General features: G+C 47.9%; 150 protein-coding genes, 2 tRNA genes, 2 pseudogenes and 1 riboswitch (1 of these 155 only partly in view). Of the genes and pseudogenes, 91 read left to right on the top strand and 63 right to left on the bottom strand.

Annotation, left to right across the window (positions count from 1 at the left end; all coding sequences use genetic code 11):
• Window positions 1-120: 120 nt before the first annotated feature.
• From AC5RDV_RS03330 to AC5RDV_RS03315, 4 genes and pseudogenes are all read right to left on the bottom strand, one after another.
• A complete protein-coding gene (locus tag AC5RDV_RS03330; RefSeq protein WP_282748354.1) occupies window positions 121-2,250 on the bottom strand; it encodes a lipocalin-like domain-containing protein in 2,130 nt (709 codons plus the stop codon).
• Window positions 2,251-2,487: 237 nt separating this feature from the next.
• Window positions 2,488-3,006, bottom strand: coding sequence for a glycoside hydrolase family protein (locus tag AC5RDV_RS03325; RefSeq protein ID WP_282748350.1), 519 nt, complete (start codon window positions 3,004-3,006; stop codon window positions 2,488-2,490).
• 75 nt (window positions 3,007-3,081) lie between these two features.
• Window positions 3,082-3,154, bottom strand: a tRNA-Met gene (locus AC5RDV_RS03320).
• Window positions 3,155-3,308: 154 nt separating this feature from the next.
• Window positions 3,309-3,630: pseudogene (locus tag AC5RDV_RS03315) on the bottom strand (TIGR04076 family protein).
• Between the two features lie 132 nt (window positions 3,631-3,762).
• Here AC5RDV_RS03315 and AC5RDV_RS03310 point away from each other — a divergent pair.
• From AC5RDV_RS03310 to AC5RDV_RS03275, 8 genes are all read left to right on the top strand, one after another.
• The gene (locus tag AC5RDV_RS03310; RefSeq protein ID WP_130893711.1) at window positions 3,763-4,350 is read left to right on the top strand and encodes a TetR/AcrR family transcriptional regulator; all 588 of its coding nucleotides are present in this window, start codon (window positions 3,763-3,765) and stop codon (window positions 4,348-4,350) included.
• Window positions 4,351-4,387: 37 nt separating this feature from the next.
• The gene (gene fabG, locus AC5RDV_RS03305) at window positions 4,388-5,134 is read left to right on the top strand and encodes a 3-oxoacyl-[acyl-carrier-protein] reductase (protein ID WP_008621344.1); all 747 of its coding nucleotides are present in this window, start codon (window positions 4,388-4,390) and stop codon (window positions 5,132-5,134) included.
• 5 nt (window positions 5,135-5,139) lie between these two features.
• Window positions 5,140-5,814, top strand: coding sequence for an RluA family pseudouridine synthase (locus tag AC5RDV_RS03300; RefSeq protein WP_282748349.1), 675 nt, complete (start codon window positions 5,140-5,142; stop codon window positions 5,812-5,814).
• A 91-nt stretch (window positions 5,815-5,905) separates the two neighbouring features.
• Window positions 5,906-6,292, top strand: coding sequence for a hypothetical protein (locus tag AC5RDV_RS03295; RefSeq protein WP_282748348.1), 387 nt, complete (start codon window positions 5,906-5,908; stop codon window positions 6,290-6,292).
• Between the two features lie 242 nt (window positions 6,293-6,534).
• On the top strand, window positions 6,535-8,484 hold the full coding sequence (locus AC5RDV_RS03290; protein WP_282748347.1) for a glycoside hydrolase family 97 protein: 1,950 nt from the start codon (window positions 6,535-6,537) through the stop codon (window positions 8,482-8,484).
• A 4-nt stretch (window positions 8,485-8,488) separates the two neighbouring features.
• Window positions 8,489-9,628 carry an esterase gene (locus tag AC5RDV_RS03285; protein ID WP_021980202.1) on the top strand — a complete coding sequence of 380 codons (1,140 nt, stop codon included), beginning with the start codon at window positions 8,489-8,491 and terminating at the stop codon, window positions 9,626-9,628.
• Window positions 9,629-9,680: 52 nt separating this feature from the next.
• Complete coding sequence (locus tag AC5RDV_RS03280) at window positions 9,681-11,015, top strand: glycoside hydrolase family 43 protein (protein WP_418810367.1); 1,335 nt, start codon at window positions 9,681-9,683, stop codon at window positions 11,013-11,015.
• Between the two features lie 263 nt (window positions 11,016-11,278).
• Window positions 11,279-13,720, top strand: coding sequence for a glycoside hydrolase family 31 protein (locus tag AC5RDV_RS03275; RefSeq protein WP_282748346.1), 2,442 nt, complete (start codon window positions 11,279-11,281; stop codon window positions 13,718-13,720).
• A 79-nt stretch (window positions 13,721-13,799) separates the two neighbouring features.
• On the opposite strand, the gene AC5RDV_RS03270 is transcribed toward AC5RDV_RS03275, so the two are convergent.
• Genes AC5RDV_RS03270 through AC5RDV_RS03260 form a run of 3 tightly spaced genes read right to left on the bottom strand, consistent with a single transcriptional unit; the run spans window position 13,800 to window position 16,749 of the window.
• Complete coding sequence (locus tag AC5RDV_RS03270; protein WP_282748345.1) at window positions 13,800-14,783, bottom strand: phosphatase PAP2 family protein; 984 nt, start codon at window positions 14,781-14,783, stop codon at window positions 13,800-13,802.
• Window positions 14,774-15,811: an NAD-dependent epimerase/dehydratase family protein gene (locus tag AC5RDV_RS03265; RefSeq protein ID WP_282748344.1), complete on the bottom strand. Its 1,038-nt coding sequence runs from the start codon at window positions 15,809-15,811 to the stop codon at window positions 14,774-14,776. Before AC5RDV_RS03265 ends, AC5RDV_RS03270 begins: the two co-directional genes overlap by 10 nt.
• A 20-nt stretch (window positions 15,812-15,831) precedes the next feature.
• On the bottom strand, window positions 15,832-16,749 hold the full coding sequence (locus tag AC5RDV_RS03260; protein ID WP_282748343.1) for a cation diffusion facilitator family transporter: 918 nt from the start codon (window positions 16,747-16,749) through the stop codon (window positions 15,832-15,834).
• Between the two features lie 139 nt (window positions 16,750-16,888).
• Here AC5RDV_RS03260 and rnr point away from each other — a divergent pair, with 139 nt between their 5' ends.
• The 6 genes from rnr to cysS all read left to right on the top strand — a co-directional run bounded on the left by rnr (window position 16,889) and on the right by cysS (window position 25,277).
• On the top strand, window positions 16,889-19,114 hold the full coding sequence (gene rnr / locus AC5RDV_RS03255; RefSeq protein WP_008626690.1) for a ribonuclease R: 2,226 nt from the start codon (window positions 16,889-16,891) through the stop codon (window positions 19,112-19,114).
• A 91-nt stretch (window positions 19,115-19,205) separates the two neighbouring features.
• Window positions 19,206-20,735, top strand: coding sequence for an RNA polymerase factor sigma-54 (gene rpoN / locus AC5RDV_RS03250; protein ID WP_415957590.1), 1,530 nt, complete (start codon window positions 19,206-19,208; stop codon window positions 20,733-20,735).
• Window positions 20,732-21,349 carry a membrane protein gene (locus AC5RDV_RS03245; protein ID WP_008626686.1) on the top strand — a complete coding sequence of 206 codons (618 nt, stop codon included), beginning with the start codon at window positions 20,732-20,734 and terminating at the stop codon, window positions 21,347-21,349. The genes rpoN and AC5RDV_RS03245 overlap by 4 nt, the downstream gene beginning before the upstream one ends.
• Before the next feature lie 32 nt (window positions 21,350-21,381).
• On the top strand, window positions 21,382-21,888 hold the full coding sequence (purE, locus tag AC5RDV_RS03240; RefSeq protein WP_008618713.1) for a 5-(carboxyamino)imidazole ribonucleotide mutase: 507 nt from the start codon (window positions 21,382-21,384) through the stop codon (window positions 21,886-21,888).
• Between the two features lie 10 nt (window positions 21,889-21,898).
• A complete protein-coding gene (locus tag AC5RDV_RS03235; RefSeq protein WP_282748342.1) occupies window positions 21,899-23,773 on the top strand; it encodes a 4-hydroxy-3-methylbut-2-en-1-yl diphosphate synthase in 1,875 nt (624 codons plus the stop codon).
• A 19-nt stretch (window positions 23,774-23,792) separates the two neighbouring features.
• Window positions 23,793-25,277, top strand: a complete 1,485-nt coding sequence (gene cysS, locus AC5RDV_RS03230) for a cysteine--tRNA ligase (RefSeq protein ID WP_282748341.1) — start codon at window positions 23,793-23,795, stop codon at window positions 25,275-25,277.
• 230 nt (window positions 25,278-25,507) lie between these two features.
• On the opposite strand, the gene AC5RDV_RS03225 is transcribed toward cysS, so the two are convergent.
• From AC5RDV_RS03225 to AC5RDV_RS03210, 4 genes are all read right to left on the bottom strand, one after another.
• On the bottom strand, window positions 25,508-25,693 hold the full coding sequence (locus AC5RDV_RS03225) for a hypothetical protein (RefSeq protein WP_008626681.1): 186 nt from the start codon (window positions 25,691-25,693) through the stop codon (window positions 25,508-25,510).
• Between the two features lie 25 nt (window positions 25,694-25,718).
• Window positions 25,719-29,156, bottom strand: a complete 3,438-nt coding sequence (locus AC5RDV_RS03220; RefSeq protein ID WP_282748340.1) for a hypothetical protein — start codon at window positions 29,154-29,156, stop codon at window positions 25,719-25,721.
• Window positions 29,157-29,675: 519 nt separating this feature from the next.
• Window positions 29,676-30,098 carry a type II toxin-antitoxin system VapC family toxin gene (locus AC5RDV_RS03215; protein WP_008626677.1) on the bottom strand — a complete coding sequence of 141 codons (423 nt, stop codon included), beginning with the start codon at window positions 30,096-30,098 and terminating at the stop codon, window positions 29,676-29,678.
• Window positions 30,095-30,340, bottom strand: a complete 246-nt coding sequence (locus AC5RDV_RS03210; RefSeq protein WP_282748339.1) for a DUF6364 family protein — start codon at window positions 30,338-30,340, stop codon at window positions 30,095-30,097. Before AC5RDV_RS03210 ends, AC5RDV_RS03215 begins: the two co-directional genes overlap by 4 nt.
• Window positions 30,341-30,535: 195 nt before the next feature.
• Between AC5RDV_RS03210 and AC5RDV_RS03205 the strand changes: the two genes are divergently transcribed.
• Window positions 30,536-30,739, top strand: a complete 204-nt coding sequence (locus AC5RDV_RS03205) for a hypothetical protein (RefSeq protein ID WP_282748338.1) — start codon at window positions 30,536-30,538, stop codon at window positions 30,737-30,739.
• Window positions 30,740-31,077: 338 nt separating this feature from the next.
• Here AC5RDV_RS03205 and AC5RDV_RS03200 read toward each other — a convergent pair whose 3' ends face one another.
• The 5 genes from AC5RDV_RS03200 to AC5RDV_RS03180 form a co-directional block, all read right to left on the bottom strand.
• On the bottom strand, window positions 31,078-31,287 hold the full coding sequence (locus AC5RDV_RS03200; protein ID WP_195996805.1) for a DUF3791 domain-containing protein: 210 nt from the start codon (window positions 31,285-31,287) through the stop codon (window positions 31,078-31,080).
• A 7-nt stretch (window positions 31,288-31,294) separates the two neighbouring features.
• Window positions 31,295-31,780: a DUF3990 domain-containing protein gene (locus tag AC5RDV_RS03195; RefSeq protein ID WP_282748337.1), complete on the bottom strand. Its 486-nt coding sequence runs from the start codon at window positions 31,778-31,780 to the stop codon at window positions 31,295-31,297.
• A 2-nt stretch (window positions 31,781-31,782) separates the two neighbouring features.
• Complete coding sequence (locus AC5RDV_RS03190; RefSeq protein ID WP_282748336.1) at window positions 31,783-32,025, bottom strand: DUF3791 domain-containing protein; 243 nt, start codon at window positions 32,023-32,025, stop codon at window positions 31,783-31,785.
• A gap of 193 nt (window positions 32,026-32,218) precedes the next feature.
• Window positions 32,219-33,535 (bottom strand): xylose isomerase, encoded by a 1,317-nt coding sequence (xylA, locus tag AC5RDV_RS03185; protein WP_282748335.1) that lies wholly within the window; start codon window positions 33,533-33,535, stop codon window positions 32,219-32,221.
• A 56-nt stretch (window positions 33,536-33,591) separates the two neighbouring features.
• Window positions 33,592-35,130, bottom strand: a complete 1,539-nt coding sequence (locus AC5RDV_RS03180; protein WP_282748334.1) for a xylulokinase — start codon at window positions 35,128-35,130, stop codon at window positions 33,592-33,594.
• A 167-nt stretch (window positions 35,131-35,297) separates the two neighbouring features.
• On the opposite strand from AC5RDV_RS03180, the gene AC5RDV_RS03175 reads away from it, so the two are divergent.
• Complete coding sequence (locus AC5RDV_RS03175) at window positions 35,298-35,969, top strand: Crp/Fnr family transcriptional regulator (RefSeq protein WP_282748333.1); 672 nt, start codon at window positions 35,298-35,300, stop codon at window positions 35,967-35,969.
• Complete coding sequence (locus AC5RDV_RS03170) at window positions 35,966-36,568, top strand: nitroreductase family protein (protein ID WP_282748332.1); 603 nt, start codon at window positions 35,966-35,968, stop codon at window positions 36,566-36,568. Before AC5RDV_RS03175 ends, AC5RDV_RS03170 begins: the two co-directional genes overlap by 4 nt.
• A gap of 101 nt (window positions 36,569-36,669) precedes the next feature.
• Here the strand turns inward: AC5RDV_RS03170 and AC5RDV_RS03165 are convergent, their stop codons facing one another.
• The 7 genes from AC5RDV_RS03165 to AC5RDV_RS03135 all read right to left on the bottom strand — a co-directional run bounded on the left by AC5RDV_RS03165 (window position 36,670) and on the right by AC5RDV_RS03135 (window position 44,728).
• Window positions 36,670-37,488 (bottom strand): DUF3108 domain-containing protein, encoded by an 819-nt coding sequence (locus AC5RDV_RS03165; RefSeq protein WP_130893685.1) that lies wholly within the window; start codon window positions 37,486-37,488, stop codon window positions 36,670-36,672.
• Between the two features lie 12 nt (window positions 37,489-37,500).
• Window positions 37,501-39,429 (bottom strand): Ig-like domain-containing domain, encoded by a 1,929-nt coding sequence (locus AC5RDV_RS03160; RefSeq protein WP_282748331.1) that lies wholly within the window; start codon window positions 39,427-39,429, stop codon window positions 37,501-37,503.
• Between the two features lie 20 nt (window positions 39,430-39,449).
• Window positions 39,450-40,979: a GH3 auxin-responsive promoter family protein gene (locus AC5RDV_RS03155; RefSeq protein WP_282748330.1), complete on the bottom strand. Its 1,530-nt coding sequence runs from the start codon at window positions 40,977-40,979 to the stop codon at window positions 39,450-39,452.
• Between the two features lie 126 nt (window positions 40,980-41,105).
• Window positions 41,106-41,999, bottom strand: a complete 894-nt coding sequence (gene rnc, locus AC5RDV_RS03150) for a ribonuclease III (RefSeq protein WP_008626657.1) — start codon at window positions 41,997-41,999, stop codon at window positions 41,106-41,108.
• A 3-nt stretch (window positions 42,000-42,002) separates the two neighbouring features.
• Window positions 42,003-43,268, bottom strand: coding sequence for a beta-ketoacyl-ACP synthase II (gene fabF / locus AC5RDV_RS03145; protein WP_008626656.1), 1,266 nt, complete (start codon window positions 43,266-43,268; stop codon window positions 42,003-42,005).
• 21 nt (window positions 43,269-43,289) lie between these two features.
• Window positions 43,290-43,526, bottom strand: coding sequence for an acyl carrier protein (locus AC5RDV_RS03140; protein ID WP_021979430.1), 237 nt, complete (start codon window positions 43,524-43,526; stop codon window positions 43,290-43,292).
• A 155-nt stretch (window positions 43,527-43,681) separates the two neighbouring features.
• Complete coding sequence (locus tag AC5RDV_RS03135) at window positions 43,682-44,728, bottom strand: NAD(P)-dependent oxidoreductase (protein ID WP_282748328.1); 1,047 nt, start codon at window positions 44,726-44,728, stop codon at window positions 43,682-43,684.
• A gap of 125 nt (window positions 44,729-44,853) precedes the next feature.
• Here AC5RDV_RS03135 and AC5RDV_RS03130 point away from each other — a divergent pair, with 125 nt between their 5' ends.
• Genes AC5RDV_RS03130 through AC5RDV_RS03110 form a run of 5 tightly spaced genes read left to right on the top strand, consistent with a single transcriptional unit; the run spans window position 44,854 to window position 49,327 of the window.
• The gene (locus AC5RDV_RS03130; protein ID WP_008626651.1) at window positions 44,854-45,792 is read left to right on the top strand and encodes a lysophospholipid acyltransferase family protein; all 939 of its coding nucleotides are present in this window, start codon (window positions 44,854-44,856) and stop codon (window positions 45,790-45,792) included.
• A gap of 16 nt (window positions 45,793-45,808) precedes the next feature.
• Complete coding sequence (gene glf, locus AC5RDV_RS03125) at window positions 45,809-46,915, top strand: UDP-galactopyranose mutase (RefSeq protein WP_130893679.1); 1,107 nt, start codon at window positions 45,809-45,811, stop codon at window positions 46,913-46,915.
• 17 nt (window positions 46,916-46,932) lie between these two features.
• The gene (locus tag AC5RDV_RS03120) at window positions 46,933-47,649 is read left to right on the top strand and encodes a glycosyltransferase family 2 protein (protein WP_282748327.1); all 717 of its coding nucleotides are present in this window, start codon (window positions 46,933-46,935) and stop codon (window positions 47,647-47,649) included.
• 5 nt (window positions 47,650-47,654) lie between these two features.
• Window positions 47,655-48,419 carry a lipopolysaccharide kinase InaA family protein gene (locus AC5RDV_RS03115; protein WP_282748326.1) on the top strand — a complete coding sequence of 255 codons (765 nt, stop codon included), beginning with the start codon at window positions 47,655-47,657 and terminating at the stop codon, window positions 48,417-48,419.
• 8 nt (window positions 48,420-48,427) lie between these two features.
• Window positions 48,428-49,327 (top strand): glycosyltransferase family 2 protein, encoded by a 900-nt coding sequence (locus tag AC5RDV_RS03110; RefSeq protein ID WP_130893676.1) that lies wholly within the window; start codon window positions 48,428-48,430, stop codon window positions 49,325-49,327.
• Window positions 49,328-49,339: 12 nt separating this feature from the next.
• On the opposite strand, the gene AC5RDV_RS03105 is transcribed toward AC5RDV_RS03110, so the two are convergent.
• The 5 genes from AC5RDV_RS03105 to AC5RDV_RS03085 are packed head-to-tail and all read right to left on the bottom strand — an operon-like array spanning window position 49,340 to window position 54,184.
• Window positions 49,340-50,386, bottom strand: a complete 1,047-nt coding sequence (locus AC5RDV_RS03105) for a glycosyltransferase family 2 protein (protein ID WP_282748325.1) — start codon at window positions 50,384-50,386, stop codon at window positions 49,340-49,342.
• A 19-nt stretch (window positions 50,387-50,405) separates the two neighbouring features.
• On the bottom strand, window positions 50,406-51,302 hold the full coding sequence (locus AC5RDV_RS03100) for a glycosyltransferase family 2 protein (RefSeq protein WP_282748324.1): 897 nt from the start codon (window positions 51,300-51,302) through the stop codon (window positions 50,406-50,408).
• Window positions 51,303-51,313: 11 nt separating this feature from the next.
• Window positions 51,314-52,201 carry a capsular polysaccharide synthesis protein gene (locus AC5RDV_RS03095; protein WP_282748323.1) on the bottom strand — a complete coding sequence of 296 codons (888 nt, stop codon included), beginning with the start codon at window positions 52,199-52,201 and terminating at the stop codon, window positions 51,314-51,316.
• Between the two features lie 31 nt (window positions 52,202-52,232).
• The gene (locus tag AC5RDV_RS03090) at window positions 52,233-53,162 is read right to left on the bottom strand and encodes a glycosyltransferase family 8 protein (protein ID WP_008626633.1); all 930 of its coding nucleotides are present in this window, start codon (window positions 53,160-53,162) and stop codon (window positions 52,233-52,235) included.
• Between the two features lie 11 nt (window positions 53,163-53,173).
• Window positions 53,174-54,184, bottom strand: a complete 1,011-nt coding sequence (locus AC5RDV_RS03085; RefSeq protein ID WP_130893674.1) for a glycosyl transferase family 90 — start codon at window positions 54,182-54,184, stop codon at window positions 53,174-53,176.
• Between the two features lie 274 nt (window positions 54,185-54,458).
• On the opposite strand from AC5RDV_RS03085, the gene AC5RDV_RS03080 reads away from it, so the two are divergent.
• The 12 genes from AC5RDV_RS03080 (at window position 54,459) to AC5RDV_RS03025 (ending at window position 68,044) form a co-directional block, all read left to right on the top strand.
• Entirely contained in the window at window positions 54,459-55,301 is an 843-nt protein-coding gene (locus AC5RDV_RS03080) for an alpha-1,2-fucosyltransferase (protein WP_130893673.1), read from the top strand.
• A 75-nt stretch (window positions 55,302-55,376) separates the two neighbouring features.
• Window positions 55,377-56,225, top strand: a complete 849-nt coding sequence (locus AC5RDV_RS03075) for a glycosyltransferase family 2 protein (protein WP_338117938.1) — start codon at window positions 55,377-55,379, stop codon at window positions 56,223-56,225.
• Between the two features lie 8 nt (window positions 56,226-56,233).
• Window positions 56,234-58,147 (top strand): glycosyltransferase, encoded by a 1,914-nt coding sequence (locus AC5RDV_RS03070; RefSeq protein WP_282748322.1) that lies wholly within the window; start codon window positions 56,234-56,236, stop codon window positions 58,145-58,147.
• Between the two features lie 24 nt (window positions 58,148-58,171).
• A complete protein-coding gene (locus tag AC5RDV_RS03065; RefSeq protein ID WP_282748321.1) occupies window positions 58,172-59,248 on the top strand; it encodes a glycosyltransferase family 2 protein in 1,077 nt (358 codons plus the stop codon).
• A 31-nt stretch (window positions 59,249-59,279) separates the two neighbouring features.
• Window positions 59,280-60,248: a glycosyltransferase family 8 protein gene (locus AC5RDV_RS03060; protein ID WP_282748320.1), complete on the top strand. Its 969-nt coding sequence runs from the start codon at window positions 59,280-59,282 to the stop codon at window positions 60,246-60,248.
• 749 nt (window positions 60,249-60,997) lie between these two features.
• Complete coding sequence (locus tag AC5RDV_RS03055; protein ID WP_008626619.1) at window positions 60,998-62,833, top strand: ABC transporter ATP-binding protein; 1,836 nt, start codon at window positions 60,998-61,000, stop codon at window positions 62,831-62,833.
• A 76-nt stretch (window positions 62,834-62,909) separates the two neighbouring features.
• Window positions 62,910-63,953, top strand: coding sequence for a glycosyltransferase family 2 protein (locus AC5RDV_RS03050; RefSeq protein WP_130893671.1), 1,044 nt, complete (start codon window positions 62,910-62,912; stop codon window positions 63,951-63,953).
• Between the two features lie 12 nt (window positions 63,954-63,965).
• Window positions 63,966-65,069, top strand: coding sequence for a glycosyltransferase family 2 protein (locus AC5RDV_RS03045; protein WP_008626617.1), 1,104 nt, complete (start codon window positions 63,966-63,968; stop codon window positions 65,067-65,069).
• A gap of 136 nt (window positions 65,070-65,205) precedes the next feature.
• Window positions 65,206-65,610 carry a hypothetical protein gene (locus AC5RDV_RS03040; protein WP_282748319.1) on the top strand — a complete coding sequence of 135 codons (405 nt, stop codon included), beginning with the start codon at window positions 65,206-65,208 and terminating at the stop codon, window positions 65,608-65,610.
• Window positions 65,611-65,702: 92 nt separating this feature from the next.
• Window positions 65,703-66,344 (top strand): DedA family protein, encoded by a 642-nt coding sequence (locus AC5RDV_RS03035; protein WP_008626615.1) that lies wholly within the window; start codon window positions 65,703-65,705, stop codon window positions 66,342-66,344.
• 19 nt (window positions 66,345-66,363) lie between these two features.
• On the top strand, window positions 66,364-67,011 hold the full coding sequence (locus AC5RDV_RS03030) for a DUF47 domain-containing protein (RefSeq protein WP_282748318.1): 648 nt from the start codon (window positions 66,364-66,366) through the stop codon (window positions 67,009-67,011).
• Between the two features lie 16 nt (window positions 67,012-67,027).
• The gene (locus AC5RDV_RS03025; protein ID WP_130893668.1) at window positions 67,028-68,044 is read left to right on the top strand and encodes an inorganic phosphate transporter; all 1,017 of its coding nucleotides are present in this window, start codon (window positions 67,028-67,030) and stop codon (window positions 68,042-68,044) included.
• A 29-nt stretch (window positions 68,045-68,073) separates the two neighbouring features.
• On the opposite strand, the gene AC5RDV_RS03020 is transcribed toward AC5RDV_RS03025, so the two are convergent.
• The 4 genes from AC5RDV_RS03020 to AC5RDV_RS03005 form a co-directional block, all read right to left on the bottom strand.
• Window positions 68,074-69,891, bottom strand: coding sequence for an LTA synthase family protein (locus AC5RDV_RS03020; protein WP_282748352.1), 1,818 nt, complete (start codon window positions 69,889-69,891; stop codon window positions 68,074-68,076).
• Between the two features lie 35 nt (window positions 69,892-69,926).
• Window positions 69,927-70,595, bottom strand: coding sequence for a ribonuclease H1 domain-containing protein (locus AC5RDV_RS03015; RefSeq protein WP_282748317.1), 669 nt, complete (start codon window positions 70,593-70,595; stop codon window positions 69,927-69,929).
• 16 nt (window positions 70,596-70,611) lie between these two features.
• On the bottom strand, window positions 70,612-72,411 hold the full coding sequence (gene argS, locus AC5RDV_RS03010) for an arginine--tRNA ligase (protein WP_282748316.1): 1,800 nt from the start codon (window positions 72,409-72,411) through the stop codon (window positions 70,612-70,614).
• Window positions 72,412-72,514: 103 nt separating this feature from the next.
• Window positions 72,515-72,787, bottom strand: a complete 273-nt coding sequence (locus tag AC5RDV_RS03005; protein WP_040602739.1) for an HU family DNA-binding protein — start codon at window positions 72,785-72,787, stop codon at window positions 72,515-72,517.
• Between the two features lie 207 nt (window positions 72,788-72,994).
• On the opposite strand from AC5RDV_RS03005, the gene AC5RDV_RS03000 reads away from it, so the two are divergent.
• The 5 genes from AC5RDV_RS03000 (at window position 72,995) to AC5RDV_RS02980 (ending at window position 79,848) form a co-directional block, all read left to right on the top strand.
• Window positions 72,995-73,915 (top strand): rhomboid family intramembrane serine protease, encoded by a 921-nt coding sequence (locus AC5RDV_RS03000; protein ID WP_282748315.1) that lies wholly within the window; start codon window positions 72,995-72,997, stop codon window positions 73,913-73,915.
• A gap of 2 nt (window positions 73,916-73,917) precedes the next feature.
• Complete coding sequence (locus AC5RDV_RS02995; RefSeq protein WP_282748314.1) at window positions 73,918-75,006, top strand: endonuclease/exonuclease/phosphatase family protein; 1,089 nt, start codon at window positions 73,918-73,920, stop codon at window positions 75,004-75,006.
• 109 nt (window positions 75,007-75,115) lie between these two features.
• On the top strand, window positions 75,116-78,163 hold the full coding sequence (secDF, locus tag AC5RDV_RS02990; RefSeq protein ID WP_130893664.1) for a protein translocase subunit SecDF: 3,048 nt from the start codon (window positions 75,116-75,118) through the stop codon (window positions 78,161-78,163).
• A 177-nt stretch (window positions 78,164-78,340) separates the two neighbouring features.
• The gene (locus AC5RDV_RS02985) at window positions 78,341-79,096 is read left to right on the top strand and encodes a hypothetical protein (protein WP_282748313.1); all 756 of its coding nucleotides are present in this window, start codon (window positions 78,341-78,343) and stop codon (window positions 79,094-79,096) included.
• Entirely contained in the window at window positions 78,979-79,848 is an 870-nt protein-coding gene (locus AC5RDV_RS02980) for an MGH1-like glycoside hydrolase domain-containing protein (RefSeq protein WP_345894544.1), read from the top strand. Before AC5RDV_RS02985 ends, AC5RDV_RS02980 begins: the two co-directional genes overlap by 118 nt.
• 6 nt (window positions 79,849-79,854) lie before the next feature.
• Here the strand turns inward: AC5RDV_RS02980 and AC5RDV_RS02975 are convergent.
• Window positions 79,855-79,926, bottom strand: a tRNA-Arg gene (locus tag AC5RDV_RS02975).
• A 329-nt stretch (window positions 79,927-80,255) separates the two neighbouring features.
• Between AC5RDV_RS02975 and AC5RDV_RS02970 the strand changes: the two genes are divergently transcribed.
• Window positions 80,256-82,103, top strand: a complete 1,848-nt coding sequence (locus tag AC5RDV_RS02970; RefSeq protein ID WP_008626599.1) for a 2-oxoacid:acceptor oxidoreductase subunit alpha — start codon at window positions 80,256-80,258, stop codon at window positions 82,101-82,103.
• 24 nt (window positions 82,104-82,127) lie between these two features.
• Complete coding sequence (locus AC5RDV_RS02965) at window positions 82,128-83,135, top strand: 2-oxoacid:ferredoxin oxidoreductase subunit beta (RefSeq protein ID WP_282748312.1); 1,008 nt, start codon at window positions 82,128-82,130, stop codon at window positions 83,133-83,135.
• A gap of 262 nt (window positions 83,136-83,397) precedes the next feature.
• On the opposite strand, the gene upp is transcribed toward AC5RDV_RS02965, so the two are convergent.
• Complete coding sequence (gene upp, locus AC5RDV_RS02960; RefSeq protein ID WP_008626593.1) at window positions 83,398-84,057, bottom strand: uracil phosphoribosyltransferase; 660 nt, start codon at window positions 84,055-84,057, stop codon at window positions 83,398-83,400.
• A gap of 244 nt (window positions 84,058-84,301) precedes the next feature.
• Between upp and pckA the strand changes: the two genes are divergently transcribed.
• From pckA to nrdG, 7 genes are all read left to right on the top strand, one after another.
• Window positions 84,302-85,906 (top strand): phosphoenolpyruvate carboxykinase (ATP), encoded by a 1,605-nt coding sequence (gene pckA, locus AC5RDV_RS02955; protein ID WP_282748310.1) that lies wholly within the window; start codon window positions 84,302-84,304, stop codon window positions 85,904-85,906.
• Between the two features lie 179 nt (window positions 85,907-86,085).
• Complete coding sequence (locus AC5RDV_RS02950) at window positions 86,086-88,194, top strand: protein-disulfide reductase DsbD family protein (protein ID WP_428388827.1); 2,109 nt, start codon at window positions 86,086-86,088, stop codon at window positions 88,192-88,194.
• Window positions 88,195-88,353: 159 nt separating this feature from the next.
• The gene (locus AC5RDV_RS02945) at window positions 88,354-89,103 is read left to right on the top strand and encodes a NigD1/NigD2 family lipoprotein (protein WP_282748308.1); all 750 of its coding nucleotides are present in this window, start codon (window positions 88,354-88,356) and stop codon (window positions 89,101-89,103) included.
• A 30-nt stretch (window positions 89,104-89,133) separates the two neighbouring features.
• The gene (locus AC5RDV_RS02940) at window positions 89,134-89,700 is read left to right on the top strand and encodes an RNA polymerase sigma factor (protein WP_008626584.1); all 567 of its coding nucleotides are present in this window, start codon (window positions 89,134-89,136) and stop codon (window positions 89,698-89,700) included.
• Entirely contained in the window at window positions 89,690-90,931 is a 1,242-nt protein-coding gene (locus tag AC5RDV_RS02935) for a putative outer membrane beta-barrel protein (RefSeq protein WP_282748307.1), read from the top strand. Before AC5RDV_RS02940 ends, AC5RDV_RS02935 begins: the two co-directional genes overlap by 11 nt.
• Before the next feature lie 204 nt (window positions 90,932-91,135).
• Window positions 91,136-91,338, top strand: a riboswitch (cobalamin riboswitch).
• Between the two features lie 129 nt (window positions 91,339-91,467).
• A complete protein-coding gene (locus AC5RDV_RS02930) occupies window positions 91,468-93,681 on the top strand; it encodes an anaerobic ribonucleoside triphosphate reductase (RefSeq protein WP_282748306.1) in 2,214 nt (737 codons plus the stop codon).
• 6 nt (window positions 93,682-93,687) lie between these two features.
• Entirely contained in the window at window positions 93,688-94,176 is a 489-nt protein-coding gene (gene nrdG / locus AC5RDV_RS02925; protein ID WP_008626577.1) for an anaerobic ribonucleoside-triphosphate reductase activating protein, read from the top strand.
• A 98-nt stretch (window positions 94,177-94,274) separates the two neighbouring features.
• Here the strand turns inward: nrdG and AC5RDV_RS02920 are convergent, their stop codons facing one another.
• Together AC5RDV_RS02920 and typA are read right to left on the bottom strand one after the other, a co-directional pair.
• Complete coding sequence (locus tag AC5RDV_RS02920; protein WP_282748305.1) at window positions 94,275-95,999, bottom strand: endonuclease; 1,725 nt, start codon at window positions 95,997-95,999, stop codon at window positions 94,275-94,277.
• A gap of 214 nt (window positions 96,000-96,213) precedes the next feature.
• Window positions 96,214-98,016, bottom strand: a complete 1,803-nt coding sequence (typA, locus tag AC5RDV_RS02915) for a translational GTPase TypA (protein ID WP_282748304.1) — start codon at window positions 98,014-98,016, stop codon at window positions 96,214-96,216.
• Between the two features lie 153 nt (window positions 98,017-98,169).
• On the opposite strand from typA, the gene rpsO reads away from it, so the two are divergent.
• The 4 genes from rpsO (at window position 98,170) to AC5RDV_RS02895 (ending at window position 105,532) form a co-directional block, all read left to right on the top strand.
• Window positions 98,170-98,439 carry a 30S ribosomal protein S15 gene (gene rpsO / locus AC5RDV_RS02910; RefSeq protein ID WP_008626566.1) on the top strand — a complete coding sequence of 90 codons (270 nt, stop codon included), beginning with the start codon at window positions 98,170-98,172 and terminating at the stop codon, window positions 98,437-98,439.
• A gap of 108 nt (window positions 98,440-98,547) precedes the next feature.
• Complete coding sequence (locus AC5RDV_RS02905; protein WP_282748303.1) at window positions 98,548-101,085, top strand: YfhO family protein; 2,538 nt, start codon at window positions 98,548-98,550, stop codon at window positions 101,083-101,085.
• Between the two features lie 419 nt (window positions 101,086-101,504).
• Complete coding sequence (locus AC5RDV_RS02900; RefSeq protein ID WP_282748302.1) at window positions 101,505-103,868, top strand: hypothetical protein; 2,364 nt, start codon at window positions 101,505-101,507, stop codon at window positions 103,866-103,868.
• Window positions 103,869-104,023: 155 nt separating this feature from the next.
• Window positions 104,024-105,532, top strand: coding sequence for a M6 family metalloprotease domain-containing protein (locus AC5RDV_RS02895; RefSeq protein ID WP_282748301.1), 1,509 nt, complete (start codon window positions 104,024-104,026; stop codon window positions 105,530-105,532).
• A 72-nt stretch (window positions 105,533-105,604) separates the two neighbouring features.
• Here the strand turns inward: AC5RDV_RS02895 and AC5RDV_RS02890 are convergent, their stop codons facing one another.
• The 6 genes from AC5RDV_RS02890 to AC5RDV_RS02865 all read right to left on the bottom strand — a co-directional run bounded on the left by AC5RDV_RS02890 (window position 105,605) and on the right by AC5RDV_RS02865 (window position 117,558).
• Entirely contained in the window at window positions 105,605-106,627 is a 1,023-nt protein-coding gene (locus tag AC5RDV_RS02890) for a BACON domain-containing protein (protein WP_282748300.1), read from the bottom strand.
• 13 nt (window positions 106,628-106,640) lie between these two features.
• A complete protein-coding gene (locus AC5RDV_RS02885) occupies window positions 106,641-108,002 on the bottom strand; it encodes a DUF4302 domain-containing protein (RefSeq protein ID WP_008626551.1) in 1,362 nt (453 codons plus the stop codon).
• A 12-nt stretch (window positions 108,003-108,014) separates the two neighbouring features.
• Window positions 108,015-108,893, bottom strand: coding sequence for a zinc-binding metallopeptidase (locus tag AC5RDV_RS02880; protein WP_282748299.1), 879 nt, complete (start codon window positions 108,891-108,893; stop codon window positions 108,015-108,017).
• 24 nt (window positions 108,894-108,917) lie between these two features.
• The gene (locus AC5RDV_RS02875) at window positions 108,918-110,489 is read right to left on the bottom strand and encodes a RagB/SusD family nutrient uptake outer membrane protein (protein WP_040602733.1); all 1,572 of its coding nucleotides are present in this window, start codon (window positions 110,487-110,489) and stop codon (window positions 108,918-108,920) included.
• A 27-nt stretch (window positions 110,490-110,516) separates the two neighbouring features.
• The gene (locus AC5RDV_RS02870) at window positions 110,517-113,855 is read right to left on the bottom strand and encodes a SusC/RagA family TonB-linked outer membrane protein (protein ID WP_130894359.1); all 3,339 of its coding nucleotides are present in this window, start codon (window positions 113,853-113,855) and stop codon (window positions 110,517-110,519) included.
• A gap of 106 nt (window positions 113,856-113,961) precedes the next feature.
• Window positions 113,962-117,558: a choice-of-anchor J domain-containing protein gene (locus AC5RDV_RS02865; RefSeq protein WP_282748298.1), complete on the bottom strand. Its 3,597-nt coding sequence runs from the start codon at window positions 117,556-117,558 to the stop codon at window positions 113,962-113,964.
• Window positions 117,559-117,915: 357 nt separating this feature from the next.
• Between AC5RDV_RS02865 and AC5RDV_RS02860 the strand changes: the two genes are divergently transcribed.
• Genes AC5RDV_RS02860 through AC5RDV_RS02840 form a run of 5 tightly spaced genes read left to right on the top strand, consistent with a single transcriptional unit; the run spans window position 117,916 to window position 123,561 of the window.
• On the top strand, window positions 117,916-118,413 hold the full coding sequence (locus tag AC5RDV_RS02860; RefSeq protein ID WP_008626546.1) for a TlpA family protein disulfide reductase: 498 nt from the start codon (window positions 117,916-117,918) through the stop codon (window positions 118,411-118,413).
• A 26-nt stretch (window positions 118,414-118,439) separates the two neighbouring features.
• On the top strand, window positions 118,440-120,107 hold the full coding sequence (locus AC5RDV_RS02855) for a DUF6029 family protein (protein WP_282748297.1): 1,668 nt from the start codon (window positions 118,440-118,442) through the stop codon (window positions 120,105-120,107).
• 3 nt (window positions 120,108-120,110) lie between these two features.
• Window positions 120,111-120,905 carry an Omp28 family outer membrane lipoprotein gene (locus AC5RDV_RS02850; RefSeq protein ID WP_008626543.1) on the top strand — a complete coding sequence of 265 codons (795 nt, stop codon included), beginning with the start codon at window positions 120,111-120,113 and terminating at the stop codon, window positions 120,903-120,905.
• Window positions 120,906-120,935: 30 nt separating this feature from the next.
• The gene (locus AC5RDV_RS02845; RefSeq protein WP_282748296.1) at window positions 120,936-121,679 is read left to right on the top strand and encodes a T9SS type A sorting domain-containing protein; all 744 of its coding nucleotides are present in this window, start codon (window positions 120,936-120,938) and stop codon (window positions 121,677-121,679) included.
• 13 nt (window positions 121,680-121,692) lie between these two features.
• The gene (locus AC5RDV_RS02840; RefSeq protein WP_282748295.1) at window positions 121,693-123,561 is read left to right on the top strand and encodes a T9SS type A sorting domain-containing protein; all 1,869 of its coding nucleotides are present in this window, start codon (window positions 121,693-121,695) and stop codon (window positions 123,559-123,561) included.
• Between the two features lie 78 nt (window positions 123,562-123,639).
• On the opposite strand, the gene AC5RDV_RS02835 is transcribed toward AC5RDV_RS02840, so the two are convergent.
• Window positions 123,640-124,587, bottom strand: coding sequence for a LysO family transporter (locus AC5RDV_RS02835; protein ID WP_008626540.1), 948 nt, complete (start codon window positions 124,585-124,587; stop codon window positions 123,640-123,642).
• Window positions 124,588-124,746: 159 nt separating this feature from the next.
• Between AC5RDV_RS02835 and AC5RDV_RS02830 the strand changes: the two genes are divergently transcribed.
• Complete coding sequence (locus AC5RDV_RS02830) at window positions 124,747-126,276, top strand: carbon-nitrogen hydrolase family protein (RefSeq protein ID WP_008626538.1); 1,530 nt, start codon at window positions 124,747-124,749, stop codon at window positions 126,274-126,276.
• 126 nt (window positions 126,277-126,402) lie between these two features.
• On the opposite strand, the gene AC5RDV_RS02825 is transcribed toward AC5RDV_RS02830, so the two are convergent.
• The 6 genes from AC5RDV_RS02825 to AC5RDV_RS02800 all read right to left on the bottom strand — a co-directional run bounded on the left by AC5RDV_RS02825 (window position 126,403) and on the right by AC5RDV_RS02800 (window position 141,294).
• Window positions 126,403-127,425, bottom strand: coding sequence for a porin (locus AC5RDV_RS02825; protein WP_282748294.1), 1,023 nt, complete (start codon window positions 127,423-127,425; stop codon window positions 126,403-126,405).
• A gap of 195 nt (window positions 127,426-127,620) precedes the next feature.
• A complete protein-coding gene (locus AC5RDV_RS02820; RefSeq protein ID WP_282748293.1) occupies window positions 127,621-129,825 on the bottom strand; it encodes an alpha-galactosidase in 2,205 nt (734 codons plus the stop codon).
• Window positions 129,826-129,843: 18 nt separating this feature from the next.
• The gene (locus AC5RDV_RS02815; RefSeq protein ID WP_282748292.1) at window positions 129,844-132,000 is read right to left on the bottom strand and encodes an alpha-galactosidase; all 2,157 of its coding nucleotides are present in this window, start codon (window positions 131,998-132,000) and stop codon (window positions 129,844-129,846) included.
• Window positions 132,001-132,038: 38 nt separating this feature from the next.
• The gene (locus AC5RDV_RS02810) at window positions 132,039-134,030 is read right to left on the bottom strand and encodes a sialate O-acetylesterase (RefSeq protein WP_282748291.1); all 1,992 of its coding nucleotides are present in this window, start codon (window positions 134,028-134,030) and stop codon (window positions 132,039-132,041) included.
• 69 nt (window positions 134,031-134,099) lie between these two features.
• Window positions 134,100-137,051, bottom strand: a complete 2,952-nt coding sequence (locus AC5RDV_RS02805) for a discoidin domain-containing protein (protein ID WP_282748290.1) — start codon at window positions 137,049-137,051, stop codon at window positions 134,100-134,102.
• 169 nt (window positions 137,052-137,220) lie between these two features.
• On the bottom strand, window positions 137,221-141,294 hold the full coding sequence (locus AC5RDV_RS02800) for a hybrid sensor histidine kinase/response regulator (protein ID WP_494222138.1): 4,074 nt from the start codon (window positions 141,292-141,294) through the stop codon (window positions 137,221-137,223).
• A 311-nt stretch (window positions 141,295-141,605) separates the two neighbouring features.
• Here AC5RDV_RS02800 and AC5RDV_RS02795 point away from each other — a divergent pair, with 311 nt between their 5' ends.
• From AC5RDV_RS02795 to AC5RDV_RS02665, 27 genes are all read left to right on the top strand, one after another.
• Window positions 141,606-144,002, top strand: a complete 2,397-nt coding sequence (locus AC5RDV_RS02795; protein WP_282748216.1) for a glycoside hydrolase family 95 protein — start codon at window positions 141,606-141,608, stop codon at window positions 144,000-144,002.
• Entirely contained in the window at window positions 144,002-146,227 is a 2,226-nt protein-coding gene (locus AC5RDV_RS02790) for a GH92 family glycosyl hydrolase (RefSeq protein WP_130893637.1), read from the top strand. The genes AC5RDV_RS02795 and AC5RDV_RS02790 overlap by 1 nt, the downstream gene beginning before the upstream one ends.
• Before the next feature lie 522 nt (window positions 146,228-146,749).
• Entirely contained in the window at window positions 146,750-146,887 is a 138-nt protein-coding gene (locus AC5RDV_RS02785) for a hypothetical protein (protein WP_157183528.1), read from the top strand.
• Between the two features lie 293 nt (window positions 146,888-147,180).
• A complete protein-coding gene (locus AC5RDV_RS02780) occupies window positions 147,181-147,726 on the top strand; it encodes a hypothetical protein (protein WP_276785998.1) in 546 nt (181 codons plus the stop codon).
• 24 nt (window positions 147,727-147,750) lie between these two features.
• Complete coding sequence (locus tag AC5RDV_RS02775) at window positions 147,751-150,372, top strand: fasciclin domain-containing protein (protein ID WP_282748215.1); 2,622 nt, start codon at window positions 147,751-147,753, stop codon at window positions 150,370-150,372.
• 22 nt (window positions 150,373-150,394) lie between these two features.
• A complete protein-coding gene (locus AC5RDV_RS02770; protein ID WP_008626512.1) occupies window positions 150,395-153,712 on the top strand; it encodes a SusC/RagA family TonB-linked outer membrane protein in 3,318 nt (1,105 codons plus the stop codon).
• Window positions 153,713-153,732: 20 nt separating this feature from the next.
• Entirely contained in the window at window positions 153,733-155,295 is a 1,563-nt protein-coding gene (locus tag AC5RDV_RS02765) for a RagB/SusD family nutrient uptake outer membrane protein (protein WP_008626511.1), read from the top strand.
• A 5-nt stretch (window positions 155,296-155,300) separates the two neighbouring features.
• Complete coding sequence (locus tag AC5RDV_RS02760; protein WP_282748214.1) at window positions 155,301-157,172, top strand: fasciclin domain-containing protein; 1,872 nt, start codon at window positions 155,301-155,303, stop codon at window positions 157,170-157,172.
• Window positions 157,173-157,196: 24 nt separating this feature from the next.
• Entirely contained in the window at window positions 157,197-158,768 is a 1,572-nt protein-coding gene (locus AC5RDV_RS02755) for a fasciclin domain-containing protein (protein WP_282748213.1), read from the top strand.
• A gap of 28 nt (window positions 158,769-158,796) precedes the next feature.
• On the top strand, window positions 158,797-161,985 hold the full coding sequence (locus AC5RDV_RS02750) for a SusC/RagA family TonB-linked outer membrane protein (protein ID WP_040602717.1): 3,189 nt from the start codon (window positions 158,797-158,799) through the stop codon (window positions 161,983-161,985).
• A gap of 20 nt (window positions 161,986-162,005) precedes the next feature.
• On the top strand, window positions 162,006-163,793 hold the full coding sequence (locus tag AC5RDV_RS02745) for a RagB/SusD family nutrient uptake outer membrane protein (RefSeq protein WP_282748212.1): 1,788 nt from the start codon (window positions 162,006-162,008) through the stop codon (window positions 163,791-163,793).
• Between the two features lie 18 nt (window positions 163,794-163,811).
• Entirely contained in the window at window positions 163,812-166,127 is a 2,316-nt protein-coding gene (locus AC5RDV_RS02740) for an FG-GAP repeat domain-containing protein (RefSeq protein ID WP_282748210.1), read from the top strand.
• 104 nt (window positions 166,128-166,231) lie between these two features.
• Window positions 166,232-168,550, top strand: coding sequence for an FG-GAP-like repeat-containing protein (locus AC5RDV_RS02735; RefSeq protein WP_282748209.1), 2,319 nt, complete (start codon window positions 166,232-166,234; stop codon window positions 168,548-168,550).
• A gap of 244 nt (window positions 168,551-168,794) precedes the next feature.
• Window positions 168,795-171,068, top strand: a complete 2,274-nt coding sequence (locus AC5RDV_RS02730; protein ID WP_282748208.1) for a glycoside hydrolase family 3 N-terminal domain-containing protein — start codon at window positions 168,795-168,797, stop codon at window positions 171,066-171,068.
• Between the two features lie 156 nt (window positions 171,069-171,224).
• Window positions 171,225-173,630: an alpha-galactosidase gene (locus tag AC5RDV_RS02725; RefSeq protein ID WP_282748207.1), complete on the top strand. Its 2,406-nt coding sequence runs from the start codon at window positions 171,225-171,227 to the stop codon at window positions 173,628-173,630.
• 25 nt (window positions 173,631-173,655) lie between these two features.
• Complete coding sequence (locus AC5RDV_RS02720) at window positions 173,656-175,770, top strand: alpha-galactosidase (RefSeq protein ID WP_282748206.1); 2,115 nt, start codon at window positions 173,656-173,658, stop codon at window positions 175,768-175,770.
• A 12-nt stretch (window positions 175,771-175,782) separates the two neighbouring features.
• The gene (locus tag AC5RDV_RS02715) at window positions 175,783-176,466 is read left to right on the top strand and encodes an SGNH/GDSL hydrolase family protein (RefSeq protein WP_008626488.1); all 684 of its coding nucleotides are present in this window, start codon (window positions 175,783-175,785) and stop codon (window positions 176,464-176,466) included.
• Between the two features lie 1,009 nt (window positions 176,467-177,475).
• Window positions 177,476-180,103, top strand: coding sequence for a hypothetical protein (locus AC5RDV_RS02710; protein ID WP_282748205.1), 2,628 nt, complete (start codon window positions 177,476-177,478; stop codon window positions 180,101-180,103).
• 17 nt (window positions 180,104-180,120) lie between these two features.
• A complete protein-coding gene (locus AC5RDV_RS02705; RefSeq protein WP_282748204.1) occupies window positions 180,121-183,420 on the top strand; it encodes a SusC/RagA family TonB-linked outer membrane protein in 3,300 nt (1,099 codons plus the stop codon).
• 8 nt (window positions 183,421-183,428) lie between these two features.
• On the top strand, window positions 183,429-184,973 hold the full coding sequence (locus AC5RDV_RS02700; RefSeq protein ID WP_415957526.1) for a RagB/SusD family nutrient uptake outer membrane protein: 1,545 nt from the start codon (window positions 183,429-183,431) through the stop codon (window positions 184,971-184,973).
• Window positions 184,974-184,984: 11 nt separating this feature from the next.
• The gene (locus tag AC5RDV_RS02695; protein ID WP_276785969.1) at window positions 184,985-186,847 is read left to right on the top strand and encodes a fasciclin domain-containing protein; all 1,863 of its coding nucleotides are present in this window, start codon (window positions 184,985-184,987) and stop codon (window positions 186,845-186,847) included.
• A gap of 16 nt (window positions 186,848-186,863) precedes the next feature.
• Window positions 186,864-188,444, top strand: coding sequence for a fasciclin domain-containing protein (locus AC5RDV_RS02690; RefSeq protein WP_282748202.1), 1,581 nt, complete (start codon window positions 186,864-186,866; stop codon window positions 188,442-188,444).
• A gap of 20 nt (window positions 188,445-188,464) precedes the next feature.
• Window positions 188,465-191,647 carry a SusC/RagA family TonB-linked outer membrane protein gene (locus AC5RDV_RS02685; protein ID WP_008626480.1) on the top strand — a complete coding sequence of 1,061 codons (3,183 nt, stop codon included), beginning with the start codon at window positions 188,465-188,467 and terminating at the stop codon, window positions 191,645-191,647.
• 7 nt (window positions 191,648-191,654) lie between these two features.
• Window positions 191,655-193,388 (top strand): RagB/SusD family nutrient uptake outer membrane protein, encoded by a 1,734-nt coding sequence (locus tag AC5RDV_RS02680; RefSeq protein ID WP_415957530.1) that lies wholly within the window; start codon window positions 191,655-191,657, stop codon window positions 193,386-193,388.
• Window positions 193,389-193,429: 41 nt separating this feature from the next.
• The gene (locus AC5RDV_RS02675) at window positions 193,430-195,787 is read left to right on the top strand and encodes an FG-GAP repeat domain-containing protein (protein WP_282748201.1); all 2,358 of its coding nucleotides are present in this window, start codon (window positions 193,430-193,432) and stop codon (window positions 195,785-195,787) included.
• 30 nt (window positions 195,788-195,817) lie between these two features.
• Window positions 195,818-198,175, top strand: coding sequence for an FG-GAP repeat domain-containing protein (locus tag AC5RDV_RS02670; RefSeq protein ID WP_282748200.1), 2,358 nt, complete (start codon window positions 195,818-195,820; stop codon window positions 198,173-198,175).
• Window positions 198,176-198,318: 143 nt separating this feature from the next.
• On the top strand, window positions 198,319-200,736 hold the full coding sequence (locus tag AC5RDV_RS02665; protein WP_282748199.1) for an alpha-galactosidase: 2,418 nt from the start codon (window positions 198,319-198,321) through the stop codon (window positions 200,734-200,736).
• A 331-nt stretch (window positions 200,737-201,067) separates the two neighbouring features.
• Here the strand turns inward: AC5RDV_RS02665 and AC5RDV_RS02660 are convergent, their stop codons facing one another.
• The 10 genes from AC5RDV_RS02660 to AC5RDV_RS02615 form a co-directional block, all read right to left on the bottom strand.
• Window positions 201,068-202,162 carry an acyltransferase gene (locus tag AC5RDV_RS02660; protein WP_282748198.1) on the bottom strand — a complete coding sequence of 365 codons (1,095 nt, stop codon included), beginning with the start codon at window positions 202,160-202,162 and terminating at the stop codon, window positions 201,068-201,070.
• Window positions 202,163-202,174: 12 nt separating this feature from the next.
• Window positions 202,175-203,887 carry an FG-GAP repeat domain-containing protein gene (locus tag AC5RDV_RS02655; RefSeq protein WP_494222137.1) on the bottom strand — a complete coding sequence of 571 codons (1,713 nt, stop codon included), beginning with the start codon at window positions 203,885-203,887 and terminating at the stop codon, window positions 202,175-202,177.
• A gap of 6 nt (window positions 203,888-203,893) precedes the next feature.
• Window positions 203,894-205,657, bottom strand: coding sequence for a glycoside hydrolase family 43 protein (locus tag AC5RDV_RS02650; protein WP_428388665.1), 1,764 nt, complete (start codon window positions 205,655-205,657; stop codon window positions 203,894-203,896).
• Between the two features lie 99 nt (window positions 205,658-205,756).
• On the bottom strand, window positions 205,757-206,548 hold the full coding sequence (locus tag AC5RDV_RS02645; protein WP_282748196.1) for a glycosyltransferase family 2 protein: 792 nt from the start codon (window positions 206,546-206,548) through the stop codon (window positions 205,757-205,759).
• A 22-nt stretch (window positions 206,549-206,570) separates the two neighbouring features.
• The gene (locus tag AC5RDV_RS02640) at window positions 206,571-207,833 is read right to left on the bottom strand and encodes a glycosyltransferase family 4 protein (RefSeq protein WP_282748195.1); all 1,263 of its coding nucleotides are present in this window, start codon (window positions 207,831-207,833) and stop codon (window positions 206,571-206,573) included.
• 34 nt (window positions 207,834-207,867) lie between these two features.
• Window positions 207,868-208,779: a glycosyltransferase gene (locus AC5RDV_RS02635; protein WP_282748194.1), complete on the bottom strand. Its 912-nt coding sequence runs from the start codon at window positions 208,777-208,779 to the stop codon at window positions 207,868-207,870.
• 3 nt (window positions 208,780-208,782) lie between these two features.
• A complete protein-coding gene (locus tag AC5RDV_RS02630) occupies window positions 208,783-210,357 on the bottom strand; it encodes an ATP-binding protein (protein WP_282748193.1) in 1,575 nt (524 codons plus the stop codon).
• 78 nt (window positions 210,358-210,435) lie between these two features.
• Entirely contained in the window at window positions 210,436-211,512 is a 1,077-nt protein-coding gene (locus AC5RDV_RS02625) for a glycosyltransferase family 4 protein (protein ID WP_282748192.1), read from the bottom strand.
• 231 nt (window positions 211,513-211,743) lie between these two features.
• On the bottom strand, window positions 211,744-211,977 hold the full coding sequence (locus AC5RDV_RS02620) for a DUF2442 domain-containing protein (protein WP_008626457.1): 234 nt from the start codon (window positions 211,975-211,977) through the stop codon (window positions 211,744-211,746).
• Between the two features lie 9 nt (window positions 211,978-211,986).
• Window positions 211,987-212,178, bottom strand: a complete 192-nt coding sequence (locus AC5RDV_RS02615) for a DUF4160 domain-containing protein (RefSeq protein WP_345894539.1) — start codon at window positions 212,176-212,178, stop codon at window positions 211,987-211,989.
• 226 nt (window positions 212,179-212,404) lie between these two features.
• On the opposite strand from AC5RDV_RS02615, the pseudogene AC5RDV_RS02610 reads away from it, so the two are divergent.
• Window positions 212,405-212,668 (top strand): annotated as a pseudogene (locus AC5RDV_RS02610) (Rpn family recombination-promoting nuclease/putative transposase); the annotation flags it as partial.
• Window positions 212,669-213,143: 475 nt separating this feature from the next.
• On the opposite strand, the gene AC5RDV_RS02605 reads toward AC5RDV_RS02610, so the two are convergent.
• The 4 genes from AC5RDV_RS02605 to AC5RDV_RS02590 form a co-directional block, all read right to left on the bottom strand.
• Window positions 213,144-214,247 (bottom strand): glycosyltransferase WbsX family protein, encoded by a 1,104-nt coding sequence (locus AC5RDV_RS02605; protein WP_130893609.1) that lies wholly within the window; start codon window positions 214,245-214,247, stop codon window positions 213,144-213,146.
• Window positions 214,231-214,899: a CatB-related O-acetyltransferase gene (locus tag AC5RDV_RS02600; RefSeq protein ID WP_008626447.1), complete on the bottom strand. Its 669-nt coding sequence runs from the start codon at window positions 214,897-214,899 to the stop codon at window positions 214,231-214,233. The genes AC5RDV_RS02605 and AC5RDV_RS02600 overlap by 17 nt, the downstream gene beginning before the upstream one ends.
• Window positions 214,896-215,885 (bottom strand): glycosyltransferase family 8 protein, encoded by a 990-nt coding sequence (locus AC5RDV_RS02595; RefSeq protein ID WP_130893608.1) that lies wholly within the window; start codon window positions 215,883-215,885, stop codon window positions 214,896-214,898. Before AC5RDV_RS02595 ends, AC5RDV_RS02600 begins: the two co-directional genes overlap by 4 nt.
• 188 nt (window positions 215,886-216,073) lie before the next feature.
• Complete coding sequence (locus tag AC5RDV_RS02590) at window positions 216,074-217,075, bottom strand: glycosyltransferase (protein ID WP_232038404.1); 1,002 nt, start codon at window positions 217,073-217,075, stop codon at window positions 216,074-216,076.
• A gap of 577 nt (window positions 217,076-217,652) precedes the next feature.
• Here AC5RDV_RS02590 and AC5RDV_RS02585 point away from each other — a divergent pair.
• From AC5RDV_RS02585 to AC5RDV_RS02565, 5 genes are all read left to right on the top strand, one after another.
• Window positions 217,653-218,495 carry a T9SS type A sorting domain-containing protein gene (locus AC5RDV_RS02585; RefSeq protein WP_494222136.1) on the top strand — a complete coding sequence of 281 codons (843 nt, stop codon included), beginning with the start codon at window positions 217,653-217,655 and terminating at the stop codon, window positions 218,493-218,495.
• Between the two features lie 14 nt (window positions 218,496-218,509).
• The gene (locus AC5RDV_RS02580; protein ID WP_282747081.1) at window positions 218,510-218,920 is read left to right on the top strand and encodes a hypothetical protein; all 411 of its coding nucleotides are present in this window, start codon (window positions 218,510-218,512) and stop codon (window positions 218,918-218,920) included.
• A 148-nt stretch (window positions 218,921-219,068) separates the two neighbouring features.
• Window positions 219,069-219,683 (top strand): RNA polymerase sigma-70 factor, encoded by a 615-nt coding sequence (locus tag AC5RDV_RS02575; RefSeq protein WP_282747083.1) that lies wholly within the window; start codon window positions 219,069-219,071, stop codon window positions 219,681-219,683.
• 173 nt (window positions 219,684-219,856) lie between these two features.
• A complete protein-coding gene (locus AC5RDV_RS02570) occupies window positions 219,857-220,954 on the top strand; it encodes a FecR family protein (RefSeq protein ID WP_282747084.1) in 1,098 nt (365 codons plus the stop codon).
• Between the two features lie 28 nt (window positions 220,955-220,982).
• On the top strand, window positions 220,983-223,109 hold the 5' portion of the coding sequence (locus tag AC5RDV_RS02565) for a SusC/RagA family TonB-linked outer membrane protein (protein ID WP_282747085.1). The gene runs 1,434 nt beyond the window's last position; the window shows 2,127 of its 3,561 coding nt (coding positions 1-2,127); the start codon lies at window positions 220,983-220,985; its stop codon lies beyond the right edge, outside the window.

Raw genomic sequence — 223,109 nt, 5'->3', positions numbered from 1 at the left:
TTTTCCATTCCGTTCCCCCGCGCACGGCCCATGCCGGGCGGGGGAACGGGTTTTTTATTCCCCGGGGCTTCTGAATTGTTACATTGGTATATGAAATAAGTTGTATGTTATTCTTGGCTTCTATGGGTATATGACTTTCTGGCCTTCAATAATGTAGATACCTTTTTTTACCTCTTTTACAGGGCATCCGGATAAATCGTATATAGATTTCATGGTTCTGTTCCCGTGAAGATGGACAGGTTTGACAGACAAGCCGCCTTCTCCGATAGAGAAATCTGTTACTCTGTTGCTCATCGTGTTCAAGGCTCTGACATCCGTTGCTTCCAAAGCCCGATTGTATAGGATAAGGTCATCCATCCTTACGTCTACGGAACCCCAAAAAGAGCCGTAGCCTAAATAGAAATTAGGGCATGATTGAATAAAGTCTATGACCCGATTATAATCAAAGTCTTTTGTGTCTGTAATATTGATGCCATTACAGTTTCCGATGTATTCAACGTCACGTATCTTACTTCCGTTGACGTATATGGTACACCCTTGGCTACGTGAAATGGTTATCGTGACGAGACACCATTTACCGACAGGAATACGTTCGGAGATAATACTACCAGGATGGTTGATGTCGAACCAGTCTTTGCCATTGTTAAAGCCTACGTAGGAATTACCTGTAAGATATAGCCTGGTGTTAACCGCAGGATTGTAGAAAGACCATATTGCGTCCCATGGAATGTCGTCAGTACGTTTCACCCATAAAGATACGGTCATACCTTCCAAACGCTCATTCCTTAGCGGATTGGGCATTTGTGTGTAGCTGCAATAGCCGCTTGCGCCGAAATATTGGTGCAGGATGCTGCCGTTGCGCAGACTGTCCTTTTCCAACGACGGTTTGTTGTTGCCGCCTTGCGACAAGCGCTTGGCTGTTTGTACGTGGTCGTATGCATTGACGAAAGGCTCTTGGTCGAAATCATAATATGCTTTTATGCCACCAAGCCAATTACCGTCGGGCAGAGATTCCTTGCGGGCTTTCACGTGGAACGTGTCAGTCCAAAAGTAGTCACCGCAGGACAGTTCGCAGGATAATTGCACGGGGATGTCTTCCGTCAGGTCGGCCGGGTTGTATCGTCCGGTATGGGAAACCACGTCCGGAGTGTCGGACTCCCATTTGGCGTTGACATTGATTTCCTTCTCCAGTCCATACAAGTCCATGTTGCGCGAGATGTATTGGTTGTCCTTGACCGGAATGGTGGTTGTATTGAGTGTATAAGCCAAGGCGTATGCATCTCCCATCCGGTATCCCCATAGATTTGTGCCATTGTCGCCACATGCAGTGAAACAGACGGCTTTGATAGTGGTCGGTTCCATTTGTTGCTCCGTTACGACTCCTTCGTAAACCGTACCGTTCAGGTTCAAGGTGATATATGAATTGCCGTCATATATCTTCCAAGTTCCGCTGTATGCCCCTTCTACCTTCCCGTCTTCACGGAGCAAGATTTCTGCGGGGGTGGCCTCTTCGTAGGCGGCATGGTTTTGCCCGTAGGGATGGGTGAGGATATGATAACGGCCTGCTACCTCTTTAGAATCGAACCGTTGGGAAGAGGCTATCTGACGGTCGCCTGTCGTTTCTCCGTGGAACTCGAACGGAGCGGCTACGGGCCAACCGGAACGGTTCAGGAACAGTTGGTGCACACGAACCTGATGTCCCGCCGTCCCGTCATTGAATTTGGTATGGTAAACCAAGTAAGTGCGTCCGTCCTCTGCGGCAAATACGGAATTATGTCCTTGTGCACGTTCGCCGACATTCATAAATCCCCAATGGTTGTAGGCTCCCAATAGCTTTTCACCGCGATTGTCTGCATTGGGACCGTAATTAAGTTTCCAACTTGTGAAGATGGCATCAGTCCCGTTCATGTCCTTGTACGGGCCGTCCGGACGAGACGAACGGAATACGCGCATCTCGTATCCGCCGTTGGGTTCAAGCCCGCCATAGCTCATGAACAAGTAATAGTGGTTGCCGATATGTTCGATATAGGAACCTTCGCCCGATACATAACAACCGCCTGCGATTTTCTTTCCGAAGTACGGGTCGGATGTCACGTTAGCCCCTTTCGTATCGAAGTCCCCCGTATAAGTGACGTTGTAGTCCCGCAGACCGGTATTCGGATCTAATTGCAGGATATAGATGCCACCCGACCAAGAGCCGTACGACATCCATAACGTCCCGTCTTCATCGTAGAACACGCAAGGGTCTATGGCGTGCGGCCAATAATCTCCCCATTTTTCCTGTTTATACCGTGCAGGGAGGCTCGATTGCTTTCCGATGACTAATTCCAGATCGGTCTTGTGGAAGGAGATGCGTTCGTCCGTGTCGCTGCGGAATCCGCTGAATACAACAGGACCTTGGTAGACGTAAGGCCCTTCTATGCGGTCGGCCGTGAGCAGGATGATACAAGAATTCCATTGCGGACCGTTCAGGCTGAGGTATTGGCATCATTTCCCCAACACGGGATTGTAAATAATGTCCGGAGCCCACATGTTGCCGTCTACGGTCCATGGCGTTTCTTCTCCATTGGTACCGGTACCGGGAAGGGCGCAGTTCCAGGCTGCGGCATCGAAATTACCGAAATCCACCGTTTCGCCGTGGATGGTGATTTTCCGCGTTTGGTGGGTGTGGAAAGCGTCTGCCGGAGCTACGTCGGACGTGATTGTCCCGTCTGTATTCACCATGCCCCAAGGAAAGGACACCCCGGTCCAGTTCTGCAAATCCCGGGTTTTGGCAGTGGCCATGTGTGAACCGAAGACGTAATACAGCCTGCTCCCCTCATCATAAGCGATGGAAGGGTCGTGCACACTGGTGCGTTGCATGCTTATTGTGGAATATTTGTTTTTCGCATCCTCCGTAGTCATGGGAATCCGGAGAGTTTCCTCTTGTCCGTGCGAAGGCAAGGAATGGGATAGCGTAACTGTGAGCACCAGGCTTTTCAATAGGGAACAGAATACTTTTTTCATGACTTTCATCAGGTTAATGGTTTTAAAGCACAAAACGCAACTAACTTTCCTGAAGTTAATTGCGTTTGTATTGAGTTGCGGAGGCTCGACTCGAACGAACGACCTCCAGGTTATGAGCCTGGCGAGCTACCAACTGCTCCACTCCGCGATGTGTTTCTTGTTTCTGTGTGCAAAGGTAATGCTTTTCCACAGAATGGCCAAATAAATTGCGGATTATTTTCGTGAAATTGCGAATGTGACCGTTTCGTTGCCGGTGGTGGAGCGTTCCGTGTTCCTTGTCTTGCAGCGGTGGTAGGCCACCATTAGTCTTGTACAAGGATATAGTTTATTTGGCTTTCTTCGTTGGTGGCTTCCTGTTTGAAGATGACCGGTCGGAGACCGTCGTTGCAACTACACAGATGGCAATGCCTGCTTTGCTTATCCAATCGCCGTAGTAGAACGGCTCTTTCGTTGCGCCGTGGGCCAACGCAAATACATATTGGTAAATCGCTTTCCAAGCCTCGTCGCAAAATCCGTCGGGTTTGGCATAGTCGGCATAAAATACCTGTCCTTCGCGGAGCATCGGGCATGGGGCAGTCCTGCTGCGCCGTATGCAAAATTACGGAAAAGCCGGTATGGCGGCAATAAAGTCTGTGTTAATTAGAGCCGGGCTTACCCGTTTCGGATAACAATGGCAGGCTTTTTTGCCGGACAGAAACGAAAATTAAGGGGGAAATATTGCCTGCTTGCCGGATTTCGCTTACATTTGTAACAGTTATGGCTGTTTCGAAGACAAGGACACGATTGGTGGATGTGGCGCGAGGGCTGTTTGCCAAGCAAGGGCTGGAGAATACGACGATGAACGATATTGCCGTAGCCTCGGGCAAAGGACGCCGTACGCTTTACACCTATTTCAAGAATAAGGAAGACATTTATTTTGCCGTGATAGAAACGGAGTTGGAGCATCTTTCGGCCCAGTTGTCGGAAGTGGCCAATAAAAGGATGGATTTGGAGGAAAAACTGGTGGAAATCATTTATGTCCATTTGCATTCCATTAAAGAGGTCGTGTTGCGCAACGGTAATTTGCGTGCCGAATTCTTCCGTAATATCTGGATGGTGGAGAAGGTGAGGAAACATTTCGACCAAAAAGAAACGGAGTTTTTCATCGGGGTGTTGAAAGAAGGGGTCGCCTCGGGTGAGTTTTCCATAGAGAATGTGGCATTGGTGGCCGATGTGATGCACTATTGCGTGAAAGGGTTGGAGGTGCCTTACATCTACGGCCGCTTGGGAGAGGGATTGAACAAGGCGGAAACGCGCCGCATGGTGAAGACATTGATACACCGCGCATTGCGGGGAGAACGTTGACAGATAATATATTTAACCATTAAATAATAAATTGATTATGGGATTATTGACAGGAAAGACGGCTTTGGTGACGGGTGCCGCCCGCGGTATCGGTAAAGCCATAGCCCTGAAGTTTGCCGCCGAAGGCGCGAACGTGGCTTTTACGGATTTGGTAATTGATGAAAACGGCCAGGCTACCGAGGCGGAAATCGCCGCTTTCGGCGTGAAGGCCAAAGGCTACGCTTCCAATGCGGCTGATTTTGCACAGACGGAAGAAGTGGTGAAGCAGGTGAAAGAGGATTTCGGTTCGATAGATATTTTGGTAAACAATGCCGGTATCACCAAAGACGGCTTGATGTTGCGCATGACGGAGGCACAGTGGGACGCAGTGATTGCCGTCAACCTGAAGTCGGCTTTCAACTTCATCCACGCTTGTACGCCTATTATGATGCGCCAAAAGGGCGGTTCCATCATCAACATGGCTTCCGTGGTGGGTGTACATGGCAATGCCGGACAGTGTAACTATTCGGCTTCCAAGGCCGGTATGATAGCTTTGGCCAAGTCCATAGCCCAGGAGATGGGAGCCAAGGGCATCCGTGCCAATGCCATAGCACCAGGCTTTATCGAAACGGCCATGACGGCGGCATTGTCGGACGACGTGCGTGCGGAATGGTGCAAGAAGATACCTTTGCGTCGTGGCGGCACGCCGGAAGACGTGGCCAACGTGGCACTTTTCTTGGCTTCCGACCTGTCTTCTTACGTGTCGGGACAGGTTATCCAGATTGACGGTGGCATGAACATGTAATCCGTATGGACGTAGTCTACGAAGACAACCACCTCATCATCGTCGACAAAAGCAGTTCGGAGATTGTACAGGGCGACAAGACCGGCGACAAGCCTTTGGCGGAGATGGTGAAGGAATACATCAAACAGAAGTACCACAAGCCGGGGAACGTGTTCCTCGGCGTGGTGCATCGTTTGGACCGTCCCGTGAGCGGACTGGTGGTCTTTGCCCGTACCGGCAAGGCTTTGGCCCGGCTCAACGAAATGTTCCGTACGAAAGAAGTGCACAAGACGTATTGGGCCATTACGGGGAATTGCCCGCCTGCGGAAGAAGGGGAACTGGTGCATTGGCTGGTGCGCAACGAGAAGCAGAACAAGTCGTATGCTTACGGCAAGGAAAAGCCCGGGGCGAAGAAAGCCATCCTCGACTATAAGCTTATCGGACGTTCGGAACGTTATTTCCTTTTGGAAATAGACCTCAAAACCGGCCGCCACCATCAAATCCGCTGCCAGTTGGCCAAGATGGGTTGCCCGATCAAGGGAGACCTGAAGTACGGTGCGCCGCGCAGCAACCCCGACGGGAGCATTTGCCTGCATGCCCGCCGTGTGCGTTTCGTCCACCCCGTATCCAAGCAAGAGATAGACGTGGAGGCACCCGTGCCCGAGGGCAATTTGTGGCATAGCTTCCAAAATGACAAATAGTCATTTTCTGGCTGACGAGAATGGCGTATTTGCAAGCCGGGACGGGAGCTGTCGCGAATAATGGATTCTCGCGTGTCGGGAATCTGACAGAATGCTGCCTTTTGTTTTTGGAGCTTTCTTTTCGATAGAGGATATGCCATGTTTTCCGCATGGCTTTTTTTATATGTCTTTCCGTCGGGCGTTTCCGCTGTCGTTTTGTTTTTCCTTTTTGAGGCTCTCGGGCTTCCATGTAGGTGGGAAAACAGGGCTTTCAGCATCTCTTCTCCACGGTAAGAAGTTGTTTTTCCGTCTTTTGGTACAGGTCGCTCGCAAGTTCTGCGGACATTGGAAAATCGCTTTCAGCCGAATGAATTTTTATTCGGCTGAAAGCGATTCCGGGAAATGCCGCATAGGAGCAAAAGATGCCCTTGCTGCATGGCTTTTTGTTAACGTTTGGCTTCCCATGGCAGGAATTTCCGTTTTTGGGGTTATGGTGTAAAAGAGGCAGTTGCTGTCTTTTTGTCGGCATTTTCATTTCTTTTCCTGACATCCTGTCCGCACGTAAGTGTTGGCTTGTGCGGCTGTCCGTAATGCCGGATTTTTCGTTTTTTTGGCCGGATTCAGGCTGTATGCCTTGAAAATGATACAAAAAACAAAATAAATGTAACATAGGCGAAAGAGAAATCTTGTTTTTATTCGTAATTTTGCGGCAGGAACAATCAAATAATTAATCAATAATCCATGAAGAAATACTTCTTGCTCGCATGTGCGTTTTGTGCGTTTGGGGTGGCAGATGCGGCCACCATACAGTTTTCAAGTCCTGATAAAAAGTTGCAGGTGACGGTGGCCGATGACGGTGGCCGCCCTACTTACCGTGTCGTTTGCGGTGAGACCGTGTTCTTGGAACAATCTCCTTTGGGATTGCTGACGAATATCGGTGATTTCTCACAAGGGATGACCTTGCAGGAATCTTCTTTTTCTTCCTCGCCGGTGTCCGGCCACTATAAATTGCCTACTATAAAACGCAGCAAGGTGGACGTGCGGGCCACGAAAGCGGTTTGCCCTTTTTATAAGGACGGCAAGCACATTTTCGATGTCGTGTTCCATGTGTCCGACCATGATGTGGCCTTTAAATATAAGATGTATCCACAGGGGAATACCTTGTGCTGTGTGGTCAAGGAGGAGACGACGGGCTTCGTGCTTCCTCAGGGTACCACGACATTCCTCTGTCCGCAGGCCGGGCCGATGGGAGGATTTGCGCGAACCAGCCCGAGTTATGAGACATCGTACACCGCAGACGGTGAGATGGGAAAGAACGGTTGGGGTAACGGTTACACGTTTCCCTGCCTGTTCCGTACGGGGAATAAGGGCTGGGTGCTGATTTCCGAGACAGGAGTGGACAGCCGTTATTGCGCAAGCCGCTTGATGGGAAAGGACGGCGGCCTTTACACCATCGGTTTTCCTCAGGAGGGGGAATATAACGGTAACGGGACGGCCTGCCCCGGTATCGCCTTGCCGGGCGAAACGCCTTGGCGCACGGTTACCGTGGGGCAGACGTTGGCACCGATTGTGGAGACCACCATACCATACGACGTGGTAGAGCCTCTCTATGAGCCTTCGCGCCGGTATGTCTACGGTCGTGGCACGTGGAGTTGGATTATCGCAGGCGACAACAGCATGAACTATGACGAACAGAAGCGTTATGTGGATTTTGCGGCGGACATGGGTTACGAGAGCGTGCTCGTGGATGCCTGGTGGGATTCGCGCGTGGGATACGAACGGACGGCAGAACTGGCCCGTTACGCCGCAGGCAAGGGGGTCGGCCTGTATTTGTGGTACAATTCCAACGGTTATTGGAACGATGCGCCCCAAGGGCCGCGTGGCCGCATGGACAACATGATAGTCCGCCGCCGGGAGATGAAATGGATGAAGGAAACCGGCATCCGGGGTATCAAGGTAGACTTCATCGGGAGCGACAAGCAACAGACCATGCAGCTTTACGAAGACATCTTGGCTGATGCCAACGATTACGGTTTGATGGTGATTTACCACGGTTGCACCCTTCCGCGTGGTTGGGAGCGGATGTATCCCAATTTCGTGGCCAGCGAGGCGGTATTGGCCAGTGAGAACCTGAACTTCTCGCAGAAAAGTTGCGATGCCGAGGCTTTCAATGCCTGCTTGCATCCTTTCATCCGGAACACGGTGGGCAGTATGGATTTCGGTGGCAGTGCGCTGAACAAGTATTACAATGCGAAGAATGAACCGCGCGGCAGCCGCCGGGTGACGTCCGATGTCTATGCGTTGGCTACGGCCGTATTGTTCCAGTCGCCCGTGCAACATTTTGCCCTCGCCCCCAACAATCTGACGGACGCTCCGGCTTGGGCGATAGATTTCATGAAGCAAGTGCCTACGACGTGGGATGATGTCCGTTTCATCGATGGTTACCCCGGGAAATACGTCATTCTGGCGCGTCGTCACGGCGATAAATGGTATGTGGCGGGAGTGAACGCGCAGCAGGAAACGCTGAAGACGGAAATCAGCCTGCCGATGTGGGCTTCCGGTACGGAATTGCAGGTATATGCCGATGACAATAAGTTGCAGGGCGAAGTGAAGTCGGTGAAGTTAGGGAAGAAACAGACCGTGAAAGTAACGATTCCGTGCAACGGAGGTCTGATGATGGTAAATCGGTAGAAGAATGATGACGTTCTTGAGCATGATGGTTTTATGCTTCGCCTTAGGTTGGCCGGCCTTGGCGAGGGCACAAGGGAATCCGTGGAACAACCCGGTCGTGTCGCCCCGTGTGGGTACCGGAGGGGAAGTGACTTTTTCGGTCAGTGCCCCTTCTGCTTCACGGGTGGAGCTTTCGGGGCAGTTTATGGACGGTACATGCCCGATGCGGAAAGGAACTGACGGGGTGTGGAGCGTGACGGTAAAGATAGGCCGCCCCGACATTTATCCTTACTCATTCCGCATCGACGGGGTGGAGGTTTCCGACCCGAGCAACCCCCTGGCCTTTCCCAACGAACGTTTCAAGGCTAGCTTGTTGGAGATGCCGGATACGGCAGCCCTCTATGCACGCCATAAAGATGTTCCGAGGGGACAGGTACGCTATTGCAGTTATTATTCCGAGGTCTTGCAGACCGACCGTACGATGTTGGTGTATACCCCTCCGGGCTATGACCGGGAGGCCGGTCGGCGTTATCCCGTGCTTTATCTCGTGAGCGGCACGACCGATACGGAGGAAACCTGGTACAAGGTGGGGCGCGTGGATGCCATTTTGGACAATCTCATCGCCAGGGGAGAGGCCGAGCCGATGCTCGTGGTCATGCCGTACGGTTATATGCCGTCCCACGGTACGCCTATGCCCTCATCGCCTGAGGCTGCCGAAATGTATGCCACCTTTGCCCGCGAACTGACGGAAGCCGTGATACCCTATGTGGAGTCGGAGTTCCGTACGGAACTTTCGCGTGAGTCCCGTGCGGTCGGCGGGTTCTCGCGTGGCGGCGGGCAGGCTCTGTTTGCAGCCTTTTCCCATCCTGAATTGTTCGCCCATGTGGCTTCTTATAGTGCCTATCTTACTCCGCAGGTGATGGACCGTCATTTCGGGCGGCTTATGGAGGATCCCGCACGTATGGATTCCCTCTACCGGGTGAAATGGTTCGGTGTCGGGCGCGGGGATTTCCTCTATGCCGATGTGATGAGGCACCTTGATTATTTTCGGGAGAAAGGTATTTCCTGCCGGACGTGTATCACGGACGGGGGCCATACATGGATGAACGCCCGTGCCTACTTGGCTGAAACGTTGAGGCTTTTCTTCCGGTCGTCCGAATCCTGAGGATGGTTTTTGGGGCTATAAAATAATAACCTTTAAATAATAGATTGGTAAAATGAAACATTCACTTATGACCTCTGCCCTCGCCGCATTGTTGGCATGTGCAGGGCAAACCGTGCTTTACGCACAAGATCCCATTATCCAGACCAAGTACACGGCCGACCCCGCGCCCATGTTACATAACGACACCGTGTTCCTTTATACGGGGCATGACGAAGACGACGCGCAGGGTTACGGTTTCAAGATGCTTGACTGGCAGCTTTATACGTCTACCGACATGGTGAACTGGACCGACCATGGCCCGGTGGCTTCCACGAAGGATTTTGCATGGCGCAAGCGTGACAACGGAGCCTGGGCTGCACAAGTGGTAGAGCGGAACGGCAAGTTCTACATGTACTGTCCGCTTCACGGCAATGGTATCGGCGTGTTGGTATCCGACTCGCCTTACGGGCCTTTTAAAGACCCTATCGGCAAGCCGTTGGTATGGCAAAAGGAGCATTGGGACGACATCGACCCCACGGTATATATCGACGATGACGGTCAGGCTTACATGTATTGGGGTAACCCCAATCTTTATTACGTGAAGCTCAACGAAGATATGATTTCTACCTCGGGCGATATCGTGAAAATCGGCAAATTGAAGACTTATCAGGAAGGGCCATGGTTTTACAAGCGCGACGGCCATTATTACTTGGCCTTTGCTTCCACCTGCTGTCCCGAAGGTATCGGTTATGCCATGAGTGATTCGCCCACCGGTCCGTGGGACGTGAAAGGATACATCATGCGTCCTACCGAACGCACGCGCGGTAACCATCCGGGCATTGTGGACTACAAGGGGAAGACTTATGTGTTCGGACAGAATTACGACCTCTTGCGCCTGGAAATGGAGGAACATCACGAACGCCGTTCCGTATCTGTGGCTGAAATGCATTATAATGCAGACGGCACGATTCAGGAAGTGCCTTATTTCAAGGATGTGAAAGTGGAACAGGTTGAACTTTTCAACCCATACCGCCGTGTGGAAGCCGAGACGATGGCTTGGGGCTACGGCCTGAAGACGGAGAAGATGCCGGGCGGCGGCATTTATGTGACGGCGGTGGACGATGGCGACTCGTTGATTGTACGTGGGGTGGACTTCGGGAAGCGTGGTGCCAAACGTTTCCGTGCTTGCATCGCTTCGGAACAAGGTTGTACCGTCGAAATACATTTGGACAGTGTCGACGGGCCGTTGGTGGGAACGTTGGAGGTGAAAGCCACCGGAGGCATGCAGGCGTATAAAGAAATGGAATGCCGCGTGAAGGGAGCTAAAGGCGTACATGACTTGGTATTCCTCTTTAAGGGCGGTGCCGGCAAGAACCTTATGAATTGGGATTTTTGGCGTTTCAGCTGAAGTCGTAAACGATAAAAAAGAAAGTAAATGCGCACGGGAGGCCGGGTAGGTGAACTTTTTCAAAGTCGGTTTCCCGTGTGCTTTTTTTGTAAAAGACTATTTTTCCCCGTTGTTCGTTTGTTGCCATGTAACATAGGTTTTTCCTGATGTAGCATGTCGGTGAAGGATTCAACATGGTTATCATAAATTTCAACGGGAGGATGGCTTGGGAACATGGGTCGGAATATAATTTTGCATCGTGAAACTATAAAACAATAGACAAGATGAAAAGGACAGTTTTGCTTTTTTGCGGGCTATCTTGTGCGGCCTTCGTGACTGCGCAGGATTACCAACGTACTGATTACGGCATTAAAGCCACAGTGGATGCCGTGGATGTGGAGGTACAGTTTTTTACGCCCTCTATGGTGAGAGTGGTCAAGTCGCCCCATGGCGAGAGTTTCAGGAAAGAAAGCCTGTCGGTGGTGGCTTTGCCCGAAAAGGTGGGTTTCAAAGTCGGCACCAAGGACGGTGCCATCGTGATGGGTACCAAGGAACTCCAAGTGAGCTTGGACACGTCCACCGGTGCGCTTTCCTATGAGACAGCCGATGGCAGGCACTTGCTTGCCGAGAAGCCGGCGGAGAAACCCTTCACTCCTTTTGACGATGCCGGTGATGCGACTTATAATGTATACCAGGCTTTCAAATTGGAGACTGACGAGGCCATTTACGGCTTAGGACAGTTGCAGAACGGGAAGATGTCGCAAAGAGGGCAAGTGAAGAATCTTGTGCAGGGCAACGTGGAGGATGTCAGCCCTTTCATCCAGTCTACCAAAGGATACGGGCTTTTCTGGGACAATTATTCACCTACGCTCTTTACCGACAATGCCTCGGAAACATCTTTCCGTTCGGAGGTGGGTGATTGCATGGACTATTATTTCATGTACGGCGGGGATGCCGACGGCGTAGTGGCGCAGGTTCGGCATCTTACAGGTGAAGTGCCGATGTTCCCACTTTGGACTTATGGTTACTGGCAGAGCAAGGAGCGTTATAAGAGCCAAGGGGAAACCGTGGGAGTCGTGCGCAAATACCGTGAATTAGGCGTGCCTCTCGATGGCATCATACAAGACTGGCAATATTGGGGACACAACTATTTGTGGAATGCCATGGACTTTCAGAACCCTCAATTCAATAATCCCCGGAAAATGATAGATGACGTGCATGCGATGAACGCGCACATGGCGATTTCCATCTGGTCATCGTTCGGTCCGGCTACAAAGCCTTACCGGGAGTTGGCTGATAAAGGATTGCTGTACGATTTCCGGACATGGCCTGCATCAGGGACGGAAAGTTGGCCGCCTAATATGGAATATCCTTCCGGTGTGCGGGTGTATGACGCTTATTCTCCCGAAGCCCGTGACATCTATTGGAAATACCTGAACGAGGGAATCTTCAAGCTTGGCATGGATGCATGGTGGATGGATTCTACCGAACCGGATCATCTGGATTTCAAGCCCGAAGATATGGACACGAAGACCTATATGGGGTCTTTCCGGAAAGTACGTAATGCCTATCCGCTCATGTCCGTTGGTGGAGTGTACGACCATCAGCGTGCCGTGTCGTCGGACAAACGCGTGTTCATCCTGACCCGTTCGGGCTTTTTGGGGCAGCAGCGTTACGGGGCTAATGTGTGGAGCGGCGACGTGGGCTCATCATGGGAGACCTTGCGTAAACAGGTGCCGGCCGGCTTGAATTTCTCGCTTTGCGGCATGCCCCATTGGAACAACGACATCGGTGGCTTCTTTGCCGGGCAATATAATAAGAGTTGGAACGACGGGACGGCTCCTAAGAATCCTCTTTATCAGGAGTTGTACGTGCGTTGGCTGCAATTTGGTGCCTTTACTCCGATGATGCGTTCCCACGGAGCGGATACACCCCGTGAAATATACCAGTTTGGAAAGAAGGGCGAACCCGTGTACGATGCCATTGAGAAGATGATTCGTTTGCGTTACTCGTTGTTGCCTTACATTTATTCTACGTCTTGGGAGGTCACGCACCGGCAATCTACGTTCATGCGCGCTTTGGTCATGGACTTCCCGAGAGACAAAAAGGTGTGGAATATGAATGATGAGTATATGTTCGGCAAGGCTTTCCTCGTGGCACCCGTACTTGAGGCTCAGTACACTCCCGAAAAAGTGGTGAAAGTGGACGAGGAAAGCGGTTGGAACCGCGACAATGCGGGGAAGGCTGATGAAAGGGTACACGTGGATTTCATGCAACAGAAGTCCGCAGAGGTCTATCTTCCGGCAGGGACTGCATGGTATGACTTTTGGACAAATGAGAAAATGGAGGGAGGGCGCACCGTGACACGTGCCACGACGCTCGACATCATACCTTTATATATTAAAGCAGGTAGTATCGTGCCTCTCGGGCCCGACGTGCAATATGCCACGGAGAAGCCGTGGGATAACCTGACTCTCCGTGTTTACCCGGGTGCTGACGGCAGTTTTGTGCTTTACGAGGACGAGTTCGACAATTACAATTACGAGAAAGGAGCTTATACAGAGATTCCCATGGCCTGGGATGATTCCTCGCGTCGTCTGACTCTGGGAGCACGCAAAGGCGAATACAAAGGCATGTTGCAATCCCGTAAGTTTACGGTGTTGCTTCCCGACGGGCGGCAAAAGGCCGTGTCTTATAATGGAAAGAAAGTTTCGGTGAAATTTTGATAAGGTGTCCTTTGTCGTGTGGCAAAGGTGGAGTCCCCGCAAGAGGCTACGTTTGCAAGCCTTTTGCGGGGTCTTTTGTTCAGGTTTCATGCCTAAGGATAAGGCTTGTCTTTTGGTATGCCCATTTGCTTAGGCAGAAAACCGGATAGGAGGCTAATATTCCGGCAATGGCATCCACTAAGTAATGTGCCTGGATATAGACTGTGGCCAGTGTCAAAAGGAGGGCGAAAGGTGATAATATGAAGAGGAAACGTTTGCTTTGCGGACGGACCAGATAGAGCAGGATAAAAGTAATGCCGATATGTGAGGAAGGAAAAGCGGCTGTCGGGCGTTCGCCGGAATCCTGCGCCCATTCGACTAAATGACAGAAAAAACCGTCGGCATAGCCCGGTGATGGGAGCATGTCGGTACGATGGCTGAAGTAGGTACCTAAAGACGGGAATATCCCGCTTTCGGCACATTCCGGGGTTATGGCCTGAAAATAGAACTGGGGTCCGGCAACGGGGAGGAATATATAGATGAGGTAAAAGATGAAAAAGGAGCACATGACAGTGAATGAGGCTTTCTCGTAATGGTTATTGCGACAGAGAAAGAAGAAAACCATGACGGCCACAATCATGGGATAATAAGAGAAATAACCCATATTTACGGCTTCGGAAAACCAAGGCCATGGGCAAAGGCGGCTGAACTCCAATGAGGGTTGGCAACTGAAAAGCACTGCATCCCATCGGGCGAATATGTGGTCCAAATTGGGAAACGTCCGGTTGAACTCGTAAGTGTCCGGATACCAGTAGCTGAGCAAAGCCATCTGTGCTGTGATGCGGATGAAAGTCATAAGTCTGCGCGGCCAAAAGAGATGGATTCTCCACAATAAGATTGTACCGAGAAAGATGTACAGACGGTCGGCCAACATGTCCCGAGGGTGGTCCATGTCCGGCCAAAGCACGAACATGGCCAAGGTCGTGAGGATGCTGTAAGTTATGGCCAACCATTCAATCGGCCATAAGCCTTTGGGCTTATTGTCGTTTCCGGTAAGCCATTGGACGGAAATTCTCATAGCCATCCCTCCTTTTTATACCAGTCCATCGTTTCTTTGACTCCTCGTGCCAAAGGGTATTCAGGACGGAAATCCAACTCTTCCACGGCCGGTTGGATGTCGCATTGCCAGTTGCGTTGGCACAGAATGTGGAATTTGTCGCGGTTAAGGGTGGTGGTGCGGCCCCGCCATGTGCTGAAGCTGCCATTTATGGCACATACGAAACGAAGGAACCATACCGGAGCCTTGATGCGGAGCATGAACGGATGTCCAAGCTCCGTGCGTATCAAGTCGCTGAATTCAGTACTGTGGTATACGTTTCCGTCGCTGATGAAAAATTCGCGCCCGATGACATCTTTTACCATGGCAGAGAAAACGGCTTGTACAAGGTCTTTCACGTAAACGAATGTGATTTCCTGCGGACGGTATCCTACGCTGAAGTCTACGTGCTGTTTGATACTTTGCGCCATGACGAAGTAGTCTTTTTCACGTGGCCCGTACACACCGGTGGGACGGAGAATGACGTAGGGAAAATCTTTCAAAGACTTGAGATAACGTTCGGCTTCCAGCTTGCTTTCCCCGTATGCCGTGTTGGGGCGTGGCGTATCATTTTCCCGTATCGGGGCATATATCCAGGGATTGTCCGAAGTGGCGTGACGTACTGCCTGTTCGCGTATGGCACCGAACACGCTGAGGGAACTGATGAAAATAAAACGCCCGGGCGCCATGTCCAGTTCGCGGAGCGCATCGACAAAATGACGTGTTCCCTCCGTATTGGTGCGGAAAAAGTCTTCACGTCGGATACATTTGGTGGCTCCGGCTGCATGTACGATGACATCCCAACCTCCGAATTCGGCTTTGCATGCCGCCAGTTGGGGGCGTAGGATTTCAGGATGTTCCATGTCTAATTCGACGAAACGGATTCGGGGGTCCTGAAGATAGTTCCGGCTACTGGTGGCGCGCATGCCTGCCCATATCACGTGTCCTTCCGTCAGTCCCTTTTCAACGATAAAACTACCGATGAAGCCGCTTGCTCCTGTTACTAATATTTTCATACGCGTTTGTTCTATTTGTTTTATTTCCTGTAAGTTCCGTCGGCATCCTTCACAGGCTCCACATGGATGCCCACATGGGTTTCATTTCCGTATTTCTCTTTCAATTTGTTTTCTATGACCGATGCCTTGGCGTGTGCTTCATACAAAGTCAAATGCCCGTCCATCCGGACGTGCATCTCTATGGCATAGTGGTTGCCGATGCGGCGTGTGCGCAAATTGTGTATGGCCGATACTCCCGGTGTGTTCTCCGCAATGAGGCAGATTTCCTTTTCTATTTCGTCCGGCAATGATTTTTCAGTCAGCTCGTCCACGCACGGTTTCAAGAGTTGGACGGACACCTTCATGATGAAGAAACTCACGATTACAGCAGCCATGGGGTCGAGCACGCTCCATGATTCGCCCAGGGCTATGGCCCCTCCGATGCCCATGGCTGTTCCAATGGAAGAGAAAGCATCGCTACGGTGATGCCAGGCGTTGGCTATGACTGCGTTGGAATTGATTTTGCGTCCCACGTGAATGGTGTAACGGTATATCAGTTCTTTGGAGACGATGGAGATGATGGCTCCTGCGAAAGCAAGCATGCCCGGGACAGGAAGACGGCCTCCTTGCCATACGGTTTGGATGGCTCGCAGTCCGTTCCAACAAATGCCTGCGCCTACGGCAAAAAGTACAATACCGATTATTGCCGTGGCTAACGTCTCATATTTGCCATGGCCGTAATCGTGATTTTTATCTTGCGGTTTATTGGAAATACGTGTGAAGATGAGCACGACGATGTCGGTTGCAAAATCAGATAAAGAATGTACGGCATCGGCTATCATGGCCGCGCTGTGCCCCAGAATTCCGGCTATGAACTTGAATACGACTAACAGAAAGTTGACAAAACTTCCTGCCCATGTAACTTGATAGATGGCTTTTTCCCGTTCGGTTAGTTTCATTGGTCTGTTGGCTTATGAAAAAGAAAGAACAAAGATAAGCATTTTCAGAAAAAATAAGAGATAAAAGAGGAGCGGAATGAATAAATATGCTTAACTTGCAGAAAGATTACAGATAACAAACCTCTAAAATATCAAATTTATGGGAAAAACAGGAAAGAAGGGCGGCAAGCGCCTGAAGAAAAAAGAACTGGCGAAAATGTTAATGGAACTTTTTCAAAATAATCCCGCCGAGGTTTACGACATTAAACGTATATTCAGAGACTTGAAACTGGACACGCATCCTGCCAAGTTGCTTTGTATGGACTTGTTGGAAGATTTGGCGATGGATGATTATATAAAAGAAACAGAGAAGCTGCATTTTCGCTTGAATACCACGGGGCAAGTGTTTGAAGCCATATTCAATCGCAAAGCGAACGGTAAAAACACCGTGACCCCGTTGGATGGAGGAGAGCCTGTCCTTGTGGCCGAACGGAACTCTTTGCACGCCATGGGAGGAGACAAGGTGAAAGTGACTTTGTTAGCCCGCAGGAAGCATCATGTACGCGAGGCACAAGTGGTCGAGATTCTCGAAAGGAACGACAAGTCGTTTGTCGGAAAGTTGGAAGTGCGTAAGGATTTTGCTTTCCTGCTCACCGAAGACCGTACGTTGGCCAACGACATATTTATTCCTAAAAAAGCGTTGAAAGGTGGTAAAAGCGGAGATAAGGCTGTGGTGAAGATTACCGAATGGCCCGAACATGCCAAGAATCCGATAGGTAAGGTCGTGGATATATTGGGGCAGAGTGGAGACAATACCACGGAAATGCACTCCATTTTGGCCGAATACGGCTTACCTTATGCTTATCCCAAGTCTGTGGAAGATGAGGCTGAGAAGATTGACCCGGGCATCACTGCCGAAGAAATCGGGCTGCGTGAGGACCTGCGTGAGGTGACGACTTTTACCATCGACCCGAGGGATGCTAAGGATTTCGACGATGCGATTTCCATTCGTAAAACGGACGACGGATTGTGGGAGGTAGGAGTACATATCGCAGATGTCTCGCATTATGTAAAAGAGGGGAGCGTTATAGACAAAGAAGCTGTGAAGCGTGCCACCAGCGTGTATTTGGTAGACCGGACGATTCCGATGCTGCCTGAACGTTTGTGCAATTTCATCTGTTCTTTACGTCCGAATGAAGAGAAGTTGACTTATAGCGTCGTGTTTAAATTGGACGACAAGGCTGTAGTCAAAGACTGGCATCTGGCTCATACTGTCATTAAGAGTGACCGCCGTTTTACGTATGAAGAAGTACAGAAGGTGTTGGAAGACCATAAAGAAGCTTCGCCTGAAGACTATAAGATGCCGGGCGACCATGAGGCAGATCCGAACTTTAACGGGCCGGATGTGTTGCCGGCCGAACATTTTGCCACGGAATTGATTACATTGAACCGCTTGGCCAAACAACTTCGTGCCCGGCGCTTTGAGCATGGCTCCATCAATTTCGACCGTAGTGAGGTACGTTTTGACATAGACGATAAGGGCAAGCCGATAGGAGTGTATTTCAAGGTGGCGAAAGATGCGAATAAATTGGTGGAAGAGTTTATGTTGTTGGCCAATCGTACAGTAGCCGAGAGCGTGGGGAAGCAGCCTAAAAATAAAAAGCCCAAGACGCTGCCCTACCGTGTACATGATTTGCCGGATCAGGACAAACTGATTAATCTGAGTGAGTTTATTGTGAAATTCGGCTATAAACTGAAACCGACAGGGTCTAAGGAAGAGGTGGCCAAAGGATTGAACAAGCTATTGACCGACATTCAGGGGAAGAAAGAGCAAAATCTGATAGAAACCGTTTCGTTGCGGGCCATGATGAAGGCACGTTATAGTACGCATAATATCGGGCATTACGGGTTGGCTTTTGATTACTATACGCATTTTACTTCCCCTATCCGCCGTTATCCTGACGTGATGGTGCATCGGTTGCTGACGCGGTATGCTGACGGAGGGCGCAGTGCCAGCCAGGACAAGTATGAAGAGTTGTGTGAACATTGCAGCGCGATGGAGCAGTTGGCAGCCAGTGCCGAGCGTGCCAGTATCAAGTATAAGCAGGTGGAATTCATGAGCGACAAGTTGGGGCAAGTGTTTGAAGGAACTGTCAGCGGTGTGACGGAGTTCGGCCTGTATGTGGAAATCAATGAGAATAAATGTGAAGGTATGGTACCCTTGCGTGATTTGGATGACGATTATTATGAATTCGACGAGCGTAACTACTGCTTGTGGGGACGCAAGCACCATCATCGTTATTCTCTGGGGGATACGGTACAAGTAAAAGTTGTGAAAGCCAATTTGGAAAAGAAGCAATTGGATTATGCTTTGGTCAGGGAATGAGAGGGCGGAATCCAATCATTTGTCTGAATATATTTGGCATTTTTCGGGTCATACGCTAACTTTGCAACGGAAAACGTCTCATTAAACGTGTATATATATGTCACAGAAATTAGTTCAGTCTCAATCTATGCAGCAGGTCCAGACGCTGTCCCCGCAGCAGGTGCTGCAGGTGCGGTTGTTGGAAATGCCCGTTTCAGAACTGGAACAACGTGTGAAAAACGAATTGATAGATAACGGAGCGTTGGAAGAGAGTCTGGGGAGTTCCGAGGATGCCGATACTTCTTCGGAAGATGTCTATGACGGTACAGATGATACAGAGTCGGCCGGGGGCGAAGCTTCTGGGTTGGACGGTGGTTTGCCTTCCGATGAATATCGTCCGGCTGAGGTACGGCAGGCGATGGACGATTATCGCACACCGGACGATGTGCCGGACTATCTGTTGCAGGAACGAGGAGGGAAAGACCGTCCGGAAACGATGGATTATGGCGATACGACATCTTTTTACGAACAGATGACGGAGCAGATGAACGAATGTGACCTGACACCGCGTGAACGGGAATTGATGGCTTATCTTATCGGTTCGTTGGAAAATGACGGCCTGTTGAAAAAGAAACTTTCCACGTTGGCGGACGAGTTGGAGATTTATGCAGGAATACAGACTACGGAGTCGGAACTGGAAGCAGTGTTGGCTCGGTTGCAGACTTTCGACCCTCCCGGAATCGGGGCACGCGATTTGAGAGAATGCCTTTTGTTGCAACTCCGTCGGGATGAACATCGCGGAAGCCGGCAAAAGCAGTTGGAATATGAAATTATCGACAAGCTGTTTGATGAATTTACCCATAAACGTTGGGACAGGATTGCCGCTCGCTTGCATTTGACAGAAGCAGAGTGCGAGCGTTTGCAGAGAGATTTAAAGAAACTCAATCCGCGTCCGGGGAGTGCCATGGGCGAGGTGGTAGGACATAATTACCAACAAATCGTGCCGGACTTTGCCGTAGAGACCGATGATGACGGGGGAATTACCCTTTCTTTCAATAAAGGCGATGTGCCGGAGTTACGTATCAGTCCTTCGTTCATGGAAATCCTTCATCAGGTAGACACCGGACGCGCAAAGTTAAGTCGGCCGGAACGGGAAGCTTTGCAATATACTCGTCAGAAGATAGAAAAAGCACAGGGATTCATCGAGGCTGTGAAACAGCGTCGGCGTACGCTGACCGCTGTCATGCAGGCTATTATTGATTTGCAGCGTCCTTTCTTTCTGGAAGGAGATGAGACTTTGTTGCGCCCGATGATATTGAAGGATGTGGCCGAGCGTACGGGATTGGATATCTCTACCGTATCCCGTGCTGCCAACAGTAAATATGTGGAGACCCATTACGGGACTTATCCGCTCAAATGGTTCTTTAGCGACGGTTATGTGACAGGTGACGGGCAGGAGATTGCCACCCGTAAGATTCAGGCCGCTTTGAAGGATTTGGTAGAGGCGGAAGACAAGAAGAAGCCGCTGAGCGATGAGGCGTTGACGGCGATGTTGAATGAAAAAGGCTTTCCCATTGCGCGGCGCACGGTGGCCAAATACCGGGAACAACTGGGGATACCTGTAGCACGGTTAAGGCGATGAGATATAGGAATCTTATTCTATCGGCTCGTTTATTGTCGGTCGTTTTTAGGCCGTATCATGCGCCTATTGTGGGATTTGTGTCTTTGTTCACGTTTACTTACTTGAGCCTGTTGCCGTTGTTTTATAAGCTGACCATTTTGTGTATGGTTTATGTTTTCACCATATTGTTGCCTCGCTTGTGTATTTACGTATATCGTAAACTGAACGGATGGGCACCGGTGCAACTGCGTTTGCGTGAGAACCGCGCCATACCTTATATATTGTTCATCCTGTCTTACGTGGCCTGTCTCCATTTGATGTTCCGTATGCACATGCCGCGTTATATGTGCGGTATTTTAGTGTCGGCTTTGCTGATACAGATGGTATGCGTCATAGTGAATGTGTGGTGGAAAATCAGTATGCATTCGGCCGGGGCAGGCGGCGTGATAGGCGCGTTGGTGGCTTATTCGGTACTGTTCATGTTCAATCCTGTTTGGTGGCTGTGTGTTACGGTACTGATTTCTGGAGCTGTGGGGACAGCACGCATGTTGCTCCGTCAGCATAGTCTGGCGCAAGTGGTGGCCGGCACTCTCGTGGGAGTGGTTTGCGGTTTTGCCGGTATAATTTTATTATAGGAAATGAGTTCAATTAAAAATTCAGATAAGTCATGAAACCAGTTGTAAGTATTATCATGGGCAGTACGTCCGACCTTCCGGTGATGGAAAAGGCTGCCAAGTTCTTCGACGAGATGGAAATCCCTTTTGAGATGAACGCTTTGTCGGCTCATCGGACACCGGTCGAGGTGGAAGCATTTGCCAAAGAGGCTGCCGGACGCGGCCTGAAAGTAATTATTGCGGGAGCGGGGATGGCGGCTGCTTTGCCTGGTGTGATAGCGGCCAACACGACGTTGCCCGTCATCGGGGTTCCTATCAAGGGGATGTTGGACGGCTTGGATGCCATGCTTTCCATTATCCAGATGCCTCCCGGCATACCGGTGGCTACGGTGGGTGTAAACGGAGCGCAGAATGCTGCCATTCTGGCCGCACAGATGCTGTCGTTGGCTGATGAAGGATTGGCTTTGCGTTTGGCGGGTTATAAAGAAAACCTGAAGCAGAAGATTGTAAAGGCCAATACGGAATTGGCCGATGTGAAGTATAAGTTTAAGTGCAATTAAAGACAGACGGATGAACTTGTTCGATTACCGACGCAGGGAGACCGGTGAAGTGCAGATTGGCGGTACGCCGTTGGGCGGGAACCATCCGATTCGGGTGCAGAGCATGACGAACACTTCAACGATGGATACCGAGGCCTGTGTGGCTCAGACGTTACGCATTGCCGAAGCTGGAGGAGATTATGTACGTCTGACGGCCCAAGGGGTGCGTGAGGCCGAGAACTTGCGGAACATCAACGCCGGTGTACGTGCGGCAGGCTGTGCGGTACCTTTGGTGGCCGACGTGCATTTCAATCCGAAAGTGGCCGACGTGGCAGCTTTGTATGCTGAGAAGGTACGTATTAATCCCGGAAACTATGTGGACGCAGCCCGTACGTTCAAGCATCTTGAATATACGGACGAAGAATATGCGCAGGAGTTGAAAAAGATTGAGGAACGTTTCGTGCCTTTCCTACGCATTTGCCGTGAGAACCATACGGCTATCCGTATCGGGGTGAACCACGGTTCGCTGAGCGACCGCATCATGAGCCGCTATGGGGATACGCCGGAAGGTATTGTGGAGAGTTGCATGGAGTTCCTGCGCATTTGTGTGAAGGAAGGTTTCAAGGACGTGGTGGTGTCCATCAAAGCCAGCAACACGGTGGTGATGGTACGTAGTGTGCGTTTGTTGGTCGATGCCATGGAGCGTGAAGGAATGTGTTTTCCTTTGCATTTGGGTGTGACCGAAGCCGGTGACGGTGAGGACGGACGTATCAAGAGCGCCGTGGGCATCGGGGCTTTGTTGGCGGACGGTATCGGTGACACAGTCCGTGTGTCATTGAGCGAAGCTCCGGAGGCTGAAATTCCGGTGGCACGTAAGTTGGTGGATTATGTGCTCCGTCGGGACGGAGCCATGATGATACCGGCTGCCGAAGCGGAGGAATTTGATTACTTAAATCCCGTACGGCGGAAAACGCGGCCCGTGCGTAATATCGGAGGAGACCATGTGCCGGTTGTCGTGGCCGACCGTATGGATTTGGCTGCTTCCGGCAGGTTGAAGGGCTTCAAAGCCCATCCCGATTTCCGTCCCGACTACATTTATTGTGGCCGTAACCTGCCTCCCGTGGAAGAGCGTGAGGGGGATTATATCGTGGATGCGGATGTCTGGACCGGTGAATCCGGTACGTATCCGGCTTTTCCTTATAACATGCTGCCTTTCATGAGCCAGTGTACAGCCGATTTGAAGTTTCTTTTCCTTTCATACGGGGCTTTGAATGAAGAGGTGCGTGCCTGCCTGAAATATCATCCGGAGGTGGTGGTGATTTCCCAAAGCAACCATCAGAACCGTTTGGGCGAGCATCGTGCCTTGGTGCACGAACTGACGCGCGAAGGTTTGCAGAACCCCGTGGTCATTTTCCAGCAGTACGCCCACGGGCAGGAGGAAAAGGAGGATTTCCAGATAGAGAGTGCAGCCGACATGGGTGCCTTGCTCTTCGACGGGCTTTGCGACGGCCTGTACCTATATAATAATGGTACGTTGGATCATCGCGATATAGACGCCACCGCATTCGGCATCCTTCAGGCTGCCCGTTTGCGGACGACCAAGACGGAATATATCTCTTGTCCCGGTTGTGGGCGTACGCTCTACGACCTGCAAGACACGATAGCGCGCATCAAGGCGGCCACCGGGCATCTGAAAGGCTTGAAGATTGGCATCATGGGCTGCATCGTGAACGGTCCCGGTGAGATGGCCGATGCTGATTACGGTTATGTAGGGGCTGCGCGCGGCAAGGTCAGCTTGTATAAGAAAAAAGAATGTGTGGAGCGGAACATTCCGGCGGAAGAAGCCGTGGAGAAGCTGCTCCGTCTAATCCGGGAAAACGGAGACGACCCGGAATATGCATCATAGACCATCAAATACATTGATTATGGAACAAAAATTGTTTATCTATAATACGCTTTCCCGTAAAAAGGAAGAGTTCAAACCCATCACGCCGGGGCGTGTCGGGATGTATGTCTGCGGACCGACGGTGTATGGGGATGCCCATCTGGGACATGCCCGTCCGGCCATTACGTTTGACCTGCTGTTCCGTTACTTGCAGCATATCGGCTATAAAGTACGTTATGTGCGTAATATTACGGATGTGGGGCATTTGGAGCACGATGCCGACGAAGGAGAAGACAAGATTGCCAAGAAGGCCCGTTTGGAGGAATTGGAGCCGATGGAGGTGGCACAATACTACACGAACCGTTTCCATGCGGCCATGGAGGCTCTGAATGTGTTGCCGCCTAGCATCGAACCGCATGCCACCGGGCATATTATCGAGCAGATTGAACTGGTGAAGGAAATCTTGGATAACGGTTATGCCTACGTCAGTGAAGGGAGCGTGTATTTCGATGTGGAGAAATACAACAAGGCGCACCATTACGGCAAGCTTTCCGGACGCAACTTAGAGGATGTCATCAACAACTCCCGGGCTTTGGACGGCGTGGGAGAGAAGCATAACCAAGTGGATTTCGCTTTATGGAAGTGCGCCCAACCGCAGCATATCATGCGTTGGCCCAGTCCGTGGAGCAACGGTTTCCCCGGTTGGCATTGCGAGTGTACGGCCATGGGCCGCAAGTACTTGGGCGACCATTTCGACATTCACGGTGGAGGAATGGACCTGATTTTCCCCCATCATGAGTGTGAAATCGCACAAGCTGTGGCTAGTCAGGGTAGCGACATGGTGAACTATTGGATGCACAACAACATGATTACCATCAATGGGCAGAAGATGGGCAAGAGCTTGGGTAACTTCATTACGTTGGCACAGTTCTTCAGCGGTGAGCACGAGAGCCTGACGCAGGCTTACAGCCCGATGACCATCCGCTTCTTCATCCTTCAGGCTCATTATCGCAGTACGGTGGATTTCAGCAATGAAGCCTTGCAGGCCAGTGAGAAAGGATTGTCCCGCCTGATGGAGGGCGTGGCCAATCTGAAGCGGATTACCCCGACAGCCGGTGGCAGCGTAGGGATGGCGTATGTGGACGAACTTCGCCGGAAGTGCTACGAGGCGATGGACGACGACCTGAATTCACCCATCGTCATCAGCCACTTGTTCGATGCCTGCCGTGTCATCAACACGGTGGTAGACCGGAAAGCCACGATGTCCGCTGACGTATTGGCCGCCTTGGCCGAAGTGTTCCATACCTTTGCATTCGACATTCTTGGCCTGAAAGAAGAGACGGGGGGCGGAAGCGGACGCGAGGAAGCTTTCGGCAAAGTGGTGGATATGCTTTTGGAACAGCGTATGATAGCCAAAGCCAATAAGGATTGGGCTACCAGTGATAAAATCCGCGACAATCTGGCCGCTTTGGGCTTTGAGGTGAAAGATACGAAAGACGGTTTTACTTGGAAGCTGAATAAGTAGGGGGCCGGGTCTTCTTTTCCGGTCATGCCGGATGGATAGGAATTGCGCACGTAAGGGGGATGCCTTTACGTGCGCAGTTTGTTTTGCAGGTTGGCAGTTTAGGGATTGTTTCGTTGTCGGGGCATTCCATCTTGCCGGAACGGCTTGGACATAGAAAGGGGCAGCCCTTCCTTGGACTGCCCCAAAACCAGGAACTCCTTGTAGTACCGTTCCTCTTCGGTCGGGAAACCTTAAAACTCGTTACCCCAGATGTCTGTGAACTTCTCCATGTTGGTCAACACCTCAATGTTCCCGTCAGCAGGGTCATCGAAACGGGAAGGGTTGCCGGTGCTGGTTGCCATCATCCGGTCAGTTTCCACATGGCATATTGAAATCTCCGGTTGGATATATTTGCTCTTTTCCATAATCTTTTTCATTGTTTTTGGTTTTTAAATCTTTGGTTTATTTTACGGCTTTCTTTGTGCCGTTCACGATGTAGATGCCTTTGGAGAGGCCTTCGAGGGCCTGGCCTAACTTCACGTTCTCGCGTACGAGTATGCCGTTGAGGTCGTACACGTTCACCAAGGCATCTTCTGCCACGATGCCATCGATGCCCGTTCCGATGCCCGGGAGGAGCAAGGCCACGATGTTGGCTTCGGCCACGTCTGCGTTGATGTAGGCACGGTAAGGCTTAATGGTCGGTTCGCTGCCTGCCATCACCTTGTAGAACCCTACTTTGCCCTCTTGGTTTTGGAGTACGTAAGTGTTGGCAACGGCTTTTTGCTGTGTGAACGTACCCGTCATCAGTCCGGTTGCATATTGGTCTTTCAGGGCCGTACCGTATTCGGAGAAGTCGTAGGTGTCTCCCTCCTTGCCTTTTACGATGTACGGTGTGTGGGCTTCGATACTTTCAGCTTTTTCCAATACCAATGCCGTGGATGTTCCTACCGGAACTTCTGTGCCTGTGCAACTGTACACTTCAAAACCTTGCGGGATTTCTGCGTCGAACGGCAGGATGAGCGTACACCAACCTGCGGCCGTGATGGACAAGGTCACGTTGGCTTTTTCCGCTTTTACGAGAGACAGGTCGGAGAGGTTGCTTGAGGTGAAGAATCCATCATCACCTGTGCTTCCGATAGGGCTGCCATGGAGGGTGTTCTTCAGTTTGTACACGCCTTCTCCGGCCAAGCTGATTTCAAACGGCAATGCCTTTTCGGCTTCTTTTGTCGCACGGATGCGGTCATGCCGTGTGCTCACTTCGTTTTTGTCTGTATCTATATACCCGGCCAAAGCCTGCGTACTGAAATAACGGGTATTACCCTCCTCGTCGGTGAAACTGATGGTGTATTGGTTCTGTTGTCCTTCCACCGGAGTGAACTTAAGAGCCTGTGCGTAGTTGGCATCCACGATGTGGAACCACTTCAGGTCATATTCCCCGTCGTTGGCTTTGGCTTCGTTATAAATCGGAGATACGGCATTGTTCTTATACGCGAAACCCTCCGAGATGTTGGCGATGCAGAAGAGTTCTCCTTCCTTCGGGGCGTTGAGTACCGGGTTTTGGAATGCTTTGATGGCTTCGTCCAAAGCTTTTGTGGCAGCTTCTATTTCGTCCACTTTCTGTGAGTTCGTATAGATGTCGTTAGCCTTGTCGAATGCTGCGTCGAAAGCCTCTACAGCCGTTTCCGGAATCTGGAAAGCTTCCGTGCCCACGTTGGTTTCGGTATCCATGTTGCCTGCTTCCTCTAATTTGGCATAGAGGGCTTCTTTGGCTTTGGCAGAGGCTTCAGCGTCTGTCAGTTGGGAGAGGTATTGCAACTGGATGTTGGTGATTCCAATCCAGTTAGCCCCACCGATATTCAAGCCGAAAGTCAGTTTGTGCTCATCTACTATCACGTCGTCGATGACCGGTTGGGTATAGAGGTTTGTGGTGTTATCCAACGCCACTTCCTTGTCGTTGGCCGTGAACGAAGTCTTGCCATTTTCAGACGTGAAAGTGTATGCCGAAATCTTGTAATGGCCGTTGGGAAGTTCGTTCAACGTGTAAGTCAGCGTACCCGTGAAGTCCACACCGTCATTCCATGCTTCGATGAACCCCGTCTTGTAAAGTCCTAAATCAGCATTGTTTTTGGAAGCGTCGTCTTTCTTGTATTGGTAGTTGTCGAGATGTGTGTATTCGGCAGAGAAGTTGTTGGTCCATCCGTTCTTGGAGTTGCCTACTTCGGCCACGAGGAATGCGTAGTCAAAAGGATAACCCGTTTCTGGTTCTGCATTCAGTAAATAGGTCTGACATGCAGCCTGCAAGGTTTGGGTGGCTTCTTGGATGGCTTCAACCATGGTGGCTGCGTCCAAGGCAGCTTGGGCATCGGTCATGGCCTTTTGGAATGCCTGTTTTACGCTTTCTTCCGCACTTGAGTGGTTGGCATAGCCTTGACACGTTGCCATGAGGGCTTTGAAAGCCTCGGTGGCCGGAACTGCTTGCTCTGCCAGGGCAATGGCTTGCGTCAATGCCGTAATGGCTGCGTTCAGGCTTTCTTCCGTGTCTTGGGCATTATTGCCTTGGGTGATGGCTGCATTTACGATGGCTGCAATGCCTTTGGGGCAGTTTGCCACACAGGCTTGGGCTGCCGTGAGTTTTTCCTGCAGCAAGGCTTTCAGCACATCCGTTCCGACGGAAGTGGAGACGTACAGCAACTTGAAGTCAGATATGCTGCACCACTCATGTAGTGCTGTGGAAGAAGATTTCGCGGTGATATTGAGCTTGCCGTCGATTATGGAAAGGGTTACTTTGCCGTAGGTCCATCCGCGTCCCTTGTCGTCGTTGGCAAAGGACTTCCCGGCCTCGATGCCGGCAGCCACGTTTTCCCATTCCGTGCCGTCGGTGGCTATCGTGCCCCCTGTGTCTCCATTCGATGGGAATGTGACAGATTGGCCGTTAGCTGTGAGGGTCATCGTGGCGTTAACGGATGAGCGTCCCGTAGCCGTAAGGATGTACTGGCCCTTGGGCACGATGATGGTTTGTGAGATGCTGCTTTCCCAACCGGTTGCTCCCCAATTGCAAGGTTCGATGTATTTTGTGCCAGAATTGCCGTCCCAATGCTGGCCGCTATTGGTGCCTACCGTGCCGGATGTCGTCCATCCGGGGACGCAGGAACCGTTTGCCGAGGCGATGTATCCGGTCAGGTCCAATGGGTTGCTTTCGCTCACGTTCTCTACTTTATAGAGGCGAAGGTTGTCCCAGGCGATGTCCGAACGTCCGCTGTTTTTCATGTTCTGTACGAGGGAGATGGTTACGGTGGTGGGTTCCGTCACGGTAAACATCGTGCCTAATTCATTCCATCCGGCGTTGACCATGTAAGTGTCGTTCCCAGGGTTGGAACCATTGTTTGCTATGGAATAAGCCCGTCTTACGGCAGGATTTTCTCCCAAAAGGTTTGAGGCTGCATCGTTCACTTTGATGCCGATGGTCGTACCGTTATTGTCCGCATTGTTGTGGTTGGAATAGTCTGCCGCCTTATAGTCGATGACGGCATAATAAGTTCCGGTAGGCAGTTCTTTCGAAGTGGTGGTCTTCAGCTCGGAGTCCTTGTTGCCCCATCCTTGCCGATTGAAGTAATAATAGGTGCCCTCTGTCGGTTTGATTTTGCCTGAACCGTCGGCAGGGAAACCCGTGGCCGAGCCGCTTGCCTCGCTCTCCACCTGGTAATTGCTCATCGAGGCGACTTCCCATCCGTACAGGCCATTTTCAAGCGTGGTCTTTACCGCCACGTCGGTTGAACCATCCGCAGTTTTTAAAGTCTCAAAAGATGGATTGACGAGATACTCCTTAGTGACATCAGTCTGGGCTTGTGCGATGCCCAATGCTGAGCAGAAAACCCATACACTTAGTACTTGTTTTTTCATTTGGTTTAAGAAATTAGTTAATGTTTTATATGAAACTCACTGGTGTTCGTTAATAGGTTGATGAGGCTGTTTTTCCGGCGTGTTTTTCAGTCGCTCTCTTAGGGAGAGATAAACCGATACTGGCAAGAATTTAAGTGTCACCGCTGCAAATGTATGGATTTACAACGACATAAACAATAAATCGGGACATTTTTTTCGTGTTTCTCCTCATAATTTTGTTTTCGTTTACGTACACAGTATTTTGTAATACAATACTGCTTTGCTTATAAGCTACTGTCTGTGAATTTATTGTACGCGACAATCTATCTCTCCCTAAGAGATAAACCGTTTTCATCTCCGCTTGAAAATATTTAGCCATGCGGGGGCGTATCCATAAAATGCAATGTCTTCTTTCGGGCATTGAAGGTAATTTTCTTGTCTTAGAGCGGTTGCATATAAACGAATCGTTCCCCTCGTTGTACCAAATAGGAGATATAACGAGGGAAACATAAGATGTCTTTATAAAAAAGAGAATTGAAATTATACTTCTTTGGCCAGAAACTCGTCAGGCGTATATACAGGAATATCCGCTTGCGTGAAATCTTTTACGTTGCGGGTAACAATCGCATCACAGCCGGTTTGCAAAGCAGCATAATGCTGCATGGCATCTTCTATATCCCGAAAACCAGATGTGGCAGATAGGCTTTTTCTCACTGTGCGTTCGTCTACGGAAGCAATCTCTACTATGGAAGCAAACTGCCGTAAAACAAGTGATAAGTCTTCATAGTTCAGTTTTCTTTCAAGAAGATAAGCTGTAGTTGAGAAGGAGAGGGCTGACACTACAATTGTACACTCTCCTCTATCAGCAAGAGAAAACAAGCGCATGGCGGCTTCGTAAAATGGAACACGATGGGCTAAAAGGTCTACCATCACATTGGTGTCGGCAAATACTTTCTGTTTCATCCGTATTTCTCCTCCAAATATTTACGATAAGCTTCCCGTTCATCAAAATCGGTAGGTAAATCCAAGTCAATCCCCAAACGACTGACGTATGGGGTTATTTTCGATTTGCCTTGCGGCTTAGCGGACCTTTCCACGAAATTCCTTATGAAGGATTCTACCATTTGGGTTAAATCTATATTCTTTTGTTTTGCCATTTTTAAGGCTTCATCCAACAAAACACTATCTATTTGCAATGTATTCATAATTATAGCCTTTTACATTATTGGCAAAGATAGCATTAATTTCTGAAAACACAGGGGGGATGTAATTTTTATATATCTTCTTAAAGATACTTTTTCGTTATTGTTCCAAGACACCAAAGAGCAATGTCTTCTTTCGGCTATTGAAGACCGTTATTAGAGAGCAGGCGATAAGTCCGGGATTTACAAATTGACAGAATGTTAAAGAGGCAGGTGCGAGATTCGCGTATTTGTGGACAAGGTGGAGGGGAGCGCGGAAAACACGAGTATTTCGGGGGCGGGGTATTGACATTCGGAACAGTTTCGGTCATAATGGCTTACAAGGCACGGGGCGGCATGCGGCACTTGGTTTACAAAACGGACTCTCAAGTTAGCGGAGTGGGGGAAACGCTTACTTTTTGATTTCGGTTTTAACGTTCCGGGGACGGGGCAACGGGAAGGAAAAAGCCGGTCACGGCAGGCCGGACAGACACTTTCAGGGCGTTTTCAGGGCAAAAAACAGGGACTGAAAAATCGTTCGCCGCAGATTGAAATTTCTCTTTCAGCCGAACGGAAAATCATTCGGCTGAGAAAAATCGGGAAAATGGGGTAGAAATGATTCCATATGGCAGTTCCGTCAATTTCTTTTTAAGGAATACCGTTCTAAATAGTCCATTCCATCTGTCTTTGCCGTAAGGATAAAACATCTGAAAACTATCATTTTGCACGGTGTTACGGGAATGTATAATCAAAATGAATGCTTAGGTTTGTTTTTCACGTAGCTCGGTTATTAAGTCGTTGACAATGTAAGTGTCGCTCATCAGATGCAAACCGTAATGCTCATCGTGCAACATACGACATACGTCAGATTCGTAAAACAATTCTAAAGCACGGTCATAATCTACGTCCAATGTTTCAGCAAGTTGGTCGATGACCCTTGCTATTTTGTTCCAAAGTAAGAAGTCCAGCATGTCCGGTTCAAATTAGTTTCTCGTTAGTGATGTACTGCAAGTTGGCATTTAAAATGTCTTGTGAAAGAATACAAATCTGGTCGTTTGGTTCCTTGTATGCCAACCTGGATAGTGTGTGTGGCAGGTCATCATAACCGTTGACGTACATTTCGATGGCATTGATAACGCGGTCGTCGACTATGCCTCCTTCTATGATGTCGAATCCTTTCCATGGCATTTCTCCTTTCCGGCTTGCTACAATGAAATCCAACCATTCATGGTCATAAGCGGTAAAGATCTTCTTTTTGCATTCTGGCGGTTCATGGAAAACATATTGGTTGACTATGGCGTGGGAACCGTTCTTGATGGCTTGAATGCATCGTGCATACCGTTGGGCATGGAAGCGTAAAGGGGTCAGGTAAAATCCCGGACCAAAATCCAAATCCCGACGGCCTATGCTTGCCAAAGGTTGTTCTACGATAACGGAAGAACCGTGATAAAGTGTCCTATCCATAATTATTCCCTCCGGTCCTTTTCACGATTTAACAATGCCTCTACGACATCTTTGGCCACGGCCTTCCGGCTTTCGGTATGCAAAGTGTCGTAGCAATCCCGGATGAGGTCCTTCATCAATCCGGTGCGCTCCAATCTCCGCCGCATTTCCGTAGCGGTGATACCTAATTTTTCTGCGGAGACTTCGATGGCCAATACTGTGAAAGCCAGCTTGTCGAATTCCGGAGTGCGTGGTTTCATCTCCATAGCTTTCTTGTTTGAATATGGTTAGTATCGTGACAAAGATAGGTGTTTTTTGTGTTTTCTACGTGATTGGGTTGGAAAAAATAACGAAAGATAATAATAAGGTGGAATGGCAAAAAAGCGCGGATGACTGCCCTATGGTGCAGGGCAACCATCCGCGTGGAACGTCCGTTTGCGGGAAAATCCCGGACGGGGGTTAGCAATACATATTCACGATGGCCTCGTAGAGTTCCTGCTTGCCGCTAGTCTGGGCCGGTTCGCCTTGGGTCTTGGCGTAAGCCACTACGTCTTCGAGCGAAAGTTTGCCTTCTTCGAACTCCTTGCCCTTGCCGGCATCGAAGCTGGCATAACGGTCGGCCACCATCTTCTTGATAGGTGATTTCTCCAACAGTTCGGCGGCGTTCTCCAAGGCACGTGCCATGGCATCCATACCGGCGATGTGGGCGATGAAGATGTCTTCCAAGTCGGTAGAGTTACGACGAGTCTTGGCGTCGAAGTTCGTACCGCCGTTACCAAAGCCGCCGTTGCGGATGATTTGCATCATGGCTTGGATGAGTTCGTAGTTGTCGATGGGGAACTGGTCGGTATCCCATCCGTTCTGGTAGTCGCCACGGTTGGCGTCAATGGAGCCCAACATGCCTGCGTCTACGGCACAAGCCAGTTCGTGTTCGAACGTGTGCCCGGCCAATGTGGCATGGTTCACCTCGATGTTCACCTTGAAGTCCTTCTCCAAGCCGTGTGCACGGAGGAAGCCGATGACGGTTTCCGTGTCCACGTCGTACTGGTGCTTGGTCGGTTCCATCGGTTTCGGCTCGATGAGGAACGTGCCTTTGAAGCCTTTGGCGCGGGCATAGTCGCGGGCTGCCTTCAGCATCTGTGCCAGATGTTCCTTTTCACGCTTCATGTCGGTGTTCAGCAGGCTCATGTAGCCTTCGCGCCCGCCCCAAAACACGTAGTTCGTGCCGCCCAGTTCGATGGTGGCATCGATGGCGTTCTTGATTTGCACGGCTGCGCGTGCCACCACGTTGAAATCCGGGTTGGTGGCCGCACCGTTCATATAGCGTTCGTGTCCGAATACGTTGGCCGTGCCCCAAAGGTTCTTGATACCCGTAGCCTGCATTTTTTCCTTGATATAAGCCACGATGGCCTTCATGTTGGCTTCATATTCCTCGATGGAATTGCCTTCGGAGATGAGGTCCACGTCGTGGAAGCAGAAATATTCGATACCCAGTTTCTCCATGATTTCAAAACCGGCATCGGCCTTTTGCTTGGCGATGGCCAAGGCATCCGTGCCCTCGTTCCAGGGGAACGTCTTCGTGCCGCCGCCGAACTGGTCGCCGCCTTCTGCGCAAAGGGTGTGCCACCAAGCCATGGCAAACTTCAACCAGTCTTTCATCTTCTTGCCCATGATGACCTTTTCGGCATCATAGTAGCGGTAAGCCAATGGGTTCTTGCTCTCTTTTCCTTCGAACTTAATTTTTCCGATGCCCGGAAAATACTCTTTCTGTGCCATAATTTTTTGGTTTTAAAAAAAGGTTTATGAAATTAATTTTGAGTTTGATGTATTTGTTACATGCTGCGTAGCACGCCTAACCAACGTTGGTAAGCTTCTTCGTAAACCGGCGTGAGGGCGGTGTCCGGCTCGATGACTTTCAGCCGCTCGAGCGAGGCGAACGCTTCGCGGTTGTCTTTGTAGATGCCGGCTCCGATGCCCGCTCCCTTGGCCGCGCCTACGGAACCGTCGGTCTCATACAGCTCGATGACGGCACCCGTTACTCCGGCCAACGTGTCGCGGAAGAGGGGACTGAGGAACATGTTGGCTTGTCCGGCGTGTATCTTGTCCACCTCCATGCCCATGCCTTTCATCACGTCGATGCCGTAGCGGAAAGAGAAGACAATGCCTTCCTGTGCGGCGCGCACGATGTGGTTGCGGTTATGGATGTTGAAATTGATGCCATGTATGGCGCAGCCTGTTTCCTTGTTTTGCATGACACGCTCGGCTCCGTTGCCGAAAGGAATGATGCTGAGTCCTTCGCTGCCCACGGGCACGCTCTCGGCCATGCGGTTCATCTCCTCGTAGCTGCATCCTTCGGGCACGATGTTGCGGCGCACCCATGAATTCAGGATGCCGGTGCCGTTGATGCAGAGCAATACGCCGAGGCGCGTCTGTTCCGTGGCGGGGAATGCCGTGCGGTTGTAAGTCCCTGCGGCGTGGTTGACGTGGGCGAAAGTGTTGACACGCGAGAGCGGGTCGTAATTCACCGTCCCGTTCACACCGTATACCACGCCCGAGGTGCCTGCCGTAGAGGCAATTTCACCGGGATTGAACACGTTGAGCGAAAGGGCGTTGTTCGGTTGGTCGCCCGCACGGTAGGTCACGGGTATGCCGGCCTTGATGCCTAATTCTCCGGCCACGGCCTCCGTCACCCGTCCCTGCTCGCTGAAGGTGGGGCGTATTTCGGGAATCAGGTCCATGCCGAAGCCGTAGTATTCCATCAGCTCCTTGCAGACGCAGTTGTTCTTGAAGTCCCAGAACATGCCTTCCGAGAGTCCGGATACCGTGGTGCAGGCCGTACCCGTCAGCCGCATGGCGATGTAGTCGCCGGGCAGCATGATTTTGTCTATCTTCTCATATATTTCCGGTTCGTGTTCCTTCACCCATGCCAGTTTGCTGGCCGTGAAGTTGCCCGGCGAGTTCAGCAGGTGCCCGAGGCAGAAGTCCGTGCCTAACGTTTCCATGGCTTTTTGCCCGTAGGGGACAGCCCGGGAGTCGCACCAGATGATGGCCGGGCGCAGGGCTTTCTGTCCACGGTCCACGCATACCAGGCCGTGCATCTGGTAACTGATGCCGATGGCGGCCAGTCCTTCTTTCAGGAGAGCGACCGGTTGGCCGGCCTTTCCGGCGGCAGCGGCCATGGCTTCGGCCGTGGCGCTTTTCAGGTAGTTCCACCACGATTCGGGTTCTTGTTCCGCCCATCCGGCCTTCAGGCTCAGGATGGGAGCTTCCTGCTTGGGGTAAAAGGCTGTGCCCAACGTCTTTCCGGTTTGTGCGTCCACCACACAAGCCTTGACCGAAGAACTGCCTATGTCATATCCTATCAAATACATAACAATAGATGTGTTTTTTGTTTTACGGTATTGTTGATAGGTGCAAATATAAGTGAGTTTTCCCGTCGGCGGTTCGTGCGGAGGTTAAAAAAATCTTGTGCCGTGGCGGGAAAAGCGGTTTTTCTGATTTATATCAGATTTATAGGCTTCGGGCGTTTTGTACTTGGATGAAAAAAACGTATCTTCGTCAGACGGATTATAAAGATGCAGAGTTGGATATGGAAAAGGGTTTGACCGCAGACAAGATACCGTCTTTTGCCACATTGTCCGACGGGGAACGCCGGGCGTTGTCGGATATTCTGGTCGAACGGAAGGTCCGGAAGAAGCAGATGGTGGTGGAAGACGGGCAGGTATGCCATTATATGGTGTATGTGTGCAAGGGATTGTTGCGCCAGTTCTATTTCAAGAACGGGCGTGAAATCACGGAGCATTTTACGTGCGAGGGCAACATCGCTTATTGCATCGAAAGCATTTTCAAGAACAAGCCGTCGCACCTGATGATGGAAGCATTGGAGAACAGCGAATTGTGCCTCATACCTTATACAGGACTGGTGGAGCTTTCCTTGTCATATAAAGGCATTGCCGAATGGTTGCGCCATTTCTTGGAAAACAATCTGATCCTGCACCAGGTGAAAGCCGATTCATGGCGTTTCGAGTCGGCCCGCGAACGCTACGAACGCTTTTTGCGGGAATTCCCCACGGTGGCAGGCAGGGCCTCGGTCAACGACATGGCGTCTTACCTGCTGATGACCCCCGAGTCGTTGAGCCGGGTACGTTCGGCGGTGTCGAATGTGGCAGGGAAGAAATCGGGTTATATTCAAAAAATAGAAGAAGAATGAAAAGAACATTTGAAGAGGCGTTGGAGCATCGCCGTAGTTATTACTCCATAGGAAGCAGTTCGCCCGTGTCGGACGAAGAGCTCATACGTGTGGTCCGTCAGGCAGTGAAACACGTTCCGTCGGCATTCAACTCACAATCGACGAGAATCGTGTTGTTGTTGGGCGACGAGCACCAAAAACTTTGGGAAATCGTGAAAGATACCTTGAAAGCGCGTATTCCGGCCGAGGCTTTTGCCAAGACGGAGGCTAAGATTGACGGTTGTTTTGCCAGTGGCCATGGTACGGTGTTATATTTTGAAGACATGTCTGTGGTAAGAGGGTTGCAGGATGCTTTTCCTTCTTACAAGGATAATTTTCCGACGTGGGCCCAGCATACTTCTGCAATGCACCAGTTTGCCATTTGGGCGATGTTGGAAGAGCGGGGATTGGGAGCTTCCCTTCAGCATTATAATCCTTTGATAGATGAGGACGTCCGTCGTACATGGGAGTTGCCTGAAGATTGGATGCTGATAGCTGAAATGCCTTTCGGGGTTCCGACCGGCGAACCTGGAGATAAGGATTTTGGGGACGTGGACAAGCGCATGAAGGTTTTCCGCTGAGGATATATGAATTAAAAAAACCGATAAAATTCTATAGAATCTTATCGGCTTTTCTAATTTCCCTTTAAAGAGCCAACAAGGCAAAACGTTTTTTGGGTTGTTTACTTGATGATGGACGTTTGCGGGTTGCGTACCCCTTTGGCTTCCGTCAGGAAAGCTTTGGCACTTCCGAAACGCAGGTACATGTCCAGACGGACAGGCAAGTGGTTCTTGTCGTCGGTGATGTAGAATGTGACGACCTCCTCTTCTTTTCCGTCCTCGTATTCCACGAATGAGAATACGAGGCAGCGGTATTTGGTCTTGCTTTCTTCCATCTTGAATGTTTTCTTGCCCCGGTAAATCAACGTTTGTCCTTCTATCTTTCCATTGTCCACCATCGGGAATTTGATTTTCTGGCCTACTTTGTAGTCGGAAGCATCGAAAGAGCGGGCATAGAGCATCATGCTCAGCATGTCATGCACGCATTCCTTATATTCCTCTTCTTTCCGTGTGATTTCATCCTTGTGGCTTTTGAAGCGGAGTTTCACGTGGCTTTGCCCGTTGGGGTAGCTGTACCAGGCTTCGTCCACCGTGTAGCGGTCGCCTTCCAAGGCTCCTTTACGGTAATAATAAGGTACGAGTTGGTCGTCGACAATGCTGACGAGCGTGTCGCGGAGCACGAAAAGCCGGTCTGCCATTTTGTTCCCGCGTGTGATGAGATGGCAGCGGTGCATGTCTTGTCCTTGGTGGGTCGTGTGTTTGATGTTCATGTTGGCACTGCCCACCGTCACCCAAATGAATTTCCAATTAAAGTAGAGCTTATAGGACAGGTCTTCTCCGTCTGTAAAGGCCACGTTTTCTCCCGGGCATTGGGCCTGGGAGGGGGTGAAAGATGCCGCCCATACATGGAGCAGGCATATCAGCATTATTATTTTCTTCATGGTTCCTTGTTTTTATCTGTTTCGTTCTCTTTCCGCATTGCGTTGTTTGATTTTCTTTTCCGCATCCGGCTTTTGTTTGGTGATGGCATCCGGCTTTTGTTTGTTCAACGGAATGCCTCTCACGTCCCAGTCTTGTTCCACCTCCCAACGTGCCCTGAGGGTCAAAGACTTAGGGAAGTAGAAGACTTCCTCCGGTTGGCGGTTGGCGGCATAGTCGCCGGTGGTCCATTTTCCGTCGTTGTTCCGGTCTATGAAAAGGCGCAGGTAGTATTCGCCCGGTTTCAGATAGAAGAAGTCTGCACGGTTGTTTACGGCTTTGGCGCTCCGTACCACCTTGTCGCTGTTGTCCATGAGTTGTACGTAGGCAGCCGTGTCCGGCAGGATGAGGCGGATGAACAGTGAACTGAAATCCTCTTCCGGAGTTACGGGGATTTCTTTTTTTATGGCCGTGCTCACTTTACCCAAGATGCTTTTTACGGCATTGCTGTCCGCTTCGAACTTGTATTTGTCTCCGGGATGCCATTCCGCGTACAGCATGTAGCTGCGCATGTCTCCCTCCACCGGAAGGAATAGGTAAGGCTCTTCAAGCCATAAGCTGTCTTTTTGTTTGTAGAAACGCAGTGCGGTGGTGTCTATCCCGGCAACAGGTTCGGCAAATGTGAACTTGATGTTTTGGGTAGGAGCGATACCGCCGCTCGGCTGCATTTTATAAGTGAGGTCTTCGCGTAGGAAAGGGTTGGGCTTGGCGACATACTTTTCCTTTTGTCGGCGTTTGGCCTTTTTTTGTTGGTCTTCCCACTCTTCGATTTTCTTTTGCCGTTCTTTTGCTTGGCGTGCATGGGTAATCTTGGGAATCAGGTCGAGCGTATCCGTACGGTAGGCCAACTGTCCCAATGTGTCGGTATCTAAGTAAGTCAGGCTGAAAGTGAGCGTGTCTTTATAGGCCACCGTGGTATCGGTAATCCAATAAGTCAGCGTGTCATTGTGCAGGGAACGTTCCAATACCATATTTCCCACTCCCTCGAAATTCAGTCCTTTCAAAGTCGGAATGGTATCTGACGGGCCTGTGAAATAGAGGGTGAACATTTCCGGGATAGGACGTTCGGTCTTTAGAAGATGCAAATCCTGATAGTCTTCCGTGAATCCCCGGAGAATGACATTGTCCGGATAGAAGTGGGTGTAAGGTATGGTCTTGACGGTGTCGATGTGCGTGCTGTCTATCCAAACCGTGTCCTGACGCGTATCGGGAGCACATGTAGGTTCGATGATGACGGAGTCGAAAGCAATCTTTTCGGCTTTTTGGCTGAAACGGAAATCTCCGTCCATATCCTGCAGGCCGTAGATACGATATTTTCCCGGTGCGACGCCTTTGATGGTGAATTGCCCGCGGCTGTTGGTGCGGGACACGCGAGTGAAGGATTGTGTCGTAAAGGCACTATCGGCTAAATCGGCATACAGTCCCACTAACATGCCTTTGATAGGTTCGAGGTTCTCGGCTTCCAACAATGTACCGGAGACTTCCATCGTATCAATTTCTGAGCCGGTGGAGAAAGCGTATGTAAAGTTACCCATGGGGTTCCCCTCATTGTTGTCCACGATGGCATCGGAGAAGTCTACCGTATAGGTCGTGTTCTTTTTCAGGCTGTCGTTCAGGGTGATGTGTATCTTCTTCCCCGAAGTCCTGATTTCCGGCATTTCCTTCTGCGGTGGGGATACCACGACCTTTTCCGAAGCATTCTCAAGCACGATAAACTCGTCGAACGTGAGTGTCAGTTTCTTTTCCCGGTTGTTTACCGACATGTTGGCCGGTTGGCATTTGACCACTTTGGGAGGGGTTTCATCATAGGCACCTCCGTCCGGGCTTCCGATGCTGGCGCAAGCAGCTAAGACGAGAATGCAGAGGAGGGCGATGAGGGGGTATGGTGTGAGTCTTTTTTGCATATTATGCTTCTTTTTGGTTTTTAAAGATTTTCCGGTTTTGCGGGGGCATTCATGGATAACATTTCGTCGATGTATGTGCGCGTGTTGCTCAGGCGCGGAATCTTATGCTGCCCTCCCAACTTGCCTTTGGATTTCAGCCAGTCGTCGAAGAGGTTCTTACGCGCCGGGATAATTTCCAGATGCTGCAGGGTGATGTCCTTGTAACGTTTGGCCTCATAGTCGGAGTTGATTTCTTGCAGTTTCAAATCCAGGATGTGTGCGAAATCTATGAGCGATTCCGGTTCTTTCGCAAATTCTATCAGCCACTGGTGGCGGCATTTGCCGTGGGCATCCATGTAGACGGGGGCTGCCGTATATTCCCGTATTTGCGCACCGGTGGCTTCACATGCCGCTTTCAATCCATTTTCGGCATTGTCTACGATTAACTCTTCCCCGAAAGCGTTGATAAAGAATTTCGTACGTCCGGTAATAATGAACTTATAAGGGTTCTTTTGCGTGAATTTTACGGTATCGCCAATCATGTACCTCCACAAACCGGCCGAGGTGCTGATGACCATGGCGTAGTTCTTGCCGGTTTCCACTCCCCAAAGTGGCACGATTTGGGGATTTTCTTTATCTATTTCGTCCATCGGGATGAATTCATAGAACACTCCGTAGTCTATCATCAGGAGCATGGACCGGTCTTGCAAATCGTTTTGTAGCCCGAAGAACCCTTCGCTGGCATTGTACGTTTCCATGTAATGCATGTCGGATGCAGTGACGAGTTGCCGGTATTGTTCGCGGTAGGGGGTAAAGGCTACGCCTCCGTGGAAGAAGACCTCGATGCCCGGCCATACGTCTTCCAGGTGGGTTTTGCCGGAAATGTCCATGACACGAGTCAATACGGACAACATCCACGACGGAACTCCGCTCAGGTTCGTCACGTTTTCTCTGATGGCAGCTTGGGCTATCCTTTCGCGTTTCTCTTCAAAATCGCCCAATAATGCGACTTTTTTGGAGGGAATGCGGAAATAGTTGACGAACGGACTGGCGTTTTCGATTAATATGGCACTCAAATCTCCTACCAGGCTATGGGGGAGGTTGTAATTGGGCGAATGGCTTCCTCCGAGTATCAATGCTTTGCCGTCGAACATCCTGCTCCGGGGATTCTGCCCCAGATATAAGGCTACGGCATCCGTCCCGCCACGGTAATGCGTGTCTTGCAGGCATTCTTTGCTGACGGGAATGAATTTGCTTTTGTCATTGGTTGTGCCGGATGATTTGGCATACCACCGGACCTGTCCGCTCCATAATACGTCTTTTTCCCCGTGCCGCATACGGTCGATGTAACTTTTGAGTTCCTCGTAAGTGTTTACCGGAGAGGTTTTCGTAAAGGAATCATAGTCTTTGACTTGTGCAAATCCATGTGTTTGTCCCCATTCCGTATGAATAGCTTGACAGATGAGTTTATGAAGAACGTTTAATTGCAGTTCTTCCGTTTGGTTTTCATATTTGGATATGCTTTTTCGTCTGCCTGAAAGAAAGCAGCTGACTAACTTCGTCTTATTCATGTCGTATTTCCGCAGGAATCATTTTATTCTCTTGCAAAAATAACTTAAAGTTATCAGAATAACGAACTTTATACAGATTTTAATGGACTATGTGTCGCTATCTATGTACTTATAGTTCGGCTTGCATTATCTTCGGCTAACCATTCTGAAATCGGGGGATTCTGTGACAGAGACTTGAAGCTTCGGTGGAGCAATTACCGTTATGGTTTGCTGTTCGTTGTCTTGTATGGTCATTTCAGACAAAGCCTCTTTTTGTTTTTTGTTGGAAAGGATTTTGTCAACCAGTTTGGGGGATTTCCTCAATAGTGCCAGAGTGTCTTTTGCAGCCAGTTGTTGGCTCTCTTTTTTAGAATAGCCTCTTCCTTTGCAACATGTCACTCCTTCGATTGTGATTTGGGTGGTAAAAACGGGCGTACTGTTTCCCTCCTGTGCCTGATCTATCAGGTCGAAGGTAATTTCAACTCGCCTCTTTTGTCCCCATTCAATTAATTTGCTTTTGAAATTGACTTCTTTATAGGCCAGTTTGTCGATATTGATTAACTGGGTCATGATGCGTTTGCCGATAAAACGCATGCAATAGGAATAGCCCCGGTCCAGATAAATCGCACCGACCATGGCTTCAAAAGCATTGCCACACATATAGCTGTTGTGGGTGGAGGAATGTGTGGATGAAATGATAAGTTTATCCAAACCGATTTCTACGGCCAATTTGTTCAATGTTTCACGTTGTACGATTTTGCTGCGGGTGTTGGTGAGGAAACCTTCATGTTTGCCTTTGAAGTGGCGGAAGACAATATCTCCTACGACGGCATCCAAAATGGCGTCGCCCAAAAATTCCAACCGTTCGTTATTAATCCAACTTCCTTGCTTTTTTATAGATGAGGACTTATGATGCAATGCCTGTTCGTAATATTGGATATGGTGCGGATAGAATCCTAATATCTTATAAAAAGAAGAATAAAGCTCCTTGTCTTTTCTGAAAGGGAGCCTTATTCTTTCTATGATATCTTTGGGATACACGACTTATTCAGCGTATTTCTTAAAGATTACACATGCATTGTGCCCACCAAAACCGAAAGTGTTGCTTAGAGCGGCACGCACGGTACGCTTCTGAGCAATATTAAAGGTGAAGTTCAGATCATAGTCGATTTCTTCATCTTTGTCATCTTCCTCATGGTTGATAGTGGGGGGTATGATATCTTCTTTTACTGCCATCACACTGGCCATTGCTTCCACAGCACCGGCGGCACCGAGCAGATGTCCTGTCATAGACTTAGTAGAACTAATATTCAATTCGTAAGCGTGTGGACCGAAAACATCTTTGATGGCTTTGGCTTCCGAAATGTCTCCGACATGAGTTGAAGTACCGTGTACATTGATATAATCAATATCTTCCGGTTTCATTTCAGCGTCTTCGAGAGCTCTTTCCATAACCAGTTTGGCACCTAACCCTTCCGGGTGGGAGGCCGTGATGTGGTGGGCATCAGCTGACATGCCTGCACCGGCCATTTCAGCGTAAATTTTAGCTCCACGTGCTTTGGCATGTTCCAATTCTTCCAAAATCAGACATCCGGCACCTTCACCCATAACGAAACCGTCGCGACTTGCGCTGAATGGGCGGGATGCGTGTTGTGGGTCATCATTCCGGGTAGAAAGAGCTTTCATGGCATTAAAACCACCTACGCCGGCTGGCCATATAGCCGCTTCCGCACCACCGCTGAGAATCATATCTGCCTTCCCCAAACGGATAAGGTTGAATGCGTCAGCCAAAGCGTTGGTAGAAGATGCGCATGCCGAAGTGGTCGTGTAGTTCGGGCCATGGAAACCATACATAATAGAAATATGACCGCTTGCAATGTCTGCAATCATTTTCGGGATGAAGAATGGGTTGTATTTGGGACCCAATTCTTTTCCTGTAAGTGCATACGCTCCGGCTTCTTCTTCAAAAGTGTGGATTCCACCGATTCCCACCCCGAAGACAACACCTATACGGTCTTTGTTCACAGCTTCCAAATCCATGCCAGAATCGTCTACGGCCATTTTGGCTGCAGCCAAGGCATATTGGGTGTACAAGTCCATTCTGCGTGCTTCTTTGCGGTCAATGTAGTCGCCTACATTGAAATCTTTTACTTCGCAAGCAAATTGAGTCTTGAACAAGGAAGCATCGAAATGTGTAATAGGTCCGGCACCACTTACTCCCTCAATCAAATTCTTCCAAGTTTCCTCGGTCGTATTTCCCAATGGAGTAACGGCACCCATACCTGTTACCACAACTCTTTTTAATTCCATTATCTTCGTTTAGAGAAAATATTATTTTGCGTTAGCTTCGATATAGCTAATAGCGTCACCTACAGTCGTGATCTTCTCAGCTTGATCATCGGGAATATTGATACCGAATTCCTTTTCAAATTCCATGATCAATTCTACTGTATCCAATGAATCAGCACCTAAATCGTTTGTGAAACTTGCTGTGGCTACTACTTCTGCTTCGTCAACACCCAACTTATCAACGATGATAGCTTTTACTTTTGATTCAATTTCAGACATAATTGTAATTTTTTGATTATTATTAATGTAATTCTGTAAATCCAAGTGCAAAGGAACTTTTTTTTTCCCACTTATGCAAGCAATTAAGTAAATAAATTGCTCTTTTTTGCACAAAAGTATATGTAGTGTGCAGTATTTGCTCCCTTTTACGAGACTTATTCTATGAATTCTCTTCTTAACGGGTAATTACCTCTCAATTCTTCGAACATGGTGGGATGGGACTTGAGTTTCAAACTATCCGTGTGTGGATTATATAAAGCCAATGCCCGTTCTTTTTCTGTGAGATTGGGACTCGGTAGCTCTTCCTCAGGAAGTTGAGGAACACGGATTTGGAAAGTGGCCTGAAGGTGGAAATGGTTGCACAATGCTGTGAGTGCCATACGGGTGGCATTGGCTTTTCCGTCGGCGGAGTAACCTGCGATATGCGGGGTTCCTATATATATAAGGTTGAGAAGTTCTTGATTGATATTCGGTTCATTCTCCCAAGTATCGATAATAGCATCTCGGATAATACCATCTTTTAAGGCTTGAAGTACGTCCGTATTATCCACGACAGCCCCTCGGCTTGTATTGATAATGATGGGTCGTTTTTTTAGTGCGTTGAAGAATGTTTTGTTCGCTAAATGGAAAGTCGGATAAGAACCTTTTGTGATTAATGGAGTATGAAACGAGATGATGTCGCACTTCTCTTGCAGCTCTTCCATGTTCAAAAAAAACTCATGAGGCTTTCCGGCTTTACACAAGGCTTCTTTTTGTGGTGGGTCATTGAGAAGGATTTGTACTCCCAAAGGGCGTATAGCTTCGATAACGGCATGGCCCACATGTCCTACTCCGACTAATCCGACCGTAGTCTTCGATAGGTCGTATCCTTTTTCTTTTTCCAAAAGCAAAAGGCATGAATGGATGTATTGTCCTACGGAATTGGCATTGCAACCGGGACAGTTGGCCCATGTGATATGGGCGCGTTTCAGATATTCAATGTCAAGGTGGTCATATCCGATAGTGGCGGTAGCGATAAAAGAAACTTTACTCCCTTTCAGAAGGGTTTCGTCGCAACGAGTGCGGGTTCTGATAATCAGGGCATCGGCATCATGTATATCGTCGGGGCTGATGGCTATCCCGGGTTTGTAAATCACATCGGTGGAAATCTGGGCGATAGCCTCTCGGATAAATGGGATTTTGTCGTCAACAACTATTTTCATGATGCAAAGTTAATGAGTTTTTATTATAGAATTATTGCCGATTCAAAAAAGTTTGTTTAGCTTTGCAATATTCTTTAAATAGAGGCACTTTTTTATTGTGTCATTAAAGTCGATACGGAATTTGTATGGAGAAACAAGACAAATGGACCAACTTGATGTATTACGTAGTGTTTGGCTTGAGCCATTTGCTATCCTTGCTTCCTTTTTGCGTTTTATATTTTCTGTCAGATGTCCTGTATTTGATAGTGTATCATTGCATCAAATATCGGCGTGATGTAGTAAGGGATAACCTATTGAAGTCTTTTCCCGAAAAGTCATCGGATGAGATTGTCCGGATAGAAAAGAAATTTTATCACTTTTTTTGCGATTATTTTGTAGAAACTTTGAAGCTGACTTCCATTTCGAAAAAGGAAATGAAGAAGCGGATGGTATTTCGTGGAGTGGAGCAGGTGGAACAGGCTGTGCGCGAAGAGGGGCATAATTTCATATTCCTTTATCTTGGGCATTATTGTAATTGGGAGTGGGTGGCATCATTACCCTATACCATATCTCCTTCTATCCATTGTGCACAAATTTACCATCCTTTGTATAATAAAGCCGTGGATAGGTTCTTTTTGAAATTGAGAAACCAGTTCGGTGGGGAATGTATTCCGATGAAAAATACATTGAGGCGTGTGATTGAACTGAAACGGGAAAAGCGCCCTGCGATGATTGGCTTTATATCCGACCAACTACCCAAGTGGAACAGCATGCATTTTTTTGTTCCCTTCCTGCACCGTGAAACCGCTGTTTTTACCGGAGCGGAGCAGATAGGGCGGCAGGTAAAAGCGGTTTATTTTTTTGCGGATATCATTCGTCCCCGTAGGGGTTATTATGAGTGTACGTTCAGACGGATGGAGATACCGGAGGTAAATCGTACGGAATATGATATGACAGCTATGTTCATGGAACAATTGGAGCAAATGATCAGGAAAGCTCCGCAATATTGGCTGTGGACGCATAAGAGATGGAAGCGTACCAAGGAAGAATGGCTGAGACGCCAACAAGATTCGACAATAAAATGATTAAATGTGACCATACATGGAAAGATATGATTATTTGATAGTAGGCGCGGGATTATTCGGTGCTGTATTTGCCCATGAAGCCAGATTGGCAGGGAAACGTTGTTTGGTGATAGACAAGCGTGCCCATCGTGGCGGGAATATATATTGTGAGGATGTAGAAGGTATTCGTGTACATAAGTATGGGGCCCATATCTTTCATACGGACAATAAAGATGTTTGGGATTATGTGAACCGTTTGGTGGAATTTAATCGTTATACCAATTCTCCATTGGCATATTATGAAGGTAAATTGTATAACCTGCCTTTCAATATGAATACCTTTTATCAGTTGTGGGGAGTGAAAACACCGGCTGAAGCCAAGGCTAAGGTAGCTGAACAGCGTAAGGCGTATGAATTTATCTCTGAACCGGCGAACCTGGAAGAGCAAGCTCTGAAATTGTGTGGAAAGGATATATATACCCGTCTAATCAAAGGGTATACTGAGAAGCAGTGGGGACGTCCGGCTACAGAACTTCCGTCCTTTATCATCAAGCGTGTACCTTTTCGTTTTATTTTCGACAACAACTATTTTAACGATGCTTATCAGGGAATACCGAAAGGTGGATATAACGTATTGATAGATGCTTTGTTGGAAGGTATAGAAGTCCGGTTGGACACGAACTATTTTGAAAACCGTGAGGCTTGGGATGCTATGGCCGATAAAATTCTTTTCACCGGTTGCATTGATGAATATTTCAATTATCAATGCGGACGTTTGGAATACCGTAGCCTGCGTTTTGACCATCGTCATTTGGAGGTAGAGGACTATCAAGGTAATGCTGTGGTGAATTATACGGCTGGGGATGTACCTTACACGCGTGTGATTGAACATAAACATTTTGAATACGGAACTCAGCCTACTACGGTGATTACATACGAATATCCTGATGCTTTTGCCCCGGGTAAAGAGCCTTATTATCCGGTGAATGATGCCCGTAACTCTGAAATATTCAAATCCTATCGTGAACTGGCGGTATCGCGTGGGAATGTTTTATTTGGCGGACGTTTGGCTCAGTACACTTATGCGGATATGGATGATACGGTAGCTGCGGCTTTGGCATTAGCCAAGCAGCAGTTTTGTTAATTACGGGAGACAATGATATGAAAAGTTTGCAGGTCATTACGCCGGTAAAGGATTCCATCGATTTCACGCTTGAGACGATAAGAGCCGTATTGTCTTCGGAGACCAGTGTTCCTTTTACATATACCGTTTATAATGATTTCAGCACAGCTGAGAATACGATACGTTTGGAACAAGCATCCAAGGAACTTGGTTTTAAGTTGGTTAATTTGTGTGATTTGACAAATCATCCGTCTCCTAATTATTTATTGGTGTTGCAGACAGCCCGACGCGAAGCTTTAGCTGCGGATGCCGGTCTGTTGATTGTAGAGTCGGATGTCGTTGTGAAGAGGAATACTTTGCAGGACTTGTTCGACGGAGCTGTGCAACGTCCGGATTGTGCCATTGCCGCAGCGGTGACTACGGATGAGGACGGTTTGGTCAATTATCCCTATCTTTATGCACGGGGATGGGAAAACCAGGTTTATCCGGAGAAGAAACATTGTAGTTTTTGTTGCTCTTTGCTGACACCGAAGTTTTTGGGGCAATTTGATTTTGGGCAGCTTGACCCGACAAAGAATTGGTATGACGTGACCATTTCGCATGAGGCATTGAAAGCTGGTTTTCGCAATTACCTTTTTACGACCCTTCCGGTGTGGCATCGTCCTCACGGCAGTCGTCCATGGAAACAGTTAAAGTATAAGAATCCGTTGAAATATTATTGGTTGAAATTTACTAAAGGACTGGATAAAATTTGAATAGGATGAAATGGATTAAGCCAAGTCTTTGTCATTTATTGGCTCATCGGACGTTGGAACTCCGGCCGGATTATCAGGATTTGAAGGATTTTATGTATTCCATTCCCGAACGTTTTGCGACCGGTGAAGGTTCGGTGGTTTATAAGGGACGCAATGAATTGAGGAAAATGACATATAGAGGGCTTGACTTGGTGGTGAAGTCCTTTCACCGTCCCAATTGGGTCAATCGTTTCGTCTATGGCATTTTCCGTCCTTCAAAGGCTAAACGTTCTTACGATCATGCGAGGATGTATCAAGAAATAGGGGTAGGGACTCCCGCTCCGGTCGGTTATCTTAATGTACGCAAAGGACTGCTTTTCGACCGTAGTTATTATGTGACGTTGGCGTCGGCTTGCCCATACGTCTATAATGATTTGTTCTATCAGCATTTTGATTATGCAGACGAGGTTGTTCGTACGGTAGGGAGAGTGACGGCCGTTTTGCATGAACATGGGTATGCGCATAAGGATTACGGGCGTGGGAACATTCTGTTCCAAAAGACAGACAAAGGGGTTCGGATTGAGATAGTGGACTTGAATCGGATGTATATCGGTCCGATTGATATGAGAAAAGGATGCAAGAATTTCGAGCGCCTTCCGGCTACGCCGCACATGCATCGTTTGTTGGCTGAAGAATATGCTGCCGTACGCGGATTCGATGCGGAGGAATGCTTTAAGTTGATGCAAGCTTTCCGGAGTACCCAGCCTGGAAAAATAAACGACTTATATTAGTATGTATCATGAATGTGATTGCTGTTGTCGTAACTTATAATCGTCTGGAGCTTCTCAAACGGAATCTCTCTTGTTTGCGTCGGCAAACCGTACCGCTTACAACCCTTGTAGTGGTGGACAACGGTAGTACGGACGGGACGGGAGTGTGGTTGGACGAGCAGGAGGATGTGAAAACGATTCATCAGACCAATGTCGGGGGAGCCGGAGGTTTTTATACCGGAATGGAGTATGCTCGCCTTGCCGATGCCGATTGGATCTGGTGCATGGATGACGATGTTTTTCCGCGTCCGGATTGTCTGGAGCGGCTATTGGCGTACGCCGGATATGAAGGTGTAGGGATTTTGGCGCCGCGCCGCCTGTTGGAGGGCCGGATTTATACGAATGATTTTCTATCTTTCAACTTGACTCATCCGTTTTCATCCATGTATTCAGGACGATTGTCCAAGATGGAAGTGAATGCTCCTGTCGAGATTTGCGGAACGGCTTTCGAAGGTTTGTTCGTTCGCAGTGAGGTTGTGAAGTTGGTAGGGCTTCCCAATAAAGATTTGTTTATTTTTTGTGATGATACGGATTATTGCTTGCGCACGGTGATGGCCGGTTATAAGATTTTGTATGTTCCTACGGCCCTGATGGATAAAGAAAAGTTTTTCTCGGACGATTCGTGGGGGGAACGTAATAAGAAGAAAAAATGGAAACGCTTTTACCAGATACGTAATTCTTCTTATTTGAATCACCATTATGGGAAGAACTGGGCCGTGAAATATCTTCGCGGCTTTAACGGGGCCATCGGTTATATTTTAATAGCCTTTTTCTCGGCACCTTTCTCGGATGCTTATCGGTGGACTGATATTCCGATGTTTTGGAAAGCGTATACTGACGGCATAAGGGAAAGGTTGGGACGTTTGTAGGGATGTTTGTTTTTACATTCCCATCTTTCTGAATTTCCTGATATGCGCCCAACGGTACAAGGTAAGGGTTAGGTTGAGTACCTTACGGGTTTTCAGCTTCCGCCAAAGGCGGAAATACGGTTTGTTCAAGATTCGGTTTTGGATATGGTATCGGTCTACGGCATCGATAACGTTAAAAATTTCGGGGTAATCCTGCTCTGTGATTTTTCTTTGCCATCTGAGACTGATTACATAGATATTCAGAGCCTTGTCGATAAAGTGTATTTGGTTGGCCTGTATGGTTGGGTTTTGATGAAATTGCCTGTCCAAGTGATGAATCATGAAATTGATTACTTTGCAAATGTGCGATAAGTTCCCCTTTATAGACTGCACACTGGTAGATTGTTCTTCTCTTCCTATGAAATAATAATAGAGGTATAAATCGAATATAATGAAGCTCTTGATGCGGTCTATCGGCAGAAAACAGTATTGGAAGTCGGTATAACATATACCTTCTATATGGCGCAGGTTTACCTGTCTTAGGATTTCTGTTTTGTAGGTCATGCTATGCATGTTGAATTCATCGCCATAGGTATGTTCGCTTATGTTGAAAGACGAAATATCATAAATCTTATTGTATTCTACATTGCGGAAAGGGAAGTGTGTCACGATATGACGATTATTTTTATCGATCTTATATTCCGTACGGAGTGTAATAAACAAGTCCGTATCGCAATTCTTTAATACATTTAAAAGTTTGGATAAAACCTCCGTATCCATCCAGTCGTCTGCGTCCAAGGGCCTGAAATATTTCCCTTTTGCCATTTGTAACCCTGCATTGATGCACGAACCGTAGTGGCCGTTTTCTTTGTCGATGATGCGGATTATATCCGGTCTTTTTTGCTGAAAGGCTTTCATAATTTCCAGGGAACGGTCTTTGCTACCGTCATTTACAACAATGACCTCCAATGTCGGAGGTATACAAGGGGCGGTTACGGATTCTAAACATTTGGTGAGATACTTTTCCATGTTGTAGGTCGGGATCACCAATGTGAGGAGTTTATATGGCTCTTGTGACATTCTGTTGTATTTTGTATGCTTATAGAGGTAAATATTCTATTTCCGGGTAGAAAGTCAGTCCGTCATGGCATCCTTTCTTTACTGCAGCTAAGAACTCTTGTTTGTGTCCGTCTTTACGGCGGTTGATTCTTCGTTTCAGGATACGAAGCTTATTCCATATCGACAGCCTGAACAAAAGTTTGTTCGGTTGTTCGCGGTGCTTAAAGTAGCAGGTGTTGCGGGTTTGATAGTAAAAACGTTTGGCCATATTGACCGGTGCCTGTTCGATATTCGGGTCGTACACGTCCGAGGTCTTGTGTACGACAATGCTTTGTTCTGTATAGTAATTTTTGAATCCGGCTCTTGTGATTCTGAGGGTGTATTCGATATCGTCGAACCAGATAAAGAACTCTTTGATGGGCAAGCCAACTTTGTAGACCGCACGGCTGCTGACCAAGACAGAGACGAAAGTGCAGACTTCGCAGCGGCAGGCCGTGATACCGTTGTTTTCGATGGTGTCCTTTTTTAGTCCTCCGGGCATATTGCGGGGATGAATGGTATTGTCGGTCCAAAGTACTTTGCTGCAAACGAATCCGATGTCATTGGACTGTGAGGCTGTTTGCATGAGGGCTTCCAAAGCTTCTGGAGAGGGGATGGTGTCATCATCCATCATCCATGTGTAATCTCCGCCGCCTAATGCGGATGTTTTTACGCCTAAAGAGAAACCGCCGGCTCCTCCGATATTCTGTTCCGTGCGGATGACTTGGAATTGAGGGCGTACAGCGTATGCTTTCAGGAAATCCTCCGTACCGTCTGTAGAACAATTGTCTATCACGATTACCTTGTGTATCGGATAGGTTTGCTTCTCTATGGCAGCCAGGCATTCTCTAAGTAAGGCCAGGCGGTTATATGTGACTACTACGCAGTTGACTTTCATGTTTCTTGTTTTTAAGGTTGTGTAAGATAAGTTTCAAGAATATGTCCGTAATATGTTTTCTTGCCCTCGACTGTGGTTTTGCAGAGAGGTATCTTGTAAGTTACCTTGTGGAAATCATACCGGGTACAGAATTCGTTCCATTTTTCTTCCGAGAACTCTTCATTCAGGCACTTGCCCAACGGTCCCATTTCTGTGATGGGTACTTTTTCGATCATATCGTGTACGGCCGGAATGTATTTACGAGCCATGGCAAATGTATAATCTAAAAGTAGATAATCAATTAGCTTTTTATGTTTCTTCCAATAACAGAGATGCATGTCAGCGATAAATGAGGGTAAAATATTACCTTTCCCGCAGGCCAAGAAGAAGCTGACCCATCCGCCTTGCGAGATGTTGTAGTAACGGGTATGGTGGTGGCAGCTCCAGAATTTATCTTCTGGATGGATAAATGTGCCGAGGTGTTTGGACGGTATCAATAGCGTACTGTCCATCCAGATTCCTCCGTGTCGAGCCAACAGCATCATACGCAGGATATCCGAGAAGTGGGTAAGGTCGATTTCGCCCGATTGTTGTTTTCGGATAATATAGTCGGGCATGTTCACGTAATCCTTGTAATTCTTTTCCGTAATGAGAATGACCGGGTGTCCGTCGGAAAACCGGTGCATGGCGTTGTAGCAGGCTTTTACGATGTCTGGCATTGCGTCCTCGCCCTGCCACCAACATGTCCATATCGGTGAACTCCCTGTAATGGGTTCGTATGCGGGCAGGTAATCCATTGTGTATCGGGCAATTAACTCCTTTCCTCCTGCGCGGTATAGCAGATGGTGCATGATGAGTTGCTGTTTACGCCTGACGAAGAACTTTTCGATATGTTTGAAAAATCTTTTTATTTTACCCATGATAATGGCCTTTTGGACGATGGTTTCTGTTTTACAGGGATTCTAACCGGATATACTTGGCTTTTCTCATTCCTATATAAAAAGGTAACAAGCGGAAAAAGCGTTTGAACCTGTTCTTCACGCTATGCCATGGGCGTTCTCCTTTCCACGGGGTCAGATCCAGATATTGGAAATAAACATCCCGTAAGGGGTGTTGGCTGTCGTAGTTCCACGGCTTCCGGTTGGTGTAATGCAGGACGACCGGATGCCTTAATGTTTCGGCATGGGCTTTGCGCCATTCCGGGCTTATGGCCGGATGGTTGCGGTAAAATCCGTCTTGCACGTTCCATTGCAGACCCACTAACGTTTTATGCCGGTGCAACACACAGTTCAACAGGTCTTGGTCATTGAATATGATACGTTCCGGATATGCACGGTAATAATCGACGCAAGCTTGGGCGATATGGTGTTCTCGCCAATATGCGAGGTTGATAAGGAGGACACCGGAATTAAAGTACGAGTCCTCGGCCGGATATTGCAGGATTTCGTAACGCTGCAGTTCCTTGCACCCGGTGTCTTCCACTACGGCTACTCCCGTATGAGCGTCTAAAGGCGTACGCCATAGCGGAGTGATGTCTCCTAGTATTACAATATCACAGTCCAAGTACAGTACGCGGTCTATGCTTTCAGGCAATAGGGCAGACAGGAAGCACCTGTAATAGGCGGCCAACGACAGGCGGTTGTGGGTAGCCCGGATGGTGAATCCTTCCAACATTTGTGCGTCTGGTATATAATAACAGGCTTTATTTTTATATTTTTCGGCTAAAGCTGTTAAAATGTTCCGGTCTGTTTCCGATAATTCCCGTGCAATAATATGTACGGTGAAGGTCTCTTTCGGGTTGTTTTCAAATAAAGAGACCAAGGTAACGGCACAATGTCGCACATAATTGTGGTCTATATTGCAAGCTATGTGAATCATCATATCCTCATTTTTTATTGTTGTCCCGAAAGCCGGAAGTATTTGTCCAATACCATCAGCGAAATCAGGTTTTCCCGTTCCTTGTCTTGGAACTGCCTGATGTATTCATGGGCGTGGCGGATAATGTCTTCCGCTTGCTCCGGATGTTCGATATAATATTGCAGCTTCTCCGGTAAGTCCGAGAAATCCTCCTTCACTTCTACATAATGGTATCCGGCAACGAGCGTTCCTTCCATGAACCAAGTCTCGCAAGTCGGACGTGTCATGACGGCCAGTGAGTTGGACGACATGACCCATTTCAGGTTGGAAGCTACGTCGTTTCCTTCCAGGGCCATAATGAATTTATAATCCAAATGTTCGCGGATGGTTTTCTTTTCCCTCATCCATTCGTCCGGACAGCCTTCATTCCGCCCTACTACGCCGCAGTCGAACATCGGATGGTGGAAGAACATTTCCAAGAATTTTGTACGTACCCGGCTTTGGCGGATTTTTCCCCGGAAGATTGCCATGTCTTTCTTCTGCCGGAAAGGTATGGTGTCATGCACGAACATGAAATGGCGTAGTTTGTCCAACTTTAGTATCACGGAGTTACTATTGTCGCCGGTCAACAACCGACTTTTGACGATTGTGGGTGTGTCCGGAGTGAAATATACATCTCCTGGGCAGAAATTCCAACGGAAATGTTTGGGAAACCAACGGGTCACGTCGTGTTGGTCGAAAAAGTAAGCTGTATGGAACATTTTGCGGGTATAATCCCCTATTCGTCCAGTATAATAAATCCAACTACGTTCACGAGTGAGCCTGTTTGTGTCTGAGACGTGGAATGGTTGGTCCGTTTTGATGTAATAGTCCACGCGTTTGCGAATATAGTCGTAATCGGGATGTTTGGGCACTTGGGCGAGAAGTCCGCGCAACCGCTGCCGGAAAAAGGCATCCGGAATGGCTAATCCGGCAAAACCGGAAAGGAAATTAAGGAATTTGTTGGGCTTCCCGCTTTTTAGTTTATAAATGATGCTGTCTCCCATACATTAAGTAGGCATTTGCTTGAATATGGTATAATTACGGTTTTATCTCTTTTGAAGAGATAAACCGAATATCGGCAAAATTACATAATTAATTGATAATTACAAAGAAGTAAATGGATAAAAAGTATGCGAGAGTGTCTTTTTTTGCCTTTTGTTGAGGATAAACATATTACTAAATGACACCAATCTTTTGATTAACAATGGATAACGATATTCGGTTTATCTCTTCAAAAGAGAGCGATTATTAGTATATGAAGTTTTAATAAAGGTGGTTATGAGGTTGATAAAAATGACAGGTGGTTTGGGTAACCAAATGTTCATTTATGCCATGTACTTGAAGATGAGGGCTGTATTTCCAGATACAAAGATAGACCTTTCGGATATGGTCCATTATCGGGTACATTATGGGTATGAGATGAACAAGGTGTTTAATCTTCCCCGTACGGAGTTCCGTATCAACCGGAGTTTAAAGAAAATCATAGAGTTTTTGTTGTTTAAGACCATATTGGAACGGAAGCAAGGTGGTTCGCTTGTGCCTTACATCCGGAAGTATCATTGGCCATGGATTTATTTTAAAGGCTTTTATCAGTCTGAGGAATATTTTGCCGGTGTGGAAAAGGAGGTGCGCGAGGCGTTTGTTTTCGATGTTCGCCGGGTAAACAGAAAGAGCCTTTGTGCGATGCAGGAGATTATGGCCGACCCGGATGCCGTGTCCATACATGTCAGGAGAGGGGATTATCTTCAGGGGAAGCATTGGAAGTCGTTGGGGTGCATTTGTCAACGTTCTTATTACCTCAATGCCCTGTCCGAGTTGGAGAAAAGAATAGTCCATCCCCATTATTATGTATTTTCGGAGGATTTGGATTGGGTACGCCAGTACCTGCCATTGGAAAATGCCGTATTCATTGATTGGAACAAAGGGGAGGACAGTTGGCAGGACATGATGTTGATGAGCCATTGCCGCCATCATATTATATGCAATAGTACTTTCAGTTGGTGGGGAGCGTGGTTAAATCCGTCGCCGGACAAAATAGTGATTGCCCCGGAACGTTGGACGCAGACGACAAATAGTGCGGACGTGGTGCCGGAAAGTTGGTTGAAAGTCTCGATCGGTTAAGTGAATTAAATGAAGCGTAAAGTGAACCGATATATTATTCATAAAATAATCCGTGCCGTCCGGGATTTGCCGAGAATGTTCCTGAAACTTCCTGATCCCCGGTTGATAATGACGCTTCTGGTGAAAAATGAAGAGGAGTTATTGGAACGGAACCTGTTGTTCCATAAAGCTATGGGAGTGGATGCTTTTATTGTAACGGATAACAATTCGACAGACGGGACCTGCGGGATTATCGAAAAGTATCGTCGGAAAGGATGGGTGGTAGACGTGATAAGGGAAGCAGCTACGGGCTATGAACAAAAAGAGTGGGTAGACCGGATGATATGGAAGGCCAAGACGTCTTTCGGGGCGGATTGGGTGATTAATGCAGACGCAGATGAATTCTGGTATGCTCCCTCCGGGTCGTTGAAAAAAGAGTTAAGCGAATCTCGTGCCAATGTGCAGACTTGCGAGGTGAGAAGCATGTATCCCGAAGAAGACAAACCTTTTTGGCAATGGTCTAAGGCCGTACGGCCTGTAACCGACATAGAGGCGTATGATTTGTCGTTATACTCCTTGTTCGAACGCCAGAACCGTAAGGTAATTCACCGGACCGACGGTTACTTGCAAATCTCCATGGGAAACCATAAGGTGAGGATGTTGCCTCAATATGCAAAGTCCTCGGCGATTCGTGTTTATCATTATAATGTGCGCGGCCGTCGTCAGTTTATGGATAAAATGGTGAATGGCGGTGTACAATTGGAAGAACATAAGGGCAGGCATGGCGGTCGTCATTGGAGGTATTTTTACCGACTTTATAAGGAAGGTTTGCTAGAAGAAGAGTACGACCGGGTGATAGGGAAGCTGCATTTTGAGGAATTGTGCAAATGTGGATATATTTATGCGGACGAGACGATTCGTGATGTTTTCAATTCGATAAACTGATTTTTAATATGATGCATATAGCATTTGCCATAGACAGCCGGTTCGTTCGTCCTTGTGCGGTAACGATGGTGTCGGTTTTGCGGAACAATGTCCCGTATGAAATAGTATTTCATATCGTAGGATTGAATCTACATCAAGAGGATGTGGCCTTTCTGTCTGCGTTGTGCGACTCTTATGGTGCGAAAGTGTTCTTTTATGAAGTGGCGGAAGAAAAGATGAAGGGCTATGAAGTGACATGGGAGAAGCAGCGCTTGTCGAAAGTCGTGTTTTTCCGTTGTCTGCTATCTTCCATATTGCCGTTGTCCGTGTCCAAGGTCTTGTATTTGGATTGTGATGTATTGGTTTTGTCTTCATTGTATGGTTTATGGGAGACAGACCTTACGGGAGTTGCTTTGGCCGGAGTGCCGGATAGCTTTACCGTCAATCCGGTGCATTGTCGTCGTTTGCATTATGCATCGTCTTATAACTATTTCAACGGAGGGGTCTTGTTGCTGAACCTGGAGTATTGGAGAGCACATGGGGTGGAACGTCTGTGTGCGGAACATTATCGTATGTATCCGGACAGGATTGTCTATAATGATCAGGACTTGCTGAACAGTCTGCTTCACGAACGTAAAAGGCTTTTGGATATGAAATGGAACGTCCAAGAGGGCGCCTACCGCAGGCCAAAGGGTAAGTCGGCCGGTTGGGTCCCTCCCCATATCGAAACGATTACCCGTCCGGCCATTTTGCATTATTCCGGGCGCAAGCCTTGGCAATACCACTGCATGCATCCTTTGCGACGGTTATATTTCGAATACGAGAGCCTGCTTCCCGGTGTGGAGAAGAAAAATGACGGGTGGGCGGTGCGTTTGCATCGTTTCGTCCACTTCTTGCCTTATGCCTTAGGAATAAAAAGCGAGAAATATATAGATATACGTTACTATGGTTCGAGCAAAAAAACACTTGAGGGGCAGTCTGTTCCGTTAATCAGCATTGTCGTACCGGTTTACAATGTGGAACGATATGTGGAGAAATGTATCCGTTCTTTGCGAGGACAGACGTACGGCCACATAGAAGTTATCCTGGTGGACGATGCTTCTACGGACGGTTCTTATGACGTGTGTAAGGCTGCAATAGAAGGAGACCCGCGTTTCAAGCTGATTCGTCATCCGGTCAATCAGGGTGTTGCCGGGGCGCGTAATCTGGGATTGTCTGTGGCAACGGGAGAACTCTTGGGTTTTGTGGATCCGGACGATTGGATAGAGCAGGATATGTATGCGCTTTTGTACGATGCCTATGTTGTCTCTGGTGCGGATATTGTGCAGTGCGGCTATTATTTGCATTTACAGAATGGAAATATTCAGAAGTGTGCTGTGGGAAAGAATGAACGTTGGGGTACACGGGAAGCTTTGGAACTTTTATTCCAAGACCGGCTCATCAAGAATTATTTATGGAACAAACTTTATAAGAGGAAGCTTTTCGACGGAGTTTCGTTTCCTGTGGGTAGGACGTTTGAGGATATTTTGACGTTGCCAGAAGTGTTCGGACGTGCGAAGACGGTTTATGTGGCCGGAGATATAACCTATCATTATGTAGAGCGCCAAAAAAGTATTGTCACCAAAGCTTTCCGACAAAACCAATGGGATGATTATTTATATGCGTTGGATGTCAAACACAGCCGTGCCAAGGCTTTAGGGCTTTGGGAGGATTCCGACCGGTTTCTGGCTAACATGTATCTACGTATTCTTGACCGTTCTTTAAGCGAAGACGGGAGCGACAAGAAACGAAAGGTTTTGATGGAGTATTTGAGAAAGAATGTAAGTGGCGTTCCGTTGTTGACGAAGTCTCCTTATTTGGCTTTTCGCCGCTTCCTTTGCTTGCATCTCTTTGATTTATACAAGGGTGCCACCTTGTTTTTCGCGAAGTTTAAAAAGAAATAATCATTTATTGTTATTGGAATCAGGATGGAAAATACACCTTCGTTTGCGGTCACGGAAGGGCCGTTGGTGACATTGGTTGTACCCATGTACAACGTAGCCCCTTATTTGGAGCGTTGTTTGCGTTCATTGGAAAAGCAGACTTACCGGAACATAGAGGTCATAATTATGGACGACTGTTCCACAGACGGGAGTTTGGATATAGCCGGTGAGATGGCAGCGTCAGACATGCGTTTTAAGGTTTTCAGCATGCCCCGGAACTCTGGAGCCGGCGATGCGCGGCAGGCGGCCATAGAAAAGTCCTCCGGTGAATTCATCGGTTTTGTAGATGCGGATGATTATGTGGATATGGATTTTGTAGCGGTGCTTTATGGCCTGATAACAAAGACGGGGGCGGATGTGGCATGTTGCCAACATTATTTTTATGATGAGGAGCATCAGCGTTTGACTGCGCCATGGGCTTATGACGATAAAGTTGTGTGCCTTTCCCCTGATGAAGCCATGCGTAAGATGAAAGGTTATGACCAAATGGATGAAGGGTTGTGGAACAAGTTATGCCGGCGTGAGATTGTTGTAAGGCATAGGATGGAGACTTTTCCTTTCGAGGATGCTTTTGTATTATACAAATACGTTCCGGAGGCGGCGAGCGTGGTTTTGTGTTGTGTCCCGCTGTATTATTACTACCAACGAGACGGGTCGCTCATGCACACTGGTTATACGCCTTATAAGGCTTTTGCACGATATAAGTTGGAAATATTGAAAGACAAGGCTATCAGGGGAACGGACAGGTTGGAAACCGGAGTTGCCCTCTATTATATCCGGAAAGGCCTGAAGCTTTTGCGGGAGTTTGGGCTGTTGGAGCGATCAGCCGACGTTTCGGAAGCTTGTCGGGGAGTGTTGGAGTGTTTGCATGGGTTCGACTATGTCTCGGACACGGAGTTGGGTGTTAAGGGTTTGATTGCACGGCATTTTGTTTATAAACGTTTGTGGAAGTACTTGGAATTGAACAGGAAGTTTGTAGCGACGTTTCGGAAACGTAAGATGGAGAAAGTGTGCCACAAGTATTCATTGCAGACGATGGAGGTATTTCAGAAAGGACTGTAAAGGATTTGATTAAAGCAAAAAAGATAGTGGAATGATAAAGATAGCTTTGTGTACGGATACTTATTATATGATGGCTTGCGGTCCTTGTGTGGTTTCGATTTTTGAACACCACCGGAAGGTTCCTTGCCACATTTATGTGATAACGAAGGCTTTGCCACAAGTAGATGTGGAAGGGTTGGAAGAGATTGCTACCAGATATGGTGGGCTGCTGACGGTCAAGGTCATTGAGCCGGGGATTGTGCAAGGTTTGAAAGTCAGCGACAGGTTCAGGGAATCCATTTATTACCGTTTTCTTTTGCCGGATTTGTTTCCGGACGAGGAGAAGATGCTTTATATGGATTGCGATATTCTGGTAAACGATTCGTTGCAGGAACTTTGGAAGACGGACATAGAAGGTTATGCGTGCGCGGTGGTGGAGGATCAGGAGGCTGATGACATAACCTTGCAAAACAGGATTGGGGTGTATGGCGCGCCTTATTTTAACTCGGGGGTGCTGTTGGTCAATATGGGCTATTGGCGGAAGCATAATGTGGCATGCCGGTTGGTGGAGTTCATCCGGGAACATCCTGAGAAGTGCCTTTTCCCGGACCAGGATGCTTTGAACGTGGTGCTGCACGGTGCAGTGAAATACCTCCCATACGGATATAATTTTCAGGATTTATGGTATACGCGGGATTATCAATGGGTCAGGTTGCATGCCTCTAAATTCAAGGAAGTGGAACGATGGAAGGAGCATCCGGTCGTGGTGCATTTTGCAGGTGGAGGCAAGCCGTGGAAAAAGGATTGCAACCATCCTTTCACGCCGTATTATTTGGAATGTCTGGCCAAGACGAAGTGGACTGTGGCACGTTATAAGAAAGTAAGGGAGGAAACTACTCCTTTGTATGGAGGAAGTTCCAAAACCTCTCATAAATATATCAGGAGATTCAACCGCCTTTTGGCCGTTTTTGTCATTGAAACAATAGCTTTTGTCGTGTATTGGTTTTGTTCGGCGAGGTGATGGTATTTATTGCGCGAAATGTAAGTCCTAAAGCTCCGGATAATATTTATGGGATTCCGAAATGTAGCAAAATGACAAAGAAAAGTAGCGAGGCCGGTATGAAAAGATGTGTTCTGTATGTTTCTGAGCCCCTTAAAATGACATATTTTAATCTTTGTTTATGCTTTTTCACGCAAGAATGGGCATAACAGCGGATTAATCTCATGAAAGAAAAAAATCACTTGGCGCAGAAAACACTTTTTTTCTCCTCATATCGGGGCGAAGATGTCTGCCGGTGGTGGAATATTCGGGCGTAAAACGGGAGTTCATGTACAGTCTGGAGCTGATTTTTATGCTAGTTGACAGGCGGTAGTGCTCCAAAAACGGGAAGCACGATGTAATCTTGTGCTGCATATTTCCTGACACGTAGTCGGGAGGCGTGCGGGCAAATGGTTGGAGGCGATGTCGCAAAGCGGTGTTTTCCTTCCGGAAGGCATCAAAAAGTCAAAAGCCGGACGCGTGAGACTGCGTTATTTGCCGTCAGGGCGGCCGGCGGGCGGAAATGAGCGATTCTCATGATAGCGGGATTGTCATTTTGACATTTTGCAAACTCGATGCACGGATTAGGTTGTCCGGCTGTGGGGCGGTGGTGGCGCATGGGCCATGCAGACCGGATGAATGTGAGTAAAATATGATAAAAAACAACGTCGTGGTTGGTCACTTGGAGAGAAATGCCTACCTTTGCACCAATCCATTCATTTGAAATATATATGATTAAAGAATTTTTCTCCTTGCTCAAGCGGTATATGAAACCTTATCGTAAATATCTGACTTGGGCTGTCATATTGAATTTTTTATCGCAATGGCTTAACGTGTTTTCGTTTGCAGCCTTGGTGCCGATTCTGAATATCTTGTTCAAGATTGATACGACAAAGTATGAATACATGCCGATGGATATCCATCATTTGGATAAGGATGTCTTGGTCAATAACGGATATTATTTCATCAATTATATTATTGAACAGAATGGGGCTTTTGTCACTTTGATATTCATGGGGCTTATCCTGATTGTGATGACTTTGTTGAAGACTACGGGATATTTCGCGTCAGCAGCGGTGATGGTGCCTCTTCGTACGGGGATTGTCCGTGATATACGTATTGAAGTATATAATAAAGTGCTGAAATTGCCATTGAGTTTTTTTTCGGAGGAGCGCAAAGGGGATATTATTGCAAGGATGAGTGCGGACGTGTCGGTAGTCGAGAATTCACTGACCAGTTCACTGGATATGTTGATTCGTAATCCGATAGCTCTGGTGGTTTGCTTTATTACTTTATTTACCGTTAGTTGGCAACTGACGTTGTTCGTGCTAGTCATTCTGCCTTTGGCCGGATGGGTCATGGGGTCGGTAAGCCGTAAATTGAAAAGTCAGTCGGTGGTGGCTCAGGGGCAATGGGGAGACATCATGTCTCAGTTGGATGAGACCTTAGGAGGCCTTCGGATTATCAAGGCCTTCATTGCAGAGCGCAAGATGTCTGAACGCTTTGCCAAAATCAATAACGGTTTCCGGGATGCCATGAATGCGATGGTTATCCGTCAGAGTTCCGCGCATCCTATGAGTGAGTTCTTGGGTACTTGCGTGATAGTGATCGTATTATGGTTTGGCGGCGCATTGATTTTGAATCAGTATTCCCCGATAGATGCCGCTATGTTTATTTTCTATCTGGTGATTCTTTACAGTATCATCAATCCTTTGAAAGAGTTCTCCAAGGCTTTCTATAATATTCCTTTGGGTTTGGCCAGCATGGAGCGTATTGATATGATCTTGAAGGCTGAGAACCATATCAAGGAGCCGGAAAAACCCTTGCCTTTGACTGCTTTTGAGCATGAGTTGGAATTCCGTGACGTTTCCTTTAGTTATATTGAGGGGCGGCAGGTCTTGAAGCATGTAAACTTGAAGGTGCAGAAAGGGAAGACGGTGGCTTTGGTAGGGCAGTCCGGGTCTGGTAAATCCACGATGGTCGATTTGGTGCCCCGTTATCATGATGTGGGTGAAGGAGCCTTGCTTATAGACGGGAAGAACGTGAAGGACGTATCTATTCCGGCCTTGCGTTCTCTGATCGGTAATGTGAACCAAGAGGCCATCCTGTTCAATGATACCTTCTATAATAATATTACGTTCGGCGTGGAGAACGCGACGATGGAGCAGGTTGTCGAAGCTGCCAAAATAGCCAACGCGCACGATTTCATCATGGAATCCGAGAAAGGTTATGATACGATGATTGGCGACCGTGGAGGCCGTTTGTCGGGCGGGCAGCGGCAGCGTGTCAGCATAGCCCGTGCCATCCTGAAGAATCCGCCGATATTGATACTGGATGAGGCGACTTCCGCATTGGATACGGAGTCAGAGCGTTTGGTGCAGGAGGCGTTGGAACGCTTGATGAAATCGCGTACGACCATTGCGATTGCGCACCGGCTCAGTACAATCAAGAATGCAGATGAAATATGTGTGCTTTACGAAGGAGAGATTGTAGAGCGTGGGACGCATGAAGAGCTTATTGCCCTCAACGGGTATTACAAGAAACTAAACGATATGCAAAGCCTCTGACGCATCCGGCCCAACTCGTGAGAGCGGTGGCTTGTCGGGATAAAAAGAGGTTGTATTTTAATTTATTGTGAAAAATATGGTGAATGATAAGGTGGTTCAAAAGGCTGGGAGCGGGAAAATACTTTCCATAGTAATACCAACCTATAATATGGAAAAATATCTGCCTGCCTGTCTGGATTCTGTGACCGATGAGCTTGTCAGCGATAGGCTTGAAGTCATAGTGGTGAATGACGGCAGTACGGACGGGTCTTTGGACATTATTCGTCGATATGAACAGAAAAGGCCCGATTTGATTAAAGTCATAGACAAGGCCAACGGACATTATGGTTCTTGTGTGAATGCCGGATTAGGAATTGCAACCGGAAAGTATTTCAAGATATTGGATGCAGACGATTGGTTCGATACTTCGGCGTTAGTGGAGTTTTTGCAGAAGTTGGAGACTTGTGATACCGATTTGGTGATAACGTTAAGGGTGGATGAGATTTTTGACAAAGACAAGAAGGTGGATGAAATCAAGCATTCTTTCTGTTCCGTGTTTAAGGACCATGTCTATCGGACGGATGAATTTTATATCCGTACGCATTCCTATGAAGCTGAATTTGGCATGAATGGCATGGCTTATAAAACTTCCCTTCTTAAAGAAATGAATTTCCGTTTGTTGGAAGGGATAAATTATACGGATACGTTGTATTGCTTTCTGCCCTATTCACGTGTGAAAGACTTTATTGTGTATGACTTGTATCTTTACCATTACCGTATGGGAAGGGAAGGGCAGTCGGTGGATACGGAGAGCCAGAAAAAGAATCTGATGCAGATTGTCCACATGGTGGAGGCTATGTTTGAAAAGATGGACAAGGAAAACGTGGGCAAGCATGTAAGGAAGAACCAGGCTTATTTTGTTGATGGAGCCGTAAATTTCTGCCTCCTCAGTCTGAAGATGCAGTCGAGGATACGGCCTTCGGATTATTCTGAATTCGAAAGCCTGATAAAACATATAAAAAACTATCGTGTACGCCATAAATTATTTAAAAAATGGTATTTAAAGTTATGGTGGGTTACGGAAAAGGCTGTAGTGTTGGATTATGCACTTAGATTTCATTCTTTTGTAAGTGTAAAATAACTATTAGTATCAATGGCGCCATTAATATCTGTAATTGTTCCTGTATATAAGGCCGAGGATACTTTGAGAAACTGTGTGGATAGTATCTTGAAGCAGACGAACCGTGATTTTGAGCTGTTGCTCATAGATGACGGCAGCCCGGATAGTTGCAGGGATATTTGTGACACTTATGCCGCAAAGGATGCCCGTGTCCGGGTATGGCATAAAGAAAATGGTGGAGTGAGTACGGCACGTAATTTGGGGCTTGAAGTGGCGTGCGGAGAGTGGATTGCTTTTGTCGACGCGGATGACTCCGTGGACGAGGGCTTTTTCGACGTCTTGAAAGAGGGGCTCGGTTACGATTTGGTGATAGGAGGGTACAAGACTCTTCCGAAGGGGGAGATATATTATAATTTCGAGGGGGCTTTTAAGGGCGATACGATGGGTGACTTCGTCGCCCGGCATTTATGGAATGGTTATGTTTGGGGAAAATTCTATAAAACCTCGATTCTAAGGGAGCACCGCATTGTGTTCCGTACCGATTTGGTCGTGTATGAGGACTTATTGTTCAATTTGGATTATATTCTACAGTGCAACAGCATCAAGTTGGTGCCTTTGTGCTTGTATCTTTATATGGATCCTCCCGGAAAAATGATTCAGGAGAAATATGCGCTTTTGCCGGACGAGATTAGGAAGATTTATGCACTTGTCGATGACAGGTTGGAGCGGTTGGCTCATAAGTTCCATTGTTGGCGTCCTGCATTTATCTTTGACTTTATTGAGCATTATCCGTTGGAGCGTCTTTTAAGGCAGGGGAGTGACGACGAACTGTACCAGTTGTATGTAGAGGTGAAAGGAAATGTGGATCGTTCGGTCTTTTACAACGATCGTATTGCGAGTCCTATTTTGCGTTGTATTTCCTGTATTAAGAAAGAATATATTGTCAGAAGGCATAGGGTGAGGGGGCGATTGTTGGCTAAAGCCTTGTCTTCTTTGTATGGAAGGGAACTGCTTCGGGTCAAGTACTCTTCATTCAGTAAGAAATTTCAGGCCATATTGATTACCTATCGTTTGTTTGGTCTGTTGGATGTTTATTTTGCAATCCGTTCTTTGGTGAACCGGTTTCGGAAGGTTTGATTTGAAAGTTCTTGGCATGAAGAAGGAGGTATCGTCAAGGGGACCGAAGAATGAATTTTCAGTCTGCGGATTTTGAGAGTCCCTTTTCTTCATATCGTTTGCCGGATAAAAAATAATCTCTAAATTTGCAGCGGTTATGGCAAAATGTTTATCCTATTTGGTGTTTGCTCTGTGCCTTTTTCTGTGGGACTCTTCTTTTTCCACTGCGGAGGGAGATATGGCTTGCATGCCTTATGCTACCATAATGGGGGCGGGAGACGGTGTAGGGGCAGATACGAAATGCTGCGGAGAGGATAAGGAGATACGTGCAGGGTTTGGATGGGGTGATATTGGCTATGTACTTCTTTCGTGTCCAACTGGACACTCGATTCAGGCTACGCGTTCTTTCAAAGGACATACAGTTTTTGCCGGATGGAAGAATGGTGTGTGGCAGGTTGCAGCCTTGTGGCTGCCGGAGAGAGGAGAGAAGCTCCCGGATACATCGTTTTCCGGCAATGCCAAATTATATTTTGTATATACGTTAAGGCGTATCCTTATTTAAGACTTTCCTGTAAGAGATTGCAGAGAAAGTCTTTTTTATGGCAGCTTTTCGGCTGTTGGTTTTCATTTTATTATAAATAAGGATATAAAGTAATGGATTTTATAATGGATTTTATCCTGCACATCGACCATTATATGGTGGAGATGGTGCAGCAGTATCATACGTGGACTTATGCCATATTGTTTGCTGTTATTTTTTGTGAGACGGGGTTAGTGGTCACGCCCTTTTTGCCGGGCGATTCCCTGCTTTTTGTGGGAGGGGCCATTGCCGCTGTTCCCTCTGTTCCGCTCGATGTCAATTTATTGTTCATGATATTGTTTGCGGCTGCAGTCTTAGGAGATTCCTGCAATTATATGATAGGGCGTTTTTTGGGAAAGCGACTGTTTCATAATCCGGATTCCAGAATATTCAAGCAGAGTTATTTGGACAAGACTCATGAATTTTATAAAAAATACGGTGGGAAAACAATCATCATAGCCCGTTTCGTTCCCATTGTCCGTACGTTTGCTCCTTTTGTGGCCGGAATGGGGCGTATGCATTATTATTATTTCATGATATATAATGTCGTCGGAGGAGGGCTTTGGGTGGCATCGTTTTGCTATGCGGGTTATTTTTTCGGAGACTTGCCTTTCGTACAAGGCAATCTGAAAATTCTCATTGTGGCCATTATTGTGATTTCGATTTTGCCGGCCGTAGTGGAGGTGTTGCGAGAGAAACTGAAAAAGACGAAATAGAATTTAAACACTTGATTTTATGAAAAATTCCTTTTTTAACAGCTTCGTACCGAAGCAACCTAATTTTTTCTGTTTGCTGAAACAGCTTGCGGATATCTTGTCTGAGGCAGCCGATGTGCTGTCGGAGAGTGTGGAACAGGGTAAACCGGAAGAACGGGAGACATATTACAGACGGGTGAAAGATGTCGAACGTAAGGGGGACATGGTGACCCATCAGGTGCATGACGAACTGGAAACGACATTTATTACTCCTCTTGACCGCGAGGACATCAATGCCCTGGCCTCTGGCATAGACGATGTGATAGACTGCGTGAACAGTTGTGCCAAGCGTATCAACATTTATAATCCCCGTGCTTTGGGCGATAGTGCAATAGAGTTGTGTCATTTCATACAGCAAGAGGCTGCCTGTATTTGCAAGGCGGTGGAAGAACTGGATGTGTTCCGGAAGAATCCGGCTCGTTTGCGGGGGCTTTGTGTCGAACTTCATGATTTGGAGAATCAGGCAGACGATGTCTATGAGTTTTTTATCCGAAGGCTTTTTGAAGAAGAGAAGGACAGTATAGAGTTAATAAAGATAAAAGAAATCATGCAGGAACTGGAGCGGACAACCGATGCGGCCGAGCATGTGGGAAAGATTCTGAAGAATCTGATTGTGAAGTATGTATAAATGAAAGGCGAGAACCATGGAGTTATTATTGATTATCATTGTACTGTCTCTCTTGTTCGACTATATCAATGGGTTTCATGATGCAGCCAATTCGATTGCTACCATTGTGTCTACTAAGGTGTTGACTCCTTTCCAGGCTGTGTTGTGGGCTGCCGCTTTCAATTTTGTGGCTTTCTTCATTGCCAAATATGTTATCGGTGGCTTCGGGATAGCCAATACCGTATCGAAGACGGTCATGGAGGAATATATCACTTTGCCGATCATCCTGTCTGGTGTGATTGCCGCTATTATATGGAATTTGTTTACGTGGTGGAAAGGTATTCCTTCTTCCTCTTCCCATACGTTGATTGGTGGTTTTGCCGGTGCAGCTATCATGGCCAGCGGCTTCGGCTCTATCCAGTTGGATATCATATTGAAGATTGCGGCTTTTATTTTTCTGGCTCCTTTGATTGGCATGATAGTGGCGTTGGGATTCACGATTCTCGTATTGCACGCATGCCGGAAAGCGCATCCGCATACGGCCGAGGTGTGGTTTAAGAAGTTGCAACTCGTATCTTCGGCCTTGTTCAGCATCGGACATGGGTTGAACGATTCCCAAAAGGTGATGGGTATTATTGCAGCCGCCATGATTGCCGGTCATTCCGAAGGTGTAGGAATGGGAATACGCAGCATAGAAGATTTGCCCGACTGGGTCGCCTTTTCTTGTTTCACGGCCATCTCGTTGGGCACTATGTCCGGGGGATGGAAAATCGTGCGGACTATGGGGACGCGTATCACCAAGGTGACACCTTTTGAAGGGGTTATTGCGGAAACAGCCGGTGCTTTTACGCTTTATCTGACTGAATATCTGAAAATTCCGGTAAGTACGACTCATACGATAACGGGAGCCATCATCGGTGTTGGAGCCACTAAGAGGCTTTCGGCTGTGCGATGGGGCGTGACAAGGAGTTTGATGACGGCTTGGGTGTTGACGATTCCCGTGAGCGCTTTGTTGGCTGCTGCTGTCTATTGGGGCGTGACTTTATGGTTATAAATGCGGGATTGCTAATTGGGGAAAACATGTCAGTTTTCCCCTAATTGGTCGTATGAGGTTTGCAGGATAGCCATACCTTTTTCTTCACGTGCGCCATCGGGAGCAGGTTCGTTGTAGACCGTTTTTCGGGCCGCATTGTCGAAAATGGTCACACCGGTACTGTCCTTGAACATGAATCCGTCGCTGAACGTGGAGTAAGCGAAGGGATAGGTGTAGGAGTTCGAAAAGATATTGCGGCTGTATTTGAAATCTTGATGTGGCAAACCAAGTTGTCCGAGCAATGTGGCGGGCATGTCGCTTTGGTTCATTAAAGTGTGGATGACGGCCGGTGCTTTTATGGCTCCGCCTAACCATAGCATGGGGATATGGTAGAAGGTGGGCGACGTGACATTGAAAGTGGGTGAGCTGCCGTGGTCGGGCAGGCAGATGACCAACAGGTTGTTCCATACCGGGAGTTGTTTCAGACGGTCGATGAATTCACCCAAGCAATGATCGGTATAGGCAAAAGAGTTTTGCCGTTTGTCTTTTAACCGGTCGTAGGGGACTTCGAACGGTTCGTGGCTGCTGAGAGTCAAGAATCCGGTATGCCACAGTCGGTCGGCCGGTCGGGATTCGAGCATTTCATACAGCCGGTCGAATGTGTATTCGTCATGCGCGCCCCAGGAACTTGAAGTGCGTTCCTGTAGGCTGAAGTCCGTGTCACAGGTCAGGTGTTGGTAGCCCGTAGTCGTGAAATAACTTCTCATGTTGGTAAAGTTGATGTCGCCGCCGTAGAGGAAATCCGTTTGGTATCCTGCCTGTTGCAACGTACGGGCTATACCGGGTAAAAGGCGTGACTTGGCCGGGAGTTTCATGATGGAGGTGGTGGGGTAGCTGATATGTCCGCTTAACGTGCTGACCAGTCCGCGGTCGGTGCGGAAACTGTTGGCATATACGTTGTCGAAGAAGATGCCCTCACGAATGAGCCGGCTCATATTCGGTGACACGTTTTTAGCTCCACCCAGTTCTTCTATATATTCTCCTCCGAATCCTTCAAGGATGATGATGAGTATGTTGGGGCGTGTGGCGCGTAGCAGTTGCCGGGTGCAGTCCTCTGTCGAGGCCGGATAAAGCGGTGCATAGCAGGCGGCCCGTTTATGTTCGTCTAAATAATTGTATTTCCCGGCGAAGTTTTCGGATTTGTTCCAAGAGTACATCAGGCTGAAAGCCGGGTTTACGGCGGCATGGTTCATGTAGGTGTTTTCACTGAAATAAGCGTTGCCGATGTTCATGGTAGATCGTCCTACCCCTCCCCGTATGGCCAAAAAGATAAGGCCGCCTAATAGTACGTATGTGAAATTGTGAAGCGGCATTTTCAGGTTAATGGGCAAAACAGGAAATGTTTTGGGCGTAAGACGGATGCAAGTCCATGACAAGAGAACGGAGAAGACCGTGATCCAAAACAGGCGCATGACGACATAGCCGGTGGAGACACTGGCCATAGCCTGTTTGGGAGCGTCCATGTAATTGAAGATCGTGGCGTCGAGCTTGAATTTCCAGAATGTGTAGAGTGATGTGTCTGCCACGCAAATCAGCGAGAGCAGAATGGCGATAAGGATGAAATAAGGGCGTAATACGACTTTGGCCTTCATGCGACGCATCCAAATGCTGAGCCATACGACGAGGAATGGGAAGATGAGCAAGTATCCCGTTGTAGAAGCGTCCAGGCCCAACCCGTGGACGATGATTTGGAACAGGTCGCCAACCGGCAAGGGGGCGTTCAAATAGACGAACACGATTTTCTGCAACACAAAGAACAGCAGGAAGGCTAAAAACAATTTAATAAGGTAAGAAATACGTTGTTTCATCATTTTTCTTTTTTAGGAGACATAGGTGGAGATGATTATTTTCTGCCGAAATCGGCCGGGACTTCACCCCATCGTTCCGTTTCCCATTTCAGGATGGGAATGTCTGTTTTGTGGGTTCTGAGCCAGATCTCAGCCCGTTCTATCATCTGATAGAGTGCTTCTGTACGGGGGGTGCGTTCCAATTTGGTCTTGCAACGCTTTTGCTTGACCCAACCGATGGCGTTCCGGCTGTCTGAGAAAACCGGCATCCGGATACTTTTCTGTTCCATCAGAGCCAAGGCATGTACAATGGCCAGAAATTCACCGATATTGTTGGTGCCGTACACCGGTCCGAAATGGAAGACGGTTTCGCCTGTACGGAGATAAACGCCTCGGTATTCCATTGGGCCAGGATTACCACTGCATGCTGCATCGACAGCCAAGGCTTCTGCCGGGACTTCGGGTGGAAGGGGTAATACGGTGTCGTGCCGATAAGACGGCACGTCTGTTGGTTTGTTTCCGGAAACTGCCGGAGCGGTAGTCTTTTTTTTCTGGATATAAAGATAAGGAGAGGTGTTATAAGCTCTTTCGGCTTCCTCTTGGGTGTCGAAAGATTTATAAATGGCTCCTTCGAAGCCATTGATTTGCAGTTTGCAGTCAGTCCAGGACGTGTAAATGCCCGGACTGACTCCATGCCAAACTACATAGAATTTCTTTTTCCCCATCGCAAGAGGAGTTTTTTTACATGCGTTCAGGCACTTCTATGCCCAACAAGCCCATGCCCGTACGTATGATTCTGCTGATTTCGGCAGACAGTACCAGACGGAACGTTTTCTTGTTTTCGTCCTCTTCATGCAAGATGCTGAAATCGTGATAGAATTGGTTGTATTCTTTCACCAAGTCGTAGCAATAGTTGGCAATGCAGCTTGGATTATAGTCGGAACCTGCTTGTTTTACTACGTTCGGGAAGTCGGCCAACATTTGAATCAAGCTGATTTCTTTTTCGCTCAAGTCCGTTTGGGCTGACAACGTTTCAGGGATGGAGATGCCTGATTCGGAAGCTTTGCGCAGGATGGAACGGATACGTGCGTACGTATATTGGATGAATGGTCCGGTATTTCCGTTGAAATCGATGCTTTCAGCCGGATTGAACAACATGTTCTTTCGTGCGTCTACCTTTAATATAAAGTATTTCAAGGCTCCCAAACCGACAATCCGTGCTATCTCATTGGCTTCGTCCTCACTTAGGTCCGTAAGCTTGTTGATTTTGTCTTCCGACATCTTGCGTGCGCTGCCTATCATCTCTGCTACCAAATCGTCGGCATCCACGACCGTGCCTTCGCGGCTTTTCATCTTACCGTTTGGCAGTTCCACCATGCCGTATGAGAAATGTACAAGGTCTTTGCCCCACTCGAAACCGAGTTTGTCCAACAGGATGGAAAGCACTTGGAAGTGGTAGTTTTGTTCGTTACCTACCACGTAAATCATTTTGTCTATGGGGTAATCGCGGAACCGCAGTTTGGCCGTACCGATATCTTGTGTCATGTAGACGGAAGTCCCGTCGGAACGGAGCAGAAGTTTCTCGTCCAATCCTTCCGGAGTCAGGTCGGCCCATACGGAACCGTCGTCTTTGCGGAAAAACAGTCCTTTGTCAAGCCCTTCCAAAACTTTCTCTTTGCCTTCGAGATAAGTCTCCGATTCATAATATATCTTGTCGAAACTTACGCCAAGGGCTTTATAGGTGACATCGAAACCGGCATAGACCCATTCGTTCATTTTACGCCAAAGGGCACGGACTTCCGGATCATTGTTTTCCCATTTTACTAACATTTCGCGGGCTTCCTTGATGAGCGGGGCTTCATTTTTGGCTTCTTCCTCGCTCATGCCCCTTTCCATAAGTTCCTTGATTTGTTCTTTATAGTGTTTGTCAAAAGCCACATAGTAGTCTCCGATGAGGTGGTCGCCTTTGATGCCGGTACTTTCCGGAGTGGCACCGTTTCCGTATTTCAGCCAGGCCAACATGCTTTTACAGATATGTATGCCGCGGTCGTTTACGATATTGGTCTTCACCACGCGGTTACCATTGGCTGCCATGATGTTGGCCAAAGCGCATCCTAACAGGTTATTGCGGACGTGTCCCAAATGCAAAGGCTTGTTGGTGTTGGGTGAAGAGTATTCTATCATGACCAACGGTGAATGGTCGGTCGCTTCGGTCAGGCCGAACTGTGCATCTTGATGGATATCGGTGAGCAGACCAATCCAACTGGCCGGAGCAATTACAAGGTTCAGAAAGCCTTTGACGGCATTGAAATCGGCTACGACGGAAGGGATTTCCGTTTTCAAGAAATGGCCAAGCTCCTGGGCTGTGTCTTCCGGTTTTTTACGAGATATTTTCAAAAAGGGGAAAACGACTAATGTCAGGTGCCCTGCAAATTCTTTTTTTGTCTTTTGGAGTTGCACTGTTTCGGGAGCTATGTCCTGTCCGTATAAAGTCTTGATGCCGAGAACTACGGCTGATACGATTTTATTTTCTATCTCCATAACCTTGTTTTTACCTTATTATTCAGGCTGCAAAGATACATAATAAAAAGGGAGAAGCAAACGTTTGCTTCTCCCTTTTTTCCGCAGAATAGATTTATTCTGGTTACTGGAGTGCGTCAGCTAATTCCGCACCAGCTTTGAATTTAGCTATTTTCTTGGCTGCAATGGTGATTTGCTCTTTCGTTCTGGGGTTAATACCCGTGCGGGCCGGTCTTTCACTTACGGAGAATGTTCCGAAACCTACAAGTGCAATTTTGTCACCCTTCTTTAATGCTTCAGAGATAGCACTGATTGTTGCGTCTAAAGCTTTCTTGGCATCTGTCTTGTTCAAGCCTGCGTTCTCTGCAATGGCGTTGATAAGTTCTGTTTTGTTCATTTGATGAAATAATTTAGTAGATAATAATTCGCTTATTTTGTATCCTATCATGCAAATGTATGTAAATTAGCCGTTAAAACAAACTTTTTCATTGAAAAAATATTTCTTTTTATGAAAAAGCACAAGCTTGAAGGGATTATTTTAAATGAAATGGAATAAAATTAGTATTTTTGCGGTCTCAATGAATAATGAAAATAGAGTGTGAATATGATGAATATGCCTCCCGTAACGAAGAATCTGATTATAATCAATCTTTTGTTCTTTTTGGCTAAATTGGTAGCAGTGCGCTATGGTGTGGATTTGGATAATTTGCTAGGACTACACTTCTTTTTAGCTCCTGATTTCAGCTTCTACCAGTTCTTTACGTATATGTTCATGCACGGTGGTGTCACGCATATCCTTTTTAATATGTTCGCCGTGTGGATGTTCGGTCGGGTGATGGAGTCTTATTGGGGCAGTCGCCGCTTCCTGCTTTATTATGTCGTGTGCGGCTTGGGTGCCGGTTTGGTTCAGGAAGGAGTGCAATATGTACAATATCTGTGGCAAGGCTTGGGAGCGTACGATACGGTTAATATCGGTTATACCGTGATTTCCATGGGCGACTATTTGAATCGTTGGACTACTATCGGAGCCTCTGGTGCAGTCTACGGAATTTTGTTGGCGTTCGGCATGTCGTTTCCTAATGAACGCCTGTTTATTTTTCCGCTTCCCGTGCCTGTCAAGGCCAAGTTTTTTGTGATAGGTTATGCCGTCATAGAGTTGCTTTCCGCTTTGGGGAACTCCGGTGACGGAGTCGCTCATTTCGCACATCTCGGAGGAATGATATTCGGGTTGCTGCTCATCTTGTATTGGCGTAGAAACAGCGGTGGAGGATACTATGGCAATCGCTCGTCTGCTGCAGAACGGTTGAAAAAATGGTTTGCCGGAGGACGAGACCGGTTTTCTTCTTATCGGAAGCCTAAAATGAATGTCTCTATGGGGGCGCGGAAGGATGATTATGAATATAACGCCCGTAAAAAGGAAGAGGCAGAAGAGATAGACCATATTTTAGAAAAAGTACGTAAATCCGGATATACAAGTTTAACAGAGGAGGAAAAACGTAAGTTGTTTGATGCCAGTCAGCGTTGAAGATGAATACATTGAAACGTATATTGATACAGCTGTCAATCGGTGCAAACATAATGGCGGCTTTCATGTTGTGGGCCTGCGGGCTAAGTTCCGGATTGAATCCGGCGGTTCATTCTCATGTGGCTCTATTCGGGTTGGGATTTCCCCTGCTATTATTACTTAATATAGCTTTTGTCTTTTTTTGGTTGGTTTTTTCCATTCGTTACGTTTGGTTGCCTTTTGCCGGAATGTTGCTGTCTATTTCCTATATATATGACTATTGTCCGGTGAACTGGCCTGAGAAGCGTCCGGAAGACGCGCTTAAATTGCTTACTTATAATACAGAGTTCCTTGCCCGGGGAGAGAAGAATGCGGAAGGACGGTACCCGATTTTGGATTATCTTGTGGCTTCTGAGGCCGACATTATCTGTCTTCAGGAAGGAGTGGCGCCTAAGAATCTTAAATCTGAGTATGTGGATAGCATCATGGCAAAGGCTGGTTATCATATTCGTCGTCTGCATGATGGAAAGGCTGAGCCTCAATTCGTCTATAGTCGTTTGCCTGTATTGTCCGTACATCGGATAGCCTATGAAAGTACGACCAATGGCAGTCTTGCCGTAGAATTATTATACGGTCAGGATACTGTATTGTTGGTGAATAACCATTTGGAGTCTTATAAGCTGACACCAGAGGATAAGATGAAATATAAGGAAATCATTAAAGAACCGGAGAGTGGGCATGCGGAAAGTAACTCCAGAGAACTGGTTCGGAAGATGGCCGGGGCGAGTCGTTTGCGCGGACCGCAGGTCGATTCGGTTTTGAACTATGTCGAAAAATCAGGGAGGAAGGCTGTGATTGTCTGCGGTGATTTGAATGACTCTCCCATATCTTATTCTTGCCATCGCCTGTCTTCCCGGCTGAAAAGTGCATTCCGTCAATCGGGTAACGGGCTAGGCTTGTCTTATAATCAGAAAGGGTTCTATTTTCGTATCGATCATATCTTCGTTTCCGACTATTGGCAGACATACGAGACGCATGTGGACAAGACGGCTCCGTGGTCCGACCATTATCCGATGATTACTTACTTGAAAAAACACAAAAAAGAGAATTAGGGCATAAATAAATCTGTTAACTTGCGGCGTTAATGTGAAAAAAACGTTATATTTGCGCCTTTGTAGTCTGATTAGCTATTAAATAATAACATCATAATAATAAATTAAAATGCAAAACAAAGGATTTGTTAAAGTTTTCGCTTTACTGTTGACCCTTGTGTGCGTGTTCTATTTATCTTTTTCATTTGTAACTACTTACCAAATGAATAAGGTGGATGAGATTACGAAAACGCAAGGAGAGGAAGCCGGCGCACATTATCTGGATTCCGTGATGAACAATCCGGTGTGGTTGGGCGCTTATTCGCTGAAAGACTGTCGCGAAATGGAGATTAGTCTGGGCTTGGACCTGAAAGGTGGTATGAATGTCATTCTGGAGGTGTCCGTTCCCGAAGTGGTAAAGGCTTTGGCCGACCATAAGGAAGATCCGGCATTCAACAAGGCGGTAGCGAAGGCTGCGGAAGGGGCTAAGAATAGCCAGAGTGATTTTATTACCTTATTTGTGAAAGAGTACAAAACATTGGCGCCGGATGGAAATTTGGCGGAATTGTTTGCTACACAGCAGTTGAAAGGTAAAGTAACGACCAAGAGTTCCGACTCTGAAGTAGAGAAAGTGCTACGTGCCGAAGTGCAGTCTGCCATTGACAATTCTTATAATGTGCTCCGTACGCGTATCGACCGTTTCGGTGTGGTACAGCCCAATATCCAGACGTTGGAAGGACAGATGGGGCGCATTATGGTGGAGATGCCGGGTGTGAAAGAACCGGAACGTGTGCGTAAATTGTTGCAAGGTAGTGCAAATCTGGAGTTTTGGGAAACCTATAATACGGAAGAGATTATCCCATTCCTGGCTACATTGGATACACGTTTGGCTGCAGAGCATGCTGCAACTGCAGAAACCGATACGGTTAAGGCTGACACTACAGCAATGGCTGAATTGACACCGGCTGAAAAAGTGGACGCTACGGACTCTACAAAGAAAGCTCCTGTGAAGGATTTGGCTGCGGCTCTGAAGGGAAATAGCGGAACTCCGGCTGAGAAGGTCGGGGCGGCTGTGGACGAACAGGCGATGAAGAACCATCCTTTGGCTTCTGTGTTGCAATTAGCCCAAGGTCCTATGGGATGTGTGGTGGGTTATGCCAGTTGGCGTGATACGGCTACCGTCAATCGCTATATCACTTCTGCCGTGGCAAAAGAAGTGCTGCCCAGTGACCTGAAACTTTATTGGGGAGTGAAGCCTGTAGGTAGCGGTAATATGGGAGACATTTTCGAATTATATGCGATTAAAATTACGGAACGCAATGGTCGTGCACCTTTGGAAGGCGATGTCGTGACAGAAGCCAAGGATGATTACGAACAGAACGGCCGTCCGTGCGTAAGCATGACGATGAATTCCGATGGTGCCCGTCGTTGGGCTGCGTTGACCAAGAAAAATGTGAAGCGCGCTATCGCCATTGTGCTTGACGGGTATGTATATAGTGCTCCCACGGTGCAGAATGAGATCACCGGTGGTGTTTCCTCTATTACGGGACATTTCACGCTCGAAGATACGCGTGACCTTGCCAACGTGCTGAACACGGGTAAGATGCCGGCTCCTGCACATATCGTTTCAGAACAATTCGTAGGTCCTACGTTGGGACAAGAGTCCATCAATCAAGGTATCACTTCATTTGTGATAGCCTTTATCCTGTTGATGATTTACATGTGCGGCATGTATGGCCTTGTCCCGGGCATGGTGGCCAATGGGGCTTTGATTCTGAATTTCTTCTTTACGTTAGGCGTTTTGACTTCATTCCAGGCAGCCTTGACCATGTCCGGTATTGCCGGTATGGTGCTCTCTTTGGGTATGGCTGTGGATGCTAACGTCTTGATATATGAGCGTACTAAGGAAGAATTGCGTGCGGGAAAAGCTGTGAAACAAGCATTGTCGGATGGTTATTCCAATGCTTTCTCGGCCATTTTCGACTCCAATTTGACTTCTATCATTACGGGTATCATCTTGTATAATTTCGGAACAGGTCCTATCCGTGGATTTGCCACGACATTGATTATCGGTATCTTGGTGTCTTTCTTTACGGCTGTTTTCTTGACTCGTATTGTATACGAGCACTTCCTGAACAAAGACAAATGGATGAACTTGACGTTTACAACGACTCTTTCCCGTAAGTTCCTTCGTGACACCCATTACAAGTTCATGAGTGCTTACAAGAAATCTTTCTCTGTATTTGGTGTCTTATTGCTCATAGGTATCGCGTCACTGTTTGTCCGCGGTTTGAGTAAAGGCATTGATTTTACGGGTGGACGTAACTTTGTTGTCGTGTTCGAGAAGCAAGTGGAGCCGGAAACCGTACGTACGTTGTTGCAAAACAAGTTCGGGGATGCCAATATCCAGGTCATTGCCTTGGGTACTGACCATCAGACAGTACGTATATCTACGAACTACCGGATTGATGAGGAAGGCACGGACGTGGATTCTGAGATAGAGTCGACTTTGTTCGAAACGCTCAAAGGCGGTGGTTTGTTGTCTTCGGATTTGGATTTGCAGACTTTCATCAATCGTGACGAGCGTGCCGGAGGTTCCATTATCAGTTCGGAGAAGGTCGGTCCTTCCGTGGCTGAGGATATTACTTATGGTGCCATTGTCTCTGTGGTATTGGCATTGATTGCCATCTTCCTTTACATTTTGTTGCGTTTCCGCAATGTGGCTTTCTCGGTTGGGGCAGTTGTGGCCTTGACGGTAGATACCTTGTTGATTATCGGAGCGTATTCGATTTGTTGGGGATGGATGCCGTTCTCTTTGGAAATCGACCAGACTTTCATTGGTGCGGTCCTGACGGCTATCGGTTATTCTATTAATGACAAAGTGGTGGTATTCGACCGTATCCGCGAGTTCCTCCATCTGTATCCGAACCGTGACCGTCAGCGTTTGTTCAATGATTCTTTGAATACGACATTGACGCGTACCATCAATACTTCGTTGACCACGTTAGTCGTATTGTTGTGTATCTTCTTCTTGGGAGGGGATAGTATCCGCAGTTTTGCTTTTGCCATGATTCTCGGAGTGGTAATCGGAACCTGTTCTTCCATTTTCATGGCGGCTCCGGTAGCTTTCCTGACTATGGGGCAGCGCATCAAGGAGAACGATTCGGAAATGAAATAAAGAATTCGTTTATAAGTTGTTTGGATGCAGGGCAGGCTTAGGCTTGCCCTGTATTGTTTTGCACCCGGGCTGTCTTCAGTATATGATACTGGAGCATATCCGTCTGTTTTTGGTGCAAAGCTTTTTGGTAATGTTCCAGAAGAGCGGTTTCTTTGTCTTCAAAATAAAAGATGTGATATGATGGGATTAAAGAGTGTTTTGTTTTCCGGTATCCTTTTGTCCGCTATGGCGGTTGGTGTGCAGGCCAAGCCTGAAACCGGAAGCGGGTTGGACAAGTCTTTGTTGCCCCAACCGGTTTATTCCCCCGAACCGGGTTTTGTGGATTTGTATTGGGCCGCTTGGGACTTGGCCTGGGGACGTGTGAAGCATCAGGACGGGATTCCCCAGTCACCCTATATGGATGAGAACCTGTGGGATGACACGATTTGGATTTGGGATACCGAGTTCATGGTGCTTTTCTGCCGCTATGCGCCTTCGCTTTTTCCTGGCATACAGAGCTTGGATAACTTCTATAAGACGATATTGGACGGGGATTCGGTCTCTTTGAAGATTTGGCATCCGGACAACCCTCCCTTTTTCGCGTGGGTGGAATATGAATACTATAAGATGACAGGCGACAAAAGGCGTTTGGAATATGTGTTGGAAGACAACCGGTACTTGCAACGGCATTACCGTTGGTTTGAGGAACTGAAGAGGGGGGCAGCCGTTTTTCCAAGATGCCGGTCATGTTGGAATGGAGGGAGAAAGGTTATTTGTGGGGCGACGTGCAGAGCGGTATGGACAATACTCCGCGTGGCCGGGGATGCGATGGGGAAATGCTGTGGATGGATGCCTTGGCCCAACAGGCCTTGGCGGCACTTTATATCGAAAGGATTGCCGAGGTCTTGGACGACCCATCTACGGCCAAGGAGTTTGCCGGGGAGTATGCCGTGAAGAAGGACTTGCTCAATAAGTATTATTGGGATGCGGAGGATGGTTTTTATTATGACATAGAAGAGGCCACGGGCGACTTTGTGAAAGTGCGGACACCGGCTGTGTATTGGGCTATGTTGGCAGAAGTCCCGGGACGGAAACAAGCGGCGCGCTTGGTGGAATATGCGCAGGACGAGAATGAGTTCGGCGGCCAATACCCTTGGCCATCCGTGTCGCGGAGTGATAAGGATTACAATGGGAAGGTTGGAGATTATTGGAGAGGTGGAGTGTGGTTGCCCTTGGCCTACATGTCAACCAAGGCACTTGAGACTTACGGTTATCATGATGTGGCACATGAGAATGCGTGCCGTTTGTTGGCGCAGATGTCTGAAACCTATAAGGCTTTTGCGCCCCACTCCATTTGGGAATGTTATTCTCCGTCGGCAGCCCGTCCCGGACAGCGGGTGGACGGTGAGAACTTGACGTTGGTGGCGCAAGATTTTTGCGGATGGTCTGCCTTGGGGCCTATTTCTTTGTTTATTGAGAACGTGTTGGGATTTTATAATATAGATGCCACGGCTCGGCTCGTGGAATGGCATAAGACAGGTTGGGGCGAGCAAGGTATCCGGAATCTGAGGTTCGGCGATGTGCAGACTGACATCGTGGCAGACGGGGATACCGTACGCGTGGTGTCTGATAAGGAATATGTATTGAAAGTGAATGGGAAGAAGTACAGAGTGAAAGCCGGAACACAAACTTTTACCTTGAAATAGACCGTGTACCCCCGCCGGGAATCGAACCCGGATTGGCGGTTTAGGAAACCGTAGTTCTATCCATTGAACTACAGGGGCTCTTTCTACATTGCAAAGTTAACAGTTTCTGCTTAAAAAGTCGAATACTTGGGACAAAACTTTCATAAGGTAGAGGGAAAGGTTTGACCTTTCTCTCTTTGCATATTTATGCATTTTCCTATGCTTTTGCGAACTTTATGCTTTTGAAAAGTGAGGGAAGAACGATGAAATGCTATATAAATAAGCTTTTAGATTACGATTTTATAGTATAATCTGTATTCCGGAATGCTTTTAACAGCAAAATATTTTGTTTTTAAACATATCTTTGCGATATTTGCATTCCTAAGGTAGAAAGAATATACAGTAATCATATAAATGCTACAAAAAGTATGGCTGATAGATTAGAAGTAAAAGAGCTGGACCAGGTAGTGGTTCGTTTCTCTGGTGATTCCGGCGACGGTATGCAGTTGGCCGGGAATATTTTCTCTACGGTCTCGGCGACGGTAGGAAATGACATTTGTACGTTTCCCGATTATCCGGCTGATATCCGGGCTCCGCAGGGGTCGTTGACAGGAGTTTCCGGTTTTCAGGTACACATCGGTGCGGGGCGTGTGTACACGCCGGGCGACAAGTGTGATGTGTTGGTGGCGATGAATGCGGCAGCATTGAAGACCCAGTACAGATATGCCAAATCTACAGCATGTATTATTATCGACACCGATTGTTTTCAGGCCAAAGATTTGCAGAAGGCCGCTTTCACGACGGATAACCCGATAGAAGAGTTGGGCATCAAAAACGATGTGATTGCTGCCCCTATCACCCAGATGGTCAAAGCCTGTCTGGCAGACTCTGGCATGGACAACAAGGGCATATTGAAATGCCGTAACATGTTTGCGCTCGGACTGGTGTGTTGGTTGTTCAACCGCGACCTGGAGATTGCGTTCAACATGTTGCGTGAGAAATTTGCCAAAAAGCCTGCCGTGGCAGAAGCCAATATAAAGGTTATCCAAGCCGGATATGATTACGGGGCCAATACGCATGCCTCCGTGGCCCATACCTATAAGGTGGAATCCAAGACGAAAAAGCCCGGCAAGTATATGGACATCATGGGCAACAAGGCTACTGCATACGGGTTTATCGCTGCGGCAGAGAAGGCTGGCAAGCGGCTTTTCTTGGGTTCATATCCCATTACGCCGGCTACGGACGTGCTGCATGAATTGTCCAAACATAAAAGTCTGGGCGTGACCACGGTGCAGTGCGAGGATGAGATTGCCGGTTGTGCCTCTTCCATTGGCGCTTCCTTTGCCGGTGCATTGGCAGTGACTTCTACTTCGGGGCCTGGTGTATGTTTGAAATCGGAAGCCATGAACTTGGCCGTGATTACGGAATTGCCTTTGGTGGTACTGAATGTGCAGCGCGGAGGGCCGTCCACGGGTTTGCCCACGAAGAGCGAACAGACGGATTTGTTGCAAGCCCTTTTCGGACGTAACGGTGAATCGCCGATGCCGGTAATAGCCGCCACTTCGCCTACGAATTGTTTCGATGCGGCCTATTATGCCTCGAAGATGGCTTTGGAGCACATGACACCTGTGGTGTTGCTCACCGATGCCTTTGTGGCCAACGGTTCTGGTGCTTTCAAGTTGCCCGATTTGAACGATTATCCCGATATTTGCCCCCCTTACGTCACTCCGGAAATGGCTGGGAGCTACACGCCGTACATGCGTAATCCCGACACGCAAGTGCGTTACTGGGCCATACCCGGACAAGAGGGGTATATGCATATTCTTGGCGGGTTGGAGAAGGATGGCCGGACAGGAGCCATCAGCACTGATCCCGAGAACCACGACAAGATGTGCCGTTTGCGTGCAGAGAAAGTGGCCAAAATCCCGGTGCCCGATGTGGAGGTGCAGGGATGCGTGGACGATGCCGAACTGCTGATAGTGGGCTTTGGCGGTACTTACGGCCATTTGCATTCGGCCATGGATGAAATGGCGGCTGCAGGCAAGAAAGTGGCTTTGGCTCATTTCTCTTACCTGAACCCGTTGCCTGCCAATACGGCGGAAGTGCTGAAGCGGTATAAGAAAGTCGTGGTAGCCGAGCAGAACTTAGGGCAATTTGCCGCATATCTGCGTATGAAAGTAGACGGCTTCGTGCCTTATCAGTTCAATCAGGTGAAAGGCCAGCCTTTTGTCGTGAGCGAGTTGGTGGCAGCCTTTACCGAGATTTACAACAAATAGTCAAACTTAGAAGAATAAAAGAAAATGAGCGAATATACAGCAAAAGATTATAAGAAGGGGCAGCCGCGTTGGTGTCCCGGGTGTGGAGACCATTTCTTTTTGGCTTCTTTGCACAAGGCCATGGCCGAGATTGGAGTGCCGCCTTATGAAACAGCCGTGATTTCAGGTATCGGTTGCTCCAGCCGTTTGCCATATTATATGAATACGTATGCCATGCAGACGATTCACGGGCGTGCCGCAGCCATTGCTACCGGTTTCAAGGTGGCCAATCCGGATATCACCGTGTGGCAGATTTCCGGTGACGGTGACGGGTTGGCCATTGGCGGCAACCACTTCATCCATGCCATCCGTCGCAATGTGGACATCAATATGATTCTGCTGAACAATCGGATATACGGCCTTACGAAAGGGCAGTATTCTCCGACGTCTCCGAGAGGCTTCGTCAGCAAATCCTCTCCTTACGGGACGGTGGAAGACCCGTTCAATCCGGCTGAGTTGTGTTTCGGGGCGCGCGGTCACTTCTTTGCCCGTGCCGTGGCTACGGATGCCGCCGGGACAGTGGAAATCCTGAAGGCGGCACACGCCCATAAGGGAGCCGCCGTGTGCGAGATATTGCAAAATTGCGTGATATTCAACGACGGGACGCATGATGCCGTTTCGACCAAGGAAGGGCGTGCCAAGCATGCCATTTATCTGGAACACGGCCGGCCGATGTTGTTCGGTGAAAATAAGGAATTCGGCTTGATGCAGGAAGGTTTCGGGTTGAAGGTCGTGAAGATAGGAGAGAACGGCGTGACGGAAAAAGACATCCTCGTGCATGATGCGCATTGCCAGGACAACACCTTGCACTTGAAGTTGGCTCTGATGGAAGGGCCTGATTTCCCGGTGGCATTGGGCGTGATTCGTGATGTGGAAGCTCCGACATACGACGAGGCGGTCAACCGGCAGATAGAAGAAGTGAAAGGAAAGAAACCCTACCACAATTTCACGGAGCTGCTCTATACGAATGATATTTGGGAGGTGAAGGGGTAAGTTCCTGCCTGCCTCGCAATATAGACGATAGCGGCTGTCCCGGACACGAGGCTGCCGCTTTTTTGTGAAGATTTCTGCTGAAGACCTTTTAAAAAAGGAAAGACTTGAAAACCAATATTCTAAAGGTCTGAAATTAATCTGCGCCAGACGAAAAATCAATCTCAGGAGAACGAAAAATCATTCGCCTGAGATTGATTTTTCATTCTCCTGAGATTGGAAAAACAAGCTTTGCAATCTGTGTAACGTTGTGTTTTTTGTGCGTTTAAAGTTTTCCGCCGTAGGCCAAATCGCCGGCATCGCCCAATCCCGGGACGATGTACATGTGGTCGTTCAGTTCCGGGTCGATGGCCCCGCACCATAAGGTGTAGTCCGTGTCTTTGAATGTTTCCGTCAGGTAGTCCACACCCTTCCGGCTGGCTATCGCGCTGCATAAGTGCACTTTTCCCGGTATGCCTTTGGTCTCGAATGCCTTCAGCCCCAGTTCCATGCTGCCGCCGGTAGCCAGCATGGGGTCGGCAATGATAAGTGTTTTGCCGTTCAGGTCCGGTGTGGCCAGATATTCGATATGTATGCCCACTTCATGGCATTCTTTGTCTTTGTAGAAACGGTAGGCCGACACGAATGCGTTGTCGGCCTCCTCGAACACATTCAGGAAGCCTTGATGGAAAGGAAGGCCGGCCCGGAAGATGGTGCCCAGTACGATCGGGTCGTTGTACAATTGCGTAGATGCCGTGCCCAATGGGGTTTGTATGTCTTTGGTGGAATAATCCAACGTCTTGCTGATTTCATACGCCATGACTTCCCCGATTCTTTCCAAGTTGCGGCGGAACCGTGCCCTGTCTTTCTGTATGCACACGTCCCGGAGTTCCGACATGTATCTGTTGACAACCGTTTGGTGTTCTGCAAAGTTAATCACTTTCATATTTGGATGGATTTAAATATACTTGAGAGCAAAAGTAACAAAAACTTCTTGAAAATGTAAACTCCGTGTAGCAAATATAGCTGTGCTTCTTAGGTTTTGGGAAATTTAACGGAAGAATGTTTTTGAATTAAGAAAAATAATAAGCCGAAAGTTTCAGATGCACGCATTTCTTTGTAATTTTGTCAGCGCAAAAAGGAAGCTTTTTTATAGTGAATTGATTTCTAACCAAATATTATTTTAGAAAATGGCAAATTTAGATTTGAGTAAGTACGGTATTACCGGTACTGTAGAGGTTCTCCACAATCCGTCATACGACGTGTTGTTCCAGGAAGAAACCAAAGCTGGTTTGGAAGGTTTTGAGAAAGGTCAGGTAACGGAATTGGGTGCTGTGAATGTGATGACGGGTATTTATACCGGTCGTTCTCCCAAGGACAAGTTTATCGTAAAAGATGCTACTTCTGAGAACACCGTATGGTGGACTTCTGAAGAATATAAGAATGACAACAAGCCTGTAACGACAGAGGCTTGGAATGTGTTGAAGGATTTGGCTGTGAAGGAGCTTTCAAATAAGAAATTGTTCGTTGTCGACGGCTTCTGCGGCGCTAACAAGGCTACTTGCCTGAAGGTGCGTTTCATCATGGAAGTGGCATGGCAGGCTCATTTCGTAACGAACATGTTCATCCGCGCCACGGAAGAAGATTTGAAGGATTTCGAACCTGACTTCGTGGTTTACAATGCTTCTAAGGCTAAGGTTGAAAACTACAAGGAACTGGGCTTGAACTCAGAAACAGCCGTGGTCTTCAACTTGACTTCAAAAGAGCAAGTCATCATCAACACTTGGTACGGTGGTGAAATGAAGAAGGGTATGTTCTCCATGATGAACTACTTCAATCCTTTGCGCGGTATCGCTTCTATGCACTGCTCTGCCAACACTAGCATGGACGGTACGAGCTCTGCTATCTTCTTCGGTTTGTCCGGTACCGGTAAGACGACTTTGTCTACCGACCCGAAACGTAAGCTGATTGGTGACGACGAGCACGGATGGGATGACGAGGGCGTATTCAACTACGAAGGCGGTTGCTATGCCAAAGTCATCAATTTGGACAAAGAATCCGAACCCGATATCTACAAGGCTATCAAACGTGACGCTTTGTTGGAGAATGTAACGGTAGATGCTAACGGCAAGATTGATTTTGCAGATAAGAGCGTAACGGAAAATACACGTGTATCTTATCCTATTTACCACATCGAAAATATCGTGAAGCCTATTTCCAAGGGTCCTCACGCAAAGCAGGTAATCTTCCTGTCGGCTGATGCCTTCGGTGTATTGCCTCCCGTTTCTATCTTGAACGACCAACAGGCTCAATACTACTTCTTGTCTGGTTTTACTGCCAAGTTGGCCGGTACGGAACGTGGTATCACTGAACCGACTCCGACGTTCTCTGCTTGTTTCGGAGCTGCTTTCTTGAGCTTGCATCCTACGAAATATGCTGAAGAGCTCGTGAAGAAGATGAACAAGGTGGGTGCTAAGGCATACCTGGTGAACACGGGTTGGAACGGTACGGGCAAGCGCATTTCCATCCGCGATACCCGTGGTATCATCGATGCCATCTTGGACGGTTCTATCGACAAGGCTCCCACGAAGACTATTCCTTACTTCGATTTCGTTGTTCCTACGGAGTTGCCGGGTGTTGATTCGAAGATCCTCGATCCTCGCGACACTTACACTGACGCTGCAGAGTGGACGAAGAAGGCTGAGGATTTGGCAGCCCGCTTCATCAAGAACTTTGCGAAGTTCACGGGTAACGAAGCCGGCAAGGCTTTGGTTGCAGCAGGTCCGAAGTTGTAATTTTACAGTAAAACATAACATCAAGGTCTGTCCGAGTATTTGGGCAGACCTTTTTTAGTTCGGCTTTTTAAGGATACTATTCTAAAAAAAACTGTAAAAACATATAGGTTTTTCTGACTTTGCTTTTATCCCCCTTGCAGTTTTACTATCTTTGCACCTTAAAATGTTTATTCTTGATGATGAAGAAAATAACCTCATTACTGTTGTTATGGGTCATGACCTTGCCGCTGTGGGCACAGTTTCACGACCCGGTGAGTTTTTCTGTTTCCCAAAAGAAACTGTCTGAATCTGAATTCGAGATTGTTTTTACTGGAAAGGCGGAAGCGGGTTGGCATGTTTATTCTACGGACATTCCGGATGGCGGCCCGACTCCGGCCACTATTAATTTCGATGAACAGAAAGGTGTGGAGCCGGTAGGTAAGCTGACGGCACGTGGAAAGGTGCATAAGGCATACGACAATCTTTTCGGGATGGAAGTCAGCTATATGGAGAATACGGCTGTTTTCGTGCAGAAAATACGTATTACGGACGCTACTTATTCCGTGAAAGGGTATCTGAACTATGGGGCTTGTAACGATGAGAATTGCATGCCTCCGACTAATGTGGAGTTTGCTTTCTCCGGAAGCGGAAAGCCTGCGGCCGGAAATGCTGTGGCAGAGCCTCAGAAACAGAAAGAGAAAGTTGCGGATGCATCGGTGGTGGAGAAGGAGGAAAAAACAGATGCGCCTGTCATCGGTGGGATTGATACGGTTGCCACGGGCTTGTCCGTGGCGGACTCCGTGCCTTCTGCAGTGGCCGGTGGTAATGCCGTTGTGGCGGCAAGCGATTATTGGACACCTGTCATTGATGAGTTGGCTGCTTTCGGTGAAGACGCCTCCAATGCAGCCGACCAGGCTTGGTGGAAGATATTCCTGTTGGGATTCCTTGGTGGCTTGGTCGCTTTGCTTACCCCTTGTGTATGGCCGATTATCCCGATGACCGTGAGTTTCTTCCTGAAACGTTCGGGAGACAAACGCAAAGGTATCCGCGATGCGGCGACGTATGGCGTGAGCATAGTGGTCATTTATGTGCTTTTGGGCTTAGTGATTACCGGTATTTTCGGTGCCAGTGCCTTGAATGCCCTGTCCACGAATGCGGTATTCAACATCTTCTTCTGCCTGATGTTGTTGGTGTTTGCCTCCAGTTTCTTCGGTGCTTTTGAAATTACGTTGCCTTCTTCATGGAGTAATGCGGTAGACAGTAAGGCCGAATCTACAACAGGCTTGTTGAGCATTTTCCTGATGGCTTTTACCCTTGCTTTGGTTTCTTTTTCCTGTACGGGGCCGATTATCGGTTTCCTGTTGGTAGAAGTGTCCACGTCGGGCAGTATTCTTGCCCCGACCGTCGGCATGTTGGGTTTTGCCATTGCCTTGGCTTTGCCTTTCACCTTGTTTGCCATGTTCCCGGCCTGGCTGAAGACGATGCCGAAATCCGGTAATTGGATGAATTGTGTGAAGGTGACGCTCGGTTTCTTGGAATTGGCTTTTGCCTTGAAGTTCCTGTCGGTGGCCGATTTGGCCTACGGATGGCATATCCTCGACCGCGAGGCTTTCCTGAGTCTGTGGATAGTGATTTTTGCTTTGTTGGGTGCTTATCTTATAGGTTGGTTGCGTTTCCCGCATGATGAAGACGAATATGACGAGTCCGGTAATGTAGTGGTCAATCACCGTACTTCGGTCACCCGTTTCTTCATGGCTTTGCTTTCCTTCGCTTTTGCCATCTACATGGTGCCCGGTTTGTGGGGAGCACCGCTGAAGGCTATCAGTGCCTTTTCGCCTCCGATGAACACGCAAGACTTCAACCTTTATGAGAACGAGGTGAAAGCCCAGTTCATGGATTATGATGCCGGGATGGAATATGCGCGCCAGCAAGGTAAGCCCGTGATGATAGACTTTACCGGATATGGTTGCGTGAATTGCCGCAAGATGGAGTTGGCTGTGTGGGCCGACCAGAAGGTGGCGGATATCATGCAGAATGATTACGTGCTGATCACGCTGTATGTGGATGAAAAGACTAAGTTGCCGGAACCTATCAAGGTGACTGAGAACGGGCAGGAACGTACTTTGCGTACGGTAGGTGACAAATGGAGCTACCTGCAGCGCAGTAAGTTCGGGGCCAATGCCCAACCGTTCTATGTGTTGCTCGACAATGAAGGCAAACCGTTGAACAAGTCATATTCGTACGACGAGGATGTCAACAAATATATAGATTTCTTGCAGACTGGTTTGAGGAATTATAAGAACAAGTAATTCTTGTATTGGGAATATCAGGGGATGTATCAGATGAAAATGGTACATCCCTATTTTTTTATGGTTGGTTTTTAACGTTATTTTTCATCGGAATGAGCAAGGATTTGGTCGGTTCGCAGTTTGATAAATAGAATGTCGGATTTTTAAATTGGATGAAAAATGAAGAAAGTACATGTCTTATGGTTGTTGGCCTTCCTGTTATTGGCTCCGGTTTTGTTTCAGTCTTGTTCGGATGACGATGGTGAGGTTTATGTATGGTATCCTTATTTCAGTCCGAATGCTTTGGTGACGGTCAAGGGCGGTACGGATTCCTGTTTCTTGCAGTTGGATGATGAGACAACGCTTTGGCCGGTCAACCTGTCTTCTTCCCCTTTCGGAGAAAAGGAGGTGCGGGCTTTGGTGCATTTTACGGACGTAGACGAAGACAGGCATTCCCGTGCGCGTGCAGTCTATGTAAACTGGATGGACAGCATCCTGACGAAAAAAACGGTTCCGGATTCTGCTTTGGTGAACGATTCGCTATACGGGAATGACCCTGTGGAGATAGTAGACGATTGGGTGACTGTGGCGGAAGACGGTTATCTGACTCTGCGTTTCTCTACTTTGTGGGGCAGCAGGGGGATTCCCCATAAGGTGAATTTATTGACCGGGGGCAATCCGGAGAATCCCTATGAGGTGGAGTTTCGTCACGATGCTTGCGGGGATGCGGGGAGTTGGCGGAGCGATGCGCTTGTGGCCTTTGATTTAGGGAAGCTTCCCGATACGGGAGGGCGCACGGTCAAGCTGACGTTGGTTTGGCGGTCGTTCCGGGGAAGGAGGACGGCAGAGTTTGATTATTGTACCCGTAAAAAGACAGGAAACGTGGCAAAACAAATAGAACAAATGCAAAGAGGAGGTGCGTTACGATAGTATTAGGGGACAGATAACCGTTCGTTCAGCATGACGCGTATCGGAGACGAAGGCGAACAGGATTTGGTTCGAGGTATACAGCGGGGCGACCGTGTAGCGATGAAATTATTATATTGTCGCTATGCAGGTTGCCTCACAGCCGTGTGTTCCCGTTATGTGGCTTGTATGGACGATGTGAGAGATGTCCTTCAGGATTGTTTCGTGAAGATATTCACTTCCATTCACGGTTTCGAGTGGAGGGGTGAAGGTTCTCTCCGGGGATGGATGGTACGTATTGTGGTGAACGAGTCATTGAAATTCTTGAAGCGCGACCGGCAGTTGGAATCCCTTGGCGACGGATGGGACGTACCGGACACGGTCGAGGATGAGCCGGATGCGGGGGACATTCCGTCTGAAGTTCTTCAGGAAATGATTTGCCGTTTACCGGCAGGGTATAGGGCTGTTTTCAATTTGTATGTGTTCGAAAGGAAGAGCCATAAGGAGATTGCCGCGATGCTGAATATAAAAGAGAGTACATCGGCTTCGCAACTGCATCGGGCAAAGGCGGTGTTGGCAAAGGAAGTTCAAAGATATAAAGCTCAGGTCAATGGAAGATAAATGGTTGAATGAATGGCAAAAGAAACTGGACGGTTACGAGGTCATCCCTCCCGACGGGCTGTGGGACGGGATAAACAAGGCTTTGGAAGAGCAACGCCTGTCCGTCTCCTCTTCTCGTGGGAGGAGTACCGTATGGCTGCGCTTGGCCGGGATTGCGGCAGCGTTGGCGATAGTTGTGCCTTTGGGAAGGAATGTGTGTCAGCCGGTTTTTATGTCTTTTGCAGACAATCGCATTCCGACCGAAGGCGTTCTTCTTGGGCCGACGGATGCCTTTTGGGCAAAAGTGCAGCGCGTGGAAAAGGAGCCATGCCGTCGTAAACCGTCCGGGAAAGATATAGTGGCTTGCGACCGGCCTGCCGTATCGGAAGAAGGTGGGAAGGCTTTAGCTGAAGAGAGAAAAGAACTTTTGGCTGAAAGAGAAAAAACGATTCCTGAAGATAGCCATGGAAATTCGGGAAAGCCTTATCCTGATGGAATAGGCCGTTATCCTGAGTTGGTTCCAAACGTCGGAAAGGTCAAGAAAGAAAGGTCGCATTGGTTGGCTGTGAGTCTTTTTGCATCCAATACTCCAGGAAAATCGGTAATGAATTATGGGAACGGAGGAGTTGTCCTGATGGGAACTATCCCCTCTTGGGGACACCCCGAGGCGATGGAATGTGGAAAATTTCCGGTGACGGCCATAAGGTCTGCCCATCGGTATGTGGATGGCGTTGTCCCGATGAAACACAAGCAGCCCGTCAGGTTCGGCGTGTCTGCCTGTTATGCCGTAAACGAAAGGTTCGGTATAGAAAGCGGCCTTTCTTATACTTATCTTTCGTCAAGTCTTTCTTCTTCTGGAGAAGATTATAGTTATGAGGTCCGGCAATCCCTGCAATACGTAGGGATTCCCTTGAACTTTAAGGCCAGTTTGTGGAAGAAACGGTGGATGGATTTGTATCTGTCGGCCGGAGGAATGGCCGAGAAGTGCGTGGATGGAGATACGGAAACGGATTATACGTGGAAAGGTCGGATAAAGTCATCTACACATAAGGATGTACGGGAAAAACCTTGGCAATATTCTGTAAATGCAGCCGCCGGGATGCAGCTTAACTTGTCGTCAGTGGTAGGTTTGTATGTGGAGCCGGGAGTGAGCTACTATTTTGATAATGGAAGTTCTGTTTCCAATATCTATAAGGAGAAACCATTGAATTTTAATTTGGAATTCGGGCTTAGGTTTTCTTTCGGTTTGTGACATAAGTCTTGTCCTTTCCGAAGGCCTGATTTGATCCTGTTGCATACATGTTTTTTATTTTGGGAAACTTTTGGCCTTTTCGTTTTGGTAAATTGTATTTATAATCTAATGATTATAAGTATTTTAATTGTTTTGTGGGTTGTAAAATCTGGAAACTTTAAAATAAAAACAGCGAGAACACTTGCACGAAAAAAGGAAAAGGTGTACCTTTGCCGTTGTTCAGGTGCCCTGTTTGCCAGTCGGCCGACAGGGTGAAAAGGGAACGGGGTGAGAGTCCCCGACAGACCCGCTGCTGTGAACTCTTTTATACGTTTCATGACATGCTGCATCCACTGTTTCGTCGGGCGAAACGGGAAGGACATGAAACGCGAGTAAGTCAGAAGACCTGCCTGTGACATAGCCGTACGGACTCCGGGGACAAGGGGATGACGGTGGGAACGTAATAAGAAAGATACAAAATTTTAGATGCCGGAGAAACAGGGCTTCTTTTAGAAAAAGGAGGCCGGGACTTTTTCGGCCCGGAAAATAAATGCAATATGATACAGACAGTTGTTAAAAGGGACGGGCGCATCGTGGGTTTCAATGCTCGGAAAATCGGGGATGCCATACGCAAGGCCATGGTACACACCGAGGCCGGTGAGAATGAAGAGCTGATTCATTTGATATGCGAACACGTGACGAACCGTGGTAAGGCACAAATGACGGTGGAGGAGATTCAGGATGCCGTGGAAATGGAATTGATGAAAAGCCGCCGTAAGGATGTGGCGCAGAAATATATCGCTTACCGTAACCAACGCAGCATTGCCCGCAAGGCCAAGACACGTGACATATTTCTGGAAATCATCAATATCAAGTCTAACGACGTGACTCGCGAGAATGCCAACATGAATGCCGATACGCCGGCCGGCATGATGATGAAGTTTGCCAGCGAGACCACCAAGCCTTTCGTAGACGACTACCTACTGAGTGAAGAGGTGAAAGAGGCGGTCAAGCACAACTATCTGCATATCCATGACAAGGATTATTATCCCACCAAAAGCTTGACGTGCGTGCAGCATCCGCTCGACTACATCTTGAAGCATGGTTTCTCTGCCGGACACGGGGAGTCCCGTCCGGCCAAACGTATCGAGACGGCCAGTATTTTGGCCTGTATTTCCATGGAAACGGCACAGAATGAGATGCACGGCGGCCAGGCTATTCCTGCGCTTGATTTTTATCTGGCTCCTTTCGTGCGTGCCAGTTTCATCGAAGAAGTGAAGGTCTTGGAGGAGTTGAACGCCGAGGACTACTCCCGTTTATACCATAAGGAAGTGGACGACTTTGTCACTCGTCCTCTGGATGGCCTGACCGGTGACGCACGTATCCTCCAGCATGCGATGAACAAGACTGTGGCCCGGGTGCATCAGGCTATGGAAGCCTTTATCCACAATATGAATACCATCCATTCCCGTGGGGGGAATCAGGTGGTGTTCAGTTCCGTGAACTACGGTACGGATACCTCGGCCGAGGGGCGTTGCATCATCCGCGAAATCCTGCGTAGTACTTACGAAGGGGTGGGCAACGGCGAAACTGCCATCTTTCCGATTCAAATCTGGAAAAAGAAGCGGGGCGTGAGTTATTTGCCTACCGACCGCAATTACGACCTTTACCAATATGCCTGCAAGGTGACAGCCCGTCGTTTTTTCCCGAACTTTATTAATTTGGATGCCACGTTCAACCGGCATGAACTGTGGCGTGCCGACGACCCGAAACGTTACCTGTATGAAACGGCTACGATGGGTTGCCGTACCCGCGTCTTTGAAAACCGTTTCGGGCCGAAGACTTCTATCGGACGGGGAAATATTTCTTTTTCAACCATCAACATCGTGCGTCTGGCCATCGAGTGCATGGAGATTGTAGATGAAGAAGAACGTATCGCTCGTTTCTTTGCCAAGCTCGACCACATGTTGGAAATCACGGCCCGTCAGTTGCATGAGCGTATGGAGTTCCAGAAGACAGCCTTTGCCAAGCAATTCCCGTTGGTGATGAGTGCGCTTTGGTTGGGATGCGAGAAGCTGAAGCCCAACGATACGATAGCTCCGGTGATTAACCAGGGGACGTTAGGCATCGGTTTCATCGGTTTGGCCGAATGCTTGGTCGCTTTGACCGGCAAGCATCATGGAGAGTCGGAAGAAGCACAGCAGCTCGGCCTGAAGATCGTGACCTATATGCGCGACCGTGCTAACGAGTTCTCGGAACTCTACCAACATAATTACAGCGTGTTGGCCACTCCGGCTGAAGGATTGGCCGGAAGGTTCACCCGGGGCGACCGCAAGCAGTTCGGCGTTTTACCGGGTATTACCGACCGTGAGTATTATACCAATTCCAACCATGTGCCGGTGTATTACAAGTGCAGTGCCCGTCATAAGGCCGAAGTTGAGGCACCGTATCACGACCTGACGCGGGGCGGTCATATTTTCTACGTGGAAATCGACGGGGATGCCACCCATAATCCGGAAGCCATCATGCGCGTGGTGGACATGATGGACAAGTATAATATCGGCTACGGGTCGGTAAACCACAATCGTAACCGTTGCATGACTTGCGGGTACGAGAATGCCGAACCGGAGATGAAAGTGTGTCCCAAATGCGGCAGTGGGCATATAGACCGCCTGCAACGCATTACCGGTTACTTGGTCGGGACGACAGACCGTTGGAACAAGGCCAAGTTGGCCGAACTGAATGACCGTGTGGTGCATGAAAACCGATAAACGACGATGATTTCAGTCATAAAGATTGTTGAGGACACAACGGTGGACGGACCGGGATTCCGTACGACGGTGTATGCCGCCGGGTGTCCCAATGCCTGTCCCGGCTGCCATAATCCACAGTCGTGGGACATCGGGGCCGGAATCCTGATGACGACGGAGGAAATCATGCAGGTCATCCGGGCCGATGAGTTTGCGGACGTGACGTTCAGCGGTGGCGACCCGATGTTCCAACCGGAAGGATTTGCCGAACTGGCAGAAGCCGTGAAACGGGAGACCGGAAAAAACATCTGGTGTTATACCGGTTATAAGTTCGAACGGTTGCTGCACGACCGGCGGCAGGCTGAATTGCTGCAATACATTGATGTGTTGGTGGACGGGCCATACGTGGAATCCTTACGCGACCGTGACGCGTTGTTTCGCGGTAGCCGCAACCAACGGCTGATTGACGTGCAAGCTTCTTTGCGCGAGGGCGAAGTCGTTTTGTACGCGCAATGAGATAATAGGGCTGCATTCTAATACGCATCCCGCCACGTTCTTATCGGGGGCGTGGCGGGATGTGGTCGTTTATAGATGGGTATGGGAACAGAGTTGTTTTACTTTACCAATACTTTGTTTCCTTTGATGACGTACATGCCTTTTTTCAACCCGTTCAGGGCTTGTGATGCTTGTACGTTTTGTCGCACGAGCTGCCCGTTGATGGTGTACACGTCCACAAGGGAATCTTCCGTTGCTACTACTTCCTTGATGCCGCTGCCCGAGGTCGTGTTCACGTAGAGTGCTACGGGCTGTTGCCCGTTGGTGTAGCAGGCGAAACGGGGCGATGAAGCGTTGTATTGGATGGTGCGGCTCTTGTAGGCGTTGTTCTGTATGAAAGCCTGTTCGCCGCTTACGGTGATGGTCCACTGTGCGTTTTTGCTGCCGGCCTCGCCTGAGTTGTGCAGCTTGTTTTTGTCTGAAGTCAGCGACAGGTAAGCTTTTGCGGTGGCATCATACAGGGTGTAGGCACCTTCCTGGCCGCCGAGGATGACTTGGAACGGCTGTCCGTTGCCGTTTACTTCCGTGCGGATTTGGCCTGTTTCGATGGTAACGTCCTCGCAACTCCTGAAATCATTTTGAATGGCTCCCATGGCCTTGTTCTTGTCTTCGCACACTATCAGGTAACGTTTGCCTATTTCAAGTGCGTCTGTCGAATTTACTTTTTTGAACGTCTGTACGCCTTCGTCCGGAAGGGTGCTGACAATCGTGTAGGTCGCGCTTACCGTTTCGCTAATCTTGTCCTCTTTCATGGCATAAGCCTCGATGGTGGTCGGTTCCGTGATTTCCACATAGACGGGCGATTCTTCCGTGCGCAGGCTTCCGCCATTGAGGGAATAGACTATGTAAGCAGCCGGGGTGGTGGTGCTTATCGTGACCGTAGTGCCTTTGTCCACGCTGCCTGCAGACGGCGTGAAGGTGGGATTGGCCACGTCATCGGGGTTCGGAGGGGTCACTTCACCTCCACCGTCGTAATTGTCGGGGTCGAAAGGGATGCCGGTTTTGCTGCCCCATACATATTGTTCCAGTCCGGGGAAGTCGATATAGGGGTTGCGGTTCTTCTGTATTTTATACACCGCATTGTTGCGGGCAATCTCTTTAGGGCTTACGGGGTCTTCGGCTGCCCAACGCAGCAGCATGTCGAGTGCCCATTTGGCATAGGCCGGATAGCTGTTGTGAGCCAACATGTCGCTGTTCCATGTGGCGATGCGGTCTTCATAACAGGTGGCCATATAGAAGTAGGAACGTGCGAAGTCGCCCTTATATTCATCGTCGGGTTCAAACACGGTGCCGCTGTAACCCGGAGACGTGCATTTGCCAAGCTTGCTGTATCCGCCATTGGATTTATATTGTTCTCCATTGGTCTCGCCGAAAGGGTAGTTGCCACGTCGGTTGTTCACATAGCCGTCTGTAGGATACAGATGGAACAAGTCGGTGTACATCGGACTGGCGTCGTTAAACCAACTTTTGGGGAATGAGTGTTCTCTGTTGTAACAATCTCCTTCATTCTTGTAAGTGCCGCATTGGTCACTGGTAAAAGTGAAATCTGTGGTAGAAGAGTACATGTCCCATACTTTTCCGTCTTCTCGCCGGTCGGTACTTTGCATGTCGGTCCACAGTTGCTTGTAGCTTCGCGCCGTATGGTCGGTGATAATCCGGTACAATGCCGTTTTCAAGGATTGGCCCTTGTAGCCTGTGGCATCCGTGTAATAGCCGGACGGGGCTTGTGCCCATAATTGGATGAGGACGCATAGGAGCGTCCAGGAAGTAAATAGTCTTTTCATGACTTATGGTTTTTATGATTTAAATGTAAAAGTATGGAATAAAGTCATAGAAGAGTACGGCGTACAGCGTAATTTATGTTAAACTGCGTGCGGAAAGTTCCGAAATAACCTTTAGCTCGGACATTTTGTAAACCAATCGTATTTTCTGCAAGATGGAATAAGAAAGGCCGCCTTTTCGGGGCGGCCTTGGGTATGCGGATATTGCCGGATGATGTCAGTCGCGGTTGGCGCGTTTGCGTTCCGTGTGGTCAAGGATAATCTTGCGCATGCGCATGCTCTTGGGCGTTACTTCCACGTATTCGTCTTCACGGATATATTCCAAGGCTTCTTCCAAAGAGAGGATGGTGGCCGGCACGATGCGGGCCTTTTCGTCGGAACCCGAAGCGCGCATGTTGGTCAGCTGCTTGCTTTTGGTCACATTCACCACCAAGTCTTTCTCGTGGATGTGTTCTCCTACGATTTGTCCTGCATAGACTGCGTCCTGCGGTTCGATGAAGAACTTGCCTCGGTCTTGCAGGTTGTTGATGGCGTAGGCGAAAGCCGTTCCGCTTTCGAGGGCAATCATAACCCCGTTGCTGCGACGGCTGATGTCGCCTTTATATGGTTGGTATTCTTTAAAACGGTGGGCCATAATAGCTTCGCCCTGACTGGCCGTGAGCACGTTGGTACGCAGCCCGATGATGCCGCGCGAGGGAATATCGAATTCGATGTCCACGCGGTCGCCCCGTGTTTCCATTGAGGTCATTTCACCTTTGCGGCGGGTCACCATGTCAATCATCTTGCTGGAGAACTCTTCGGGCACGTTGATGGTCAGTTCCTCGATAGGTTCGCAACGCTGTCCGTCGATTTCCTTGTAGATGACTTGGGGTTGCCCTACTTGCAATTCGTATCCTTCGCGTCGCATCGTTTCGATGAGCACAGAGAGATGGAGCACGCCGCGTCCGGCTACAATCCAACGGTCGGTGTACCCGTCCGGCATGGAAACGCGCAGGGCGAGGTTCTTCTCCAGTTCTTTTTCCAACCGTTCGTTGATGTGGCGGCTGGTGCAGAACTTGCCTTCTTTGCCGAAGAACGGCGAGTCGTTGATGGTGAAGAGCATGCTCATCGTCGGTTCGTCGATGGTGATGGTGGGTAGCGGTTCCGGGTTTTCGTAGTCACAGATGGTGTCACCGATTTCAAAATTCTCCAAACCTACGATGGCACAGATGTCGCCCGATGACACTTCGGTGGCTTTTTGCCGTCCCATGCCGGTAAACGTATGCAGTTCTTTGATTTTGGTCTTTTCACGGCTTCCGTCACGGTGGCAGATGGTGATGTTCATGCCCTCTTTCAGGGTGCCCCGGTGTACGCGTCCCACAGCGATACGCCCGGTATAGTTGGAATAGTCCAATGAAGTGATGAGCATCTGGGGCGTGCCTTCTAACTGTACGGGTGCCGGAATGTGTTCTACGATTTGGTCGAGCAGGTAGAAGATGTTGCCTGTCGGGGTTTTCCAGTCCTCGCCCATCCAGTTGTTTTTGGCAGAGCCGTAGATGACGGGGAAGTCAAGTTGGTCTTCCGTGGCGTTCAGGTCGCACATGAGGTCGAATACCATTTCGTATACTTCTTCGGGACGGCAGTTCGGCTTGTCTACTTTGTTGATGACCACGATGGGCTTCAGTCCGATTTCGAGTGCCTTTTGCAACACGAAACGTGTCTGGGGCATCGGGCCTTCAAAAGCGTCCACCAAGAGGATGCAGCCGTCGGCCATGTTTAACACGCGCTCTACCTCTCCGCCGAAATCGGAGTGTCCCGGAGTGTCGATTATATTGATTTTCGTACCTTTATAATTAATGGAAACATTCTTGGATAGAATGGTGATACCGCGTTCACGTTCCAGTTCGTTGTTATCCAACATCAATTCGCCTGTCTGTTGATTTTCGCGGAACAGGTTGCCCGCCAACAGCATCTTGTCCACCAACGTAGTCTTTCCGTGGTCTACGTGGGCAATAATAGCAATGTTTCTAATGTTCTGCATACTTTTTACCTAAAATAATGTGGCAAAGTTACTACAAATAATTGGAAAAGTGCGGAATAGGGACAAAAAAATGAAAGAAACTTTTGGCGTAAAGGGAAAATGTAGTACCTTTGCAACCGCTAAGAGTATTAATGGTTTTAAAAACTTAATTTTATGTATTTAGACTCAGCTAAGAAGCAAGAAATCTTTGGACAGTACGGGAAGTCTAACACTGATACTGGTTCGGCAGAGAGCCAGATTGCATTGTTTTCATACCGTATTTCCCACTTGACGGAGCACATGAAGCAGAACCGTAAAGATTATAGTACTGAAAGAGCTTTGACTATCATGGTAGGTAAGCGTCGCGCTTTGTTGAACTACCTGAAGGCTCGTGATATCGAAAGATACCGCGCCATCGTCAAGGCTTTGGGCTTGCGTAAGTAATTCGCATGCCGCACTGAAGATTTTAACCGCTTTCCCTTGTGGAAGGCGGTTTTTTTTATTACTTTCGCACGCGAACCAGAAATTTAATTTTATATTATAATATAGGAAATGAATAAAATAAAGAATTATTTGCCGGATGCGTTGGCTGTGGTGTTGTTCATCGCGATAGGCTTTTTGTATTTTTTCCAACCCGTGACAGAGGGGTTGGTTCTTACAGGGCACGACCATAGTGGAGGTGTCGGTGCGGGAGTGGAAATGCAAGAGTATTATCAACGTACCGGGGAGCGGACACGTTGGACGAATGCCTTGTTTTCCGGAATGCCAACTTATCAAATGGCACCGAGTTATGATTCTACCGACACTTTGGTCAGTTTGCAGAAAGTCTACCAGTTAGGACTGACCGGTGTGGCCATGTATGTTTTCGTCATGTTGTTGGGCTTCTATATCCTGCTGCGTGCGTTTGACTTCAAGGTATGGATGGCTGCGTTGGGTGCCATACTGTGGGCCTTTTCTTCTTATTTCTTTATTATAATAGGTGCCGGACACATTTGGAAAGTAATGGCTTTGGCTTATATTCCGCCCACGATAGCTGGTTTGGTGTTATGTTACCGTGGTAAATATTTGTGGGGTGGGGTGGTAACGGCTTTCTTTTTGGCTTTGCAAATCATGTCCAACCATGTGCAGATGAGTTACTACTTTTTGCCGGTAATGGGATTGATGGCTTTGGCCTATCTGGTTCAGGCTGTGAAAGAAAAGAAAATGGCCGGTTGGTGCAAGGCTACCGGAATGTTGATTGTGGCCGGGCTCCTTGGGGTGGCTATCAATTCATCCAACTTGTACCATACCTACCAATATAGTAAGGAAAGCATGCGAGGAAAGAGTGAATTGGCATATAAAAACAAGCAGGACCCCGGCAACCAGACAAAAGACGGGTTGGAGCGTGATTATATTACGCAATGGAGTTATGGCATCGGGGAGACATGGTCGTTGCTTGTCCCTAACGTAAAAGGAGGTGCTTCTCTACCATTGACTGCCAGTGAGAAAGCCATGGAGAAAGCCAATCCGCAATATACACCTGTTTATCAAGCCCTGACACAATATTGGGGGGAACAGCCAGGTACGAGCGGGCCGGTGTATGTGGGTGCTTTCGTGATGATGCTGTTCGTCTTGTCCCTTTTCGTACTGAAAGGCCCCATGAAATGGTGCCTGTTGGCTTTGACGGTGCTTTCCGTGATGCTTTCATGGGGGCGTAATTTCATGGGGCTTACGAATCTCTTCCTTGATTATGTCCCGTTGTATGACAAGTTCCGTGCTGTGGCTTCCATTCTGGTTGTGGCTGAGTTCACCATCCCGTTGTTGGCTATGTTGGGGCTGAAGGCCTTGTTGGAACAGCCGGAATTGCTGAAGGCGAAACTTAAATATGTATATGCCAGTTTTGCCTTGACGGGAGGCTTTGCGCTCTTGTTCGCTTTGATGCCTGATGTATTTTTCGGCAATTATATTTCTACGGCAGAAATGTCCATGTTGCAGGATGCTACGGCCAAAGGGTATATTCCCGGCGACATGTTAGGCGGCATATTGGGTAATTTGCATGAGATGCGTAAGGCCGTAGTGGTAGCCGATGCCTGGCGTAGCTTCATTATCATAGCGATAGGTTTATTATTGCTTTTGGCTTATAATGCCAAAAAAGTCAGTGGCGGCGTGTTGGTCAGTGCCGTGTTCGTGTTGTGTTTGTTTGATTTGTGGCAGGTAGACAAGCGTTATTTGAATGACGGGATGTTCAGCGAGCCGGTGTCGGCTGCCACGAATGTGGTGCCTAAGACACCGGCGGATGAGTTTATCCTGCGCGATAAGGACAAGGATTACCGTGTGATGAACCTGGCCGGAAGTCCTTTCAATGAAAACAAGACTTCTTATTATCATAAAAGTATCGGTGGTTACCATGCGGCAAAACTTCGTCGTTATCAAGAAATGATAGAGGAGCATATCGCACCAGAGATGGGAAAATTCGCTCGTGCCGTGGCTGCTGTTCGTGGCGATTTGTCAAAAGTGGACGGGGATACGATATTCCCGGTGTTGAATATGCTTAACGTGAAGTATGCCATTATAGGGCAAGAAGGCGGGCAGACTTTCCCTGTGCCCAATCCTCATGCAAACGGCAACGGGTGGTTTGTGAAGGAGGTTCGTTACGTGGCCAGTGCCGATGATGAAATTTTAGGTTTACATCAAGTAAATCCGAAAGGGATAGCGTTGGTTGCCGGTAAATATAAGGGTATATTGGGTGTGGCAGAAGGAAGCCAACCGGTGGATTCTGCAGCAACGGTGAGGCTAACCTCATACGATGCCAATGCTTTGGTGTATGAAGTCAATTCGTCGAAAGGAGGAGTCGTTGTCTTTTCTGAGATTTATTATCCCGGATGGCAAGCTACAGTGGACGGTGAACCGGTGGAAATCGTTTGTGCCGATTATATCCTACGTGCCATCAAGGTGGCTCCCGGAAAGCATACGGTGGCTTTCAAGTTTGACCCGAAGAGCCTGCACGTGACAGAGACGGTGGCCAATGTCTCTTTGGTTCTGTTGATGTTGGGTATGCTTTTTTTGTTGGGACGTGAGGTTTGGAAAAGGAGGAAAGAGACTCAAAAGTAAGTTTTGTGGTTTGAAGTTAAGAACTGAGAGAAGAAGCGGAGATGGTTTTGAGAAGGATAAGAAATCATTTCCGTTTTTCTTTTGGTGTAGGAGTTTAATGATGATTGACGGTGGTGGGGATTTGGGGAGGTTAAACGGGTGTTTTTTGGAAATTGATTTCATTCCGTAGATACCAAAAAGAAACTTGTAAATCGCTTCTAATTCGTCTTCTTCTTTAAAAATTTGTATTTTTATTGCATATTTATACTGTTAGTTTGTCTTTTGATAAATTTCTTTCCATTTTTCTTTTGTTTTAGTGTTTTTATATATAAATTTACAGCCATAAAGTTGAAAGTCTAAATATCGGGATTTAGAAAAAGGTTGTTGCGATATATCAATAAGAAGAGTATAATCTATAATTATTAATTAAAAATATCAGTATGAGGAAGATGTTTACTTTGGAAATGAAAGACTATCTGATGAGGATGGTTCTTTTTGTGGCAGTGTGTATGGTGGGTGTTGGAGGATTGAAAGCTGCCCCCGGATTGTCAGCTGATGATCCTTTGATCTTTGAAGGTGGAGAAGAATATGATGTTTCGGGAAGTTTTTTTAAAGATTTGTATGCTACGTTTACGGCTCCTTCGGACGGAGTATTGACTTTGACATTTGATAGTACCGATCCTTTGAATTTATATACGGATAATACATATCAAACGATGGTGGAGCCACGTCTTGTTTACAATAATGGGGTTTGCGAATTGGAAGTAAAAGCCGGGATTACTTATTATTTTCACCGTTCTTTTATGTTGAGCGCACGAACCATTTCTGTGGAATTTGGAAAGGAAGCTGTTGCTTTGAAGTTACAACGAGTTTCTCCAACAGAGGGTGAGACATTGTTTGTTTCCAATGCTACAGTAAGTTTCACTTTCAATAGGGATGTTAAAATGGATGGGGCTACTCTTACAATTGGAGGAAAAGAAAAGTCTATTGATGCGGTTTCGACATCGTCTTCTGTACAATTTGACCTATCTGCCATTATGATGGAGGCATACAATGATGGAATCCTAAAGGAAGGAGATGATATGCTCTTAACTTTGAAGGGAGTACGGAATGCGAATAAAGAAAGTGATATTTATGGAGAAGACGGGACTTGCTCCTTGGCTTTAAAAGCAGCAGCAAAACCTGTGGTTCTAAACAGTTCTGTAAATACGCCTGGAAATGGAATGGATATATTTCATTCTTATATTATGTCTGGGGACGAGAATGTTGTACAGTTGAATTTTGATGGTGCTTTGGATACAGAGAAGAAACCGGTTGCAACATTAATATATGGGGATATAGAAGCGGAGAATGGTTTTTATCAAGAAACCTTAGATGCGCAATTCTTAGGTGAAAATACTGTAACTGTAGATTTGAGCGGAAAATCGCGTCGGCATAAAGATATGCTGCCGAACTATTCCGGCGCTGCCTTTGGAACTATTTCTTTGAAAATTGCAGGGGTGTATGCAGCTGACGGACAACCTGTTTATTCTGGTGCTCAATCCTCAGTAGGTTCTTGTACGTTTCAATATGCCTATGAGGAAGTAAAGGTGGATATAGCTGTGGCTTTTGATGACTTGGCAGAAAGTAATTCTATTGACGGATTAGACTCATTAACAATTTGGGTTCGTGGTGATGAATACTTGCATTACACTGGAGTGCAGTTTGATTTTATGGTAAATGGTCAAGTTAATTCTATTGTAGAGAAAGATATTAAGAAAAAAGCGGATTCTGAAGAAGAAGGTGCCTGTATATTAAGAGTATGTGTACCGAAAAGTGATGCCGATGCCAATTCGGAGGTAAAGGTCAGCTTTGTTGGCCTTGAAGCAGCTGACGGCGGGGATTACTCCGCAGATTTTTCTGCTGTTTTCACAACAGTAGGAAACTTGGTAAATGTACCGGATTTGATACTCACTCCAGTGAGCGGTTCTACAGTGGAAAATATTAAAGAGGTATTAGTTGGTTGTTCTGAGGGTATTCGCGTGAATGCAGACAACAAGGAGAAAATACAGATATGGGATAGAATGCGGAACGTAGTAGCTACAGCGGTAAGTATGGAGCCTGTTATTCCGGAAGATGAGAAGGAAAATCCGGATTACATACCGACAGAAATAAAGGTGGTTTTTGATAATGAAGTGAAGCTCCCCGGAGCTTATATGGTGAATCTTCCGGCAGAGGCATTCGTTTTAGGAAATCAGACATCTATTTTAAGTAAGGCAACCCTTGTGGATTATATGATTATAGGGGAAGTTGCGAAAGATTATGTTCCGAGCGAAGTTGTAGCCGAGACAGAAGGAAGTACAGTGATAGGTTTTACGATAAAGACATCAGAATGGGTGACTTTGGATGAGAATTTTGACACAGAGAAAATCAAGATTTATAATTCGAATACTCAGGAAGAAGTTGTGGGTGGAAAATCGGTAAGTTATGCAGCAGCTTTTGAAGATTTTAGTATCGCATTGGAGAATCCTCTCACAGAGAAAGGTACTTATACGTTGTTTATTCCGGCAGAATTGTTTGGAAATGGTTCTTGGATTCCCGGTTCTACAGAAGGGTCTTGTAATCCGGAATTAACTTATACGATAGTTATAGACGAGAATGGGGTGACAGTCGGAGTAAATTCAGTATTGGCTGAAATTGGGACAAAAGTAACGGTGTACAATCTTAATGGTGTACGTGTGCTTTATAATGCAGACCGTGATGCATTGAAGGCTTTAAGAAAAGGAATTTATGTCGTGAATGGAAAGAAGGTGGTGATTAAGTAATCACTTTCTATAATTAAGGATACGATGGGGAGTTTTGTCGAAAGGCAGAACTTCCCATTCTGTTTTCTGAAATCTATGCAGTAACTTCCTTATGTAGGAGGATTTTCTTATTTTTGCAAAGAAAAATAGGAATGTATTAATCATAATAATAACGAATGAATTTAAAAAGACTTTTGTATGCGGCTTTGTTTTGGGGCGCAATGGTAGGCGGGGTTCAGGCGGGACACCCGTTGGTAAGGAAAATCGGTGAGATGCCCGTGCGTACAGGATCTCCTAAGATTCCGGTGGTATTGGTACAGTTCAAGGACAAGCTCATGAGTGAAACGGATCCGAAAGCGAGTTATACGGCACGTCTTTCGAAACCTGCCACGATTGAAGAAGTAGAATCCGGGAGTGGTACAGCATTTCAGTATTTTGCAGACCAGAGTGACGGTAAGTTTACGCCGGAATTTGTCGTAATCGGTCCTGTCACGTTGGACGAGAAGGCTGCTTATTATGGTGCAGATGGAAAAACGATGAAGGATGAGCACGTTGGGGAGATGATTACGGAGGCCATCCAAAAGGCGATAGGAACCGGTGAAGTGGAAGACTGGGCTGAATTTGATAGTAATTCCGACGGTCTGGTAGATGCGCTTTATGTACTTTATGCAGGAGAAGGACAGCATGCCCTTCCTGCTCAGACAGATTTGGTATGGCCGCATACATCATCCCTCTCTGAGCGTGGTTATACGAGTCCGGAAGTTGCAGGCTTGAAGTTTAACTCTTATTCTTGTACTAACGAAATGTTGAATGGGCAGTTAGATGGAATAGGGACATTCTGTCATGAATTTAGCCACCAGTTAGGTCTGCCGGATTTTTACCGTACGGACGGAGTTGTGGTATCGGAGTTTGCTATGGGGTCATGGTCTTTGATGGACTATGGTAGTTATGCACTCGACGGACGCCGTCCTGTGGGCTATCGTGCATTGGAAAAGGCCCATATGGGATGGATTGATTTGCAGGAGTTGGATGAGGCTACGACTGTGAAGAACATGCCTTCTACGGATTGGGGAGGAATGGCTTTTAAGGTTGTGAATTCTTCTCCTTCAGCTAAGGGAAATGAGTATTTGGTGTTGGAAACGATAGATGATCGTGGATGGAATAAAAGTTGTTTAGGAAAAGGTCTGTTGGTGACTTATGTTTGTTTGCCAGATCCTACGGTGTGGGAGAATAATACAGTAAATAACGTCTCTTCATCGGCCTTCCGGGTGAAAGTTATTCCGGCAGATAACGCCCGTCCTTTGTTGGTGAGTGGAAAGAATGAGGCAGAATATGAAGCCAGTTTGATAGGAGATACTTATCCGTGGAATGGTAACGATGAACTTACGGATACTTCTACTCCGGCTACGGAAATGTCTTTTGGGCTTGCCGGGACGTTAGGGAAGCCTATTACTGATATTGTATATGACGAGGTATCCCAGACTGTTTCTTTTGATTTTATGGGGGGAAGTGAGGAACATGTGATTACGATAGTACCGAGTGTGCCTATGGATGAGAAAGTTGGTTATACTACATCGGGAGTTTGGTATCGGATGGATGGAGTACAAGTAGAAAAGCCCATGCGTAAAGGAGTATATCTTTATCGTGGGGCAGATGGTCGTATGATTAAGAGGTTACTTAAGTAACATTGTGAGTGGTAAAAAGCATGGCGTCCTGGAATCAGGACGCCATGCTTTTCATTGTCATTGAAAGGAGATTTATCGTTTCAATTGTAATTGACGGAAAGCTTCTACTGTCCCTTGTTTATTGCCGGCTTGGTCATAGGCTGTGACTACTACTCCGTCCATTTCTATTCCATCGGTGAAAGTGGAGTCCGCTGTAAAATTACATTCGTAACCCTCAGGAGTACATTTTAATGAACTTGTGTAGCTGATTTTACGCTTTTCCGTATCGAAGGAATAAATGGTTCCATCGGAACTGATACCGTTCAAGTAAATCTTGTAGCTATCCTGAAAGAAACCTAAATCTTCTCCCATTTTAAATGCAAAAGAATGTTCGTCGGTTTGTTGGGCTTTCAATACCAGATTCTCAGGCATGCCTGTTACGGAAATTGTTCCATTTGTATTCCTGTCTAGTGTCACATTGCATGTGGTAGGTTGGTTTCTACTGTTAATAAAATGGGCAGTCCACTCTCCCATCAGGTCATCTACGCTGTATTGGTAAAGAGAGGTGGTGAACTGTTTGTTCATTTTCTCACAGTCGATGTTCACGGATGTATGACGTGGGAAGCCACTCAGGTTCTTTTTGAATGTGAATGTGATACCCTCTTCATTTTTTTCGTAACTAACCCAGTCTGAACTTATATTAACTGTGTACTCAAAAGCCGAAGTAATTGAAAGGGAAACGGCATTTATGGAATCTGTTGCATGGAGGCCTTCAGTTGCTTCTACACGAAAGAATCCCCCTTGTTGGTTGATAGGAATTTGCTTTTGTGTGCCGTCAGCGTATGTTATAGTTACGATTGCATTGCGTCCTTCGATATCCGTATTGTCTTCTACTGTCACGAAAATAGTATCGCCATCTTGTTTCAATCTGCACCAATTGTCTGAAGATACGGCTGTTGCATGTTGCCCATTCAGTAAAATATAACCTTCTGAGGCTGCAGCTTTGAAGTTGATGTCTACGACTGTTACTTGTGGCTTTACGGCTTCTTCGTCATCGCTGCAACCGGTAAAGAAACCGGTTGCAAGCGCACATAATATGATGCTTGTTTTTTTCATCTTCTTCTAATCTTTAATCTTTTTGTTTAAGTTTTATTTCGCTGTATGTGTTCAACACACCGAGTTGTTCGCTAGCTCGGTCTTCACCCTTGAATGCGTAGAACACAAAGCCATTGATAGATGATTCAGAGATACGGCCATTGTCCGTGAATTCAAGAATACGTGGTGTCATTTGGGTGGTGTAGCTGACGATACCGGCCTTAGGCATTAGGTACATGTTACCGGCATTTTCATCCCAAGGGCACAAATGAATGTACGCATCCATTTCACCCTCTTCTTCCGTCGACAATACGACCATGTCCAAATATTGCGTGCGAAACTCAATCATACCCGTAGTACGGTTATATACAGCCTTTACCTTAAATTTCAGGTTTAATGCGCTGATTTGGGTTTGGAGAGTGTCTGTATTTTCCAACCGGGTAAAACTTACGGTTTCAACAGTATCCTTTTGACCAAAGTTGTAAGTATATTCCAAAGTCCATTGGTGTTCAGTATAAAATTCTATAGGAACATAATCTGTTGGTCTCACATATTTCAGTTCGACAGAGTTGTCACTTGTGCTAGTGAAAGATTTGGTTTCATTGTCCCATACGAAATTATCGCATTCCACTCCATTGACGGTAGTAGGGCTGTACAGTCGAATACCTTTGTCTGTGTATGCAAAGGAAACTTTGCGTTTCGTTGTTTCTCCATTGCTTGCCGTTTCGCTGAATGTGATAACATTCTCTTGCGAGAAAGCAGATGGGGTGAAAGTTGTTTCCCCTTTAAAACCAACTAATGTGCCGTATTCTTCGCTTTCGGTACGTATTTTATTGCAAGCTGCGATATAAGCGTCCCAATCGACATCATTAGCCAATTTGGTCATGTGCATGATAGTGCCATGCTTCTTTCCTTTTAGTGTAACCTCATTTTCCCTAGCGTCAGTGATAACGAATTCAAAATCTCCGGCATATCCGTCTACGTCAAGGCCTCCTTTGGGTTCGCTCCAATAATGTATGAGCACGTTGTAGGTAGAGAAAGACAAAACGGGACCTTGGTCTGCAATGAGCGTGAATTTAGACGTGACCCGTTCTCCGGCCTGTGTTTCTGTTTTATCGTTGAAACCTTGTACCTTGGTGTCGGACATGATAGTCACGTCTTCGCCTTCAAATTTCATGAGCATCGTCACACCGCCGATGTCATGGCTTTTACCGCCTGGATAATATTCCAGTTTCCATCCGTTCGTGGCACTGGTGAGCAATGCCTGATAATTGTCCAGTGCCTGGTTGGTGCGGTTGGTGGATGAGTCTTCGAAGATGTCATCTTCGCTGAACAGGCAGGATTGCAGTGTGAATGCCGCCAAGCAAATCAAACTCAATATGCTAAATCTTTTCATTTTGTTTACTCATTATAGGTTTTCCAAATCAAGGTCTTTTATCTCTGAGGTTCTACGTAGTACGACACTTCTGAGTTCGTCGATGTCGATGTTCCAAGAGTTTTGCAAATAGCTCTTTACAATTTCAAACTTTTGGTTGATTAGCTTTGCGCCTTTTTCGCCGCTTTGTTGCAATAGGCTCTCCCAATATGTCTGGTCATTTGTAATATAAGTAGAGATGATTTCTGCAAAGTCTTCATCCGGTTGGTCCATGGCGTAAGGGGTCACGAACCCTTTCCGGTTAGCTGTACTGTCAGCCTGCTCGTTCCATTGGGCACCTACGTATTCGGATGGAGTAATCTTTTCAAAGTCCGTGCTGTAAGGCTTGGTCTGGTGCAAGATATGAGAGAATTCGTGGTGCATGGTGTGGAAGTAATATGCGTTCAGCACTTCCGGGTCGTCGATGTTGTTCTCTATCGTGTTGATGTTATAGAGGATTACCTTTAAGCCGCCTTCCGCTGTTCCCAAAGTACTGGTCTGTGTGTCTGCGTCGTATGCGGCAGAGCCGACGAAAAGGATTTGTTTGGGGACGTAAGTCCTCATGAAATTGATGCCTGCGATTTCATCGTATGCTTCCAACCATACATATTTGATGATTTGAGCCATTATTTTGGATTGGTTCAACCCGGCAGGTGCGAGGTCATAGCTCATATCGGTTTCTATGTCTTCCCATTTATATTTTATTTCTATATTATAGGGGGTTACATAGTTCTTCATCAACCATTTGTCAAACTCGTTGCGTGCGGGTGTTTCAGTATCGAATATGCTTTGGTCTTCTATCTTGTCATCATTACATGATATGGCAGTCAGGCTCAAAGCGAACACTAATAGATAACCTATATATTTTTTCATTTTTTCCTTATTTAAATATATGAATTATTTATTTCTCGGGTTAGGGGTTAGGCCGGCACCGATTACTGTATTCGGGATTTGTAAAGCGCGACGTGGGTCGTCAACTTTCATTTCATCGGTTACGGTAATGATTTGCTTCTCTACCGTTCTACGATAAATCGTAATGCCGTATCGTTTGATGTCCCCCCAACGCAAGCCTTCGTGAAGTGTCAGGATACGGCGGGCATGGAGGATGAAATGAAGCATGTTTTCTTGTGTGCCCGGTTCTATTGTAAAATCAGGATGCAATTCTTTTTTGACGGTAGGCTTCTGCGGAGTATAGTAATCCAGTTTACCGTAGAAGTCATTAATGCCTTGCTCTGTAAGCGCCACTTTAGACGTCGTATAGCTATTCTCCCAAATCTGCATGTCGGCAATAGCTTTGTCATACTCTTTTTTCATGGTATAGGCTTCAGCACGTATCAGCAAGGCTTCGTCTGTGGTGAAGGCTGCCTGTACAATGTTGTAGTAACCTGTGTTGGCACTCGGATCTACGACCTCGAAGTAGAAAAAAGGGTATTTACGGAATACCACTTTGGGGATAGAAGTATAGTTGGCTGCGATTTGTTTGAGTGTAGTGCTACAATCTCCCCAAATACCTGTGGATTCGCTTGTTTCGTTTTTAGAGATTGTTGGGTTGTGTGTGTACCGGTTGGTTGTGGTAAGAGGGCCGTTGTACAATCCCCAATAAGAACGGGCTGTATACAACAGCAAGTTTGCCCGGTTACTAGCATCTACATAGGCATCGGGTTGCAGGTCATCATTCAACGACAAACTTCCGAGGGTTCCCCAATCACGCATTACTAATGCAGGGTCGTTGCCTAAGACTTTGGTGGCATATTCTATCGCCTTGTCATATTGGCAATAGTACAAGTAAAAACGTGCGGCAAAGGCATAAGCTGCCTTGCTGTTGAAGTGGTACTTGGCTACCGAGTAGTTATTGTCATCAATCAATGGCAATCCGGCTTCAAGGTCAGCTGCAATATGCTCGTATGTCTTGCCGATGGTTTCGCGGTCATATTGCGGATTGACAGTTGTTTCCGGCAGTGTGCTGTAAGGGATACCTAAAGCGGTGTTTTTATTACTTTCGCTCCATGCTTCACAGAAGATATAACTGAGCATGAAATGTCCGTATGCTCGGCAAAGTAGGGCTTCGCCTCGCTGTGCAGACAACAAACTGGGGCTGATTCCTTCTGCCTGCAGCTTGTCGATAGCTTCTAAAGCTTGGTTGGCCGTGGCTATGGCTTTATAACAGGATGACCAATAAGTTACAGGCGAGTCGTTACCTGTTTCTTTGGTATCTTTCCATTCGTAGATTTCTCGGCTTAAACGGTCGAAGATTTGATATTTGGGACCATTGTCGTCCGTGTTGTCCGACGAAAATTCGGCTAATAAGTTCCAACTTGTGGTCGGATAGGCTGTAACTAACAGTTTGGTAATTTTTTCCGGGGTATCTAATTCCGTACGGTTATCGGGCATTTCGTCCAAAAAGTCGTTACAGGAAGATACGGTCAGCGATAATGCGGTAAAGGCAATTGCTGTATATTTGAAATTCATCATCATTCTTTTTAAGTTCGTATATGATTATAAACCTAATCTCAGTGTCATGGTAAACTGGCGGGGTACAGGAGAAGCTACACCGCCTGAGTTGACAAACTCAGGGTCTTGTCCGTTCAGTTTCTTGTCCGCATAGAGAAGGCAGAGGTTGGTAGCCTGTAACTTCAGAGAGAGGTTGGACAGTTTTAACGGTTCTATCCATTTCTTGGGAAAGTCATAGGACAAAGAAATCTCTTTCAGACGGATGAAACCGCCTTTTGCTACTCGTTCTGTGGAGTAATTATAAGCGTTATAAGCATATCTTAAATCCGTATTTTCGTAATACTGGCGATAGCTCAGGATGGCCGGTATATTGGTTTTGTGCTCGTCACCCGGCAAGGTCCAACGGTTTTTAAATTCACGCGTCGTGGCTGTCAAATCGCTATAGTTGGCACTGAATACCGGATCAAGACGGACCACGTTGCCACCGGAATAAGTCAGGAACACGTTCAGGCGGAAGCCTTTGTAATTGAAAGTATTGCCCAAGCTACCCATTACGGTCGGGTCGGTAGAGCCTTCATATTTTAGCCAAGAGAAGTCATCACTGTACTGGAAGCTGATGTCCGTGCTAGTAATTTCTCCGTTTTCGTTGTAGAATGTCGGTATACCGTTGCTGTCCAGACCGGCAAACGGAATAGAGAACAGGGAACGTACTGGATAACCGGGCATCGTGAAACCGGTACCACTCACATAGTCCATCATGGTGGCCAGTGCATCCAATTCAGTCACTTCGTTTTTGTAAGTCGAGAAAATGAAGTCGGTGTTCCAGGAGAAGTTTTTGTTTTTGATATTCACGGTCGAGATACTCATTTCGAAGCCATGGGATTTCATGGAAGCCACGTTGGCCCATTTTTTAGTTTCTCCACCCACGCCTTGTGTGTTGATAGAGCCAATCAAGTCGTGGTTGTCACGAGTGTACCAGTCCATGGCCAGATTAATGCGATTATCTAAGAAGCCCAAATCCAATCCTAAGTTCAACTCAGTTTTCTTTTCATACGTCAGTTCGCTGTTCTCTAATTGATAAAGTTGCATACCGCTTTCCTGTATAGACGTGAACGGGCGGAACGGGGTATAGCTTGAGATAATTGCTTTAGAGTTAGATATGCTTGAGGGACCTCGGTCGCCTGTCAGAGAGTATGAAACCTTGAACGCTGCATGAGATATTATGTCTTTGATAGGCTCGAAGAACTTTTCTTCGTCGAGGTTCCATCGCCCGGAGATGTTCCATGTCGGAAGCCAACGGGCGCTACGGCTCTTCCCTAATTTATTTGTACCTTCATAACGTACCGTTCCATTTACGGAATAGCGGGATTGGAATGCATAGTTGGCGTTCATGAAGAAGGCTGCACTGCGCAGACGGTTGTTTCCCATGCCGTAGTAGCTCGAACCTTGTTCGATGAGCTGTTTCAGGAATTGGTAAATATAGAATGGAGTTTCACCCATGGAATATTGCATACCCCATCCGTGGAAATAAGATTGGTTGTAATCCGTAGCGTTGGTTTCCATACCTGCGTAGATATTGGTTAGATGATCTTCTTTCCAAAGGCGGTTCCACGATGCGGAAGCTCGGAAATCGAATCCTTTCGTCTTGTAGTCGGTACGTTTATAGAAACCACCTTCTGGCAGGACTGACATCGGTAAAGAATAAGGGTTATCGGGGTCTGTGTACAGTTTGTCGTTTTGGTCGCGGATGATGGCATTGCCCATGGCTCGGTAAGCATTGGCTTGGTTGGCATCATCTTTGACGAACTGTTCGTTGGCAATGGTGCTGTATTTCATGGCACCGAGTGCACTGAATTCCAGTTCGGAAATCGGTTTCCATTTCAATTCTCCTTGGAATTTTAAATCTACGATGTTCAACTCGATATAGTTATTGTCCAATTCATGGAAGATATTGAAGTCTGCATAGTTACGCGTGTAATATTCATTCGGGTCGAGTGTGCGGGAAGTATTTAATGCGAATGAGTAAGGGTTGATGTCAAATTCGCGGCTCACTTCACCGTTGGCGATGTCCGTGCTTTGGCTAGATGTGCCCGGGGCACGTTGCTTACGGTAGGAGGCATTGGACAGCAAGTTCAGTGTGAGCTGTTTGCTGAGATTGAAGGAGGTGTTTAAGTTGGCTGTATAACGGTTCACTTTACTTTGTTTGTACCATCCCGGGTCGCTCATGACACTCAAAGAGGCATAATAGGAAGCCTTATCCGTACCGGAAGACACGCTTACGGAGTGGTTGTGCATGACATTGTTACTAAACAATTCGTCGAACCAGTCCGTATTACGCATTTCTGCAGCGCGTAGGTAAGCGTTACGCGCTTCCGGGGTATTAGACAATCCGAATTGTCCGGTAGCTGCGTCGTAAGAGTTGATTAGGTGCCACATTTTACCGTATACACCACTGTTTGGTGCGTTGTACATACCATTGTCTCCAGTGCCGGAGAAGTTTAACCACCCCTTGTCGGCCATTTCCTTGTATACTGACATCTGGTCTTGCGAATTCATGATGTTGAAGTTCTTGTAACTCGGCTTCATGCGCATGGTGAATTCACCAGTATAGTTGATCTTGCTTTGTCCGGCTTTTCCTTTTTTGGTGGTGACAACAATCACACCAGCCATGGCTCGTGCACCGTAAATGGAGGTTGCAGAACCATCTTTCAGAATTTGGAAACTTTCGATGTCATCGGCGTTCAAGCCTGCGATGGAAGAGCTGATCATGGTTTCCACGTCACCGGTGGCCAAAGCGTCCGCGCTTACTTCAATGGCATCTTCCATGATGACACCGTCCACAACCCATAACGGTTTGCTACTGCCATAAATGGAGGTGGCTCCACGGACACGGATTTTCGGTGCTGTACCGAATGTACCGCTGACATTTTGTACAGATACGCCGGCGGCTCGTCCTTCCAATGAACGGCTGATGTCGGCCATACCGTCTATTTTCATTTTATCGGCATCCAACTTTACGGTGGCACCGGAGAAGAGGCGCTTGTCCATTTTCTGTAATCCGGTCACTACCACTTCACCGAGCTCCTTATTGTCCGGTTGGAGGGTGATTTTAAGGTTCGTTTTAATGGGCACTGTCTGTTTCTTGAAACCGATACTGGAGATTTCAAGGAATTTGGCTGTGGCCGGGATGTTCTTGATGGTGAACTTTCCATCGAAGTCGGCCGATGCACCCATGGTCGTGCCTTGTACTTTCACGTTTGCGCCGATGAGCGGTAGGCCGTCTTCAGCAGAATAAACGATGCCCGATGCTGTTTGGGTTTGTGCATAAGACGCGCCCGCCATTATGCAGAACAGCATACAGAGCATGAGAAGTTTTTGTTTCATCATTTAAAGAGTTGTTATTAATAAATTATTGTCGTTCGTTCTGAAACACTAAAGTACCATGCCCAAAGGAACGGGCATGGTACAATGTGGAGGGTAAGGAAGCAGTTTACTTCACGATGACTTTTTTCACTAAAGTTTGATGTCCGGTAGTCACTTTCACCAAAGTAAGGCCACGGTATCCGTTTGTGCTTAATGAGACAAAGCCTTGGCTTTTGGCTGTTCCGATTAAAGTGCCGTTCAGGCTATACAAATTAATTTGTGCCGGGGCATCTGTGGTAATCTCTACGCCACCGTTTACAACTGCAATTTCGACATTCGGTTTTTCTGCTTGTATGTCAGCTATGGCATTAGCAAAATCCGATACATCCAATTTGGCGCGCGCCGAATTGATGACTTTGCCGCTGTTGGCGTCTATCATCATGGTTACGATCTTACAGTTTTTAGCTTTCAGGACTTTTGCAGGAAGCTTGAAAGTGGCTTCGGCCGTATATTCCTTACCGGCCTCGACATTCGGTTGGATATAACCGGCAGTGCCGTAGAATGTATCACCGACTACGCCTCTCACTACATCTACGAAAGGATAATTACGTACGGTGGCGGCAGAGTATTTACCTCCCTGGCCCCATTCGCCTAAAAGCGGGTCGCTGTTGGAACCATAAGAGTTTCTTTGCTTGCCAATCAGGCTATCTTCTAATATTACAGTAAAGAGGTTTACGTTTTGTCCTTTCACGTTTAGGGCATATTGGTATTTATAAGTCATGTTAATCGTACTGTCTGCCTCTACCTTAGCCTTTGCGATGTCGAAGTTTGCATCGGCGCTTATTTCCATTTCTGCAGCTACATAGTCTAACCAACAAGGATGTGCCGTAGAGGTGAAGGTGGCATTTCCATTCTCATCCGAAGTCATGGCTCCCACAGGGACTTGATTGGTACGATTGACGGTGCCCGAAGGGTATCCTGTGATGTTCAGGAATGCGGCATAGCTTTCAAAGCCAGTTCCATAAGGGTCACCGGAATAAGTATGAAGGCTTACAGGGATGAACAAGTCGCCGTAAACATCTTCCAGATTTTCAATGGCCAGAATGCCTTGCGGACAGTTCGGACAATCCTGTCCGGTACCTTCTTCCAATACAACCCGTTTAACGGTCTGGAAAGACAGGTTCTTTACTGAATAGTGAGGTTCACTTTGTTCTTCATCCAATTGGACAAGGATAGTATATTCGTTTTCTTGGCCGATAACCAAGGGTAATGGCTTGTCGAAGGAGAAGTCATACTTATCATTTTCTTTCAGTTCCAGGTTGCTTTCGCTAATTTGGTCTACCATGTTTCCCTGAGAATCTTTCAAGGTCAGTTCCAAGGTCGAGTAAGTGTGGTCTGGTGTCGTGATTCTGATTTGTCCACTGATTTTTATCTCTTTGGCTTTTACCACCGTTTGGTCTGTGGTCACGCTGATTTGGAACTGTTGGTCTTGTCTCACCAAAAGGTTGTCTACGAATACACAACTTTGGTTTTCATTGCTGTTGACAAAAGCGATGTAGATGTTTTTGCCGGCATAAGGTTGTAGGCTTGCCGTGTGTTCCGTCCAGTCTCCGGCAAGGAAGTCTTCATAGTCTCCCGGAGTTTCGATGCCGGCATATATGGTGTCGCATTCGGCTTTGAACTTGGCGATACGTTCGCTGTTCATTGAAGAAAACTCATCTTCAGTTACCCAAACCAATACATAAAGGCTATCTTTTTTATTCTCCCGGAAACTTTGGGCATCAAATTGCAAATAACATCTGTCGTCCGGGATATAGATATGCGCTGTGACCATCCAGTCGTCAGACCTCCCGACGGGGTCATACAACGAAGTGGAAGCAGCGGCATAGTTATTGGGATCATCTTCATCGCGTACCATGGTCCAAGGATAGTTATCGCTATCGTTGAAATCCATTTTTTGCATTTCCTCCGTGGGTTTATTATGGTCTCCTTCATACAACATGGTCTTAGTGAACCCGTTGTTGAAATCCTCTACGAAGAGTGTATCGTTGTCATAACTTACTTCGCGTTCGAATCCGCCGATGTAGTGCAAGGTGATGGAGTCATTACCATTATTGCCCATGATGTCATATACCGCGTTGCGAGGAACCGTCACTTTGTAGTTGTGTCCCTTAAACAAATTGCGGGCTGTGACAGGGAACACATATAATTTATTGTCTGTGACTCCTAAACGTAAGGTGCCGTCCGGGGTCGTTTCGTCGTCTTTGTAAAGGTAACCGATAGCGTCCTCATTGAGGGATAATTGGGTGTCGAACGTTATGGTTATAGGATTGTTGGTGTAATTCAGCTGTTTTACTTCCGTGTTTTCATACGGAGTGGCAGATACCATTTTTACCGGAACATTATCACGTCCTGTATAAGTGACGGAGAGCTCTTTGTTTTTACGTTCCGTGTCGCCTTTGATGGCGATAGTACCGGCAGAAAGGGTCAGGGTATATTTCACTCCTGCTTGCAGGTTTGTGCTGCGGAAGCTGATATTCAAATCCTTGTCATCCGTTTTAAGACTTAAGATCGTACCCGTTTTTTTCCCGTTTTCGTCCGTAAAGGTCACATTGCTTTTGTCTCCTAATAGTTCTATTTCATAGGGGAATGTAAACGTGACGGTTTTAAGAGACGAGAATTCACTTCCGGCCTTCGGATTGACGATGTAGTTACCTAATAAGTCAATATCTGTGGTTGCTGCATCCAAGGTCTCCGGTAATTCCAAAATATAATTTTCTTTTTGTGGAGCTACGAATACAACGATTTTTTTGCCATCCAGGCTAGTGGCTATCGGTGTTCCTGTATTAGAGAAATTAGTCTCCGTAGAGAAGTTGATGCCATAACGTTGAGAGAGAATCAAAGAAATGGGATACCAATATTCTCCCACGCGCACGCTCCAGTCACGATAAGGATTGGTCGGAGGGGTTGCACCCAACACGATTCCATTACTGCATGCTGTAAAACCGGGCATGTCATCTTGTGCATCGCTGTATAGGGTGAATTTATCCGTTTCTATGTCGTAAACGTAACCTTTGGCTGCATCATTTTCCATGTACGCTTCGCCTGTGATATATCGTCCGTTGGCACTGAGATTGGCTGAGTTGATAAAATAAAGTCCTTCGGCACGCGGTGTCCAAACCGTTTGAGGGCCTTCTTCTGTTGTTTCTGTTGTGGTATCGAAACCGATAGGCTGGCACTTCTTGGTTTGGCGGTCATATACAAAAAAGAAGATACCGGCAGGGCTTACGTAGCTGTATGATATGCAGCCTAATACTTTATTTCCATCAGGGGTTACACCTATCAGACGGCGTTGGTTGTTATTTTCGCCTACCATGTCTTCAAATGGAATGCCGGATAAATCGAGAAGCAGGCCGTCCTGTTGTAAATCCCACATGACGACAGCTTCCATGTAAGTATTTGCGTATAGGCCCCTTCCCACGGCGTAATGGCCATCGGGGGTGATGGCTGTGACTTCTCCACCTACACAGCTGTCGGGTACGGCCAACATGCTCCAACGTTTTTGGGCTGTGATATAGATAGCCGGTTGGCCGTCATAGCTTCCTGCCACCATGCTACCGTCGTCTGTCACGTCATAGGCCGCGCTTGTCAAGTTGGAGTAGTCTTCGCCGGTAAGCAGTTCCGTGACTTGGTTAGAGCTTAAGTCGATAAGTTTGGGAAACATCGTTTTGCTTTCCTCTGTACCATGAGCGGTAGCCCATTTCCCGTTGTTTGAAATGTTAGTAAGGATGGATACATCTTCAAATACAAACGGATGAATGGAGGCTCCTGGAACCCCTTGCGCTTTCGCGCAAAGAAAAAACGCCGCTCCTAATACTGAGAGGGCAATTTTTAATAGACCTTTCTTCATGTTTGGTTATAGATAATTATTAAAATAAAAATATTTTCGAAATAAAAAACTGATTTCCGGCTGCAAATATATATAAAAAAACTATTTTTCTTAAAATTAGGAAAGTTTTTTTTGCTAAAAGAATGCTTTTTTTGAGAAAAAATAGTATTTTTGCAATCAAAACTTGTATAGATGAAGATTTTAGTAAGATTCTTTAGCTTGTGCACCCTACTGCTTGTAGCGGCAGCGGTTCGTGCGCAGTTGCCTTCTGTCCAGTTAAAAGATTTGGAAGGCAAGACCGTGGATACTTCCAAGTTAAGTAATGACGGAAAACCTTTTGTGATTAGTTTTTTTGCTACATGGTGTAAGCCTTGTAATCGGGAGCTGAAAGCCATTAGCGAGCAGTATGCCGATTGGCAGGATGAGACTGGTATGAAGGTCATTGCTGTCTCTATCGATCAGGCCCAAAATATTAATAAGGTAAAACCATTGGTGGATGGCGAAGGATGGGAATACGAGGTGTTGCTTGATCCCAATAGCGAGTTTCGCCGTGCCATGGGGGTACAGATGATTCCCCACGTGTTCATCATTGATGGTAAGGGTAATATTGCCGAATCACGTAGCGGTTATACAGAAGGTGCCGAAAGTCATTTGATAGAAAAGATACGTGAGCTGATTGCCGGGAAATAATCTGTTATAATATATAATAAGGTATAATGAAAATAAGCTTAAAGCCAATGGTGCTGTGTGGAGCAGGGCTGTTGGCCTTTGTTGCGAATGCGCAGGAAAGTGGACGTAAGGTCGTTTTGCACGGAAGCGTGCAAAGCGACGTGTTGGTTCCGGAAGAAGATGAAAAAATCGGGACCGGAACTTACAGTGATTGGGGGCTGACCAATACTTATGCCGACTTGAATCTGATGAGCAAGTATGTCGATGCGGGTGCCCGGTTGGAATTTACGGAATTTCCTCTTCCCGGTTTTGAGCCGGATTTCAAAGGATGGGGAGTGCCCCACATCTATGTGAAAGGAAAGTTGAAGGGGGTGGATATTACAGCCGGAGACTTTTATGACCAGTTCGGTAGTGGTTTTGTGTTCCGGACCTATGAGGAACGTAGCTTGGGCATCGACAATTCCCTGCGTGGTGCACGGGTCAATGTGACCGGTTTGAAGGGGGTATCGTTCAAAGTGTTGGGCGGTCTGCAACGTCGTTATTGGGATTGGAGCAAGGATTCATGGGTCGGCGGTGCCGATTTGGAATTGAACTTGGAACAATATTCGGCACGGATGCGCGACAAGAACATCACTTGGATGGTGGGCGGTTCTTACGTGCTGAAACATGAAAAGGACGAGGACATCGTCGTGCCGGGTACGAACTACCGTCTGAACCTGCCGGAGATGGTGAGTGCCTTTGATGTGCGTTCACGTTTCCAAAAAGGCGATTACAGTTTGTTGGCCGAATATGCCTGGAAAAGCCAGGACCCGTCTTTCGACAACGGGTATATCTATCATCGTGGCAATGCCCTCATGTTGTCGGGGTCTTATTCCCGGCGTGGCATGAGTGCCCTGTTGCAGGTGAAGCGTAGCGAGGACATGGCCTATCGCAGTCAACGTTCGATGAACGGCAATTCGGTGTTTATCAATAATATGCCTGCTTTTGCCTACCAACATACTTATGCTTTGGCAGCCCTTTATCCTTATGCCACGCAGGCTGCGGGAGGCGAATGGGCGTTTCAGGGAGAAGTGGGCTATAACTTTGCACGCCGTACCCCGTTGGGCGGTAAGTATGGCACGAAGCTGAAAGTGAATTTCAGCCATGTGCGTTCATTGGACAAGGAAGCTGTGGATGCTGCCGTGGGTACTTCCCTTTACGGGACGAAGGGCTACAAGTCCAAGTTCTTCAAGGTGGGGGGAGAAACCTATTATCAAGACATCAACGTGCAGATGGAGAAGAAGCTGACCAAAGCCTTCAAGTTGAATTTGATGTACATGAACCAACGTTTCAATGATGCGGTCATCCGTCAGGAAGATAACGGCATGATTAAATCGCATATTGTGGTGGCGGAAGGTAAATACCAGTTCAACAATAAACTGACCTTGCGTGCCGAGGCCCAGTATCTGGCTACGAAGCAGGATGAAGGTGATTGGACCTACGGGCTGTTGGAACTTTCCGTTTTGCCGTATTTCATGTTTACCGTGAGCGACATGTGGAACAACGGAGAGAGCAACGTGCATTATTATATGGGTTCCGTGACCTTCAATTACAAGGCGCACCGCCTGATGGCCGGTTATGGCCGCACGCGTGCGGGCTACAACTGTTCCGGCGGTGTTTGCCGTTATGTACCGGCCACGCGCGGTTTCCAGATGTCTTACAACTTTAATTTTTAACGCATGAAGGTAAAAAACTATATATGGGGGGCTTTCGTAGCCTTGGCGACTTTGGCCGGTTGTGACGAAGTGGACGAGCAAGACCGCTTTATTTCCATGGGTGATGTGGAAGTGAAACGTAACGTTTTGTTGGAGGACTTCACCGGGCAGGACTGCTCCAATTGTCCTACGGCCCATGAAGTGGTAGCCAGTCTGAAGGAGCAATATGGAGATGCTGTCGTGGCTGTGGCTGTACATGCAACAAGTGTTTTTGGAATTCCGGAGGGGGATCCGAGAGGTGGGTTGATGTTACCGGATGGCAATGTCTATTTGTCGCAATGGGCCAATCCTGATAATGTATCATTACCAACGGGAGTTGTGAACCGTAGAGGGGGACTTTGTGATTATTCCAAATGGTCGACGACGGTACGTGATGCATTGGCTGAAGATACCCAGGTACAGCTCTCCATTGAGGCCGATTCTGTGGTAGGGAAGGATAGTATAGCCATCCGCGTCCATTTGGAGCCGGGTGTGACTGTGAATGCCAAACTTCAGCTTTGGGTGACGGAGAATGGTATTGTGGCTCGTCAGCGAAACGGGCGTCAGACCGATCGGAAGTATGTGCATAATCATGTTTACCGTGGTGCTGTGAATGGTGTAGGAGGAGAAGAAGTCTCCTTACAAAAAGACATGTTCTTGGATTTTGAGCGGGGCGTTCAGATTAAGTCTGAATGGAACGTCGAGAATCTTTCTGTCGTGGGTTTTGTATATACGGAAGCTGACGGGGTATTACAAGCAGTAGAGTGTGAAGTAAAGTGATTAAGTATTAATAGATAAAATGAAATGATTATGAAAAAAATTTCTACGATTTTATGTGCATCGCTGTTTGCCGTAATGGGAATAGAGGCGCAGACGCTGAAGCTCACTTACGGTGCGCAGGAGATAGGGAACGGGGCTACGGTCTATTTTGGTGATTATGATAAAGATTATTTGGAATACGATAATCAATATGCCTTTTTCCCACCAATATACTTGACTTCGGATGCTAATACAAATGTTGCTGTGGAAGTGAAATCTTTGGATGAGTCAACCATCGGTTTTTGTGCTTTTGGGGGATGTATCAATACGAGTGCGGAAAACAATTATACGGTTTTGAAGAATGATGACCGTTGTAAGTTGTTTGCAGGAAAAGAGGAAGACTTGTTGATTGAATATTTTGGGAAAGTCGGTGAAACGGATATTACAATTACCAAACGCGTACAGGTTTCTGCATGGGTGCCCGGTAAAGAATCCGATAAAGTTTATTTTACTTTGGTGATGACCAACGATGATGAACTTCTTTCGGTAGACGGTGTGCAGGCAGATAAGAAAAAGGCTGTGAAAGTCAGTGGTAATGTCATTTCTTACAATTTCGCGTCACCGGCAGGTCGTACACTTTCCGTTTACGGTCTGGATGGTGGCAAGGTAATGTCGCAGGAATTGGAAAATGCCAAGGGGCAGATTTCATTAGAAAACCTTTCTGCCGGGTTGTGGCTTTATTGCATTGAAGGTGCGGACGGCAAGGTGAGCGGAAAGATTGTATTGAATCAGTAAAAAGCAAAAAGGTATGAATAATAAGATTTTAAAGGGGACATTTTCCGCAGCGTTGGCAGTTTGTGCTTTGTCGGTTGCAGCGCAATTACCAGTAGCGGGAGAGCATATTTCACACAAGCAGCACTTGTCTTCGTCCAGTCTGAAAGCATTGCGGGCTGCTTCGCCGGTGAATGCCATTAATCAGAAAGGTGCCAGATTGGCTGCGCCTCGTGTGATGCAAACGCAGGAGGCAGTGGATGTGTACAATGTAATGACGCGTGATACCCCCTCTAAGCCCGGTGCGTTTTATTCTGTAGATGCAGGCTATTATAATTTGGTGCCCGGATTTGCATTGACTATATTGGAGGATGACTCTGTTGTGTATGCGCGTAGGGGGATTTTGGGTTATCCCGACCGTGACCTCCATTTTGCCAACCGTTCCAAAGAAGGTACTTTTAGTGCTTTTGAGTGGGACTTCGATGGGGACAAGTTCTCGGAAGATACCGTATTGATGCATCCTTATTTTGCTAACAACGGGGTATATTTGAATACACCGAAACTGACGGCTACGATGAATGGTGTGGATTCTGTTTATCAAATGGGGTATAGTCAGGATTATGTAGACCAGACCAAGTTCCTTCCGGGTATGGTAGCTCTTTCGGGAATGGCTTACGTTTACAATGTGGATGTAGATGCTGAGCCGTTTGTGAATACCTTTTATTCTGCCCTTAGTCCTACGGATCCGTGGGGAAACGGTAATATGCTTTTTGGATGGGACACGGATATGCAACCGGCTTATGTGGAACTTTTTGATGCGCCTAAGGACGGGGCTGTGGTTTTGTGGGGAACTCATTTTTATGTGTTGACTCCGACAACTGTGGATTTAGGTAAGAAACGTTTTACTGTGAGTTGGGCCGAATACGATTCAAAAAAGGATGAATGGGTCTTGGTAAAAGAGTTCAAGGACGTGAAAGCTAAATTGGATCGTGACCTTTCCACCACTACCTTGCGGGTTTGGGAAGTTGCCGTGAATACCGAAACTCCGGAATGTTTGGTGAACAGCAGTTTCTATGTTATGATAGACGGGCCTCAGGACGGTACGAAGTGGGCTTTGCTTTCCCAGTTGGACCGTATGGACTTTACGGATTCTGAGCGCAATACGGCCTATTATGTGCCGAAGAAAGGGGAATATGCCGGTCAAATGTGCCAATATGTGTTGCAACTTCAGAATGGTAACGAAGTGGTGGATTTCAATTATGCTAGCTCTCTTGATATTCATCAGTATGTGGCTACTCCTTATATGATTATGTGCAAGGATAATGCGCGCCTCGATTTTGTGCAAGACACAAACTATGATTTTAGCATAGACGGTGAGACTCAGAAATATTTGATTTTAGATTGGTTGGGTGGAGCTTCAAATGATGTGACGGTATCGGCCACCGTGTCTAATTCTTCGGATGGCGATTGGTTCACAGTGACTCAGCCGGTGGAAGCTGAAGGCAAATCCAATTTGTTTGCTATCAGCATGACGGCACAGGCCAAGCCATGGAATGTGAAAGGCCGCCGTGCCACGCTGACGCTGACGGATAATAAGGGCTTTTCGCGTGACCTGACGATTTACCAAGGAGATCGCAGTGCTGCCGACGACGCTTTGTCCGTAGAGGCAGTCAATGCCTCCGGCCGGGTGGACGTAACGGCGGCGGGAGAAGGTTTCGACGTGATTTATCCGTCTTCGTACAACCGTTTGGACGTATATGCCACTTCTGGACAGCTCGTGGGTACTTACGCTTTGTCTGCCGGCGGTTCTGCCCATATTGCGGCAGCTTCATGGCAGAAAGGAATTTATGTGTTCCAATTTGCCGGAAACGAAGGCACGCAGGTCGTGAAAGTTTTGAAGAAGTAATTACGGTCCGGTTTCGGGCTTATCCTCATAAAGGCGGGGCATACCATCCAAGTATGTCCCGCCTTTGTGTTTGGAGGATTAAGACAGCGAACAGAAAAAGGGAACTAAAAACGGGACGGTGAAATCGAGGGCAAAACCGTGGAAAATGGAAAGCGGGACAAACTGGTTGCCGCAGCATCCGGCGATGATGGGGAGCGTCGTGTCGCCCGTGGTGGCACCGCCTTGGCTGATGGGAGCCAATGGCCCGAACATGCGATATAGCAGGGGGGCGCCGATGAGTGCGGCCAGTTCCCTGAAGATATTGTACATAAGGGCTATCGTGCCCAGTTCGGCTCCCCTCATTTCCGTGATAAGGATGCTCGAAAGTGAATAATAGCCGAATCCCGACCCCGCTGCCAACCAGTCAGCCGGGGTGTGCCGTTGGATGAGCAGGGCAGTGGAAATCGCCCCCAACCAGGTCCCGATGGCTGTTACGACCGGCAATAAGGCTTGCCGCTTGTCTATTTTCCGCAGGCCGTGGCGCATCTCGTCATTTTGCCCGATGCTGAATCCTACGCACCCCAACAGCAGGCAGAGGGCGTAGAATCCCGCTTCCGGTGGCAGGACGGGAATCCAACCTAAGCGGGTGCCCGAAACTCCAAAGGCAAAGAACCCTACGATGACCATGCTTTCGCCCGTCTGTTGCCGGATGGAGGGCTTCGGGGAAATGGGAGAGGAACTTGCTTCTGACAGGGAATTTGAGAGACCCGTGTTTTTGTTTTTCGGATGTTTTTGGAGGTACTCCCAAAAAGCCCATGACAGTCCCATGCAGCCCGCGAAGGAAGCCACGGTAAGGATGAGGGCTTCCAAGCCCAAGGTGCCTAATTGGGAAATCAAGTCCGGATTGGCTCCGACTTCGCATCCCATCAGGAACAACAGCAACCATACGGACCAAGTGGTAAGCCGTCCTACGGCTCTGAACGGATGGCGGCGCAGCACGTAGCCTATCGCCGCGCTGCCCCATAAAATCAAAATGACGGTAAACATGGCGCAAAGTTCGCCTTTTTTTCGGAGAAATGAAACCGTATGTCCTTCCCTATACCCGATTTTGCATCCTTTCGGGCGGATTTAACTCCTTTGGAATGACAGCGCATCCAAATTAGCCGTAACTTTGCACTCTCGAAGTATCTTTATTATATAATAGGAATGGAAAATCAGAATATCGGTAAAATCCAGGTGCGTCCGCTCCAGATAGAGGATTACGGGCAGTTGGCGCAGTCGTTCCGCCGTGTGTATTCGGACGGCAGCGATGTGTTTTGGACCCATGAACAGATAGAGACGTTGTTACGCATCTTTCCAGAAGGGCAGGTGGTGACGGTAGCCGATGACAAGATTGTCGGTTGCGCCCTTTCCATCATCGTGGATTACGATTTGGTGAAAGGAGACCATACGTATGCCAAAGTGACGGGAAACGAGACGTTCTGCACGCATAATCCCAAAGGGAATATCCTTTACGGCATCGAGGTGTTCATCCATCCCGACTACCGCGGCTTGCGCCTGGCACGCCGTATGTACGAGTACCGCAAGGAACTGTGCGAGAAGCTGAACCTGAAGGCCATCATGTTTGGCGGCCGTATCCCGAACTACCATAAATACGCGGATAGGATGCGTCCGAAGGAGTATATCGAGCAGGTGCGCAAACGGGAGATTTACGACCCGGTGCTGACCTTCCAGCTTTCCAACGACTTCCACGTCCGTAAGGTCATGACCAACTATTTGCCCAACGACGAGGAGTCCAAGCATTACGCTTGCCTCCTCCAGTGGGACAATATCTATTACCAACCGGAGACGGCTGAGCCGTTGCCTGCCAAGACGACGGTCAGGGTGGGGTTGGTGCAATGGCAGATGCGCGGTTACCGGACGATAGACGACCTGTTCGAGCAGATAGAGTTTTTCGTGGATGCCGTGTCGGGGTACAAAAGCGATTTCATCCTTTTTCCGGAGTATTTCAACGCCCCGTTGATGGCGGAATTCAACAACCTGAGCGAGTCGCAGGCCATCCGGGGACTGGCCGGTTACACCGACGAGATACGCGACCGTTTCTTGCAGTTGGCCATCAGCTACAACATCAACATCATCACCGGCAGCATGCCCTTGCAGCGCGACGGCAACCTTTATAACGTGGGCTTCCTGTGCCGCCGCGACGGCAGTTACGAGATGTACGAGAAGATACATGTCACGCCCGACGAGACCAAGAGTTGGGGGCTGTCCGGGGGCAGCATGCTGAAGACCTTCGACACGGATTGTGCCAAGATCGGCGTGCTGATTTGTTACGATGTGGAGTTCCCCGAACTGTCGCGCATCATGGCCGACCAAGGAATGCAAATCCTCTTCGTGCCTTACCTGACGGACACGCAGAACGCTTATTCCCGTGTGAGGGTATGTGCGCAGGCCCGTGCCATCGAGAACGAATGCTTTGTGGTGATAGCCGGTAGCGTGGGCAACCTGCCGCGCGTGCACAACATGGACATACAGTATGCGCAATCCGGCGTGTTCACTCCGTGCGATTTTGCTTTCCCCACTGACGGGCGCCGGGCGGAGGCCACGCCGAACACGGAAATGATTCTTGTGTCCGATGTCGATTTGGACCTTCTGAGCGAGCTGCATACTTATGGCGGTGTAAGGAATTTGAAAGACCGCCGGCGCGACCTTTATGAGGTGCGTTTCAAGAGGTAAGGAGCTTCGGAAAAAGATGTGCTGAGAACGGAAAATCAATCTCAGGAGATTGAAAAATCGTTTGGCGCAGAATGAATTTTCATTCTGCGCCAAACGATTTCGGTTTTGTAATATGTTGATAATAAGTTAGAAGCGAGTCATGAATTCAATGACTATCTTGTCTTGTTCGGACACTTTGGGGGTGACTCCGTCATTGTAGAAATATTTCTCATAATTGATACGGATGTCCGAGATGAACGGTTTGGCGATGCTTAGCGTGATGCCGCCGGTGATGCGCTTGCGTTCGGCGTCGGTCAGTGTGAGGTGCCCGTTTTCGTCGGCCGTTCCGTCACTGTGGTCGCCCATGTAATCGAAGCGTCCGAGGAATGAGATTTTGCTGAATATTTTTTTCAGTGGCAGGTCATAGCAAATGAACCCGTCGAAAGCGTTCACGTCCCGGAAGGCATCTTTGGTATAGTGTTTATACAAGTATTCCGCCTCTGCCGTCCATCTTCCGGACTTGTAAGTGATGCCGCTGTCGTACATGTTGACCGAGATATGTTCCGGCCTGATTTTCTGTGCGCTCAGCGTGACTGAAAAGCCTTTGGGCAGTTGCCATTGTGCCTTGGCGGAATAGTTGATGTTGTTGGTCCAGAAATCCTTCTGGTCGGTCAGTCCTGAGCCGTTGAATACTCCGGCCTGCAGGGTGAGGGGCAGCGAGCCGTCTATTTTATAGCCCAACGTGGCTCCCACGTCTCGCACGTTGCCCACTTGCTTGGCTATGAACGAACGGTTGGCGAAGTATTGTTGGTGGGGCGAGCGATGGGCGTCGATAGTGAACGGGACGCGCATCTGCCCGATGGTGAAATCGAAACCTTTCAGCGGGCTGAGCCGGGTGTAGGCATCCAGCATTTTGATTTTGCCTTCGTCGGACAAGTCGATTTCGGCTTTGTAAGCCACTACGGGGGCTACTTTACCTTCGATGCTGACCCGGGCGGTACGCACTTGGAAGCGTCCGGCCTTTTCTTCCGGTTGGTATTCGTATTTTCCGCGCAGTGTGCCGTGGACAACCGGGCGGTAATCCGTTTTGGCTTTTTCTTCTTTCCCTTCGTCGGCTGCGGCAGGGAGGGCGGGCAACAAGCCCAAGGCTAAAATGGCGATTTTCTTCATAATGTGTTGATTTGGGGGCAAAGGTAGGCATTTGATATGAACTCAAGATGTCATACGTATTACGATGATGTTACAAATATACCGTTATTTTTCCTCTCTTCTTCTATTTATGCCAATAAAAAAGGAGTTTGTACTCTAAGAAAAGGTACAAACTCCAGATTCAATGCGTTTCCTATCCGAAAAAGATCGCGGGTTCTACTCAGCAATGAGTTCCAACACGCAGCTGGCGTAGTCGCTTCCCAAAGGCATTTCGATGCCGGTGTTCATCAACAAGGCGCCGGAGAATACTTTGTCGTTCAAGAAACAGGGCTGTCCGCCGGTCTTGACATTCAACTCGCGTACGCGGTAGTTCTTGGCCGGGTCGAGGCCGCGCAGGCAGACGCGGGGTACAACCTGGTTCATGAAATGTTCCATTTTATAGGCGAAGAACACCGCCTTGTTTTTCGCATCGTCAGTGTACATCAGTGAGGCGATACCTTTGTCGTCGTAAGGCGATACCAGACGGTAGAGGTTGCCCAACTGGATGACTTCGCGCACTGACTTGTAGTCCTTCACGGCTTGCGATGCCTGCCGGTATTCCTCTTTGGTCATTTTGGAAGGCTGCAGCTCCAATCCTAAGCGTCCGCTCATGGCCACGTCGCAACGGAACTTGATGGGCACGATACGTCCTGTCTGGTGGTTGGGCGAGGCACTGATGTGCTGTGCCATGGCGTTGGAGGGGTAGAAATACGAGGTGCCCCACTGCATGTAAATACGTTGTAAGGCATCGGTGTTGTCGCTCACCCAAAACTCGTCGAAGTAGGGCATGACACCGTAACTGGCGCGTCCTCCGCCTCCTCCGCAGGCTTGAATCAGCACGTCGGGATACTTGGCGCGGATGCGTTCGAGCACTTTGTTCAAGCCGCGATGGTATTCAATGTATATGTGCGACTGTTTGTCCTTGGGCAGGTAGGTGGAACCATAGTTCTTCAGTTCCACGTTGGCATCCCATTTGATGTAAGCAATTTGAGGATGCCGGCTCAAAAGGTTGTCTACGATGCCGAACATGAAATCTTGCACCTTGGGGTTGCACACATCGAGAAGCATCTGTGTGCCGCCACGCCCGTATTGCAAGGGGCGTTCCTTGACTTGCAAGGCCCAATCAGGATGTTTCTCGAACAGTTCGCTCTTGCTGTTCACGGCTTCCGGCTCTATCCAGATGCCGAACTTGATGCCGTTCTTGTCGGCCTCCCGGATGAGCCCTTCGATACCGTGGGGCAGTTTCTTTTGGTCTACCACCCAATCGCCGAGCGAAGAGTTGTCCTGCACGCGGCGGTACTTGTCGCCGAACCACCCGTCGTCCATGACGAACAGTTCGCCGCCCAACGTGGCAATGTCCTTCATCATTTCGGCCATGGCCGGTTCGTTGACATCGAGGTACACGCCTTCCCAACTGTTGAGCAGCACAGGGCGTACCTGATCACCGTGGTGCAGCATACCGGCGTGGCGTGCCCAACGGTGGAAGTTACGGCTGGCACCGCTCATCCCCTCGCCGGAGTAAGTGAGGGCGAGCTTCGGGGTGGTGAATACCTCTTCCGGAGCCAGTTTGTATTCCGAGCTTTCGCTGTCGATGCCCGCAAAGACACGGTGTACGAAATTATTGTCCGTCACCATGCGGATGGCGTAATTTCCGCTCCAACAAAGGGCGGCGCCGATGACGCGTCCTTCGTTCTCGTGCGGTTTCCCGTCGAGCGAGAACATGACCTCAGGGTGGTCCAGATGGCCGTTGCGCGCCCCGTCCACATTCTCTATCATCTTGATGCCCGGTGTGAGCGGTTCGGTCGTGACGTGAGTTTCGGCAGCCCATGAGCCATGGAGATGCGAAATCCATACGTTGCCCCGGCGGATGAGGAAGTGTCCCGAATCGAAACGTTTCAGCACCACGGTTTTCTTTTCCGTGTGTGAAATCTCGCTCCACGTTTCGATCATGTCAATGTCGTTGTAAGCCTTGTAGTAGAGTTTCACTTGGAAAGGATAAACCTTGTCCTTCAGCGTGATGGCCGTGAGTTTGGCGTTGTCGAGGGTTGAGGTCTCCACGTTTTCCACGGTCAAGTCCGTGGTCCAGTTCCCGTCGGCATGTACGGCTTGCAAAGCAAAAATCTGGTGGGGCGGTTGGCCGAAAGTAGGGTATGCCGTGCGGTTCAGCCCGTCCCATGCGTCGTGAATCTGGTGTATCTGGCTCTCTTCGATGCGGTCGCCGAAGTAGGCGAAGCGCAGGTCTTGGCCTTCACCGGCATGGAGAAGCATGGATGTGTGCGGAGTGGATACCAGCACGTTGCCTTCCCATGCGAAACAATGCGAAAAAGGTAGCGCGCTGCATGTCGCAGCGGCTACCCCTATGATATAATTTCTGATTTCCATTTCTTTTTGATTGAATGTTTATTCGGCTGTGATTTCCACCACGCGGCTGTAAAGCTTGTTGCCGGTGAAAAGGTTCAGCCCGACTTTCATCAGGTAATCACCGGAGAATACGCGGTCATTACCTTCAAGCGAAGAGCCCTGGCCCGGCATCATGTTGATTTCCTTCACGCGGTACTGCTTGTTGGCATCCAAGCCTTGCAGGCGTACCGGGAGGAGCTTCTCGCCATAACCCGGATACACATCGAAGGCAAAGACCACGGCTTTGTCCTTGTCCTTGCATACGAATTGGTTGGCCGCATGGGTGCGCAGGCCTTCGTAGGGAGACACGAGACGGTAGAGGTCGCCTTCCATGATGGCCGGACGCAGGCGTTTGTAGTTCTTCACGGCACCTTGACAGTAGGTAAGGTCGTCACCGCTCATGTCGCTGAGCTTGATGTCGAAGCCGAGCTTGCCCATCATGGCCACGTCCGTGCGGAACTTGATGCTCGCGTTCTTGTTCCATGTGGTGACGTGGGCGCTCATGGACTTGGCCGGATAGAAGAACGAATAGCCGTATTGGATGAACAGGCGTTGGATGGGGTCGGTGTTGTCGCTGGCCCAGAACTCCGTGAAATACTTCAGAGCCTCGTAGTCGATACGGCCGCTACCACCCGAGCAAAGCATCATCGGCAACTTCGGATACTTGGCCTTGATGCGGTCGAGCACCTTGTACAGGCCGCGCACGTAGTCTACGTAGAGATGAGTCTGCTTGTCTTTCAGATACGGAGAGTAGATGTTGGTAATCGGGCTGTTGCAGTCCCACTTGAAATAAGCGATGCCCGGATATTTGGTCATCAGGCCGTCTACTACGCCGAAGACGAAGTCCTGTACCTCGGGGTTGCTCAGGTCGAGAACCATTTGGTTGCGGAAGTAATATTCGTCGCGGTTGGGCAAGTGAATCACCCAATCCTTATGCTTCTCGTAAAGTTCGCTCTTGGGGCTGACCATTTCCGGTTCAATCCAGATGCCGAACTTGATGTTGCGTTTGGCAGCTTCGTCCACCAACTTCTGGATGCCGTGGGGGAGCTTGTGTTTCGTTTCGTCCCAGTCACCCAAGCCTTGTGTGTCGCTGTGGCGTTCGTATTTGTTGCCGAACCATCCGTCGTCGAGCAGGAACATGTCCACGCCCAATTTCACGGCATCGCCCATGAGTTCCACCAACTTATCCTCGTCGAAATCGAAGTAAGTGGCCTCCCAGTTGTTCAGCAGGGTCAGGCGGTCTTCTTGTCCGTCTTTAAGTTGGTATTTGCGTGCCCAGTCGTGGAAATTGCGGCAGGCCTGTCCGCGTCCGCAGTCGCTGTAAGTGAAATAAAAGTCCGGTGTGCGGAACGTTTCGCCTTTGGGCAAAGAGTATTCCGAGAAATACGGGTTGATACCGGCAATGACGCGAAGGTCTTTCTTGTTGTCCACCTCGAATGTGAAACGGAAGTTACCCGTCCAGCCCAACGTGCCGAGTATGACTTCGCCTTCGGTTTCGCTTGATTCCTTGTCCAACGAGAGGATGAACATGGGAGGCGTGAACATGTTGGCACGTGCGCCCAGTTTCGTGTCGAGCACTTTCTTGCCGAAGTTCAGCGGTGTGGTGCTCATCGTGGCCTCATAAATCCAGTCGCCGGAAAACTCCGTGAGGTAATAGGCCGGGCGGCTGAAGTGCAGCATGGCGGAAGCATAGCGTTCCAGTTGGATAGGCTTCTTCTCCTGATGGCTGATTTCAGTAAAAGTCTTGATGATGTTTTCTTTGGCATAGGACACATAGTGGAGCTTCACTGTGACGGGATACTTGTCGTCTTGCATCGTGATGACCGTCTCGTCCACACCCGGCTGTATGTTCTTTTGCTCGTGCGACACGTGCTTGAGCAGCAGCGACGGGTTGGCATCGTTGTGGTGTACTTCGATGGCCGGTTCAAAGTAATCTTCCATGCCGTGGGTGAGGTATGCCTCGTTGCCTTGCGGAAGGTGTTGCAAGTCGTTGTCGTTGGCCAACCGTTTGCCCAAGTACGACTGGTAGAGGCGGCCGTTGTCTTTGACGCGCAACACCATGCCGATCTGGTCGGTGTTGATTTTGATGAACTCGTCTGCCGCGACGGTAGATGCCGTTGCGAGCAGGCATAGTGATAAGAATGATTTGATTTTCATAAATGATCAAATGGTTTATGTTTTGAATAAAATTGTTTTTACCAATTATCGGTACGGAAAGGAGCCACGGGGAAATTGCCGGGTGTGCGCAATGTGCACTCCGGATTATCGGCCCATCCGTAGCGGACGGCTACCGGCACTTTGACATAGTGCGAGTAGACCACCACATCGTCGCCGTCCGTATAGGCCTCGGCGGGGTAGAACACATGGTCGGGGCCGGCAATGGTGAAGCCCTTGATGTCTTTGTTCTGCTCAAAGCGTTCGCCGATGGCGGGGATTGTGAACGAAATACGGACCTTGCCGTCGCTTCCCACCGTGTAGTTGTCGTAAACCGGTGCTTGCGCGGGTATCTTCTGCCCGTAGGTGTCGGCCAAGGAGATGGCGGCTAAACGGCGGGCCACTTCTTGTTTGTTTTTGGGATGGATGTCATGTGCCTCGCCGATGTCGATATTGCCTGCCATTCCGGTGTGGGCCAGGTGCTGCGCTTTGGATTGTGCTTCACGAAGGGCGGCCCATGGCGAGTCTGCCTGTACCAACTTGCGGTCCAAGTAGTTGGCCAGTTGCACAAAATAGAATGGCATGTCGGGTTGTCCGAACTGCTTGCGCCAGTCTGTAATCAGCGTTTGGAAGAGGCTTTCATATTCTTCTGCACGTCCCACGTTGTTGCAACCCTGATACCAGATGACGCCTTTGATGGGATATTCCAGACAGGGATGTACCATTCCGTTGAAAAGTACGGAAGGGAAAGAGGAATGCTCAGGATAAATCGGAGCGGGAGGCATGTCGGCCAAGGAACAGCCTACGCGGTATTTCCAGTTCCCGGCCAGAGAGAGCATGTCCTTGTCCGACAGTTTGAGGTTCATGTCCTCTGCTTTTCCGGCTATGCCGCCTTCACCGCCGTTGTCGTTGACTTTGATGGCCAATGTGTTCTTGCCAGCCTTGACCAGACGGCCCGGTACGGTGTAATGGCGCTGTACGTTGTAGCCTGCGCCGTTGGCGATTTGCTCGCCGTTCCAATAGATGATGTCTTCATCGTCGATGATGCCGGGATTCAGTTGCAAGTCTTTACCTGTCCATTCGGATGGAATGTCGATTTGCTTGCGGAACCACACCACTCCGTCGAAATTGGGGAGTCCTTTGCCTTCCCAATATCCCGGGAGTTCCATTTGTTGCCAGTCGTTGTCATCCAAGTCACTGCCAATCCAGCACTCCTTTCCATTTTGGAAGCCTTTGTCCACTTTGCTGAGTTCGGCTTTCCATTGTGCCTGTTCTTTTCCGTATTCGGCCATGACCTTGTCGCGGTCGAAGCCCAATGCTTCCAGTTGTCCGACTTTCTTTTGATAACCCATGACTTGTTTGAGCGATTCGGACGAGGTCCATGCTTCGGCAGGTGTCCCTCCCCAAGTGCAGTCGATGACCCCGACCGGTACGTTCAGTTTTCGGTGCAGTTCGCGGGCATAAAGGTAAGCCACGGCAGAAAACTCCGGAACCGTGGACGGTGAGCATTCTTTCCAACCGCCCATGGTGGATTCTACCTGATAGGCGTCGAGCGGTGCCACCGAGGTGTGTTTCTTGACTTGGAAGAGGCGGATGCCGGGGTAATCGGCCGCTGCGATTTCTTGTTCGTAGTTTTTGATTTTTCCCCATCCGGCTAAAGGCATTTCCATGTTGGATTGTCCGGAACAGAACCAGACTTCGCCCGCCATAACATTGTCCAATACGGTCTTTTTACCGTCGGACAGGGTGATGCGGTAAGGGCCTCCGGCTGCCGGAGTTGCGATCTCGATACGCCAGTTGCCTTTTGCGTCCGCTTGGGCTTCATAGTGTTGGTTGTTCCAACTGGTTTCCACGCTTACTTTCTTGTTCGCCTTGGCTTTTCCGAACAAAGTCATGGTGGTTTTCTGTTGGATGATCATGTTGCTCGTGAAGAAAGCGGGCAATGTGACTTTTGCCATAACCGGCGTTTGCAGACTCGCACAAGCTAACACGGCACAGAAGCCCATGTCACGTGTAATGTTTTTGATTTTCATGTCTTAAAGCATTTAAAAACATCCGGTCGGGGGAGGCGTGCGGTAACACCTCCTCCGGCCGGATAAAGTTTATAGGTTTTGGTTGTATGGTGCAACGATAAGCTTGTAAGAGCCTCCCTGTAAGAGCGACTCGTCAAAAGTGATTTGGATGTTCTTCTTTTCTCCCGGAACCAAGGTGAAGTAGTTGTCGTTCATCAAGGCCGGGAGCAAGCGTTCGCCGTCGGAGGTGCGGACGGCTTGCACGCGCACGCCGAAAGCTACGGCATCGGCTGATTTAGGCAGTCCGATGGTGGCTTGTATTGTGGCTTCTCCGTTTTTGCGGGTCAGTTTCGATGACACGTTCAGTTTCACGCCCGGAAGTTGGTTGAGGGCATTGAAATTGGTACGTTCATTACCTCTCCAGTAATTGTTCTCGGAAACCACCTTTCCTTCTTTGTCTTTCAGGGTCAGGCGGAGGAAATGCACGTCGCTCAGCCCTTCAGAAGGTTTCGTGCCGCTCAATACGTCCATGCTCCACAAAGAGTAACCGAACCACCAACCCAGTTCTATGCCTAGCATACGTACATAGCGGGCTTTGATTTCTTCAGGGAAGAACACCTCGTTGATGCCTTCGCGCCCTTCTTCTGTCTTGTAGACTTCTGTCCAACTTTTGGCATCGTTGGAAACTTGTATCTTATAAGACTTTCCGTATGCGGCTTCCCAGTTCAACCGTACGCCGCCTACCATCTTTTCGCTGCCGAGGTCTACATAAATCCATTCGTTATCGGCACGGACGGCAGCCCAACGGGTGTCGGCTTTGCCGTCGGTCACGAAAGCCGGTTCGCCTTGGTTAGTTGAAGAGGCGTATGCCGGGCAATTCAGTGACAAAATGTCGCGGTCTGTATTGAATTTGAGCTTGAAGCATTGGGCTACGGCGTTGGAAGTCGAGTTGACGGTAGCTTTTTCACTGTAACGGGCCACAGGTTTACCGTCCATGTTGTACACGGTTGCCTCGGCTGTCAGCCCTTCATAGTCTTTGGTCGTGGTATTGGCTACCTTTACTTCCTCCGTCACGGGATTCCAGTAGATATGCACCGGTTCGCAAGCCTGTTTACAGCCGAAATAGGCTCCCGTCAGGTCATAATAGTAGTCATAAGTCTGCCAAACCATGCTGGGATAAGACGCGCCGCTCATCCAGAGCATGACTCCTGTGGCATCGTTCCACATGTGGTCGAGCCAACCTTCATAGAGGGCTTTGTTGCTTTCGTAACTCACCCATTGCGATTTCGTACAGAATTCCTTTGCATCCTTCGCGCCGCCGTAGCTGTTCTCGATGACCGCCGTATGGCGCTCCGGCCCGGCATTGAAAGCCATCTGGCCGAAGTAGTGGAGGTTCCACATGTCGTTGATGGGCCACAAGTCTTTTTCGGGCATGAATTTCACGAGGCTTTCATAGTTGGGTACTGCAGCTGTACCGATTTCCGTGCGGAAGCCCCATCCGCGTGTGAAGCCGCTACCCGATTTGCAGTCCGGATAAGCTGTGAAGTACCAACGTTGGTCTTTTGCGTCCCAAGGGCCGCTGCCGCTCAGGCCACCGTTGTTGGAACAAGGTTGGAAATGACGGTCTCCGCCGTCGAACGTGCGTATGTTTTCCGCCATCCATCCCGTAAGGGGCGGTTCGGGCGTGCCTTCGTTGTCACCGCACCATACCGCGATGGAGGGGTGGTTGCGGAAACGTTTGATTTTCTCCATCATGTTGTTGTTGAAGGCATTCAGGTCGTAGGGCAGGTTCGGATTGGAGTTAATCCAGAAATCGTCCCAAATCATGATGCCGAGTTCGTCGCAGCTTTCATAGAATTGTTTCTCGGTCACAGAACCCAACCAGTTGCGAATCATGTTGAAGTTCATTTCCTTGTTCAATTTTACCCAAGTGCGGATATGTTCAGGGTTGCTTCTCAACATGTATTCGCTCATTCCCCAGTCAGAGCCTTTGACGAAAACAGGTACGCCATTGATGTAAAGATGGAAGACTCCGCCTTTCTTGTCGTATGAATATTGACGGATACCGAAACGGAATTCCTCGGTTTCCGAGGTCTTACCGTCATTGACCACTTCCAAACGGCAGGTATAGAGATGAGGTTCTCCGTAACCGTTGGGCCACCAAAGTTTAGGGTTGTTCACTACCATTTGCGGGAAATAGCGCTTGTCGAATTTGACGGTTTTGGTCTCTCCGGCTTGCAAATCTACTTCCTGACTGAAGGTGATGTTACCCGGAGTGATGATACCTTTTACCGTAGTTTTGCTTTGTGAGCCGCCATTATTGGTGACTTCGGCCTGAAGGGTAAGCTCTGCGAGGGAACGGGAGACGAGTTTCGACCTCATCCAAGGGTCGGTAATCGTGCTTTTGCCCGTATTTTCCAACCAAACCTTGTCGGTGATACCGGAATTAAGTCCTGGAACGTAAGGCATCCAGTCCCATCCGCCGCTGGAAAGGTAATTGGGGCTTCCCTGATTGGCCAAAGGAGTACGGGGAATATCCACCAGTACGGCCAATGTGTTGGAACCGTTGCGGTCTACTAATTGGGTTACGTTGAAATGTCCGCGGTGCATGAAACCGTCTAAGTTTCCTAAATGGTTTCCATTCAGGTAAATTTGACCTTTGCGGTTAATTCCGTCGAAGTTTAACCAGATGATTTCTTTGTCGAAATCGGATGGAATCTTAAATTCCGTACGGTACCAGAAGCTGCGGTCGTATTTCTTTCGGTCGACTTTCTGTATGTTGTCTCCGAAATTAGGGTCTTTTTCTTGGCCGGCAGTCACGTATGACGTAAAAACCGTGCCCGGCACGACTGCTTTGACGGCCTTGGGATTTTGGTAGCCGTTCTGCGTAAGGCGCAACATGTCTTTTCCTACTTCTTCTTCGGGCATTACGGTCCAGGCAGCATTCTGAGTATCGCTATGCAGATAGCTTACTTGTGCGAAAGCTTGCAACGAGCCGAACGTGCTCCACAGCAACAGGCCGAATAGTTCTTTTGTTCTCATAATAGATCAGTGAATATTTTATTTAGTGACTACTTATAAAAAAGTCGGATTATTTTCCATCGATTGCATCGTAACTATTAAGTTAACCATGCAAATGTAAAGGATGAAAAATAATCCGACCAAAAGTAGTACTTCATAAAATACTACGTTTGACGCATTCCACTTTCTTTTATGAATTTGCCCTATTATTTTGAATTAAATCTTCTATATTTATTTCTTGTACGTTCCGGACTTTGCTGCGCGTGCTCGCGATTTGTTGCTCGAAATCTTTGGGTGTCATGCCGAACTGTTTGAAGAAAAGTTTGCTGAAATAGGAATGTGAACCGAATCCTACCATGTAACTGATTTCTCCTACCCGGTATTTCCCGTCCTGAATAAGCTCGGCTGCTTTCTTAAGGCGAATCAGCCGGATGAAGTCTATCGGAGACATGTTGAACAATGTCTTGATTTTACGTAGCAGGCTTGAACGGCTCAGGCACAATGCTTCAGCCATACGTTCTACGTTGAACGTTTCGTCTTCCATGTTGGCATTGATGACTTCGATGACCTTGTTCATGAATACTTCGTCTTCTTTGCTCATTTGCATGTTCTGTACGGGGAAGAACGGCCGTTTGGAGAATGCCTCGCGTTCTTTCTGCCGGTTATTGAGGAGGGACAGGATCTGTGCCTTTAAATAATCGTATGAGAACGGTTTCTCAATGTAGGCTTCAGCCCCGACCTTCAGCCCCTTGACTTTGCTGTCTATATCATTCTTGGCCGTAAGGAATATAATAGGGATATGGCATAGGTTGATGTCCGACTTGATAGCGGTACAGAGTTCATAACCGTTCATTTCCGGCATCATGACATCGCTGATGACGAGGTCTATGTGTTCTTTCCGTATGGTGTCGAGCGCGTCCTTTCCATTAGATGCCGTTTCCACGATGAAGAGCGGCGAAAGCCTTTCTTTCATGAAATTGCGGATGCTGTCTTCGTCTTCGACGATGAGGATGACGTTTCCCTTTGTGTTTTCGTCGGCCGAAGTGGTTTCGTTGAGCGGAAGGTCGGCTTGGCTGAACGGTTTGTTTCCGTTGGCCATCATATCCTCCATATTGAGGGGAATGGTCAATACGAAGGTATTGGCGGGTTGACGCGTGTCGAGCATGAGCGTCCCCTTATGCAGCAAAGCCAAAGAGCGTGCCAAGGCCAGGCCGATGCCGACACCTTGTTTTTCTTTCTTTTTCTCTTCCCCTTGGAAGAACGGTTCGAATATCTGCTCTGCTTTCTCTTCGGGTATTTTGGCTCCGTCGCTGCATACGCTGACCGAGAAGTTGCCATCATACTTGCTCAAATTGACCGAAATATGCTCATTGCCGTATTTCAAGGCGTTATTAAGCAGGTTGCTCAGTATCTTGGTGATGGCTTCTTTGTCGATATAAGCGATGATGTCGTTTTCGAGATTCTCTACTTTCAGCTCTTTATGCTGATGGGTGAAAGTCGGCTCGAAACGGTTGACTGTCTCTTGCAGTAATTCGGATATGTTCACGACTTCGTAATTCAAGGTCAGTTTATTGGCCCCCATCTTTTGGAAGTCGAGCAACTGCGAAGCCAAGTTAAGCAACCGTTTGGTATTGGTGGCAATGACATTCAGGTTCTTGTTCAGTTTCTCGTCCTGAATGTGCATTTCCTGTATGATTTCCAACGGCCCGTTGATTAGGGTCAACGGGGTGCGGATTTCATGTGCTATTTCCGTGAAGAACTCTACCTTGTTCTGATTGAGTTCTTTCTCCTTTTCTATTTCAAACAGTTTCTGTTGTTCGGAGAATTGTTCGTTCTTGTGTTTCCGGTACCAGTAGAACCAACCGCCGAACGCACAAATTCCCAATAAGGCATAAATGATGTATGCCCATGTGGAAGCATACCAAGGCGGTAAGATGACTATGGTCAGCGAACGGGTCGCATATTGGGTGCTTTCCGGTGTGCCTCCGTTCGTGGTGGCACGTAGGTGCAGGATATACTTGCCCGGTGACAGATTGGCGTAGGATATACTGTTTTCTGTTCTCGTACGTATCCATTGTTTGTCGACAGGTTCCAGTTTATAGAAGTATTCATTGGTCTGCGAAGTCGAATAGGACAGCAAAGCTATGTCAAGGCTGATATTGGCCTGATTGTAAGGCAATACTATCTTATCCGTCCCGATGATGCTCTGTTTGAGAGGAGAACCGGGCGTGTGCACCGTCACTTCTTCATTGAAGATGGAGAAGCGCGTGATGTAAATGGGAGGTACGGGGGCTGTCTGTTCCTTGATATTAGGATTAAAGGAAATCAAGCCTTCTATACTGCCGAAATAGAAATTGCCGTCACTGCCTTTTACTGCTGACTTATAATTGAATTGATTACCGCACAGGCCGTCGTGTACGGTGAAGACGCGGATTTCTTTCGTTTCGGGTTTAAAGCGGACCAATCCCCTGTTGGTTCCGAACCATAGATACCCGTAGTCGTCTTCCAATACTTTGTAGGCTACGTTGTCCGGCATGCCTTCTTCCACAGAAAACCTTGTGAAGTTGTCTTCCTTCGGATTGTAACGGCAAAGGCCACCCCGGTCGGTGGATAACCAGACATTCCCTTTACTGTCCTGCATCAGCGAACTGATGGAATTGGAACTGATAGATTGGGATGGGGTCTTGTCGGAAGTCCCGTCCTTATTCGTATAATGTTTGAATGTATTGTCCTGGGGATTGTACTTCCATGCGCCTTTTCCCATCGTGGCAAACCAGAACGTTCCGTTCTTTTCCTGCAAGATGTCGAACACCCATTGGTCTTTCAGTTCCGGGAGGGCTATGAATTTAAAGGTTCCTTTGGGAGCATAGAATACACCGAAGTCAGAACCGGCCCAAAGCGTTCCTTCACGGTCCATATAAAGCGCGTAAATGCTGCATCCGCCAGAGCCTACGTGAAGTTCATTGTAGTTATAGAATGTCGATTTGCCTTTGTCATCGATGACCACCAACCCGTCTTTGTAAAGACTGCAATATATGTTGTCGCCGTAAGCACTGACTACGATCGTTATGTGGGTGTTGAAGTTGGCCTGGGGGAGGGGATAACGCCAAATTTTGTGGTCGCTGAGTGACATGACATTAATGCCTGCGTCTTCTGTCCCTATCCAAAGGTTCCCACGCCCGTCCTCGGCCAGTTCACGAATCCTCTTGCTGGACAGGGAACTTTCCTGATAACCGGGCAGATACTTCCGGAAAGCGAAGGTATTGTTGGGCAAATAGTTGACTCCGCCGTACATCGTACCGATCCACAACCCTCCTTCGCGGTCGCGGTAGGCGGAATACACGATATTGTCGGCCAGGCCGGAAGGGTTGAGCAGGTCTTGGCTGAAGTGCTTGACGGAGCGTGCCTTTTCATTGATGACATATAAGCCGTCGTACGTGCCGGCATAAATCTCATCTCCATATACGGTGGCGAACCGTGTGAAGGTATGTCGCAGGCTTTGTAATGTAATGTCTTCCAAAATGCTTTTCCGGATGTTGTATTTTTTTAGGTCGCCGTTTTGTATGCTCATAATCAAGAAATCTCCTTGTTGGCTCAGCGTGTTGATTTCCATGTTCAGCAACGAGCGTCCCTTTGCGTCTTCTTTTATTTGGACGAAGTTCTGGTTGTGGGCATCATATTTAAGAAGTCCGGTATACCATGACACGGCATAAATGTCCCCATTGTCGCAGATGCAGATATTATGGGGATAAGACCCGTTGGGAAAATCGGAGTAGCGGTAAAGTTTCTTTTCGTCGTAACGGAACACGCCTTGGCTTGGGGCACATATCCAGATGTTTCCTTTCTCATCTTTTAATATGGTGGAAATCCAGGTGGTGATGGTCTCCCCTTTATCGGTTTGAGCATCCAGGAACGTAAATACGTCGGCCGCCGGATCGTACCGGAAGACTCCTTCGTCGGTACCTATCCATAGGATGTGCCGGTCGTCTTCGAATAGGGTTGAAATATTCTGGTTGCTACGCTGACGGGCATAGTCGTTGCAGTCGAATTGAACGACCCGCTGCCCGTCGTAACGGTTCAGGCCGTTTTTAGTTCCAAACCATATAAAGCCATAGCTGTCTTGTATGATGGCTTTTACATTGCTTTGCGACAATCCGGTCTCGCTGTTGATGTGCATGAAAGAATACCCTTGCGGGTCTTGCGAATACGCAGGTGTTATGCAAAACAAGCAAAGGGTGTATAATAAAAATAGGGTCCTTTTCATGATATATGTGATTAGACTTTTTGCAAAATTAGTAAAAATATGGATTAAACCTGATAAAAATAGCAGATTTTGTGGCTTTATTTCTATCGGAGCCTGTTGTGTGGGCAAACAAGGGCTGTAGGAAGAGCGAAAGAAAACGGATGCCGGAGGACGTGGCAAAAAGTGATGAAGATTGAAATAAATGCTTCAAACATTGTAAATCATGCTTTATTCTATGTTTTTGGAGCTATTTCTATTAAAATAAGAAATACAGGTGCGACTTATGTTAAGAGGAAGTGCGTATTTTTGTGAATACTAAACAATCCGATGATATGAAAAAGAAACTGAGATTTATTTTGGGTTTCCTGTCGTGTGTGTCTGTATTGCAGTTGCCCGCCCAGGAAACGAGTTTATGGTACGATGCTCCTGCGGATGAATGGATGAAATCCCTCCCTATTGGTAATGGCCGGGTGGGAGCCATGGTCTTTGGCGGTGTGGACGAGGAGACGGTGGCACTGAACGAGTCTAGCATGTGGGCCGGGGAATATGACCCGAACCAGGAGAAGCCTTTCGGGCGGGCACGGTTGGACAGTCTGAGGGAGTTGTTTTTTGCGGGCAAACTGATAGAAGGGAACGGGATTGCCGGCCGCGAACTGGTGGGAACGCCGCATTCTTTCGGCACCCATTTGCCGATTGGCGATTTGAAAATCAAGTTTGATTATGCCGGAAAAGAGGGAGGCGTGGAGGACTATCGCCGTGAGTTGGACTTGACGAATGCGGTGGCGACGGTTTCTTTTAAGAAAGGAGGTACGAAGTACAAACGTGAGTATATTTCTTCCAACCCCCAAGATGCCGTAGTGATGCACTTTACTGCGGACAAGAAACAGTCCGTTTCTTTTGATATGAGGATGAAGATGATTACGGCGGCCCAGGTGCACACGGAAGGAAACCTGTTGGTGTTCGACGGGCAGGCTTTGTTTCCTAAATTGGGGACGGGAGGTGTGAAATTCCAGGGACGTGTCGTGGTGAAGGTAGACAACGGCGAGGTGGAAGCTGCGGGAGAGACGGTGCGCGTGAAGCATGCGGATGCCGTGACCATCGTGGCCGACGTGCGTACCGATTACAAGAACGGGCAATATGCGTCATTGTGCGAGAAGACTGTAGGGGAAGCCATTGCCCGTCCGTTCGAGACGATGAAGGAGGAGCATGTGGCGGATTATGCGCCGTTGTTTGCCCGCGTGTCATTGAAATTGGCCGACGATTCCAAAAAATCCGTTCCGGTGGACCGCAGATGGAAGGCCCTTTGCGAAGGAAACAAAGATGCCGGCTTGCAGGCCCTGTTCTTCCAATACGGTCGTTACCTGACCATTGCTTCTTCGCGTGAAAACTCGCCGTTGCCCATTGCCCTGCAAGGTTTCTTCAATGATAACTTGGCTTGCAACATGTGTTGGACAAGCGATTACCATTTGGATATCAATACGGAACAAAACTATTGGCTAGCCAATGTCGGCAACTTGGCCGAGTGTAATGCCCCGCTGTTCACCTACATCGCCGACTTGGCCCGCCACGGTGCCAAGACCGTCCGCACGGTTTACGGTTGCAAGGGTTGGACGGCACATACCGTGGCGAACGTTTGGGGATTCACCGCGCCGTCTGAAGGAATGGGCTGGGGACTCTTCCCGTTGGCCGGCTCCTGGATGGCGACCCATTTATGGACGCAATATGAGTATACTTTGGACAAGGATTACCTGCGCGACACGGCCTATCCGTTGTTGAAAGGCAATGCCGAGTTCCTGTTGGATTACATGGTGGAAGACCCCAATACGGGCTATATGGTGACAGGCCCCTGCGTGTCGCCCGAAAATTCTTTCCGCTATCAGGGGTGGGAGCTTGGCGCCTCCATGATGACGACCTGCGACAAGGTGCTGGCCCATGAAATCATGTCGGCTTGCGTGCAGGCTTCCGACATTTTGGGCGTGGACAAGGATTTTGCCGACTCCCTGCGCCTGGCTTTGGCCAAATTCCCTCCGTTCCGTGTCAATAGTTACGGAGGTTTGTGCGAATGGTATGAGGACTATGAAGAGGCGCATCCCAACCACCGCCATACCTCACACCTGTTGGCTTATTATCCTTACTCCCAGATTACAAACGGGAAAGACCCGGAGTTGACGGAAGCCGTGCGCACCACCATAGAACACCGGTTGGCTGCCGAGGGGTGGGAGGACACGGAATGGAGCCGGGCCAACATGGTATGCTTCTATGCCCGCCTGAAAGATGCGGCCAAGGCAGAAGAGAGCCTGAACATCTTGCTGACCGATTTTGCGCGTGAAAACTTGCTGACCATATCTCCGGAAGGCATTGCCGGTGCGCCTTTTGACGTGTTCATCTTCGACGGGAACGCTGCCGGTGCCGCCGGACTGGCCGAAATGCTGGTGCAGGCGCACGAAGGTTATGTGGAGATATTGCCCTGTTTGCCAACAGAATGGAAGGACGGCAGCTTCTCCGGACTTTGCGTGAAAGGCGGTGCCGAAGTGTCGGCAGAATGGAAAGACAGCCGGGTGGTGAAAGCCTCGTTGAAGGCCACGGCGGACAACCTGTTCCGCCTGCAAGTGCCCGAGGGAAAGGATTATGCAATCCGCCTGAATGGGAAAAAGTGGGTGTCCAACTTGGACGGGGACCGTTGCGTGGTGGCTTATTTGAAAAAAGGTGATGTGATAGAACTTAAATAATGGAAATCATGAAGAAACAATATTTGTGGGCTTTGGCCCTCTGCGGATTGGGGCATGCCGTTTCGGCGCAAGATGTGGCCCGTTATGTGGATCCTTTTATCGGAACGGGCGCGGTGGCGCAGAGCCTGAGTGGAAACAATTATCCGGGTGCCACCGTACCTTTCGGGATGGTGCAGCTCTCGCCGGATACCCGCGAAGCGCCGGACTGGGGGCAGGCTTCGGGATATGACTATAACGACAAGACGATTTTCGGCTTCTCGCATACGCGGTTGAGCGGGACGGGTGCTTCGGATTTCATCGACATCCTCATGCTCCCCATGAACGAGAACCGCAAGGAGTCGAGGTTCACGCACGAGAAGGAGGATGCCGTGCCGGGCTATTACCGTGTGCTGTTGCAGGATGACAGCATCAATGCCGAGCTGACGGCCACCGGGCGTGTAGGCGTACACCGCTATACCTATTATAATAAGGAGAAAGCCTCCAAGGTATTTCTCGACTTGGACCACTCGGCCAACAAAGGCAGTTGGGGACGGCGCGTCATCAATGCGCAGATACGGCAGGTAGGACCGTCGGCCATCGAGGGTTACCGCATCATCACCGGTTGGGGTAAATTGCGTAAAATCTACTTCTATGCGGAATTCTCCCAACCCATCGTGGCTTCGGAGATGATGAACGACAACCGGACGCACCGGAACATCGCGGTGGTGAACGGCACGAACCTTAAGGCTGTCTTCGATTTCGGACGGCAGGACGTGGTGGAATGCAAACTGGCCATCTCGCCGGTCTCGATAGAGAATGCCCGTCTGAACCTGCGTACGGAGGCCGACGGAAAATCTTTCGATGCCATCAAGTCGCAGGCATACGAAGCTTGGAACAAGGAGCTTGGGAAAATGCAGGTAGAGAGCGGGGAGCATGAGAAGGAGATATTCTATACGGCACTCTACCATACTATGATTCAGCCGAATGTGATGTCCGACGCGAATGGGGAGTATATGGCTGCGGATTATTCCGTGCGCCGTCTGCCCGTGGGACAGGTACATTACAGCACTTTTTCTTTGTGGGATACTTTCCGTGCCGCCCATCCGCTTTATACGATGTTGGAACCGGAACGCTCCACGGATTTTGTGAACAGCATGATACGCCAATATGACTATTACGGGTATCTGCCGGTTTGGCAGTTGTGGGGGCAGGACAATTATTGCATGATTGGTAACCATGCCGTGCCCGTTGTGGCAGATGCCATCTTGAAAGGGCTGCCGGGCATCGACGTGGACAAAGCGTATGAAGCCGTGAAAATGAGTCTGACGACTCCCCATCTCAATTCCCCTTTCGAGATTTGGGATCAATACGGTTACATGCCGGAGGACTTGCAGACGCAATCGGTGTCTATCACCTTGGAACAGAGCTTCGACGACTGGTGTGCGGCGCAGTTGGCCAAGCATTTGAATAAGGCCAAGGACTATGAGTTCTTTATGAAGCGTTCGGCCTACTACCGCAACCTGCATCATCCCGAGACGAAATTCTTCCAACCCAAAAACAGTAAGGGCGAATGGATATTGCCTTTCGACCCCTATAAATATGGGGCAAACGGGGGATATCCTTTTACGGAAGGGAACGGATGGCAATATTATTGGTATGTGCCGCAAAACATTCCGGATTTGATTGGACTGACGGGTGGTGAAGACGCTTTCTGCAAGCGGTTGGACGAGTTCTTTACTTCCGACCAGACGAGTGGAGAGAAAAACGATAATGCTTCCGGTTTCGTAGGCCTGTATGCCCATGGCAATGAACCCAGCCATCACGTGGCCTATCTTTATGCCATGGCCGGCCAACCGGCCAAGACCCAACAGTTGGTGGACCATATCAAACGTACCTTGTACAACACTTCTTCTTCCGGTTATGCGGGCAACGACGACTGCGGCGAGATGTCGGCCTGGTATGTCTTCTCTGCCCTCGGTTTCTATCCGGTAAACCCGGCATCGGGAGAGTATGTGATAGGAAGCCCCACGGTGGACCATGCGGAAATCATGCTGCCCGGTGGAAAGAAGTTCGCCATCGTTGTGAAGCGTAAGGGCGGGGTTGGCGCGGTCTATGTGAAGTCCATAAGGTTGAACGGGCGTAAACTGGACGGTTATGTGCTGAAGCATGCAGACATCATGAAGGGGGGCACGTTGGAGTTTGAGTTGACGGCCAAGCCCAAAGGCAAGATTTTGGATTTGCGGTAATGCCGTGATGTCGGCTGTTTCCGTGCAGGGTGCAGCCAAGGTGGTAAAAAGCCGTATCCTGTCTTTTTGCAACAGGATGCGGCTTTTCTATGCCGGAAAGTTAGCAGAAAGGTCTTTCTAATCTTTTTGGAGACGCTGATTTAGGCGGAAATATATTGGCCTGATACGGAAATCAGTGGTGAAAAAGCCCGTTTTTCCTTCCTTTTCCTCATTTTAAGTGTTTTTCTTGCGGCAAGCGATTTTTCATTTGGAGCAAAGCGAAAAATCATTTGCCGCACAATTTGGGGATGTCTGCCGCAAGAGATGATGTTTTTGTGAAGGAAAAGGAGATTCTGGTTGGGGTATCCTTGCTTTTTTCTTCTATTTGGCCAAAAAAATCCTTGAAAAACGGAGTGCAAAATGTTCGTGGAAGCGACAGAATGCTTTCATTGTTTTTTTCGTGTACGGACAAACAGGATTTTGTCCATTGCGGAATGTCGCCGCTTCTTCCTTCTCCTTTTCAAAATGATAAAATCCCGATGCGTGAGAATCCGATATTTCCGTCTGGCCTTGGTGTCGGGCGGAAATATCGGATTCTCGATGGGGCAGAAGTTACATTTTGACTTTATGTCTGGAGGCGACGGCCAAGGTCGTGTCCTGTGGTTGTGTGGTTGGCGTTAATCCGGTGCTTCCTTGTGAGTGTTAAGAATACAGAAATCTCGGTTTGGAGGTGTTATAAAGTGTTGAAAAAACACTTAACGTTAATGCTTGGGGAAGTTAACAGTCTTTGTTGCGTGAGAAAATGGTAAAAACGTGCGTTATTGTGTTTTTCAGCCTATTTTGAAGCATGAATTTCGTTTTTTGACGCATTTTTGTCTTCTGTATGGCTTCTTTGTGCTTACTTTTGTATTGTGATTAAATTGAATAGGTGTATATCATGGAACTTTGAAATGTTAAATAAAAAATATCATGGAATGGAAAAGTATAGTCATTTTAATGAAGTGAGGAAGATATTCGTATCGTTTTTGTTTGGTGGAATGTTGTTTTGTGCTTGTACGACGGACTGTATGGATGATGTGCAACATTCTAATAGTTCTGTTAATAAAGTGGATAAAACAAGTAGAGAAAGAAGTGAAATGTATGACTATATTTATGCGGAAGTTAAGAATGTTGACCTTACAAAATATCCTAACTCTGCACTAAAAGTTTATCCTTTTCGACCTGCCGAATATGGTAATGAGCTGACTGAAATACCACAAATAGAATCTATTGTGATGTATACTCGTGAAGAACCCGATAGGGCGCATACGACGGTGTTGTTGAAAGTGCATGATGATCGGTTTGATATGGATTTTCCTGTGAACTCTATCGATGGAGAAATTGTTCCTGCCCGAATATTCATGCCTTGTTCATTCGCTTTTGTTTTTTATTCGTCACAGTATCCGCAAGTTGAAACGATGGTCGTGGAATGGTACAAGGCTGATGCGGTGCCCTATGAATATTTGGATTTTTTTAAATAAATAGTTTATTAATAAATAAGATATATGAGAAAACATAAGATGAATAACCTGAACGCTTGCCTTTGCGCTGCGGTGTGCTTGTCTTTGTTCAGTTCGTGCAAGGATGACTACATCTATGATGACGAGGCTCCTGCTTGGTTGGGTGAGAATATCTACGAGTATTTGGAGAAAAGCGGTCAGTACACGAGCTATTTGGCACTCGTGAAAGACTTGGGTTATGAAGAGACATTGCGCCGCACGGGTAGCAAGACTCTGTTTCCTGCTACCGATGAGGCTTTTGCCGATTATTTCCGTGAAAATGGAATGCATGGCGGCGGGGCAGATTTCGTACATAATCTTCCGGCTTCGCAGAAACGCTATTTGTTCAATTCCACAATGCTTAACATGGCATATTTGAGCAATATGTTGGCAAACATCACCTCTGATGCAGATGGTTTGAGCGAAGGTACTGCTGTGCGTAGGACTTCATCTGCGACTCTACTGGACACGGTTCCTTATGTTTCTTATGCGGATATGCCAAAGACAAGTTTTTGGAAGCGTTTTGAAAGAAAAGGAGGTACTTTTTTGGCAGATAATGGAAACCGAATGTCGGTATTCTTTACGCCTCAGTATTTTTCTCGAATCAACCTTACGGAGTCCGATTGGAATGTAATTTCCAAAGGGTGGGGAATGCCTTGGGACGCAAGCGGTTTCTATGTGAATGGTATTCACGTGCAGGCACAGAACAAGGATGTGACTTGCAAGAACGGTTATTTGCATTTGGCCGACGGTGTGGTGACACCTTTGCCGAACATGGCAGAAGTTATCACTTCTACTCCTGAGGTTTCTCAGTTTGCTGAATTGTTGGACATGTTCTCTTTCCCATATTATGACGGGGCGATTCAGTCCAATTTGGCGGCTGCATATGGTGGTATTTTTAACGAAGATTCTACCGTGTTTGTCAAACGTTATTTCAACCAAACGGATTTTAATGCTGACCCGGAAGGCAAAGTGGATATCAATGGTTATGGTACGTTACTTTACGACCCTGCCTCACATGCCTATGGCGGTAATGGCGATATGGGAGTGATGATTGTACCTACGAATGAGGCCATGCAGGAATATTGGACATCTGAAGAAGGTAAGTTCCTTTCTGACAAATTTCCACAGTGGGACAGTGTGTACACGACTGTGGTTTCTGCTTTTTTGCAGAATCATCAACAGCGTTCGTTCAACGGTGCATTGCCGCATAATTGGGACATTATGTCTGATAATGCAGGTTTCGAGTTGGGGATTACGGAAAACGATGTAGTGAAAACTATTCCGGCAAACAACGGATTGATTTATGTGACCAACAAAGTGTTCGCGCCTGTGGATTACCAAAGCGTGTATGCTCCGGTGTTGATTTCTGACTCCACGACAATCATGTCGCCGGCCATTAAGAACGATGTGGACAATGATTACAACTTGAAATACCATTTCTATCTCCGTTCGCTTGATAGCCGTTACAATTTGTTAGTGCCCACAGATAAAGCTTTGGCTGATTATCGCGATCCCATTACATGGGCCATTTGGGCGAATGAACAGATCGACAATCGTGAAATATGGTCGTTCCGGGTGTACATGGGGCGTGTCGTAGCCGATGTGTATGCCGTGGATGAAAATGGAAACAAAGGAGAACTCCTTCGTACGTTGGATGATGAAACGGGGGATGAGCGGAATCAAGTAAACGATCGGTTACAAGATTTGTTGGACATGCACATTGTTGTGGCCAATGATGAAACAGAGCCTCTTTCCGGTTATATGGATGAAGGCACTCAGCCTTATTTCCTGACTAAAGGCGGTGCCGTGTTGCAGGCAGAAGGCGTTGGCAGCGCGTTGTCGGTCAAAGGGCTCGGTGATGTAGAAATGGGATGGCCTTCGGCTCATGTGGTTGCGTTGGAAGATGGTAATCCCGCACGTTATGAAATGACCAACGGGCATACGTTCTTTATCGACCGTATTTTGCAGGATTCTTATAAGTCGGTGTATTACACGATGGCTGATGCTGAGACACACGAGGCCTATGCGGCTTTCTATCAATTGCTGCAGGGCGACGAACGTGTATGGGCTTATTTTGAAGAGGATGAGGACGTGGAGCCTATTTTTGATTTGGATGTAACGACTTCTTCATCTGGGCTTGGTCCTATTGTTACTTCGTTCAACAACTTCCGTTATACGGTATTGGTTCCCACTAAAGAAGCCTTGGACAAGGCTTTTGCCGAAGACTCGGAATTATGGACTTGGGAGCGGATTGCGGCTGAAACCGATCCGGCCAAGAAAAAAGCAAAGACGCTTTACTTGCTGAACTTCCTGCGTTACCATTTCGTGGACGGTATCCTTCCCATGGGGGACGGCATTTCTTATAATGGTTCGTATGCCACGGCTGCCCGTGATGAAAACAACCATTTTGTGTACTTGAATGTATCGGGAAATGGCAACCAGTTGACGTTTACTTCCGAGAACACGGGAACACAGGCTCATGTGGTGACGGTGGACGAGAATAATTATAATGTATTTACGCGTGATTATATCGTAAATAATAGCGACTATAAGGCGGCTACGCAAATTACGGCTTCTTCTCACGCAGTCATCCACCTTGTGGATCATGTAGTAGACTATCGTTAATAAAAAAATAATCAGATAGGTTATGGAAAATAAGATAAAATCAGTGGTATTGTGGTTGGCTTTCTTCCTTTTAGGGGGAGCTGCCTATGCCCAAAGCGGTGGCGTAATTGTCACCGGTAAGGTTTATGCCGATGATGAACCTGATGGTTTCATCGGAGCCACCGTCGTGGAGCAGGACAAGAACGGACGTATATATTCATCTGCCCTGACGGATTTTAACGGAAACTTTTCATTAAAGGTGAAAGACCCGTCCCATTCTTTGAACTTTTCGTTTGTGGGTTATAAACGTAAGACCTTGCCTATTGGGGCGACACGGAAATTTGATGTGAAATTAGAGACACAGAATGTGTTGAAAGAAGTGCAGGTCAAAGCATCTAAGTTGGTGACAGGTGGCGGTGCGTTGGCTATTCCCGAGCGGGAATATTCCGGTGCGATGCAGAAGTTTAATACGAAAGCCATCGAAGGGGTGTCCGTGCCTTCCATTGACGATGCCTTGCAAGGACGTATCGCGGGCTTGGATATTGTGGCCAATTCGGGTGACTTGGGTAGTGGCACGGTGATGCGTATCCGTGGTATCACTTCTATCAATTCCAATTCACAGCCGCTTATCTTGCTGAACGGTATTCCTTTTGAAAGTAATATCGACGATTCGTTCGACTTCGCTTCGGCCGACCAGGAAGAGTTTGCCTCCTTGTTGTGTATCAGTCCGGATGACATCGAAGAAATCACAGTCTTGAAAGACGGTGCGGCGGCGGCCATTTGGGGAAGCCGCGGTGCCAATGGTGTGATTGACATCCGGACAAAGAAGGGTGCGACAGGACCTACACGTGTAAGCTATTCCTATCGTTTTTCAGGTTATACCCAGCCGAAGGGTACGGAATTGCTCAATGGCGATGATTACACGATGCTCATGAAACAGGCTTATTTCAATCGTGCCCAACAAGATTGCAATATCCCAGAGTTTAGCTATGACCGTTCACAGTTCATTTCTGCATACGGAACGGCTCAGGATTTTGAGAACTTTAACAACAATACGGATTGGATGGATGAGGTCATCAAGCATGGTTTTACCCACGACCACAACCTTTCGGTGAGCGGTGGTGGTGATAAGGCCAAATTCCGTGCTTCGTTCGGTTATTATAACCAGACGGGTACCATTATCGGCCAGGAAATGACCCGTTTCTCCAACCGTATGAATTTGGACTACAACGTAAGTTCGCGGATGATGTTTTCAGCGGATTTTTCCATCACTTATACGGATAATGACAAGAACTATACGGATGACCCTTACGGTGAGGACAATCTTTTGAACATTGCCCGCAAGCGCATGCCGAATGCTTCGATTTTCCGGCAGGATGCCAATGGAAATAACACGGATGTTTATTTCAATATAGCGCAAAATTCGCAGTTGGATGATGCCCAAAAGAATTTGCGTAATCCCGTGGCTATCGGTAATTTGGCTTCTTATCAACAGACAAGCATGCGTATCATGCCCACCTTGCGTTTGCAATATGACTTTTTGGATCCCGCAGGCGAAGCCAAACTCCGTTACTCGGGTTATATCAAATTCGACTCTGAAAATGTCAAGGATACCAAGTTCTTGCCGCGTGAGACGACATCCAAGAATTGGAACGACGGGAGCGTGAACAAGGCATACGGAAAGGAGAGCGAAGCTTTTTCTATCTACACGGCTCATGATTTGACATGGCAGCCCAAGCTTCCAGAGGCACATTCCCTGATGCTTTACGGGAAATGGGAAATGGACATGGCCAATTCCAGGAACCAAGAGTTTGAACGTTACGGGCTAGCTTCCACTTCGGCTACGGACGTGACCAACTTGGGGCATCTGAATACGTTCAAGAGCGAGCGGAGCGAGGGGCGCAATATGGCTTTCCTTTTGCAGGGCCATTATTTCCTGCTTGACCGTTACGTGTTCGATGTGACTGCACGTTGGGATGGCAGTACGCGTTTCGGACCAGGTAACCGTTGGGGCTTCTTCCCTTCTGCATCGGTGAAATGGCTTATCTCAGAAGAGAAATTCTTTGATTTTGCGGATGACTGGATGGATGAGTTTGCCTTGCGTTTGAGTTATGGTGTGACCGGTAACCGTCCGGACTACGAGTACTTGCATTATGCCCGTTACAATAGTTTCGGGACTAGTTACATTGACATTCCGGCTATCAAACCGGCCTCTTTGCAGTTGACAGACTTGAAATGGGAGCGTTCTACTTCTTATAACTTGGGTGTGGACTTGAGCCTTTTCGACTGGCGTTACCGTTTGGTGGCGAACGTGTACCACCGTCGTACGGATGACTTGTTGTTCAAGGACCAGTCCATCCCGTCTTCAACGGGATTCGGCTCCATATCCTATATCAATGGCGGTACGATGGACAATGATGGTTGGGAAATAGAGTTCAGCACGAACAACATGGTGAAGCGTGGCGACTGGTCTGTAGATTTAAGTTTGAACTTTTCGAACTATGTGAACACCATTATTGACTTGGATGAGAATGTGTTGCATAACTATAATGCGGACTTCAACTACTCGAACGGGTCTTACTTGAACCGTTTCCAAGTGAATAACTCTTTCGGTTCCATTTATGGCTTCCGGTATAAGGGCGTGTACCAATACGATACTTACCAACCGGATAAGCCGGATGCCACGGCACCGGTGGTGCGTGATGCCAATGGCAATGTGGTGTTGGATGGTTCCGGTGACCCCATCCCGATGTATTTCGCATACGGAACGACGAATGAATACCGTTTCCGTGGGGGAGATGCAATTTATGAAGATATTAACCATGATGGTACGATAGACGAATTGGACATCGTGTATTTGGGTAACTCCAACCCGAAATTCGATGGTGGTTTCGGTACGACCATCCGTTGGAAACGCCTTTCCTTGAATGTGTTCTTCAACTATCGCGTGGGGGGTAAGATTATTAATTACGGACGGATGTATTCCGAGAGCATGTACAACACGGAGAATCAGTCCGTGTCCACGAACTGGCGTTGGCGCAAGGATGGGGATATGACGGAAATCCCGCGTGCTCTTTTCCAGAGTGGATATAACTGGTTGGGTAGTGATCGCTTTGTAGAAGATGGTTCTTTTCTACGTTTGAAGCAATTGACATTGAATTACTCTTTCGATCCGAAGTTGTTGAAAAAGGCACATCTGAATACTCTCAATCTTTCCTTGACATTGAACAACATGTTTACAATAACTAAATATACCGGTGCAGATCCTGAAATTTCACCGAACAATATCGGGGTGAGCGAGGACAAGAATCGTACACCGCGTTCACGCTACTTTACGTTTGGCTTGACCGTAGGTATTTAACCTTTAAAAATAAATGTGAGATGAAAAAGTATATATATAAAATAGGTGTCTTCTTCCTAAGTTTGCCTTTCTTGGGTGTCACGGCTTCCTGTGATGACTGGTTTGGCATTATGCCGCAGTCCGAGATGGTGGCCGAGGACTTTTGGAAAGATGAGCAAGACGTGAAAAGTGCCGTGGGGGCCTGTTATAGGGCTATGTTGGAAGACGGCTTCATGCGTCGTTTGGTTGTATGGGGTGAATTACGTTCTGATAATGTGATAAATGGTTTGGGGACGGATACGGAAATCGGTTATATCCTGAATGCTAACCTGAACGAGGCCAACAGCTATTGCAAGTGGAATGATTTTTATACGGTCATTAACTATTGTAATACGGTGATTCAAAACGCACCAATGGTGAGGGAACGCGATGCGGACTTTACGGAGGAAGACTTGAACCAATATTTGGCAGAAGCCAAGGGAATCCGAGCATTCTGTTATTTTACGTTGGCACGCACGTTTAAGGACATACCTTATATGGAAACGCCTTATGTGGACGACACGCAAAGATTTCAAGTCGGACAAACTCCGTTTGAGAATGTCTTGGATACTTTGATTCGTGACTTAAAGACTGTAGAAAATGTGGCCGTGACAGAATATGGTGAAAACACGGCCTATACCCGTGGGCGAGTAACGCAGAAGGCTATTTGGGCTTTGATTGCTGATATGAGTTTGTGGAGGGGGAATTATCGTCAATGTGTAGACTATTGCAATAAGATTCTGACCACGGCGACAAATCCGTTGGCTCTTTTACCTGCTGATACCTATTTTAATACGGTGTTTGGCCCGGCAACTGGAAATTCCGATGAAAGTATTTGGGAATTGCAGTTCGATCCCAATACGACCAATGGGGCGGTCAACACGTTTTATGGAAGTTCCAATAACTCTTCCCCGTTGTTGTCTTCGCTTGATTTCGACGGACAGAATGGAGAGGATTGGTGGGACGGCTTGGATATGCGCCGTGCCCAGTCTTATGTAGAGGACGGGTTATATATGATTAAGAAATATACGTCTTATTGTTATGCTACGGATTTTGAAGAGGTAAAGTCCAATAATTTCCAATACGGGAATAATGAGTCCAATTGGATTGTTTACCGTTTGGCCGACGTGTACTTGATGAAGGCCGAGGCTTTGGTCGAGTTGGGGGACATTGCCGGTGCCGTGGACATGGTTTCTTATACTTATGACAGGGCGCACCCTGATTTGGAATCTGGAAGTTTAAAAGTGCAATATCCCGCCTCTACTCCGCAATCAGCGGTTCGCGATTTGGTTTTCGATGAACGTCAGCGTGAATTCCTTTTTGAAGGCAAGCGTTATTTTGACATTGTGCGTCGGGCACGTCGTGAAGGTAATGTGACGGCTTTGGTTAACACATACTTGCTACGTAAATATGTGGCTATGAGTTTAAACCAAAGTACAGTACTCAGTAAGATTAACGACAAAGAAGCCATTTATATGCCTATTCATCAGGATGAATTACGTTTGAACTCCTTGTTGGAACAAAACGCATTTTATAAAACTTCGGACGATATTTCTAAAAATTGACGATTATGAACAATATACATAAATTATTTAAGTGGGGGCTGTGGTCGGTAGCGGTCTTATGCTTCTCAGGCGTACAGGTGTCTTGCGATAGCGATGATATTGATGCTGATGCCATGTACACGTTTACGGGAGAGACGGTAGCTTCATTTTGCCAGAACGACCCCGAATTGTCGGATTTTTACCAATTGATAACCAAGTGTGGGGCGGATGCCTTATTGGAGGTTTATGGCCATTATACTTGTTTTGTGCCCAATAATGACGCCATTGCTGCTTATTTATCGGCAAACAATAAGTCTTTGGACGACATTCCGGCAGAGGAGGCGCAAAAGATTGTGTACAACTGTGTGATTAGAGGTACTGCGGAATATACTTCACAGGAGTTTGTTGCCGGTTCTTTGTCTTCTATGACTTTATCTGAGCGTCATTTGATTCTTTCGTTTACAACTTCGGCAGATAACAGACGGGAGATTTGGGTAAACGGGCAGGCTCGTGTGGAACGTTTGGATCAGGAAGTGCATAACGGAGTAATCCATGTGGTGGACAAGGTTATCCAACCTTCAGAAATGACCCTTTTGGAGGTGATGCAAAATAACGAGAACCTGACTATATGGGCTATGGCTTATGAGGCTTCCGGTTTGAACGAAGGAATGGAGAAACTTTATGATGAAAGTTATGTGAATACTTATGGGTCGGATATGTATCAATATGGCGACTATAAGTTGCATGTGCCGACGAGCCGCCGTTATGGTTGGACTGCTTTTTGCGAGCCGGATGAATTGTTGAAGCAGGCAGGAATTACGGGTAATACTCGCGAAGAGATTTTGGTAAGTTTGGAGAACTATGCCCGTACGTATTACGGTTCTGAGGATTTGGGTAATTATAGGAGCGAGAAGAATCCGTTACATCGTTTCGTCGCTTATCACTTGCTGAACCGTCAGATGGCCACGAATGACATGGTGTTTGATACGCCGGCGGCGTTGATTAATCCGACGTATGCGGATAAACTGGTGGAATATTATGAAACCATGTACACTTATCGCATCATGGAAATCAAGGCCGGTAATAAGATTAACCAACAATCCAATGGAGATTACGTGGGCATAGACGAGGCGAATAGCAACATCGAAGCATTGAATGGTTACATCCATACGCTGAAGAATATATTGGTGTATGACGACGCGGTAATGCGTAATGATGTATTGCACAAACGTATTCGTTTCGATGCCATGTCACTACCTCCGCAGTTGACTAACAATAATATTCGTTGGCATAATGTGGATATTTCCGATGCAAATGGTTATACGGTCACTCCGGATTATTGTGGGGAGTATTTTACATTTAACGATGCTTGCTCATGCCTGATGTGGGGAAGCCAAGGATGGGCGGCTTTCCAAGGTGACGAGATCAATATGAAGGACAATTATGACTTCACTTTGCGCTTGTTGCCTATTCCGCCTGGAAATTGGGAGTTCCGTATCGGCTATAATGCCGAAGGATGGCGTGGAATGGGACAAATCTATTTTGATGGGATTATCACAGGGACGCCTGTCGATTTAAAAATCGGAGACGTGCAAGGCGATGCCCGTACGGGATGGGTGGCTGATGAATCGACTGCGGACGATGGAGTGGAAAATGATAAGATGATGCGTAATTTGGGGTACATGAAGGCACCTGAATCTTGTTGGTATGCACATGATAACATTCCGCTTAGGGATTGGTATAAGGCTTTGCGTTATATTGTGAACCAGTATAGTTTCCAAGATTATGGGGCACATAAGTTGCGTATGCGTAGTGTGGATTTCGCAGGTCGTGAGTTTTCCATCGACTATTTCGAGTTTATTCCAGTGGATATGATTCGTGATGAGGATCGCTTGTAATAACTATTAAGAAAGTAAGAACAAATGAAACAAATAAATAAAGGAATCATCTGTTTGTTATCGGGGGCGGCGTTGTTTGTTTCCTGTAACGACGAGTGGGATGCGCATTACGACTTGAATGGTAGTGTGCCTCAGGTCAGCCTGATGGCTTTGCTCCGTAATGACGCGTCGTTGAGTACTTTCGCCCAAATAGTGGAAAAGACGGGGGCGGATAGCTTGCTTGCATCTAACCAGACTTATACTGTGTGGGCGCCGGTAAACGAGGCCTTGGCGAATGTAGACATGACAGACCGTGCTGCATTGGAACGCCTGGTAAGTAATCATATCGCCCGTTACAGCAACCCTACTTCCACTCAGCCGGGGAAGTACATCTATATGTTAAACGGTAAACGTATGGCGTATGACGGGACGGGTTCTTTCAATGGGACGGCTTTGGAGGAAGGTAATGAGCGGGCGGTTAATGGTATTCTGCACAAACTGAGCGACACCATTCCTTACCGTTATAATTTCTATGAATATATGTCCGTTTATCCTGAATATTCCAAGGTGTATGAGTTCATCAACCGTTTTATAGAAAAGAGGTATGATGCATCAGCCAGCGTCGGAACGGATTCGGTGTTTGTGGATTACAATCCGATGCTTTATAATGATTATTATGGTATTGGCCATATTGATGATGAAGACTCGCTTTATACCATGATTCTGCCGGACAACGAAGCTTGGGACAAAGCCTATGCTCATATCAGTCCTTATTTTACGACGTATAATGCGGACGAGGCTGTGGCTGATTCGATTCGTGATGTACAGACGGGGCAGGCTATCCTGAACGGTTTGACATTCAGGGGAAGGGTTGATGACCCGGCATCAAAGGATTCTTTGGTGACAGTTACGGGAAATGTGATTTATCAGACAGGCCGTTATTTTGCGCCTTATACGAAACTGGATGGTTCCAACGGGTTGATGTACTTGGCGAAAGGAGATTTGGTTTTAGATGACACTTGTACATGGAATAAAGAAATTTTAGTGGAAGCCGAGTATTTGAACGGTCGTACTACGAGTACCAGTACAAGTGCCTATGTGCGCAATACGGATGCCAACAGTGCCGTGCAGGGTGTGAGCAACAATAGTTATCTGGAGGTGACCAATGCTACGGGAACAGCGGAAGTTACTTTTGAGATACCTCAGATTTTGGCCGGTAAATACGACGTATATGTGGATTTTGTTCCCCCCGTCATTGACGGAGTCGCTTTGGCCGAGGAAAAAACGCGGTTGGAGTTCCGATTGGTTTATCCGCGCGCTGACAAGAATGGTACTGCCAATATCTCGCGTGACGATGATGACGATCCGGATTTGATTATCGGAGGAGACAGTGTAGGCGACAACAAAGTGAAGACTTTGAAAGTTTGGGAAGCATTGGAACTGCCCGCAGCCAATTATTATGATGGTATGTGGTTCATGGATGAGGATAATTCCACGGACGATGTGAAAGTACGTACGACATTCCGTATCCGTACCAATGTGAAAGCTCCGGAAGTGAATGTGAAGTATCGTCGCCGTTTCCGTGTCGACCGGATTCGTTTCGTGCCTGTACCTTGATTTGTTAATCCTTAAAGCATGATGAGTTATGTATTCTATATTTAATTCTTATTTGTTGAAACTTACGGGAACGATGGCCGGATTGGCTTTCTTCTCTTTTGCATTGCAGGCCCAGGAGCCGGTTCCCGCAGATTCGGTAAAGGCCGGGCAGGCAGAAAAGGTCCGGATGCCTTACCATGTGAAAGGCCGGGTTGTGGATGCCGTGACTGGGCAAGGTTTTGCCGGTGCCCGTATCACGACCCCGAATGTGAATGTGTCGGCCATGACCGATGAAAAAGGTGAGTACGAGATTGGTTTGCCTGATTTGCGGGTGCCTCTCTATGTGGATGCGCCGGGGTATTCCCGTCAAGTGGTGGCTGTCAAGGGGCGGACGGAGGTAAACGTGTCGCTCTATACCGTACCGGGGCATTCTTATTATGACGACGAAATGTCCGTGTCAGACGGACGGGTTGCGGTAGATGGCTTTACTTCCGGTGCGTTAAGCATGACGGAAGATATGAATTCCTTATTGGCCGGCCAGATGCGTACTTCTGCCCGTTCGGGTGAACCCGGGGCGAGTGCTTCCTATTTTGTACGTGGTTATAATTCTTTGAATCTGTCTTCCCAACCATTGTTCGTGGTCGATGGTGTGGTATGGCAGTCTCATGAGGAGGGCATTTCTACCGTGGACGGATATTACAATAACCCGCTGACTTTGCTTGACCCGTCGGATATAGACAAGGTAACGGTGTTGAAGAACGGTTCGGCTATTTGGGGGGCACGAGGGGCGAATGGTGTGGTGTTGATTCAAACCAAGCGTGCCGGAGAGATGGCAACGAAGATAGATGCTAATATTTCTTTTGGATTCCAAACACCTTTTGAGACTATGCCTGTGATGGGAGCTGATGCTTACCGTCGCTATGCCACTGATGTCATGTCTGGTATGGATAGGCATGAAGTGGAAGATTTCCAGTTTACGAACGATGACCCTTCGCGGTCTTTTTACCGTGCGGTGCATAATAATACCGACTGGATGGATGAAATCAACAAAACGGCTTTTATCCAAAATTATGGTATATCTGTGTCGGGTGGTGATGACATAGCTCTTTACCGTTTCTCCTTGGGATATGCCCAAAATAATGGAAACATAGATGGAACAAAGTTCGATCGCCTGAATGTGCGCTTCAATTCAGACATCAAGTTGACAGACGAATTCAAGATATTGTTCGACATTGCTTATACGCAAACTGGACATAAGGTGACTTTTGACGGATTGGACCGGATGCGTTCACCGTATTACCTTGCATTGGTAAAGTCGCCGCTTTATTCTCCTTATCAATATAATGAAAGTGGTTCTTTGAGCGGCCGTTTGACGGATGTGGATGAGTTGAATTATGGTAATCCGTTGGCTCTGTTGGAGAAAGATAATATGCCGACGCTTGATAAATACCGTTTTACATTGAACTTGCGTCCGACTTACCAGATTACCGACCGTTTGGAGGCTGCCGCGCTTTTCGGTTTTTCTTATGATAAGGAAAATGAAGACTTGTTTATTCCCGATGCAGGCATAGCGAACGAACCGCTTTACAATAGTTTGGGTGAAGTGTACGCTACGGCGTTGAATGAAGTTCGCAGCTCTATGGCCCGGCAGACTTCCCTTTCGCTTGATGCCTATTTAAAATGGGACATCCTGAAAGGGTACCGGCATAATCTGTCCGCAGCCTTGGGCTATCGTTTTTATAACGACTATTTCAAGTATACATACGGCCAAGGGTACAATACGGGCTCCGACTATATGACAGCTTTGTCCAATACGACAAGTGATTTGCGTTATCTTTTCGGGACGGAATACATGGACCGTAACATGTCTTGGTATTTGAATGCGGATTATGGTTTTATGAACAAGTATTTCCTGAACTTGGGTATGTCGATGGAGACTTCTTCTCGTTTTGGTAACGAAGCCGGAGGTATAGACTTATGCGGTGTGTCGTGGGGATATTTCCCGTCGGTCAGCGGAGCCTGGCTTATTTCTTCCGAGAAGTTTATGCGCAACGTGGACTTCATTGACAATCTGAAGTTGCGTGTGGCTTATACGATGGCCGGTAACGGTAATTTGCCTGTTTATGCCAACCGTACTTATTTCACATCATCTTTGGTGGCTAATGATGCGACGGGAATTGTTTTGAGCAATATCGGGAATGAAAAGTTGAAGTGGGAAACTACAGGTCGGGCTAACGTAGGATTGGACTTTAGTATCCTGTCCAATCGTTTGAGCATGAACATCGACTATTTCTATTCCAAAACGAAAGATCTGGTGACGCTCCGTTCCTTGAACGAAGAGGCTGGTTTGCAATATTATTATGACAATAATGGCGAAATGGAAAATCAGGGATTTGAAATTGCGGCTAATGCCCGTATCGTGGATACGAAAGATTTCAAGTTCAATATAGGGTTGACCGTAGGCCATTATAAGAATAAAATTACATCCTTGCCCAATGGCAGTTTCACTACGGAATTGGCCGGAGGAACGGTATTGACTACAGAAGGACAGCCGGTGGGCGTGTTCTATGGTTACCAGACCGACGGGGTGTATGCCACAGCACAAGAGGCGGCAGATGCCGGGCTTGCCATTCTTTCTTCTTCGGGGCAGCGTATTCCTTTCTCGGCCGGTGACATGCGTTTCGTGGATCATTCTAAGGACGGTATCATCGGGGAAGATGATCGTGTGATCATCGGTGACCCGAATCCGGACATCTATGGTAACTTCAATTTGAACTTCCGTTGGCGTGATTTGGAGTTGGGGGCACTCTTTACTTATTCTTTGGGTAATGATGCCTATAATGCTTTGCGTGCCAACTTGGAGTCGGGCAGCAGTTTGTCCAACCAAAGCATAGCTATGGAGAACCGTTGGATGGCAGATGGCCAAGTGACAGATATTCCTCGTGCCACTTTTGATGACCCGATGGGGAATGCCCGTTTCTCAGACCGTTGGATTGAGGACGCGTCCTATTTGAAATTTAAACGCCTGATGTTGTCTTACCGTGTTCCCGTACGTTCTACCTCATTCTTGCAAGGAATATCGGTATGGGCGGCAGTGAACAATCTTTGCACGCTGACGAAGTATTTGGGTACGGATCCTGAATTTTCATACAGTCAGTCCGTGCTTTACCAAGGTGTGGATGCAGGGTTGGTGCCACAGTCGCGTTCGTTCCAGATTGGGGTGAAATTGAATTTGTAATGCAAAATAAGAAAGTGAATATGAAGACATTTATCAAAAACTATATGAAAGCTGTGGGTGTCGTTTGTGCTTGCATGGCAGCTTTCCCCGCCTGTACGGATATGATGGAGACAGATTCTACTACGGTAGGTTTTGAGGAGGACAACCGTTTGGATTCTCCTAATGACTCTCTCTATTCCGTGTTGGGTATTCTTTCGCAGGTGCAACGTTTGGGCGACCGCTATGTGCTGTTGGGCGAGTTGCGCGGCGACCTGATGGAAGCGACCGAGGATGCAAAAGTGGATATTCAGGAGATTTCCAATTTCAAGGTCTCGTCGGATAACGAGTATGCTTCGTTCTATGATTATTACAATATTATTAACAACTGTAATTATGCCATAGCGAAGATGGACACGAATATCGTGTTTTACGAAGACAAGGTTATGATTCCCGAATATGCGCAAATCAAAGTGATACGGGCTTGGACCTATTGGCAACTGGCCTTGGCGGCCGGGAAAGTCAGTTGGATTGAAGAACCCGTGTTGAGCTTGGAGGCCGCACTCAAGGAGTATCCGCAGAAGGGGCTTGAAGATTTGGCACAGCTGCTGATTGATGATTTGACACCATATATAGGTGTACGTGCCTTGGATTATGGGACGATAGACAATTTCGATTCGCGCAAGATGTTCCTCCCCGTAAATATGGTATTGGGCGACTTGTATCTTTTCTTGGGACGTTATGCGGAAGCTGCTACGGCATATTACCGTCTGATAGACAAACGTAAGCTGACATTGACAAGTTCTTATGGTAACTATTGGACGAATACGGCTCGTACGGGTGGGTCTGCAGCTTGGATATCAGCTTATGTGAATACAGGTTCCAATGAATTACTTTCTTCTTTGGTGTACAGTTCCCGTCCCGATGCTTACCACCCACAGTTGGTACGTTGGTCATACAATGAAGTGCCTTCGATTGTACCTACAACTTCTTTTGTGGGTTGGATGTCACGTGTGTCACATTACTATGCCGCCGAAAATACCACCCGTATACAGGGATTCTTTACTGGGGATTTACGTGGGCTGTTTGAGTTCTCGAATGGTACAACTTCTTCTGTGTCTTATACTACCGATGGTTTGGGGGATTATAAGGGTGCGCTTATTGATAAATTCTATTCCTTGTCCACATCTGGCGGAGTGGAGGATCCGGAAAATGAAGCGTTGGGAGGATTGCGTTATGTACGTAATCTGCCGGTATACCGTACTTCACAGGTTTACTTGCGTTTGGCTGAGGCCATCAACCGTTACGGGCGTCCGGCTACGGCTTTTGCTGTCTTGGCATACGGCTTGAACAAGACAAATTTGGCCAATACGACGAGGATTCCGGCATCTGAACGCACGGGGGAAATGTTTTTGGACTTTACGTCCGATTCCTACGATAATAATGTAGGTACGGCAACCCGTGGGCGTGGGCGGGCCATAGGCTTTCCTACCTCGGATTATCTCATCCCGGATTATACACCGTATGATACCATCAAGGTGGTAGACGGTGAGACGGGAGAGGAAAAAGATACGGTGGTGGTTTCCAAAGACCCCATCCGTTTGGCTGCCGCCAAGGCTGATTCTATCGAATATGTAGAAGACCGTATCATTGATGAAATGGCCGCAGAGACCGCTTTCGAAGGCAGCCGTTTCTTCGATTTGATGCGTATTGCACGCCACCGTGGGCGTTGGCCGGCTTATGCAGCAGAGAAAGTGGCAGCCCGTTTTGGAAATGGGGGCGAGGCCGTCAAAGCCCGTCTGATGGATGAAAGTGAATGGTTTTTAAAGTAATAAATGATTTTAGCAAATATGAGAAAACTAGTAGTTAAAATGATGTTGGGAGCTGCGGCCTTGACTGGTGTCCAAGGGTTGCAGGCACAAGACCCTCTGACGTTTGAGGCAGACTTCACGTTGGGTGATATGGGCGGATGGCCGAGTCATCGGAGCCGGGCTTTTGTGGCCGACTTCAACAATGACGGATGGATGGACATGTACTTGAACGGAACTTCCGAGAACAAAGGTTGGCAGTCGCGTGGCGTGTTGGTCAAGAACTTGGGCGACGGTCAGTTTGAAGGGGTTACGGATGCCATCTTTGACTATGAGACAACGTACGAAAAAGTCTATTCTTTGGATACGATATGGCACGAAGACGGTTCGTATGAGTTGCAGGATTCCATATTGGACGGTAAGGTCGTGATGGATACTATTGTGACCGAGAAGTTTGTAGGCATGAAGAACGGACTGCCGCGCACGGCGTTCGGGCAAGGTAGCCAGCCCATTGATTTCAATAATGACGGTTTGGTGGACTTCATTATTCTTAATACCGGTGGAAATGATACCGGCACATCGCAAGGTTATGTATTGGTCATCAATAAGGGAGATTGGCAGTTTGAGGTGTTGGAGGATCCGGTTCTTTCTAGTATAGGTGGATTGTCTTCTAATACCAATGGTGACAAATTTAATGAGAATAGCCCTTACGGTTCATTGGTGACGGGGGATTATGATAAGGATGGTTTCACGGATGTGTTGCTTTGCGGTAATGGGCCTGCAGGACGTTATACGATGTTATTGCGTAATGTGAACGGTGACCATTTCGAGGAAGCGCGGGTTTTCCATCCGCTGCCATTCGATGAGGAACTGACTAAAAAAGGAATCTATGAACAACTCGAAGATACAACAGATCCTGAGACCGGTGCGGATGTTCCGGGAGCATATATAGACAAGCCTACGCTGAAACCTATGCAAATGTCCCACGGTTCTGTCGTGTTCATTGATTTGGATGGTGATAGTTGGTTGGACGTGGTTGTGACAGGATATGCAGAGGCGCGTGAGAATATGGGGGAAATCACCGGTAACCAGATCCGTTTCTACAAGAACCTACAGAATGGCGAGTTTCAGGATGTGACAAATTCTCCTTCGCTTATTGAAGCGGCCAGTACGGTGTTGAATACTTATGGTATGACCGTGGATGGTACAATGGCTGATGTGTTCCGTGCCTGGGGATGCGAAGAAGGCATTACCCTCGCGTTGGACTTTGATCAGGACGGACGTACCGACCTGATGCAGTTAGGCACACAGGGATGCTCTTGGGGTTGGGGTGGTACCCGTACGTTAAAGCAATCTAACCAACTGAGAAACATATCGGATGAAAACGGTTTCCGGTTTGAAGAAATCCCCACCGATATTACTCCGGCCGCCATGGCATCCTGCTATCGTTTCATTTGTGTGGATTTGAATGGGGATGATTATCCGGACTATATGACCAACGGATGGACTTCCAAGGTCAATCCTGCCACAGGAGAAGCCGCAGGATGGGGGCGTTTTGTGGATTTAAGCGATAATAGTACGGTTTATAATACCTATTTCTTCAATGATGAAAGCAATGAGGTGTTTGGCGGTTATCTGGCCAAAAGCGAGCCGAGCGTGAACAACTTCGGAGATTTTGATAACGATTATAATATGGAGCTTCTCACTTCAGATTATACAGGAAGTCCGGACAATGGGCGTAACGACCAACAGGTTATCAGTTGGAATAAGACCGGAGTGGAATTTTATGCTCCGGAGGAAGTGGGTGAAGTGAATGTTACTCCGGAGAAAGGACGTGTAACTGTGGAATGGGAAGCTTCGGATATGAACAATGGCAATCCGGCCATGTTCAACCTTTATATACAGGACAAGCAAAGCGGTGCGCTGCGCATGGTGGTTCCGGCTAACCTTGAGACTGGAAAGCAGTTGGCTTATGCTATGTTTGGTTGTTATGTGAATATAGGTAATGAGGATGGTGCAGCTTCTTATGTCTTTGACAAGCTTCCTGTGGGTGATTACATCGTGGGGGTGCAGGCTGTGAATTATGCTTATCAGGCTACGGCATGGACCACGACCGAGGTGTCTGTGACGGAGAGTGATTATGTGGGTGTGTCTTCGCAGTCTGTGGCACGGGGTATGCAGGTCATTGTCAATGGTGATGCTATTGTTGTGACGAGTGCTAGTGATATCTCGGTGAATGTCTATAACATGCAAGGTGCCGAGGTAGCTTCGGGAATGACGAATGAACCCATTACCGTAAATGGCAAGGGCGTATTCGTGGTAAAGGCCGGAAATGAGGCCGTCAAGGTCGTGAAATAGGTAAAACGGTTATAGTGATTGAATGTGAATGAAGGCCCGGGCGGCCTTAGAAGGCAGTCCGGGTCTTTCGAAAATAACTTTAAACGAATAAAAATACAGAAGACATGAAAAATGCTACTTTTAAAACAGTGTTGACTTGTTGTGCGGCTTTAGCCTTGTGTCAGGCAGCCGAGGCACAGCGTGTAACGTTTGAACAGAATCGGGACTTCCGCGACCAAGTGGGATGGCCCGTGCATCGTGGATGCCCTATTGTGGCCGACTTCGATAATGACGGTTTCATGGACGTGTATTACGGAGGTACATCCTGTGAAAACGGTTGGGCATGTCGCGGCGTGTTGGCCCGTTCCAATGGGGATGGTGCTTTTTCTGCTAATTTGGAAGCCATCTTTGACTATGAGACAACGTACGAAAAAGTCTATTCTTTGGATACGATATGGCACGAAGACGGTTCGTATGAGTTGCAGGATTCCATATTGGACGGCAAGGTCGTGATGGATACCATTGTGACCGAGAAGTTTGTAGGTATGAAGAACGGACTGCCTGTTTCTCTTCGTGGCTTCGGAAGCCAACCTTTTGATTTTAATTCCGACGGGTTGGTGGATTTTATAACCTTGAATCAAGGTGGAAACATGTCAGGATTGAATCCCCGTTACACATTGGTGAAAAATTTAGGCGGAGGACAGTTCGAGACTGTGGAAGATGCGGCGTTGGCTGCATTTAATTACACCGGCGATGATAATTTCCTCTTTAATGAAGGCTCACAGTATGCGTCTTTAGTGACCGGGGATTATGACCGTGACGGTTATACAGATTTGTTGATTACAGGACAGGCTCCTACAGAGGGGCGTTTTGTCAAGTTGTTCCGTAACGTGAACGGGGAGCGTTTTGAGAATGTGAACGTGTTCCATCCTCTGCCATTTGACAAAGAACCCAACCGGAAGGGGTTATATAAATTGGGAGAAAGCATATATGACCCGGAAACCGGTACGACGGTAGAAGGCGAATATACCGAGGAACCGACTATGCAGGCCAAACCTTTGTCTCATGGTTCGGTGGCATTTATAGATTTCGACAACGACGGTTGGTTGGATATTGTGTCTACAGGTTGGGCTGACGGTACAGAGGGTAAGTTGGTCGGAGTAGAGATTGGAGGAGATGAAATCCGTTTTTATCGTAACCTGCAAAATGGAGAGTTCCAAGATGTGACAGACAGATTTGTCGGGGCTGCTCAGGGTATTTTGGATATGTTGGGTATTGCGCGAGATGCGAATTATGAGGTAAGGGATGTCTTCTCGGCCTGGGGAATGGATTCCGGTTTGATGTTGGCTACCGACTTTGACCAGGACGGTAAGATGGATTTGTGGATTCATGGGGCTGTTGCGGGAGGCAGGCCACGTTTCTCGAGTTATTTGACGTTCGGCATGGGTGAAGATTATGCGTCTGTGGAAGAATGGACTACAGGTATTCTTCCTGCACATACGGTGGCGAAATTGGGCGTTATGTTTGCCGATTTCAATGGGGACGACATTCCCGATTTCTATCAACGTGGTTGTTGTGACGAAATTTGCCAAGACGAGTCCGTGCCTGAGAAATTCGGTCAGGCTTATTCATGGAGTCGTTTGTTCAGTATTAGCGAAGGGCAGGTTGGTGCTTATGGCTATCCGCAATATGCCGATTATTGGACGGCAGAATGCTATGGGGCACGAATTCCTCAAAGCGATGGTGATGGACAGACCATGGATGCGACTTTTGGGGATGTGAACGGAGACGGCCTGTTGGATATCATGAGTACCGACTGGACGGATAAGGCTGATGATGCGATTCCCAGTTATAACGTGACGGAGGGTGCGGAAGTCATTATGCCCGATGAGCCGGAAATCATAGAAGCGGAAAACGGAAAAGGTTGCATTACTTTGAAATGGGATCGTTCGGAGATGAACAATGGTAATGCGGCGATGTATAATGTGTATGCACGGAGTAAGGACGGGAACGTGTTCCGTATTTTGGTCCCGGCTAACATAGAGACGGGCAAACAGTTGTCTTATCAGATGTTTGGGACGTATGCGACTACTTATGCGGAAGATTATCAATATTACACTTTCGACAAATTACCGGCAGGTGATTATACAGTGGGTGTGCAAGCCGTGAACTACGCTTATGCTGCCACTCCGTTCGTTACGACGGATGTTACGGTGACGGAAGGGGCTGATGGCGTAAAACCGATGTCAACTTCAGCGGCTTTGAAAGTGGTTGTGGATGGTGACGTGCTGACGGTAGTAACTGACGAAGATGTACAAGTGAATATTTACAATATGCAAGGCTCTGAAGTCGGTTCAGGCAGAACCAATGAAGCCATTACGGTGAACGGTAAGGGCGTATTCGTGGTGGAAGCCGGTGGCAAAGTGGCCAAGATTGTAAAATAAAGAAGCACAGTTTAAGTGATTAACTGTGAATTAGGTTAGGTTGTTGGGCTCGGATGGCCTGTGAAGGTCGTCCGGGCCTTTTTCTTGGAACGTAAGGACGAATGCTCCGGGATGCCGGGGTAGTCCCGTTTGGCTTGCGCCAAAACCGTTGCTTTTTGGAGCAAACTTATTTCATCAGACGACCGAAAGAATGTTATTTTTGCATGTTTATGATTTATTTACTCAATAAGTTGGACGATAAAAAATGAAAAAAAAGTTCTTATTTGCCGCGTTGTTGATTTGCGGCACCTTACCATCTGTGGCTGAAGAGAAGCCACGCTACCAAGATGCCTCATTGCCCGTGGAAGAACGGGTGGAAGATTTGCTGAGGCGCATGACTTTGCATGAGAAGGTCTTGCAACTGCAAAACAATTCCAACAGTGACATTAATGCCGTGGAAAGCCATTATAAGGAGAGTACAGGTACGATGCATGAGATGAGCAAGACGGCGAAAGAAGCAGCCGAACTGTTTAAAAAACTCCAACATCATCTCCGTACACGGACACCGTGGGGGATTCCGGCCTTGATTACCGTGGAAGGCATCAATGGGGTATTGCAGGATGGGTGCACGATATTTCCACAGGCTATTGCGCAAGGGTCCACTTTCAACCCTGATTTGGTGGAGGATATGGCCGAAGCCATCGGCCGGGAAGCTCATGTGATAGGTATCCGGCAGTTGCAATGTCCTGTGCTCGACATTGCGCGTGAACTCCGTTGGGGGCGTGTGGAAGAGACTTTCGGTGAAGACCCGTTCCTGATTGGCGAGATGGGCACTTCCTTCGTGCGTGGTTCGCAAACGGAAGGCGTAGGCGCAATGCCCAAACATTTTGTGGCTCATGGTACACCGACGGGAGGTCTGAATTGTGCTTATGTGGCCGGGGGGGAGCGAGAGTTGCGTAACTTGTATGCTTATCCTTTTGCGAAAGTCATCCGCAATGCCGATCCCGTGTCGGTCATGAGTTGTTATAGTGCTTATGATGGTGTGCCGATGACGCATTCGGCTTATTATATGACAGACTTCCTGCGCGGGGAGTTAGGCTTTAAAGGGTATGTGTATTCCGACTGGGGAGCTGTAGACCGTTTGAAAGTGTTCCATCAGGCCGTGGCCACTTCCGAAGAAGCGGCCCGTAAGGCCATTATCGCCGGTATCGATATGGATGTATGGGATTGGGCTTATCAGACACTGGAGGAGCAGGTGAAGAAAGGGCAGTTGGATGAGTACTATATCGACCGGGCTTGTCGGCGGATACTGGAAGCCAAGTTCAAACTCGGCCTTTTCGATGAAGGCGAGGATGCCATTGATCCGGCCAAGGTGGACAAAGTGGTACGTAGCAAAGAGCATGTGGCTTTAGCCAAGGCTGTGGCGGACGAAAGTATCGTCTTGTTGGAGAATAAGAACAATATCCTTCCTTTGGATTTGTCGCGTTACAAATCTATCGCTTTGTTGGGCCCGAACAGCAATTACGGTGTGGCCGGTGATTATGGATGGGTCAATGCCGACCATCATGAGTGTGTCACGTTGTTCGACGGCTTGAAGAATGCGTTGGGACAGAAGGTACAGATGAACCAGTTGGACGGTTGTGATTGGTGGAGCCAGAAAGAAGACGGTATCGCTGCCGCCGTGGAGTTGGCCCGTAAAAGTGATATTGCCATCGTGGCTGTGGGTACGCGTAGTCTTTGGTTAGGGCGGAATGCCAAGGCCAACAAAGTGACTTCGGGAGAAGGGTTCGACCTTTCTTCGTTAGAGTTGCCTGGCAAGCAGTTGGATTTGTTGAAAGCGGTGAAAGCGACAGGCAAGCCAGTAGTGGTGGTGCTGATAACCGGTAAGCCTTTGGTCATGACTTGGGCCAAGGAGAATGCCGATGCCGTAGTGTTGCAGTTTTATGGCGGCGAGCAGCAGGGGAATGCCATGGCCGATGTATTGTTGGGCAAGGTGAATCCTTCCGGTCGTTTGAATGTCTCTTTCCCGCGCAGTACCGGTAATACGCCGTGTTATTATAATTATTATCGGACTGACCGCGAAACGGTGTTCGACAAGGGTGGAAGTCTGGATGAGCCTAACGGCCATTACGTGTTCGACAAACCTTATGCCTTGTGGAATTTCGGGTACGGATTGAGTTATACGGATTTTGAGTATAGTGATTTCAGCCTGAACGATACCGTGTTCTCGGCAAATGGAAAATTGAAAGCCAAGGTCAAAGTGAAGAATACGGGTAAACGTGACGGGAAGGAGGTCGTACAATTGTATGTGCATGACCTCGTCGCTTCCGTTTCACAGCCGGTGCAGCAGCTCAAGGCTTTCAAGAAAGTAGAGGTACCGGCAGGCAAAGAAGTGGAAGTGGAGTTGGAAATGCCCATGGAAGAGTTGTCTTTCTGTAACGAATATCTGAAACGTGTCGTGGAACCCGGTGATGTGGAAATACAGATAGGACGTGCGTCAGACAATATCGTGTTCCGGAAAACCATTGTGGTGAAATAGATTCCTTTTCAGGCCGCTTTTTCCTTTGGAAGAAGCGGCCTGAAGCATTTTTTCTATTTTTTGCGCCGTAATTCTTGCGGCTTCTGTATTTTTTTTACTCTCTTTGTGCCCGTGAATGTAATGCTTGGAAAAAATTAATTCTTAGATAAAATAGCAATGAAAAAAAGATTGGATATTACACTTATCAAAAAAATGTTCCTCTTGTCCTTGTGGACCGTGCCGGTTGTTTCGCAGGCCGATGATATTGTCGTGGCGGACGGGATGTGGAAAATTACTTATATGGAAAGCGAGAAGGCTTTCCGTATCAACGTACTGAACGAAGGGGGGGCTGCGCGGAAGTGTGTCGTGAACCATTCGGTTTCGGTAGCCCGTTATGATAATGCCGAGGGGGTGGCACGCGAAGTGACAACGACTTCGTTTGCCGATGTGGCCCGTGCGGAAGAGGCGGTGGATAATGAATTCGGTGCGGGCAAATGCTATACGTTTACGTTCAGCCGTCCGGACAATGGTGATGAAGTGACGATGAAGCAACGTTTTTATATTTATCCCGGCTTGGATTACATGCTGACGGACCTTTCTGTGGAGGGGGATGCCGCTATCCGAAGCAACTATTTGGCTCCTGTCTCTGTGGACGCAAATTATACGCTTTACATGTCCGATGATGGTAACCGCATGTTGAAAGTGCCGTTCGACAATGATGGTTTCGGGCGTTACGGAAAATACAAGATGAGTGGTGAAGTCATTTCGTATGAGGTTTCTGCGCTTTACGAAGGGAAGAGCCGGGAAGGGTTGGTTTTAGGTTCGGTGGATCATGATTTATGGAAGAGTGCCGTCAGTGCCAACTTGTCGAATAACGGGAGCGTGAACGAACTTCGTGTATATTCCGGTGTGTCGACTTCAGAAACGCGTGATGCCATTCCTCATGGCAAGGTGAAAGGGCCGGTCGTGACCTCTGCCCGTATGTTCGTGGGATATTTCGATGATTGGCGCGTGGGGATGGAGACATTTGCCGATGCCAACAACCTTGTGGCACCGCGTACCGAGACCTGGACATACGGCACGCCCTTCGGATGGCAGAGTTGGGGGGTGTTGGAAAGCAAGAACTCTTATGCCACGGATGTGGAAATTTCAGATTATTACCATGACGTGCTGACTCCGGCGGGCTTTTGCAACAGCCAAGGGAATATTATTTTTAGCCTTGACGCAGGCGATGGAATGAGCAATGTGGAGCATTTGAACTTTATCAACCAATGTAAGAAGAAAAACCAAATGGTAGGGTGTTACAGTACGCCGTTCTCCATGTGGAGCGGGGAGAACCCCAATTGGGACGATGTGTTAGGTACGGCTTCCGACGGGACGAAGTGGACGCGTTGGGATGTCGTGCTCAAGGCCAATGGCAAACCGATTTGGTATGACGGTGCGTATTGTATGGATCCTACGCATCCTTATACGAAAAGTGCCATGGCGAATTTCATACGTACGCAATATTCGTATGGGTTCAAGTATATCAAAATGGACTTTGTGAATTGCGGCATCATACAAGCTGATTCTTATTATAACCCGGAGGTGACTACGGCGGTGGCCGCTTATAGCGAGGGAATGGATTACATCCGCCGTCAAATGGATAAGTATGGCATGTTTGCCGCTTTTTCCATCGCTCCGCTCTTTCCTTACCAATATGCGAACTCCCGGCGCATCGCGTGTGACACATGGGGGTCTATCGAACAGACGGAATTCAGTATGAACGCCATCTCAGGCGGATGGTGGACCGACCGTCTTTTCCAATATAACGACCCCGACCATTTGGTGTTGGTGGGGAACAAGGACCAGTTGAACAATACTATTGGCGAGAACCGCGCCCGCTATACCAACGGGGCTGTGACGGGCATGATGCTCGTGGCGGACAACTTCAGCCTGAACGACCGTTCGGGGCAAGGTTGGGCGGAACGGTCGCGTGAAGTGGCGCAGACCGTGATGCTGAACAAGGACATCAATGAGATGGCAGACATGGGACGTTCTTTCCGTCCGGTATATGGTTACAAGGAGTATAACGGAAATGCGGACGGAGCGGAAAATTTCTTCATGTTCGATAACGATAAATATCTGTACGTAGCGGTGTTCAATTATCAGAAAAATGAGCTTTCGGGTAATATTCCATTGGATTTACTGGATATTTCTTCCGATGCTTTTTCCGAAGTGCGTGAGCTTTGGACGAATGAATTGATAAAAGTGGACGGGAACTTACCGTATAGTGTTCCAGAGAAAGATGTACGTGTGTACCGCTTTAAGAAAATGGGAGGCAGTGGAGTGAAAGACATGGAAAATGAAGCAATGGTTCGAACGAAAGTCGTACCCCTCGGAGGAAAGCGTTTGATGGTTTATGCCGGTAAAGATATGAATCGCATAGAGGTCTATGATATGCAGGGACGTCTGAACGGTACGAGAGACTTGTCAGGTCGTACCCAAATGGAATTGGACTTGCCACATTTCAACGGTATGGCTCTGGTGAGGATTCACTATGCTGATGGAACGAAAGAAGTCTGCAAAACTTTGGTATATTAAAAAATTGTGAAATAATTATATGAAAATGAGAAAGAAAGGAGTGATTTGTACGATGTGGTGTGCATGCCTGTTCCCGGCCATGGCGGCTATGGCAGAAGATGTGGTCATCAAGGCGGGAGATTTGCGCATCACGTACGTGGAGAATGGGAAACAATTCAATGTGGAGTATAACGGCGGGAAGGCTTACCGGCCCGTGTTCATGGGTTCTGTGCCGGAGGCCACGTACGACATCCATGGCAAGGACGGTTTCCGTATCAGTTCGGCTTCGTGTGCGGAGGCCGACTACCAGAAGCGTACGGTGAACGATGCCTTTGGAAAGGGGACGTGCCATGCGTTTGTCTTCTCATCGCCTGCCAGTGGCGATGACGTGACCCTTACACAAGAGTTTTACGTGTATGAAGGACGGGATTACGTGTTGACGGACGTGGTGCTGAAAGGGGATGCCTCCCTTCGTTCCAACTACCTTGCGCCCGTGGCGGTGGCTACGCCTTACGACCTGTATGCTCCGGCGCAGACGAACCGCATGTTGAAGGTTCCTTTCGACAATGACGGTTTCGTACGTTACCATAAGAACCGTCTGGCAGGCGACATGACCTCTTACGAGGTTTCCGCGCTTTATGCGGGAGAGAGCCGCCGGGGCATCGTGTTGGGTTCGGTGGAGCATAACCGTTGGAAGAGTGCCGTGGAGGTGAAAGCTTCGGGCGACAGCCGCGTGGAAGCGTTGAAGGTGTTCTCCGGGGTTTCAAATAAGGAGACGCGCGACGAGCTGCCGCATGGAAAGGTAAAAGGGCCGGAAGTGCGTTCGGCATTGATGTTCATCGGGGCTTTTTCCGATTGGCGCAATGGAATGGAGGAATATGCCCGTGCCAATACTTTGGTGCAGCCCATGCGTAAGACATGGAAGCGCGGCACGCCTTTCGGTTGGCAGAGCTGGGGCGTGATGTCGGACAAGAACAGCTATGATGTGGACGTGGCCGTATCCGAATACTTCAAAGAGACATTGAAACCGAATGGATTTTGCAACAGCCAAGGCATCAACGTGATGAGCATTGATGCATGGGATGGCATGAACAGCGAACAACGTACCCGGTTCTCGGAAGTGGTGAAGAAGAACGGGCAGGTGCCCGGCTCGTACGTCACGCCTTTCTGTTTGTGGTGGAACGAAGACATGTTGTACAGGAAGATTTGCGAAGGCAGCCAGTATACGGGGTATGAATGTGTGATTAAGGTGAACGGCAAACCGGCCAAGTTGGACGGCGCGTATTGCCTCGACCCCACGCATCCCGGAACGAAGGAATTTATCAGCCGTGAAGTGCAGAACAAGAAAAAAGAGGGATTTGAATACCTGAAAGTGGACTTTACCAGCAACGGTATGGTGCAGGCCGACTCCTATTATAATAAGGACGTGACCACGGCCGTGGAGGCTTATAACGAAGGTTTCTCCTACTTCATCAGCGAGGTGGACAAAGGCGAACCGATGTTCATCGCCCTTTCCATCGCTCCGATATTCCCTTATCAGTACGGGAACTCACGCCGTATCGCTTGTGACACTTGGGGCAAGATCGGACAGTCGGAATACAGCCTGAACGCCGTGTCGGGCGGTTGGTGGACGAATGAGTTTTACCAATATAACGACCCGGACCATCTCGTGCTGGTAGGAAACGATGCGGAGAAGGAAACGGAAGGCGAGAACCGTGCCCGTATCACCAACGGGGCCGTGTCGGGGATGGTATTGGTGTCGGACAATTACAGCTTGGAGGACAAGTCCGGACGTGGGGATGCCAAACTTTCCCGCGAACGCGCCCAAAAGATTTTGATGAACAAGGACGTGAACGAAATGGCGGATTTCGGACGTTCGGCCCGTCCGGTGTATGGCTATCGCGAATACAACGACAAGGGCGACGGAGCGGAGAACTGTTTCGTCTTGGATACGGAAAAGTATTTGTATGTGTCTGTCGTGAACTATAAAGACAACCGGATTGCCGGTAAGGTGGCTTTGGAGCGTTTGGGGCTTTCCCCGTCTTCTTTCTCCTCGGTAAAGGAGTTGTGGAGCGGTGCTGACGTGAAAGTCGGCAAGGACGGTCTGTCCTACGACGTGCCGGGCAAGGATGCCAAGATTTACCGTTTCTTGAAAAAATAAGGAATACCGGTCATGAAAGCATTGTTTTCGATAATTTTAAGTGGCCTTATGTGTTTCTGCGTTCCCGCCGGGGCACAGGAACATATTGCCCGCGAATACATCGAATGGTCCGATGTCTGGTTGACGGGTGCCAACCAGACGGACAAGCCTCACGTCCTGTTGCTCGGCAACTCCATCACGAGAGGGTATCACCCCAAAGTCGAAAAGTTGTTGGAAGGCAAAGCCTACGTGGGGCGGCTTTCCGGTTCGAAGAGTGTGGGCGACCCTGCCTTGCTCGACGAGGTGGAGGCCATACTGAAGCACAACCACTTCGACGTGATTCATTTCAACAACGGCCTGCACGGTTTTGATTATACGGAGGAAGAGTATGCAAAAGCTTTTCCCGAGTATGTGGCGTTGCTCAGGAAGTATGCGCCCGATGCCAAACTAATTTGGGCCACAATCACGCCGGTACGGCAAGGTGAAGGGATGAAGGAGTTTGCCCCTATCACGGAGCGTATGAAGGCCCGTAATGCCATCGCGACGGAATATGTGAAGTCGCAGGGCATCGAGGTCAACGACTTGTGGAGCGTTGTGGCAGACCATCCCGAATATTATGCCGGGGGAGACGGAACGCATCCCGTGGATGCCGGATTCGATGCCTTGGCCCGGCAAGTGGCCAAAGTCGTGGAGGAGGCTTTGCCGAAGACGAAGTAGAGCGGTAGTAAAGGTTATTTTTATAAGCGTCCGGTTCTCATGTCCTTTTTGGGGCATGGGAACCGGATTTTCATTTTGTCAGAATGTCAATGTCAGGGGGGCGAGATTGCTGTATCCGTCCCCTCGGCCGGAGTCTTCTGGAAATATTCGATTCTCGTGCAAGGAGGTGGAAGCGTATGGTCAGCGATATGCGGCTTTGGCTTGTCACGGAGTCTTCCGGATGCCTGATTTTACCGCGTGTGAATGGTTGAGGTGTAAACGTATGGCGGTGTTTTTCCGTCATCTTGATATTTGTTTTTTGTCGACGGAAATGTCCCAAATAGAGGAAAAATGCCCCGGAAGCGTACGTTTGTGTCCCGTTTTCAGGCCGTTTTTCAGCCGGTGTGCAGAGGTTGCCGGAATGACGTGCGGAGAAAAAAAGTGTTTTTTCAGCCAAACGGTTTTTCGTTTGGCTGAGATTGATTCGCAATTTTGCTTAACAAAATAAAAAATAGAGCCTGAATTGTAAAAATCTGTATTCAAGAATGTGCAGGAAAACGTATGGAACAGCTTTATGCCGTGCTTTTCTTTATTCCAATAAGTCCTGTTCTCCTTTCATTTTGTCTGCCGGAACTCGAAAAGGATGACGTTGTGATATTTGGCAGATGATAAGGAGACGGCGCGTGTATTTGCCGGAGCAGAAGAAAATGAAAAACGATGGAACCGTTAAAAGAACTAAACGATTCGCGCTCTTTTGTTGTAAAGTGTAAATGACACACTCATGAGAGCTAAAAGAGAAACATTTAATTCTCATACGGTATTATTTGCGTTATGACGGGGCCGATACGGGTGTTTGTTGCTGCTATGAACTGTATTTTTTAAATTTTGATGCATCTGTCTATTTCCAAATGACCTAATATCCGCTAAATTTGTATTGCCGAAAGGAAGAAAAGTAGGCGGTGTGAAATATTAAAAAGTATAAATCTCTAATACTAAACAGATGCATGCGGAAAGAAATGTAAAGCAGGTCATGAGGTGGTGCCTATACATCGTGTTAGGCTTTCCTTTGTTGAATTCATGCAAGGATGACTATATTTACGATAATGAGGAGCCGAGTTGGTTAGGTGCCAATATTTATGAATATTTGGAGTCGAGCGGACAGTTTGACTGCTATTTGGCGTTAGTGAACGATTTGGGATATAAGGAGACCTTGAGGCTTACAGGGAGTAAGACCATGTTTCCGGCTAATGACGAGGCTTTTTCCCGTTATTTCCTTTCAAAGGGACTTACAGGCGACGGGCCGGCACTGATTCACAAGATGTCGGCTTCGGAAAAGCGTTATTTGTTCAATTCCTCTATGCTGAATATGACTTACTTGAGTCACATGTTGGCCAATGTTTCTTCAAACGACCAGGGGATTGGGGAAGGCATCGCTTTGAGGCGTGCAACGTCTGCCTCTTATTTAGACAGTATTTCTTTTGTGAAGCCGGACGCGTTGCCGAAGACTGCTTTTTGGAATCGTTTCCGCGAACGCAAGGGAGCTTATTTGGCTGACAACGGTTCTAAAATGGCATTATATTGGACACCGGAATTCTTTTCGACTTCCGGCCTGACAGAATCCGATTGGGCGGTAATCATGAAAGGAGAGAGAGACAAGCCCTATGATACTCAGGGATTTTATGTGAATGACGCGCATGTGGAGTCCAATCGGAAGGACGTGACCTGCAAGAACGGTTATTTGCATATTGCGGACGACGTAGTGGCTCCCGCTCCCAATATGTCGGAAGTGATCAATTCGACGGTGGAGATGAACACTTTTGCCGGCCTGATGGAAAAGTTTGCTTATCCGTATTATGACGGGAGCGTGGACGATGCCGTGAAGGCTTATTACGGGGCGGGGAATATCAGTGATTCCGTGTTTGTGAAGCGTTACTTTAACCTGACGGATTTTTCTTCCGACCCGGAGGGCAAGGTGGATATTACGGGTTACGGGACATTGGCTTTCGACCCGTCGAATAATGTGTATGGCGGGAATACGGACATGGGTGTCATGTTCGTCCCTTCCGACGCGGCCATGAAAGATTATTGGGAATCTCCGCGCGGACAGTTCTTACGGGATTCTTACGCCGGATGGGACGAGGTGCCTACGAATGTCATTTCGGTTTTCCTGCAAAACCATCAGCGTTTGTCCTTCTTGACTTCCTTGCCTCATAATTGGGATATCATGACGGATAATGCCGGTTTTGAGATGTCCGTGAAGGAAGAGGATGTACAAAAGGCATACATCGCATGCAACGGTATCGTGTATATGACGGATAAGGTTTATCCGCCCGTGGATTATCAGGCCGTGTACGGTCCGGTGTTGACGGCCGACACGACAACCACCATGTCTGCGGCCATTAAAAATGATGACATGGATGACGTGAACAACCTGAAATACCACCTTTACCTGCGCTCCATGGATAACCAATACAACTTGCTTGTCCCGACAGACGATGCCATGGCGAACTACCGGGATCCCATCACGTGGGCGCTTTGGGCGAATGAAGGAGTAGACAAGCGGGAAATCTGGTCTTTTTATGTGAAGATGGGAAAGGTCGTTGCGGACGTGTACGACACGAACGAAGACGGCTCGAAAGGAACCCTTTTGCGGACAGTCGGGGCTGATGCCTTGGATACGGAAGGGGCAGAAGAGGTCGCCAACCGCTTGCAAGACATATTGGACATGCACATCGTGGTGGCCGATAATGAAGACGAACCGCTTTCCGGTTTCATCGATGAGGGCACTTTGCCGTATGTGCTGACAAAGGGCGGCTCCGTGCTCGCGCTTTCCGGAACAGGCGAGCAGGTGAAAGTCCAAGGAGGCGGTGACATGGAATTAGGGTTGCCTGAGGCAGAGGTTGTTACTTTGGAGAAAGACCACAGGAAAGCACGGTATGAGATGGACAATGGCCGTACATTCTTTATCGACCGGATATTGCAGGACCCTTTCAAGTCGGTCTATTATACGATGACTGCCAATGAAGATTATCGTGCATTTTTTGATTTGTTGGTCGGGAATGACGATGTCTTTTTGTCTTTGGCCGATAACGAAGACTATAAAGACATAGAGCCGATTTTTGAGACTTCCGAGGGGGAGAACAGCAAGATGTCCGGCATAGGACCGGTAGTGACTTCCTTTAATAATTTCCGCTATACCGTGTTGGTGCCTACGCGTGCTGCCTTGGAAGAGGCTTTCCGTGACGACCCCGACCTGCATACATGGGACGAAATCAGTGCCCAGGCGGATTTGGATGTGAAAGCAGATTGGACACGCTACTTGTTGAACTTCCTGCGCTTCCATTTTATAGACGGCATGTTGCCGGTGAGCGGAGTTTCTTACCAAGGCAAGGCTTATCCGACCGCCGCGCGGGATGATAAGGGAATCTTTGTGTATGTCAAAGCGAGCAGTGACGGTAGCGGCATCACTTTCGAGCCGGAAAACGGGAACGGAGAAAAACAACAAGCCAAGGTCATCACATCGAATCAAGAGGATTATAATGTATTGACCCGTGACTATATCGTGAACGACAACGACTATACGTTGGCCACTCAAATCTTATCTTCGTCAAAAGCTGTATTGCATTTGGTGGACCATGCGATTAATTATCAAAAATAGACTTTAAATAAAAGATTATGAATAAGGTATATGCTATATTATTGTGGTTTGCATTGCTTTTCTTTCACAATGGGCTGTTTGCCCAAAACGGAGGCGTGATAGTGACCGGAAAGGTGTATGCGGAAGACGAACCTGAAGGCTTTATCGGGGCTACCGTGATAGAACAAGACAAGAATGGCCGTATTTACTCTTCGGCTTTGACCGATTTCAACGGGAACTTCTCTTTGAAGATCAAGAACCCCAACAACTCCTTGAATTTTTCTTTTGTCGGGTATAAGAAATTGACCTTGCCCATAGGGAACAAACGCAGGTTCGATGTGAAACTGGAATCGCAGAACGTGATGAAGGAAGTCACTGTGAAAGCCTCCAAATTAGTGGGAGGAGGCGGTTTGGCCATACCGGAACGGGAATATTCCGGAGCCATGCAGAAGTTTAACACGAAAGCTATCGAAGGGGTGTCTGTGGCTTCCATCGACGATGCCTTGCAGGGGCGTATTGCCGGACTGGACATTGTGGCGAACTCGGGAGACTTGGGCAGTGGTTCCGTGATGCGTATCCGTGGTATCACTTCCATCAATTCCAATTCGCAACCTTTGATTCTGTTGAATGGTATCCCCTTTGAAAGCAATATCGACGCTTCTTTCGATTTCGCTTCGGCCGACCAGGAACAATTTGCTTCCTTACTGTGCATCAGTCCGGACGATATAGAAGAGATTACGGTGTTGAAGGACGGTGCGGCAGCAGCTATCTGGGGGTCTCGCGGAGCCAATGGTGTGATTGATATTACGACGAAAAAAGGTGTGACGGGACCTACACGGGTGAGTTATTCTTACCGTTTCTCGGGGTCGGAGCAGCCTGAAGGCACCAAATTGCTGAATGGCGACGATTATACGATGCTGATGAAGCAGGCTTACTTCAACCGGAACCAGGAAGATTGCAATATCCCGGAATATAGTTACGACAAGGCGCAGTTTGTGAATGCGTACGGGACAGCCCAGGACTTCGAGAACTTCAACAACAATACGGATTGGGTGGATGAGGTTTCCAAGTACGGGTTTACGCACGACCATAACCTTTCGGTCAGCGGAGGAGGTGAAAAGGCGAAGTTCAGGGCTTCTTTCGGATACTACAAGCAGACGGGTACCATCATCGGGCAGGAGCTGCACCGCTTTTCCAACCGGATGAACTTGGAGTATGCCGTGTCCTCCCGTCTGAAGTTCTTTACGGAATTTGCCATCACTTACACGGACAATGACAAGAACAATGAGGAGGGCGGAAACCTGTTGGACATCGCCCGTAAGAAGATGCCAAACGCTTCTGTCTTCCGGCAAGACAAGAACGGGAACAATACGGATGTCTATTTTAATATCGCGCAAAATACCCAGTTGAATGACGACCAAAGGGATTTGAAGAACCCTGTAGCGATGGCATACTTGGCTTCGTACCAACAGACGAACATGCGTATCATGCCGACATTACGTTTGCAGTATGATTTCCTGGATCCGGCGGGCACCGCCAAGCTGCGTTATGCCGGTTATGTCAAGTTCGATTCGGAGAACGTGAAGGATACGAAGTTCCTGCCACGTGAAACCACGTCCAAGAACTGGAACGATGGAAGCGTGAACAAGTCTTATAGTAAGGAGTCTGAGGCCGTATCCATTTATACAGACCATAATATCACTTGGCAACCGGACCTCGGGGAGCGGCAGTCTTTGATGTTGTATGCCGGTTGGCAGATGGATATATCAAACTCCCAGTACCAGGAGTTTGAACGGTACGGTTTGGCTTCTACTGTGGGGACGGATGTGACTTCCGAGGGACACTTGAATACGTTTAACAGTGGGAAGAGCGAAGGGCGCAACATGGCCTTCCTGTTCCGTGGGCATTATTTCCTGTTGGACCGTTATATTCTGGACTTGACCGCCCGTTGGGACGGCAGTTCCCGCTTCGGCCCCGGCAATCGGTGGGGATTTTTCCCGGCTGTTTCCGGAAAGTGGCTTATTTCCGAAGAGAAATTCATGGACTTTGCCGACAACTGGATGTCTGAGTTTGCCTTACGTTTGGGTTGGGGCGTGACGGGTAACCGGCCGGATTATGAATATTTGTATTTAAGCCGCTACAACAGTTACGGTTCGAATTATATCGACTTGCCCGCCATCAAGCCCTCTTCATTGCAACTGACGAACTTGAAATGGGAGCGTTCTACTTCTTATAACTTGGGCGTGGACCTGACCTTGTTCGACTGGCGTTACAAACTGGTGGCCAATGTCTACCATCGCCGTACGGAAGATTTGTTGTTTAAGGACCAGAAGATTCCTTCTTCCACCGGATTCGGGTCGGTGTCGTATGTCAATGCGGGAACGATGGACAACGACGGTTGGGAGTTGGAGTTCAGTACCAATAACATGGTGAAGCGTGGAGACTGGGCTTTGGACTTGAGCCTTAACTTCTCCAATTATGTGAATACCATCATTGAGTTGGACGAGAATGTGCTGAATAATTACAATCCGGATTTCAACTATACCAATGGAGGATACTTGACCCGCTTGCAGATTAACAACTCTTTCGGTTCCATATATGGCTTCAAGTATAAAGGCGTATACCAATATGATAAATATCAGCCCGATAATCCAAACGCTACGGCTCCGGTCGTACGCGACGAGAATGGAAATGTGGTCTTGGACGGAAAAGGGGAAACCATCCCCATGTATTTTGCCTACGGGACTTCAAATGCTTACCGTTTCCGTGGAGGAGATGCCATTTATGAAGATGTCAACCATGACGGTACCATAGACGAACTGGATATCGTGTATCTGGGTAATTCCAATCCGAAGTTTGACGGGGGATTTGGAGCGACGTTGCGTTGGAAGCGACTGACATTGAACATGTTCTTCAATTACCGTGTAGGTGGAAAAATCATCAATTACGGGCGCATGGATGCAGAAAACATGTACTCCACCAATAACCAGTCCATCGCAACGAACTGGCGTTGGCGCAAGGATGGCGACATGACGGAAATTCCCCGTGCGCTTTATCAGTACGGTTATAACTATCTGGGCAGTGACCGTTTTGTGGAAGATGGTTCGTTCCTGCGTTTCAAACAGTTGACGTTGAGCTATTCTTTCGATCCGAAGATGTTGAAAAAGGCTCATCTGAATACGTTGAACTTGTCTTTGACCTTGAATAACCTCTTGACCGTGACCAAATATACGGGGGCAGATCCGGAAATATCACCTAATAATATAGGAGTGAGCGAGGATAAGAACAGGACTCCGCGTTCGCGTTACTTTACCTTCGGTTTAACGGTGGGCATTTAACTTAAAAAATGGTAGAAATGAAAAAGTTTTTTTTGAAAATACGTGCTTTATTCTTGCTTCCTGTTTTGGGAATGACAGTGGCTTGTGACGATTGGTTTACTTTGCTGCCCCAGTCGGAAATGGTGGCAGAGGATTTTTGGAAAGATGAGCAGGACGTGCTGAGTGGAGTCGGGGCTTGTTACAGGGCGATGAACGAAGACGGCTTTATGAGGCGGCTTATCGTGTGGGGAGAAGTCCGTTCGGACAATGTAGTGCCGGGGACGGGTTCGGATACCGATTTGGGGTATATCTTAAATGCCAATATCAACGCCGCTAACGGATACGTAAAATGGGGCGAGGTATATACCGTGATAAATATCTGCAATACCTTAATCAAGAATGCTCCTGTGGTACGTGAGTATGATTCTGATTTCACGGAGGCTCATCTGAAGCAATATTTGGCAGAAGCCAAGACCATACGTGCCTTTTGTTATTTCACTTTGGTGCGGGCGTTTAATAATGTCCCATACGTGGAGGAGCCTTACCTTGATGATACGCGTGCTTATGAGGTGGCACAATCTTCTTGTGAAAGTATTTTGGATACTTTGATTACCGATTTGAAGTCCATAGAAGACTTTGCGGTGAAAGAATATCCGGACAATGACGGTTATAATAAAGGTAGGGTTACACAAAAGGCGGTTTGGGCTTTACTGGCCGACATGTATTTATGGTTGAATGATTATGAGAACTGCGTGGCTTACTGTGATAAGATATTGGCATCGAGGGATAATCCCCTGACTTTGTTGCCTTCGTCCAATTTCTCTAATGCTTTGTTTTACAGTGGAAACTCGGATGAAAGTATTTGGGAATTGCAGTTCGATAATAATACGCAGAACGGGGCGGTCCGGACTTTTTACGGAGGAACGGACGTGAATGCGTTGTTGTCGGCCTACGATTTGAGTGCCGGTTCGGATTTCTTCGGAGGACTGGATTTAAGGCACGTACAAGGATATGCTGGCGATGGCTTGTATTCCATAAAAAAATATGTGGCATATTGCAGTGCACAGGATTATGAAAACCCGCTGTTCAGCTTTGGGGACGGGTCGAACAACTGGATTTTTTACAGGCTTCCGGATGTCTACCTGATGAAGGCCGAAGCATTGGCTGAAATCGGTGGTGCCGCCAATCTGGAAGAGGCCGTGGACTTGGTTTCATATACCTATGACCGTGCCCATCCGGACTTGGAGGAAGGCAGTTTGAAAGGGAAATACACGAACCAGTCGGAAGTCCGTAACCTGGTCTTCGACGAACGTCAGCGTGAGTTCCTTTTTGAAGGGAAGCGCTATTTCGACCTTGTGCGGCGTATGCGCAGGGAAGGGTCTCCCACGAATATCGTAAATACTTATTTGATGCGCAAATATACGTCTATGAGTTTGGACGAGACAACTGTGAGAAGTAAACTTGACGATAAGGATGCCATTTACCTTCCTATTCACGAAGAGGAGCTTCGGGTGAATCCATTGTTGGTACAAAATAGGTTTTATATGGCTTCTGAAGATATTTCTAAAAACTGAAAATTATGGATATGGATAAAAGATATTTGTCAGCCATTAAAGCATGCGCAGTGGGTTTGCTGTTTGCTTGTGTCGGCGGTCTGTCATCCTGCAACAGCGATGATATCAAGGAAGATGCGATGTACACTTTTACGGGAGAGACTGTGGCTTCGTTCTGTGAGAAGACTCCGGAGTTGTCCCTCTTCTATAAACTAATGGATGAGTGTGGGGAAACGGCTTTGTTGGAAGTGTACGGGCATTTTACCTGTTTTGCGCCTACGAATGATGCGATTAATAAATATCTGACAGAAAAGGGCCTGTCATGGGACGGCCTGAGTTCGGAACAGAAGCAGAAGATTGTCTATAACAGTGTCATACGTAATGCGACCAAAGAAATCTTAGTGGATGAATTTGAAGAAGGCGCATTGTCTGAACCCACGTTGTCAGACCGGTATTTACTTATATCCTTCGGTAAGGAAGGGGAAGAACGGCGTATTTACGTCAATGAAAAGTCTACGCTTATCAGTGGGGACCACGAAGTGCATAACGGGGTTGTCCATATTGTAGATGAAGTTATCGAACCTTCCGAGAAGACTTTGTTGGAGACGCTGAAGGCACACGGAGGGTTTGAACTTTGGGCCGAAGCCTACGAGGCTTCCGGTTGGGCGGATGAAATGACGGAGCTTTATGACCCTGATTATGTGAATAGTTTTAATACGGATCGGTACCAGATAATCGGGTTGGTATTGGCTGTGCCGGAAAAACTGAAGTTAGGTTATACGTTGTTTTGTGAGCCGGATGAACTGCTGAAACAAAATGGGATAACGGACCTTTCCAGCATGGAGAATTATGCCAGGACGTATTATGGTTCGGAAGATTTGGGAAACTATAAAAGCAAAAACAATCCTTTGAACCGTTTTATAGCCTATCACATGCTGAACCGCCAAATGGCCACCAACTCGTTTTTATACACGGGTGAAACGACTAATCCCGATTATGCCAATGAACGGACGGAGTATTATGAGACGATGTACACTTATCGTTTGATAAAAATCAAGGCCGGCAACAGGCTCAATGCCAAAAACAGCGATAATACTTCGTTAAGGGTGATTGAGAAGGAAAGCAACGTAGATGCGATCAACGGTTTCATACATACTTTGGACGGCATATTGGTATATGACGAAGAAGTCATGGAGAAGGATGTGCTGCATGAAAGAATCCGTTTCGACTTCTTTGCTTGCATACCTCATCTGACGAACAACAATATACGTTGGAAGTGTTATAGCAGTACGCGCCCGGAGGGTACAAGCGGATATACGGTGACGCCTGAATTCTGTGGAGAGTATTTCACTTATAATGATGCGGGAGTTTGTGTGTTTCAGGCAGAAGATTCTTGGGCCGATTATCAAGGGGACGAATTGGTGATGCAGGAAAGCTATGATTTTACGTTGCGTATGATTCCGTTGCCTCCCGGTGACTATGAAATGCGTATCGGTTATAACTCCGGCGGTACGCGTGGAATGGGGCAGATGTATGTGGACGGGAATATTGCAGGTACTCCTGTGGATTTGAGAATCAACGGCGATGACCCTCGCGTGGGTTGGGTAAAGGACAGCGAAACCAATGACGACGGGGTAGAGAATGACAAGATGATGCGCAACCGGGGATACATGAAAGCACCGGAAGCTCTATGGTATTGGCACGGAGGATGGGACAATGTGCCCATGCGCGACGTAAGTTTTGCTTTGCGTTACATCGTGGGACAGTATCACTTTGAGGAATATGGAGCGCATACGTTCCGTGCAAGGAGTGTGGACTTTAAGGGGCGTGGTTTTCAATTAGACTATATTGAATTTATTCCTACGGATATGATTAGGGATGAAGGACGTGATTAAATAAGGAAATGGGCGTATGAGATATAAAGGTATAATTTGCCTGATATTAGGCATCGGAGGTTCAATCGTTTCTTGTAACGATGATTGGGATGAACATTACAGCCGTAACGGAAGCATCCCTGAGGTAAGTTTAATGGATATGATTCTTAATGATAGCCAGTTGACCAAGTTCAGTCAAATCCTGATGAAGACGGGTGCGGACTCTTTGTTGGGTTCGACACAGACTTACACGGTTTGGGCACCTGTCGATGAAGCACTGTCTTCTGTGGACATGGATGACGAGGCAGCGTTGCAACGGATGGTAAAGAACCACATAGCCCGTTATTCCAATTCGACTGCGACAGAAGCCGGGAAGTCCATATACATGTTGGATGGAAAGGTCATGTCGTACGAGTCGGCAGATGTATTCAACGGCATCTCCATTGTGCAGAAGGATATATTGGCACAAAACGGAGTCTTGCACAAGTTGAACGACACGATCCCTTATCGTTATAACTTTTGGGAGTATATTTCCACTCAAGAGAATTATTCAAAGATATATGGTTTTATAAACCAGTTTTCGGAGAAAATATATGTTCCGGGAGAAAGCAATCAGAAGGATTCTGTTTTTAAAGACTATAACCGGCTGTTGCAGGATTATTATTTTGGGATAGGATGGATTCACGATGAAGATTCCGTCTACACCATGATCTTGCCGGACAATGAGGCTTGGGATAAGGCGTATGAGCAAGTCAGCCCCTATTTCAAAGTCTATAATGCCGATGAAGCTGTGGCAGATTCTATCACGAGAGTGCAGACAGGGCAGGCCATTTTGTTTGGATTGACCTTCGGCGGTCGGATAACAGACCCCGGAAGTGCCGATTCGTTGGTCACTGTAACCGGAAGCGTCATACGGAATACGAAAGATTATTTTGCCGGGTATCGGCAAGAATCGGCTTCCAACGGCTTGATGTTTTTGGCTGACGGGAATCTCCATCTGGATGATACGTGTGTGTGGAACCAGCCTATAATAGTGGAAGGGGAAGACCTTGACCGGCGTTTGGTTACGGCTTCAGGCACCTCAGCTTATGTACGGGATGTGGATGGAACCAGTGTGGTAAAGGGGATTAGTGAAAACAGTTACCTGGAAGTGTCCGGGTCTTCCTTGAATCCGGGCGTGACATTCGATATTCCCAATGTATTGGCTACCCAATATGATATTTATGTCGATTTCGTTCCTCCTGCGATTGACGGCAACAGCCGTGCGACGGAAAAGACTTGTCTGTCTTATAGGATGAAGGTGGAACAGGAAAACGGTAGGACTAAATATGAAAGCCGTCAGGGGAAAAATGACGAGGAACTGATTGTTGGAGGAGACAGCGTGGGAGATGTATATATGAAAACGGTGAAAGTGTGGAGCGCATATCAATTCCCAACCTCCGATTTTTACGATGCAATGTGGTATTTGGATGAAGACAACGCCGACAAGGTGAATGAGATATCCCCGAAGACAACATTGGAGATTAAGACTAACGTGTCACCATCGGAGTTGAATGTAAAGTATGTACGGCGGTTTAGGATAGACCGTATCAGGTTCGTTCCTGCAAAAAATAATTAGAAACTCATTAAAGCGTAAGTATGATGACTAATATATCAAAATACCATTCAGTAAAAGTGATAAGTGCCGTGATGGGACTTGTCGTGTTGTCGGAGCTTGCCGTAGCACAGGATTTGGGAAAAAATGATAGTGTTTCGGTGAGGACGGAGAAAACGGACATGCCCTATAAAGTGAAAGGACGGATAATAGATGCTGTGACGAAAAAGGGATTTGCCGGCGCACGTGTGACGACCCCTAACCTGAATGTTTCTGCCATGACGGATGAGAACGGAAATTATGAGATTGGAGTGCCGGACTTGTCGGTAGCACTTTATGTAGAGGCACCCGGATATTCAAGGCAAGTCGTGCCGGTGAAAGGGCGCAATGAAGTCGATGTGTCATTGTTTACGGTATCCGGACATGCGTACTATGACGACGGAATGTCGGTGTCGGACGGTGAAGCCGTGGTGGATGGGTTTACATCCGGAACTTTGAGCATGACCGATGACATGACATCGTTGTTAAACGGCCAGTTGCGTGCTATTTCCCACTCGGGGGATCCCGGTAGCAGCTCCTCATTCTTTATCAGGGGATATAATTCCGTGAACCTTTCTGCCCAACCCCTATTCGTGGTGGATGGCGTGATATGGCAGATGCAGGATCAAGTAGCCAGTGCTGTGGACAATTATTATAATAACCCTTTGACCTTGCTTGACCCTTCGGATATTGAGAAAGTCACGATTTTAAAGAACGGTTCTGCGGTCTGGGGAGCCAAGGGGGCAAACGGCGTAGTACTGATAGACACGAAACGTGCACGTGAAATGGCCACCCAGATAGAAGCAAATATTTCAATGGGATTTCAGACACCTTTTGAAAGTCTGCCTCTGATGGGGGCGGCAGCCTATCGGCGTTATGCGACAGATATCATGTCCGGCATGAAACGTGATGAGGTTGAGGGATTCCAGTTTACCAATGACGACCCGACCCGTTCGTTTTACCGTGCGGTACACAACGATACGAAATGGACGAATGAAATCAACAAGACATCTTTTATCCAAAACTATGGCGTTTCGGTGGCCGGTGGAGATGATATAGCATTGTATCGTTTTTCCTTGGGATATGCCAAGAACGACGGGAACATAGACGGAACGAGTTTCAACCGTTTGAACGTACGTTTTAATTCAGATATCAAATTGACGGAGGATTTTAAAATCCAGACCGACATTTCTTATGCGCAAACAGGGCATAAGGTTGTCTTTGAAGGATTGGACGGCATGCGTTCGCCTTATTTCCTGTCATTGGTGAAATCCCCGTTGTATGCTCCGTGGCAGTACAACGACAATGGGACGTTCAGCGGGCGTTTGACGGATGTCGACGAACTGAATGTCGGCAACCCCTTGGCGTTGACAGGCGAAGATGTTCCCGAGTTGGATAAATATCGTTTTAATTTGAACTTAAGACCGAGCTATCAGATAACGGACCGTTTGGAAGTTGCCGCTTTATTCGGGATTTCTTATGATAAAGAAAATGAAAACCTCTTTATCCCGGATGCCGGTGTTTCCAATGAGCCGTTGTATAATGATAGGGGAGAGATTTACGCCACGGCATTGAATGAAGTGCGTAACCTTATGGCCCGGCAGACCTCTATGTCGGTGGACGGTTATTTGGCATGGCAGATTCTGAAAGACTGGCGGCATGATTTGAATGCGCGTATAGGAGGCCGTTTCTACAATACTTATTATCGTTATACCATGGGGCAAGGGTATAATACGGGAAACGACTATATGACCGCGCTTTCCAATACAAACAGCGACCTTCGCACGTTGACCGGTCATGAATATACGGACCGGAACACGGCTTGGTATTTTAATGCGGATTATGCTTACCGGCACCGTTACTTTTTCAATGTAGGCATGTCTTTGGAAACGTCTTCGCGTTTTGGCCGCGAAGCCGGAGGATTGGATTTATTTGGTGTTTCCTGGGGCTATTTCCCGTCTGTCTCTGGGGCTTGGTTGGTTTCATCGGAAAAGTTCATGCGGAATGTGGATTTCGTCAATAATCTTAAAGTTCGTGTGGCTTATACCATGTCGGGCAACGACAACCTTCCGCTTTTCGCCAATAGGAGTTATTTTACGTCTACGTCTTTTGTTAAAGATGCCACGGGGTTGGTTTTGGCTAATATCGGCAATGAGAAATTGAAATGGGAAACAACGGCAAGAACCAATATCGGTCTGGATTTTAGTATGTTTTCGAATCGTTTGGCTGTGAATGCCGATGTCTTTTTCTCTCGCACTAAAGACTTGGTGACACGCAGGCCGTTGAACGATGAAGCGGGGTTGGAATACTTTTGGGACAATAACGGGGAATTGAAGAATAATGGTTTGGAAGTAGCCGTGAAAGTCCGGGCGTTGGATATGCGTGACTTTAAATTAAACATCGGGGCGACAGTCGGACATTATAAAAACGAGGTGACATCCTTGGAAAATGGAAGTTTCATTACCGAAGTATGTGACGGACAAGTGCTGACAGAAGTCGGTCGTCCGGTTGGTGTATTTTATGGTTATCTTACGGACGGGGTCTACTCTACTTCGCAGGAAGCGGCAGAAGCCGGTCTGGCCATTCTTTCTTCTTCTGGACAGCGCGTGCCCTTCCAAGCCGGCGATATACGCTTCGTAGATGTGAAAAAGGATGGAATCATCAATGAGGAGGACCGGGTGGTAATAGGTGATCCGAATCCGGACATTTACGGAAACTTCGACCTGAATTTCCAATGGAAGAACCTGGAGTTGGGAGCATTGTTTACTTATTCGTTGGGGAATGACGCTTATAATGCCTTGCGTGCCAGTTTGGAGTCGGGAAAGAGTTTGTATAACCAGTCTGTCTCCATGGAAAACAGATGGATGGCCAATGGGCAGCAAACGGATATTCCTCGTGCTACTTATGATGACCCTATGGGGAACTCACGCTTTTCGGATCGTTGGATAGAAGATGCGTCGTATTTGAAGTTCAAACGTTTGATGCTTACTTACCATGTCCCGATGCGGCAGAATTTTATTCAAAGCCTTTCCGTGTGGGCAGCCGTGAACAACGTTTGTACGTTGACGAAATATTTGGGTGTAGATCCGGAGTTTTCTTATAGTACATCTGTATTGGAACAGGGCATTGACGGAGGATTGACCCCTCAGTCCAGGTCTTTCCAATTAGGTGTGAATATCAATTTATAATGTAAAAATGTCGGTTATGAAGATGAATATAAAGAACATGAAGACGGTTTGGGGAGCATGGATTTGCTTGGGGTTATTTGTACCTACGGCTTGTTCCGACATGTTTGAGACAGATTCGACTTCGGTCGTTTTTGAGTCGGGGAACCGGTTGGATTCTCCCAATGATTCGCTGTATTCCATCATGGGGATATTGGCCCAAATTCAGAGGTTAGGAGATAGGTATGTACTGATGGGGGAATTACGTGGCGATTTGATGGAGGCCACGGCCAATGCGGATGTGGACCTTCAGGAAATATCCCGGTTTGAGGTTTCTGCTTCCAACCCATATAAGATGATGAATGATTATTATCAGGTCATCAATAATTGCAATTATGCCATAGCCCACATGGATACGACTTTGGTCGATTACGAGGACAAGGTCATGATACCTGAATTCGCGCAAATCAAGGTGATACGGGCATGGACCTATTGGCAGTTGGCGTTGCTTTGCGGTGAGGTCAGTTGGATTGAAACTCCGGTTTTGGATTTGGAAGCCAGTTTGAAAGATTATCCACAGAAGAACCAAGAGCAGTTGGCAGAGCTTCTGATAGAAGACTTGAAACCCTATATCGGGGTCAGGGATTTGAACTACGGTTCTGTGGACGGTTTGAATCTTGACAAGGTATTTATTCCGGTGGATATGCTCTTAGGTGATTTATACCTGTTCTTGAACCAATATGCGGATGCGGCCACTGCGTATTACAGGCTGATAAAGGAACGGGAACTGACGGTGACGGCGATGTATCGTAATGCATGGCTTGACATATCCCGTAAGGGCTTTTCGTATTTTATGCATACATCTGGATTGAGTTATGCAACCAATGAAGTTGTATCTTCATTGGTTTACAGTTCAAATCCGAAAGACTATCATCCGTTGTTGTTGCGTTGGTCTTACAATGACAAGGCTTTTATAGCTCCGGCGCAATCTTTTGTGGAAGACATGGCGGAAGCTTTATATGTAGTAGGAGTGGAAGGAAAGCCTACCGTGTCAGGATACTGTGACGGAGACCTGCGTGGACAGGCGGTCCTTTCCGGTGGTTCGGTAATTGCTTCAGCCTATGGTTCAATGACATTAAACAATGTCGCTGCTACATATATATGCAAATTTAGCAATATGGACAAAACTATTGTGACAGGTGGAAGCGATCCCGAAAATGAGGCTTTGGGGGGATTATACCTGCAGCGGACTTTGCCTTTATACCGTGTTTCCCATGTTTACCTCCGTTTGGCTGAAGCCTTGAACCGTTTGGGGAAACCGACAATGGCTTTTGCGGTTTTGAAATATGGATTGAATGCCACGACGATTGAGAATCCCAGTCGGGTGAAACAGAGTGAACGCAAAGGGGAAATATACACGGATTTTACGGAAGACATCTTTGCTGACAACGTAGGTACGGCCACTCGTGGGAGGGGAAACGGGATTCCGTACGATAATGAATTTTATATCATCCCGGATTTCAATACGGAAACTTCGGCCGGAACGTTGGAAGATTCCATCTTGTTTGTGGAAGACCGTATCGTGGACGAGATGGCGGCAGAGACATGCTTTGAAGGCAATAGGTTCTTTGATCTGTTGAGGGTGGCCCGCCATCGTAACCAATATCCGGCTTATATGGCTAAAAAGGTTTCCGAACGTTTCGGAGAAAATGCGGAAAGAATGGAGCAAGCCTTGATGGAAGAGGAGCGTTGGTACTTGAAATGAAGCATATAGGTACAAGCAGTGTTTAACCCAAAGATATAATTATGAAAAAGAGGACTTTTAAAGGAATGTTGTTTAGCGCGGCATTGTTGACTTCAGTTGGTGAAGTGCAGGCTCAGGACAACCCGATCACGTTCACGCGTGATATGACGTTTAGGGAAGAATATGGGTGGGCAAATAGTAATGCTACTCCCAAGGTTGGTGATTTCGACAATGATGGAATCAACGACTTGTGGTTGGATGGCCGTCGGCAATCGCAAGGATGGCAGACCAGGCCCGTTTTTGCGAAAGGATTGGGCGGAAGAGAATTTCTTGCTGATTATGAACCGATAATGGAGATTACTTACGACTCTACGATCGTACAGAAAATAGATACGATATGGATGAAAGACAATCAGGGGGATTTTGTATTGGACGGTGAAGGGAATAAAATCATAGAAGAACTGGCACCGGTGTTGGACGATGAAGGAAATCCCGTGAATGATACCATAGTGACAGAACATGAAAATTATATGGGGACGAAAAACGGATTGCCCGAGACAGCTTGGAGTGCCGGTTCGCAACCCATTGATTTCAATGCAGACGGCTTGGTGGATTATTTGGTCCTTCATCCGGGAGAGGTCGGGGATGTCCAAGGGTATAAGTTGGTAAAGAACTTAGGGAACGGACGGTTTGAAGAAGTAGAGGACGAAACCCTCGGTTCCATGAAGTTCTCGGAGAATCCAAAAAGAGGAGATTTCAATAAGTTTAATGAAGAGAATGCCTTTACTTCCGTGGTGACCGGTGATTATGACAAGGATGGTTTTGTAGACCTTTTGATAACGGGCATGGATGTGAATGGCCGTTTCATGAGATTGCTTCGGAATGTGGAAGGTAAACGTTTTGAAGTGCAAAATGTATTTGAGGCCTTGCCTTTTGACAAAGAAGTGAACCGGCGTGGCTTATGGGAAGAAACTGGTGTGAGTGACAATCCGGAAACCGGTGAATCCATCAAGAGCGTGTACTTGCAAGACCAACCTACCATGAAGGCTAAGCCTTTAAGCCACGGGTCTGTGGCTTTTCTTGACATGGACAATGACGGTTGGTTGGATATTGTAGTTACCGGATATGCTGACGGTACAGACATGGGAGATGTCGGTGCCGAACCCGGAGGGGACGAAATCCGCTTTTACCATAACCAAAAGGACGGCACGTTCAAAGATGTGACAGACCAGTTGATTCCAGCTGCTCAGGAGATATTGGCAGGATTGGGACTCGAAACCAAAGGTACGTTGGAAGATGTTTTCACAGCTTGGGCTACGGAGAATTTAGTAATGATGGCTACGGACTATAACCAAGATGGTTTGATGGATCTTATGATTTGCGGTAAATCACGGACGGGTGTACCTGAAACCCTCTGTCTGATTAACACGCCGGTTGAAGGCTCTGTGTTCAGCTTTTATGAGGAGAAGGTGAATATTGTGGGTATGACCGGTTGTGGGAACAGTGGTTTCTTCTATGGGGACTTCAATGGTGATGATGTGCCGGATGTATACCATCGCGGACGTTCGGATGCGTTGAAGCCTGATGGAAACCGATGGGACTATTGCAGGGTTTTTGATGTAAGCGAAGGAGGTAGTGTCGGGCTTTATACTTCTTATGGTTTTGATTATTGGAGCAACGACATATTTGGAGGATTTATGTGGCAATGGGATGACGACCATCCGGTCGCAGGTAACTTCGGGGATGTGGACAATGATGGCAAGTTGGATCTCATTTCAAGCGGTTACGAAGCCGGTACGGACAACTTTATCATCAGCTACAATGAAACCGATTATGAGCCGGTTTATCCTGATGCGCCTGCTGAAGTGACGGCCGAGGCTGCCGAAAAAGGTCAGGTAATGGTGAAATGGCCTGCTGCTTACTTGAGCAATGGCAATGTGGCAGTCCACAATGTGTATATCCGCAACAATGAGACCGGTGCCGTCCGTATGTTGGTCCCGGCCAATACGGAAACCGGCAAGCAGTTGGCTTATAGCATGTTCGGCGCGTATGCCGTAAACTATTCCATGGATGAGGGTTTATGCTTCTATGTGTTCGAGAAATTGCCGGCCGGCAGCTATACCGTGGGTGTGCAGGCGGTGAACTATGCTTATTTGGCCAGTGGTTTCACGACGGCGGAAGTCACCGTGACAGACGGGTATGAGGCCGGCATCCAAGTTCCGGAGAAGCAGACAGGCGTGAAGGTTGCCATCGAAGGCAATGCCGTCACGGTGAACAGCTCTGAGTCTGCTGCGGTAGCCATCTACAACATGCAAGGCGCCGAGGTGGCTACGGGCATGACCAATACTCCTATTACGGTAAATGGCAGAGGCGTGTTTATCGTAAAGGCAAACCAAAAAGTTGTCAAGATAGTGAAGTAATATGATGTTTAATTTCTAAAAATAATAATTATGAGAAAAATGACTTTGAAAACAACGTTGTTCAGTGCGGCTTTGTTGGCTTCTGTTTTAGAAGTGCAGGCCCAGAATAATCCGATTACGTTCACACGTGACATGACGTTTAGGGAAACCTATGGTTGGGCAAACAGTATGTGTACTCCCAAAATAGGTGATTTCGACAATGACGGAATCAATGATTTATGGTTGGACGGCCAACGCCAATCGTACAGTTGGCAAACCCGTACCGTGTTTGCCAAGGGATTGGGGGAACGGACGTTTCAGGCCGATTTTGAACCCATAATGGAAATCCAGTTGGATTCGACCATCGTACAGAAGACTGATACGATATGGAAGACGGATGAAAACGGTGATTTCGTATTGGACGGTGAAGGCAATAAGATTATAGATGAAATCATACCGGTGGTAGATGAGGAAGGGAAGCCGGTGAATGATACGATTGTGACGAAAAATGAGATTTATGTCGGCACACAGAACGGTTTGCCCCAGACGGCTTGGAGTGTCGGGTCGCAACCCATTGATTTCAATGCCGACGGTTTGGTGGACTATCTGATTCTCCATCCCGGAAAAGTAGGTGACCTTCAGGGGTATATATTGGTAAAGAATTTAGGGAACGGTAAATTTGAAGTGGTGGAAGACGAAGCGCTTAGCTCCATTAAATTCTCTGAGAATCCGAAGAAAGGCGATTACAACCGCTTTAATGAAGACAACGCTTATACTTCGGTCGTAACGGGCGATTATGACAAAGACGGCTATGTGGACCTTTTGATAACCGGCAATGCATACGACGGACGTTTTGTGAAGTTGCTCCGTAACGTAAACGGCGAACGTTTTGAAGAAATGAACGTGTTCGAAGCATTGCCTTTCGATGTGGAAGTAAACCGTCACGGGCTGTGGGAAGAAAGCGGTGCCGGCGAAGATCCGGAGACGGGTGACCCTGTTAAGAGCGTGTATTTCAAGGATCAGCCCACCATGAAAGCCAAGCCTTTGAGCCATGGTTCCGTGGTCTTTTTCGATATGGACAATGACGGGTGGTTGGACATCGTGGTTTCCGGATATGCGGATGGTACAGACATGGGAGATGTCGGAACAGAACCCGGGGAAGATGAAATTCGTTTCTACCATAACCAAAAAGATGGTACGTTCAAGGATGTGACAGATCAGTTGATTCCGGTTGCCCAAGACGTTTTGGCTAATTTGGGATTCGAGGCTACCGGGACATTAGTAGATGTATTTAAGGTTTGGGGGTCGGTTAATACGGTGATGATGGCCACGGACTACAATCAGGACGGTTTGATGGATCTTTGGATTAGCGGAAAGAAGAGAGGCGACATTCATGAGACTTTCTGCCTTATCAACACTCCGACTGAGGGCAGCGTGTTCAGTTTCGTTGAAGAGACAGTGCCTATGGTGGGCATGACGGATGCCGGGAACCGTGGATTCTTCTATGCCGATTTCAATGGTGACGATGTTCCTGATTTATATCATCGTGGATATTCGGATGCGTTGAAACCCGATGGCAACAAATGGGATTGGTGTCGAGTCTTTGAAGTGAGTGAAGGTGGAAGCGTAGGCCTTTATACTTCTTACGACTTGGGTTATTGGAGTAACGACATTTTCGGAGGCTTCACGTGGATATGGGATGATTCAGATCCTGTTCCAGGCAATTTCGGCGATGTGGACAACGATGGCAAGTTGGACATCATGGCCGGAGGTTATGAGGGCGGTACGGATAACTTTATCATCAGTTACAATGAAACCGATTATGAGCCGGTTTATCCTGATGCGCCTGCTGAAGTGACGGCCGAGGCTGCCGAAAAAGGTCAGGTAATGGTGAAATGGCCTGCTGCTTACTTGAGCAATGGCAATGTGGCAGTCCACAATGTGTATATCCGCAACAATGAGACCGGTGCCGTCCGTATGTTGGTCCCGGCCAATACGGAAACCGGCAAGCAGTTGGCTTATAGCATGTTCGGTGCGTATGCCGTAAACTATTCCATGGATGAGGGTTCGTGCTTCTATATGTTCGAGAAATTGCCGGCCGGCCGCTATACCGTGGGTGTACAGGCTGTGAACTATGCTTATTTGGCCAGTGGTTTCACGACGACGGAAGTGACCGTGACAGATGGGTATGAGGCCAGTATCCAAGCTCCGGAGAAGCAGGCCGGCGTGAAGGTTGCCGTCGAAGGCAATGCCGTCACGGTGAACAGCTCTGAGTCGGCTGCGGTAGCCATCTACAACATGCAAGGCGCCGAGGTGGCTACGGGCATGACCAATGCTCCTATTACGGTAAATGGCAGAGGCGTGTTCGTCGTTAAGGTAAACCATAAAGCGGTGAAGATCGTGAAGTAATAAAAATAGTTTCTTTTGATTAACATTAGATTAGTTTAGATTGTGCGTTCCGGTCGTTTGTGAAAATAGCCGGGACGTTTTTTCTCTCTATTCCGATTAAAATCGAAGAGACCGGTTGAACGTAATTAATAAACTTTATAGATATGAGAAATACTTTATTAAAGCCTATTCTTAGCTTGTCTGTACTGATGGGTGCAGGTGGATGTTTCACGCAAGGGCATGCGGAGGATATTGTGATTGTGGACGGTTTGTGGAAAATATCCTATATCGAAAACGACCACGCTTTCCGGGTGAATGTTTTAAACGAGGACGGTTCGGCCCGGAAATGTCTTTTCACACGTTCCGCTTCAGAGGCGGTCTACGACAACGTGTCAGGAGAGTCGCGCACCGTGACGCCTGCATCTTTTGCCGATATAAGACAGACCGAGGAGCAAGTGAATGACGAGTTCGGGGCAGGGACTTGCTACACCTTTACTTTTACCCGTCCGGAGAACGGGGACGACGTGCAGATGGTGCAGCGGTTTTGTGTATATGAAGAAAACGACTTTTTAATTACAGACTTGTCCATAGAGGGGGACGAGGCTATACGTTCCAATTATCTGGCTCCGGTGTCGGTCAACCAGATGTATGTCCTCTTCTCCGAAAGTGAAGACAACCGTATGCTTAAAGTGCCCTTCGACAATGACGGGTGGACACGTTACAATAAGTATAAGATGGACACTTCGATGACTTCCTACGAAGTGGCGGCTTGGTTCAATGGAGAAACCAAGGAGGGGATGGTAATCGGTGCGGTAGACCATGACCATTGGAAGAATGCCATATCGGTGGAAGCTTCGGACAATGGCCGGGTCAATGTCCTGAAAGTCTATTCCGGTGCTTCTACGTCGGAGACGCGGGACGTCTTGCCTCACGGTAAGCTGAAAGGGCCTAAAATATCATCAGCCCGTATGTTTGTCGGTTTTGCAGACGATTGGCGGGCGGGCATGGAGACTTTTGCCCGTGCCAATACGATGGTCCGGCCGATGCGTGATACGTGGGACAAGGGCACGCCTTTTGGTTGGCAAAGTTGGGGCGTGTTGGAAAAAAAGAATTCTTTCGATGCGGATGTGGAGATTGCGGATTATTATCATGAGGTCTTGAAGCCTAATGGTTTTGTGAACAGCCAAGGCATGCAGATAATCGGTATAGACTCTTGGGACAATTTGTCGACCGATGAGAGGATAAAGTTGTGCAAGGAAGGCGGAGAAAACGGCCAGACGGTAGGGTTGTATTTCACCCCGTTCTCCTGGTGGTGGGGATGGGGCGACAAGATGGGAAGCACCCAGTACACGGCAGAGGACTGTTTCCTGAAAGTGAACGGTGAGCCTTACAGTCTGGGAGGAGCCATGTGCCTGGATCCGACCCATCCAGGTACGAAAGCATGGATTTCTACCCGTCTTCAGGAAATGAAGAAACAAGGATTCCGGTTCCTGAAACTGGATTTCACCAGTCATGGCATGGTGCAGGCCGATTCTTATTATGCCAAAGGCGTGACGACGGCTATGGAAGCCTATAATAACGGGTTGAGCTACCTGACGAAAGTAGTCGATGAGGGAGACGAGCCGATGTTCCTTTCTTTCTCCATTTCTCCCCTTTTCCCTTATCATTATGGAAATTCCCGTCGCGTGGGGTGTGACACATGGGCTGATATCGGCCAAACGGAATATTGCATGAATGCCATTTCCGGCGGTTGGTGGACCGACTTGCTTTATCAGTATAATGACCCGGATCACTTGGTCATGGTCGGCAGCGGGGGCTGGGGAAGTCCTAAAAACTGCACGTTGGGAGAGAACCGCGCCCGTTTCACGAGCGGGGCGGTAACCGGAATGATGATGGTGGCCGACAATTTCGCCTTGAACGATGATTCGGGAAATGGGGATGCGCCTTTGTCGCGTGCCCGTGCGCAAGAAATCATGATGAACAAGGACGTTAATGAGATGGCCGATTTAGGACGCTCGTTCATGCCTGTGTATGGCCATAAAGAGCATAACGGGAATACTGATGCGGCAGAAACCTGCTTTATGCATCATACGGAGGAATACCTGTATGTGGCGGTCTTTAATTACACCGACAAGGAGTCTGCCGGTAGCATCCCGTTGTCCGACCTCGAAATCGCCGGGGGCGATTTTGATGCGGTGAAGGAACTGTGGAGCGGTGAAGCGGTGGTTGTAGATGGTGAGGAACTTTCTTACAAGGTGCCGGCAAAAGATGTGAAAGTGTTTCGTTTCCATAAGAAGCCCGGTTCAGGGATTGCGGATGCCACGTCGGAGGAAGGTAAAGATGCCCGCTTGGACGTGCACGTCCTTTCCGGGAGCAACGGTGGACTGGAAGTGAATATAGATGCTTCGGCTCCGTTGAGGAAAATAGATGTTTTCGACCTTCAGGGGCGGTTGCTGAAATCCCAGAATGTACGGGGGGTGTATAATGCTTGCGTGGCATTATCTCCGGTGAAAGGCCTGCTGCTGTTGCGTGCCTGCCTTCAAGAAGGGCAGGTGTTGTTAGCAAAAGCTATGGTTCATTGAGGGATGAGAGGGGATTGATTTAGGTTTTAAATACATCAGCTAAATGTTTAATTTACATCATCTTATGCTAAAATGCGTATTTTTTCTATTTTTTGCATCATTTTTTCTATGTAATCTCCTAAATCTTTCCTTTCTTTGCAGTGCAGTTAGTTAATATTGAGATTAGGTTAATGATTGGTTTAATAGGTATTTGGTTTAAGGAGAAGATTGTTTTCAGGATTTTATAAACAATGTTTTCGTAAAAACTCTATTGGACAACATTGAAAGGATTAAAAAAAGGAGATGTAGCGCGATGTTACATCTCCTTTGATTTTCTTATGGACAGGATGCTTTATCCTACAAGGTATTTTCCGAAAGGAAGTTTGGACAGCAGCCATGTAATGAGGTTGCTCAGCGTGAAGGTGCAGATGGTAAGCGTCAGGATGAAGACCGGGGTGCTTAGTTCCCATCCCTTGAGCAGGTCGAAGAAGACGGAGTAGAGTACGATGATGTGCAGCAGGTAAACGCCGTAGCTTAGGCGCGACAAACGGTTGACGAAGCCGTAGTACGGGGCTTTCTGTTGGGGGATGGCTTTGCACATCATAAAAACACCGAAAGTCATCAGGATGACGTTGGGAGTACAATACAGCCAAGTCAGTTCCACTTCCCGTACCATTTCATGGGTGAACGAGCGGTAGTAGAACGGAATGGCAGTGACGGCATAACCCACAAGGAAACAAATCAGGCCGACGCTGAGGCTTCGCGAGGCATTCCAGTGCAGGTGGTGGCGGATGTAATGTGCCAAGACCAGATAGCCGATGAAACCGGAAAAATACCAGAAACTGTGGAACTCGTTCCAATAGCATTCACCGAACAAGTCACCTGCCCCGATTTCTTTTAAATAAGGAAAGAGAGACGATACGAACCATACGGTGAGGAAAGCCAATTCTGCTTTTTGGCTAGTTTGTTTGAGCCAAGGAGAGAGGACGGGCATGAACAGATACAGGCCGATGAGCATGTAAATGTACCACAGGTGTCCGCTGTCGCCGTTGAAGTTCCAGATGGGATGGAGCAGGCGCATGGGAAGTTCCGATGCGGCCATCTGTCCCATCAGGACAGGCCAGAAGGCGTAGATGCACGACCATACGGCAAAGGGGACGAACACCCTGACGAAACGCCGTTTGAAGAAAGTCGTGTTGTCATCCTTCAGGGGGAGCAGCAGGTAGGATGAAGTCATGATGAACAACGGCACGGCCCCTCTCATGGCACTGTCGATGAGGCTGACCCATATACGGTCGTTTTCCGAAGCGCATTGCCAGATGCCGTCTGCTCCGATGTAGAACGGTTCGCAACTGTGCGTGGCGATGACCATCAGGCAGGCCAGGACACGCAGGTAATCGAGGAATACGATGCGGGTGGTTCCCGCTCTTGTAGCATTGTGGTCCATAATGTTTGTTTCTTAGAATAAGACTTTTTCTTTGTACGTCCCTGCCGAAACCAGAAAAGTGCCGTGTGCCGGAAGAACTATTGTCTCGTTTGTGGTTCCGTGCGCGACGAGGCATCCGTCCGTGCCGTAGATTTTCACTTGTTCGTGTAACGGGCTTTTCACTTCTATGTTGTGTCCGTTCTTGATAATTTTGAACTGCCCGGAAAGGGATGCGGACGCTATCCCGGTGCTGACTTCCAAGGTGCATGTCCGGAAAGTGCTTCCGGCATACGACTGGTCCAGGGTCTGTACGCCTACGGTATATTTCCCGTCTCCGAACGGTTTGATGCGGTAGGTTTTGACCCGGGAGGACAGTGAGGTTTGCAAGTCCGTGCCTGTTTTGAGCTTTCCGGTTTTCCGGTTTGCGGGGATGAGGCAGTACGTTTCTCCGGTCGTTTCGTTCCGGACGAACAAGTTATAACGCAAGGCCGAGGCAGGCGATTCGTTGTCCGAACCGTCTTCCCAACGGATGACCAGTTCGACACCTTGCATTTCTGCCGATACGTCGCCCGGGGCATCCGGGAAAGTGTTGCCTTTCAACCCGTTCTTTTCCGGTTTGTTCTCGTAGACGCGCAACGGAGAGGAGTAGCAGGTCGGTGCGTCGGCGTCGCGTGTCCCGATGTAGCCGCCCACGATGATGTCCATGTTGCCGTCCCCGTTCCAGTCCCCCATGTTGATGCCTCCATCCTGGTTCACGGGAACGATGGGGTAGGAGGTGTCCATGGTGAACTTTCCTTCCTCGTTCTGGTAATAAATCCGGTTACGGAATCCGCTGCCGTCGCTCGGTTCACCATTGATAATCATGTCCATCCGTCCGTCTGCATTGAAATCCGCCACGAGAGGATTGGCACGGCTTACGCCGAGAATGCCGCTTTCCGTTTCCGGGACGTGGCGGAAAGACAGATGTCCGGAACCGTCTGTCGTATTATAATAGATAGGAGCCAGACAGACCCAGTTGTCGCCGTTTCCGGTGCTGATGATGTCCAATGTCCCGTCTCCGTTGATGTCTGCCAAGGTGGATTGTCCTTGGAATGCTCCGGTGAGGTTGTCGGGCGTGAGGTCGGCAAAGCTTCCGTTTTGTTGGTTGATGTAGGTTTTCAAGGCCGTGGAAGTCTTGTCACTGTAGCCGGAGTACTCGATATCCAGCCAACCGTCGTTGTTCAAGTCTCCGAACATGACCGAACCGTTGGTGGCGGCTTCAAAGTCGATTTCCTGACGGATGAAGCGTCCCGTGCCCTTGTCGTTGAGGTACAAATCGATGTGCCGTCCGTTTTGGTAGCTCATGATGACGACATCTGTGTAGCCGTCATGGTTGAAATCCCCCGTGGAAACCGGATTGTAGAAACCTTCGTCGCGGCGTTGCAGGAAACCGGCATCCGGTACGCGTTCAAAACGGAAGTCTTCACCGGCTCCCAAGTTACGGTAGAGCGTGACGAACTTGGTGTCTCCGCTGATGTTCCAGTCTCCTCCCTGTCCCATGATGAGCAAGTCGAGGTTCTCGTCATTGTCGAAATCGAGAAACACGGCATTCGTGTAAGTGGTGGGTTGCAGGAAGCTGTATTTTTCCAACGTGAATGTGCCTTTGTCGTTAGGCCGTGCCAGGATGGCCAGTTCATCCCATACGTGCGCTGTGGCGGGCATCAAAGCCAATAAGGCCAGGATGCCGGTAAATAGTTTCTTTTGCATGTCTTTTTATTTTGAAGTGTGGGACGCAAGCCCGCCGGGACCGTCGAACAAATAGGTGAATTCGTCGAAATAAGCTGTGCCGGAGGTCTCCTGCGTGTTGTAGCTGTACAGGCCGATGCGGCTGCCTTTCCAGTCTCCGGAACCGGATTCGAACGTGTCGCCGAATTCAATGAAGGTTTCGTTGTCCACGCTGTAATAGAATTTATGCTTGTTGTTCACTGCGTCGATTTCCAACCGGATATAGATGCCTTTGTCCATGACCGAAGATATGTTGAAGGAGGTCGTTTGGGCCGTCCCGTCCTTTTCCATGTAAAGCCGGGGAGTGGCTGTTCCGTCCTTGTCTTCCATGATGACACCGCCGCCCACGAATTTGTTGCCGATACATTCTATACCGGCCCGTCCGCCGGGTGTCAGTTGCGCGAAGTCTATTTTTACGGTGACCACGCCTTTGTATCCCATGGTCTTTTGCGTAAACTGGTTGAAGGCCGTGCGCAGCTTCTCCGCCTTTTGCGATTTGATGGCCAGCCAGCCCGGTTTTTCCGTCAGCGACCAGTATCCGTCGTGCGGGTTATGGTTGAACTGCCATTGCAACCCCAACTCCGTAGCTTCGAAGTCGTCGCTGGATTGTGGGGCATAGGCTTTTGTTTCCACGCCGGTGGAGGGCTTGCGGCAGATTTTCATGGGTTCGCCGATGCCGTTCTTGTCGTAGTCCGTACCCATTTCAGGGAATCCGTCCTTCCAGACGACGGGTTGGAGGTGTACCACGCGTCCCTGCGGCTCGGTGGACTGGAAGTGGTAGAACCACCATTCTCCCTCGGGCGTGTCGACCAAGGCACCCTGATGCGGGCCGTTCACTTTGGTCGAACCCATTTCCAGTACGCGCTTCTGTTCGTAAGGGCCATAGATGTTTTTGGAGCGCATCACGGTCTGCCATCCTGTGCTGACACCGCCTTCCGGGATGCTGATATAGTAATATCCGTCTTTTTTGAACAGTTTCGTGCCTTCTGCCACAGGACCCTCGTACACTTTCCGTCCCTCATCGAGCAATGTCTTGCCGTCCGCGCTCATCTTATGGATGATGATGGGGCCTCCGCCCAACTGGCTCCGTCCGATGTAGGCTTGCCCGTTCTCGTCCCACAACGGGCACGGGTCTTCCCATCCTGACACTTTCTTCACTTGGTAGAGCGGAGTCCATGGCCCTGCCGGATTGGTGGCCGTGCTCATGAACAGCCCTTCGTTCGGCGTACATACGTACATCCAGAATTTGCCGTCGTGATAACGTAAGGCCGGTGCCCAACTTCCATTGCCGTATTTGTCCATGCTCGAATAGCCGTCCAAATCCATCCGGTCGAAGATACGGCCTATGATTTTCCAGTTCACCATATCGTCGGATTCCAGGATGTTCATGCCCATGAAGTGGAACTCCGAACACGTCATGTAGTATTTGCGGCCCACGCGGATGACATCAGGGTCTGAATAGTCGCCGTTCAGTATCGGGTTGGCAAACGTCCCGTCTCCCAGGTCGCCCCAACGTGTGTCCGTGTACCATCCCGAGGAGCCGCCCAAATCCTGCCCCCCCGAGAACAGTCCCATGCGTTCGCTGTCCGTGTAAGCTCCCATGACAGGGCGAGCCCGGTGTTCTCCCGGGAAAAACTCCTGTACGGATTCTTCCCCTTGTCCTACTTTCTCAAACGCTGTCATTTGCTGTGCTGTGAGCGGCATGAAAGCCAAGTTGCAGCACAATAAAGAAAATGCGATTGTATTTTTCATGCGTTGATGATAATTTATGAATGAATGCACAAAAATACAATCAAGAGCCGGGGCGTACTATTACAAATACGCCATAAAATGTAAGGTTGGCATCTATCCTTATCTTTTCAGGGCGGCCCGGATAACGAACCAACCGTGTTGGATGAGGGTAGTCGTCCAACCGAAGTGTGAGGCCATGATGCGGAAACGTTCCCGCAGTGATTCCTGATGGTGCTGTGTGGTCAGTCCTTCACTCAGGTAATCGGTAAGGATAAGCCTTGTGTTATATATCGGTTGTTTGAGACGTTCCGCCCGTTTCAACAAACGTATGCACCAGTCGTAGTCGGCAGAAAAGCGATAGCCCAGGTTGTAAGGCTCTTGCCGGGCCAGGTCCGTCCGTGCATAAAACGATTGGTGGCAAACCAACATGCCGTGTCGGAACTTTTTCCAGGTCAGTTGTTTCGGTGCTTGCAGGCGGCGGTGGCGGATGAAGCGTCCTTGCCCGTCTACCCAATCCGTTTCGCCGTAGAGGATGGCGGGGCGGGAAGCGTTCATGTCTATATGGCCGAAAACCTGTTGTAAGGTGTCGGGGGCGTGCAGCCGGTCACCGGCGTTCAGGAAGACGATATAGTCGCCGGTGGCATGTTCCAGGGCCTTGTTCATCGCGTCGTAAAGTCCCTTGTCCGGTTCGCGGATCACCCGGATGTCATGCGGGCACGTCTTACCCGTATTGGCATCCACGTATCGGTGGATCAGTGCCATGGTCTGGTCTTTGGAACATCCGTCGATAATCAGATGCTCGATGTGGGGGTAAGTCTGGGCGGCCACGCTTTCCAAGGTGCATGGCAGCGTCTTTTCCGCATTATAGGTGACAGTGGCAATGGTTACGGTGGGGAAAGGGGTTTTGTTCATGTTTTTTTGTGTGGGGTGGGTTTTATCTTTTCTCGGATGCGCGTTTGTAAACGGCTATATATTTGGAAGCCACGTTGGTTTCGCCGTAGTGGGTCAAGGCCGAGTGTACGGCGTGGGCGGACAGTTCCTCCCACGGGGCGGTTTCCAGTGTGAAATGTATGCCTTCGGCCAGGTCTTCGGCGTTCCGTGCTTCGGCCAGGTAACCGTTTCTACGGTGGTCTATCATTTCCGGTATGCCTCCGACGTTGAATCCTACGCAAGGTATCCCGCAGGACAGGGCCTCCACGATGGTATTGGGCAGGTTGTCTTCCAACGAAGGCGTGACGTATGCGTCCACTGCATTATACAGGCGTGCCATTTGTTTTTCGTCGCTTACGTAGTCGATGGCATAGACCGGGAACGGGAAGAGCGCACGGATTTGGTCGGCACGGTTGCCGACCACCACGATGCCGACTCGTGCGGCCAATTCGGGATGCTTTTCTTTCAATATGCGGCAAGCTTCCATCAGGTAATCTATGCCCTTGCGCGGGTCGGTGGCCTTGAGCGAACCGAAAAGCAGCAGCTTCTTGTCGATGGGCAGGTTGCATTGCAGGCGCACCTTGACCTGTTCCATCGGATGGAAGATGTTGGCATTGATGGTATTGGGGATGGAGGCGACCTCTTGCCCGACCAGGAGTGCGCTTTGGCGTGCCAGTCCTTCCAACCACCGGCTGCAAGCCACGAAAATGATATGTGCCCCGCGCAGCATCTGTCGCTTCCGCCGGAACACCTTGGCCGAGAGGTCGTGCGTGCCGCCCCCGTGCAGGAGCAGGGGACAGTGGTGGCATTCGGTCTGGTATTTCGTGCACTCCCCGCTGTAATGGCAGATGCCGGTAAACGGCCATTGGTCGTGCATCGTCCACACGATGGGTTTGCCGCTGTCTATGATGCGGCGTATGTCTTTCAGGGAAAGGAAGCCTTGGTTGATCCAATGCAGGTGGATGACATCGGCTTCCTTGAATTCCGGCAATGCGGTGATGTCCGTACCGGTGTTGGCCAAGTCCACTTGGAACAGGTTGTGCTTCTTGAACCGGTTGGCTTTCCAGATGCAGACGCGTTCCCATACGAATTTGGCTTTCAGCAGGGGGGACTGGGGCAGGCTGGCCACCGTAATCTGGTCCGTCCGTTTGTCGCGCACCAGCATTTTGGCTTTTACCCCGTTGTTTTTCAGGGCTTCCATGAGGCGGTTGGCTGCGATGGCTGCCCCTCCTATGTTTTCGGATGTGTTGATAATGAGTACTCTCATACGCTTTTCATTCGTTTCTTCTGGAGGCATGGCCTTATGCGCCGAAATCCCCCTTTAATGTCCGTTTGAGCCGTCTTATGGCTTTGGCCGTAAATGAATTGGTCTTGGCATAATAACGCGAGTAGGCTTTCCTTGCCTCGGCGCATTCCTCTATCGGTTCTATCTTTACCACCGGCAATGGCTCCATGTAAAGTCCGGACTGGTATAGGTTTCCGCCACCGCAATTCGTCCCGCTACCGTCGAACCCGGTGTTTTGTACAAGTGATTTTCCCACATTGAGCGACAGGATGCCATTGAGGAATAAAGAGGCATTCCATCTGATGGCCCAAGAGTTATTCTTTCCTTCGGTTTGTCGGCGGAGCATGCGGGTGTATCCGTATTTCCCGTCAAAGTCGAATGTGTAGGTCAGTTTCTTCCGTTCGAGTTCTTCCAATAAGGCTTTCCCGTCGGGATTAAAGAACTGCCAGGCGCGTTTCCAAGTGCCCCACCCCCAACTTCCGGTCCATTTGATAAGGAACGTGTCAGGCAAACTCGGGTCATTGGTAAAGTCGCAGGCTTGTATGTGTCCTACTTGGGGGACATCGGCGTAAACGTCCAGTGCGTCGTTCATGAATTGGAGGAAATGCGGAGCCACGACCAAGTCATCTTCCAATACGATGACCCGTCCGTACCGGTTGACCATTGTGGTGACACCGTCTATGATGTTCCTTGCCAGCCCCCAGTTCTGTTCCCGTTCCGTGACGTGCACTTGCCGGAAGCCTTTGGCTTCCCTTACGATGTGCCTCACTTCTTCCACGGCTGCGCGGTCGGCCTCCGAACGCGCGGCATCGGAGTAGATGAACAGGTCGCTGTCCGCAGACAGCGTGTTGCGCGACAATGCCTCTAAGGCTTGCCGGGTGTGTGCGGGGCGGTTGTAGACGAATAATAATATCGGTGCTGTGTCCATGTCTTATTGGATTTGCTGCGTTTCGATAGCCCAGTCGCCCAATGTCTTCCGTTCGAGGTCGAAGTTGATGCCGACCTTGACCACGGGCAGCCCGCATAAGGCGAAGCGTTCGGGATAGTTTTTGAGGTTGATTTGCTGCATGGCTGCTTTTGCCGTCCGGTTGAGTTTGGCCTCGATGAGGTAGAGCGTGGTTGGGGTGCGCAACACGACATCCACCCTGCCTTTGGGAGTGCGCACTTCCACATCCGCATAGTAACCGAGGAGGCTGAAGATGATGTAGAGCACTTGTTGGTAATGCCCCTCGGTGTCAGTCCGTTCGCAGTAGGGTATGGTGGAGAGGAACGTTTGGAGGAGTTGCAGCATGCCGTCCATGTCGTCGCGCGCCATTGCCCTGGCCATGTGAATCACCATGGAATTGGTGGACAGGCTGTCGGGGGTGATGTAATAAGGGATGAGGCTTCTCATCAGTCCGATCCGGACTTCCTTATTGGGAATGTCGAGGGTGTAAGCGTCGAAGTTTGTGTCATAGTCTTTGATGGTGATGTATCCGCTTTGGTAAAGGAGCGGGACGATACTTGTCATCCTTTCGGTGGGCGCGTCGAAATCGGATGCCATGGCTTCGGTGCCCCCGATTTTGGAAGGGGGCACGTTGAACTTGTTGAGCATTTCGATGAGGTAGGTGGGCGTGCCGCTCCCGAACCAGTAAGAACCTAACTTGCCTTGGGAGAAAGCCATGAGCAGACTGAAAGGATTATAAATGTCGGGCGAGGGCCATGTGAAATGGTATCCGTCGTAATTCTCTTTGAGTTGCCGCATGGCCTCTTCGGGGGTAGTGCCGAGCTTTCCGGCCAGTATTTCAAGGTCGGCTGCCATCTGCGTCCGTATTTCTTCCTCGCTGATGCCGCATACGGTGGCGTATTCCGGCAGCATGCTGATATTCTCAATATTGTTAAGCTCGCTAAAGATGCTCAGTTGGGAGAATTTGGTGATGCCGGTGAGGAAGACGAACCGCAGGTAGGGGTCGCAGGCCTTTAGCGGACTGTAGAAGTTCCGCATGACGTTGCGCAGTATGGGCAGGTCTTCTTCCTCATGCACCACGTCGAGCAGGGGAGCGTCGTATTCGTCGATGAGCACCACCACTTGGCGGCCCGTCTGTTCGCAGGTCCGGCGGATAAGGTCTGTAAGACGTGTGTTCGTATCGGGGATGTCAGATTCGATGCCGAAATTCCTTTCCAATGTCTTCAGTTGCCACAACAGGTAGCGTTCCAGTCCTTCCTTGTCCAAATGCTTGCCCATGCTCATGTCGAAGTGCAGCACGGGATATTCCGTCCACTCCGTTTCCCGCTTTTCGATGGCCAGTCCTTTGAACAGTTCTTTCCTGCCTTCGAAATAGGCCTGCAGGGTACTGGTGAGCAATGACTTGCCGAAACGGCGCGGGCGGCTGAGGAATACGTATTTGGAGTCGGAATGCGTGATGCGGTACACGTGTTCCGTCTTGTCGATGTATAAGTATGGTTTGTTCCTTAGTTCGGAAAACGTTTGTATCCCGATGGGGTAAAACCTGCGTTGTTGTTCCATGACTTTTCCTCCTTCTGTTAGTCTGAAAGCAAAGATAAGGCTTTATTTTCGATTTCATGCCGTGCGGAGGCCGGATTTTTACCGGTCGTGCGCCTTCGTTCTTGCCATATCTTTTAATATTACGGATAATTCATAAGTATAGTGTTCTAAATTAAATTCCCGTTCAGCCAAATTACGGCCGTTACGTCCCATCTGTCGGGCTTCTTCCGGGTGGGTATATAGGTATGCAATGGCTTGTTTCCATCCTTCCACATCATTGTAGTCCACGTAGATTCCCGCCCTTTCTTTCTCTATGTCCATTTCAAATTTGGGATTACGGGTGCAGATTACGGGGAGCCCTAACGCGAAAGCCTCGACCAGAGTGGTCAGCCCGACGGTGTAAGGAAAGTCCTGGCAACAAATTACAACGAATCTTGAACGGCAAACTTCCGTGGCCAGCATGTGGGGGAGGATGCCTACCGTGAAATGTACCCGTATATTGGAATATGCTTCGTATGCTTTCAGCAGGGCTTGGTATTCCGGATCCGGAGTGGTGAAGATTTCGACGGGAAGTCCTGTCCCGGCAAATGCCTTGAGTAATGTGGCGAAGTCACGATGCTCTTTGCCAGTGGTGATGAATGCCCTTTCCTGCTTCCCGTTGCCTGTGGCAGGAAGATGTTGGCGCAGGTAGTCATAGAAATCAATGTCGGCTCCCCAATGTATCAGGTGCAGGCGGTCGGCGGTGACCTTGCCCGATTGCAGTGAATCGTTTATCAAGGTTTGGCTGAAAAAGAACATTTGGTCGATGCCTTTGTAATAGAAGCGCGAAATCATGTCCTTTATTGGGTTGGGGTTGCGGACTACGGCTTGGTGATGCCAAATGGCGATGGGCTTGCGGAACAATCCCAAGGCGCGGCAAAATATGATAAGCTCTAAACCATAAAAAGAAGTTCCATATAACAAATCATACGTTTCCTTGCATCGTATAATCTCGAAGAAATTGTAGAATGATAATTTGAGGCGGGATGAAAAACGGCGGAAAGGGTGGAGTATCGGCGTGATGCCATATTTGTTAAAATGGGTTAGTCCGTACAGGATATGTCCGGGGTGCAGATGCTTTTCCCATTCCCCCAATGCTTCCTCTATGGGACGTGTGTGGTAATAATAGATTTTCATGTTCCGAAATTCCCTTTTTTATGTGCGTTTGATTCTACGTATGGCTTTTGCCATAAACGGTAATATAAAAATCATTTGTTACGGCAAGTTTCGGCTTGTCGGCATTAACATTCTTTGTGCTTTGCGTGTGGCGAACAACAGTCTTGACGGATTAGGAAGAGAATCTGCCTGCCTCTTGCGGTTGTTTGCGAATGGCAGGCAGAAAATAATGGAGACTATCATTGGGGAGTTTTATGCTTCCGGTAAGGAAAGCAGGTATTCGGGAGCGAAATCCGCCCCATTCTCCCATTCTATGGTGTTATACTTTACGGTGAACCGCTTGAAGAAGTTCAAGTCCTTCAGAGGCTCGAACACCTTGCCTTTTAACGAGGTGCGCAAGTCCACCACTTTTGTCACTTGGTTGTTGAACCATAGCCGAATGCGGTAGCCGTCCACATATTCGGCTTTCACTACTTCTGTAAACATATCCGTATCCTATTTTAAAGGTTCTATTTTTTTCAAAGGGTCGCCTTTTTGCGCTTTCTCCCAGTTGTCCATCAGTTCTTCTTTGTGCTGTTCCAACCATTCAAGAATCATCTTCAGGCCCTGCCCGGCATTTAGTTTACAAAAATAGCATAAATATCCGAGAAATAGGCAATTACTCCCCCAAAAAATATGATAGTCCATATTTATTTTTACATTTTTCCCTATACGTATGCTCTCCTATATTACGTGGACTAATAGGATGGACTCTTTTTGTTTCCATGGCGTGGAGGAGCTGATGAGTTTGCTGTTTCAAAATAGGTTATGGAGTTTTTCTTGGGCAATGTAGTCTTAACATAAATTATGTGTTCGTCTTCCGCTTTTATGCATGGAGTATTGGATATTTCTTTATTTTTGTGAAAGTTAAAACATGACTTTCAAGGCTCGTAAGTCTGTGTTCGAGAAGTTGGAGCAGATAGTAGACATCGCGTCTTTGTCGAAAGAAGAGCGAATGAAGTACGACGAAAGCATTAAGGTGTACCGTGACCAGTTGGCCACGTTGGATTTCGCAGAACAGAAAGGACGTGCAGAAGAACGGTTGGACATAGCCCGGAAGATGAAGGCTTCATCTGTTCCGGCAGGGACAATAAGCCTTTGTACGGGCTTGTCATTAGAAGAGATTGCCAAGCTATGACAGGATGAGCTTGTTCCGTTTTCGTGACGTGAATATGTTTGTCCGATTGATGGGTAAGCCGTTTAAAATAGGTTATGCCCATTTTTTTTGCACAAAATCAACAGGTTTCACCTTAATAAATTGTTCTACAGGTTGTTTTGTTGTGCACAAGCCTCTTCTGTGTGAAAGGGAGGTGAAGCCTTGGTGAAGGATGTTACAGGAGAGGTTTCACCATATTACGCTGATATACAGAAAGTATGAAGGATGCGAAGCCTTTTTTGCAAAAACTTCTTGAATGTGGTGTATAGGAGGGCGTAATCCGGCTGACTTTTGTTCTTTTTTCGTTTGCCGCAAGGTGACAAATAGTTTACAGCCGAATCGAAAACCGTTCGGCTGTGATTGGCATGGCGTTTTGGGGTTTTCGTTGGGCCATGTATGGCTTAATATGGTTTATGCTTTTGATTATTCATGTTTTTATAGAGGGGGTTCTTTGTTTTTAATGATAAAATACATCTTGAATAGCTTCTTTTAGTGCTTTGAGATATCCTTTGCCAAATTTTAAGTCGGGCTCCATATAATTGCCTTCAGCCCATTCATTCCAGGATTTGAGGAAAACAATGCGGTCCTCCATAGCTTTATGTGATATGTTGTTGAAAGATGCCTGGGCATGTTTTTTAAATTTCTCGGGGGTAGAGCGGATGAGAATGTGTCCGGCTCTGCCTGAGCGGGGAGAGTGATCCCAATTGGGAATGAGAGTGGGATAACAGTCATTGGCTTGTTCCTCAGGACCTTGAAAGTATTGTGAAGCACGGCTATACTCAATATGCCGTCCTCTTTTTAATGCAATACGTTGAAACTTGGCATTTATGCGCTCCCACAAAGAAAAATCCTTTTTGAATACATCGAATAGCCTTATTAAAACATTGGCATCAAATCCCCATTGGCGAAAAAGAACCAAATCTTCTATTTTATAAGTATGTCCTACAAAGTGAATGCGGAAACCGTGTTGGGAGGCAAGCTTTTGCCACAGTTCGATAAAGTGGGGAGGATTGGGGATTTCTTTAGGAGAGTAGACTACAAATATGGGATTTCCGTGTATGCGAATGTATCTTGGGTCTTGGAAAGCGGGTAGCACGGCATTGAAATGTGCAATGTAGTCTTCATCGCCGGGATAGAGTTGTTCCATTAACATTTTATGTCCTCCGTCTTTGTTGAACTGTTTGTCTTCCCAACTATGGTTTGCCCATGCCAGACAAAAGGGGAAATCCGGTTTCCCACTGTTTAGCACTTCGTTGAATGGCCTTTGTAGTAGTTGCTTGCCATTTCCAAACCAATAATGCCAGTAACAGAAACCTTCTATGCCATATTCACGTGCCATGTCGGCTTGGGCTTGACGTGTTTCCGGCAAACGAAGGTCATAATAGCCTAAATCAGCTGGTACACGTGGTTGGTAATGTCCTTTGAATAAAGGTTTTGCTTTGCCCACATTGGTCCATTCCGTAAATCCCTTGCCCCACCATCTGTCGTTTTCCGGGGTGGGATGGAACTGCGGTAAATAAAAGGCGATGACCCTTACTTTTGGATTATTGTTGGGTTCCATGTTGAATTAATTTTATGATATGTAATGCGTCTTCTTTTGTCTTTAGCGGACGGTACAACTCATCTATAAGCGTGGTTATTTGCGTTGAAGACAATTTATTTAAACAGACATTTTTGATAATTGGAATTATTTCTTCAGCTACTCGGTAACGGATGAGCCGAGCCGGGTTGCCTCCAACAATTGCATAAGGAGGAATATCGTGTGTCACAACTGCTCCGGCTGCTATGATGCTTCCTTTGCCAATCGTAACGCCGGATAATATTGTAGCTCCGTAACCAATCCAAACTTCATCTTCAACTATGATAGGACCTTTGCTACGGCTGTCTGTTTGGCAGTGTTTGCCTTCAAGGGTTGAGCGTATGGGATAAGTAAATAACGTTTCAGTCTGATGATTGCCGCTTAAGATGAAATGTACGTTTGAGGCTAATGCTACATAGTTCCCTATTGTTAATTTTTCTATTGGGGGAAAATAGCTCAAGATATGTAACTCTCCGTATGTGCCGTTGCCTACTTCGACACATTCCATTGGAAAGATATTCATTGGTACGGTTTGGTTTTGCTTGTTGCGTTTGCGCCATTCTTTTTTGAATTTAGTAAGTGCATAAGCTCGGACAAAACTTCGTAATATGGGGATTTTTGAGGAGAAATTCATCTGTTGGTTATTCTTTTATAAGTTTTTCGTAAGAATCGTTTCAGGCTATATCGCTTAGTTCGCATCAATAAATTCTGAGGTAACGATATGAGGTATAATGCCATTCCTCCCGGGGTGGCTTTCATAGCTTTTATCCAATCTTTCCGTCGGATGAGCCGGAAACAATTCCATGGTTTGTCGAAACCTGCATAATGAATTTGTACGGGATGTGCCAATCCTTCATTAAACTTAGCGAGTGCAATGACTTTGTCTCCTGCAAATTCGGTATTGCCTTGGTAAAAATCTCTTTGGTTCATGTTTAACCGATAGAAAGAGATAGGCAGGCTATAACCTATCGGTAAATATTTGATGTGGGGCCAACAGGTTAAAATAATGCAGTCTTGTTCCGGTAAACGTAGTCGTGGATAGTTGTTGACATAAAAATTGATAATTTCTTCTTGTTTATGGTCGTTGCGCAATTCTTTGAGGTTGATAAGTAAGAATCCTGCAGCAATTTCATGTTCAAGTATTTCCATTTCAGCCGTACTGAAGTCTTGCCGGTAGTAAGGCATACGGCTATTTTCTATTGGTCCTACGCCGGCATAATAAAACTTTTCATTTGGGAACATAAAAAAAACAGGAGAGAAATCACCAGTAAAAACTACGTCCACGTCCGAACATATAATTCTGTCATATTGGGGAAGGACATCAGTTGCAATAAGTTTATAGAAAATTTCTTTGGAGTAATGTGCTTTAGTGCCGAAATTTTTAATTTTTTCATCGTATTGTGTGACATTAATGAAATGTAATTCGGCATATGCAAATTCTTTTAGACTGTTCTGTAAAGATTGTTGGGCTTTGGTGGACAAGGTCGTATGGAATACATATAATTCATACCAATATTGCGGTGAGGCATGTTTCATCATGGAGTGGATGGCAACCTTTGCTGCTAGCAAGTAATTAGCGTCAAAAGTAAAGAATACAGGTATTTTTTGCATATTGTCCATATTGTGGGGCTCTTAGGAAAAACGGATAATGCTTTGTCTCAATTTCTGTTTTATCCTTTTGTTATTATTCATTTTTTTGCAAAAATATGGAAACTTTTTTGTCCACCCAAGTCTTTAAGGCATCTTTTTTAGATGGTATGTGCTTTTACGAAATTTAGTTTAAACTCTTGTTTCCGCTTTTAGTCAAACTATAAATCTTGTTCAGTCACCGTATTGTAGAATTGTATATTATAATAAGTGCAGATGAATGGGGAGAAAAAACCACGAATCATGAAAATCAATCCTTTATCCTTATGGGGAAGAGGATATATTTGTTTGCGATGTTTCATGCAAGTGAAACAAAGCTGTAAAAGATTCAATGGGTTACGGCTATAGAACAGTTCGGTTATCTTGTGTAAGACGGGGTGGCGTGTTGAAGATGTTTGTTCATGAATGTTGTTATAGAAACATTTAAAACTTTCTGTATTTCTAAGTTTGAAGAAGTTGTATGTTCCATATACATAAGGAGCTATAGGGGAATGTGGCTTATACTTGGACAACTTTTTTCCTACGGTAGTTATCACAGATGCTGGGTGTACTCTATGCCACGATAGTGGTTCTTCGCATTTTATGATGCTATCGGTTAGGGCTGCGTTCATGGCTAGCCACCAATCATAATAGAATGTCATACCGTCCCAGGGCTTCAGGTTTTCGATAAAAGTCCTTTTTATAAGCATGGCGTGCCCCGGTATATTGTCTCTAAAAAACAAAGACTCTGCGGTGAAAGGCAATGGGAGGTAGTCTTTGGTTTGCTGATGAGAGCAGGTTGGGGAAGATATAATGTCAGAGAAGCACAGGTCGTATCCTTTTTTCTTTTCTATTGATTGTACTAATTTTTCTACTTTCTCTGGAAACCAAATATCGTCTTGGTCGGAAATTGCTATATAGTCTGTTTCTTTGGATACGAATTTGAATGTGTCATGAAAGTTTTGGTTGCATCCTTTATTTCGTGCATTTTGGTGTATTTTGATAAAAGTGTGTTTTGCAGCATATTCTCGTAGTATATCCATCGTGCCGTCTGTGGAACAGTCGTCACTGATGATAATTTCGTGGATAGGATAAGTTTGCGCGAGTATGGAATCCATTTGTTCACGTAGAAACCGTTCTCCGTTGTAGGTGCACATTACGACAGATACTGTTTTTTTCTCCATAAGGCTTGTTTGTTTGTGGCAAAAGTATGAAATATTTTGTTTTCATAGTGATTTTGAATGCCTTTTATTTAATGAACGTGTTTTTTTATACCCATTTAATAAAAAATATATCCTAATATTTGGATGCTAATATTTTCTTTCCTATATTTATGGCATGTTAATTTTAAAAAGTGTGCTTATGAGAAAGTTAATTACCTTGGTAAGTGTTGTTTTTGCTTTTTGCAATATGTCCGCACAGTTAAAAGTGCATTCCAATGGGAATGTAAGTATTAAAACTACAGATACACCTAATGCGGCTTTGGCAATAGGTGGGGCGGGAGACGCAACCCAGTCTTTGTTTGTGAAATCTAATAATTTGCCTGCGTATATTGAAAGAGATGGGGTATGTACGGAAAGTGGTGTATGGAATAGGGCTATTCTAATTAGAAATTTTGCATCAGATACTCGAATGTTAATGGGAGTGAGTAGTGCTGTTGGAACGAAGAATAGTCTTCTTTTAAATAAAGGTCGTGCTTTTGGTGTTTATGGTCAGGCTGGTTTTACGACATCGGGATATAATTATGCTGTATATGGAAATTTGACTAGTACTCAGAATGGAGCGGCTGTAGTTGGGGCATTAGATAATTTGGATGTCAAAGTTCCTGGACGTTATGCCGGTTACTTCCAAGGCGATGTCCGTACTACCGGGAATTTTTATGGTACGGTGCTGACCCCTTCGGCTTCCCGGTCTGCCTTGATGGGGCGTTCGGCAGTGATGCCCCTGTCGGCTGAAAGTGACGGGGAGAACAGCATGTCGGTGGGCGAGAAACTTTCGCGGTTGACCGCCGTGCAGTATAACCTGTCCGAACCGCAGGCGGCACAGGCTTTTGCGGCATCGGGGGATACCGTGGCAGCAGCTCCCCGTTCCGTGACAGACGCGCAGGCATTGGAGAAAACACATTACGGACTGGATGCCGAAGTGCTGAAAGAGATCTACCCGGACCTGGTCTATGAAAGTCAGGAGGGAGACCTTTGCATCAACTACACGGAGATGATTCCGCTTTTGGTGCAGTCCGTCAGTGAACTCCGCGCACAAGTGGTATCGTTGCAAGGGGCGCAGACCTATAATGTACGTGCCCGGAACGGAAATGAAACGGGCATCGGCGGCAACGCATTGGATGTCCCGGCATTGGAGCAAAACGACCCGAATCCGTTCACGCAAACGACAGTGGTGCGCTATACGTTGCCGGAAAGCGTGAAGTCCGCATTCCTATACATTTATGATTTGAACGGCACGCAGGTAGACCAGAAGACGTTGCAGAGCCGTGGCAAGTCTTCCGTGACGCTTGAAGCCGGAAGCCTCGCCCCGGGGATGTACCTTTATGCCTTGGTGGCCGACGGCAAGGTGATCGACACCAAGCGTATGATCATTACCCAATAAGGAAGGAGGCACTTATGAAACGTTGGATGAACCTGTTCTTTTTGTTATGGGGGACGGCTTGTACCATTATGGCTGCTACCGAGGACGGCACTTGTTTCTCGTCCGTGGAAAACGTGTCGGCGGCTGCTTTGGAAAAAGTCCCGCAGAGCAGCTCTGTTTCGGTGGACAAGCATGATTATAAGCCCTACGTGGCTCGTGTGCAAGACGACGGGGTGGTTTATGTACAAAACCGGACGTTTACTTCCACGCATACCGTTACGGGGGAAAATATCGTGGCCGGGGAGAAGGTGACGACGGCGCAGCCGCAGGGAAAGGTCGTGGTGAAGTCCGGGGCAAACGTGACGATGAAAGCCTCCGGCACCACCACATTGGAAGCCGGCTTTGAATGCGAGAAAGGAGGCGTGCTGGAAATAGCTCCATTATAACCATGTTTGGCAAATCGGGAAACCGGATGAAATAGACGGGGTATTTTGCGTTTTTAGCGGAATATCCCGTATTTTTTGTGAATTAGATATAAGGGAAATAAAATCATTTGTTTTATCTTTGTATTTGACTTATTTAATTAAGCTGTTCATGGACGCAGGGGATAATGAGTTAATCAAGTACATTAAAGAGGGTGATTTAAAGGCTTTTGAGAGAGTCTTTAAGGATTATTATGCTTTGATGTGCAGTGTGGCCATGGATTATGTGAATGATTCTGCCGTATGTCAGACTTTGACGGAGGATGTTTTGTTGAACCTTTGGGAAAAGAAACGCGAAGTGGTGATTACGACTTCCTTGCGTGCTTATCTTTTACGTGCCGTGCGCAACAAATGTATCGACCATCTCAGGACACATCGTCAGGTCTCGGGCTTTTTAGGTTACTATGATTCCTTGGACGGGATGTTCGGAGGGGCAATGGCAGACGAAAAGGACTTGTTTGAGCAATTGATTTCGGATGAATTGGCGGAGTTGCTGGACCGGGCGATTGATGAGATGCCGGAGGAACGTAGGCGGGTTTTTATACTGGTGCGCATGGAGAATAAGACTTACCAGGAAGCAGCCGATATGTTACATATTTCGGTGAATACCGTGAAATATCATCTGAAGAGGGCGCATGCGGAGTTGCAGGATAAGTTGGGGTCTTACATTTTGCTACAAATATTGTCTTTTATGTTACTTTCAAAGATGCTCTATTCTTTGAATTGAGAAATGCTCGTGTCAGGATAACATGCCTTGTGGTTTTAATTCATAATTTCTATAGGCTTTCTTGTGAAAAGTTTGGCGGTTTATGCTGTTTTTTGAAGCATAAATAAATTATTTCTGTTTTTATACTACCCATTCTGTCTATTTGTTTCGTCTTAGAAGAAAAAAGCATCAAAGTGGAAACAAATAGCAATATAGATTCATTGATAGAGAAGCAATGGTCGGAGGGGCTGTCTCCGGAGTCGGAAGACGTGTTGCGTGAATGGGTTTCGGCAGATGAAGGGCACCGTAAGTATTACGAGCGCCGCATACTTTTGTATCGGTGGATGGGCATTCGGAAGCGTATGCCCGTATTCGAAAAAGAAAGGAAGAAAGCATACGGGCGTTTCCTGAGAAGTATAAAGGGAGAGAATATGCCGGTTCCTTTCGTTCACAAGGTTTTCAGTCGGAAGTTTGTGGCCTGTGCGGCAATGGTGGTCGTCCTTTTGGGAGGCGGACTGGCTGTGTGGCAACAGCAAGATAAAGCGGCAGAAGAACAAGCGGTGCAGGGATGTGCGCGAGAAATCAAAGTGCCGAAGGGGATGAAAGAACGGATCATATTGGCCGATGGAACCAAAGTTTGGCTGAACTCCGGAAGTTGTCTGACATTGGGTCCGGGATTCGGGCAGACCGACCGCGAACTTCAGTTGGAAGGAGAAGGAATGTTTGACGTGGCTAAGGATAAGCAGAAACCTTTTATTATTCGTTCCGGTGATATCCGTGTCCGGGTGACGGGGACGGTCTTTAATTTCAAGTCCTATCCGGAGGAACGTTTTGCCAAGGTCACTTTGGTACGCGGCAGTCTGGATGTGTCGAGTGTGACGGGACGTGTGCCCCATACCGTGACGTTGAAGCCGTGCGAACAGGTCGTGTTGGACCGCAGTAGGGATGTGATGGAGAAGAAGGTGGTGGAAACGGCACCGGATGTAGCTTGGACTTGTGTGGGACAAAGGGGTGAATCCATGTCCGAGGACACGTCGGAAACAGAAATGACAGGGCATGCGGGAGATGAGGAAGCCTTGTTTTTCGATGAGATGTCTATGGAACAGATTGTGCAGGAGTTGGAACGGGTTTTTCATGTGAATATAGTGGTGAAGAATCCCGGAATATTGCAGGAAAAATATTATGGCGATTTCCGGAACCGGAAAGACATTTTTGCCATATTGGACGTGATGTTGAGGGGCGAACAGGTTTCCTATCAGATCAAAGGCGACACGGTCTTTATCGGAGAATAATCATTTAATAATCATAGTAAATAGAGAAATGTTTAACGCAAAACGTAAAAAACTACTTGAAAGGTTTCTGATTTTAAGCCTGTTTTGCAGTTCGGGAGCGGTTTGGGCGCAGCAGGGCACTGTGACACTGAATCTGAATAACGTGACCGTCAAAGAGGCTTTGGAGCAATTGAATACCCAGACGTCTTATTCCTTGTGGCTGAACGTGGGCGATGTGGATTTATCGCGAAGAATCAGCCTGAACGTGACGAACGGGAGTGTCAATGACGTGTTGGCTAAAATCTTGGCCGGCCAACCGTTGTCATACGAGGTGAAGGATAGGACAATAAATATATACCCTGCGAAGAAAGACGGTGAGGAGGCGAAGAAAAGGGTGGAAGGCGTAGTGTTGGACGACCTGGGAGAACCGCTTCCGGGAGTGGCCGTGCGTTGCAAAGAACATCCGGATGCCATGTGTGCTACAGACATGGACGGTAAGTTCACACTGAATGTACCAACGGACGGCAAGACGCTACAATTTACTTTCATCGGTATGGCTCCGCAGGAATTGGCAGTGGCAGATGCACCGATGAAAGTCGTGATGAGTGACAAGGAAAAGAAACTGGACGAGGTCGTGGTGACCGGTTATCAGAAAATCGACCGCAAGTTGTTTACCGGTGCGGCCAGTCGTATTTCCGGTGAAGAAGCGAAAGTGGACGGTGTGGGCGATGTGAGCCAGATGTTGCAAGGCAAGGCGGCCGGTGTGGGCGTACAGTCCGTGTCCGGTACGTTCGGTGCTGCGCCGAAGATCCGTGTGCGTGGTGCTTCTTCCATCTATGGAAACCAGACGCCGCTTTGGGTCGTGGACGGTGTCGTGTTGGAGGATGTGGTGGAGATTTCCGCCGATGACCTTTCTTCCGGTAATGCCGCCACGCTGATCAGTTCCGCTGTGGCTGGGTTGAATCCCGATGACATCGACAATTTCCAGATATTGAAAGACGCTTCGGCCACGGCATTGTATGGTGCGCGTGCCATGAACGGGGTGATTGTGGTGAATACCAAGAAAGGAAAGAACGGGCATGCCAGTATCAGTTACACGGGTGAGTTCACCGTGCGTACCCGTCCCTCTTACCGCCAGTATAATATCATGAATTCCAAAGACCAGATGTCTGTCCTGATGGAGTTGGAAGATAAAGGGTGGTTCAACCATTCCAAGATGGCGCGTACGGAGAACGGCGGGGTGTTCTATCTGATGAACGACCTGATATACAGGGGAGAACTGATGAATACGGAGTCGGCTCGCTTGGCTTATTTGCAGAAGGCCGAGATGCGGAATACCAATTGGTTCAAGGAGCTGTTCCGGCCCACCATCCAAAGCAATAACTCGGTGAGCATCTCCTCGGGTACCGACCGCAGCCGTTATTACGTGTCGATGAGTTTTTTGGATGATCCGGGATGGAGCGTGTCGGACAAGGTTCGCCGTTACACGGCCAATGTGAACGCCTCGTACGACATCAGCAAGTGGCTCACGTTCGGCGTGAGTGTAAATGGGTCGGTGCGCAACCAGCGTGCGCCGGGTACATTGGACCGTACGGCAGATCCGGTGAGCGGTGAGTATTCGCGCGACTTTGATATCAATCCTTTCAGTTATGCGTTGAATACCAGCCGGACAATGAGCCCTGACGAGACGTATATCATGAATTATGCCCCGTTCAACATCCTGAACGAAGCCAAGAACAATTATATAGATTTGGACATGACCGACATGAAGTATCAGATGGAACTGACTTACAAGCCGGTCAAGGGCTTGGACTTGAGTGCCATTGGTGCTTTCCGTTATGTGAAGTCAACTCAGGAGCATAAGATTACGGGGAATTCCAATCTGGCGCAGGCTTACCGTGCGGCGGGAGATGCGACCATCCGTGAAAAGAACAAGTTCCTCTATCGTGACCCGGATAACCCGGATGCCGTGCCTGAAGTCGTGATGCCGAAAGGCGGTTTCTACAACACGACGAACAATATCCTGAAGAGTTACTATTTCAGGGTATCAGGCAATTATAACCGGCTCATAGCCAATGAACATCCATTCAACATCATGGCCGGTTCCGAAGTGAAATCAGCCGACCGCCAGTCCGGTTTCAACAACGGTTACGGGTTCCAATGGGATCGTGGCGGT

Source organism: Paraprevotella sp. (assembly GCF_986071375.1).
The sequence above is the reverse complement of the archived record's forward strand: the minus strand, read 5'-3'. Positions and strand labels throughout refer to the sequence as shown.

Excerpts from the sequence above, each read along its gene's own strand:
- AC5RDV_RS03310 (WP_130893711.1), top strand. The coding sequence starts at position 3,763 with ATGGCTGTTTCGAAGACAAGGACACGATTGGTGGATGTGGCGCGAGGG.
- AC5RDV_RS02980 (WP_345894544.1), top strand. The coding sequence starts at position 78,979 with ATGCTGTGGATGGATGCCTTGGCCCAACAGGCCTTGGCGGCACTTTAT.
- secDF (WP_130893664.1), top strand. The coding sequence starts at position 75,116 with ATGCAAAACAAAGGATTTGTTAAAGTTTTCGCTTTACTGTTGACCCTT.
- AC5RDV_RS03195 (WP_282748337.1), bottom strand. The coding sequence starts at position 31,780 with ATGGATAGGACACTTTATCACGGTTCTTCCGTTATCGTAGAACAACCT.
- AC5RDV_RS02650 (WP_428388665.1), bottom strand. The coding sequence starts at position 205,657 with ATGAAAAATACAATCGCATTTTCTTTATTGTGCTGCAACTTGGCTTTC.
- AC5RDV_RS03040 (WP_282748319.1), top strand. The coding sequence starts at position 65,206 with ATGGCAAAATGTTTATCCTATTTGGTGTTTGCTCTGTGCCTTTTTCTG.
- AC5RDV_RS02575 (WP_282747083.1), top strand. The coding sequence starts at position 219,069 with ATGGACGCAGGGGATAATGAGTTAATCAAGTACATTAAAGAGGGTGAT.
- AC5RDV_RS03020 (WP_282748352.1), bottom strand. The coding sequence starts at position 69,891 with ATGAAACAACGTATTTCTTACCTTATTAAATTGTTTTTAGCCTTCCTG.
- AC5RDV_RS02675 (WP_282748201.1), top strand. The coding sequence starts at position 193,430 with ATGAAAAAGAGGACTTTTAAAGGAATGTTGTTTAGCGCGGCATTGTTG.
- AC5RDV_RS02935 (WP_282748307.1), top strand. The coding sequence starts at position 89,690 with ATGGAAGATAAATGGTTGAATGAATGGCAAAAGAAACTGGACGGTTAC.
- AC5RDV_RS03295 (WP_282748348.1), top strand. The coding sequence starts at position 5,906 with ATGCTGCCTTTTGTTTTTGGAGCTTTCTTTTCGATAGAGGATATGCCA.
- AC5RDV_RS03290 (WP_282748347.1), top strand. The coding sequence starts at position 6,535 with ATGAAGAAATACTTCTTGCTCGCATGTGCGTTTTGTGCGTTTGGGGTG.
- AC5RDV_RS02755 (WP_282748213.1), top strand. The coding sequence starts at position 157,197 with ATGAAACAAATAAATAAAGGAATCATCTGTTTGTTATCGGGGGCGGCG.
- AC5RDV_RS03085 (WP_130893674.1), bottom strand. The coding sequence starts at position 54,184 with ATGGGAGACAGCATCATTTATAAACTAAAAAGCGGGAAGCCCAACAAA.
- AC5RDV_RS02685 (WP_008626480.1), top strand. The coding sequence starts at position 188,465 with ATGATGACTAATATATCAAAATACCATTCAGTAAAAGTGATAAGTGCC.
- AC5RDV_RS03095 (WP_282748323.1), bottom strand. The coding sequence starts at position 52,201 with ATGGGTAAAATAAAAAGATTTTTCAAACATATCGAAAAGTTCTTCGTC.
- AC5RDV_RS03155 (WP_282748330.1), bottom strand. The coding sequence starts at position 40,979 with ATGAATAAGACGAAGTTAGTCAGCTGCTTTCTTTCAGGCAGACGAAAA.
- AC5RDV_RS02580 (WP_282747081.1), top strand. The coding sequence starts at position 218,510 with ATGAAACGTTGGATGAACCTGTTCTTTTTGTTATGGGGGACGGCTTGT.
- AC5RDV_RS02820 (WP_282748293.1), bottom strand. The coding sequence starts at position 129,825 with ATGGAAATCAGAAATTATATCATAGGGGTAGCCGCTGCGACATGCAGC.
- AC5RDV_RS02835 (WP_008626540.1), bottom strand. The coding sequence starts at position 124,587 with ATGTTTACCGTCATTTTGATTTTATGGGGCAGCGCGGCGATAGGCTAC.
- AC5RDV_RS02740 (WP_282748210.1), top strand. The coding sequence starts at position 163,812 with ATGAGAAAACTAGTAGTTAAAATGATGTTGGGAGCTGCGGCCTTGACT.
- AC5RDV_RS02590 (WP_232038404.1), bottom strand. The coding sequence starts at position 217,075 with ATGGAGAAAAAAACAGTATCTGTCGTAATGTGCACCTACAACGGAGAA.
- AC5RDV_RS03275 (WP_282748346.1), top strand. The coding sequence starts at position 11,279 with ATGAAAAGGACAGTTTTGCTTTTTTGCGGGCTATCTTGTGCGGCCTTC.
- AC5RDV_RS02850 (WP_008626543.1), top strand. The coding sequence starts at position 120,111 with ATGAAGGTAAAAAACTATATATGGGGGGCTTTCGTAGCCTTGGCGACT.
- AC5RDV_RS02945 (WP_282748308.1), top strand. The coding sequence starts at position 88,354 with ATGAAGAAAGTACATGTCTTATGGTTGTTGGCCTTCCTGTTATTGGCT.
- AC5RDV_RS02615 (WP_345894539.1), bottom strand. The coding sequence starts at position 212,178 with ATGGACTATCATATTTTTTGGGGGAGTAATTGCCTATTTCTCGGATAT.
- AC5RDV_RS03105 (WP_282748325.1), bottom strand. The coding sequence starts at position 50,386 with ATGTCACAAGAGCCATATAAACTCCTCACATTGGTGATCCCGACCTAC.
- purE (WP_008618713.1), top strand. The coding sequence starts at position 21,382 with ATGAAACCAGTTGTAAGTATTATCATGGGCAGTACGTCCGACCTTCCG.
- AC5RDV_RS02710 (WP_282748205.1), top strand. The coding sequence starts at position 177,476 with ATGAGGTGGTGCCTATACATCGTGTTAGGCTTTCCTTTGTTGAATTCA.
- AC5RDV_RS02860 (WP_008626546.1), top strand. The coding sequence starts at position 117,916 with ATGAAGATTTTAGTAAGATTCTTTAGCTTGTGCACCCTACTGCTTGTA.
- AC5RDV_RS02720 (WP_282748206.1), top strand. The coding sequence starts at position 173,656 with ATGAGAAAGAAAGGAGTGATTTGTACGATGTGGTGTGCATGCCTGTTC.
- AC5RDV_RS03050 (WP_130893671.1), top strand. The coding sequence starts at position 62,910 with ATGGTGAATGATAAGGTGGTTCAAAAGGCTGGGAGCGGGAAAATACTT.
- cysS (WP_282748341.1), top strand. The coding sequence starts at position 23,793 with ATGGAACAAAAATTGTTTATCTATAATACGCTTTCCCGTAAAAAGGAA.
- AC5RDV_RS03080 (WP_130893673.1), top strand. The coding sequence starts at position 54,459 with ATGAGGTTGATAAAAATGACAGGTGGTTTGGGTAACCAAATGTTCATT.
- AC5RDV_RS02815 (WP_282748292.1), bottom strand. The coding sequence starts at position 132,000 with ATGAAAATCAAATCATTCTTATCACTATGCCTGCTCGCAACGGCATCT.
- AC5RDV_RS02735 (WP_282748209.1), top strand. The coding sequence starts at position 166,232 with ATGAAAAATGCTACTTTTAAAACAGTGTTGACTTGTTGTGCGGCTTTA.
- AC5RDV_RS03035 (WP_008626615.1), top strand. The coding sequence starts at position 65,703 with ATGGATTTTATAATGGATTTTATCCTGCACATCGACCATTATATGGTG.
- AC5RDV_RS02705 (WP_282748204.1), top strand. The coding sequence starts at position 180,121 with ATGAATAAGGTATATGCTATATTATTGTGGTTTGCATTGCTTTTCTTT.
- AC5RDV_RS03170 (WP_282748332.1), top strand. The coding sequence starts at position 35,966 with ATGAAAAGAACATTTGAAGAGGCGTTGGAGCATCGCCGTAGTTATTAC.
- AC5RDV_RS03265 (WP_282748344.1), bottom strand. The coding sequence starts at position 15,811 with ATGAAAATATTAGTAACAGGAGCAAGCGGCTTCATCGGTAGTTTTATC.
- rnr (WP_008626690.1), top strand. The coding sequence starts at position 16,889 with ATGGGAAAAACAGGAAAGAAGGGCGGCAAGCGCCTGAAGAAAAAAGAA.
- AC5RDV_RS02805 (WP_282748290.1), bottom strand. The coding sequence starts at position 137,051 with ATGAGAACAAAAGAACTATTCGGCCTGTTGCTGTGGAGCACGTTCGGC.
- AC5RDV_RS03235 (WP_282748342.1), top strand. The coding sequence starts at position 21,899 with ATGAACTTGTTCGATTACCGACGCAGGGAGACCGGTGAAGTGCAGATT.
- fabG (WP_008621344.1), top strand. The coding sequence starts at position 4,388 with ATGGGATTATTGACAGGAAAGACGGCTTTGGTGACGGGTGCCGCCCGC.
- AC5RDV_RS03210 (WP_282748339.1), bottom strand. The coding sequence starts at position 30,340 with ATGAATACATTGCAAATAGATAGTGTTTTGTTGGATGAAGCCTTAAAA.
- AC5RDV_RS03140 (WP_021979430.1), bottom strand. The coding sequence starts at position 43,526 with ATGTCTGAAATTGAATCAAAAGTAAAAGCTATCATCGTTGATAAGTTG.
- AC5RDV_RS02645 (WP_282748196.1), bottom strand. The coding sequence starts at position 206,548 with ATGAACAAAACCCCTTTCCCCACCGTAACCATTGCCACTGTCACCTAT.
- AC5RDV_RS03165 (WP_130893685.1), bottom strand. The coding sequence starts at position 37,488 with ATGAAGAAAATAATAATGCTGATATGCCTGCTCCATGTATGGGCGGCA.
- AC5RDV_RS02695 (WP_276785969.1), top strand. The coding sequence starts at position 184,985 with ATGGATAAAAGATATTTGTCAGCCATTAAAGCATGCGCAGTGGGTTTG.
- AC5RDV_RS02660 (WP_282748198.1), bottom strand. The coding sequence starts at position 202,162 with ATGGACCACAATGCTACAAGAGCGGGAACCACCCGCATCGTATTCCTC.
- AC5RDV_RS02890 (WP_282748300.1), bottom strand. The coding sequence starts at position 106,627 with ATGAAAAAAACAAGCATCATATTATGTGCGCTTGCAACCGGTTTCTTT.
- AC5RDV_RS03025 (WP_130893668.1), top strand. The coding sequence starts at position 67,028 with ATGGAGTTATTATTGATTATCATTGTACTGTCTCTCTTGTTCGACTAT.
- AC5RDV_RS02845 (WP_282748296.1), top strand. The coding sequence starts at position 120,936 with ATGAAAAAAATTTCTACGATTTTATGTGCATCGCTGTTTGCCGTAATG.
- AC5RDV_RS02895 (WP_282748301.1), top strand. The coding sequence starts at position 104,024 with ATGAATTTAAAAAGACTTTTGTATGCGGCTTTGTTTTGGGGCGCAATG.
- AC5RDV_RS02635 (WP_282748194.1), bottom strand. The coding sequence starts at position 208,779 with ATGGACACAGCACCGATATTATTATTCGTCTACAACCGCCCCGCACAC.
- AC5RDV_RS03030 (WP_282748318.1), top strand. The coding sequence starts at position 66,364 with ATGAAAAATTCCTTTTTTAACAGCTTCGTACCGAAGCAACCTAATTTT.
- AC5RDV_RS02605 (WP_130893609.1), bottom strand. The coding sequence starts at position 214,247 with ATGGAACCCAACAATAATCCAAAAGTAAGGGTCATCGCCTTTTATTTA.
- AC5RDV_RS02900 (WP_282748302.1), top strand. The coding sequence starts at position 101,505 with ATGAGGAAGATGTTTACTTTGGAAATGAAAGACTATCTGATGAGGATG.
- AC5RDV_RS02730 (WP_282748208.1), top strand. The coding sequence starts at position 168,795 with ATGAAAAAAAAGTTCTTATTTGCCGCGTTGTTGATTTGCGGCACCTTA.
- AC5RDV_RS03325 (WP_282748350.1), bottom strand. The coding sequence starts at position 3,006 with ATGAAAAAAGTATTCTGTTCCCTATTGAAAAGCCTGGTGCTCACAGTT.
- AC5RDV_RS02715 (WP_008626488.1), top strand. The coding sequence starts at position 175,783 with ATGAAAGCATTGTTTTCGATAATTTTAAGTGGCCTTATGTGTTTCTGC.
- AC5RDV_RS03190 (WP_282748336.1), bottom strand. The coding sequence starts at position 32,025 with ATGGAGATGAAACCACGCACTCCGGAATTCGACAAGCTGGCTTTCACA.
- AC5RDV_RS03245 (WP_008626686.1), top strand. The coding sequence starts at position 20,732 with ATGAGATATAGGAATCTTATTCTATCGGCTCGTTTATTGTCGGTCGTT.
- AC5RDV_RS02670 (WP_282748200.1), top strand. The coding sequence starts at position 195,818 with ATGAGAAAAATGACTTTGAAAACAACGTTGTTCAGTGCGGCTTTGTTG.
- AC5RDV_RS03270 (WP_282748345.1), bottom strand. The coding sequence starts at position 14,783 with ATGGCTATGAGAATTTCCGTCCAATGGCTTACCGGAAACGACAATAAG.
- AC5RDV_RS03160 (WP_282748331.1), bottom strand. The coding sequence starts at position 39,429 with ATGCAAAAAAGACTCACACCATACCCCCTCATCGCCCTCCTCTGCATT.
- AC5RDV_RS03260 (WP_282748343.1), bottom strand. The coding sequence starts at position 16,749 with ATGAAACTAACCGAACGGGAAAAAGCCATCTATCAAGTTACATGGGCA.
- AC5RDV_RS02700 (WP_415957526.1), top strand. The coding sequence starts at position 183,429 with ATGGTAGAAATGAAAAAGTTTTTTTTGAAAATACGTGCTTTATTCTTG.
- AC5RDV_RS03200 (WP_195996805.1), bottom strand. The coding sequence starts at position 31,287 with ATGCTGGACTTCTTACTTTGGAACAAAATAGCAAGGGTCATCGACCAA.
- AC5RDV_RS03205 (WP_282748338.1), top strand. The coding sequence starts at position 30,536 with ATGTTAAAGAGGCAGGTGCGAGATTCGCGTATTTGTGGACAAGGTGGA.
- AC5RDV_RS03055 (WP_008626619.1), top strand. The coding sequence starts at position 60,998 with ATGATTAAAGAATTTTTCTCCTTGCTCAAGCGGTATATGAAACCTTAT.
- AC5RDV_RS03090 (WP_008626633.1), bottom strand. The coding sequence starts at position 53,162 with ATGATGATTCACATAGCTTGCAATATAGACCACAATTATGTGCGACAT.
- argS (WP_282748316.1), bottom strand. The coding sequence starts at position 72,411 with ATGGAGATAGAAAATAAAATCGTATCAGCCGTAGTTCTCGGCATCAAG.
- AC5RDV_RS02690 (WP_282748202.1), top strand. The coding sequence starts at position 186,864 with ATGAGATATAAAGGTATAATTTGCCTGATATTAGGCATCGGAGGTTCA.
- AC5RDV_RS02745 (WP_282748212.1), top strand. The coding sequence starts at position 162,006 with ATGAAGACATTTATCAAAAACTATATGAAAGCTGTGGGTGTCGTTTGT.
- AC5RDV_RS02770 (WP_008626512.1), top strand. The coding sequence starts at position 150,395 with ATGGAAAATAAGATAAAATCAGTGGTATTGTGGTTGGCTTTCTTCCTT.
- AC5RDV_RS03000 (WP_282748315.1), top strand. The coding sequence starts at position 72,995 with ATGATGAATATGCCTCCCGTAACGAAGAATCTGATTATAATCAATCTT.
- AC5RDV_RS03175 (WP_282748333.1), top strand. The coding sequence starts at position 35,298 with ATGAAAAAAACGTATCTTCGTCAGACGGATTATAAAGATGCAGAGTTG.
- upp (WP_008626593.1), bottom strand. The coding sequence starts at position 84,057 with ATGAAAGTGATTAACTTTGCAGAACACCAAACGGTTGTCAACAGATAC.
- AC5RDV_RS02625 (WP_282748192.1), bottom strand. The coding sequence starts at position 211,512 with ATGAAAATCTATTATTACCACACACGTCCCATAGAGGAAGCATTGGGG.
- AC5RDV_RS02665 (WP_282748199.1), top strand. The coding sequence starts at position 198,319 with ATGAGAAATACTTTATTAAAGCCTATTCTTAGCTTGTCTGTACTGATG.
- AC5RDV_RS02940 (WP_008626584.1), top strand. The coding sequence starts at position 89,134 with ATGACGCGTATCGGAGACGAAGGCGAACAGGATTTGGTTCGAGGTATA.
- AC5RDV_RS02875 (WP_040602733.1), bottom strand. The coding sequence starts at position 110,489 with ATGAATTTCAAATATACAGCAATTGCCTTTACCGCATTATCGCTGACC.
- AC5RDV_RS03285 (WP_021980202.1), top strand. The coding sequence starts at position 8,489 with ATGATGACGTTCTTGAGCATGATGGTTTTATGCTTCGCCTTAGGTTGG.
- typA (WP_282748304.1), bottom strand. The coding sequence starts at position 98,016 with ATGCAGAACATTAGAAACATTGCTATTATTGCCCACGTAGACCACGGA.
- AC5RDV_RS02655 (WP_494222137.1), bottom strand. The coding sequence starts at position 203,887 with ATGCAAAAGAAACTATTTACCGGCATCCTGGCCTTATTGGCTTTGATG.
- AC5RDV_RS02775 (WP_282748215.1), top strand. The coding sequence starts at position 147,751 with ATGAGAAAACATAAGATGAATAACCTGAACGCTTGCCTTTGCGCTGCG.
- AC5RDV_RS02840 (WP_282748295.1), top strand. The coding sequence starts at position 121,693 with ATGAATAATAAGATTTTAAAGGGGACATTTTCCGCAGCGTTGGCAGTT.
- AC5RDV_RS02885 (WP_008626551.1), bottom strand. The coding sequence starts at position 108,002 with ATGAAAAGATTTAGCATATTGAGTTTGATTTGCTTGGCGGCATTCACA.
- AC5RDV_RS02630 (WP_282748193.1), bottom strand. The coding sequence starts at position 210,357 with ATGGAACAACAACGCAGGTTTTACCCCATCGGGATACAAACGTTTTCC.
- AC5RDV_RS02810 (WP_282748291.1), bottom strand. The coding sequence starts at position 134,030 with ATGAAAATCAAAAACATTACACGTGACATGGGCTTCTGTGCCGTGTTA.
- AC5RDV_RS02600 (WP_008626447.1), bottom strand. The coding sequence starts at position 214,899 with ATGAATTTCTCCTCAAAAATCCCCATATTACGAAGTTTTGTCCGAGCT.
- AC5RDV_RS02930 (WP_282748306.1), top strand. The coding sequence starts at position 91,468 with ATGATACAGACAGTTGTTAAAAGGGACGGGCGCATCGTGGGTTTCAAT.
- AC5RDV_RS02640 (WP_282748195.1), bottom strand. The coding sequence starts at position 207,833 with ATGAGAGTACTCATTATCAACACATCCGAAAACATAGGAGGGGCAGCC.
- AC5RDV_RS03300 (WP_282748349.1), top strand. The coding sequence starts at position 5,140 with ATGGACGTAGTCTACGAAGACAACCACCTCATCATCGTCGACAAAAGC.
- AC5RDV_RS02795 (WP_282748216.1), top strand. The coding sequence starts at position 141,606 with ATGAAAAAGAAACTGAGATTTATTTTGGGTTTCCTGTCGTGTGTGTCT.
- AC5RDV_RS02965 (WP_282748312.1), top strand. The coding sequence starts at position 82,128 with ATGAGCGAATATACAGCAAAAGATTATAAGAAGGGGCAGCCGCGTTGG.
- AC5RDV_RS02780 (WP_276785998.1), top strand. The coding sequence starts at position 147,181 with ATGGAAAAGTATAGTCATTTTAATGAAGTGAGGAAGATATTCGTATCG.
- glf (WP_130893679.1), top strand. The coding sequence starts at position 45,809 with ATGGAAAGATATGATTATTTGATAGTAGGCGCGGGATTATTCGGTGCT.
- AC5RDV_RS03075 (WP_338117938.1), top strand. The coding sequence starts at position 55,377 with ATGTTCCTGAAACTTCCTGATCCCCGGTTGATAATGACGCTTCTGGTG.
- AC5RDV_RS02620 (WP_008626457.1), bottom strand. The coding sequence starts at position 211,977 with ATGTTTACAGAAGTAGTGAAAGCCGAATATGTGGACGGCTACCGCATT.
- AC5RDV_RS02985 (WP_282748313.1), top strand. The coding sequence starts at position 78,341 with ATGATGGGATTAAAGAGTGTTTTGTTTTCCGGTATCCTTTTGTCCGCT.
- AC5RDV_RS02760 (WP_282748214.1), top strand. The coding sequence starts at position 155,301 with ATGAACAATATACATAAATTATTTAAGTGGGGGCTGTGGTCGGTAGCG.
- AC5RDV_RS02800 (WP_494222138.1), bottom strand. The coding sequence starts at position 141,294 with ATGAAAAGGACCCTATTTTTATTATACACCCTTTGCTTGTTTTGCATA.
- AC5RDV_RS03120 (WP_282748327.1), top strand. The coding sequence starts at position 46,933 with ATGAAAAGTTTGCAGGTCATTACGCCGGTAAAGGATTCCATCGATTTC.
- AC5RDV_RS02750 (WP_040602717.1), top strand. The coding sequence starts at position 158,797 with ATGTATTCTATATTTAATTCTTATTTGTTGAAACTTACGGGAACGATG.
- fabF (WP_008626656.1), bottom strand. The coding sequence starts at position 43,268 with ATGGAATTAAAAAGAGTTGTGGTAACAGGTATGGGTGCCGTTACTCCA.
- AC5RDV_RS03015 (WP_282748317.1), bottom strand. The coding sequence starts at position 70,595 with ATGGGGAAAAAGAAATTCTATGTAGTTTGGCATGGAGTCAGTCCGGGC.
- AC5RDV_RS02790 (WP_130893637.1), top strand. The coding sequence starts at position 144,002 with ATGGAAATCATGAAGAAACAATATTTGTGGGCTTTGGCCCTCTGCGGA.
- xylA (WP_282748335.1), bottom strand. The coding sequence starts at position 33,535 with ATGGCACAGAAAGAGTATTTTCCGGGCATCGGAAAAATTAAGTTCGAA.
- AC5RDV_RS02950 (WP_428388827.1), top strand. The coding sequence starts at position 86,086 with ATGAAGAAAATAACCTCATTACTGTTGTTATGGGTCATGACCTTGCCG.
- AC5RDV_RS02825 (WP_282748294.1), bottom strand. The coding sequence starts at position 127,425 with ATGAAGAAAATCGCCATTTTAGCCTTGGGCTTGTTGCCCGCCCTCCCT.
- AC5RDV_RS03070 (WP_282748322.1), top strand. The coding sequence starts at position 56,234 with ATGATGCATATAGCATTTGCCATAGACAGCCGGTTCGTTCGTCCTTGT.
- rpsO (WP_008626566.1), top strand. The coding sequence starts at position 98,170 with ATGTATTTAGACTCAGCTAAGAAGCAAGAAATCTTTGGACAGTACGGG.
- AC5RDV_RS02855 (WP_282748297.1), top strand. The coding sequence starts at position 118,440 with ATGAAAATAAGCTTAAAGCCAATGGTGCTGTGTGGAGCAGGGCTGTTG.
- AC5RDV_RS02725 (WP_282748207.1), top strand. The coding sequence starts at position 171,225 with ATGAAAAAAAGATTGGATATTACACTTATCAAAAAAATGTTCCTCTTG.
- AC5RDV_RS02680 (WP_415957530.1), top strand. The coding sequence starts at position 191,655 with ATGTCGGTTATGAAGATGAATATAAAGAACATGAAGACGGTTTGGGGA.
- AC5RDV_RS03065 (WP_282748321.1), top strand. The coding sequence starts at position 58,172 with ATGGAAAATACACCTTCGTTTGCGGTCACGGAAGGGCCGTTGGTGACA.
- AC5RDV_RS02995 (WP_282748314.1), top strand. The coding sequence starts at position 73,918 with ATGAATACATTGAAACGTATATTGATACAGCTGTCAATCGGTGCAAAC.
- AC5RDV_RS02830 (WP_008626538.1), top strand. The coding sequence starts at position 124,747 with ATGGAAAATCAGAATATCGGTAAAATCCAGGTGCGTCCGCTCCAGATA.
- AC5RDV_RS02865 (WP_282748298.1), bottom strand. The coding sequence starts at position 117,558 with ATGTTTCCCAAACTTATCGACTTAAGCTCTAACCAAGTCACGGAACTG.
- AC5RDV_RS02765 (WP_008626511.1), top strand. The coding sequence starts at position 153,733 with ATGAAAAAGTATATATATAAAATAGGTGTCTTCTTCCTAAGTTTGCCT.
- AC5RDV_RS02870 (WP_130894359.1), bottom strand. The coding sequence starts at position 113,855 with ATGAAACAAAAACTTCTCATGCTCTGTATGCTGTTCTGCATAATGGCG.
- AC5RDV_RS02970 (WP_008626599.1), top strand. The coding sequence starts at position 80,256 with ATGGCTGATAGATTAGAAGTAAAAGAGCTGGACCAGGTAGTGGTTCGT.
- AC5RDV_RS02880 (WP_282748299.1), bottom strand. The coding sequence starts at position 108,893 with ATGAAAAAATATATAGGTTATCTATTAGTGTTCGCTTTGAGCCTGACT.
- AC5RDV_RS03045 (WP_008626617.1), top strand. The coding sequence starts at position 63,966 with ATGGCGCCATTAATATCTGTAATTGTTCCTGTATATAAGGCCGAGGAT.
- AC5RDV_RS03215 (WP_008626677.1), bottom strand. The coding sequence starts at position 30,098 with ATGAAACAGAAAGTATTTGCCGACACCAATGTGATGGTAGACCTTTTA.
- AC5RDV_RS03280 (WP_418810367.1), top strand. The coding sequence starts at position 9,681 with ATGAAACATTCACTTATGACCTCTGCCCTCGCCGCATTGTTGGCATGT.
- pckA (WP_282748310.1), top strand. The coding sequence starts at position 84,302 with ATGGCAAATTTAGATTTGAGTAAGTACGGTATTACCGGTACTGTAGAG.
- AC5RDV_RS03220 (WP_282748340.1), bottom strand. The coding sequence starts at position 29,156 with ATGAAAAAACAAGTACTAAGTGTATGGGTTTTCTGCTCAGCATTGGGC.
- AC5RDV_RS03180 (WP_282748334.1), bottom strand. The coding sequence starts at position 35,130 with ATGTATTTGATAGGATATGACATAGGCAGTTCTTCGGTCAAGGCTTGT.
- AC5RDV_RS02595 (WP_130893608.1), bottom strand. The coding sequence starts at position 215,885 with ATGGACAATATGCAAAAAATACCTGTATTCTTTACTTTTGACGCTAAT.
- AC5RDV_RS03060 (WP_282748320.1), top strand. The coding sequence starts at position 59,280 with ATGATAAAGATAGCTTTGTGTACGGATACTTATTATATGATGGCTTGC.
- AC5RDV_RS03225 (WP_008626681.1), bottom strand. The coding sequence starts at position 25,693 with ATGAAAAAGATTATGGAAAAGAGCAAATATATCCAACCGGAGATTTCA.
- AC5RDV_RS02905 (WP_282748303.1), top strand. The coding sequence starts at position 98,548 with ATGAATAAAATAAAGAATTATTTGCCGGATGCGTTGGCTGTGGTGTTG.
- AC5RDV_RS03005 (WP_040602739.1), bottom strand. The coding sequence starts at position 72,787 with ATGAACAAAACAGAACTTATCAACGCCATTGCAGAGAACGCAGGCTTG.
- AC5RDV_RS02920 (WP_282748305.1), bottom strand. The coding sequence starts at position 95,999 with ATGAAAAGACTATTTACTTCCTGGACGCTCCTATGCGTCCTCATCCAA.
- nrdG (WP_008626577.1), top strand. The coding sequence starts at position 93,688 with ATGATTTCAGTCATAAAGATTGTTGAGGACACAACGGTGGACGGACCG.
- AC5RDV_RS03100 (WP_282748324.1), bottom strand. The coding sequence starts at position 51,302 with ATGAAAGTCAACTGCGTAGTAGTCACATATAACCGCCTGGCCTTACTT.
- AC5RDV_RS03115 (WP_282748326.1), top strand. The coding sequence starts at position 47,655 with ATGAAATGGATTAAGCCAAGTCTTTGTCATTTATTGGCTCATCGGACG.
- AC5RDV_RS03135 (WP_282748328.1), bottom strand. The coding sequence starts at position 44,728 with ATGAAAATAGTTGTTGACGACAAAATCCCATTTATCCGAGAGGCTATC.
- AC5RDV_RS03130 (WP_008626651.1), top strand. The coding sequence starts at position 44,854 with ATGGAGAAACAAGACAAATGGACCAACTTGATGTATTACGTAGTGTTT.
- AC5RDV_RS03110 (WP_130893676.1), top strand. The coding sequence starts at position 48,428 with ATGAATGTGATTGCTGTTGTCGTAACTTATAATCGTCTGGAGCTTCTC.